This is a genomic window from Vibrio tapetis subsp. quintayensis (assembly GCF_030409945.1).
GTDB lineage: Bacteria > Pseudomonadota > Gammaproteobacteria > Enterobacterales > Vibrionaceae > Vibrio > Vibrio quintayensis.
In genome coordinates this window covers 173,015-402,368 of the sequence record NZ_JAUFQV010000043.1, presented here as the reverse complement: position 1 = coordinate 402,368, position 229,354 = coordinate 173,015, and the positions used below count along the sequence as shown (strand labels likewise).

General features: G+C 43.3%; 197 protein-coding genes, 3 tRNA genes, 1 pseudogene and 1 riboswitch (1 of these 202 only partly in view). Of the genes and pseudogenes, 61 read left to right on the top strand and 140 right to left on the bottom strand.

The annotated features are described in order from the left end of the window. Positions 1-178: 178 nt before the first annotated feature. From QWZ04_RS22740 to QWZ04_RS22720, 5 genes are all read right to left on the bottom strand, one after another. On the bottom strand, positions 179-1,003 hold the full coding sequence (locus QWZ04_RS22740) for a hypothetical protein (RefSeq protein ID WP_290330576.1): 825 nt from the start codon (positions 1,001-1,003) through the stop codon (positions 179-181). A gap of 112 nt (positions 1,004-1,115) precedes the next feature. After that, positions 1,116-2,474: a biosynthetic peptidoglycan transglycosylase gene (locus QWZ04_RS22735; RefSeq protein ID WP_290330575.1), complete on the bottom strand. Its 1,359-nt coding sequence runs from the start codon at positions 2,472-2,474 to the stop codon at positions 1,116-1,118. Between the two features lie 488 nt (positions 2,475-2,962). Continuing rightward, entirely contained in the window at positions 2,963-4,180 is a 1,218-nt protein-coding gene (locus QWZ04_RS22730; RefSeq protein ID WP_290330574.1) for a HEPN domain-containing protein, read from the bottom strand. A gap of 263 nt (positions 4,181-4,443) precedes the next feature. After that, the gene (locus QWZ04_RS22725; RefSeq protein WP_290330573.1) at positions 4,444-4,815 is read right to left on the bottom strand and encodes a nuclear transport factor 2 family protein; all 372 of its coding nucleotides are present in this window, start codon (positions 4,813-4,815) and stop codon (positions 4,444-4,446) included. A 45-nt stretch (positions 4,816-4,860) separates the two neighbouring features. Next, positions 4,861-5,226: a VOC family protein gene (locus QWZ04_RS22720; RefSeq protein WP_290330572.1), complete on the bottom strand. Its 366-nt coding sequence runs from the start codon at positions 5,224-5,226 to the stop codon at positions 4,861-4,863. Between the two features lie 341 nt (positions 5,227-5,567). Here QWZ04_RS22720 and QWZ04_RS22715 point away from each other — a divergent pair, with 341 nt between their 5' ends. Beyond that, complete coding sequence (locus QWZ04_RS22715) at positions 5,568-6,527, top strand: transposase (RefSeq protein WP_290330571.1); 960 nt, start codon at positions 5,568-5,570, stop codon at positions 6,525-6,527. A gap of 273 nt (positions 6,528-6,800) precedes the next feature. Here QWZ04_RS22715 and QWZ04_RS22710 read toward each other — a convergent pair whose 3' ends face one another. Together QWZ04_RS22710 and QWZ04_RS22705 are read right to left on the bottom strand one after the other, a co-directional pair. Next, positions 6,801-7,397, bottom strand: a complete 597-nt coding sequence (locus tag QWZ04_RS22710) for an EF-hand domain-containing protein (protein WP_290330570.1) — start codon at positions 7,395-7,397, stop codon at positions 6,801-6,803. A 325-nt stretch (positions 7,398-7,722) separates the two neighbouring features. Further along, positions 7,723-8,643: a LysR family transcriptional regulator gene (locus QWZ04_RS22705; RefSeq protein ID WP_290330569.1), complete on the bottom strand. Its 921-nt coding sequence runs from the start codon at positions 8,641-8,643 to the stop codon at positions 7,723-7,725. Positions 8,644-8,761: 118 nt separating this feature from the next. Between QWZ04_RS22705 and QWZ04_RS22700 the strand changes: the two genes are divergently transcribed. Beyond that, entirely contained in the window at positions 8,762-9,730 is a 969-nt protein-coding gene (locus QWZ04_RS22700) for an MBL fold metallo-hydrolase (protein WP_290330568.1), read from the top strand. Between the two features lie 95 nt (positions 9,731-9,825). Further along, positions 9,826-10,488 (top strand): HAD family hydrolase, encoded by a 663-nt coding sequence (locus QWZ04_RS22695; RefSeq protein ID WP_290330567.1) that lies wholly within the window; start codon positions 9,826-9,828, stop codon positions 10,486-10,488. Between the two features lie 68 nt (positions 10,489-10,556). Here the strand turns inward: QWZ04_RS22695 and QWZ04_RS22690 are convergent, their stop codons facing one another. From QWZ04_RS22690 to QWZ04_RS22635, 12 genes are all read right to left on the bottom strand, one after another. Then, entirely contained in the window at positions 10,557-11,906 is a 1,350-nt protein-coding gene (locus tag QWZ04_RS22690) for a cobyrinic acid a,c-diamide synthase CobB (RefSeq protein WP_290330566.1), read from the bottom strand. After that, positions 11,903-12,985 (bottom strand): threonine-phosphate decarboxylase, encoded by a 1,083-nt coding sequence (locus QWZ04_RS22685; RefSeq protein WP_290330565.1) that lies wholly within the window; start codon positions 12,983-12,985, stop codon positions 11,903-11,905. Before QWZ04_RS22685 ends, QWZ04_RS22690 begins: the two co-directional genes overlap by 4 nt. A gap of 49 nt (positions 12,986-13,034) precedes the next feature. Beyond that, the gene (cbiB, locus tag QWZ04_RS22680) at positions 13,035-14,009 is read right to left on the bottom strand and encodes an adenosylcobinamide-phosphate synthase CbiB (RefSeq protein ID WP_290330586.1); all 975 of its coding nucleotides are present in this window, start codon (positions 14,007-14,009) and stop codon (positions 13,035-13,037) included. A 12-nt stretch (positions 14,010-14,021) separates the two neighbouring features. Beyond that, entirely contained in the window at positions 14,022-14,789 is a 768-nt protein-coding gene (cobM, locus tag QWZ04_RS22675) for a precorrin-4 C(11)-methyltransferase (RefSeq protein ID WP_290330564.1), read from the bottom strand. After that, positions 14,786-15,619 carry a precorrin-3B C(17)-methyltransferase gene (gene cobJ, locus QWZ04_RS22670; RefSeq protein WP_290330563.1) on the bottom strand — a complete coding sequence of 278 codons (834 nt, stop codon included), beginning with the start codon at positions 15,617-15,619 and terminating at the stop codon, positions 14,786-14,788. The genes cobM and cobJ overlap by 4 nt, the downstream gene beginning before the upstream one ends. After that, a complete protein-coding gene (locus tag QWZ04_RS22665) occupies positions 15,619-16,461 on the bottom strand; it encodes a sirohydrochlorin cobaltochelatase (RefSeq protein ID WP_290330562.1) in 843 nt (280 codons plus the stop codon). Before QWZ04_RS22665 ends, cobJ begins: the two co-directional genes overlap by 1 nt. A gap of 12 nt (positions 16,462-16,473) precedes the next feature. After that, positions 16,474-18,108, bottom strand: a complete 1,635-nt coding sequence (locus tag QWZ04_RS22660) for a cobalamin biosynthesis protein (protein WP_290330561.1) — start codon at positions 18,106-18,108, stop codon at positions 16,474-16,476. Further along, positions 18,105-18,941 carry a precorrin-2 C(20)-methyltransferase gene (gene cobI / locus QWZ04_RS22655; RefSeq protein ID WP_290330560.1) on the bottom strand — a complete coding sequence of 279 codons (837 nt, stop codon included), beginning with the start codon at positions 18,939-18,941 and terminating at the stop codon, positions 18,105-18,107. The genes QWZ04_RS22660 and cobI overlap by 4 nt, the downstream gene beginning before the upstream one ends. Before the next feature lie 116 nt (positions 18,942-19,057). Continuing rightward, positions 19,058-20,326, bottom strand: a complete 1,269-nt coding sequence (gene cbiE, locus QWZ04_RS22650) for a precorrin-6y C5,15-methyltransferase (decarboxylating) subunit CbiE (protein WP_290330559.1) — start codon at positions 20,324-20,326, stop codon at positions 19,058-19,060. Positions 20,327-20,348: 22 nt separating this feature from the next. Further along, positions 20,349-21,002 (bottom strand): precorrin-8X methylmutase, encoded by a 654-nt coding sequence (locus QWZ04_RS22645; protein WP_290330558.1) that lies wholly within the window; start codon positions 21,000-21,002, stop codon positions 20,349-20,351. A gap of 63 nt (positions 21,003-21,065) precedes the next feature. Beyond that, complete coding sequence (locus QWZ04_RS22640) at positions 21,066-22,235, bottom strand: cobalt-precorrin-5B (C(1))-methyltransferase (RefSeq protein ID WP_290330556.1); 1,170 nt, start codon at positions 22,233-22,235, stop codon at positions 21,066-21,068. A gap of 277 nt (positions 22,236-22,512) precedes the next feature. Then, a riboswitch (cobalamin riboswitch) is annotated at positions 22,513-22,703 on the bottom strand. 44 nt (positions 22,704-22,747) lie between these two features. Next, entirely contained in the window at positions 22,748-23,335 is a 588-nt protein-coding gene (locus tag QWZ04_RS22635) for a histidine phosphatase family protein (protein ID WP_290330555.1), read from the bottom strand. 645 nt (positions 23,336-23,980) lie between these two features. Between QWZ04_RS22635 and QWZ04_RS22630 the strand changes: the two genes are divergently transcribed. Continuing rightward, a complete protein-coding gene (locus QWZ04_RS22630) occupies positions 23,981-24,301 on the top strand; it encodes a hypothetical protein (protein ID WP_290330554.1) in 321 nt (106 codons plus the stop codon). Positions 24,302-24,384: 83 nt separating this feature from the next. Here QWZ04_RS22630 and QWZ04_RS22625 read toward each other — a convergent pair whose 3' ends face one another. Further along, positions 24,385-25,686: a dicarboxylate/amino acid:cation symporter gene (locus QWZ04_RS22625; protein WP_290330552.1), complete on the bottom strand. Its 1,302-nt coding sequence runs from the start codon at positions 25,684-25,686 to the stop codon at positions 24,385-24,387. Between the two features lie 536 nt (positions 25,687-26,222). Between QWZ04_RS22625 and QWZ04_RS22620 the strand changes: the two genes are divergently transcribed. From QWZ04_RS22620 to pepE, 4 genes are all read left to right on the top strand, one after another. After that, entirely contained in the window at positions 26,223-27,074 is an 852-nt protein-coding gene (locus QWZ04_RS22620; RefSeq protein ID WP_290330551.1) for a MurR/RpiR family transcriptional regulator, read from the top strand. A 132-nt stretch (positions 27,075-27,206) separates the two neighbouring features. After that, entirely contained in the window at positions 27,207-28,568 is a 1,362-nt protein-coding gene (gene dcuC / locus QWZ04_RS22615) for a C4-dicarboxylate transporter DcuC (RefSeq protein ID WP_290330550.1), read from the top strand. Positions 28,569-28,638: 70 nt separating this feature from the next. Further along, complete coding sequence (gene pepT / locus QWZ04_RS22610; RefSeq protein WP_290330549.1) at positions 28,639-29,877, top strand: peptidase T; 1,239 nt, start codon at positions 28,639-28,641, stop codon at positions 29,875-29,877. A 61-nt stretch (positions 29,878-29,938) separates the two neighbouring features. Continuing rightward, positions 29,939-30,670, top strand: a complete 732-nt coding sequence (gene pepE / locus QWZ04_RS22605; protein ID WP_290330548.1) for a dipeptidase PepE — start codon at positions 29,939-29,941, stop codon at positions 30,668-30,670. A gap of 75 nt (positions 30,671-30,745) precedes the next feature. Here pepE and QWZ04_RS22600 read toward each other — a convergent pair whose 3' ends face one another. From QWZ04_RS22600 to QWZ04_RS22590, 3 genes are all read right to left on the bottom strand, one after another. Continuing rightward, positions 30,746-31,216, bottom strand: a complete 471-nt coding sequence (locus tag QWZ04_RS22600; RefSeq protein WP_290330547.1) for a methylated-DNA--[protein]-cysteine S-methyltransferase — start codon at positions 31,214-31,216, stop codon at positions 30,746-30,748. A gap of 109 nt (positions 31,217-31,325) precedes the next feature. Then, positions 31,326-33,128, bottom strand: a complete 1,803-nt coding sequence (locus QWZ04_RS22595; RefSeq protein WP_290330546.1) for a sensor domain-containing diguanylate cyclase — start codon at positions 33,126-33,128, stop codon at positions 31,326-31,328. A gap of 205 nt (positions 33,129-33,333) precedes the next feature. After that, positions 33,334-34,704, bottom strand: coding sequence for a DNA-3-methyladenine glycosylase 2 family protein (locus QWZ04_RS22590; protein ID WP_290330545.1), 1,371 nt, complete (start codon positions 34,702-34,704; stop codon positions 33,334-33,336). Positions 34,705-34,790: 86 nt separating this feature from the next. Between QWZ04_RS22590 and QWZ04_RS22585 the strand changes: the two genes are divergently transcribed. After that, entirely contained in the window at positions 34,791-34,946 is a 156-nt protein-coding gene (locus QWZ04_RS22585) for a hypothetical protein (RefSeq protein WP_290330544.1), read from the top strand. 28 nt (positions 34,947-34,974) lie between these two features. Here the strand turns inward: QWZ04_RS22585 and QWZ04_RS22580 are convergent, their stop codons facing one another. Beyond that, entirely contained in the window at positions 34,975-35,895 is a 921-nt protein-coding gene (locus QWZ04_RS22580) for a permease (protein ID WP_290330543.1), read from the bottom strand. A 107-nt stretch (positions 35,896-36,002) separates the two neighbouring features. Here QWZ04_RS22580 and QWZ04_RS22575 point away from each other — a divergent pair, with 107 nt between their 5' ends. The 3 genes from QWZ04_RS22575 (at position 36,003) to QWZ04_RS22565 (ending at position 37,622) form a co-directional block, all read left to right on the top strand. Beyond that, positions 36,003-36,320, top strand: a complete 318-nt coding sequence (locus QWZ04_RS22575) for an ArsR/SmtB family transcription factor (RefSeq protein ID WP_290330541.1) — start codon at positions 36,003-36,005, stop codon at positions 36,318-36,320. 261 nt (positions 36,321-36,581) lie between these two features. After that, a complete protein-coding gene (locus QWZ04_RS22570) occupies positions 36,582-36,881 on the top strand; it encodes a hypothetical protein (RefSeq protein ID WP_290330540.1) in 300 nt (99 codons plus the stop codon). 78 nt (positions 36,882-36,959) lie between these two features. Beyond that, a complete protein-coding gene (locus QWZ04_RS22565; protein WP_290330539.1) occupies positions 36,960-37,622 on the top strand; it encodes a hypothetical protein in 663 nt (220 codons plus the stop codon). Here QWZ04_RS22565 and QWZ04_RS22560 read toward each other — a convergent pair. Beyond that, positions 37,611-38,990, bottom strand: coding sequence for an aminotransferase-like domain-containing protein (locus QWZ04_RS22560; RefSeq protein WP_290330538.1), 1,380 nt, complete (start codon positions 38,988-38,990; stop codon positions 37,611-37,613). The two genes, QWZ04_RS22565 and QWZ04_RS22560, sit on opposite strands and share 12 nt — an antisense overlap. A gap of 149 nt (positions 38,991-39,139) precedes the next feature. Between QWZ04_RS22560 and QWZ04_RS22555 the strand changes: the two genes are divergently transcribed. Beyond that, positions 39,140-39,742, top strand: coding sequence for a LysE family translocator (locus tag QWZ04_RS22555; RefSeq protein WP_290330537.1), 603 nt, complete (start codon positions 39,140-39,142; stop codon positions 39,740-39,742). Positions 39,743-39,830: 88 nt separating this feature from the next. Here the strand turns inward: QWZ04_RS22555 and trmY are convergent, their stop codons facing one another. The 5 genes from trmY to QWZ04_RS22530 all read right to left on the bottom strand — a co-directional run bounded on the left by trmY (position 39,831) and on the right by QWZ04_RS22530 (position 44,014). Beyond that, the gene (trmY, locus tag QWZ04_RS22550; protein ID WP_102525136.1) at positions 39,831-40,427 is read right to left on the bottom strand and encodes a tRNA (pseudouridine(54)-N(1))-methyltransferase TrmY; all 597 of its coding nucleotides are present in this window, start codon (positions 40,425-40,427) and stop codon (positions 39,831-39,833) included. A 252-nt stretch (positions 40,428-40,679) separates the two neighbouring features. Next, entirely contained in the window at positions 40,680-42,800 is a 2,121-nt protein-coding gene (locus QWZ04_RS22545; protein ID WP_290330536.1) for a methyl-accepting chemotaxis protein, read from the bottom strand. Between the two features lie 208 nt (positions 42,801-43,008). Continuing rightward, positions 43,009-43,215: a (Na+)-NQR maturation NqrM gene (gene nqrM, locus QWZ04_RS22540; protein WP_290330535.1), complete on the bottom strand. Its 207-nt coding sequence runs from the start codon at positions 43,213-43,215 to the stop codon at positions 43,009-43,011. A gap of 14 nt (positions 43,216-43,229) precedes the next feature. Beyond that, entirely contained in the window at positions 43,230-43,700 is a 471-nt protein-coding gene (locus QWZ04_RS22535) for a NifB/NifX family molybdenum-iron cluster-binding protein (RefSeq protein ID WP_290330532.1), read from the bottom strand. Between the two features lie 17 nt (positions 43,701-43,717). Further along, the gene (locus QWZ04_RS22530; RefSeq protein ID WP_290330531.1) at positions 43,718-44,014 is read right to left on the bottom strand and encodes a DUF134 domain-containing protein; all 297 of its coding nucleotides are present in this window, start codon (positions 44,012-44,014) and stop codon (positions 43,718-43,720) included. Between the two features lie 249 nt (positions 44,015-44,263). Here QWZ04_RS22530 and QWZ04_RS22525 point away from each other — a divergent pair, with 249 nt between their 5' ends. Further along, the gene (locus tag QWZ04_RS22525; RefSeq protein WP_290330530.1) at positions 44,264-44,722 is read left to right on the top strand and encodes an Mpo1 family 2-hydroxy fatty acid dioxygenase; all 459 of its coding nucleotides are present in this window, start codon (positions 44,264-44,266) and stop codon (positions 44,720-44,722) included. Positions 44,723-44,818: 96 nt separating this feature from the next. Here QWZ04_RS22525 and QWZ04_RS22520 read toward each other — a convergent pair whose 3' ends face one another. The 5 genes from QWZ04_RS22520 to QWZ04_RS22500 are packed head-to-tail and all read right to left on the bottom strand — an operon-like array spanning position 44,819 to position 50,360. Continuing rightward, positions 44,819-46,333 (bottom strand): ankyrin repeat domain-containing protein, encoded by a 1,515-nt coding sequence (locus QWZ04_RS22520; protein ID WP_290330529.1) that lies wholly within the window; start codon positions 46,331-46,333, stop codon positions 44,819-44,821. Continuing rightward, positions 46,330-47,850, bottom strand: a complete 1,521-nt coding sequence (locus QWZ04_RS22515; RefSeq protein ID WP_290330527.1) for an ankyrin repeat domain-containing protein — start codon at positions 47,848-47,850, stop codon at positions 46,330-46,332. Before QWZ04_RS22515 ends, QWZ04_RS22520 begins: the two co-directional genes overlap by 4 nt. A 38-nt stretch (positions 47,851-47,888) precedes the next feature. Beyond that, complete coding sequence (locus tag QWZ04_RS22510) at positions 47,889-48,662, bottom strand: ETEC_3214 domain-containing protein (RefSeq protein WP_290330526.1); 774 nt, start codon at positions 48,660-48,662, stop codon at positions 47,889-47,891. A 12-nt stretch (positions 48,663-48,674) separates the two neighbouring features. Next, on the bottom strand, positions 48,675-49,127 hold the full coding sequence (locus QWZ04_RS22505; protein ID WP_290330525.1) for a hypothetical protein: 453 nt from the start codon (positions 49,125-49,127) through the stop codon (positions 48,675-48,677). A gap of 9 nt (positions 49,128-49,136) precedes the next feature. Next, positions 49,137-50,360 (bottom strand): murein transglycosylase domain-containing protein, encoded by a 1,224-nt coding sequence (locus tag QWZ04_RS22500; RefSeq protein WP_290330524.1) that lies wholly within the window; start codon positions 50,358-50,360, stop codon positions 49,137-49,139. A 383-nt stretch (positions 50,361-50,743) separates the two neighbouring features. On the opposite strand from QWZ04_RS22500, the gene QWZ04_RS22495 reads away from it, so the two are divergent. Continuing rightward, positions 50,744-51,724, top strand: a complete 981-nt coding sequence (locus tag QWZ04_RS22495; RefSeq protein ID WP_290330523.1) for a DHH family phosphoesterase — start codon at positions 50,744-50,746, stop codon at positions 51,722-51,724. Positions 51,725-51,828: 104 nt separating this feature from the next. Here the strand turns inward: QWZ04_RS22495 and arsB are convergent, their stop codons facing one another. The 5 genes from arsB to QWZ04_RS22470 all read right to left on the bottom strand — a co-directional run bounded on the left by arsB (position 51,829) and on the right by QWZ04_RS22470 (position 55,797). Beyond that, a complete protein-coding gene (gene arsB / locus QWZ04_RS22490) occupies positions 51,829-52,884 on the bottom strand; it encodes an ACR3 family arsenite efflux transporter (protein ID WP_290330522.1) in 1,056 nt (351 codons plus the stop codon). Between the two features lie 108 nt (positions 52,885-52,992). Continuing rightward, entirely contained in the window at positions 52,993-53,337 is a 345-nt protein-coding gene (locus QWZ04_RS22485) for an ArsR/SmtB family transcription factor (RefSeq protein WP_102525523.1), read from the bottom strand. Positions 53,338-53,450: 113 nt separating this feature from the next. Beyond that, complete coding sequence (locus tag QWZ04_RS22480) at positions 53,451-53,918, bottom strand: GNAT family N-acetyltransferase (protein ID WP_290330521.1); 468 nt, start codon at positions 53,916-53,918, stop codon at positions 53,451-53,453. Positions 53,919-53,939: 21 nt separating this feature from the next. After that, complete coding sequence (locus QWZ04_RS22475) at positions 53,940-54,566, bottom strand: HD domain-containing protein (RefSeq protein WP_435433648.1); 627 nt, start codon at positions 54,564-54,566, stop codon at positions 53,940-53,942. Positions 54,567-54,711: 145 nt separating this feature from the next. Continuing rightward, positions 54,712-55,797 (bottom strand): MBL fold metallo-hydrolase, encoded by a 1,086-nt coding sequence (locus QWZ04_RS22470; RefSeq protein ID WP_290330520.1) that lies wholly within the window; start codon positions 55,795-55,797, stop codon positions 54,712-54,714. A 107-nt stretch (positions 55,798-55,904) separates the two neighbouring features. On the opposite strand from QWZ04_RS22470, the gene QWZ04_RS22465 reads away from it, so the two are divergent. Then, on the top strand, positions 55,905-56,516 hold the full coding sequence (locus QWZ04_RS22465; RefSeq protein WP_290330519.1) for a TetR/AcrR family transcriptional regulator: 612 nt from the start codon (positions 55,905-55,907) through the stop codon (positions 56,514-56,516). A gap of 20 nt (positions 56,517-56,536) precedes the next feature. Here QWZ04_RS22465 and QWZ04_RS22460 read toward each other — a convergent pair whose 3' ends face one another. Continuing rightward, on the bottom strand, positions 56,537-57,307 hold the full coding sequence (locus QWZ04_RS22460; RefSeq protein WP_290330518.1) for a substrate-binding periplasmic protein: 771 nt from the start codon (positions 57,305-57,307) through the stop codon (positions 56,537-56,539). 303 nt (positions 57,308-57,610) lie between these two features. On the opposite strand from QWZ04_RS22460, the gene QWZ04_RS22455 reads away from it, so the two are divergent. Next, positions 57,611-57,964: a hypothetical protein gene (locus tag QWZ04_RS22455; RefSeq protein ID WP_290330517.1), complete on the top strand. Its 354-nt coding sequence runs from the start codon at positions 57,611-57,613 to the stop codon at positions 57,962-57,964. Between the two features lie 168 nt (positions 57,965-58,132). Here the strand turns inward: QWZ04_RS22455 and QWZ04_RS22450 are convergent, their stop codons facing one another. Next, entirely contained in the window at positions 58,133-61,045 is a 2,913-nt protein-coding gene (locus QWZ04_RS22450; protein WP_290330516.1) for an HD domain-containing phosphohydrolase, read from the bottom strand. Positions 61,046-61,381: 336 nt separating this feature from the next. On the opposite strand from QWZ04_RS22450, the gene QWZ04_RS22445 reads away from it, so the two are divergent. Then, positions 61,382-61,849, top strand: coding sequence for a YehS family protein (locus QWZ04_RS22445; protein ID WP_290330515.1), 468 nt, complete (start codon positions 61,382-61,384; stop codon positions 61,847-61,849). Positions 61,850-61,958: 109 nt separating this feature from the next. On the opposite strand, the gene QWZ04_RS22440 is transcribed toward QWZ04_RS22445, so the two are convergent. From QWZ04_RS22440 to cobA (QWZ04_RS22395), 10 genes are all read right to left on the bottom strand, one after another. Beyond that, positions 61,959-62,861, bottom strand: coding sequence for a LysR family transcriptional regulator (locus QWZ04_RS22440; RefSeq protein WP_290330514.1), 903 nt, complete (start codon positions 62,859-62,861; stop codon positions 61,959-61,961). A 181-nt stretch (positions 62,862-63,042) separates the two neighbouring features. Next, positions 63,043-63,792, bottom strand: a complete 750-nt coding sequence (locus QWZ04_RS22435) for a LutC/YkgG family protein (RefSeq protein ID WP_290330513.1) — start codon at positions 63,790-63,792, stop codon at positions 63,043-63,045. Between the two features lie 54 nt (positions 63,793-63,846). Beyond that, entirely contained in the window at positions 63,847-65,256 is a 1,410-nt protein-coding gene (locus tag QWZ04_RS22430) for a LutB/LldF family L-lactate oxidation iron-sulfur protein (protein WP_290330512.1), read from the bottom strand. A 13-nt stretch (positions 65,257-65,269) separates the two neighbouring features. After that, a complete protein-coding gene (locus QWZ04_RS22425) occupies positions 65,270-65,989 on the bottom strand; it encodes a (Fe-S)-binding protein (protein ID WP_290330511.1) in 720 nt (239 codons plus the stop codon). Positions 65,990-66,107: 118 nt separating this feature from the next. Beyond that, a complete protein-coding gene (locus tag QWZ04_RS22420) occupies positions 66,108-67,688 on the bottom strand; it encodes an L-lactate permease (protein WP_290330510.1) in 1,581 nt (526 codons plus the stop codon). Positions 67,689-68,233: 545 nt separating this feature from the next. Further along, positions 68,234-70,018 (bottom strand): bifunctional protein-serine/threonine kinase/phosphatase, encoded by a 1,785-nt coding sequence (locus QWZ04_RS22415; protein ID WP_290330508.1) that lies wholly within the window; start codon positions 70,016-70,018, stop codon positions 68,234-68,236. A gap of 123 nt (positions 70,019-70,141) precedes the next feature. Further along, the gene (locus QWZ04_RS22410) at positions 70,142-71,611 is read right to left on the bottom strand and encodes a NarK family nitrate/nitrite MFS transporter (RefSeq protein WP_290330507.1); all 1,470 of its coding nucleotides are present in this window, start codon (positions 71,609-71,611) and stop codon (positions 70,142-70,144) included. Between the two features lie 27 nt (positions 71,612-71,638). After that, complete coding sequence (gene nirD, locus QWZ04_RS22405) at positions 71,639-71,971, bottom strand: nitrite reductase small subunit NirD (RefSeq protein ID WP_290330506.1); 333 nt, start codon at positions 71,969-71,971, stop codon at positions 71,639-71,641. Between the two features lie 11 nt (positions 71,972-71,982). Then, positions 71,983-74,586 carry a nitrite reductase large subunit NirB gene (gene nirB / locus QWZ04_RS22400; protein ID WP_290330505.1) on the bottom strand — a complete coding sequence of 868 codons (2,604 nt, stop codon included), beginning with the start codon at positions 74,584-74,586 and terminating at the stop codon, positions 71,983-71,985. A gap of 119 nt (positions 74,587-74,705) precedes the next feature. Then, positions 74,706-75,695, bottom strand: a complete 990-nt coding sequence (gene cobA, locus QWZ04_RS22395) for a uroporphyrinogen-III C-methyltransferase (RefSeq protein ID WP_290330504.1) — start codon at positions 75,693-75,695, stop codon at positions 74,706-74,708. Between the two features lie 409 nt (positions 75,696-76,104). Here cobA (QWZ04_RS22395) and QWZ04_RS22390 point away from each other — a divergent pair, with 409 nt between their 5' ends. Beyond that, complete coding sequence (locus QWZ04_RS22390) at positions 76,105-78,603, top strand: molybdopterin oxidoreductase family protein (protein ID WP_290330503.1); 2,499 nt, start codon at positions 76,105-76,107, stop codon at positions 78,601-78,603. A gap of 9 nt (positions 78,604-78,612) precedes the next feature. Here QWZ04_RS22390 and QWZ04_RS22385 read toward each other — a convergent pair whose 3' ends face one another. Together QWZ04_RS22385 and QWZ04_RS22380 are read right to left on the bottom strand one after the other, a co-directional pair. After that, positions 78,613-79,671 carry a 3-oxoacyl-ACP synthase III family protein gene (locus QWZ04_RS22385; RefSeq protein WP_290330502.1) on the bottom strand — a complete coding sequence of 353 codons (1,059 nt, stop codon included), beginning with the start codon at positions 79,669-79,671 and terminating at the stop codon, positions 78,613-78,615. 3 nt (positions 79,672-79,674) lie between these two features. Beyond that, positions 79,675-80,370, bottom strand: a complete 696-nt coding sequence (locus QWZ04_RS22380) for a hypothetical protein (protein WP_290330501.1) — start codon at positions 80,368-80,370, stop codon at positions 79,675-79,677. A gap of 496 nt (positions 80,371-80,866) precedes the next feature. Between QWZ04_RS22380 and pdhA the strand changes: the two genes are divergently transcribed. The 4 genes from pdhA (at position 80,867) to nifW (ending at position 84,601) form a co-directional block, all read left to right on the top strand. Then, positions 80,867-81,991, top strand: a complete 1,125-nt coding sequence (pdhA, locus tag QWZ04_RS22375) for a pyruvate dehydrogenase (acetyl-transferring) E1 component subunit alpha (RefSeq protein ID WP_290330500.1) — start codon at positions 80,867-80,869, stop codon at positions 81,989-81,991. Next, positions 81,984-82,967: an alpha-ketoacid dehydrogenase subunit beta gene (locus QWZ04_RS22370; protein ID WP_290330499.1), complete on the top strand. Its 984-nt coding sequence runs from the start codon at positions 81,984-81,986 to the stop codon at positions 82,965-82,967. Before pdhA ends, QWZ04_RS22370 begins: the two co-directional genes overlap by 8 nt. Further along, a complete protein-coding gene (locus QWZ04_RS22365) occupies positions 82,964-84,103 on the top strand; it encodes a dihydrolipoamide acetyltransferase family protein (RefSeq protein WP_290330498.1) in 1,140 nt (379 codons plus the stop codon). Before QWZ04_RS22370 ends, QWZ04_RS22365 begins: the two co-directional genes overlap by 4 nt. Before the next feature lie 222 nt (positions 84,104-84,325). Beyond that, positions 84,326-84,601 carry a nitrogenase-stabilizing/protective NifW family protein gene (gene nifW, locus QWZ04_RS22360; protein WP_290330497.1) on the top strand — a complete coding sequence of 92 codons (276 nt, stop codon included), beginning with the start codon at positions 84,326-84,328 and terminating at the stop codon, positions 84,599-84,601. 30 nt (positions 84,602-84,631) lie between these two features. Here the strand turns inward: nifW and QWZ04_RS22355 are convergent, their stop codons facing one another. Both QWZ04_RS22355 and QWZ04_RS22350 read right to left on the bottom strand, forming a co-directional pair. Further along, positions 84,632-85,654 carry an electron transfer flavoprotein subunit alpha/FixB family protein gene (locus QWZ04_RS22355; protein ID WP_435433650.1) on the bottom strand — a complete coding sequence of 341 codons (1,023 nt, stop codon included), beginning with the start codon at positions 85,652-85,654 and terminating at the stop codon, positions 84,632-84,634. Between the two features lie 70 nt (positions 85,655-85,724). Next, on the bottom strand, positions 85,725-86,474 hold the full coding sequence (locus tag QWZ04_RS22350; protein WP_290330495.1) for an electron transfer flavoprotein subunit beta/FixA family protein: 750 nt from the start codon (positions 86,472-86,474) through the stop codon (positions 85,725-85,727). 120 nt (positions 86,475-86,594) lie between these two features. On the opposite strand from QWZ04_RS22350, the gene QWZ04_RS22345 reads away from it, so the two are divergent. Further along, positions 86,595-88,316 (top strand): electron transfer flavoprotein-ubiquinone oxidoreductase, encoded by a 1,722-nt coding sequence (locus tag QWZ04_RS22345; RefSeq protein ID WP_290330494.1) that lies wholly within the window; start codon positions 86,595-86,597, stop codon positions 88,314-88,316. 11 nt (positions 88,317-88,327) lie between these two features. Here QWZ04_RS22345 and QWZ04_RS22340 read toward each other — a convergent pair whose 3' ends face one another. The 7 genes from QWZ04_RS22340 to QWZ04_RS22310 form a co-directional block, all read right to left on the bottom strand. Beyond that, the gene (locus QWZ04_RS22340; protein WP_290330492.1) at positions 88,328-89,677 is read right to left on the bottom strand and encodes a GGDEF domain-containing protein; all 1,350 of its coding nucleotides are present in this window, start codon (positions 89,675-89,677) and stop codon (positions 88,328-88,330) included. Beyond that, positions 89,674-90,711: an ABC transporter substrate-binding protein gene (locus QWZ04_RS22335; protein WP_290330491.1), complete on the bottom strand. Its 1,038-nt coding sequence runs from the start codon at positions 90,709-90,711 to the stop codon at positions 89,674-89,676. The genes QWZ04_RS22340 and QWZ04_RS22335 overlap by 4 nt, the downstream gene beginning before the upstream one ends. A gap of 174 nt (positions 90,712-90,885) precedes the next feature. Next, on the bottom strand, positions 90,886-92,145 hold the full coding sequence (gene yjeH, locus QWZ04_RS22330; RefSeq protein WP_290330490.1) for an L-methionine/branched-chain amino acid transporter: 1,260 nt from the start codon (positions 92,143-92,145) through the stop codon (positions 90,886-90,888). 194 nt (positions 92,146-92,339) lie between these two features. Beyond that, entirely contained in the window at positions 92,340-93,575 is a 1,236-nt protein-coding gene (locus tag QWZ04_RS22325; protein ID WP_290330488.1) for a sensor domain-containing diguanylate cyclase, read from the bottom strand. A 127-nt stretch (positions 93,576-93,702) separates the two neighbouring features. Beyond that, on the bottom strand, positions 93,703-95,709 hold the full coding sequence (locus QWZ04_RS22320; protein WP_290330487.1) for a putative bifunctional diguanylate cyclase/phosphodiesterase: 2,007 nt from the start codon (positions 95,707-95,709) through the stop codon (positions 93,703-93,705). Between the two features lie 446 nt (positions 95,710-96,155). Beyond that, positions 96,156-96,593, bottom strand: coding sequence for a Spy/CpxP family protein refolding chaperone (locus tag QWZ04_RS22315; protein ID WP_290330486.1), 438 nt, complete (start codon positions 96,591-96,593; stop codon positions 96,156-96,158). 131 nt (positions 96,594-96,724) lie between these two features. Then, positions 96,725-97,705, bottom strand: a complete 981-nt coding sequence (locus tag QWZ04_RS22310; RefSeq protein ID WP_290330485.1) for a porin — start codon at positions 97,703-97,705, stop codon at positions 96,725-96,727. Positions 97,706-97,980: 275 nt separating this feature from the next. On the opposite strand from QWZ04_RS22310, the gene QWZ04_RS22305 reads away from it, so the two are divergent. Further along, positions 97,981-98,763 carry a helix-turn-helix transcriptional regulator gene (locus tag QWZ04_RS22305; protein WP_290330484.1) on the top strand — a complete coding sequence of 261 codons (783 nt, stop codon included), beginning with the start codon at positions 97,981-97,983 and terminating at the stop codon, positions 98,761-98,763. A gap of 47 nt (positions 98,764-98,810) precedes the next feature. Here the strand turns inward: QWZ04_RS22305 and QWZ04_RS22300 are convergent, their stop codons facing one another. Beyond that, positions 98,811-99,644, bottom strand: coding sequence for a diguanylate cyclase domain-containing protein (locus tag QWZ04_RS22300; RefSeq protein WP_290330483.1), 834 nt, complete (start codon positions 99,642-99,644; stop codon positions 98,811-98,813). A 232-nt stretch (positions 99,645-99,876) separates the two neighbouring features. Between QWZ04_RS22300 and QWZ04_RS22295 the strand changes: the two genes are divergently transcribed. Together QWZ04_RS22295 and QWZ04_RS22290 are read left to right on the top strand one after the other, a co-directional pair. After that, positions 99,877-100,341, top strand: coding sequence for a hypothetical protein (locus tag QWZ04_RS22295; RefSeq protein WP_290330482.1), 465 nt, complete (start codon positions 99,877-99,879; stop codon positions 100,339-100,341). Between the two features lie 36 nt (positions 100,342-100,377). Continuing rightward, positions 100,378-100,935, top strand: a complete 558-nt coding sequence (locus QWZ04_RS22290) for a DUF4136 domain-containing protein (RefSeq protein ID WP_290330480.1) — start codon at positions 100,378-100,380, stop codon at positions 100,933-100,935. Here QWZ04_RS22290 and QWZ04_RS22285 read toward each other — a convergent pair. Then, on the bottom strand, positions 100,932-101,966 hold the full coding sequence (locus QWZ04_RS22285; RefSeq protein ID WP_435433649.1) for a tetratricopeptide repeat protein: 1,035 nt from the start codon (positions 101,964-101,966) through the stop codon (positions 100,932-100,934). The two genes, QWZ04_RS22290 and QWZ04_RS22285, sit on opposite strands and share 4 nt — an antisense overlap. Before the next feature lie 111 nt (positions 101,967-102,077). Next, a complete protein-coding gene (locus QWZ04_RS22280; RefSeq protein ID WP_290330477.1) occupies positions 102,078-103,400 on the bottom strand; it encodes an anaerobic sulfatase maturase in 1,323 nt (440 codons plus the stop codon). Positions 103,401-103,539: 139 nt separating this feature from the next. On the opposite strand from QWZ04_RS22280, the gene QWZ04_RS22275 reads away from it, so the two are divergent. Together QWZ04_RS22275 and QWZ04_RS22270 are read left to right on the top strand one after the other, a co-directional pair. Beyond that, positions 103,540-104,373, top strand: a complete 834-nt coding sequence (locus QWZ04_RS22275; protein ID WP_290330475.1) for a formylglycine-generating enzyme family protein — start codon at positions 103,540-103,542, stop codon at positions 104,371-104,373. An 11-nt stretch (positions 104,374-104,384) separates the two neighbouring features. Further along, a complete protein-coding gene (locus tag QWZ04_RS22270) occupies positions 104,385-106,070 on the top strand; it encodes an alkaline phosphatase family protein (RefSeq protein WP_435433647.1) in 1,686 nt (561 codons plus the stop codon). Positions 106,071-106,166: 96 nt separating this feature from the next. On the opposite strand, the gene QWZ04_RS22265 is transcribed toward QWZ04_RS22270, so the two are convergent. From QWZ04_RS22265 to QWZ04_RS22255, 3 genes are all read right to left on the bottom strand, one after another. After that, positions 106,167-106,496: a YnfA family protein gene (locus tag QWZ04_RS22265; RefSeq protein ID WP_290330474.1), complete on the bottom strand. Its 330-nt coding sequence runs from the start codon at positions 106,494-106,496 to the stop codon at positions 106,167-106,169. A gap of 164 nt (positions 106,497-106,660) precedes the next feature. After that, on the bottom strand, positions 106,661-107,062 hold the full coding sequence (locus tag QWZ04_RS22260) for a VF530 family protein (protein WP_290330472.1): 402 nt from the start codon (positions 107,060-107,062) through the stop codon (positions 106,661-106,663). Between the two features lie 75 nt (positions 107,063-107,137). Further along, positions 107,138-108,046, bottom strand: a complete 909-nt coding sequence (locus QWZ04_RS22255; protein WP_290330471.1) for a LysR family transcriptional regulator — start codon at positions 108,044-108,046, stop codon at positions 107,138-107,140. A gap of 274 nt (positions 108,047-108,320) precedes the next feature. On the opposite strand from QWZ04_RS22255, the gene QWZ04_RS22250 reads away from it, so the two are divergent. Then, positions 108,321-109,310: an SEL1-like repeat protein gene (locus QWZ04_RS22250; RefSeq protein ID WP_290330469.1), complete on the top strand. Its 990-nt coding sequence runs from the start codon at positions 108,321-108,323 to the stop codon at positions 109,308-109,310. 151 nt (positions 109,311-109,461) lie between these two features. Further along, positions 109,462-110,436 carry a tetratricopeptide repeat protein gene (locus QWZ04_RS22245; protein ID WP_290330468.1) on the top strand — a complete coding sequence of 325 codons (975 nt, stop codon included), beginning with the start codon at positions 109,462-109,464 and terminating at the stop codon, positions 110,434-110,436. Between the two features lie 122 nt (positions 110,437-110,558). Here QWZ04_RS22245 and QWZ04_RS22240 read toward each other — a convergent pair whose 3' ends face one another. From QWZ04_RS22240 to QWZ04_RS22215, 6 genes are read right to left on the bottom strand one after another with little or no spacing between them, the layout of a single operon-like run. Beyond that, positions 110,559-111,896, bottom strand: coding sequence for a hypothetical protein (locus tag QWZ04_RS22240; protein WP_290330467.1), 1,338 nt, complete (start codon positions 111,894-111,896; stop codon positions 110,559-110,561). After that, entirely contained in the window at positions 111,883-113,589 is a 1,707-nt protein-coding gene (locus QWZ04_RS22235) for a vWA domain-containing protein (protein WP_290330466.1), read from the bottom strand. The genes QWZ04_RS22240 and QWZ04_RS22235 overlap by 14 nt, the downstream gene beginning before the upstream one ends. Then, on the bottom strand, positions 113,582-114,676 hold the full coding sequence (locus QWZ04_RS22230; RefSeq protein WP_290330464.1) for a vWA domain-containing protein: 1,095 nt from the start codon (positions 114,674-114,676) through the stop codon (positions 113,582-113,584). The genes QWZ04_RS22235 and QWZ04_RS22230 overlap by 8 nt, the downstream gene beginning before the upstream one ends. Continuing rightward, positions 114,673-115,215 (bottom strand): DUF4381 family protein, encoded by a 543-nt coding sequence (locus QWZ04_RS22225; protein ID WP_290330463.1) that lies wholly within the window; start codon positions 115,213-115,215, stop codon positions 114,673-114,675. Before QWZ04_RS22225 ends, QWZ04_RS22230 begins: the two co-directional genes overlap by 4 nt. Continuing rightward, complete coding sequence (locus tag QWZ04_RS22220; RefSeq protein WP_290330462.1) at positions 115,212-116,192, bottom strand: DUF58 domain-containing protein; 981 nt, start codon at positions 116,190-116,192, stop codon at positions 115,212-115,214. Before QWZ04_RS22220 ends, QWZ04_RS22225 begins: the two co-directional genes overlap by 4 nt. 21 nt (positions 116,193-116,213) lie before the next feature. Continuing rightward, positions 116,214-117,203: an AAA family ATPase gene (locus tag QWZ04_RS22215; RefSeq protein WP_290330461.1), complete on the bottom strand. Its 990-nt coding sequence runs from the start codon at positions 117,201-117,203 to the stop codon at positions 116,214-116,216. A gap of 167 nt (positions 117,204-117,370) precedes the next feature. On the opposite strand from QWZ04_RS22215, the gene QWZ04_RS22210 reads away from it, so the two are divergent. Both QWZ04_RS22210 and QWZ04_RS22205 read left to right on the top strand, forming a co-directional pair. Next, positions 117,371-118,936: an arylsulfatase gene (locus QWZ04_RS22210; protein ID WP_290330460.1), complete on the top strand. Its 1,566-nt coding sequence runs from the start codon at positions 117,371-117,373 to the stop codon at positions 118,934-118,936. 226 nt (positions 118,937-119,162) lie between these two features. Next, positions 119,163-120,176 carry a Gfo/Idh/MocA family protein gene (locus QWZ04_RS22205; RefSeq protein WP_290330459.1) on the top strand — a complete coding sequence of 338 codons (1,014 nt, stop codon included), beginning with the start codon at positions 119,163-119,165 and terminating at the stop codon, positions 120,174-120,176. Positions 120,177-120,291: 115 nt separating this feature from the next. On the opposite strand, the gene QWZ04_RS22200 is transcribed toward QWZ04_RS22205, so the two are convergent. Further along, a complete protein-coding gene (locus tag QWZ04_RS22200; protein WP_290330458.1) occupies positions 120,292-121,896 on the bottom strand; it encodes a mechanosensitive ion channel family protein in 1,605 nt (534 codons plus the stop codon). Between the two features lie 338 nt (positions 121,897-122,234). Between QWZ04_RS22200 and QWZ04_RS22195 the strand changes: the two genes are divergently transcribed. Continuing rightward, a complete protein-coding gene (locus QWZ04_RS22195; protein WP_290330457.1) occupies positions 122,235-122,510 on the top strand; it encodes a hypothetical protein in 276 nt (91 codons plus the stop codon). A 96-nt stretch (positions 122,511-122,606) separates the two neighbouring features. On the opposite strand, the gene QWZ04_RS22190 is transcribed toward QWZ04_RS22195, so the two are convergent. The 11 genes from QWZ04_RS22190 to QWZ04_RS22140 form a co-directional block, all read right to left on the bottom strand. Then, positions 122,607-123,383 (bottom strand): DUF5718 family protein, encoded by a 777-nt coding sequence (locus tag QWZ04_RS22190; RefSeq protein WP_290330456.1) that lies wholly within the window; start codon positions 123,381-123,383, stop codon positions 122,607-122,609. 79 nt (positions 123,384-123,462) lie between these two features. After that, positions 123,463-124,401, bottom strand: coding sequence for a triphosphoribosyl-dephospho-CoA synthase CitG (gene citG, locus QWZ04_RS22185; RefSeq protein WP_290330455.1), 939 nt, complete (start codon positions 124,399-124,401; stop codon positions 123,463-123,465). Then, entirely contained in the window at positions 124,388-124,909 is a 522-nt protein-coding gene (gene citX, locus QWZ04_RS22180; protein ID WP_290330454.1) for a citrate lyase holo-[acyl-carrier protein] synthase, read from the bottom strand. The genes citG and citX (QWZ04_RS22180) overlap by 14 nt, the downstream gene beginning before the upstream one ends. Before the next feature lie 2 nt (positions 124,910-124,911). Further along, complete coding sequence (gene citF, locus QWZ04_RS22175) at positions 124,912-126,426, bottom strand: citrate lyase subunit alpha (protein WP_290330453.1); 1,515 nt, start codon at positions 126,424-126,426, stop codon at positions 124,912-124,914. A gap of 10 nt (positions 126,427-126,436) precedes the next feature. Beyond that, positions 126,437-127,312, bottom strand: a complete 876-nt coding sequence (citE, locus tag QWZ04_RS22170; protein WP_290330452.1) for a citrate (pro-3S)-lyase subunit beta — start codon at positions 127,310-127,312, stop codon at positions 126,437-126,439. Beyond that, complete coding sequence (gene citD / locus QWZ04_RS22165; protein WP_290330451.1) at positions 127,312-127,611, bottom strand: citrate lyase acyl carrier protein; 300 nt, start codon at positions 127,609-127,611, stop codon at positions 127,312-127,314. The genes citE and citD overlap by 1 nt, the downstream gene beginning before the upstream one ends. 281 nt (positions 127,612-127,892) lie before the next feature. Then, positions 127,893-128,582, bottom strand: coding sequence for a response regulator (locus QWZ04_RS22160; RefSeq protein ID WP_290330450.1), 690 nt, complete (start codon positions 128,580-128,582; stop codon positions 127,893-127,895). Next, on the bottom strand, positions 128,579-130,201 hold the full coding sequence (locus QWZ04_RS22155) for an ATP-binding protein (RefSeq protein ID WP_290330449.1): 1,623 nt from the start codon (positions 130,199-130,201) through the stop codon (positions 128,579-128,581). Before QWZ04_RS22155 ends, QWZ04_RS22160 begins: the two co-directional genes overlap by 4 nt. 115 nt (positions 130,202-130,316) lie before the next feature. Beyond that, the gene (locus QWZ04_RS22150) at positions 130,317-131,621 is read right to left on the bottom strand and encodes a sodium ion-translocating decarboxylase subunit beta (protein WP_290330448.1); all 1,305 of its coding nucleotides are present in this window, start codon (positions 131,619-131,621) and stop codon (positions 130,317-130,319) included. A 9-nt stretch (positions 131,622-131,630) separates the two neighbouring features. Then, positions 131,631-133,433: a sodium-extruding oxaloacetate decarboxylase subunit alpha gene (oadA, locus tag QWZ04_RS22145; protein ID WP_290330447.1), complete on the bottom strand. Its 1,803-nt coding sequence runs from the start codon at positions 133,431-133,433 to the stop codon at positions 131,631-131,633. 17 nt (positions 133,434-133,450) lie between these two features. Then, positions 133,451-133,690 carry an OadG family protein gene (locus QWZ04_RS22140; RefSeq protein WP_290330446.1) on the bottom strand — a complete coding sequence of 80 codons (240 nt, stop codon included), beginning with the start codon at positions 133,688-133,690 and terminating at the stop codon, positions 133,451-133,453. A 332-nt stretch (positions 133,691-134,022) separates the two neighbouring features. Between QWZ04_RS22140 and citX (QWZ04_RS22135) the strand changes: the two genes are divergently transcribed. Further along, complete coding sequence (citX, locus tag QWZ04_RS22135) at positions 134,023-134,550, top strand: citrate lyase holo-[acyl-carrier protein] synthase (protein ID WP_290330445.1); 528 nt, start codon at positions 134,023-134,025, stop codon at positions 134,548-134,550. A 57-nt stretch (positions 134,551-134,607) separates the two neighbouring features. Here citX (QWZ04_RS22135) and citC read toward each other — a convergent pair whose 3' ends face one another. The 6 genes from citC to QWZ04_RS22105 form a co-directional block, all read right to left on the bottom strand. Further along, positions 134,608-135,684: a [citrate (pro-3S)-lyase] ligase gene (citC, locus tag QWZ04_RS22130; protein WP_290330583.1), complete on the bottom strand. Its 1,077-nt coding sequence runs from the start codon at positions 135,682-135,684 to the stop codon at positions 134,608-134,610. A 243-nt stretch (positions 135,685-135,927) separates the two neighbouring features. Continuing rightward, complete coding sequence (locus tag QWZ04_RS22125) at positions 135,928-137,433, bottom strand: tripartite tricarboxylate transporter permease (protein WP_290330444.1); 1,506 nt, start codon at positions 137,431-137,433, stop codon at positions 135,928-135,930. An 11-nt stretch (positions 137,434-137,444) separates the two neighbouring features. Beyond that, positions 137,445-137,939, bottom strand: a complete 495-nt coding sequence (locus QWZ04_RS22120) for a tripartite tricarboxylate transporter TctB family protein (RefSeq protein WP_290330443.1) — start codon at positions 137,937-137,939, stop codon at positions 137,445-137,447. Positions 137,940-138,035: 96 nt separating this feature from the next. Then, the gene (locus tag QWZ04_RS22115; RefSeq protein ID WP_290330442.1) at positions 138,036-139,028 is read right to left on the bottom strand and encodes a Bug family tripartite tricarboxylate transporter substrate binding protein; all 993 of its coding nucleotides are present in this window, start codon (positions 139,026-139,028) and stop codon (positions 138,036-138,038) included. Positions 139,029-139,514: 486 nt separating this feature from the next. Next, entirely contained in the window at positions 139,515-141,161 is a 1,647-nt protein-coding gene (locus QWZ04_RS22110) for a methyl-accepting chemotaxis protein (protein ID WP_290330441.1), read from the bottom strand. A 288-nt stretch (positions 141,162-141,449) separates the two neighbouring features. Next, complete coding sequence (locus QWZ04_RS22105; RefSeq protein WP_290330440.1) at positions 141,450-142,190, bottom strand: tetratricopeptide repeat protein; 741 nt, start codon at positions 142,188-142,190, stop codon at positions 141,450-141,452. A gap of 237 nt (positions 142,191-142,427) precedes the next feature. Between QWZ04_RS22105 and QWZ04_RS22100 the strand changes: the two genes are divergently transcribed. Continuing rightward, positions 142,428-143,426 (top strand): helix-turn-helix domain-containing protein, encoded by a 999-nt coding sequence (locus QWZ04_RS22100; RefSeq protein ID WP_290330439.1) that lies wholly within the window; start codon positions 142,428-142,430, stop codon positions 143,424-143,426. On the opposite strand, the gene QWZ04_RS22095 is transcribed toward QWZ04_RS22100, so the two are convergent. Both QWZ04_RS22095 and QWZ04_RS22090 read right to left on the bottom strand, forming a co-directional pair. Further along, positions 143,415-143,987 carry a DUF2913 family protein gene (locus QWZ04_RS22095; RefSeq protein ID WP_290330437.1) on the bottom strand — a complete coding sequence of 191 codons (573 nt, stop codon included), beginning with the start codon at positions 143,985-143,987 and terminating at the stop codon, positions 143,415-143,417. The genes QWZ04_RS22100 and QWZ04_RS22095 overlap by 12 nt on opposite strands. A gap of 171 nt (positions 143,988-144,158) precedes the next feature. Continuing rightward, on the bottom strand, positions 144,159-145,985 hold the full coding sequence (locus QWZ04_RS22090; protein WP_290330436.1) for a choline/carnitine O-acyltransferase: 1,827 nt from the start codon (positions 145,983-145,985) through the stop codon (positions 144,159-144,161). A 499-nt stretch (positions 145,986-146,484) separates the two neighbouring features. Here QWZ04_RS22090 and betB point away from each other — a divergent pair, with 499 nt between their 5' ends. The 4 genes from betB to QWZ04_RS22070 all read left to right on the top strand — a co-directional run bounded on the left by betB (position 146,485) and on the right by QWZ04_RS22070 (position 152,292). After that, positions 146,485-147,951, top strand: a complete 1,467-nt coding sequence (gene betB, locus QWZ04_RS22085) for a betaine-aldehyde dehydrogenase (protein WP_290330435.1) — start codon at positions 146,485-146,487, stop codon at positions 147,949-147,951. Between the two features lie 9 nt (positions 147,952-147,960). After that, positions 147,961-149,655: a choline dehydrogenase gene (gene betA / locus QWZ04_RS22080; RefSeq protein ID WP_290330434.1), complete on the top strand. Its 1,695-nt coding sequence runs from the start codon at positions 147,961-147,963 to the stop codon at positions 149,653-149,655. A gap of 263 nt (positions 149,656-149,918) precedes the next feature. Next, entirely contained in the window at positions 149,919-151,136 is a 1,218-nt protein-coding gene (locus tag QWZ04_RS22075; protein WP_290330433.1) for a hypothetical protein, read from the top strand. Between the two features lie 247 nt (positions 151,137-151,383). Then, positions 151,384-152,292 (top strand): dienelactone hydrolase family protein, encoded by a 909-nt coding sequence (locus QWZ04_RS22070; protein WP_290330432.1) that lies wholly within the window; start codon positions 151,384-151,386, stop codon positions 152,290-152,292. A 113-nt stretch (positions 152,293-152,405) separates the two neighbouring features. On the opposite strand, the gene QWZ04_RS22065 is transcribed toward QWZ04_RS22070, so the two are convergent. Then, on the bottom strand, positions 152,406-152,909 hold the full coding sequence (locus QWZ04_RS22065; RefSeq protein WP_290330431.1) for a hypothetical protein: 504 nt from the start codon (positions 152,907-152,909) through the stop codon (positions 152,406-152,408). Between the two features lie 212 nt (positions 152,910-153,121). Between QWZ04_RS22065 and QWZ04_RS22060 the strand changes: the two genes are divergently transcribed. Next, positions 153,122-153,487 carry a VOC family protein gene (locus QWZ04_RS22060; protein WP_290330430.1) on the top strand — a complete coding sequence of 122 codons (366 nt, stop codon included), beginning with the start codon at positions 153,122-153,124 and terminating at the stop codon, positions 153,485-153,487. Positions 153,488-153,518: 31 nt separating this feature from the next. Here the strand turns inward: QWZ04_RS22060 and QWZ04_RS22055 are convergent, their stop codons facing one another. From QWZ04_RS22055 to nirB (QWZ04_RS22030), 6 genes are all read right to left on the bottom strand, one after another. Beyond that, positions 153,519-154,109 carry an alpha-ketoglutarate-dependent dioxygenase AlkB family protein gene (locus QWZ04_RS22055; RefSeq protein ID WP_290330429.1) on the bottom strand — a complete coding sequence of 197 codons (591 nt, stop codon included), beginning with the start codon at positions 154,107-154,109 and terminating at the stop codon, positions 153,519-153,521. A gap of 60 nt (positions 154,110-154,169) precedes the next feature. After that, a complete protein-coding gene (locus QWZ04_RS22050; protein WP_290330428.1) occupies positions 154,170-157,004 on the bottom strand; it encodes an FAD-binding and (Fe-S)-binding domain-containing protein in 2,835 nt (944 codons plus the stop codon). A 141-nt stretch (positions 157,005-157,145) separates the two neighbouring features. Then, the gene (cobA, locus tag QWZ04_RS22045; protein ID WP_290330427.1) at positions 157,146-157,910 is read right to left on the bottom strand and encodes a uroporphyrinogen-III C-methyltransferase; all 765 of its coding nucleotides are present in this window, start codon (positions 157,908-157,910) and stop codon (positions 157,146-157,148) included. A 176-nt stretch (positions 157,911-158,086) separates the two neighbouring features. Then, the gene (locus QWZ04_RS22040) at positions 158,087-158,938 is read right to left on the bottom strand and encodes a formate/nitrite transporter family protein (RefSeq protein ID WP_290330426.1); all 852 of its coding nucleotides are present in this window, start codon (positions 158,936-158,938) and stop codon (positions 158,087-158,089) included. Positions 158,939-159,103: 165 nt separating this feature from the next. After that, positions 159,104-159,442: a nitrite reductase small subunit NirD gene (nirD, locus tag QWZ04_RS22035; RefSeq protein ID WP_290330425.1), complete on the bottom strand. Its 339-nt coding sequence runs from the start codon at positions 159,440-159,442 to the stop codon at positions 159,104-159,106. 2 nt (positions 159,443-159,444) lie between these two features. Then, positions 159,445-162,033: a nitrite reductase large subunit NirB gene (gene nirB / locus QWZ04_RS22030; RefSeq protein ID WP_290330424.1), complete on the bottom strand. Its 2,589-nt coding sequence runs from the start codon at positions 162,031-162,033 to the stop codon at positions 159,445-159,447. Positions 162,034-162,422: 389 nt separating this feature from the next. Between nirB (QWZ04_RS22030) and QWZ04_RS22025 the strand changes: the two genes are divergently transcribed. Together QWZ04_RS22025 and QWZ04_RS22020 are read left to right on the top strand one after the other, a co-directional pair. Beyond that, positions 162,423-162,788 carry a hypothetical protein gene (locus QWZ04_RS22025; RefSeq protein WP_290330423.1) on the top strand — a complete coding sequence of 122 codons (366 nt, stop codon included), beginning with the start codon at positions 162,423-162,425 and terminating at the stop codon, positions 162,786-162,788. Between the two features lie 113 nt (positions 162,789-162,901). Further along, positions 162,902-163,501 (top strand): thiol:disulfide interchange protein DsbA/DsbL, encoded by a 600-nt coding sequence (locus QWZ04_RS22020; RefSeq protein WP_290330422.1) that lies wholly within the window; start codon positions 162,902-162,904, stop codon positions 163,499-163,501. A 104-nt stretch (positions 163,502-163,605) separates the two neighbouring features. Here QWZ04_RS22020 and QWZ04_RS22015 read toward each other — a convergent pair whose 3' ends face one another. From QWZ04_RS22015 to QWZ04_RS21970, 10 genes are all read right to left on the bottom strand, one after another. Continuing rightward, entirely contained in the window at positions 163,606-164,604 is a 999-nt protein-coding gene (locus tag QWZ04_RS22015) for a LacI family DNA-binding transcriptional regulator (protein ID WP_290330421.1), read from the bottom strand. 105 nt (positions 164,605-164,709) lie between these two features. Further along, positions 164,710-165,450: a chitin disaccharide deacetylase gene (gene chbG / locus QWZ04_RS22010; RefSeq protein ID WP_290330420.1), complete on the bottom strand. Its 741-nt coding sequence runs from the start codon at positions 165,448-165,450 to the stop codon at positions 164,710-164,712. 38 nt (positions 165,451-165,488) lie between these two features. Further along, entirely contained in the window at positions 165,489-166,811 is a 1,323-nt protein-coding gene (locus QWZ04_RS22005) for a 6-phospho-beta-glucosidase (RefSeq protein ID WP_290330419.1), read from the bottom strand. Between the two features lie 24 nt (positions 166,812-166,835). Then, positions 166,836-167,135 carry a PTS lactose/cellobiose transporter subunit IIA gene (locus tag QWZ04_RS22000; RefSeq protein WP_290330418.1) on the bottom strand — a complete coding sequence of 100 codons (300 nt, stop codon included), beginning with the start codon at positions 167,133-167,135 and terminating at the stop codon, positions 166,836-166,838. Between the two features lie 136 nt (positions 167,136-167,271). Further along, on the bottom strand, positions 167,272-168,600 hold the full coding sequence (locus QWZ04_RS21995) for a PTS sugar transporter subunit IIC (RefSeq protein ID WP_290330417.1): 1,329 nt from the start codon (positions 168,598-168,600) through the stop codon (positions 167,272-167,274). A gap of 132 nt (positions 168,601-168,732) precedes the next feature. After that, complete coding sequence (locus QWZ04_RS21990; RefSeq protein WP_290330416.1) at positions 168,733-169,038, bottom strand: PTS sugar transporter subunit IIB; 306 nt, start codon at positions 169,036-169,038, stop codon at positions 168,733-168,735. A 423-nt stretch (positions 169,039-169,461) separates the two neighbouring features. Then, positions 169,462-170,679, bottom strand: a complete 1,218-nt coding sequence (gene lhgO / locus QWZ04_RS21985; RefSeq protein ID WP_290330415.1) for an L-2-hydroxyglutarate oxidase — start codon at positions 170,677-170,679, stop codon at positions 169,462-169,464. Continuing rightward, a complete protein-coding gene (locus QWZ04_RS21980) occupies positions 170,679-172,847 on the bottom strand; it encodes a TRAP transporter permease (protein ID WP_290330414.1) in 2,169 nt (722 codons plus the stop codon). The genes lhgO and QWZ04_RS21980 overlap by 1 nt, the downstream gene beginning before the upstream one ends. 124 nt (positions 172,848-172,971) lie before the next feature. Then, positions 172,972-173,985 (bottom strand): TAXI family TRAP transporter solute-binding subunit, encoded by a 1,014-nt coding sequence (locus QWZ04_RS21975; RefSeq protein ID WP_290330413.1) that lies wholly within the window; start codon positions 173,983-173,985, stop codon positions 172,972-172,974. A gap of 315 nt (positions 173,986-174,300) precedes the next feature. Continuing rightward, a complete protein-coding gene (locus tag QWZ04_RS21970) occupies positions 174,301-175,641 on the bottom strand; it encodes a sigma-54-dependent transcriptional regulator (protein ID WP_290330582.1) in 1,341 nt (446 codons plus the stop codon). A gap of 217 nt (positions 175,642-175,858) precedes the next feature. Here QWZ04_RS21970 and QWZ04_RS21965 point away from each other — a divergent pair, with 217 nt between their 5' ends. After that, positions 175,859-177,955, top strand: a complete 2,097-nt coding sequence (locus QWZ04_RS21965) for a PAS domain-containing sensor histidine kinase (RefSeq protein WP_290330412.1) — start codon at positions 175,859-175,861, stop codon at positions 177,953-177,955. A gap of 15 nt (positions 177,956-177,970) precedes the next feature. Here the strand turns inward: QWZ04_RS21965 and QWZ04_RS21960 are convergent, their stop codons facing one another. The 6 genes from QWZ04_RS21960 to QWZ04_RS21935 form a co-directional block, all read right to left on the bottom strand. Continuing rightward, positions 177,971-179,605 carry a HAMP domain-containing sensor histidine kinase gene (locus QWZ04_RS21960; RefSeq protein WP_290330411.1) on the bottom strand — a complete coding sequence of 545 codons (1,635 nt, stop codon included), beginning with the start codon at positions 179,603-179,605 and terminating at the stop codon, positions 177,971-177,973. Between the two features lie 45 nt (positions 179,606-179,650). Beyond that, complete coding sequence (locus QWZ04_RS21955) at positions 179,651-180,583, bottom strand: ABC transporter substrate-binding protein (RefSeq protein WP_290330410.1); 933 nt, start codon at positions 180,581-180,583, stop codon at positions 179,651-179,653. Positions 180,584-180,820: 237 nt separating this feature from the next. Then, positions 180,821-181,633 carry a nucleotidyltransferase domain-containing protein gene (locus tag QWZ04_RS21950; RefSeq protein WP_290330409.1) on the bottom strand — a complete coding sequence of 271 codons (813 nt, stop codon included), beginning with the start codon at positions 181,631-181,633 and terminating at the stop codon, positions 180,821-180,823. A 128-nt stretch (positions 181,634-181,761) separates the two neighbouring features. Further along, positions 181,762-182,661, bottom strand: coding sequence for an AraC family transcriptional regulator (locus tag QWZ04_RS21945; RefSeq protein ID WP_290330408.1), 900 nt, complete (start codon positions 182,659-182,661; stop codon positions 181,762-181,764). 106 nt (positions 182,662-182,767) lie between these two features. After that, the gene (locus QWZ04_RS21940; protein ID WP_290330407.1) at positions 182,768-183,205 is read right to left on the bottom strand and encodes a hypothetical protein; all 438 of its coding nucleotides are present in this window, start codon (positions 183,203-183,205) and stop codon (positions 182,768-182,770) included. A gap of 30 nt (positions 183,206-183,235) precedes the next feature. Then, entirely contained in the window at positions 183,236-183,673 is a 438-nt protein-coding gene (locus QWZ04_RS21935; protein ID WP_290330406.1) for a c-type cytochrome, read from the bottom strand. Between the two features lie 199 nt (positions 183,674-183,872). Between QWZ04_RS21935 and QWZ04_RS21930 the strand changes: the two genes are divergently transcribed. Next, the gene (locus tag QWZ04_RS21930) at positions 183,873-184,502 is read left to right on the top strand and encodes a cytochrome b/b6 domain-containing protein (RefSeq protein WP_290330405.1); all 630 of its coding nucleotides are present in this window, start codon (positions 183,873-183,875) and stop codon (positions 184,500-184,502) included. A gap of 5 nt (positions 184,503-184,507) precedes the next feature. After that, positions 184,508-184,936 (top strand): MarR family winged helix-turn-helix transcriptional regulator, encoded by a 429-nt coding sequence (locus QWZ04_RS21925; protein ID WP_290330404.1) that lies wholly within the window; start codon positions 184,508-184,510, stop codon positions 184,934-184,936. Positions 184,937-185,086: 150 nt separating this feature from the next. Here QWZ04_RS21925 and QWZ04_RS21920 read toward each other — a convergent pair. Together QWZ04_RS21920 and QWZ04_RS21915 are read right to left on the bottom strand one after the other, a co-directional pair. Next, positions 185,087-185,160 (bottom strand) — tRNA-Cys (locus QWZ04_RS21920). A gap of 76 nt (positions 185,161-185,236) precedes the next feature. Next, positions 185,237-185,323, bottom strand: a tRNA-Leu gene (locus QWZ04_RS21915). 438 nt (positions 185,324-185,761) lie between these two features. Here QWZ04_RS21915 and QWZ04_RS21910 point away from each other — a divergent pair. Continuing rightward, a complete protein-coding gene (locus QWZ04_RS21910; protein ID WP_290330403.1) occupies positions 185,762-186,163 on the top strand; it encodes a YkgJ family cysteine cluster protein in 402 nt (133 codons plus the stop codon). Positions 186,164-186,209: 46 nt separating this feature from the next. Here the strand turns inward: QWZ04_RS21910 and QWZ04_RS21905 are convergent, their stop codons facing one another. The 3 genes from QWZ04_RS21905 to kduD all read right to left on the bottom strand — a co-directional run bounded on the left by QWZ04_RS21905 (position 186,210) and on the right by kduD (position 188,138). Continuing rightward, positions 186,210-186,590 carry a hypothetical protein gene (locus tag QWZ04_RS21905; protein ID WP_290330402.1) on the bottom strand — a complete coding sequence of 127 codons (381 nt, stop codon included), beginning with the start codon at positions 186,588-186,590 and terminating at the stop codon, positions 186,210-186,212. Positions 186,591-186,694: 104 nt separating this feature from the next. Then, a complete protein-coding gene (locus tag QWZ04_RS21900; RefSeq protein WP_290330401.1) occupies positions 186,695-187,333 on the bottom strand; it encodes an RpiB/LacA/LacB family sugar-phosphate isomerase in 639 nt (212 codons plus the stop codon). A gap of 43 nt (positions 187,334-187,376) precedes the next feature. Continuing rightward, positions 187,377-188,138, bottom strand: coding sequence for a 2-dehydro-3-deoxy-D-gluconate 5-dehydrogenase KduD (gene kduD / locus QWZ04_RS21895; protein ID WP_290330581.1), 762 nt, complete (start codon positions 188,136-188,138; stop codon positions 187,377-187,379). A gap of 329 nt (positions 188,139-188,467) precedes the next feature. Here kduD and QWZ04_RS21890 point away from each other — a divergent pair, with 329 nt between their 5' ends. Beyond that, a complete protein-coding gene (locus QWZ04_RS21890) occupies positions 188,468-189,232 on the top strand; it encodes a hydratase (protein WP_290330400.1) in 765 nt (254 codons plus the stop codon). A gap of 178 nt (positions 189,233-189,410) precedes the next feature. Here QWZ04_RS21890 and QWZ04_RS21885 read toward each other — a convergent pair whose 3' ends face one another. The 4 genes from QWZ04_RS21885 to glgC form a co-directional block, all read right to left on the bottom strand. Beyond that, positions 189,411-189,917: a sigma-70 family RNA polymerase sigma factor gene (locus QWZ04_RS21885; RefSeq protein ID WP_290330399.1), complete on the bottom strand. Its 507-nt coding sequence runs from the start codon at positions 189,915-189,917 to the stop codon at positions 189,411-189,413. Positions 189,918-189,998: 81 nt separating this feature from the next. Next, a complete protein-coding gene (locus tag QWZ04_RS21880) occupies positions 189,999-190,232 on the bottom strand; it encodes a thioredoxin family protein (protein WP_290330398.1) in 234 nt (77 codons plus the stop codon). Between the two features lie 17 nt (positions 190,233-190,249). Beyond that, positions 190,250-191,236 carry a permease gene (locus QWZ04_RS21875; RefSeq protein ID WP_290330397.1) on the bottom strand — a complete coding sequence of 329 codons (987 nt, stop codon included), beginning with the start codon at positions 191,234-191,236 and terminating at the stop codon, positions 190,250-190,252. 221 nt (positions 191,237-191,457) lie between these two features. Beyond that, positions 191,458-192,720 (bottom strand): glucose-1-phosphate adenylyltransferase, encoded by a 1,263-nt coding sequence (gene glgC / locus QWZ04_RS21870; protein ID WP_290330396.1) that lies wholly within the window; start codon positions 192,718-192,720, stop codon positions 191,458-191,460. Positions 192,721-193,199: 479 nt separating this feature from the next. Between glgC and QWZ04_RS21865 the strand changes: the two genes are divergently transcribed. Beyond that, positions 193,200-194,087: a type 2 periplasmic-binding domain-containing protein gene (locus tag QWZ04_RS21865; protein ID WP_290330395.1), complete on the top strand. Its 888-nt coding sequence runs from the start codon at positions 193,200-193,202 to the stop codon at positions 194,085-194,087. 223 nt (positions 194,088-194,310) lie between these two features. On the opposite strand, the gene QWZ04_RS21860 is transcribed toward QWZ04_RS21865, so the two are convergent. Both QWZ04_RS21860 and QWZ04_RS21855 read right to left on the bottom strand, forming a co-directional pair. Continuing rightward, a complete protein-coding gene (locus tag QWZ04_RS21860; RefSeq protein ID WP_290330394.1) occupies positions 194,311-196,053 on the bottom strand; it encodes a HEAT repeat domain-containing protein in 1,743 nt (580 codons plus the stop codon). 2 nt (positions 196,054-196,055) lie between these two features. Then, a complete protein-coding gene (locus tag QWZ04_RS21855) occupies positions 196,056-197,750 on the bottom strand; it encodes a hypothetical protein (protein WP_290330393.1) in 1,695 nt (564 codons plus the stop codon). Between the two features lie 321 nt (positions 197,751-198,071). Between QWZ04_RS21855 and QWZ04_RS21850 the strand changes: the two genes are divergently transcribed. Together QWZ04_RS21850 and QWZ04_RS21845 are read left to right on the top strand one after the other, a co-directional pair. Further along, a complete protein-coding gene (locus QWZ04_RS21850; RefSeq protein ID WP_494338495.1) occupies positions 198,072-198,782 on the top strand; it encodes a VV20781 family protein in 711 nt (236 codons plus the stop codon). A 40-nt stretch (positions 198,783-198,822) separates the two neighbouring features. After that, complete coding sequence (locus QWZ04_RS21845) at positions 198,823-200,136, top strand: hypothetical protein (protein ID WP_290330391.1); 1,314 nt, start codon at positions 198,823-198,825, stop codon at positions 200,134-200,136. Positions 200,137-200,206: 70 nt separating this feature from the next. Here QWZ04_RS21845 and QWZ04_RS21840 read toward each other — a convergent pair whose 3' ends face one another. From QWZ04_RS21840 to QWZ04_RS21825, 4 genes are all read right to left on the bottom strand, one after another. After that, positions 200,207-201,094, bottom strand: coding sequence for a sensor domain-containing diguanylate cyclase (locus tag QWZ04_RS21840; protein ID WP_290330390.1), 888 nt, complete (start codon positions 201,092-201,094; stop codon positions 200,207-200,209). A 122-nt stretch (positions 201,095-201,216) separates the two neighbouring features. After that, entirely contained in the window at positions 201,217-204,153 is a 2,937-nt protein-coding gene (locus QWZ04_RS21835) for a helix-turn-helix domain-containing protein (RefSeq protein ID WP_290330388.1), read from the bottom strand. A 339-nt stretch (positions 204,154-204,492) separates the two neighbouring features. Beyond that, positions 204,493-204,567, bottom strand: a tRNA-Gly gene (locus QWZ04_RS21830). 215 nt (positions 204,568-204,782) lie between these two features. Next, positions 204,783-206,237, bottom strand: coding sequence for a DUF3360 family protein (locus tag QWZ04_RS21825; protein ID WP_290330387.1), 1,455 nt, complete (start codon positions 206,235-206,237; stop codon positions 204,783-204,785). A gap of 533 nt (positions 206,238-206,770) precedes the next feature. On the opposite strand from QWZ04_RS21825, the gene QWZ04_RS21820 reads away from it, so the two are divergent. Continuing rightward, a complete protein-coding gene (locus QWZ04_RS21820) occupies positions 206,771-207,130 on the top strand; it encodes a diacylglycerol kinase (protein WP_290330386.1) in 360 nt (119 codons plus the stop codon). 95 nt (positions 207,131-207,225) lie between these two features. Here the strand turns inward: QWZ04_RS21820 and QWZ04_RS21815 are convergent. Beyond that, a pseudogene (locus QWZ04_RS21815) lies at positions 207,226-207,432 on the bottom strand (alternative ribosome-rescue factor A); the annotation flags it as partial. Between the two features lie 105 nt (positions 207,433-207,537). On the opposite strand from QWZ04_RS21815, the gene QWZ04_RS21810 reads away from it, so the two are divergent. Beyond that, positions 207,538-208,317, top strand: a complete 780-nt coding sequence (locus QWZ04_RS21810) for a DUF4344 domain-containing metallopeptidase (protein ID WP_290330383.1) — start codon at positions 207,538-207,540, stop codon at positions 208,315-208,317. A 9-nt stretch (positions 208,318-208,326) separates the two neighbouring features. Here the strand turns inward: QWZ04_RS21810 and QWZ04_RS21805 are convergent, their stop codons facing one another. From QWZ04_RS21805 to QWZ04_RS21795, 3 genes are all read right to left on the bottom strand, one after another. Next, on the bottom strand, positions 208,327-208,569 hold the full coding sequence (locus QWZ04_RS21805) for a hypothetical protein (RefSeq protein ID WP_290330382.1): 243 nt from the start codon (positions 208,567-208,569) through the stop codon (positions 208,327-208,329). Between the two features lie 146 nt (positions 208,570-208,715). Next, a complete protein-coding gene (locus tag QWZ04_RS21800) occupies positions 208,716-210,377 on the bottom strand; it encodes a methyl-accepting chemotaxis protein (RefSeq protein ID WP_290330380.1) in 1,662 nt (553 codons plus the stop codon). A gap of 574 nt (positions 210,378-210,951) precedes the next feature. Further along, positions 210,952-212,613 carry a methyl-accepting chemotaxis protein gene (locus QWZ04_RS21795; RefSeq protein WP_290330378.1) on the bottom strand — a complete coding sequence of 554 codons (1,662 nt, stop codon included), beginning with the start codon at positions 212,611-212,613 and terminating at the stop codon, positions 210,952-210,954. 570 nt (positions 212,614-213,183) lie between these two features. Between QWZ04_RS21795 and gltS the strand changes: the two genes are divergently transcribed. The 3 genes from gltS (at position 213,184) to emrD (ending at position 216,585) form a co-directional block, all read left to right on the top strand. Then, the gene (gene gltS / locus QWZ04_RS21790; RefSeq protein ID WP_290330377.1) at positions 213,184-214,410 is read left to right on the top strand and encodes a sodium/glutamate symporter; all 1,227 of its coding nucleotides are present in this window, start codon (positions 213,184-213,186) and stop codon (positions 214,408-214,410) included. 193 nt (positions 214,411-214,603) lie between these two features. Next, positions 214,604-215,101 (top strand): L,D-transpeptidase family protein, encoded by a 498-nt coding sequence (locus tag QWZ04_RS21785; RefSeq protein ID WP_290330376.1) that lies wholly within the window; start codon positions 214,604-214,606, stop codon positions 215,099-215,101. A gap of 284 nt (positions 215,102-215,385) precedes the next feature. Further along, the gene (gene emrD / locus QWZ04_RS21780; RefSeq protein ID WP_290330375.1) at positions 215,386-216,585 is read left to right on the top strand and encodes a multidrug efflux MFS transporter EmrD; all 1,200 of its coding nucleotides are present in this window, start codon (positions 215,386-215,388) and stop codon (positions 216,583-216,585) included. 41 nt (positions 216,586-216,626) lie between these two features. On the opposite strand, the gene QWZ04_RS21775 is transcribed toward emrD, so the two are convergent. Then, on the bottom strand, positions 216,627-218,042 hold the full coding sequence (locus QWZ04_RS21775; RefSeq protein ID WP_290330374.1) for a hypothetical protein: 1,416 nt from the start codon (positions 218,040-218,042) through the stop codon (positions 216,627-216,629). A 1-nt stretch (position 218,043) separates the two neighbouring features. Further along, positions 218,044-219,036 carry a Gfo/Idh/MocA family protein gene (locus tag QWZ04_RS21770; RefSeq protein WP_290330373.1) on the bottom strand — a complete coding sequence of 331 codons (993 nt, stop codon included), beginning with the start codon at positions 219,034-219,036 and terminating at the stop codon, positions 218,044-218,046. A gap of 205 nt (positions 219,037-219,241) precedes the next feature. On the opposite strand from QWZ04_RS21770, the gene QWZ04_RS21765 reads away from it, so the two are divergent. Then, positions 219,242-221,200: an acetoacetate--CoA ligase gene (locus tag QWZ04_RS21765; protein ID WP_290330372.1), complete on the top strand. Its 1,959-nt coding sequence runs from the start codon at positions 219,242-219,244 to the stop codon at positions 221,198-221,200. Positions 221,201-221,546: 346 nt separating this feature from the next. After that, positions 221,547-222,731 carry an NnrS family protein gene (locus QWZ04_RS21760; protein WP_290330371.1) on the top strand — a complete coding sequence of 395 codons (1,185 nt, stop codon included), beginning with the start codon at positions 221,547-221,549 and terminating at the stop codon, positions 222,729-222,731. Positions 222,732-222,835: 104 nt separating this feature from the next. On the opposite strand, the gene QWZ04_RS21755 is transcribed toward QWZ04_RS21760, so the two are convergent. Continuing rightward, on the bottom strand, positions 222,836-224,464 hold the full coding sequence (locus QWZ04_RS21755) for a methyl-accepting chemotaxis protein (protein WP_290330370.1): 1,629 nt from the start codon (positions 224,462-224,464) through the stop codon (positions 222,836-222,838). Between the two features lie 472 nt (positions 224,465-224,936). Here QWZ04_RS21755 and QWZ04_RS21750 point away from each other — a divergent pair, with 472 nt between their 5' ends. The 3 genes from QWZ04_RS21750 to QWZ04_RS21740 form a co-directional block, all read left to right on the top strand. Then, positions 224,937-226,370 (top strand): sensor domain-containing diguanylate cyclase, encoded by a 1,434-nt coding sequence (locus QWZ04_RS21750; RefSeq protein ID WP_290330369.1) that lies wholly within the window; start codon positions 224,937-224,939, stop codon positions 226,368-226,370. A 477-nt stretch (positions 226,371-226,847) separates the two neighbouring features. After that, a complete protein-coding gene (locus tag QWZ04_RS21745) occupies positions 226,848-227,990 on the top strand; it encodes an efflux RND transporter periplasmic adaptor subunit (protein WP_290330368.1) in 1,143 nt (380 codons plus the stop codon). 8 nt (positions 227,991-227,998) lie between these two features. Next, positions 227,999-229,354 carry the 5' end (the start) of an efflux RND transporter permease subunit gene (locus tag QWZ04_RS21740; protein WP_290330367.1) on the top strand. 1,812 nt of this gene lie beyond the right edge of the window, so 1,356 of the gene's 3,168 nt are visible here — the first part of the coding sequence; its start codon is at positions 227,999-228,001; the stop codon falls past the right edge of the window.

Sequence of the window (229,354 nt, the reverse complement as noted above, 5' to 3'; positions counted from 1 at the left end):
TTGCAATGACAAAGTCGCTTGGTAATTAAGGTACGACAGAATCGCTCGGTGATCACAGTAAAGATTGATCAATTTCTGAGACGTTTTTGGACATAAATACGTTAGAGTATTTAATCTATCACAAGTAAGTCAGATGAGAAAAAGTATCTTGAAACCTTAAATAATGTTATGCGCGAGATTAGTCGTACATAATTGCATTTTGAGCTAAGTCCGCCAGCTTTATTTTTGCTAACTCAAGTGTTTCTCTAGCTGCGAGATCGTTGCTATTGGTTTTCAAGTACAGCTCTAAATAACTGACCTCGATAGCAAGTAAATCAATACGGATTTGCATCAGATTATTCGGTTTTGATAGTGCAAAGTCCTCCCACGAACGGAGGCAAAAAGGACTAACAGAGTATGGGATTTCTTTAAATGCAGTAGAGTTTACATCGTGTTTTTCAATGAACGTGTAGAAATCACTATCTAGTGATTCATTACTAGCTTGTAATCGCTCGAGCAATTCTTCAATCCTGTCTACGGAGTTTATTACATTGCTAAACAGTAACTTATAGTCATTTTGTGTTGTAATTCCAAAAGCTAACTCTTCCATAGCATGTTCAGTAGAATTTAGACGTTCAACGTGAGACCAGTATTGCTCCATTTCAGCAGTGAGCTTGTAGAGTTCAGACTCATTAATTTTAAAGTCTGATTTTAAGAAGTTGGATTCGTGGCAAAGCTTTATTTGCTTTAATTTTTCTATTGTATATTCATTTGTATCGTCTGTTTCTATATGATGCTGGTAACATAGTAATACTAGATTGTCGTATGATCTGCGTTCCTCATCTGATTGCTCACTACTATACCTTTCGCCTTGTGGCATAGCTGCTTCGATATGACATATCTGACCAACAAACTTTTGTTTTAGGTTCACCATTGGATGAGTACAACCCGGAAATGCACATTGGTTGCCTGATCGAGCGAACAGTGCACGAATTGTTTCAACTTTTGGAGCTAATCTAGCCAAGTTTAATTCCTTTCGATAAAGCGCATAATGCCCGTAATAAGGAACTCGACAGAAACACACTGAACTTCAAATCAAAACTGCCGTATGTTCCTGTGGTGATTTTATCGCCTTGTTAGATATTTAGTTGCTCAATTAAGCGTTCTAAACTGCCATTATGATCGATAACTTTACCTTCACTTACTACCCTTTTATATATTAACCCCAGTTCTTTAAGATCTGAATTAGATAGTATTCCCTTCTCTTTTGCAGCTTTAGCTGTTGCAACAATTTTGTTCGAAAGGAGTGACTTTCGTATATTTGACACTCTTTCCACAAGAAAGAAAGCTTGTGCTTTTGAAGGGTTATGGATAATTTCACCAAAGAAATACTGCATTGCTGGCACAACCCCAAAACATCGGTTTTCATACCTAACAGAACATATGTAGATTTCCAATATTCTCGGCTTCTCTAACGCTTTGTCTAACCACGGAGCAAGTAGAATCTCTATAAACTTTCGGCGCTTTGTTTTACTAAGGTCAAGAATGAAAAGAGTACGTACCAGTTGTTGATGAATAGTCGACCCACCAGAGCGGCGCTTAAGTTTAAATAAACTCAAGATTCCACGCCCGATGGCTTTATAGCTGATACCTGAATGCTTATAAAAGTCCCTGTCCTCAATGAACACTAATAGTTGCACTAAATTTTTGAGAGAAACCTTATGTCTATCCGTTTCATATGTAGCTAGGTTGGCTCGATAAATCAAATATTCAACATTTGGTGCGACAGGTAAACTAATTAGTTTGCTTAATCGTTGAGTAATTAAGAGTCTGAGATTTTCATGGGTGTCTAGCAATGACGTTCGAAAAATGAGTGTAAAGGTTAAAATCCATAGCGCAGTTGATAATGCCACTAATGTTAGTGGCTCCATCGAAATCAAATCTAGCGGAACACTTTTAATTAGCATTGCCAATAATAAGAAGAAAATACAACTTGAAATAATTAACAAAATCCAAAAAGGGTAAGCTGCATATGAAAACCAACCCGGGAACAATTTTATGGATAGTGGTTGATCGGCGCCTTCAACTCTCCAGTTAGGTAAAACCAACTGAATCTGTCCATATGAAAGACCTAACATTCTTCTTAATATCACAATTTTACGGCTAGCAAATGTTATAGCTCTTTGCCTGTCGGCGAAGTACTTGATACTTATTAGTGCAAACATCGTAACCACAAGCAGAAGAACGATTGGTATAGCATAACTGGGCAGCACGGGTGCAAGTATTGTTGATAGTTTTTCAGTGGAACTTACCGCTAACGAGCCAAGTGTGGCCGATGCAACCAAAGTGATATTTGAGGCATTAAGAAAAACTCGCTCTTCTGATTCGAGGGCTTTAGCTGCAACTCGGTATTCCTCTAGGGCTATATCGCGCTCTGAGAAATGATAGGTAGGGAAATGCTGTTTCCATACATCATTTTGATCGTCTCGAATCATTTACTACCCAGATCCTTATTCAATGTCGATTGCTAAATTACCTAACGTTTACCATACGACTACAAGTCGTGTTTTATTGACATATAATACCGTCTTTTATTCAGTTATTAAATTTCAAATCAATAGTTTAGTAGCAATGTTGGTAAGTTAGGCTGATTAGTGATACCAAATTATATAGTTTACTGAATTCAGATAAGTTTTTGCATGGGAAACTAGCGTTAACAGTTGATTGATAAACTAATGCTCTAAGCCATTTTGGGGCAGCGATTAGGTAAACAACAAATTGTGTCCGTTGTGCCTACGGGTAATCATACAGCTCATCAACGTTATGGACATGCCTTTCTATGACTGCGTTCGCCTTAAGAAAAACACTCAGACATGCACCCTTCTGAAGTCGATCACACAATTTACGAATATAGAGGCTCGGGCGTGTTCACACTCGGGATTGAACGCTGCCGACGCAGCGCTCAATTCTTATTGTTCAGTTTCTAATCAATTTCTCTGATTTGAGATTTTTCGATCACTAACAGAATTTTTCTAGCCACTTCACTTTTAGACTTACTGTCTAGGCTAGATATGTACTTTTCAAGTTGAGAAATAATAGTCAAACGAACGCCGGCAAGCCGCTCTTTGTCTCCACCAAGAAAGTCCGTAAATAATTGAACTTCAGCACTTTCTAACCAACTTTCTAGTAGTTCTTTATCATCTTCGAACATACTAACGATCAATTCCGGGTTGGATGTAAGCGCAACCTCAAAAAAATCTGTTAATTCCAACCAAACTGCACCGTCTCTATTTCTCCACGCTTCTTGGAGCATACTTAACGCTTGCCCACATTTTTGTAGTTCACCCTCTTTTAGCTGTTGAATTACCTTTTCCCTATTTTTTTCAAGCCATTCATACCCAGAGGAAGATGATACTGCGTCAAGCTTTGCAATTAACTCCCTAGAGATATGCAGGATTCTTTCTGCTGAGTTTTTGTTTACTGCATCGATAGAATGGACAGATTCATTCCTCTTTTTCCTAATTTCATTTAAGAAGCTGATTTCTTTGCTACTCAATATCTTATGCTTTTCTGATAGTTGCACTAGCTCCATCATGCTTCCTCTTTTCGTTGAGATTCCTCTTGTATCGAGCAAGCGCCTCAAAGCAGACTCGACAATTTTACTCGATTCCAATACAGACATATCGTACATGCCAATATCTGCAAGCTCCTTTGCTCTAGAAAGGATTTCTAAATCAGCTTTGCGCTCTTGTTGTTTTTCCGCTGCTAAGAATTTTGACTTAATGGACTTCCGTAAAAATGAGTAGATTACACTGGCTGAAATGGTAGAAAGCACACCCGCTAGAAAATTAAATGCGTATTCTGGGATTTGGCTAACATAAGAACCCATGTAACTTAGAGTAATAGTGATAAACCAGAATGCTAGAAATACAGGGGGCGTTGCTAATGCAACGGAATAACAAGCATCACTAATCGCATCAAGAGCTTTAACGTGTTTAGAAGATGCAAACTGGAGTGATATAAAGTACACCGCTAGCCCCAGAAAGGCGGTTAAAAATATGTACGCGTATTCAATGGTGATTTTCACCTGAAATATACTAAATCCAACATTGGAGTTAGAATCGACCAGTGGCTTAAATGCAAATACTGCTGCAAGAAGACCAATGGTAAATCCCACTTTTGTTTTAAAAAAGTCATCCATCGTTACTTGTCAATCCTCGTAAACTTAACGCTGAATAAACGGGTTTCTTCCGTACTTATATGCAACCAATCATAACGCTAATTATGCTCACGCTCAATCAAAAGCCCCTACCGCCTAGATTCCAGAATGTGAACTATAGAAATTGTTGAAAGTTTCCGTAGAACTCCGATGTTGTCATCGAATTACGACTATAGCCAACTCAAACGCAACAACGATGATTGCCTGGGCTTTTTGAGATCGGATTAGATTTCGGATAATCACTACTAACTGAGCTTGAAAGGTTTACATTGCGTACCTTGATGATACCTGATCTTCCAACAAGTGCCCGTAAATGTCCAAATTGAACAGCGTTTAGCATAGTCACTAACTTCTCCCGACTCACTTACAAGAGCAGATTCATACTTTAAAAGCTGTATAGAAGGCTCAAGTTGAATACATTCATACTTTTGAGAATGAACGCGGATATCTGAAGGCTCTTCCAAATCCATCATTTGAATAATGGTTGTAAAGTCGTAGCTATCTCCTGACTTACCAACTTCAGTAAAGCTAGGGTGTATTAAGCGAGCAAGATCAGCTTTGTTCTGACGAGTTTGGTATTGATGGAGTTCTATTTCTTGTTCGATCAAAATGTCCATTTTATCTCCTAAACTGATATGGCATATAGGCCTTTGATAATCCATTTAAACCACTTGCAACGTGGTTGCCCCACGCAAGCCAATTAAGTTGCCAAACGGGTCTTCGATTTGACACATAAAAAGCCCATTTTCAATTGCCATTGGGCCTCTATACAGTTTTGCACCAAGTGCTTCAAAATGATCCAGTGCTTTATCCAAGTTGTTTACCGACCAATATAAAACTGTCCCGTATTTACCTGAGCCTACTTTTTCGTCTGCCTGTACTATCTCTAGAGAAAAACCGTTTAAATTGAGCACGGTAAAATCGAAACTAGGATGATAAACAGATACAGCTGTAGGAAAGGCTTTTTGATACCACTCGATGCCCAATGCGACATTTGGAACATGAATAAGAATCGCTGTTGGAATCATAGTCTCCCTCCTACTACTTAATAGTAACTAGTATGGTGTTCCGTCCTTTCTAGAAGGAGTCCATTCACCAGAACTTTCAACAACCCATTTGAAATCATCATCTGGGTAATGGGCTTCGTCTTTTGTAACTCGGCTCCCTATAACTATAAACTTAGCTTGCTCGCTACTACGGTTTATTAAATGATGACCATTTTAGATCATTCATAGATCATTCATAGGACACACACCAAATAGTATGACCAAACGACTGACTTTACCTCGACATCACTCCACTTCTATTATTCCAAACTTTTCCTTTTCTACGCCATTGCTATCTTAGTAAAAAACTACCGGAAACGTTCATGGCTACTGCAAGAAAACAGCTTATCTCTGTCGAGGCAACGCCCAACTATCACTGTGTTTCGAGATGTGTAAGGCAAAGCTTTTTATGTGGCAACGATACTGCGACTAACAAATGCTATGAACACCGAAGAGAATGGATTGAGCACAAAATTCAGGCCCTCACTCGCACCTATTGTATTGATGTGTGCGCCTATGCCGTGATGTCTAATCATTACCATTTGGTGTTGCACATTAATCGCGACAAAGCTATTAAACTAACACTTGATGAAGTGGTTGAACGCTGGAGTCGAACTCACAAACTGCCTGTATTGGTTCAGTGTTGGCTAAAAAAAGAATTAAAGACTCAAGCAGAAGAAGATAAGTGCTCAGAAATCATTAATACCTGGCGAGAGAGGCTGTGGTCATTAAGTTGGTTCATGAAAGAGCTCAATTACGACATTGCCTGTAAAGCCAATCACGAGGATGAGTGTACTGGCCACTTTTGGGAAAGTCGCTTCAAAAGCCAAGCGCTACTTGATGAAAAGGCCTTAGCCGCTGCCATGGCCTATGTGGACTTGAACCCGGTTCGTGCAGGTATAGCTAAATCCCCTGAACAATCAGAATTTACATCAATAAAAGCAAGGCTACAGGCACTGAACGACAACCTAGCAACCGCGCCTTGTTTACACCCATTCATTGGTAATTCAACCACCAAACTGATGGATGGAATACCCTTTAGATTAATAGATTACATCGAACTAGTAGACTGGACAGCAAGACAATTTCGAAACGGTAAATCGTCAATAGCATCAAATTTACCTCCGATATTAGAAAGGCTAAACTTTAACCAAATGAGTTGGTTAAAAGTCTGCTCTGCGTTGGAGCGAAAACGTTCGACAGCTATCGGCTCAACCTGCAATCTTGAGCATGCGAAAGCGGTGCTAGATAAGTCCAGAATTCACTATTATCCCCTCGAATAGCACCAGCAACACACCCCTTATCACTCCAAGTACCACGCCAGCATTAGTTGGCTAACGCAGTTTGTTTTAAACTCGGGGGTCACGTCGACACCCCCGCTAAAACGAACCACTCACATGCCTGTTCGTAGCAAACAATGCCGCTTTCTATGAAGGCCCGCTAATTTCACAAATCGCTTACAGCCTTCCTTTGAGGTCTTTGTTTTGTGTGTGTCTCTTTAACAAATTTACGCAAATAAGGCCTCGTGCAGAGGCCTAAATTTGTATTGAGTTAATCTAACTTCTTTTTTTGCCCTGACGATCCTTGCTTTGACGTTCAGCGAACTCTTCTTCACTTATTACACCATCACCATTAGTATCGAAGGCAGTGAACACATCCGCTTGTCTCTTGCCATTGAGTGCACGCCCGTCATTGGTTACTTTCTGCTGTTTTGCTGCACGGTATGTATCGAACTCTTTTTGAGTGATGCTCTTATCACCATCTATATCAAATGTCGCAAAATCTGGTCGTTGCATATTTGATTTCATCGACTTGGACTGTTTCCCTCCGCGATTTGCATTCATACCATCTTTACGCTGAGCTAAGAACTCATCCTTGGTCAGTACGCCGTCACCATTAGTGTCTACGGCTTCAAAGGTCTTTGAGGCGCTGATATTTCTTAATGTGCGCCCTTCTTCGGTACGCTTCTCTATACGTTCCGCCTTGGCCTGATTAAATTCGTCTTCGGTAACTTGACCGTCCTGATTAAGATCTAACTGTACAAATTCCGGTTGCTGCATGTTGTTGCCTTTACCTTTATTCATATTCGCTGCTGTAGCGCCAGTTGCAACGGCAAGGGTAACAAGTGCAATTAATGTGTATGTAGTTTTCATGATAGTGCCCTTTGTGTTCCTTAGTTAATATTAGTATATGCTAACGTACGTAAGGCAACGTAAGCGACCGTAAATTTATGTAAATAAGGTACTTTGATCGGACACACACCAAAGAGTTCACACCAAAGAGTTAGTAGAGGGTTGCGAAAGTACTTTCTGATTACAAAAGAATTGCTATAAGTATCTTAGCTGCCCCCCAGCGAAGAAATCTGGGTACATCACTCACGGCATTCATCACGGTGAAATATTACCTAAGTAAATAAATCGCACTATTTTTAAACATTTAATTCTGTCCAGAACATACCTTTCCACAATAATATCAATCTCAATGACGCTCAAAACGACTACTATCTTGCAATTCAGAACATACCAGTTCCATCGCATCAACCACTCGTTTTATCTTAGGCAAATACGCCTGTCTCTTGTGCGCCACCAAGAATAGCTCCCCTCCGCCATATTGTTGAATGTCTATCGGAATGGTTACCAAATTTTCCAGCATGTTGTTAAGGCGAATTGAGTCAAAGAGTACCATGGCACCAACTCCCGCTTCGCAGGCTGCAACTTGAACGCTGAAGTCGTCTGATGTGAACATAGGCTTGAAGTCCGGTATGACGCTTTGCAGTATTTGATTCAATTTAAGATGATTATGGCTGTCGGGCCAACAAATCCAGCGAATATCCTCAAAGCTTGGCTTAGACGGCAGGCTTTGAGCGTATGTAGGAGACGCCATCACGCACATGTCGCTGGTGATGGTGGCCAAACAGACGAGGTCATCAGTTGGGTTAAAGCGGGTTCGCATTGCAATGTCTGCTTCACCCCGCGCTAGGTTCAGTGTTTCTAATTTACTGGTTACTTCAAGCTGTATTTGCGGCGCCACTAGAGCAAGCTTGGCTGCAAGCGCAGGAATCAAACCAAACGCAATGCCCGGTGGCGCAGTCACACGCACACGTCCACTCACTTGGTTAGAACTCTGCGTTGCGCTGTGCCAAGCTTCCTCGGCCCATTGCGCCATTTGTTCTGCTGCGGGCACCAGCCGAAGGCCAAATTCCGTTGGTCTGCATCCAAGGTTATCTCGAATAAACAACGCTTCGCCTAGCAATGCCTCCATCTCTGACATGCGTCGACTCAATGTCGGTTGCTTTAAACCTAACTTCCTAGCGGCGGCACTAAAGCTGCCACTTTCCGCAACAGCAATGAACAGTTTCAGGTCATCCCAACTTAACTGTTGTTGCCTTTCGATATTCATTTTTGGATAACCCCATGCGATTTTAGTCAATTGTTATTATAACAACGCATAGCTAAAGTAGATTGATTAACGCATTTTTGGTTTATTCAAATTAGAGCTATCTCACAGGGAGTCATTCATGAACAAAAAAAGGATCATCGGCACTTTTATCACTGTTACGGTATTGGTTTCAGCTGCACTTTTGGCCGTAAACCATTATAAAGCGTCTACCCACGAAGCCAAAAAGAGCCCTTTGGGCATGGCTTCGAATATGCAAAACATCAACGCCATGTTATCGAAACCCGTCGGGCAAGGCATTGTGAGCCTAACAACTGTGGTGGCAGCAGACTGGCAGGTTCCACTCGCCGGGTTAGTCAATTTAAATCATGACAAATCTCAACAAGCGCAGCTCAAAGACAAAATGGAGCCAATCAAAATTTTTACCTATGTGCTTGAGCACCCTACTCACGGCAGTTTCCTCATCGACACTGGCGTATCCGAAGCGTTTGTCCATCAACCTGAAACCTTTGGGGTGAATCCGATTCTTCATCGACTTTTTGGCCTAGAACACATCGACGCAAAACGATTCACAGCCGACATCATTGGAGCGCTTTCATCGCCATTAAGAGGCGTGTTTCTTACCCACTTGCACGTCGATCATATCTCTGGGCTTCCAGAGGTTTCTAAGCAGGTGCCTATTTATACAGGCAAAGGAGAAGCTGCTGGTGAGTATTGGATAAACTTAGCTACTCAAAAAGTCGTCGATACCTTGCTGTCTGGCAGGCCAGCATTAAGAGAATGGAAGCATGACATAGTGGATGTCTTTGGAGATAGCAGCATGTTCGCCCTTCACATGCCCGGACACACGCCAGGGTCGACGGCTTATCTTATCAACACCACGGGCAGGCCAGTACTGCTGGCTGGGGACATTAGCCATACTGCATGGGGTTGGAATAACAGTGTCGAACCAGGCGACTTTACGCAAGACAAATTAGAAAACAGAGCAAGCCTTTTAAAACTAAAAGCGCAGGTTAAAGCCTACCCTTCTATTAAGGTAAAGCTGGGCCACCAAAGCTTACCCTCACCCAATGGAGCCAAAAATTTGTAAAATTCAGGTTAACAGTCACAAGGATGTGAGCTAAGCGGCTCATTTCTCTTTCAAAACTTGGTAAAACAGTACCGTCATAATCAATAGGAAGAACCATGATAAAAGCACTGCTGTTTGATATGGATGGGCTAATTTTCGATAGTGAGCACATTTACAAGGCTGCGTGGCAATATGCAGCCAAAGAACAAGGGCTGGATCTGACCGACGAGATCTACCAGCACTTCATTGGCACTCAAGATCCGGAATGTGAACGGCTGCTTGAAGCTGAATTTGGTGACCAGTTGGATCTAGAGCGATATCGCAGCGTGTGCAAACAAGAATTACGCAATCAACGCGCCGTTGGTGTGGTTTACAAAATGGGGTTCGACCGCTTATTCGCAACGCTAAAAAAACACGGCTTGAAGTGTGCGTTAGTCACCTCCTCTCACCGCCCTGAAGTTGAGCATCACTTCAAACATTCAGACTACCTAACTCAGTTTGATGCCATCGTGACCGCAGAAGATATTGAACACGGAAAACCAAAACCCGATTGTTACCTTCGTGCGACTCAGTTATTAGCGCTAGAGCCCGAGCACTGCCTCGTGTTAGAAGACTCTAACAATGGCATGCAATCCGGGTTAGATGCTGGCTGCATGGCCGCTATGGTGCCTGATATTTTGCCACCAAGAGAAGACATCGCCGCTCGTGCTAAGCACATTTTCGACTCGCTGTTTGATGTGATCCCGCTTGTTGAATCGGAACATGCGCCCACTTGTTGACATATCGCTTATTCGCGCTTCCCAGCAAACTAAGTTCAGGAAGCGCTGATTAGAAATGTGAAGACTCGCTAGCACAGTTCTCCATTGAACATTTTTGCTACTACATGCGGGTTAGAAGGGAAATACCAATGGATATAAGAGGCAATGGTTTGATGCTTATACCAAACTGGGTCGGTTTCTCTGCCATATTGTGAGACAGGACGCACCATAACCGCTTCATCACTTATGGTTTTTGAGTAATGGAACGTGTGGCCTCTTAGCTCTCCAGCATTGCGCTCTCCGGCAGTGAGCTTTCCGGCACCAAATTCTGCTTTCACAATGCCAAGTGCAGCCAATTTCGGCTGCATTTCAGACTTGGCATTTAACGCGCCAACCAGAGTTTGAGTTTCACCTTGCTTGTTGGATAAGGACTGATTCAAATACAACATGCCACCGCACTCTGCCAAACACGGTTTCTGCTGACTAATATGTTCGTTTATCTCGGCCATCAAGCCCGCATTGTTGGCAAGTTCGGTCAAATTCAACTCAGGGTAACCGCCCGGTAAATACAAGGCGTCACAGGCTGGCAAGGTGTCACCTGCTAAAGGTGAAAAATAAGCGATGTTTGCGCCCATTTCCTGTAATAAGTCGATGTTTGCTTGATACAAAAAAGCAAAACTAGCGTCAAATGCCACGGCAATGGTTTTACCTTCAAGCGCGCAAGAATAGTCTTTATTGGTCACATCAACATGGAAACTGAAATCAATGGGGTCAGGGAGCGGTATGTCACCATGTTCTGCCAATGCGGACGCGGCTTTGTCTAGCCTTTGTTCAATGTCTTTTAGCTCACACGCTTGCACCAACCCTAGATGGCGCTCAGGCAAACTAAGGTCAGTATCTTTGGCTAGCCAGCCACAAAACTCGACGCCAGGTTTTAGGCTTTCTTGCAGCATTTCTGCATGGCGAGGAGAACCTACTCGATTTGCCATCACACCGAAGATGGTGACGTCTTCTCGATAAGTGGCTAACCCATGCACCAAGGCGCCAAAAGTCTGAGCCATGGCCCCTGCGTCAACTACCGCAAGAATGGGAATGCTAAACTTGGCGGCGATGTCGGCACTGGAGCATTGCCCGTCAAACATGCCCATCACGCCTTCGATTAGGATGATATCGGCTTCAACGGCGGCTTCAGCTAACAAGCGTCGACATTCATCTTCTCCGCACATCCATAAATCCAATTGATATACCGGCGATTTGGACGCCAAAGAAAGAAATTGTGGGTCGATAAAATCTGGCCCAGTTTTGAATACCCGAACTTTCTTTCCTTGTTGAGTCAGTAGCCTTGCCAATGCCGCGACGACGGTTGTTTTGCCGCTACCAGATGATGGCGCGGCAACAACAAGTGCAGGACAGTGCTGTAAGTCAGGTTTGGTATTCATCGAACTTCCTTAATTCTATTGAGTGCTTGTTCAAAGCTTAGCCATTCTTGTTCTGTTTTCGGCAGACCGAAGCGAACGGCATCTTTTTCATCGCATAAACGGCTCAAAATGCCTTGCTCTGCTAACGCGATATGCACGTCTTCTGCATTATCTAGCTTTACTGTGTAGAAAAGGGAATGGCCGTTAGGCTGTTGAGAGAAATGATTCGCTAACAGCGCCTGCATTCGTTCCCCCTCTTTTCGTAATCTTGAACGATTTTGTTGCTGCCATGCGTGATCAGCTAATGCTTTAGTTGCGGCATAACGGCTCGGACCCGTGACTGCCCACGGCCCAATTTGGGACTTTGCTCGCTCTAGTATCAATGGATAGGCAAACAAGAAACCGACACGCAGCCCTGCTAACCCGAAAAACTTTCCGAGCGATCTTAATACCACGATATTTTCAGGTAACGACTTGGTACCGGAATTACTCGCAAAGTGATGAAGGATGCTTTGTTCTGGCGTCATATCCATAAAGGCTTCGTCCACCAGCAAAACCGCATCAGATTTCATTAAGCCGCGCCATGTTAACAACTGCTCTGACGTGAATTTGTCCGTCGACGGGTTATTTGGGTTGATCACCAGCAACGCATCCAATTGAACTAAATCGGCATGTGTTGGCTCTGCATCGTAAAAACAATACTCCAGTAACACACCACATTGCTTATAGGTAAATACCGCATTGCGCCATGCTAACTGGTGCTCTTTGTAACCAACCTTTGGTAAACCCACTCTGAATATAGGCACGTCGTGTTGGGCAATGTTAGGCAAGGTTAAGTAACGATTTAACATTAGCTTAGGTAACAGCTGAATCGCCGCTTGGCTACCCGCTACAGGCAGTAGTTTATCGCATTGATAATAACCACATGCGGCCTCTATTAGTCCGTCTTCGTCTTCTGGCAGCCTATTCCAAACGGGTTCAGGAATACTCCCGATTGGGTAAGTGAACGGGCTCACGCCTGTGGAAAGATCCACCCACTCATTTAAAGGGCGATCAAATTGCCTCGCGTATTGGCGAAGCTTGCCTCCATGATTTAGCATTTCATATCCATTGTCGTATTCGAAACTTCGGTTATTATTATTTCGGTGATTATATTGATAGCAAGCCCACAATAAGTGACATTGTCACTAACCATATGTGTGTTGTGCTTTGAATCAACTGGCACGCTCGGGCTATGTCTCGCCCTGAAGCTTTTCTGCCGCGACCCATGAATTGTTTTTCCTTTAGCACGCCGTGATAAACCGCTGGGCCGCCAATCTCAATACTTAACGCTCCTGCGCCACTGGTCATGACCGGGCCACCGTTTGGGCTTTCGCAGTGATTGGCTTGTTGCTTCCAGCAGTTCAACGCAAGGTGCGTATTACCCGCTAAGGCGTAGCTTATGGCGGTCAGTCTCGCGGGCAGATAGCCAAGTGCATCATCGAGTTTAGCGGCGCACCAGCCAAATTGGATAAAGCGCGAGTTTTTATAGCCCCACATCGCATCCATGGTATTAGCCATGCGAAAAACAATAGCGCCAACTGGCCCCGCAACGAGAAACCAAAATATCGCGCCATAGATAGCATCGTTGCCGTTTTCCAATACCGATTCAATGGTGGCAGAGGTGATTTGATATTCATCCATGTCACTCGTTTCTCGGCTGACGATCCAGCCCACTTTTTCTCTCGCTTGGTCCATGTCTCCCGCAACCAATGGCCGATGAATCCAATCAGCATGCTGCAGTAAGCTCTTTTGTCCGATGCACACATACAAGATCAAAGTACTGCTGATCCAATAGAGGATTAAAGAACCCTGAAAAAGTAGCTCAACGATGGCCGCTGCTATCATCACAATTGGCAAGGTAGCACAACACCAAGCAATGATACCTCGCCGTTTGGTTTTATCTTGATGCGCTTTGGAGGCATCAAACGGGCGATTGTTATCGCATAGAACATCAAGGTTTAAGCGCCGCTCTAGCCAATAGAGATAATTGCCGTAGCCCACCAATGGATGCCATTTTCTAGGCTCTCCGAACAATCGGTCAAGTAGGTACGCGCTAATCACAGACAACGCCATCCAAAACACTAATGACAAAGCTTATTCCTCAACCACTTTAGCTTTTCGGCACGCATGAGAAAAGGTCGGGTCATAGAGTTTTGAGTCGACAAAATCTTGCTCTCCCAATACTTTGCTCACGATGATCATCGCCGTTGAACGAATGCCTGCCTCGTGCATTTGGTCAGCAATGGTCGCCAAGGTTCCGCGCAATATGCGTTGCTCTGGGTGAGAGGCTTTTTCTACCACAGCGACAGGCCAGTCTTGAGGATACACATCAGACAACTCGCGCACTACTTTACGAATGAGCGTTGCACTTAAAAACAAACACAAGGTCGCTTGATGTTTGGCAAGCGAGCGTAGGTTTTCTTTTTCTGGCACGGGCGTTCTACCCGAAGCTCGGCTTAGAATGATGGTTTGGCATTTTTCTGGAAGAGTTAACTCTTGGCCTAACGCTGCCGCAGAAGCTTGAAAAGACGATACTCCGGGGATGACTGTCCACTCAATACCCAGTTCATCTAGGCGGCGCGTTTGTTCTGCTAAAGATGAATAGATAGAGAGATCGCCCGTTTGAACCCGTGCCACATCTTGGCCTGCAACATGGGCGTCTTGATATACTTTGGTAATGTCATCAAGATCCATATCTGCAGAGTTATATACTTTGGCATCGTCGCGAGCACGTTCAATCACGGCTTTGGGTACAAGGCTGCCTGCGTACATCACCACAGGGCATTGCTCTACCAATCGAGCCCCTTTCACTGTGATTAAATCTGGGTCACCGGGGCCTGCCCCAATAAAGTACACGGTCATGCGTTCACCTCTTGTTGCTGTGCTTCGGTAGTATTCAGTGAGTGGCCGCGTTTTTGGCCTTCTAACACTTTGCCATCGGACAATTGGTATTTATTTTTGTAACCACGAGGGGTCACGACCCAGTCACCAAAACGGTAGCTATTGCTGTTACCGACGATCACGGCGGCATTCATTCCAAATTCGACTTTGGTAAATTCCGCCAACGTGGTTAAGGTGACTTGTTGATCGTCTCGATACGCGGCGTTTACGACCGCGACAGGCGTTTCTGGGCTTCGATGTTTTAGTAAAATTTCACGAGCAGTTTCAATGTGCTGGGTACGTTTTTTAGAGCGAGGGTTATAAAACGTAATCGCAAAATCCGCCATAGACGCCGCATCAATTCTCTTAATAATCACATCCCAAGGCGTGAGAAGATCCGACAAAGAAATGGTGCAACTGTCGTGACCTAAAGGTGCACCAACTAAAGAGGCGCAGGCGTTGGCCGCGGTAATGCCCGGGATTATATCCAACTCTACTTGTGCGTTTAGCTCTGGGTGTTGTTCTAGCAACTCCAATACTAAAGGCGCCATGGCGTACATGCCAGAATCACCAGAGCAAACCAATACCGCGTCTTTACCTGCCGCCGCCGCTTCAACTGCGGCTTGGGCTCGTTCCCATTCGCGAGTCATACCACTTTGAATCACTTCTTGTTCTAAAATCAGTTCTCGGATCAAATCTACATAGGCTTTATACCCTGCCACGACATCGGCGGTTTCAATAGCTTTACGCGCCGCAGGGGTGACTAGATCAATACTGCCCGGCCCTAAACCAATTAGCGTCAGTTTTGCCATTATTTATTCGCCTCTGGTGCATTTAGGCGAATCAAACCCTCGTTGATTTGCTTATCCATGATGCTGATAAGCTCTGGCATATCCAGCATGCAGAATTTGTCACCTTGCACGGGCTTAGCAATCGACACATCAAACTGATCATCTAGCTCAGATTTAATCGCTTGCATGTCTTTAACAAAATGATTGCCTGAAACCAGCAGTAACGGCACCAAGGTGAGTTGAGGTTTCATTCCAGCTTCTGCTTGGGCTTTGATCTGTGAACAAATCTCGTTTTTAACCAAATCAAACGGCCATGCCCCTTCTAATGAGCACGTAAAGTTACGCGGGGACAATTTTCCGAGCAAGCTGTCACTATAATGAATAGACTGATGACCCGGGTTATCCAACAACGGCGCACCGTGATGAACGTATAGGTTGAAGCCATTATCAGACACAAAACGCTGATGCAACGCACCAATTAAACGGCTTGTGTGCTGGCTATGATGCATGATGGCAGGCGTTTGCTCGATGTGCGCGAGTGAAAACTGCTTAAAGCCATCAACAATACTGGTTAAATAACGGTGCTCATCGGTTGGGAATAGATACACCGAAACCACCAAAATGCGCTGGTAACCTTTGGTGTCTAGATCCGCTAGCACTTGTGGCAAGCTATGACACGTCACATCTTGGCTTGCGAGCTTCTTTATCACCATTTTAGAGCTGGTTGCAATGCGAACTAAAGCATCTGGATGGTTACTTTGAACATGTTCAGCCACTTGTTCATAACGAGTCTGTTCTACCACCGAGCCAAAGCAGCTTAATACAATGGCCGTGCCTTGGTTATAATGACGTAAACGTTTCATGATGTATCTTCCTTAATCTTTTAATTCTTCTAAACTTTCTTTCGCATCTTCAATAGGTGCAAAAAACGGCTCTGATAATATGTTTTGTAATGGCGTACGCGTATGCAGCGCTTCAAACAAGGCTTTCCATTGTTCTAATGTGAATTCATCAATAGCTTTAAGCCACACACCGTTATTGATCGGTGTTTCATTTTTGGCTAATCGCTCGTACACCACCATCGCGGCGCGGTTTCGACACGCTCCGGCACAATGAGTGCGGCTGATTTTTATGCGCTTATCGCCTTTGTCTAACCCCATGGTTTTAAGGATTTGACGCAAGTCATGAGCTAAGTTTCGGCTACCTTGTTTCGCGCAACGTCCGCCTTCGCACACTAATAGATGGTGCCGGTGGTAAAGCATTGGGCGATTCAAATCGACGTGTTTAGGTTTGCATTCAAAACCGTCGACCACTTGGTTGCCATGAGCGTTAATTTTTACCACTTCATTTAGCCAGTTTTTCCACTTCTTGCGGGCTAGTGGTTCGTCATATTGAATACGAGTGCAGGCAAGTGTGATGTTAAAACCATCTTGTTTGTACTTCCACTTACCGACTACCAGCTTGTTGGTGTTGCTACGTTTTAAACTCGCCGCTTCGGCAACTGAGGCCACCCCCGTCACCTTTTTTACATACTCAGATGGGTTTTCAATTCCTTCTATGTCTGCTAACGCTTCCGCGGGATAAGTCACAAACGGGATTTGGCTCGATTGCGAGTATTCCAATATGCCCACTTCATCGGCTTTAAGGGCAATGCTTGCCAGAGCCGAAATGCTTTGATGAGCAAGGTTGTGTTCATTAAGAAACAAGCGAATGCCGGTTTCGATTACGTGCGCGGGCGTATTGCGATCACAACCTATGCCAAGCACCAAAGATTTCGGCCGCCAAAGTACGGTTTTGTCTTCCCATTTCTGAGCACCTTTAGGCTCCAACTGATCGGAAATGAGTAGCAATCCATCCCACTCCGTTGGCGGTAACAAATCTAATTGGGATGCCTGTTCTGGTAAGGCATTCGAATTAAGATCAGGGTGACACATCAGGTTGCTTGCCATCGAACGTTTATGAGGCCACCACGTTTGCTCGCCAGCTTGCTGCACCACGAGTACTTTTTGCTCATTAACAACCGCGGCACTAACGCGTGTAATCGCGGCTTCACAACGAGGGTCTAAGCTCCAGCCAAATTGCGCGCCGAGCATATCGACCGATAGCGTGCCAGCCACATCCGACGCCGTTGTGACCACAGGTGTCGCCGCTAAGGATTTTGCTACTTGGCAAGCAAGGCTGTTTGCGCCACCTCGATGGCCAGACAACATAGGAATAACAAACTGACCATGATCGTCAATGCAAAGCACACCCGGGTCGCTGCGCTTATCTTGCAGCAACGGTGCTATCATGCGGCTTACAATGCCTGCGGCAAAAAAGCAGATATGGTGGTCATATTGATTGAACCTTGGCGTCATAAAACCAGACAGCGGTAAGGTGAGCGTTTGGGCTTCTTCGTAAGCCTCTTGGCCGATAGGTGCCACAAACACGTCGGCAAACGGCAAAGTAGAGGCTAAGCGTTTTGCCTGTCTCGCTCCATTTAAGGTAATGGCATAGATGGCTATTTTCATGCGGCTTCGCCCGTATCCAATGTGTTTTTCGTGCTATTAGCACTGACTTCATTCACATCGGTATCGAGCGCTTTGCATTTTTGCGCCGCAGACGTACCTCGCAACACACCACGACGAGAACGAATCGAGATTTGAACCATAGAAAAATAGCGATTCTCTTCCGGCACATCATTTAGGTTGCTGTATATTTCTTGTTTGGCGGTTGTAGCGTGAGATACGTATGTCGCACAATCTAGCAAATCTAATTTCGTAAGCTGTTCGATCAACTTAGGGATAACGCGGCCCGCTTTGATCAGCATGATGGTATCGAACTCTTTAGACAGCCGCTCTAAGCATTCAATACCCCATGTTGCTGGTACAACACAGAAACGTTCTTGACCGTCTGCTAAAGGGATTTGAGTCTGAGACGGAATCGCAGTAATCGACGTGATGCCCGGAATAATTTCACTTTGCAGCTCTGGCAACAACTCAGCTAACTCTTCTTGTAGGTAAGCCCACGTGCTGTACACCGATGGGTCACCCTCGGTTGCAAACGCCACTGACTTACCTTGCTTAAGGTACTCAGCCAGAGTTTCAGCCGCTTTACGCCATGCTGGCATGTTGATACTAGGATCACGAGTCATTGGAAAATGCAGGTAACAAACCTGTCCCTGCATATCGCTCTCTTTCAGAACACCAGCAACGATCTGCTTTGCGAATGAATGATTAGAACCTAAGTCTTTCTCGGGAAATGCCACCACATCCACTTCAGATAACAATCGGTGCGCTTTTAACGTCAATAACTCGCTGTCACCTGTTCCGACTCCAATGGCGTACATAGTTCCTAATGTCATGATTTGCATTCTCTTAATATTCTGTTGTTTTTCCCTGCCAAGATGAAGACCTCGTCAGGTTTGAATTGATGCTTGTGGCTCGGATGAATCCAGTGCAATTTATTGCCGTTAGTTTGCTATTTATTAAACACAAACAGATGTATTGGGTTCTCTGCTTGGTAGCGAGTGTAATGCGCCAAAGGCACACCATTAGAAATCGACACTAACTGAACCTGTACGGGTACATCATTGCGTTTCGCCCAGCCGTAAATTTCAGATACCGAATCCACCGTGACTGCCGATGCCACTAACACACCTTTGCCTGCCAGCCGTTGCCACGCCGTATCCAAAATGCCGTCCATTTGGCCGCGGCTGCCACCAATGAACACACTCGAGGGTTGCGGTAATTCTGCTAGCCCTAATGGCGCTTTTTGTTTTACTAGCGTGACGTTATCGGTGCTGTGTGCTTGGATGTTCGCTTCGATCGACGGGTAGCAATCGCTGTTGGACTCAAGCGTAAACACTTGGCCTTGTGGGCATTGCTTGGCGGCTTCTATCGCGACTGAACCTGACCCTGTTCCAATGTCCCATACAACATCGGTCGGTTTTATCCGCATGGTACACAATGCTAAATGACGTGCAGATTGCTTGGTTATCAAACCACGTTTTGGCATGCGCTTTTCAAAATCATCGTCACTTGCGTACTGGCCTAACCCGCCCCATGCTTGAACATCTGGGTTTAAGTTGCGCTTCAATACCACGACATTCAGTGAGTCGAATTCGCGGTCAGACTCAGCCAGAGATGAGACAGTCCACTGGGTAATATTTTCCGTTGGCGCACCTAAGTTTTCTGCTACCCACACTTGCCAATGGGTGTTATTAAATTTCAGTAAATGCTTGGCAATACGCACCGGGTGGTTATGTTTGTCTGTTAACAAGCAAAACAAATTGCCGTGCTGCATTTGGCTGGATAGCCCGTGAATGGTGTCATAATGTTGCGAACGACCATGCAACGAAATGGCTTTCGAATCCTGCCAAGCAAGGCCTATGCGGCTGCAGGCGAGTTGCATGGAGCTAGGAGACGGTAAAAAACGCAGTTCATTACTTGGTAGACGTTTTAATAACGTACTGCCGATTCCGAAGAATAAGGGATCGCCAGAAGCCAGGACCACCACACCGCCCTCTTCACTTTCTTCTAGTACTTGAGCAAGCCATGTAGAAAAACCAACCTCCATGTTCAACACTGTACCTTTAAACTGTGGAAACCATTCAAGCAAGCGTGTATTACCAGCTAATACACGGGCGTTTTCAACGCTGTTCACGGCTCTGCTGGTCAAGCTTAAACACCCATCCTCAGGCACACCAATTACCGTCACGGCCGCTTGTTTTTGCTCAATACATGTCATCTAGATGATCTCCTACTGGCTATTAAATAGATTGTGCAAGCAATGCGTGAATGGTCGAAACCACTAAAGGGCTACCGCCTTTGCGCCCTAAACTGGCAATGAACGGCACGCCTCTTTGTTCAAATAGAGCTTGTTTAGACTCATCAGCCTTTACAAAACCAACGGGAAGACCAATCACCAAGGCTGGTTTTGCTTCGCCTTCCTCAATCATTCTTAATAGCTCAAGCAATGCGGTGGGTGCGTTGCCTACGCCAACGATTGCGCCATCAAGTAAGCCATTATCACGTGCGTATTGCATAGAATGAATAGCGCGTGTTTTTCCTGTTTCTTTCGCATCACGAATCACATCTGGGTGAGAAATATAGCAACTCGCTTCATTGCCAAAATGCTTCAATCTCGGCTTGTTCAGCCCGGTAACAATCATGCTTACATCGGTAATGATCCGCGCGCCAGATTGCAACGCAGCAACACCAGATAACACGGCATCTTCGCTGAATTTAAACAAATCTGCGTATTCAAAATCGCCAGTGGTATGAATAGCGCGACGAACAATATTCCATTGCTCTGGTGTAAAGCTATGACCACCATGAAAGCGTTCTATTTCGTCATCAATAATAGTGAACGAATCACTCTCGATTTGACGCCCTTGTTGAGTCATTTGACGCATCTTTTCCATTTCACTGTTCCTTAATTTTGTTAATCAACCGTGTGACTATTCCAAACGCTCATATCTCATGCTTTACGCCTTTAAAACACAATACTTCGCCAACAAATCACCATTAAAATCGATCAGTCGATATTCAATCGTCACCGCATGTTTTACGTACACCGAAGCATGTTCCGCCGCTTGTTGGCATAAAAGATTTAAAAAGGCTTGCTGACCGGTTTGTCGCCACAAATCCAACACGTGCCTTCCCGTATTGGCTTGGCGAATCTGAGTGCATACATCGGCGTCGAGTTGGGATTGCACGGCTAAGTCGGCCAGTAGCGAAAAATCTATCGCGCGGCCTGAAACGTGAGTCATCATGTGCCCAGCCACCATTTTGGCGAGTTTACCAATCATGGCGACCACGGTTACTTGAGGTACGTCGTAACGTTTAGATGCCCGCAACCCGACCCCCACAAAGTCACCCGCTTGAATGAAACTAAGGGGATCAAGTGTTGGCAGCAAAGCCATGGCGGATTTTTCAGAGCGGGAACCCGTAGTCAACACAACGTGGTGCTGCCCATTCGTTTTCGCAATTTGAACGGACTGCCTAACAGAGGCGGAAAATGCAGAGGTTGAATATGGCTTTACGGTGCCACGCGTACCAAGAATGGATATTCCACCGATCAAGCCGAGTCTCGGGCCAATGGTTTGCTTGGCCCGCTCTACGCCATCGGGAACGCGGATTTCTAAGCGCATACCTCGTGCTAATTTAAGATCTTCTGAAGATTGCGCCCATTCTAATAACGCCATGTCTTGGATATTACGTAATGGAACAGGATTAATGGCCGCAACACCCACAGGAAGTTCAAGTCCCGGCAGCGTGACTCTTGCAACGCCAACGCCGCCATCTATCTCAAACCCTGGCAGATGGTTCCAAGTTGAATAGCATTGAATCTCGGCTTCGTGAGTACAGTCTGGATCATCACCAGCATCTTTGATTACACCAGTCAGTACACCCTGTGGTGTAATTTCAAACCGATTCAATGCAAACGTCGCGGGTTCTCCGTTTGGTAGAGTAATCGTGATGTGTTCAAGAGAGGTATTATGCAAAAGGCCATATACAGCGGCTCGGCTTGCAGCAGCGGCGCACGCTCCCGTTGTAAAACCAGAGCGAAGATCAGAACGATTTTTAGAGCGCTTAACTTTCGTTACTGTTGACTTAGTTACTGTTGACTTACTTACCGTGGATTTGGCTATCATGGGTTTGGTTCCCATGAGAAAGCATTCGCCCTAACGCCGAAAAAAGCGCAAGCTAGTTGTAAAGTACCAATGGGTAACGTCGATAAGAATGTGTGTAACACCGCGCTATTGTCTCGCCTGTCTGTCTCATTCATCGACCAATAAAGGCGTCAAAACGGTGAGTTACAGAAAGTCGAATACTGCCGTGCCCTGCTATAATTTAAAGACAATTATGCAGTAAATTTGGCTTCCACTGAGTAGCCCCGCCCAGTATTCGAAAATTCCATGGCCTTTGCGGATTATGCAAAGGTTCGTAACAGGTATTCTGACTCACGACTAAAACGCATTATCGCCTTCCCAACTCACGATCTTAGAGTCAGTGGCCTTGATAATACTCATCGCATACAGCTGCGGGTACAGTTTAGGATTCTCACCTAATTCCCTGCTCAACATTCGTTGAGGTCTTGTAAAACAAAACATTACTTAAAATAACCAGAGCGATTGTAATGGATATGAAGAAAACTATAAACCGATTATTTAGTTGATTTTATATCTAACAATGTTATTTGCCCGTTGTCAGGAATACCCTCACCTAGTTCCCACCCTTTAAGGCCACATACGAGATTGCGTGCGGTGCGTATCCATTCCCCATGACTGACCACCCAAACGGTTTCACCTAGGTGTCGCTTGACTAACGTGTCCAAAAAACAGGCTATGCGAGATTCAAAATCCGCATCCGATTCTGAGCCAAACTGATGACCAAGTGGTTGCTCGTAACGGCGATGGTAACCATCCCAAAAAGCGTGATGGTTTATCTGCTCACCCTCTAATTGACCAAAGCGCCTCTCACGAACCTTATCGTTCGGAACTAGGTAACCATTGACTTGGTTGGCGATAATTCGAGCCGAAGACAAAGCTCGACCTAAATCACTGCAATATATCGGAGGATGTAAAGGTTTATGGGCTGGCTTAGCGCGATGCGTAGCACGGGAGAAGTCAATGTTTTGGAAGTGACGCTTGCCAGAAGCACTGAGTTTACTGTCTTTCCACCCCTGCAATTTCATTTCTAAATTCCATTGCGTTTTTGCATGGCGAACAAGGAGGATACGAGTTTGCGACATTCGGAACCTAAATCTGGTGAGTGGCTTTGCTTATATTCGGCAGAACGATAAAGTCACACATCAATAAAGTAAAGTAATTGTCGATTTGTTCTGTGCGCTCACTGACATAAAAGTTTCAAACTCTCCGCAATTTTTATCAGCAGGCCTATTTGAAATTTCATCTTGGGGGTTCTTTAGTTCAGGAGAGTACTAAATTTTATCTAATCACTCGCAACTTATAGTCAGCTCCGCACTCGCGCACCTAATATGTGCTAAGTTTCATTAAATTTTACTATAAAATTAATTGCACATGAAGTCTATATACCTATCTAGGTGCTTTTTTTGGTTATTACTATTCGCCAACTCAATTCGAACGTTCTTCCCTTCAAACTCGCTTCAAGAGAGTTACTTTCAATTTACTGACATCTTCCAATTCCCAATTATTGTTTTCACCTTAATCGCACTATTTGGGCTCGGTTATAGTAAACGTCTATTCACCTTAAAAAGTCATCGTGTAATCGCCTCTACCTATATAGCTAATTCACTGTATTACATGTTAATGCCCGTCTTTTTTTACTGGGAGCAAACAAGCGATATCGGCGTCGATATCATTGTATTTTTGCTAACCGATTTTCTAATATTTTGGTTATTATGGAGTAATAAAAAATGTCAACCGTAGCTGCCCTTGGCCAAGTCAAATCTGCGTCTCCATTAGGAACATTAATAAGCCTAATGTACAAACAAATCTCTACAAAGAATCAAGCAGAAGACGTATATCGTTCCTTAGTCCCGCTATTGCACGACCATATAAAAACGGGGAAAAATATTAATGACCCAAAAGTCATCAAAGCTCAAGAGGTACTTGAAGGGTTAGCACCATTTGGTGCGAAAAGAAGAAACTTTAGAAAGTGGTATATCGGTTCAACATCCAAACTTTTAACTTTGCCTCATGATCCAGACAAATTAAGTATCGCATGTTGGTGGTAAGTCACGGATCTTTCTTAAAACGTGGTGGCCATTAATACGAGGAATACCCCACTATCTTAATGACCACCATACCGCCTTAACTTTTAGATCTTAGAAAGATGAACCTCTTCTTCTTTCTCGCCAGCTTTAGGGTCGTTGAATCGTTCTAGATCCAAGGCACCTTCAGACTTAGCCACAATACAACTTACGGCGCTGTCACCTGTGATGTTAACCGCAGTACGGATCATATCTAACAGACGGTCTACACCCATAATCAGAGCGATACCTTCTAACGGCAGGCCAACTTGGTTCAATACCATTGCTAGCATAATCAGGCCAACACCGGGAACACCAGCAGTACCGATAGACGCTAACGTCGCGGTAAAGATAACCGTTAAGTAATCCGCCATTGAAAGGTCAATATTGTAAGCTTGAGCGATAAACGCAGTCGCGACACCCTGCATGATTGCAGTGCCATCCATATTGATGGTTGCACCTAGAGGTACAGTGAATGATGCTACTTTGTTGTCTACGCCTAAACGATTCTTCACCGTTTCAAGTGTTACTGGGATAGTCGCGTTTGATGAAGCCGTTGAAAATGCGAACATCACTGCATCTTCCATTTTACGTAAGAACGTAATTGGATTTAGACCAGCAAATGACTTCAACATAAAGCTGTACGTCACCAAGCCGTGTAGCAATAAAGTCGCAGACAAGACTAAGAAATATTCAGCAAGATTTAGAATGGCCCCTAAGCCCAAACCCGTAAACAATTTGGCCATTAAGAAGAACACACCATATGGTGCAATGTTCATCAACAAAGCAACAAGCTTCATGATCACTTCATTTAAGTCACTAAATACAGCCGCGACACGCTCACCCGCTTCACCAGCGGCACTGATAGCAATACCGAACAATACAGCAAATACGATAACTTGAAGTGTTTTACCCTCAGCCATAGCGCTAATCGGGTTGGTTGGGAACATATCAATGATAACTTGCCCCAAAGAAGGCGCAACAGCTGATTGGAACGAGTTGGCTGCCGTTAGGTCAGCGCCAGCACCCGGCTGGAAAATCGTACCCATGGCTAATGCTAAGGAAATAGCAATAGCGGTTGTTATCACATAGAAGCCCACTGTTTTGCCACCAAGGCGACCAAGTGTAGCGACATCTTTTAGAGAACTGGTGCCACACACCAGAGACACGAAGACTAAAGGAACGACTAGCATTTTTAAACTAGCAATAAAGATTTTGCCGCCAACCTCAAAAAGGCCATTTACGATATAGGCGTCAACAAAACCGTTTTCAGCAAACAATGCGCGAATTGCAAATCCTGTCAATATACCCGCTACCATACCGATAATTACTCGACCGGTTAGCGACATTGGTTTTTTGGTATTCTTCATGAACACTCCTTTTGTTGTACACTTTGCCATCATTGCAAAGCGCCAAGGAGATTAGCAGTACATTCAAATTTTTATGAAATAAAATTTCAGCGCTCAATCAGTAACGTGATCTAAATCACTACAAAACACCCCGCCAACAACAAAAACACAACAATACACCCTCAAAATCAAAACAGTGCAGTACAAAAACCACACATATGCACTATTAGCGATATATATAACCGTTAACGCATAACAGTATGAACCTATCCACATAGTAATTTTATTACAAAAAGTAGTTTATTCATTACCTACCCCTTACCCGTAATTTCAATACTTCGTTACAGACTATACATATTTGCAACAATTACACGTACAAAATATTAATATAACTGTTGGGCTTATTCATCGTTTATTTAGTACTTTGAACCCCATCATACTTTTTGATATTTGGTTAGCTATGTCACAATTTAAATATGGGAAAAAGTCATTCCCTTGTATAAACATCTATTGAATAGGAAAATTCTCCCATCGATATAATTGAGTGGGAAAATGCGATGAATAAACAAGACTTTATCGATAGTGTTAATAGCATGGATTCATTAACTTCTACCGAGAAAATAATCGTCGCGTACTTTATTAAGCATTATACTATGCTGCCCTTCGCGAAAATGGATGAACTGTGTAAACAAATTGGCGTAGGTAAAGCAACTCTTGGTCGCTTCTTACAGCGTCTTGGGTTTTCAGGCTTTATCGACTTTAAGAAGCACGTGTCAGATGATCTTGTACAAGTTCTAACTACACCCATTGATCGCTGTGAAACAACGTTACCTTCTGATAACAACAGCAATATACTTGCTAAGCACTTTCAAGAAGTCACCGCGAATATGCAGACAACATTCGATACCATTTCTCAATCCGATTTTGACCTCGCTGTTACTTGTATGAAGAACCCAAACGGAAAACTATACGTTATGGGCAGTGCGTCAGCGGAAGCTCTGTCCAACTACTTTTATTTGCTAGCTCGTTATTTGAGAAAAGAAGTTATCCTGTTAAAGGCCGACGCGTCTACACTGCCACATCAACTTGTAGATGTAACAAAAGACGACTGTTTATTTGCCATTTCATACCATAGGTTTTCCAGTATTACCGTACGGACTGTGCGTTGGTTTAGCGAAAATGGTGGCAAAGTAATCACGATAACAGACCAACAGGTCAATCCGTTTGTTTCCTACTCAGATATTGAGTTTACCGTCGAGAGTTTAAGTGAGGGGTTATTTAATAACCGTACATCAGGGTTTGTCCTAATTGAAGCATTCATTAAAGCTTTATCATCCACATCAAATATAAGCCCTCGCTTCTCTCGAATCGAAGGGATATTTTCAGAGTTCGACATATTTAAAACATAAATAGAAACACAGTTTAGATTCACCTTTACCTATAACTTCGATCTTTATTGAACGGAGGGGATTAGTTTCACCTTAATTCGTACAAAATACGGACATTCACCAATAATTAACGAGTCATTTAAGAGGTTTAAAATGGTTACATTTTTAGCGATACCTATTATTTTATCTGTTGGATATTTCATAATAAAAAAATACAATACTCAAGCCGTTCTATTACTATCCGGTTTACTAATGATCGCAATCGGCGTCATTAATGGTAACCCTGATTTTATGCCGAAAGGCGGCACGCACACTGGTTCTGTTATTGTAGATTTCTTTGAGGTCATCAAAGTTATCTCATCATCTACCCTTGCTAAGCTTGGCCTTATTATTATGGCCGTTGGTGGGTTTTCCAAATACATGAGTCACATTGGTGCTGCCAATGCCATGGTTCAAATCGCTACTAAGCCTCTTTCAAAGATCAAAAACCCTTACTTAGTTCTCGCGATGGCTTACATCATCGGTCAACTGATTAATGTCTTTATTCCTAGTGCTACTGGTCTGGCTCTATTGTTATTGGTTGCAATGTACCCGGTACTTGTGGGCGTTGGTTGTAACCCAGCAGCAGCGGCAGCAGTAGTTGCCACTACAGGTTGTTTAGATTTAGGCCCTGCATCATCAGCAGCAAATAAGGCGGCTGAAGTTTCAGGTATTGATGTCGCCACTTATTTTGTTAGCTATCAATTACCCGTTGCCCTGACAGCCATGTTTGTCATCGCGGCTTTGCATTTTGTTTGCCAACGCTACTTTGATAAAAAAGACGCAGAGAAAGGCATTACCCATGAGTTTAGTATAGAAACTAAAGAGCAACGTCAAGCTCCAAAATGGTTTGCAATACTCCCTGTTTTGCCTCTCATGCTATTACTAACCTTTAGTAAGTTCGCTATTACAAGTATCAAAATGAATGTAGTTACTGCAATGTTCATTGCTCTATTTATTTCGATGCTTTGCGACTACATTTTCACCCGCGACGGCAAAAAAGTAGCAGCATCATTAAAAGTATATTTAGAAGGTATGGGAGCAGTATTCTCAAGTGTAGTTAGCCTTATTATTTCAGCAAAAGTGTTTGTTACAGGCCTTAGCTCAATTGGTTTTATTGGTATGTTGCTTAATTCCGCCTCTAGTGCCGGGTTTGGCTACTTAGCGATGGTCATTGTGTTGGTACTCATCATTATGCTGGTCACGTTATTATCTGGTTCTGGAAACGCATCGTTCTTTAGTTTCTCGAACCTTGCTCCGGACGTAGCTGCACAAGTCGGCGCGTCTGCCGCTGCCGTAGCACTACCTATGCAATTGGCATCTGGCCTTATGCGCTCAGCGTCACCTGTTGCCGGAGTTATTATTGCCTGTGCTGGTGTTGCTAATGTCTCACCGATTGAATTGGCAAAACGTACAGCCATTCCGATGATAGGTGGTTTATTAACTGTGTTAATCGGTTCTCAGTTGCTCATATAGGACGTTATATAAGGTGAATCAAGCGGGGGTATTTCGATCTCCGCTTTTAATCGAACTCATAGGAATCATTATGGACATCGTTGAACGTTTTATCAGTTATACCAAAATTAACACGACGACCAACAGAGAAAATGGCGCAGCGGGCATCATGCCTTCTTCTGCAGGCCAGATGGTATTAGCAACCCAATTGGTACAAGAGCTTGAAACCCTTGGCCTGGTGGATATTAATTTACGTGACACTGCGATACTTACTGCAACGTTGCCCGCAAACTGCGATGAAGCGATTCCAACAGTGTCCTTTTTTGCTCATCTGGATACCAGCGCAGAGCAACCTGCTGATACTAAAGCCCACATTGTTCACTACGATGGACAGGATATTTGTTTAAACTCGGATCTGTCTCTCTACCTCACGAATAAAGAATTTCCTGAGTTATCGCAATATCACAAGCAAGATATTATTGTAACAGATGGCACGAGCCTTTTAGGGGCTGACGACAAAGCGGCTATTGCCGCCATTATAGATGCGCTACAACATTTGATTTCTCATCCAGAAATAAAGCATGGCCCTGTTAAAGTGGCTTTTCTTCCCGACGAAGAGCAAGGGCTTCGTGGCGCCAAAGCTTTTGATATAACGAGCTTTGGAGCCGACTTCGGTTATACGTTAGATTGTTGCGGCATTGGGGAGTTCGTCCACGAAAACTGGAATGCGGGTAACGCTGTGATCACTTTTACCGGACAATCAGCCCATCCGATGTCAGCCAAGGGGAAATTAAAGAACTCCCTGCTCATGGCCCACCAGTTTATATCCATGCTACCTGCAGGTGAAGCTCCTCAATATACTGAAGGAACAGAAGGTTATTACTGGGTAAAAGAGCAAAGTGGTAACAGTGCTAAAACGGTGTTAAAACTCGATATCCGTGATTTTTCACAATCAGGGTACCGTCAGAGAATGCAATTTCTACAAGACTTAACCACTAGTTGCAGTCAAATATGGGGTGATAACACCATTGAAATAGACCTATCTGATCGTTATGAAAACGTCGCAAATAGTTTACAAGGCGAAGCTGCGTTCCCAATAGAAATTGCCAAACATGCTTACCAAAGAAACAACATTGAAATGAAAGCACTCCCTATGCGCGGCGGATATGATGGAGCTGTGTTGTCACAAAAAGGTTTACCATGCCCCAACCTATTCACTGGCGCTCATAACTTCCACTCCGTTTATGAATATTTACCAGTAGAATCTCTCAAAGCCGCAAGCGCTGTCGTTAAGGATGTGATACAAATTACACACGAAAGATTTGCCTAATTCAAATTCAAGCAGCACGAGTGTTTAGCACGTGCCCCTTTAAGTAGTAGGAGCTCAATTTATGAACGTCATGTTATTTAGCAATGGTAAATTGCCTGGAAACCAAAAAATTCTCGAATACGGTTTGGAGTGGATCGAAGAAACCGTTAAGCGTACTGGCGCCAAAAAATTTGTTTTCGTTCCTTACGCGATGATCCGAGGAGACTACAACGAGCGTGTTGATGCGCTTAATGAAGTACTTTCTCCGTACGGGTGTGAAGTTGTGGGCATCCACCAAGCTGATGATCCTGTAAAAGCAATTGAAGAAGCTGATGGCATTCTAGTAAGCGGTGGTAATACGTGGGTGCTTAATAAGACACTTCACGACTTGGGGCTTATTCGCCCTATTCGCCAAGCTGTCTTAAATGATAACAAGCTGTACATTGGCTGGAGCGCAGGTACCAACATCGGCACTCCAACAATACGTACCACCAACGACATGCCGATTGTTACCGCAGCTATCTTGCCAGCGTTAAACTTAGTGCCATTCCAAATTAACCCACACTATATTGAGGCTAATATTTCTGGCCATATGGGTGAAACGCGTGATGAACGTATTGAAGAGTTCTTGGTAGTAAACCCACATGAGGTTGTTGTTGGCATCCCAGAAGGAACGATGCTGCAAGTGATTGGCGACACGCTTACTTACCACAGCGCAAACAAAGCGCCTCTAAAACTGTTCAGACACCAACAGGAATCTAAATACTTTAACGAAGGCGATGATTTTAGCTTCTTGATGAACCACGGTTGTTAGTCAGCTCATAACTTAAATCACTAAGTTCGGCGTAATTTATTTGCGTCGAACTTTTTTTCCATTCATACCTGCCAACTAAGCGCGCTCAAGATCCAGTAGTTTCCTTTTCGTGTCAACACCACCAGCATAACCGGTCAATTTTCCGCTTTTACCAATCACTCGGTGACAAGGAACAATAATGGAAATCGGGTTTTTACCATTCGCAAGCCCCACCGCTCTCACTGCTTTTGGATTGTCGATGGCATTAGCAAGATCTTGATAGCACCATGTTTCACCATATGGAATGGTCGTTAAAGCTTGCCATACACTCTGTTGAAACGCTGTACCCGTTGCCGCCAGAGGTAAACTAAAGCTTCGCCTTGCGCCTGCAAAGTACTCGGCTAGTTGCAGCCTTGTTTGGTCGATGAGTGGATGGTCGACTTTTCTCTCACCCAAATCATCGGGTTTGGTCGTGTGGATATCAAACCAAACCCCTAACAGGCCATCATCGTTTACTTGAATAGTAACTCGCCCCATTGGCGATTGGTATTCATCATAAAAGGTCATATTTTAATACTCTGATATTCGACTATTTTGCTTGATTGAAGCTTCAGTTTACCTATTCATACCACTTAAACTAGCCAAAAACGGAACTCATGGTAGGTGTTTCGAAGTTCTAGTCCCCAAAATAGACGATTTTATTACGTCCTGTTCTTTTTGCTTGATAAAGCTTGGTATCAGCCAATTTGAACACGTGCTTAGCACTGGTTTTGTCCGTTGGGTAGATTTCACAAACACCAAAACTCAACGTAATGTCGTATGCTCTTTTAGCAAAGAGTATTTTTAACTCATCTTGAACATTTGACAAGGTTCGGATGCACTCATCATTGTCGAAGTCAGTATAAATGACAGCAAATTCCTCGCCGCCAAAACGACTGATTGCGTTAGCACTTTGGCCACATATGGCGTCAAGTATCTTAGCCACATCTTGTAGCACTCTATCCCCTTCATCATGGCCGAACTTATCATTAATCTGTTTAAAATAGTCGATGTCGCAGACAACTAAAATCAAGTTAGCACAACGTTGGTTTGCCAACTTGATGTCGTCTTCCATTTGTCGGTTGAAACCTCGACGATTTGTTAGACCTGTTAATTCATCCGTGATTGCTTTTTCATGAAGATTATTGTTTTCACTTGCTAGGTGATGTGTACGTTCAGCGACTTTGCTTTCTAGATTTTCAACTAAATCAGATAAGTTGTAAGACATGCTTTTCATCTCAACACTCAAGGAGTTCAATTCACTAATATTACTAATAGGGTTTTGTATCAATTGAACGCTTTTGAGATCTTGGCTTTTGATCGCATCATTCAACACTTGAACAGGCTTAGCTATATTTCTCGAAATAATCGTACCAATAATGATAATGACAATTAGCATAAACAGGATGGAAATAACGGTATATAAATAAAAATCGTCGATCGTTGTTAGGTGATACTTTTTAGGTATAAGAATACCCAACGACCACGTTCGCTCGTTGTCTAATTGAATCGTTTCAACACTAAAATAGTAGTCGGTATCGCCAACCGTTAATATACTCGTATTGTCATTTAAACCTTTACTCGCTTCTTTAAGAGCAGGGTGCTCATGGTTGGCAAGCGAAACCCTCGTTAACCCTCCATTAACCGCATCCTCTGACTGCCCATCTTTGTTGATTTTTGCTAATGAAGTTGATACCGAAGTCGCAATTACATCACCATTCTCATCTGCAAAGTAGACGATTGCACCAGAAACAATGTCCAGCGAACTTAAAAATTCGTCTAACTGATTCAGTGCAATACTGGCTGCGGTTACGCCAAGAATGTTGCCTTTCGAATCAATAATAGGGGCCGAAAGGCTGATCCCATGTGTTTTATACCCATGATAAGTGTGAATATCACTGAGCACTAACCCACCTTTATTAATCGCATCTATATAAAAGGGGCGAGTCCTAGGGTCGTAAGAAAAGTGTTCAGATTCACGCTTACCAATCACTTTGTAAGGGTCAAACGCATAACCAGCCAACGATAGAGGCTTTTCGACGAAGTTGGCAGAGAGCGTAATGTTTTCTTCTTTTGTAAACGGGTCTTGAACCGAAGCAACATAACGGCCATCAGTAGTAGCAACTGAAATGAAAGTTAGATGAGAGTTGGCCAATGCTTGATCATGAAATCGATTTGCTACTGGATAAAGATCGTTAAGCGCTAGCCGCCCATCTGCAAATGCACGTTGGTTAATGGTAACGAGCGCAGTAAGTGGTTTGAGATAGTCTTTAAGGTAAGTGATCATTCGTTTCTCGACTTCTTGGATATGCTCTTCACCTACTTTGTCTGCGGTATAAGAGATAGCAAGAGTCGAAAATGAGTAAGAAGTGACACCAGCTATCACAAACAAAACAGCAAAAGGAATGATTATAAATAGCTTTAGAGGAATGTTTTTCATTAAAAGAAATATCATGCTTTGTAATCTAGGGACTCGCATGGATCTTAACACAAGCATATGATAATGATCATCAAGAGCATTATAATATATTGATATTTATGTAATTAGTGTGTCTGCGTTGTAAACTTTTGTATCCACTTCCAGCTTATACTCATTAGGAATAGAACATAAGCTATAGGTTGTTTGACTCGTATCACTGAGCCACTCAGCTATTGTTCCAGCAATGCAACGTCGCATAGCTTCCCCATGGTGCGACATCCGATTTGTTTAGCTCGGGCCACTTGGTGATTGCTTTTTTTACCACCAGATCATTATCTAAAAAGAGATCCGGTTGAGATGAGCCACGCATTTGCGCGTAGTTTATCGTCCACGGACCGATGCCTTTTAGCGCTATCCAATCACTTGCGGGAGCTTGCGGGTTCTCAAGCATGAATCGGGCGAATCGCGCCAGCGTGTCTTTACGGCTTTGAGGCATTCTTAAGAAAGATAAATCCATTTCGGATACCGTTACAGGGCTAGGGAACACCGTTTTGCCACCAACTTGCTCGCCACATTGATCCACCAATACATTCAGTTGATTAATTGCTGCTTTTACTGACACTTGTTGGCCTAGAATCGCCCTCACTCCTGCTTCCCATTCATTCCAAAGGCCAGGGATTCGAATTCCTGACTCTACAATCAAGTCCGGGGCGAGTTTACTTAACTGGGCTTCAATATCCAGTACGTTAGCGTCTAGGTCAAACATTCTTCTTAGTCGCACCACAAGCGCTTTTAACTGTGACGGGTCTGCTATATCAAACTCTATCGTTAGTGCGTTTTCTGTTGCTAAGCTTGCTTTAAACCACCCTGATGTCCCATTGAGTGTAAAGCTGCGTTGATAACTGTTTTCTTCTACCAGCTCGACAGTGTGAATTGCCCTTAACCGATAAAAACCTAACATGTGCTGCCAATTCAGCGGTGTTTGAAAAGCCAACTGGATTTGATTGGTTTTATGCTCACTGGTGTGTGTTTTTCGTATCTGACTTGGTGAAAGGCGCAAAATCGTTTTGAACGCATCGTTAAAGCGTCGAACGCTATTAAAACCACTAGCAAATGCGATGTCAGTTATCGTCATACTACTATTATGGAGTAGCTGCTTGGCAAACATCAGTTGGTGATACTGAGCATATTGCTTTGGTGACATACCCATGTATTTATCGAATAGCTGGCGTAGGTAACGATCGGTAATGCCTAACCTTTCAGCCAAAAGTACGAGTGTCGTATTTTGTAGATCACCCTGCTCTATCATCGTTACTGCACGTTGAAAGGAGACCTCCGTGCCTTTCCATGCCCAAGAACTTGGGGCACTGTCTGGTCTGCAACGTAAGCATGGTCGATAACCCGACTGCAGCGCCTGAGCTTTATCATGAAAATACTCAACATTCTTCTCCAACGGAAGATTTGCTGGGCAGATAGGGCGACAAAAGATCTTCGTTGTTTTGACCGCGACATAAAACTTACCATCAAAACGAGCATCTCTTGCTGTCCTCGCTCGTTGACATTCCTCTTGGCTCATTTTCGTTTTTTGATCTTCCATAACCGCGCCTAATTCAGTGCAATTTCTGCTAGTGTCCGTTAAGTGTAACCGCTAAATAAACTCAAAGTAGCCATTTTCGGAACTCAATGATAACAAGTGATGCTAAGCTAAAACACACTGATATGATCGCACTGATGGCACATGCGATGGGTGCCATTAATCTAGGCCTCAACGCAACAAGGTGTGATCAAATCTCTCTGACCACACCTTGCCCTCGCGGGGTTATCGCTTATAGCTTATAGCTTGTAGCTTGTAGCTAAGAAATGATCCTTAGCCAAACAGCCAACCGTATGAATAGCCCGCGCCAATCGCCATTGAAAGAATCACAAACAAAAACGCGGCAATCATCTGGTTCTTAAAAATAGACTTAAGCAAAACGACTTCCGTTAAGCTCGCCCCTGCACTACCAATGATTAACGCCATGACTGCCCCCAGCCCCATGCCCTTCGCGGCAAGCGCAGCACTAAGCGGGATGACCGCCTCAGCTCTGATATATAGTGGGATACCAATTACCGCCGCAACTGGGACTGCAAACGGATTGTCACCATTTGCGACTTTCACCACAAACTCTGTTGGCATGAATCCGTAAATCAAAGAGCCCAATGCGATGCCGCCCATCAAATATGGCAGTACTTTTTTGAAATCAGTCCATGTTGTGTCCCAAATTCGTTTCCACTTATTTTTTGGTGGCTTGTTACCGCCGCATGTAGAACCACATCCTTTAGGTTCTGGCGCGATATAGGCCTCTTCTTTAACGTATTTTTCAAAGCCGAGCTTTTCGAGCGAATAACCTGCGATCACCGAGACTCCCATGGCAATAGCAAAGTAGAAAACGGTTACTTTCAATCCAAATGTCACGGCAAACAAACCGATGATGATCGGGTTAAGTAATGGACTTGCAAACAAGAACACCATCATGGTGCCAAACCCAGCTTTTGCTCTAAGTAACCCTTTCAAAAATGGGATAGTTGAACAAGAACAAAACGGAGTGATCGCCCCTAAGAAACCGGCAATGATATAACCTCGGCCTTTCTTACCACTTAAGATCGACTGAATCTTTTCGGGTGGTACATACTCTTGAAGCACGCCTACTAAGTAACTAATGAGCAGGAACAACACCGTTAGTTCCGCAGCCAAAAACACAAACATGTTAAGGGCCTCTTGAGCCATATTACTGTCAATATTAAACATAAATCTCACCATTCGATAATTCTAGTATTTTCGAAATATATTCCTAAACGCTGGCATGATCAAGTTATTTCTAGTAATATCGAAATATAAATTTGATGAGGTGTTTTATGGATATCGAAATAGTAGCAAAAGCACTAAAAGAGTTAGGGCATCCAACCAGGCTGATGATTTACAAAAGTGTGGTACGAGCTGGGTTCCAAGGTATCGCTGTTGGTGGAATACAAGAACAATTGGACATTCCAGGGTCTACCTTGTCCCATCATATTTCAAGTTTAGTCTCAGCCAACTTGATAACCCAACGTAGAGAAGGAAGAACCTTATACTGCGTTGCAGAATACGACAAACTCGCGTCCGTCATCGGTTTTTTGCAAGACGAATGCTGTATTGATGCCATTGATGCCATTGATGCCATTGATAAAATGTAAAGTTTTCGATTAAAAGAAAGTCCTCATTTCCTCCACAATTTCTCCGCAATTCACTCTTATAGTATCTCTATCAACTAAGATTAATGGCGGAGTAAAGAGGATTCAATGATGACTAATTTGATTTCAATTCCGGTGATATGGATGCGGGCGAACGGCTGATTGATAGCCAGTACCTAAGCAGTACCAAATACGTGTCAACAACTATTAAAGGCGATGAAGCCATCTTTGGCGTGAATTTTATTGATGGTCGGGTCAAAGGATATGGTCAAAATCACCGCGCACAGACGAAGACAAATCGTTTTATCTTTTAGTCGTGCGTCTGACTACGGAATCAATGACTTCGATAACCCGACCAACGGCACAGTTAAACATCAGGCAACAGGCCATGGCCCACAAGGCGACAGCATCCGCATTGATAACATGGTGCGTTGTGTTGCCGGTGGCGACGTTGATTTGGTTGAAGCTCAGCCAAGTTCAGAGCGCACAAAATTTGAGTTCACATTAACAGTTGACGAAACAGGTGCGCTAGGAGGTAAACAATCAATTTCCAACGACTCATAGCTGCCTGTTGAACCAGTCAAATTGTGATAGCCTGAAGAAATTGGTTGTTATGGCACCACTTCAAAAGGTAGCGAATTTATGGGCAACGTAACGAATAAACGTATTGATATCGCATTTTTACACACCGGTGAAGTGCACGTTAATACGTTTGACGTTTTGGTAAAGAAAAAGCGCAGCTCACTAAATATTAGTCATTGTGTTATGCCGGAATTGTTAACTCATGCCATTGAGCTGGGCATTGACCATGATTTGAAGTCAACTATGTTCAACACCATTAATAATCTTAGTCAAAATGCTCGGATGGTCGTATGTACTTGCTCATCAATTGGTGGCGTTGCAGAAGAATTTGACGGCTTAAACAACACCATCGTTAAACGGATTGATCGAGCAATGGCAGATAAAGCAGTACTTGATGGCAATAAAATTTTGGTGGCTGCTGCGTTGCAAAGCACCATAGATCCAACCATAGGTCTCATTTTAGATTCAGCGACAAAGGTAAATAAGAACATTATTGTTTCACACTCCGTTATACCGGACGCTTGGGCCTATTTTGAACAAGGCGATATGACGACATATCATCAGTCCATTGCTCGCTATCTAAACACCATACCTATAGACGCCGACATCATCGTGTTGGCTCAAGCTTCGATGGCTGGCTGTAGTACCTATTTTACTAAAGCCATTCCTATCTTAAGTAGCCCTGACATTGGGGTAACCGAAGCCATTACATCACTTAGTTAAACAGGCTGCTGTATCAGAATGAATCGCATCGTATATGATCCTTAACCCTTCCTTGAGCTGACTGCGGCTTGTTGGCCCAGTTAAAGACAACCTCACGCACGGTGGAATCCTGTGGTGACCGACAGCAAACAACTCTGCCTCGCGAACATGTACGCCCTCTTCTGTCAGCTTTTTACGAAACGACGCACTGTTAATGGGAGATGGTAACTCCAACCATACATTAAACCCGGCAATTGCATGTTGTGTTTGGTTAGGAAAGAACGTTTCAAATATTCGATATCGCGCTTTTAACTCCTGAGCAATCTCCTCATCAACGGCATTCATTGCTCCATTCGATAACCAACGACAGACTAAGTCCACCAGCAACGGGCTCACATTCATACAGCTTGCTCGCAAAGACTTTTGCAATGCCAATTGCAGCGCCAAGGGAAAGATGAGAAAACCAACTCGGATACCACCAGAAAAATACTTAGAAAAGCTGCCAACATAGATAGTGATGTCTGGCGCGATGGCGACCAAAGGCGACTTTCTATTTTCTGGAGGACAGTACAACACATCATCTTCTATGATCATCACCCCAAACCTTCGGCATATTTCAATGACCTGTAGGCGTCGGCTATCACTTAATTGCACGCAGGTAGGGTTTTGAACTGCAGCCGTTAAATACAACAGTTTCGGGCTGTGTCTCTGACACTGCAAATGTAAATCTTCTGGTACGACGCCATATTCATCAAGCTTAATCGGTACGACTTTGCGTTCACTTTGTTGGCAGGCATGTACAAATTCAGCGTAACAAAGACCTTCAACTAGAACCACATCTGAAGGCCGAGTCATACCTTGTAATATCGCCGACAATCCATGCTGCCCACCGTAGGTCCAACATAGCCTTCTGCTATCGATATCGTGCAGCCACTTCTCCGATAACCAAGAGCGTAACACTTGACTATGCCCATGCAGCCCAGCTGCACTGTGATAACCTAGCACCGCATTCTGTGCGATCGGCTCTTGCGCCAATTGCAATAGGCTGTCGTGGAAATGGCTTTGTTGATTAACCAACAGAGGACGGCATATGGCCATATCAATCCCCTCCCGCGGTGCAACGGGATAATAGTACCCATGATGTTCGCTCTCACGATCTTTTACGTAGGTACCACTGCCAACTTTTGGTTCAACCAAATCGCGCCTTAACAACTCCTGATACGCTCGAGTGACCGTGCCAACTGTAACACCAATTTTATATGACAAAATCCTTTGTGGGGGTAGCTTGCTCCCGGCCTCTAATTCCCCGCTTTCGATCGCTTCAGCAAAAGCATCAGCCAAAGCAATGTACTTATGCCCAGTTCGGCCTTCTATTTCTGGTTTAAACATTGTGCCCCTCTTGACGGATACAATTGAATATAGATAACAGAGTAGCTAGGCACTTAAAAAAAGCAAACAACATTATTGTCATGGTGACGCATTAAGCCTAGAGAGAGCAAAAAGAAATTGGTTAGGGTGTAAGAAAACAAGGAATCTTCATGAACACTATCTTCGATATTTTACCTGCGATGAGTTTGCTCGCATTTGTTACCGCTTTTACACCGGGCCCGAACAACTTTCTACTTGCGAGTTCGGGAGCACAATTTGGGGTACGGAAATCGGTCTATCACCTACTTGGAATAAGACTAGGCATTATTGGTCTGCTGCTTCTCTGTGCAAGCGGTGTTGCCGTCGCCTTACAACAACACCCGACTTGGCATCAAATACTTCGATACCTTGGTGCCAGTTATATGCTTTGGTTAGTGGTGAAGCTGGTGCTTACTAGCCAGTTCGATAGCACATCCCGATCCGCGACACCTCTTACTTTGATACAAGCCTCTTTTTTTCAAGTTGGCAACATAAAGGCATGGATGGCCTGCCTGGCTTTAATCAGTGGATATACTCTTCCCAATGACTATTGGTTTTCAGTCGTGGTGATTATTGTCGTTTTCACCTTATTCGGGCTTATCGCCAATGCCAGTTGGGCGTTTCTAGGTCGAGGAATTAGCCAAAAATTGGACACATCGAGAAAAAAAAGAGCATTTTCAGTTTCATTAGGGCTTCTGACGCTCGTATCTATCTTGCCGTTATTAACCCCTTAATTAAAAAACGAAGAACGACACGCACAAAAAAAGCCTTCACGACAATGAAGGCTTTTTCATCATTATAAATCTTTAATCACGAGGTTACTTACTCACGCATATCCAACTCATTTTGAATCAGAACCACGCATTGAGAGGCAAATAACATCTTAGGGCCTAAGCTGATTTTTTGTGTTCCTAAGCGTTTTAAACTGTTAAAGCTCTTTTTCGGCATTGGAATGTGGTCGGTAAGTAAAAAGCACGAGTCGCCTTCAAACGCTTGCTCACGAATATGAGTGCCTTTTTTATCCATCATGTAGATGTTGTAATCTTCCGCTAATTCTTGAATCAACTTCTCGAAGCTAATGGTTTGAACCGTAATACCGTCTTCAACCTGACGCGTTTGCTCTTTGGTCATACCCACAGAAAGCGTTAACGCTCCTGCAATTTTTTTGAGCAAAGCCTGCTCGTGGAACCCACCAAAGTTACTGATTTCGCTTGGCTTGAAACATATGGTTCTGGAATAATCTTTGGTACTCTCGAGTACCAGATAAACGATAACATCGTCACGATGAGACTGTGCCACAAAGATCGTATTCATCAAGGTGTGAGCCAATATCTCTACGTGAGCTTCTTGTCCTACGGAGGCTAGGAATTGTTCGCTGTCTGTTGGGGCTGAACGGGCTCTTAATACAAATGCGCGCATGGGTTACGACCTGCTATCTAATGTCTAATATCAATAATTGGCAGACAATATCACAGCTAGAGAAGTTGGCATAACGCTATTTATTGCAGGGTTTCTTAATCTCAGTTCGAATAGCCACTCCCGCGAATTAACCGCGATGAACACCATGATTTATCGACTCTTTTAAGAACCAAAAGATGACAGATGAACCATGCAATGCGCTTACATCCCGTTTCAGATGTAGGCTCATTACATAGCATCAGTGTTATTCGGTCACGCCGACTTTACGTCGAATCTCCCGACTAGCTGATCCAGCTTTAATAGCGCATTTTTCATTAACGTTGTTCTTCGCGATAACTGTTGTGAAGAGAGGGTCAGCTGTTCTGAAGTACACTGAGCGGTATCGGCCGTTTTACTGTTCTGGGCGCTGTTATTGGCAATGTCGTTGATAATACCGAACAGATGAGATACAGAGCTGTGCATTTCATCGCTGCGCTTACCCGAATTCACCAGGACCGAATTGTTCTCAACGTTTTCTATGCCCTTCTCCATATACTTAACCGCCGTTTTGGACTGCTGTTGCAGCATTTCTAACATGTCACCAATGCTATTCGCCGCTGTCGACGTTCGGCTTGCGAGAACCCGAACCTCATCTGCGACAACGGAGAATCCCCGGCCATGTTCACCAGCTCTCGCAGCTTCGATTGCCGCGTTCAAGGCCAGTAAATTGGTTTGAGCGGTGATTTCTGAAATCATGGTGACAATACCTGAAATCTTGTCCATTTCGGCGTTTACGTCATTCACACTTTGAGCTGATGCTTCTACTATTTGCTTGATGTTTGTGGCACTTTCAGAGGCCTGTTTGAACTCACCTTCGGCACTTTCCATCGCACTTTGCATGACAGCATCAACGTGAATGGCAGACTCATTGGCATTGTGGATCTCTTGTTGCTGCTTGGTGGTCAAATCTAACATGTCTTGAATAGACGATGCAGTGTCTGTACTTGCTTGCGATAATTGCTGAGTCCTACGAAACATAGACTCGGAAACTCGGCTCACTTCCTTACTCGCAAATATCAGCTCTGACACCACCCCTTCAAGGTTATCGATGAAACTGTTTGTCCAACGACCTAATCCTCCGATTTCATCCGGTTTTAAGTGTTCTGTCGTTAGTCTTTGAGTTAGGTTACCGTCTCCCTCAGCCAATGTCTGCATCACTTGCGTCATGTTCCTGACTCGATTGGCTAATGGTTTTGCCAACAACTGGCTAAACATCAAAATAATCGTTAACGATAAACTTAGACCCATTCCAACCTGTACCCACAAAGACAAGCCCAACCATTGAGTAACAAAAATGGGGACTAAACTGATGATAGTGGCACTAAGAGCAAACTGCTTTGTTAAAGAGTAAGATAAGCTTCTGTGGCGATACACTTCTTCCAAATCTGATTCACACATCATTCCCCATTTATCAGGTGAACCGGGTAATTGGAACGTTACACCTTTACCGATAACAGGAATATGTCGATAATCTGAATAGCCCGGATATTCGACAAACAGGTTGCTGCCGTGTGCGATGGTTTCTCTTACTCCCGGATGCAATTCGTTGGTGGCAGGGTCGGTAAATAGAATCTCAAATTCTGTGTGTCGGTTTACTTTAACGACGCCATAATCGGTATTAACACCTTGTTTTAGGTTTTCACCGTGAGAGAACGTATTGTCTTCAAAGCGAGAACGAGATAATGCGGTACCAGCTAACGTCGATTTGTCGTGCTCGGCTTTAACCATAAAAATATAATTATCACCAGATTCGCTATAAATGTGCCCTGCCTCGCGCTGAATAATGTCACCGATCACATCATTCGGAACTCTGCCACATAAACATCCACCGTTGCCATTCTCGTCATGAAATGGCTGGTAAAACATTAAGGTAACCGCATCATGAAACTTAGAACTGGAAGCTCCGAGATCAAGAGTTCTCTGATCAATATATGGCCCGTGTAAATATGGTTTGGTTAAACCCTCGTCTAACGCAACCTCAGAAATACGCTGGCTGCCTTGTTGATATGAATGGGAGGAGCTCAGGACTTGCCCTTGGTGATCCACGATAAACAACTCCGAAAAATCGACACCTCGCTCTGCTAACAGCGTTAACGTTTCGGCGCGCTCTTCTTCAATCTTACTCGATAAGTACAGAGCGGCATTTTCCAAAAATGACCATTGATTACTTGCCCAAGTTTGTAATAAATCGACCCTCGTCTGGGCGATATTATTAAAACTTTGCTCTAACTCCTGTGTTCGGGTTCGGTTCAAGTAGCAAGCACGTTTCATCGCCAATTTTCCTGTACTACCAAACCAGGGAAGCCAGTGACGTTCATTTTCTGTAAGGTTCATGTAATTCCTTATTCATTTTATACAATCCATATAAAACTAATAAAGCAATTTACACGCCATCTTTATAGTCGCTTTTTTGGTCTATTTATTATGTAATTAGCTAACAATATTGCCACTTTGGTGCATTGACGTAGGCTATGCACCAAAATGAACTTAATCTTTATTAGTTAGCTCAGAAAAATATAAACAAATGACATCGAAAGCAGTGCTAGTTTGTCCTTTTTTGGGTAGGTTCAGAGATCTGATACAAACGATGGCTGTCGCAAGTGACTTCGCAATTGCACTCCTTTTCTATTCCGACTTTATTAAGCCCACCGCAGCTCCCTGCGATCGATTTTCTTCCCATCAAAACACCGATGGCCATTATCGTTATAACCAATAGAAATACGCCAAATGTAACCAGTAACGTTGCCATTGTTTGCTCCTTATCTATTTCTTATATTGACTGTTAGGTCCGATAGAGCGAACCATCATTGTGCACAATCTGTCTGCAGCTTCTATCAATGATTCCTGCTGATTGGTATGAGAACAGCCCCCGACATGTTTACCGCAACCGCCAGACTTAGCGTTAATTGATTCACGTGCTTGCGAAATATCGGTCAACTCATTTAATTCACATGTCAGAACCTGTTCAACAGGCATGCGCGCAGGAGCATGAAAAACTCGAATATCGGCTTCAAACAGTTTCGCAAGCATTCGCTGGCCAATGTTACGAACCACAAGTTTTGTCACTTTTTGCTGCTTCAGTAACGCCACCAAGGATTTTTTGCCACTACAGGTTACACTTGCCACCGCGGGATTATCTATAAGCTGAAAATGCCCGTCTTCAATAAACAATATTTGAGCTGCTTTGCTAAAATGCCCAGCAATTCGATCATTTTGGTAAGGGATAGCATACATAGTTATTCTCCTATTACTTAGTTCGATTCTTGTGTCATCGGCTCTGCTAATACCAATGCATTACCTTCAACTAAACACGTCGCGACTTTAAAGCGTGCTTTCTTGACGATATTGCCAAATGTTTGCCTCGAGACCCCCATTTGGTCAGCAGCTTCTTGCTGGCTTAAGTCCAGCTGGTCTGCCAATCGCAAGGCTTCAAACTCTTCTGATAATAATTCAACCTGCTTTAGTTGATTCATTGGAACGCCATTTGGCTTAAAGCAACTGTGCGCAGGTCTTCCGCATACACGTCGACATTTTTTGGGCCTTGCCATTAACAGCCTCCTTCTTAAATTCATTGTTGTTACATTCTATAATTACTAGCATACGCCAATTATGATGTTGCACCACATTATAATTAGCATATGCCAGTAACCTTTAGTTTCGTAAATGATCGATAGGATTTGACGGGGTGCACATGACAAGAAAACAAAACCGGATCCTAGCCATCATTATTTGATTTATTCCGCTATTGCTGCCAACTTTATCTAAATAAAACAGATAAATGAGAGCGATATCAGATTATGCGTACCCAAGAACAATGGCTAGCGGCTTACGCAGAAAGCCACCAAAACCCAGCCAACAAACGCATTCACACCATTGCAGTACCTGGGATCTATCTTTCTATCGTTGGGCTGATATGGAGTATTCCTAGCTTTGACCTATTCGGCATCACTTTGAACTGGGTATTCATCGCACTTGCGCCTGTTTTAACTTTTTACGCTTTGCTTTCTGTCATTACTTTTTTGATGATGGCTGCCTACAGCACAGTTTGTATTAGTATCGTGGCTGTTCTCAGCAACGAACAGGCTCCAATATTGGACATGTCTATAGGGCTGTTTGTTGTATTGTGGGCATTTCAGTTTATCGGCCATAAAATCGAAGGCAAAAAACCGTCTTTCTTAGACGACATCTCGTTTCTATTGATTGGCCCTGTATGGGTGTTTAAAGGGCATAAGCTGTCTAATCAGGATGATGATTGAGAAGAAAAATCACTGCGGAATAAAGATAGTGACCAGTGCTCGGTGTAGTGATGCCTCATTAGGTAACAATGAAGGCATCACGTTTAAGTATAATTATTATATTAAATCAGTTAGGCGTTTAATGTTTCTATCTGAGTAATTTTTAGTTAACGACCGATTAGCGCCATGATACTTATCACTTTTCCAAAAAACATTCAGAGCATGTACACTTTGCTTTATCAATTTTTGTGCTGCTTTGACATTACTAGGATCTTTACGTTTAAATGCTTTCTTGTATTTTTTAAGAAACTTACCTTCGTAATCCACACCAGTATTTGTCGTCATAATATCTATTGTACCCTTGTCATATGACATTAGATAAAGATACTTATTACTCGTATAGATTGCTTTTTTTACAGCAATAAGATAAACCCCTTTAAGGCTTTTACTATTATCTAAATACAATTTTGTAATGGATTCGTTTTCAAACGCTACTGCATATTGAGCTGGTGTCATGCCGTTAATATCTTCGACATTCGGGTCAAAACCTTCGTCCAGTAAAACCCTAATTAACTCGGTACGTTGAAAAATAGTCATAATATGCAAAAGTGAAAGGTCCCCAGTAGCTAACGTTTTTCTATTTTCATACACATTAGTCACTTTAGGATAGTCCCAATAAGGTTGCTCTTTACTAAAGCGAAGCTCTAAAGCGAATGCGGCATCCAATTTATTCCCCTGCTCTTGCAGAAAATCAATACCCGAATTCCTATCCATGAAAATATTTTTACTTCCTTCATGCTGAATAATAGGCGTTCTTAGATCATAAATTGAATACTGGCTCTTTTTAAATGCACGAACAATATAAGCCATTTTTTCAGCCGTTAAATCTTTCTCTGCCATATAAGTTTCAATAGAGCTGGTATTATAAGGCAATGCCATTCCATCACTAAGAAGGTATGACCGCACGAATGAGGGCTCCAACACGTCAAAGCCGCTATCAATCATCCAAGTGAGTGCAGGCTTGCTAACACCTTGAAAGGTCAACATTGCTTGCTGGTCAAGAGCTTTACTAAAACCATCATAGTTCAGATAGAACTGCTTTGCATTTAGGGTCTCTACTACAGACTTTGTGATACTTACTTCAAGGGTATCATTTACCTCTTGTTCCATTTCGCTGATTTCATCTACGTATTCAGCAACAATATCATTACCGACTTCTATTTTACTCCATAATAAGCAATTATCTTTATCTAACCACCTATCGGTGATTCGGCTATCTGGCATTGTTAATTCTGTTACTTGTTCAACAACTGACTGACCTTTTTTAACTAATTGCCCATGAGATAGCGTTTTGTTACTTAATATCGAATGATATATCGAAGCACTCAAGCGTTGTGCGAGTGCTTTTCTTGCTCGTACCTCTGATTGCTTTCGTAAGGCAAAAAAATCGCTGTGAACTGATGAGTCATACTGCTCTACTCCAACAGCGGATACCATCTCCTGTTTTAATTCAGTATCACTTACCCATGATGGTTGAGGTGATGCCTCCCCAAAAGGACAAGTTTGAGCCAGTGAGATTGATGGTAATAAGATAACCGAAACAACAGATAAGGCTTTCAGAATTAGTTTCATTTTATTTCCTCACCATTTATAAATACCTGTTTTTCTACATTTTTACGATCGTAGTTATAAAGGTCTTCCTTCATTTTAACCGTAGTGATCGTGAGATTAATTGGGTATTTTTTCAGTATCATCTTTTTAACTTTGTTAACTTCTCGTGCATTCAAGTCCATCTCAGACATTACATCTTGAAGCAAGGGAAGGTTCATTGCACTCGGAACACCAAACTGAGGGTTATATAGATCAGGAGTATTTAAGTGTTGCAATAAGTAAGCAATTTTATAAGCAATAGAGTCTTGTTCGTTTGGATTAGCGCCTAGAGTTAACAACTGCTTTGCAAAACCTAACTGCCCATACTCTATGGCCAAAGCAAGTGATGTATAACCTAAGCTTGTCGTCTGATTAATATCAACACCAAGCGATAATAAAGGTTGAATTAAATCAGCTCTATGACTAATTACTGCAAAATGTAATAAACCTAAACTCTCTTTTTTAGAATTACTCTTAAAGTTAAAAATCAAAGGCGTTTTTAACGTTCCTCCCAACGTTGCTTCACGACTTTCCCTGTAAATATCTCCATCACGCTCCGAGAATAACGAGTTTGTCTTTTTTGAAGAATACGTGTCCGTGCCACCATGAGGGAAGTACTGGCCGGCACCAACCCGTACTTTGTTTAGATCTACACCGAATGACTTCAACTGCGTTAATGCGTGTATTTGCTGATTCAAACTGCTGTTAGATCTTACAACCGACGTAACTGCATTATTTTGATAATAAAGATAACTAAAATGCGTTATGGGGCTATTACTCCCCCAAATGGAACGCATAAAGAAAGAGTTATCACTTTCATTAACCCAATCGAAGCCACTTTGCTGATACAGTTCAGCAACATTATAAACCTGGCCACGATAATAGGCTTGGCTATTATTTAATAAAGCTTGAACTGCATGTTCTAATTTAGGAGAAAAGCCATTATCAGAAAGTATTTGTTCAATTTCACGATGAGTCAATTGTTCTATTTTTTTATGGAGCCGTTCAGAAACTTCATCTACATAAGCTTTAACTGCAAATTCAGCCCCTGCTTTGCTTACTTTGACACGATACCAGAGCAAACATTGTTTCGTATCTAGCCACTTTGCGTCGTCAATGACCGCTGCAAGTGCTACTTGACTGACGACTTCCGTTTTTTGTTTTACCTCTTTACGTACTTCGGCCTTAGACTTATTCGACTTCTTGCTTTCAATGGTGCGCTTAGTAGAAACCTTTATGGAGCTACGTATCGAGTTAGATAAGTTGGCAACAGCATCTTCTCGGGCATTATTAATAAACGTATTAATTGGTACATATGATGAACCCGATTTACCACTGGCACCACCTACGGCGTAATAAAAATCATCGTCTCTGATATCTTGATTTACCCACTTGGGCATCTCTGATGTCGGCAAAAACTGACAAACAGCGTCATCAGCGGCATGTGCGCCTCCAGTCATCAAAGACAACATTGCGGCACCTAAATACATCGGTCTCATGGTTATTCCTTTACCAATACTCTACACGAACGTGATTACTACTTAGAAATCAGCTCGTACTCTAATCTGGTCAAAATAGCAGATTCCAAAATTCCAAGATCGACCGTGCTGTAACCGTAGAAATTTGGACTAATATTGGATCTCACTTGTTTAAGCGATGCCTCTACATCTTCTTCCATCATGAGTTTATCGTTAAATTTGGCTAGTTTGATCGTTTGCTCACCCGTCAAGGAAGACAAGTACTCACTGTAACCACCGATTGAGGTATAAAGTAGTTGGTAGCGCCCTCCATCTGATGACTCAATGTAATAATTACCTGAACGAGCAATGTTCGAAATAGCAGTCACTGGTGTCGTCGATTGACTAAAGTTGACATCTAAATAACGTTCACCACCTGCGTGCTCTTCTGTTTCTGGGGTAAAACCAGATACTGGGAACACCAAATAAGCATCAATGATGCCGTTTGAGGTGACCGCTGAAAGTAGGAAGTTATCATCTTTGTAATACTTAATCGCTGTTTCACCGTCTGAATACTTGGTGTAGATCGGTGCACCAAAGGTTTCATTAAGTACATCGCTTGATGCCCTAATATAGATTTTCGACAGTCGATTATTTGAAGGCGCATCTGAAAATGTAGAGAAAATCGCTTCAGACCCTTTTTGTACCATATCAATCGTATCGTTAAATTGACCGATAGATATCGCACAAACCGCACCGATCACTAACGGCGTGGGGAGTTTTTTTCTTAGGTTATCGAAAAACTGATCTTCTGCTTTGGACTGTTCTTTTTCAACTTCTGCATCGTGAGCCATGAATCATTATCTCTATTCTTCAACAAACTTAGGAACGCGAGCGACAATACGAGTACATAGGTATTCATCTACGCCCTTTTCAACTGATACTGATTCTTTGATCCATGTATATTTCATCAACTGATTAGTTATCTGTTTCGACGTTGAGTTAGCCGATATTGTTGTCGTTACGACTTTATCTTTTCGATCGGCCGTAATGATAGTTTTCTTTTCGCTATTTCTATCGGTTCCTACTTCTTTATGCACCATCGTTTCTAAAGATGACGCTAAAGATGCTCTTGCTTCCATAGCAGCGATGTCCATGTCTAGTGTCATGTCACCCATACTCTCAACACAAGATACTCCTGCAATTAGTCCATCTTCTAGACCATCTTGCGGGTAGCTTTTCCACTCTGGAAACTGTTCTGCGGCACTTAGGCTCGCACTCATTGCAAGTAACGCTGTGACTAATACTGTCTTATTCATGGTCATTCCTTAGATCATATTATTTTGATATTTTAACTCGGCACTGTGTACTCTTTTTAAGTAGGTACGAGTTTCCGCCGCAGCATGCTTCTTCTGAATTTTATCGAATACTTCTTGAGGTGAAAGCGCGTTAATGTTGTTGATTGCGCTTGTTTTTCCTTTACCAAATATACGATAAATAGGTCCCATACCACCGTTATATGCCGCAATAACGCAGTATTTCATGCTGTCACTGTTTTCAATACCCTTGAAGTATCGGTTTTTGAGTAGGTGCAAATAGGTTGTCCCTACTTCTATATTTTTATCAGGATCAAACAAGTAATCACGTTTCAATAATTGCTGTTCACCAAATAAATAATCTGTGGCATCAAGCCCTGCAGAACTTGGCACAATTTGCATCAAACCAAACGCTGGGACATGAGATACAGCACGAGGATCAAAGGCACTTTCGGTACGAATAATAGAGAGAACAAACTCAGGTTCTAATTGATATTTCTTAGAGTAGGTTTCAACTGAGTCGATAAAACGCTTTTCTTTGCGCGTCAACCAAGCTGAAGGAAACGAGATCTCAGCCGAAACAACCTCGTTTCCTTTCGAGTCTTTTGTCTTGGTGATCTTGATGTTTTCTAAAGCTTTACTTAGCTCTTTCTTATTGGTCGATTTGTTCTCAGACAAAGGCAAAAATGAAGCCTTACTGAGTTGCTTCACTTTCGTTGCTTCAATAAGCTCAGAGGTAAATTTGTCTTGTTTTTGCGCCGAACCAATACTCAGTTTCGAGGTCGATACTATTTCCTCTTTTAACTGTTCAATGGTGGTCTTTTCGCCCTCAATAGTCGTGACTTTAATAACGTTTTTTTCGAAATTCACTTCTCGCTTCATTTCTAACGATGGCGTGTAACTGATCCATGAGTTTTTACTACTGAAAGTGGGCTTATCCCATACCTTTGAGACTTGTTTTTTGTATTGATTAAAATTCTGCTCGGCCTTGGCTAAATAGGCGTCAAACTCACAGTTTTTCTCAACTTTATATAGGTCAAATGTCGCTTCACTACACAGTTTGTATTTCTCAAAATCATCTTTGGCATCAAGTGGACGATTCATATAGTGCTGAACACTTGGGCAGTTATTCGTTGACGGTTTCAAATCACAAGCTTGCCCTAGAGTTTCAGCTTGGCTTATCGAGGCCGCTAAAAGTAAAGCAAGGGGTGACAGTCGCCATATTCCAGGTTTCATACATTTCCTTATCATGATTCAAGGTACTCAACTTAAAAGACCAAGAATGTCCATTCTGATGTGTATCAGAGTTCGAATTTCATTTAGAGCTCAAAAATCTATATTCTTTTTTTCAAAAGTTAGGATGGGACTAACATCACATTAAATATGTCAACCTATCCCTCTCGTGAATTACATACAACCCATGAATGTATGGGATGAGATGTTTATCATGTAAATGAATATTCCATTTATAAATCCATTGAAATTTGCTACCGGTTAGGCTTAGTTTTAGGCTTTATATCCCGCCTAATTATGGGCTTATGGGAAGTGGCTTGGTATAGCTTACTTATTCCATCACTGAATCCTCGCTTCTTTCTAACAATTAGGTGCTGTTTCTAGTTATGATTTATAGAAATTTCGAAAAACTTCTTGAACGATTAAAGAATACTGACCGAATTATTGTTCAAGCTCACGACTTCCCTGATCACGATGCCATAGCCTCTGCGTTCGCATTGGCCTATCTTCTTAAAAAGCAGGGTTTAAAGCCTTTTATTTCCTATAAGGGTTATATCGACCGCATATCGTTACGTAACCTTATAGATTGGCTAGAAATCCCAACGGTGGAGCCCCATAAACTTCAACTGAGGCCAGATGACAAGATAATCGTCGTCGATGGATGTATTGGCGAGAAAAACGTGACGGATTTACCGGGCTTGGAAGTCGCTGTGATCGACCATCATCAAACTCAAGCTCCCAGCTTTGTTTGGTTTTCAGATATACGCCCAAACTATGGATCTACCGCCACCATCATGGTCGAATACTTTAACCATTTTGAATTGGATATCCCAAAGCGCATCGCTACCGCGTTATTAGTTGGGCTAACATTTGATACGGCCAGTTTCACTCGTGGTGTCGACACCAACGATATTCGTGCATTGCTGCAATTACAGGCGATTGCCAATATGCCGATGGTAAATAAGATTTGTAGAAACCAAATGGAATTTGTTGAGTTAAAATTATTCGACTCAATGCTGGCTACCATGAAAAAAGAAAACAACGCAGCTTTTGCCGTATTACCAGAAGGTTGTCCCAAGAATATGCTTGGTGTGTTGGGGGATTTTTTACTTAGTGTTGATGAGATAGATATCGTTGTACTTAGCGCTCGAAACAGGGAAAAAACCTTTTTGTCTCTACGTTCAGAATGCACTCATAACAATGTTGCGGATATTGTAAGAGGCGCATTAATGGACTCTGGATTGGGCTTTGGAGGTGGTCACGCTCACATGGCTGGCGGCATTATCAATAACATGTACCAACTCAGCGATGAAGCAGATTTCGTTTACGATCTTATACGCCCCAAATTAAAACTGGGTGCAGTTTAGATTAGCATTGAGCCAATTAGCGCAGCAACCCATGCTTGGGAACTGCTGCGCGTGACATACTGTTTATTTCAATAACTAGACAGCGTCCTTTGTTATTTTTTGTTCTAAGCACTCTTTACTTGATAATTACCCTTCATCTTCAACGCGACATTCACCAACGCAATGAGAACGGGCACTTCGATTAAGGGACCAATCACACCGGCAAAAGCTTGATCAGAATTGATGCCAAACACAGCAATAGACACCGCAATCGCTAACTCAAAATTATTGCCAGTGGCGGTATAAGCAATGGATGCATTCTTATCGAACGGAAGCCCCATTTTTTTACCCATTGCAAAGCTAATAAAAAACATCAGTACAAAATAGATAGCCAGTGGAATGGCAACGCGCACTACGTCCATTGGCAGTTCAACAATCATTTCACCTTTTAAACTGAACATCAGCACGATGGTCGCTAATAAAGCAATCAATGTCATCGGTGAAATTTTCGGAATGAAAACTTCGTTATACCACTGTTCGCCTTTCTTTTTCACCAGCACAACGCGACTAACAAAGCCCAAGATGAAAGGAATACCTAGGTAGATAAAGACACTTTCGGCAATGTCTTTCATTGAAATATCTACCACCATGCTTTCGTAGCCAAACACAGGGGGCAGCACAGTGATGAACAACCACGCCATAAAGCTGTATGTGAATATTTGAAACACACTATTGAGCGCAACTAATGCAGCACCGTATTCTTTGTTGCCTCCCCCTATATCATTCCAAACAAGTACCATTGCAATACAGCGAGCCAAACCAATAAGGATAATCCCAACCATATAACCTGGATGATCAGCCAAGTACGTCAGAGCCAACACAAACATCAGGATGGGGCCAACGATCCAGTTCATCACTAAGGACAGTGTTATGGCTTGTTTATCTTTGGTTATTTTGCCTAATAGGCGGTAGTTAACTTTAGCAAGCGGTGGATACATCATCAAAATAAGGCCAATAGCTAAAGGGATGTTGGTACTCCCTACCGACATACTTTCATTGAGTTCTCCAATGTTCGGGAAAACAAACCCTATAGCGACGCCAATCGCCATCGCGACAAAAATCCAGAGTGTTAAAAATCGGTCTAGAAAACCAAGTTGAGGTTGCGCGTGTTCAGTATTCATATGGCACCCATTCGTCAATCGTCGAAATACGATTAATATAATTGAAAAATTGGTACTCACCCACTTCCCCTTATGCGGGTAAGCGATTAAGCACCGTTTATAACTTTTCTATGAATTCACTAGCCCTGAAAAACGCTGTGAAAACAGATCAATCCGATTGCGGTTGATTCGATAACACATCTTCGGTGGAATCGGCTCCGCAGTAATAAACTCCGCCTGTTTCAAAATTCGCAGGTGTTCTGACACTGTAGATTGAGCAAGACCGAGTTCAGAAACCAAATCACTATTTAGGCACCCTCCCAAATTATCTAGCGTCAGTAGAATATTAAGAATTCTTACTCTTGCTGGGTGTGACAGTGCTTTACATAGGGCTGCAAACTCTTTTTCTTCAATCAGTTGTTTCTCAGTAGAAGAAAAAGCAGTGTTATTTGCTTCAGCACAAGATTTTTTCATCGCTAACCACATAGTTAATCGTCGATTTACGATTAACTATACGCCACTTTTTGATTGATGCAATCTATTTGCGATATGAAGGCTAGAATTACGACAAGATTAGCTCGAAGCGGCTACTCCAGATTCTTACTCATTAAGCGTTGTTCTGTATAAAAGCCGTTCTTTTGATAAAATTCGAGCGCATTACTATTATGCTGCCAAACATTCAGATCGATGCAACTGGCGCCTTGTTCCATCGCCCAGTCTTCAAAAGCATCCATCATTTCTCGCGCAATGCCTTTGCTTCGGTATTCTTGCATCACAATGAGCTCATCAAGATAAACAAAGCAACGTTTTGGTGTCCACCGCTTCGCTTCATTGCGTTGTAGGTTGGCCAGCAAGGCCGCAACAACCTTTCCGTCAAGCACATAGACCGTAAGGTAGGTACTGGTCTCGGCAATCATTTCAGCGAGTTCTTCGTGTGTGAGCAATTCATCACATAGGGCAATACGATCAGGGGTAATGTTATGATGAAAGCGATTCTGTTCGATGTATAAAATATTCAGATCACTCAGATCGTTCAATTCTGCTTTTCTTATCATTGTTGGTCTTGGCCTTGTTTCTCAATCTAAGATACCGTCGTTAAATGCGGTATTTAAACGGCTTTCCACCGCCTTCCACAGAGATTCGCTCCCCGCTGAAATACGTTCGCTGTTAAAGCCTAACACAGTTTCTTTGTTGACTTGATGCTCTTTCCAACTATGGGCTTGGCCGTGAATGTTGTGAAGTAACGGGGGGACTCGATCAATCGCCTTTGCGAATCTCGCTTCTGCGCTTTCGCCTAGTTCAAACTCTTGCCACAATGACAAATAGAAAGTCGCCTGCTGTTCACTTAAGTTGGCAAGAATTCGAGCCACACCACTTTCTTCTTGGCCTTTTTGCTCAGTCGTTTCACTTTCATAGATTATTTTGTCACCCGCATCTATCTCTCCAAGATCATGAATCAATAGCATCTTCATCACTTTTTCGATATCTACGGGTTCGTTTGCGTGATCTTTTAGCATTAAGGCGCTTAAACAAACATGCCAGCTGTGCTCGGCGGAGTTCTCGAAACGATCTAGGCCAACGGGCCTCGTTTTTCTCATTACGTTCTTTAACTTCTCGATCTCGACCATGAAATCCAGAATCTTGTGTATTGGCTCGACTTCTAACTGGTTTTGCTGGCTTTTAATTGCTTGCGTTGCGTCCATTGGTATCCCTCTCCCTACTATTTTGCATTAGAGAATACACTGATACGCACTTAGTTTCATCTTTTGCCCGCTTGCTCGTTAATACGATGACTAATAAAAAAGGCGAACCAGTCGGTTCGCCTACGTAAGCTTCTGGCAGTAATTTTTATTGAGATTGAGCGACTAGATCTACCTGATAGCCTAGCTCTGGTTCTCGCCACCATTTTTCGTTCTGAGCCGCGTCATCAAGAGAGACAGATTGGCCGAACACAGGAGTCAAAAGCCTCACGTCATTGTCTTTGGCTAACTCTTGAATACGCTCTAGTGGCTCAAACCAATCATGAAGAGACAAATCAAACGTGCCATTATGAATTGGCATCATCACTTCGCCTTGGAGATCTAAGTGCGCTTGCAAGCTGTGTTCTGGCATCATATGGATATCGCTCCATAATTCGTTGTATGCGCCAGTTTCGACCATTGCAACATCAAACGGGCCGTACTTATCGCCAATTTGCTTGAAGCCCGAGAAATAGCCACTGTCTCCACTAAAAAATAGTTTACGTTTAGCACTGTTAATCACCCAGCTTGCCCAAAGGGTGTGGTTTCTATCTAACAATCCCCGTCCAGAGAAGTGTTGGGCTGGAGTTGCGACCAATTCAATGCCCTCAAAGGTGACACTTTCCCACCAATCCAGTTCGGTAATTTTGGCTGCATCAACGCCCCAACCTGCCATTGTTTCACCCACTTTTAGTGGTGTCACAAAATGCTTAACTTTTTTAGACAACGCCAATACCGCGTGCTTATCAAGATGGTCATAATGATCATGGCTTATCACAACAATATCTATCATCGGCATCTCTTCTATCGAGATCGGGCTTGGATGAAAACGTTTTGGCCCCGCCCACTGCACAGGTGACGCTCTTTCACTTAGCACAGGATCGGTGAGCACCAATTTGTTATCAAGCTTCATTAATACTGTTGAATGACCGAGTCGGTAAATTCGGTCACCCTCATCTTCGCGAATCTGTTTCGCGGTAAGGGATTCTAAAGGCAATTCGTCGCTTGGCTGTGCCGATTGTCTTTTAGATACAGTGTAAGCTTTAATAATGTCCCATAGATTACTCGCATCCGTTTCATACGCTTTTTCGCTGTTGACGAACTTGCCTTTTTTATCCGTCGTCGCTGACGTTAACACTACTGTAGAAATCGCTGCCATGATTAAGCCTCCAAGAACCCAATACCGTTTTTTCATTTATCTAACTCAAAAAGTAAACTACACGGTGCAGTTTATGGTTTCACCTTTAAAAAGTAAACTACTAAGTGTAAAATAATTACAAAGTATTCTGACGAGCAAGAAACATGAACGTACCCAAACAGACACGAAGTGAAATCAAACGCGAAGCAATCATCAAGGCCGCAATGATTTCATTTAAGGAAAATGGCGTGAAAGCCACCAGCATGGATAAATTGGCCGAGCTTGCTCAAGTGTCGAAACGAACCGTCTATAACCACTTTGAAACTAAAGAAGCTTTGGTGATGTTCATCTTGTCTGATCTTTGGAACAAAGTACTGGTTCAGCCTAACATTGTGTATCAGGCCGATGTTGCTCTTGATGAACAACTGCACGCCATTTTGGCCGCTGAAGTTAGCTTAATGAGCTCAGAAGATTATTTGGATCTTTCTCGTGTGGCATTCGGTCACCTTTTCTATCACCCAGAAGCGTTGCTCAAAGAAGTAGAAAAGATCGCCAGACAAGAAACAACACTCCATCGATGGATCACCGCAGCAGCGGGTGACGGTAAGCTTAAGGATGTAGAGCCTGCTTTTGCCAACAGCCAATTACACAGCCTAATTAAAGGTCAGTGCTTCTGGCCGCAATTAATGCGTTTGCAGCCTGAGCTGTCAGAAAATGATAAAGACTATTTAGTGCAGCAAACCGTCGCTATGTTTCTGAGCCACTATGCTTCGTAGTCGTCCAATGATGTTATAAATCAGTCGACGTAACTCTGAACGATTCTTTCGATTTTATCGGTTCGTTTTAAACGAAGAATCGCTTGATCAAATTGGGCCTTAAAGTTGGCTAAATAGGGGTAATCATCCGTTATCTTTGTAAACCCAAGGTAACCATCGTTTGTGTTGGCGGTTAATCCACGTTGAATGCTTGGGTAATCGCTAATATCAATCAAACGGTCATTAATATAAAAATCGATTCTTCCTTTCGCCAGTTTGTTTAAATTGGCATCACCATTTGTCGCTTCTTCGGTAAGAATTTTTCCTGCTTTAACGGCTTCTCCAAACGCATGCCCTCCCATCGAATATGGGTTATAGCCACGATTTAGTCCGATTACGGTGCCGTAAAAGTCTTCTGGCCAGTTATTTTTACTTATCAGCTTCTCAGATTTGCCGAATACCACTACTTCTTCTTTTAGAATACTCTCAGAAAACAACATCCATGGATCGCGCTTTTCCGTGTAATACGGAGGAAAAAGTGCGAATCCTTTACCTTGTTCAATATACCTAAGGCCCCTTTTCCACGGCACCATACGGATGGTTACTTCAAACTCGAGCATGTCTGAAAAGACTTCCCGCAAGATATCGACATAGATTCCTTTGGGTTCGCCGTTTTCGGAATAAGAATAAGGAGGGTAATTATCATCGCCGTAGATATTAACGTTTTGTATCGCGTGAACACGAAAGGACAGCGCTGTCATGGCAATCAGTAGCAGCAATCGCGCCCTTGTGATTTGACTACCTTTAGACATGCTTCTACTCTCCTGCTCCATTCGTTTATTAAGCATAGGCATTCGATGGCGGTTCGTCTAATCACGGAACGAACATAAACACCTGTTTGCACAAGCCTTGCGTTTTTGGAATCAGTATCTAGATAGAGATCGTATTTTACTTCGTCACAAAACGAATTTGATTGCCAATAAGAGGGAGATACTTCAGGATTGCTAACGTTTGGTAAGCTCATGAATCAAGGCAAGAGCTTCAAACTTTATGATCTAACGAACGTATTTTTCATCAAATTAGACATTTCAAACGTCACAAGGAATCCAACCATCATGGGACAAAAAACCAGCTTACCTAGATTACTAATACTAATAGCCATTGTTGGTGGGTTTGCATTCGGTATTTATCAAAGTTTAAATGGTGACTTTACTACCCTAATTTACGTCGCTATTGGATCGGTTGCTTTGTTCATCTTATTGCTCATCAAGAACCTCGTCTTTGGAGAGCGAAACGACAACGTCAGCTATAAGCCAATGTTTAAAGTGCCTCACGACGAACCCAAGTTAAAACAGCAAGCAGCAACAAAAAACAAAACCGAGACCGTTACAGCCTCTGACGATTGCTCAAAAGAAACGTCTGACGACACGGAAGCGAAAGAAAATGCGGTCCAAAAAACGAGTAATTGATAGATTAATGTTGTGATGACAAGAAAGACGACCAACTGCCGATGCTGGCTTCAACATCGGCAGTCACCGACTAATTACTAAGCATGCCACAAGTGACTATGCATGCAACAAACGACTAGAATGCGACAATTCGCGACGCATGCCATAAGTAGCCCGTTAAGACACCAATCACCCCGCAACGTCTTCTTCCTGCTTTTTGTCGAACTTTTGCTTAGCCAGATACAAATTAACCTGCTCTAGGTAATTATCAATATTCACGTCCACCAGCTGTGTCTGTTCTAGAAATTTGTCTGCATATTGTTTGTACACGCCTTTGCCTAAGAACAGCACATATAAGTCTGGGTCGATATGACCAGTGGTTGCCAATTGAGTCATAATAGATAATGATTCCCGCAAGTTTTTGGCTTTTTTATACGGCCTGTCATTGGCCGTTAATGCTTCAAAGATGTCGGCTATCGCCATCACTCTTGCCTGTACTGACAGTTCACTTCCTTTTTGTCCTCTCGGGTAGCCCTCTCCGTCCATTCTTTCATGATGGCAACCAGCAATCTCAGGGACATTTTTCATGTGCTCAGGATAAGGCAGTTTTTCGAGCATATGGATGGTTTGAACAATATGGTTATTAATAATAAAGCGTTCTTCCGACGTTAAGGTACCGACTCTCACACTCAGGTTATACAACTCACCTCTATCGTATTGATACTCTCCTGGCACCAAGTTGAAGGGTTGCTCCCACGTATCTTTAGGGTTATGACCCAACGGCCAAGCCACCTTATGTACGGCTTTATTTGACAGCATAAATTCGGTCACCGGAAGTGCTTGTGAGTTATCACATCGGTCTTTTTCAACCCATGAAATGCCGATTTTGTCGTCTATGGTACGCTTCCATGTTAGCTGTGCGATGCTCTGTAACCGCTCAAACTTGCTGTCGTTCATGAACTCGGACCCGATATTACACTCCGCAATAAAGGCAAAGTCATCATCTAGGCTATGCAACGTTTTATCACGTCTGAGTTTTTCAAAGGCGGCATCAGAGCCCTGAGACACGGCTTTCCAGTAGTCTGTATGTGCTTGTTGCTTGAGCAACTCAAATCGCATCCGTATTTCATGAATACGGTCATAATTGGTTTCCAACTTGGTTGCCTTATCGACCACATATTCCGGCGTGGTTATTTTTCCGCAGTCGTGCATCCAAGCACCTAGACTTAGCTCTTCCCACTGCTTACTGTCCATCGAAAAATCTCTAAACTGACCTTGATCTTCAGCCGCCGCTAAGGTCAGCATTTCTGCAAGTGCCGGAACTCGTTGACAGTGCCCTCCAGTGTATGGAGATTTGGTATCAATGGTCGATGCAAGTAATTCGGTAAAGGCATTAAGCATGTCTTTTTGTTGTTGAATTTGATCGATATTTTCCTTAGCTATCGCTGCAAAATTGAGTAACTCACTTAAAAAATCGTGTTTTTCTTTTTGTAGTTTAGTTGCACGTCGCTCATAGCCTAGCGTGAGAACCCCAACGAGTTGTTTATCTCGATTAAGCAACGGGAAGAAGTAGAGATCGGAGTTATGGAAATGCAGCAAATACGGCTTAAGCAATTCATCTTTTTTATTTAGATGAAATACCTCGCCACTCTTGAGTTGAGAAAGCATCAAGGGTGCATTTGCGAGCAATGTATTCATATCAACCCGCAGAGGAATAATGGCATGGTTAACGGCCACTTCAAATTTCTTGGTTTTTCTGTCCCACACCGATAACACGATGGTTTCGGCTTTGGTCACAATATAACTTTGTTTGGCGATGTTTTTTGCCAGAATACTAAAATCTTGGTTACTGGCCGTATCTTGCAACAAAATAATGAGGTCGTGCAGCGTATGCTCCATCAACTCAACAGACATCGACAGGTCGTTCACTTCTTTTATCATACTGCGTGAGTAATGAGATTTAGTAAAAACAAACCGTCTGATGTTTTCCGCTTGCTTGTTCAACCCATCCAGCGGCTCTGCAATTCTCTTCGCCACATATCTAACGATCAACGTACACGCTAGGAGCATTAACAGCGCCATCACTAACTGTTTGTCACGCATAGAGAGTAGATCTTTCATCAAGTCATTTTGCGGTGTCGCTTCTGCCAAATACAGTTCAACGCCATCGGTTAAATCAACCGGAGTTACGGCAATCGACCAAGCTAAGTTATCAACATTCTTCGTCGCATACCCACCAGATAATGAGGTCTCTTTTAAAACACCACTGAACACACTATCGGCAAGCGTTAGTCGAATATCTTGGCTACTATCTTGATCGGCAAGCTCTACCTGATGACTAGCTAAAGGGTGAAAGTTCCTATCAAATAAGATGAGTTTGCTTCGCTCAGAATAAGCCAGTTCTTTGATTTTTGCGGACAAGCCTGACAATGAAAAGTCAGCGGCAACAACATGGCGATTATCAACAGAACGTCGCACGAAGGTAACGCCAGAATCTTGCAGCCAGTAAAAACGGTACGGTTCCGTTAAGCTGATCTCCCCACCTTTTTCCGCTTTGCTATACCAAGGGCGTACTCTCGGGTCATAACGGTTGTCATATTGGATGTTCGCGCTCATCACGTTCATGTTCGGGTCATAAAATATGGCTTCATTCCTACCGTCTAGATCCGTATCTCGAAACAACATAGTTGCGCCATCAGGCGCTTTAAATTGCTTAGCAACTACCGGGTTAATCAACGGTCTATATAGGGTAAAGCGTCCTTCACTGGATCCATAGTACAAGGCAACGAGGCTTTCGTTACGATTGAAGACCAAATCAATAGAAGACAGCCACCCGTTTTTTTCGGCTGAATCAGTTTGATGGGAAATGAACGAACTCATCGCCATAAAATCTAACGTCGTTAATACCGGGGCCACTTGTTGTTTAAACAAGGTTTGAAGTTTTAGGCTATTCTCGTTGCTCAACTCCCCAGCAGTCCCCTCTAAAAGCGTTTGGGAATGCTGATAACTGATGGTGATCAGGCTTACCCCAATTGCAGTTACGAGCGCTAAAAACAGCGTCGTGATATGTATGCTAAGAGGATAGCGTCTCTTCTTTCTCATTATGAACATCCTTGCTCTACAACTGACTCCCTAAAGTATTGATCGGTTAGCTACTTATGCAAGTTATAGATGATAAAATAACCAACTTTCTCAACTTAACAGCGATATATTTGATTTGTACCGCCAAACCATCAATCGTTGCGATAAATGAGGGCAAGATTTAGCGGCGTCTGCACTGTTTTGGATATTGTAAATGCGGGCGAAATTCATTGTATTGGCAAAAATGAACTGCAAAATTCGCTTGAATAATTCAGACCTAAACCAGGAAATCTGTTAAAGTGCTCGACCACAAACTCAGCAGCCATACCCACGGCTGCAAATCATTAGGAAAATTGAGTGACCAATAACGATATTTTACGCCGCATCCGCTTTACTTTCGATTTTAACGACACTGCTATGATCGACATTTTTGCTGCTGCCGAGCACGAAGTAACCCGTGAGCAAGTTTCTAATTGGCTTAAGAAAGACGAAGATAGCGCATTCGTTGCTTGTACTGACACGGAATTGGCGATCTTCCTAAATGGTTTAATCAATACCAAACGTGGCAAGAAAGAGGGAGCACAACCTGCTCCAGAGCAAAACTTAACCAACAACATGATCTTCATGAAATTACGCATTGCTTTGAACTACAAAGCCGAAGACGTACTAGAGATCATGAAAAGCGTTGATTTTGAAATGAGCAAACATGAGCTGAGCGCGTTTTTCCGTAAGCCTGAGCACAAACACTACCGCGACTGTAAAGCTCAGATTCTACGTAACTTCTTGAATGGTATTCAACAGAAGTTTCGTCCTCAAGCGGATTAATCCCTAGCGTCACACTGAACAAATATAAAAAGCCAAGCTAACGTAATTAGCTTGGCTTTTTTGTTATTGAAATTGAAGTCGCTTGTCCTAAACCGTGGCTGGGTTCATCTTAAAAGCAGTGTCGTCGCTCTTGGTAGCATTCTCGAATATGCTCAATCAGCGCCTGAATCCGTTTTGCCGGCTTTCGGGTGTACGGATAAACGGCGTAAATTCCCACTTCTTTGCCCACATGATCCGATAATACTTCAACAAGTTCACCACTTTGCAACTCATCGTAAACCAAACATGTCGGTAAATAAGCAAGGCCATTGCCTTTCAAAGCGGCTTTCTTGAGTGCCGCTGAGTTATCCGACGAGAAATTTCCGTTTACCTTAAGTGTGTACGTATCGCTATTTCGTTTAAACAGCCAGTCGAACGTTCCGCTACTTGGATGGGTGTAACCAAAACAGTTATGACGCAGCAACTCATTCGGCTCTGAGGGGCAGTCATGTGATTTGAAATAGCTCGGCGCCCCACATATTACCCAGCGAGAGTTAAAGATATAACGCGCAATCAAGCTAGAATCTTCTAGGTAACCTGTGCGAATGACAAGATCATAATTTCCGGCAGACAAGTCGACAAAGTTGTTATCCATCGACATGTCTATCGTTAGGCCCGCATGCTCCATACAAAAGTCAGACACTGCGTCGGCAAGCAATAACTCACCAGATATAGTGGGAACTGACATTTTAATGTGGCCAGATAACGCCTCGTTGTAACCTGTAACCGCATCAAAAGCGGATTGAGCCAAGGAACTGATCCCTTTTGAACGATGATATAAAACCTCACCCGCTTCGGTTAAAGACAGCTTTCTTGTGGTGCGGTACAGCAGTTGAACACCCAAATCACTTTCTAGCTTGCTCACACGTTTACTAACCACCGATTTTGTAATGCCGTTCAATTCTGCGACTTTACTAAACGACCCTTGCTCTATCACTTGGGTAAACATGGCTAAATCATCAATGTGCGGCACGCGAGACTCCCTTATGTAAACAACTAACGCTGATTATACAATAACAGACAAAGGCAATAACCCTTAGATTATTGCCTTTGTCTCCTTCCCTAATCGGCCACCCTAGCCCCACTCTTTCCTTTCTTCGCCTCTAGCCCTTCGCCTTATGCCTTATGCCTTATGCCTCTACCCTTGCGCCCCATCACATATCATCAATGATAATGTACGTCGCATAAACAGGGCCATGTACCCCAACCACTTTGATCAGTTCGATATCAGCGGTTGAACTAGGGCCAGATATGAAGTTAACACACGAAGGTATGCGTTCACCGGCCTCTGCCTTGCGGTGTAATTCGGTGGTTGCCTGAGTTAAACGGGCGAACAATGTGCTCTTGGCAACAACAACAATCGACGCTTCTGGTAACAAACTAACCGCACGGCCTTGCTTCGGTTGGCTGTAAAGCACCATAGTGCCGGACTCTGCTAGCCCTTGCTCCGCAAACACTACCCCAACCTTTGCTCGTTCAGCCAACGTGATGTTACGCTCGTAGCCTGCACTTTGGTCCCAAACATTCACGTCATGATGCAAGTCGTTAAGTCCATCACTGCCGATGAGATCCAGTAAGCGCTCATCGGCTGACAATAGAACTTCTTGCTTACCCGTTGCCTCTTTCTCACAGTAATTTTTACACTCCACCCGCAAGGTTCTTGAAAACTCAGCTTTGGTTGTCACTAGAGCATTCGCGCCCAACGCTGTTTTGGTGTAGTCGACAAGTACATTTTTGAGTTCGTCTTTATTGCAAGATGCAAGCACCTCATGATGACAGCTATACTTCAGTTTAGGCTTGGCAACTCTCTGGGTAATTCGATCTCGTTGAAGCTTATTCGCTATGTTGTTGAGAAACGACTCACGGTTATGAATTCGCGATGATTGATCATTCAAATTCGACATATTCATTCCTTACACTTTTTTCATTTGGCGGTTATTATTCGGCGGTAACGCAAGCTACTTACGGTTCTTAAACCAGCTTCTAAACGATTCGCCATCAGGCTCGGGCAAGTCACGAGCTTCGGTCCATTCGCTGATCGCACCGACATTCACAGGCAGTTTCCCATCCTTGATGATGTAACCGGCCATTCTTGCGCCAATCTTAACGCTGGTGTCCCACAATATCGGACGCGCGTTAGCCAAATTGAAAGCTCCGACTACCGCACGTTCACTAAGTGGCGTTAGCTTCTGTTCCGCCATTTTCTGACGATGTTTTAGGAGCAGATCAGACAGCGGAATTTTAACAGGACAAACATCGTGACAAGCTTTGCATAAGCTGCAAGCGTAAGGTAAATCTTTGAAATCATCATAACCGCCAAGTAATGGCGACAACACGGCACCGATTGGGCCAGAATAGATAGAACCATAAGACTGACCGCCAATATGTCGATAGGCCGGACACGTATTAACGCATGCCGCACAGCGAATACAGCGAAGAATGTCTTTGAACTCTGACCCCAAGATGTCTGAACGCCCGTTATCGACAATCACAAGATGGAACTCTTCCGGTCCGTCACAATGTTCGTCTTCCCGTGGCCCAGTCAATGCCGTTACATAACCGGTTAATGGGATGCCAACCGCACTGCGACACAGCAAGCTAATCATGATATCCAGCTCTTCAAAAGTGGGAACAATACGCTCCATTCCCATTACCGCGACATGCGTTTTTGGCAGACTGGTCGCAAGCCTTGCATTACCCTCGTTAGTCACCAAGGATATAGAACCAGACTCAGCAACAGCGAAGTTGCACCCTGTAATGCCGATGTCTGCTTCTAAGAAATCATGACGAATATGATTACGAACAAAACGGGTCAGCTCTTCAGGATCATCGCCGCCTTGATAGTTTATTTTGTCTTTAAAGATGTCTCTGATCTGGGCTCGGTTTTTGTGTAGAGCAGGGACTACGATATGGGATGGCGGATCGCAATCGTCAACTTGCAATATGTACTCTCCCAAATCCGTCTCTACAACTTCACAACCATTACGCTCAATCATAGCGTTAAGGTTAATTTCTTCCGTCACCATAGATTTAGATTTAACAACTTTCTTAGCATTCTTCTGCTTGATGATGTTTTCAACATAATCGGTTGCTTGCTCAGACGTTTGTGCAAAGAAAACATGACCGCCATTTTTTTCGACGTTGTCACTTAACTGCTGAAGGTAATAATCCAAATGTTCAAGCACATGGTTGCGGATATCCATGCCCATCTCTCGCCATTCTTCCCAATTACCCAACTTATCGGCGGCGATTTGGCGATTCGCAAACATGCGTTCTTGTGCATTCGCAACAGATTGACGCATAAACTCATCTTTCATTTGAACATTTATGCGTTCACGAAATTTCACATCACTGGTTTTCATCGACATATTACTTCCCCTTTTAGCGGCTCATTAACACATCGACAATGTGTAATACTTGAATGGGTTTACCCTCACGAGTCATACGCCCCGCGATGTTAATCAAACAACTGATGTCAGCACCGATCAAATAGTCAGGCTCAACTTGCGCGATATGGTGAACTTTCTCTTTCACCATTTCTCCCGATATTTCAGACATTTTCACTGAAAACGTGCCACCAAACCCACAACAAGTCTCTTGGTTCTTTATTGGCAGTAACTCAAGCCCTTCAACGTTAGAAAGCAGTTTCAGCGGTTCCTCACGAACACCTAACTTACGAATAAGACTGCACGAAGGGTGATAAACACCGCGCCCTGGTAGCTTAGCTCCTACGTTTTGAATGCCAATTTCATTAGTGATAAACTGAGTGAGCTCATACAAACGATCGGCAAGGGCTTGGGCACGTTCTGCCCATAAGGGTTCGTCTGCTAAGTATTCCGGGTATTTTTTGATTGAAGCTGCGCACGAGCCTGCGGGAGTGACAATTGGGTATGAGTTCAGCTCAAACGCTTCAATCATACTTTTCATCGCTGGCTTACTGCCCTCAATGTAACCACTGTTCAAAGATGGTTGCCCGCAGCAGCCCTGCTTGTCTGGAAAGATAACTTCACAGTTTAACTCTTCCAACAGAAGTACCGATTTTTTGGCTACTTCTGCTTTTACCGTGTCACACAGACACGTTGCAAAAAAGTTCACCTTCATAATATTGCTCCCAGCGCTCACAGCGCTTTATTTTGGAATAACCTAAACTCAATGCCGACGGTTTTCCGCTCTGTTCATTGAGTTTAGCGATGGTTTGTAAGAATTAAGCAGTAAGTGCTTAAAGTGCTATGCTGACCACTCCAACAATCACCCCATACAGAATCATCGGAATAACCGTACGTTTGATGATGTAGCCTTCTTGATTAGAAATTCCAAGAATGGTTGAAACCGCAATGATGTTGTTAATGCACACCATATTGCCCATCGAACCACCCACAGATTGCAGTGCTAACACCACATTTTGAGACAAGCCGACGGTTTGAGCGATCGTCTGTTGAATGCCGCCAAAAGTAAGATTTGAAACCGTTGCAGAGCCGGAGAAAAACGCACCTAAAGCACCAAGATATGAAGCAACGTATTGCCAGTTAGTGCCCATCAAATCTGAGAATGCGCGCCCAGTGGTCATGATTGGAGAACCTTCGCCTCCCATCATCATGAACTTCACCATGATCAAGGCACCAATCAAAGCAATGAATGGCATCTTGATTCGGCTGCCTGTTTCAGTGAAGACTTGCTTAACTTGTTGCTTCGGCATTTTAAAAATCCAGACGGATATCATCACAACTAAAAAGAAAGGAATGAGTGCTGGCACATAGAGAGTTTTGTACGCCCAAGCCGTGTCTGTTTGCAAAATATTACTTAGCTTGATGATCAAAGCCTGACTCACACTTAGGTCTGCAAAACCAAGATTCAACGAAAATAGTGGTGTTGCGTCGGTTAGTAAGCCTTTTATTCCGAGCTGCTGGATGCGTGTAACAATGAGAATAGCAATAAGCATCAGTGTTGGACTTAGCGCTTTAACCACTTCTGCCATCGGTACTTTCTCGACAGTTTTAAGCTCAGTTTCTGCCTCTTTTTCCAAGCCAATTTTGAATCGCGCAATCACAATGGATAGCGACATGCCGATTGCACCGCCTATTAGCGATGGGAATTCATAATTCCACTGAGCAAAAAGAAAGTAAGGAATGGTACAAGACAGCACGCTCAACTGAATAAACAAAAAGTTACGGCGTATCGTTGACCAAGACACAACAAAACTGAGTGCCACAACAGGGATGATAAATGCGGCAACAGAGTGCATTAGCGCAGAGAGCTGCCCCACTTCAAGTAAATCTGCATCAGATAGGCCTAAACCACTAAAGCCAAACCATGTAGGCGTTCCTACCGCGCCGAATGACACTGGCACCGAGTTCATCACAAGCGCTAACATCGCGACACGAAGCGGGTTAAACCCTAAGCCAACTAGGATTGGGGCGGCTATCGCGGCTGGTGTACCAAACCCGGATGCACCTTCGATCATAAACGCGAACGCCCAACCAATAATCATCAGCTGCGCCACTTTGTTTCGGCTAATCCCCTCCAGCCATTGACGAATAACTGCTTCAGCTCCGGATAATGCGATCAGTCGATTAAGTAAAATCGCGCCCGCTATGATCGAAATCGGTGTAATAGCCGACAGGCTACCCGATATAATATTGGCGACTAATAGCTGGCTATCAACCCCGAAATAAAATACTTGAAATATTCCCACCAGTAATGCACTTATTGGTAATGCGTAATGTGATGGTAGTGCATTCTTTTTGGTCATCATCCAAATGAGAAGCAATATCGGTACGACAGATATAACTAAATTTAACATTCTTCCATTCCACCTTATTCGTAGAGGCTAAATTAATAATTTTGTAGGTATTCGAATTATTATTATTTTGGTCGTTGTTTTTATATTCTGACCTTATGGGGAAAACATTGTAAACACGGTGTAACAAATGACTATCTTTTATTTACCTATGCGTTACAGTTGGTATTTTCCATTCGTGAGAGGGATCACACATCAAAAATACGGACAATATAGATAGTAACTATAAAACAAATATTTATAGCCAAAATCCAATCTTAGCACTTGGTGATTAGATGATTTTTGGAAACAATGAATCTCCCAATACGGCGCAATTAGTTGACTAATCACAACAGTTATTATGTGATCACACGACGGTTAGGGCACTAAGATGGAACAATATCGCAAAGATAAGAGCTAGAAGATAAAGAGATGCATCGCGGAATTGACTTAATGAAAACAAAATTTAACTAAAGTAACTTATTCATTACATGTCATAAGTTGCTATTTGTTGATTTAATACGTTAATACTTATTATGATCTAAGCGTTTAAAGTAATTTAATAACAATTAAGAAATTAGAATAAAAAGCTCTACGATGCTCAGCGTCATGAATATGCATGCGAGTCCTTTCCAAAACAAAACCGGATTACGTTCAAACAACGAACGACGTTCATTTTCCAATATTAGTTCTGGGTTCGGGGTAGACAAGTCTGTAATAAATTCGCTCATGGCTTGATACCGCTGGGTAGGAACGGCGGCGCACACTTTTTTCAATACTGGATCGACCCATTCAGGTAAATCACTTCTGCGTAAACAAGCTGAGTAGTAGTCCCATTTTTGATGGCGCGCCCGCCTTAGCGATTGAGTCGTTCCGAGTTTATAAGGCAGCTCTCCTGTCAGCATTTCATAGCAAATCACACCAATTGAAAACAAATCCGAGACATACGTTGCCTTCTCACCATTTAGGTATTCCGGGGCAATGTATTTCGCATCCCCCATCGGTATCTCTTCCTCGATCACGGAGAGATCGGCTTCTTTGTCCATGGCTTGCTGCTCTTCAAAGGCTGCAACACTCATTGCGCCGTAGTCTAAGACCGTTATTTTTTCATCACTCTCGACCATGATGTTTTCTGGTTTTAAGTCACGATGCACCATACCCATCCGTTGCAACTTGCGTGATGCAGCAACAAGAGAACTAATGATAGTTCTCACCTGATCTAAGGTGGGTTTAGGGTTGTCATACATCCATTGGCGTAAAGTGATGCCAGTGAGTGGCTCACACAATAAATACAAAAATTTTGCGTTGCTCGGTCTAGGATGCACTTTCATGAACTGCGGATGATCTAATTGTTTCCCAACCCAGTACTCGTGTATGAAGCTACCGAGATAACTCATGTCGTCAGCCATGTTTGGTGAAGGTGACTTCAATACCATCACCCTGCCTGAAAGTAATTCTGTTACTTCATAAACATAGCTCCTGCTACCAGCATAAAGTACGTTCATCACTTGAAAGCCATCTAAAGTTTGGCCTACTCTCAACGCAGGAGGAATGGCAAACTGGCCTAGTTGCGTTTGCAGTTCTGCTCGGCTACTTTCAGGCAGATCATTTACCCCAACAAATAATGCGCTGGTATTGTCCGTACTGCCATTATCTAGCGCTAAATTGGCTAATTGCTTAGCCGCTAACTCGGGGTGTAAATTTTGGTTATCAACCAATTCGAAGCATTGTGCCTGAATCTCTTCATTTGAGGTAAAGTCATGCACACCATCGGTGGTCAGCAGGAACCAGTCCCCTTCTTTTATCGGTAGGGTTTGATAATCGATGTTAACCGTATTATCCATACCTAGCGCTCGTGTCAAAAAGGTTTGGCTCCCCGCCCCCGCTCGTACGTGGTCTCTTGTCAGCAACGTGAGTTTGTCGTCGCGATATAAATAAATTCTTGAATCACCAACGTGGAAAATATGAGCCGTATTCGACTTGATAACCACCGAGCTAAACGTAGTGACGAGCCCGTTATGTTTAAGTGGTTGTTTAACACCCTGACCATATAGCCAATAGTTAGTGGTACTCAAGACTTTGGTGGCGGAGCGCTTAACGCTCCAGCTGCTCGGTGTTGCAAAGTAATCATTAACAAACTGAATAACACTGGTTTGGCTGGCTTGCTGGCTCATTTCACTGCAACTTACGCCATCCGCAATGCAGGCAACACACCCCTTGTTGGTGACTTCTTCATAAGTTTTAGGTTGATGAAAAACTAGCGCATCTTGGTTTTCACTACGCCTGCCTTCATCGGTAAAGCCTCCGTAAAGAATAGAAAGCTTGTTCGTCTCATTTAGCGGTTGATCTTCCATTGCCTACATCCTTGTCTGCCATGAACGGAATTGCCCTTAACTCAAACAGATTTAAGTTAAGGGCGTTGTTTTTGCTTATGTAGTTTTGACCGTTATCGATTACTAATAGTTAACGCGTGGCCATTAATGAGACACATCAATCAGCGTGACACTGCCATCGTCATTCACTTCTGCAATTTGACCACTTGGTTCTTCCATCGCGACTAGGGTGATAAAACCTAACACCGCCGTGCCTGCGATAACAAAGAAGAACGTCTGGTAGCTCACGAACGATAATACCGTTAGGTAAACAACCGCACCTACGTTGCCATAAGCCCCTGTCATGCCTGCTATTTGCCCAGTCATACGACGCTTAATAAGAGGAACCGTTGCAAATACAGCACCTTCTCCAGCCTGTACGAAGAATGAACATGCCATCGCAGCAACTACTGCCAACCAAAGCGGCCATTGTGCGTCAACCTTACCCATCACAAAGTAACCAACCGCAAGGCCGGCAGTCAATATCAGCAGCGTCGGCTTACGACCAAACTTGTCTGAAATCCACCCGCCTCCCGGGCGAGACATTAAATTCATGAACGCGTAGGCCGATGCAACCATTCCCGCCATTACAGGAGTAAGTTCAAACGTTTCTAAGAAGAACAAAGGAAGCATCGATACAACCGCAAGCTCAGAACCAAACGTAGCAAAATAAAGAATATTAAGTACTGCAACTTGTTTGAATTTGTATTGATGTATCTCTTCTACTGGCTCATAAAACACCTTTTTGTTCACTTTCCATACTTGTGCCAGTTCGTATAAATAAAGCGCACCAAGTGCTGCGTACACCCCACTCACAACCCCCGTACTCAGCATTCCAACGCCCGACGGAGACAACTTCCATGCCAGCAGCGCCAAAGCGCCGTACATCGGGATCTTCATTAGCAAAAGCAAAAAGAAATCGCCCTTAGAGGTAACTTCCATGGCCGTTAGGTGAGCTGGTTTGAAATACGTTGCCCCTTTTGGTGTATCTGTCACGTTGGCATAGAAGACAAATGAGAACACAAGGCTCATTACCCCAGTTATCCCCACCGCATAACGCCAGCCATCTTCACCACCCAACAACAGCGCTAGTGTCGGTAGCGAGAACGCAGCAGCGGCGGAACCAAAGTTACCCCAGCCCCCATAAATACCCTCTGCGGTACCCAGCTCATGGTGTGGGAACCATTCCGACACCAAGCGGATCCCAACTACAAAACCTGCACCAATAAAGCCCAGTAAGAAACGAGCGACGGCGGCTTGAACGAAGCTATCGGCTAATGCAAACATAAAACACGGCAGTGAACACAGGGCTAACAGCGCTGAATAGACAATTCTCGGCCCATATTTGTCCGTTAGCATCCCGACCACCACTCGCGCGGGTATGGTAAGTGCCACGTTAAGTATTAATAGTGTTTTTATCTGTTCAGTTGTGAGACCTAAGGTTGTTTTCACCATTTGAAGCAAAGGTGCAAAGTTGAACCAAACAACAAAAGTGATGAAAAATGCCATCCAACTTAAGTGTAAAACTTTCATTTTCCCTTTAAAGGAAAATAATGAGAATGAAGTACTGTCCATAGTAAATCCTATCAATTGTTACTGTCTTTATTTAATCAACGCAATCTGAATGTTTGATTCGTGTTCGCGTACAGAAAAAGTGTCCACTTTATGATCTGGATCTTCTATACATAGCCCTGTTTCAAGGTGAAAGTGCTGTTTGTATAGTGGGGACGCCACACAAGGCTCCCCAGCAATAGAGCCCATCATGCCGCGAGACAACACATTGGCCTTGCCAATTGGGTCGTAGTTCGAAATTGCGTACAAGCCTTGAGTTCTTCCGCAATAAAACAGGGCAATTTGTTGGTCACCCACCTTTGCGCATACACCCGTTTGTGGAACCAAGTCATCTTTTGTACATACCGTTTGCCAATTAGTCATGTTAAATATCCTTATTCAACCGTTGATACTGTGCGAGATTCGGCTTTTTTAACCGTCTTTTTAGCTTGAGGATCCGCGTCAATCGCTGTGGTATCTGAAGTGCACGGAATGAGTTGACCACGCTCTGTCTTAAACTTAAGTGCTTCGTCTCTGTCTTCACTGTTAATGTAATGCTGGAAACGTTTGAGTTTTTCTGGGTTCTCAATCGTTGTTTTCCACTCACATTGGTAATGCTCGATGTTGAATGCCATGTCTTTTTCCAGCTCTTCCGCCAGATCCAACTTATCTTCAATCACCACTTCTTTGAGGTACTCTAATCCGCCGTCTAAGTTTTCTAGCCAAACTGACGTGCGCTGTAGGCGATCCGCTGTTCTCACATAGAACATCAACAATCTATCAACGTATTTGATGAGCGTTTCGTTATCTAAATCCGTCGCAAATAGATCGGCATGGCGTGGGCGCATTCCGCCGTTACCACACACATATAAGTTCCAACCTTTATCTGTAGCAATAACACCGATGTCTTTTGATTGCGCTTCAGCACATTCACGAGTACACCCTGATACGGCAAATTTAAGTTTATGAGGAGAGCGTAGGCCTTTGTATCTGTTCTCTAATTTAACCGCAAAGTCCATGCTGTCTTGAACGCCGTATCGGCACCAAGAACTACCCACACAAGACTTCACGGTACGCAAAGATTTACCATAGGCATGACCGGTTTCAAAACCTGCGTCCACCAGTTTTCGCCAAATAGTGGGTAAGTCATTTAACTGAGCACCAAACAAGTCGATTCGCTGACCGCCGGTAATCTTGGTGTACAGGCCAAACTCTTGCGCAACCTCACCCAAAACAATGAGTTTATCAGGGGTCACTTCACCAGCCGCTATACGTGGTACAACCGAATAGGTGCCATCTTTTTGCATGTTGCCTAAATACAGGTCATTGGTATCCTGAAGTTCCATATGCTTGTCTTCCAACACATAATCGTTCCAGTAGGAAGCCAAGATTGAGCCTACTGTCGGCTTACATACGTCACAGCCTAGCCCTTTACCGTGTTTTTCTAGCACATCATCAAAAGACTTAATCTTGTTCACTCGGATAAGGTCGCTAAGCTCTTGGCGCGAATAAGCAAAGTGTTCACATACGTCATTACTCACTTCTACTCCGTTCGCCGCTAGTTCTGCGTCCAACACTTGTTTCGCCAGTGCCGAACAACCACCGCAACCAGTAGAAGCGTTCGTCGTTTGTTTTAACATCGACATGTCGGTGCAGCCATCAGCTACCGCTTGTTGGATGTCTTGCTTAGTGACATCGAAACACGAACAAATAACCGTGCTATCTGGTAACGCATCCACACCCAGTCCAACAGGCTCGTCTGAATCCAATAAAGGCAAAATTAACGTTGACGGGTTAGCGGGTAACGCCATGTCGTTCAGTTTTAGCTGTAACAAAGAGCCATAAGCGTCCGCATCACCGACTAGAACGGCACCGACTAACTTCTTACCATCTTCCGATACGATAAGACGTTTATAGACTTGCGTAATCTCATCATGATACGTGTAAGACTGAGCGCCCTCCGTTTTGTCATGCACTTCACCAATACTGGCAACATCAACCCCCATGAGTTTCAATTTGGTGCTCATGTCTGCACCGTTGAATTCTGGTGCGTCGGCGTTCGTGATGTCTTCTGATGCCGCTAATACTTGTTCTACCGCGACCTTAGCCATTTGGTAACCCGGGGCAACCAAGCCAAAAATTTGGCCATTCCACAACGCACATTCGCCTACCGCATAAACGCTCGGATCACTGGTTTGGCAATAATTATTCACGACAATGCCGCCACGTTCACCAATTGTTAATCCACATTGCCTTGCCAACGCATCTTGCGGTCGAATACCCGCGGAAAACACCACCAAATCGGTTTCTAAGAAGCTGCCATCAGCAAAATTTAAGCGATAACGGCTTTGCTCACCGGCAATGATCTCTGTGGTTGCTTTTTCGGTATGCACTTGCACGCCAAGATCTTCAATTTTTCTGCGAAGTAACGCACCGCCACCATCGTCCAATTGAACGGCCATTAGGCGAGGTGCAAACTCAACTACATGCGTTTCTAAACCTAGATTTTTTACTGCGTTTGCCGCTTCAAGCCCTAGCAGACCGCCGCCTATCACGACGGCACTTTTACTGCCCTTACTAGATTCTTCAATGGCATCAAGATCGTCTAACGTGCGATATACATGGCAATAGGCCTGATCGTTACCCGGGATTGGTGGAACAAAGGGAGTAGAGCCAGTAGCGAGGACCAAGGTGTCGTATTCTTCAACCAATCCAGTGTCTGTGGTTATCTGTTTTGATTGTGTATCAATACTGCTTACGCGCTGATTAACGAGGTAACGTACACCTTGTTCGTCGTATTTTTCTGGCTTAGCCATCGCTAAATCTTCCGCTGTTTTTCCTGTGTAGTAGGAAGTAAGCTGAACCCTATCGTAAGCTAAGCGAGACTCCTCAGAAAATGTCACTACGTCGATATTTTCCGGATGATTCTGCATTAAGGTGTCGATAAACTTATGGCCAACCATACCATTTCCGACGACAACTACTCGTTGTTTACTCATATTGATTCCCTTCAAGCGATAATTTAAGTGTTAAATGCTAAATTCAAACGCTGACCTCTTGGTGGTGTTAATCCCCCTATAACCGGCATTGCCCGGTCAGTCACGCGTTGATTGTGGCTCTAGGCCGTTAGTTTTAATTGTTCTTTCGTTACCCGTTCTTTACTAGTAGCGGTTTCAATTGTGCTGGCTTTTTCTATTGTTATGGCGTGTTGCTGCTCCCTAAGCGTGCCCAATTCACTTAATCGCCCTAACGAATTGGCGTGGTTTGCTTCTGCTTGGTTAATTTCTGCAAGCTTTTTCATCTGTTCAGCAACACTAACAACACTGCCTATAACGATAAGTGCTGGAGAACGTACTTGGTGGGCTTCTTTTAATTGAACAAGATCGTCTAACTGGCCGGTAAAAGTGCGTTGATCTGGGCAGCAGCCTTTTTCAATCAAAGCAACAGGCGTCGTGCGACTCATACCCGCTTTAATTAGGTTGTCTGAAATCAGTTCAACCTTGCTGAGCCCCATATAGATAACAAGCGTTTGGTTCAATTGGGCTAAAGCACTCCATTGAATTTCTAGATCTTTTTCTGCATGCGCCGTAATGTAAGTGCAACCCTGTGCCAAACCACGGTGTGTTAGAGGAATATTGGCGTAAGAAGTACAACCAGACGCTGCCGTAATACCCGGAACTACATCCACTTCGATTCCGTTTTCAGCCAAACTCAACATTTCTTCACCACCGCGACCAAACACGAACGAATCACCGCCTTTCACTCGGCAAACCGTATTCCCCTGTTGGGCGGATTCAATTAGGATTTGATTGATTTGATCTTGAGTAGAGCTGTGTTGACCTTTTGCTTTACCGACATATTGTTTTGTTGTCGTTTCAGGGAAGAGCGCACGAATGTCGCTACTTACTAAGTTGTCATAAACGATCACATCGGCCGTTTGTATTGCTTTCATTGCACCGAGTGTTAATAGGTTGGGATCACCCGGGCCTGCGCCCACTAAAATGACCTTTCCTTGTTCATTGGAACCCCTAAGTTTATTGGGATTGCCAGTTTTGCCAGAGACCTTCGTTCTTTGTGAGCTCTTAATGTTCGCTAAGTTATCCATCATAGAACGTTCCTTGTTTGCTCATATTTGAATCCGTTGATATCAGTAGAGCAAGGACGGTGCCAACCTGTAACTTTTTTACAACAATTGACATTATAGTCAATTAAAACAACATGTTATTCAGCAAAAATCATATTCCTTAGTATTTAAATGGTTAATTCTGAGCAAAAAACATGAACTAAATGTTTCTTTTTGGTGCGTGTTATTCCATTACAGTGCACCAAAATGGATCTGTTATGCATTACAGCTATTTAAATGGCGAACGATAATTTTACGTAGAATATAACCTGTTGATTTAAATCATCTTAATAGACATGTAATAAAATCACCTACAATTCCATATGGGTGGCGTGATTATTGCTCCTATTCAATCAGGCAAAAATACTAATAATCTCGCACAAGGATGAGAGATATGAATGAGCAAGGATGGATTAAGACAACATGTGCGTATTGTGGCGTCGGATGTGGCGTAGAGGCAAAGCCCAACAGCAGTGGCCTGCTAGACATAAGAGGCGACAAAGCGCACCCAGCTAATTTCGGTAAACTGTGCACCAAAGGAATTGCATTAGGTGATACCGTTTCTCACGAGGGCCGCCTATTTAAACCAACCCTAAGGCACCAAAATGATCAGTTGGAAACGCTTGACTGGGATAAGGCGACCGATCTCGTCGCGGATAAATTCAAACGAACCATTGAAGAGTACGGTGCCGACTCCGTCGCTTTTTACGTCTCTGGCCAACTGCTTACTGAAGACTACTACGTTGCCAACAAGCTCATCAAAGGCTTCATGGGTACCGCAAATATCGACAGCAACTCTCGCTTGTGCATGGCGTCCAGTGTTGTTGGCCATAAACGCGCATTTGGTATGGATACCGTGCCAGTGTGTTATGACGATTTAGAACAAACGGACGTGGTGATCTTAACGGGCTCTAACCTTGCTTGGTGCCACCCCGTCTTATTTCAACGACTACGAATCGCGAAACAAAATAATCCAAATCTTATTGTTGTTGTGATCGACCCCCGAAAGACCGCCAGTTGTGACATTGCTGACCTTCATCTTGCTATTAACAGTGGCTCGGATGTTGCGTTATTTAATGGGCTGCTCAATTACCTGGCAAATAGTCAAGAATTGGATGCCGAGTTCATCAGTAATTATACTCAGGGTTTCGAGCAAGCCAATGCGTCAGCGGAGCAAGATTCGAAGTATCTTGCTAAAATCACGGGAATAGACACCGACACACTGAGCCATTTTTACCAACTGTTTGCTCGTACTGAAAAAGTGTTAACCATCTATTCTCAAGGAATCAATCAGTCTTCTTCTGGTAGTGACAAAGTGAACAGCATCCTCAACTGTCATCTAGCGAGTGGGAAAATAGGAAAACCGGGTTCAGGCCCTTTTTCTATTACCGGCCAACCCAATGCGATGGGTGGTCGTGAAGTGGGAGCACTGGCAAACACGATGGCCGCGCACATGGAGTTTGACAATCAACTAGAGCACGCTGCGTTAAGTTCGTTTTGGGAAGCCCCATCCTTAGCCACTCATGCAGGGCTAAAAGCCATCGACATGTTCGATGCTATGGAACAAGGGAAAATTAAGGCGGTATGGATCATGGCGACCAACCCAGCGGTCAGCCTACCCAACACAGCTAAGGTTGTATCAGCATTGAAGAAGTGCGATTTTGTGGTGGTCTCAGACTGCATAGAGGAAACCGACACCACAAAACTGGCAAACCTGCTTTTACCCGCCCAAGGCTGGAGCGAAAAATCAGGTACTGTGACCAACTCCGAACGCCGTATATCAAGACAACGCCGATTGCTGCCAAGCCCAGGACTGGCTAAGCCCGATTGGTGGATCATCAGCCAAGTCGCACAAAAAATGGGCTTCGCTAAGTCGTTTAACTACCGCCATGAAGGGGAAATTTTCAGAGAACATGCCAAACTGTCCGCGCTAAATAACCGAAATGGTCAATCTCGCGACTTCTGCTTAACCGGCTTAGCCGACATTACGGATCTTCAATACTCACAGTTAGAGCCGCAGCAATGGCCAGTTTTAACACTACAAACTCAAATATCGCACCAACGTTTATTTGGCGATAGCCAATTTTACACCAACAATGGCAAAGCACGATTTGTTCCTGTTCTTCATCAAGCACCAAAATCAGCGACATGCGACGAATCTCAGTGGCTGCTCAATACCGGACGCATTCGGGATCACTGGCACACCATGACTCGAACTGGGTTATCCGACCGCCTTGCGGTTCACACTTCAGAGCCGTGCGTATCCATTCACCCGGCGAGTGCTAAAGAAGTGGGGCTAGTACAAGGAGACATTGTAAAAATTATCAACGCAGGGTCGGAAATAATGGCTCGCGTTGAAATTAGCTCGGATATCCAACACAAGCACCTATTCTTACCGATTCATTGGAGCGGGATACACGCTAAGAACGCAAAGCCCTGCCAGTTAATAGCAGAGCATGCTGACCCCTTATCGGGCCAACCTGAGTTTAAGCACACACCAGTCCAATTAAAAAAATGGTCTTTCAAGAACGAAGCTTTATTCGTCAGCCCTCATAATCTAGATTTCTCTCAATTTGATTATTGGGTAAAACAAAAAACAAAATTCGGCTACGCCTATCGCATTGCGGTCGACCTTGAAATCATACCGTTTATTACGAAACTACTGGCTTATTTAGACAATCAAGATGGCAAACTGGTCTCGCATACCGTACCAACTAAACAACAGGCAGGCGCACGTTATGCTTCGATAGAGAATAAAACACTGAATGCGGCGTTTATCGCCCAGTCACGCCTAGATGAGAGCCAATTGGAATGGTTGCTCTCTCTAGCCTGTTTGGAAACGTCTGATGGTGTAGAATCAGTATTTCTGTATGGGGAACAAAACGCGACCTAGTCAATCCACTCAATGCTGATAAATGAAGCCGCCATACATATATTTGGTGGCTTCTGCTCCGAGCACGACCACTCTATCTCCCTCAGCTAATTTCCCACTATGTACCAAGCGAGAAAAACTGCACCATATGGCAGCAGAGCCTAAATTCCCGACATTCTGGGCATCATTGATGATTTTTTCACGAGCAATGCCCGTTTTTTTTGCGAACTGCTTATCGATATTTCCACTCGCTTGATGCGGAATGATGTAATCGAAAGAATCCAGTTCATGTCCTTGCTGTGCCAATGCGTTAATGCTCGCTTCAAATAGCGCTTCACCATTTCGCTTTACGCCTTGTGCATCATGCATAAATTTGGCTTTATCAGCTTGGGTATAAACTGATTCAGAACCACCATCTAAATACAAACCAGGAGACTTTCCCACGCCCATCTGCCCCATATATACGCTGCTAATGATCCCACGTTTCGAGCCGTCATCTGGCCCCAAAATCACACCTCCTGCCCCATCTCCCATTTGAAGATAATTAACGAGCTGAGCCTGATTTAGGAACTCAGGGTCATAGTCAAAATACACTGATCCCGTTTCACTGCCAATAATCGCGACTGGCTGCTTCAAGCTTTCTATTCTTGGAAGCGCAAATTGTAAACCACTAACAAAACCTGTGCATGCCTGCCTTAACTCCGCAAACAGGCCGTCGTAGTTCAATTGTTCCGCTACCCAAGCAATACTTGGAGGTAATTGAGTATCCGGCGTGGTTGTGTGACCAATTAAGTAATCTAGATCATTGACGTCCATTTTCGCATCTTTTAGGCATTGCCTTAATACGTTCGAAGCGAGTTCAGAATTTTTAGGGCTGGGTGAACTCACGTTAGTTTCAATGCTTCTGGTTAAGTGTCGCTGCTTTACTCCTAACCTTAAGCTAAGCAACTTGGCCAACCGAGCGTATTTCTTTCCTGACAGGTGCGCCAGGGCATCCAAGAGTTGGTCAGTAGAAACCGGGGTGTGTGGCAACTGATGATTGCATGCCAGTAATTTTGCCCTCATTGGCAAAAATGTCGTCCTTGTCATTGGCTACTCCTGCAGTGGCAATGTTGTTTTTGAGGCGAAAACCCAATCCAGATCCACCCCTATTTGTTCAAAAGCACAACGTTCACTATCAAGCAAACCATATAGCTTTTCACCCACAAACTTTCTTAAATCGCGCCATTTTGACTTATCAAAGCCTAAGGTAAGCGCATGCTGTTTAGCGAGTGTTACATGGCGGGCTTCATCTTGCTTAATCATACGACATAACAAGGTGAATGGATGTTCAGCCCCAAAATTGCCATTTTCAATCGCTAGCATAATTCGACACACCAACGCATCCAAACAAGCGATTTGAGCAAAGTGCTCTGCGAGTGTGTCTTGGTGGCCAAATGCCATATAAAATCGCTGGCTGCGCCTCTTCAACTTAGATAGGTCGTCTGGCGCGGCCAGTTGCTGCTGTACAAAATCCAACGCTTGTTCGTGGTACTGCTCATCCGCGACAATCCCTTCAAAAGCGATAACAGAATAACGAATGCTCTGTCCGGATGCTCGCTGATATTCGTTGTAAAACACCCATTGTGAAGATTGCTCTCCGCACACGAGTAAAGGCAACAAACGCGCCAAAGCCACCGCATGCTCGTTTTCAAAAACGATGGTCTTGTCTTTAAATTCATCTATCCATCGACAGACTGGGCTTTCAGATGTTGACGCCAAAGGAACTGTCGGGAAACATGGCTTCATCGCTCTTCCTTTTGAGTTTATCCTGGAAATCAAATACATCCTGGCTTAACGAGTCTCACGATATTCGTGTGTATCTATTATAAGAACTGGCTAAGCCGATTTATATTTCAACCCCTTCAATAAATATAAGACACTGGGTAGTAATTTATGGCGAATTTTAAGCAAATGTCAGCGCATATTTTCAGTTGTTAACAATTCACTGTCTAAAACTTGGTACTTTTCACTGAATTCCGACGTTTTACGAGGTCGAATAGTAAGACACGATTCACACTTTCTAGCAAGCTCCCTCATTTTGGTTACACTTAATGTAATCGGTTGTACCGAGATTTATCACTACATAGCGTGGGCTAAACAGCAAAAATCGAAAGCGTTTAGCGAATTGTCAGAACAGAACTTCAATCCAATACAGCACAAAACCACGCAAACCTCGGTATGACTTTGCTATTCATGCAGGAACAACTTTGGCGACTTGAAAGTTGATTCAGAGGACATAAAGATGAACGTTCAAGCATTACCCATGCACAGGTTTATCGACCACCTCGGAAACCGAACCAAGGATCTGCCTAGTTGGGCAACTAAACCTGTTCTTACTGGTTTCTATCGGGATATGGTAATCACTCGTCTATACGACAATAAGGCTGTGGCCCTCCAACGAACAGGCAAGCTCGGCACCTATCCATCTCATCTTGGTGCAGAAGCCATTGGCATTGCAATTGGTCGCGCTATGCTTAAAAACGATGTCTTCGTGCCTTATTATCGAGACATGCCCGCCATGTGGGCCCGTGGCGTAGCAATGGAAAAGAACCTGCAATATTGGGGCGGAGACGAACGAGGTAGTGATTTTACCTTGCAGCGTTCAGACAATGAAAATGACCCTACAACCTCTGCATCCAACAGCTGTAAAGATCTGCCTTTTTGCGTCCCCATTGCCACTCAATGTACTCACGCCGTTGGTATCGCATCAGCGCAAAAGATCAGGGAAGATCATCATGCCACTCTCGTCACTTGTGGTGACGGTGCCACCTCTAAAGGTGATTTCTTAGAGTCTCTTAACTGCGCTGGCGTCTGGAATGTTCCCGTTGTATTTGTCGTCAACAACAACCAGTGGGCCATTTCTGTGCCTCGCTCTATCCAATGTGGCGCAGATTCTCTTGCCGACAAAGCCAAAGGGGCTGGTATCCCGGGGATCACCGTTGACGGCAATGACATCGTCGCGATGTATGATGCCTTGCTCACCAGCTTAGACCGAGCGAGAAAAGGCAAAGGGGCGACACTGATTGAAGCCATCAGCTACCGATTAAGCGATCACACAACTGCAGATGACGCCAGCCGATACCGCGGTGAAGAAGAGCTTAAACAGGCATGGCTGTATGACCCTATTTCACGCCTAAAAACCTATTTGATAAGCGAAAAATTATGGTCAGAACAACAAGAGCGAGAATGGGAAAATACGTGTAAGCGACGGATTGAACAAGCCGTCCAGCATTACCTTGACGTGCCCAATCCGCCTCCCGAAACAGCATTTGATTATCTATACGAATCTACGTCACCTGAGCTCAACGCTCAACGAGACGAATTGATAAACAAAGCAATGCGTATGCAAGGAGGCAATCATGGCTGAGATAACGCTATTGGAAGCAGTCAACCTCGCGTTACACCACGAAATGGCCCAAGACAACAACGTGGTTGTTCTGGGAGAAGATGTCGGAGACAACGGCGGCGTTTTCCGAGCAACCGTCGGGCTCAAGCAGAAGTTTGGTCTTAAACGAGTGATCGATTCCCCATTGGCAGAAGCATTAATTGGTGGAGTTGCGGTAGGCATGGCCAGCCAAGGGTTGCGGCCTGTTGCTGAATTTCAATTTCAGGGGTTTATTTTTCCCGCAATGGAACACTTGATGTGTCATGCCGCGCGCATGCGTAATCGAACAAGAGGCCGATTGACCTGCCCTGCGGTCTTTAGAGCCCCTTTTGGTGGCGGCATTCACGCTCCAGAACATCATTCAGAAAGTTTGGAAGCGCTCTTTGCACATATCCCAGGCTTTAAAGTCGTGATCCCGTCTTCACCTCAGCGCGCATATGGTTTGCTTTTGGCTTCAATCAGAAGTAACGATCCGGTGATGTTTTTTGAACCTAAGCGGATCTATCGCACCGTAAAATCAGAGGTCATAGACAATGGTTTATCCCTGCCACTCGACACCAGCTTTACGCTGCGAAAAGGCCGAGACATTACTCTCGTCACATGGGGGGCTTGCGTGATTGAATCGTTACAAGCCGCCGAAACATTATCTAACCATGGTATCGAAGTGGAGGTCATCGACCTTGCAAGCATTAAACCCATCGATACCGCAACCATTTTCAGTTCATTAGAAAAAACCGGGCGATTGCTTGTCGTGCATGAAGCGAGTAAAACCTGTGGCGTTGGTGCTGAAATTCTCGCCAGAACAGCCGAGCACGCCATGTGCCTTTTAAAAGCCCCCCCGAAACGAGTGACAGGAATGGACACCATCATGCCCTACTACCGTAATGAAGATTATTTTTTGATTAAAGAAGAAGACATCGTGCTTGCCGCTCGCGAGCTTATAGGAGGTTGGCAATGAAATCATTTATGCTCCCAGATTTGGGCGAGGGTTTAGCTGAATCTGAAATTGTTGAATGGCACATCAATGTAGGTGATGCAGTCAAAATCGACCAAATTGTTGTTACGGTAGAAACCGCCAAAGCCATAGTGGAAGTACCGTCCCCATACGATGGTAAAATTGCTAAGCGTCATGGGAATACTGGTGATGTGATCAACATTGGCAGTGTCCTACTTGAGTTTGAAGAGGTTGAATCTTCAGCCCATCAATCGATATCTAGCACTCGCACCAATCAAGATGCCGCGACCGTGGTCGGAAACGTATCCCATCACAGCCATCATGTGGATGTCGACAATTTTTGGGTTGGAACCAATAACTCTCATCAGTCAGAACAGTCTATTACTGCTATGCCCTCCGCCCGCCTGTTATCTCAACGTTTAGGTGTCGACTTAAATGAAATTACTGGTAGCGGACCTTACGGTGAAATCCTTGAATCAGATGTTTACGAACAATGCGACAAGCAATTACCGGGAACAGAGGTGTTAAAAGGTGCAAGAAGAACCATGGTCACCACCATGACTCATTCCCACCATCATGTTGCTAACGTCACCATCACTGAAGAAGCCTTGCTGGGCAAGTGGCGTTCCGAGGAGGACATTTCGATACGCCTGATACAAGCGGTTATTCACGCTTGCCAACAAGAGCCCGCATTAAACGCATGGTTCGACGCGGATACCATGACCCGTTGTGTTCATTCCACGGTGAATATCGGCATTGCGGTAGACAGCAAGCATGGATTATACGTTCCTGTTTTACGCCACGCAGATGAATTTGACTCCGAAGCCATGCGAGTCTGGTTAGATGAAACTATTGCGGGAATACGTAACCGAAAAATCGGCCGAGAGCAACTACAACATGGCACCATCACACTCACCAACTTTGGCGCAATTGCTGGTATCTACGCGACTCCTGTGGTCTCTCCTCCTCAGGTTGCCATCGTCGGGGCGGGAAGGATCATTGATAAAGTCGTGATAGAAAATGGCAACGCTGTTGCGATCAAAGCGATGCCGTTATCGATGACCTTTGATCACCGAGCCTGTACGGGTGGTGAGGCAGCTCGTTTTATTAAGGCCTTGGTTGAACACCTAGAAACCTAAATAAAATCATTGGCCGATATCCGCTCTCTTAAACTAGACTATTTTCGTTCTAATTAAACGAAAACTGGCGCGACATCAAAATAACTCTCGGTTAGCCGCATTACACTGTGCCTGCTGTCGTCGGCTTACCCGCAACATCGCTGTCAACGACACAGTTATCAACAACTAAGCAACTAAGCAACTAAGCAACTAAGCAACTAAGCAACTAAGGCTAGCGATTACATGAGCCAAACAGATATACAAGACACGATCGCAAGTTTCACTTCCATTGAGCAAGCGTTAACGCATTTTGACATTGAGTATGATAGGAAATTCGTGGAAGAATATCGCTCTCAGCTTGTGAAACGTTTTGGTGGCTGCCTTCTACTGCAAAAGCCTGATGATTGGTTTTCAGCGCGGCGAGTGCTTAGAAACGCCTACTGCAAAGTTCAAAGGGGGCGTCTTGACCCGCACACTCGTTCAGCCTGTCGCGGTTGCACCAGTTGCCTACGAAGATAAGTATCTTTATCAAATGTCTTGCTCTCCTTATCAATTATCGTGGCCACATTTATCAATCAATTCGGGCATTATATCAAATAAGTCCCCGACTAAGCCGTAGTCGGCAATGTCAAAAATAGGCGCTTCCGGATCAGAATTGATCGCCACTATCACTTTGGAGTCTTTCATTCCTGCTAGGTGCTGAATCGCCCCTGAGATACCCACAGCAATGTATAATTCCGGAGCAACAATTTTCCCTGTTTGCCCAACCTGTAAGTCATTGGAAACAAACCCGGCATCCACCGCAGCCCGTGATGCGCCAATAGCAGCTCCCAATTTATCGGCTACTTGCTCTATCAAACCAAACTGCTCTTTGCTGCCTAAGCCTCGTCCACCAGCAACCACAACTCTTGCAGCAGGCAGCTCAGGCCTTTCGCTGATGATTTTTTGCTGAGAAATACGCTCCGAGTATTCTGACGAGACGAAGTCAGTGTAGTAGGTAATTTCTGCGTTGTTTTCTTTATCAATGTTTGCCCTGTCTATGCTGCCTTCATTTTGCTCGACGGCATCAAAGGCGGAACTACGGACGGTCATAACTTTTATTGGATCCAACACTTTCACCCGTGCTAGCGCATTGCCGGCGTAAATCGGCCTTACAACCACATCTTCCGCTTCAATACAGATCACATCAGACACCTGACCCACATCAAGTAACGCTGCCACTCTTGGCAACAGATTCTTACCAAAGGTCGAAGCGGCTGCCAAAATGTGGGAATACGATGGGTAATCATCATCTTGATATACGTTTAGCACTGTTTGGGCTAAGTTTTCTGCCAATTGATCATGATACTCCTTTGAATCCACGCAGAGTATGTGGCTCACTTCATCTATTGCTTGCAGTTGCGTATTCACCGCCTCGCAGTCATGACCCATCACCAATACCGTAATATTGGCAAATGTCTGGTTGTCACCTTGGATTGATGTGGCTGCGTTGATAGTACGTAACGTATCCACCGAAAGGGTTTTATTATCGTGCTCTGCAATAACCAATGTGGATGTGGCCAATGTAGACAAATTGATATCCATGTACTTTCTCCTCATCAAGAGCCGTAATCAATTGGAAAATGTCATCATAATTGGAGAACTACATGACCTTTGCTTCGTGTTTTAGCTTACTTATTAACTCCGCAACATCCGCTACCTTCATTCCTTTTTTACGCGTGCTTGGGGGTAAGACTTCTAGGATTTGTTGATGAGAGGTGAGACTAACACCCAGTTCGGCAGCGGACGTCGTTTGCATCGATTTTCGTTTGGCTTTCATTATATTCGGAAGAGAAGCATAACGAGGCTCGTTGAGCCGAAGATCCGTACTAATGATAGCAGGCAACGTCAGCCTTAAGGTTTCAAGCCCACCATCAACCTCTCTGGTCACAACAGCATGCTGAGACTCAATGGACAACTCTGATGCAAAGGTACCTTGTGGCCTTCCGGTTAACGCCGCTAGCATTTGTGCCACTTGATTGTTATCGGTATCAATAGACTGTTTACCCAGCAATACTATTTCAGGCGCTTGTTCTGCCATGACAGAACGCAATATTTTAGCCACCTCTAGAGGCTCAAGGTCGCCCTGTTCTTCGACGTGAATTGCGCTATCCGCCCCCAGAGCGAGTGCGGTACGCAATTGTTCTTGGCAGGAAGCATCGCCAATAGACACCACTACCACTTCCGTCGCTGCGCCAGACTCTTTCAGCCTTACCGCTTCTTCAACCGCGATCTCACAAAAGGGGTTAATGGTCATTTTTACGTTATTAGTTTCAACCCCGCTACCATCTCCATTAACACGAATTTTCACGTAAGGGTCTATCACACGTTTTATCGCCACTAATACTTTCACAATGCTTTCCTTTTTCAATGAATGCCCTGCGTATAAGCCTTAGATCTGAGCTTAGTCCAGTTTACGTTTACGTCAACTGGACTATATTTAAGGGTAAGTGAAGCAAAATGAGAAGCCATCATGGACAGAGAAAGCATGGAATATGATGTCGTGATTGTGGGTGGAGGGCCCGCGGGCCTTGCTTGTGCATGTAAACTAGCCCAACAGAAAGAGCAACATGGCCTCCCAGAACTTTCTATCTGTGTGGTAGAAAAAGGCGCAGAAATCGGATCTCATATTTTATCCGGTGCTTTGTTTGAAACCACAGCGCTTGACGAGCTATTTCCTAATTGGCAAACATTAAACGCCCCACTAGAAACCAAAGTCAGCCGCGATCAATTGGTGTACCTGACGACAAAATTCAACCATATAAACGTCCCTAATTTCCTAACGCCTCAACCGATGCACAACTCAGGCGACACGTATATGATTAGCCTTGCGAATCTAACGCGCTGGCTAGGTAAACAAGCAGAGCAATTAGAAGTCGACGTATTTTCAGGTTTTGCTGCATCTGACATCCTCTTCAAACAAACTCCAACGCCGCATTCTGACGAACAAGAACATAATCCCGTTGTTGGTGTACTTACCTCCGACATGGGCTTAGACAAACAGAGTCAACCCAAACCCAATTTTGAGGCTGGAATAGAATTACGCGGAAAATACACTATTTTTGCCGAAGGCTCTCGTGGCCACCTCGGTAAGCAGCTCATTAATAAATATCAACTCGATAGGGGCAAAGCTCCCCAGCATTACGCATTAGGGATAAAAGAAATCTGGAGCACGGCCAAAACTGAGCATTCTTGCTCTGATGCAAAAAAGTCAGTAGACATCGGAAAGGTCATTCATGCCACAGGATGGCCGTTGTCTGAATCGAACAGTTCAGGCGGTGGGTTCGTTTACCACCTAGACAACAACCAAATTGCGGTAGGATTGATTGTTGATCTGAACTACACCAACCCATATGTAAGTCCATTTGAAGAATTCCAGCGCTTTAAACACCACCCTGTCATTGCTCAGAATCTAGTAGGGAAAGAACGTGTTGGCTTTGGTGCAAGAGCGATAAGCAAAGGAGGTTTGTCTTCTTTGCCCAAGCAGCAGTTTCCGGGAGGATTGCTAATTGGATGCGATGCAGGAACACTGAACCCCTTGAAGATAAAGGGCTGCCATAGTGCGATGAAGTCAGGGATGATTGCAGCGCAAGCCATTATCGAACAATTAACACAAGGACACGCCCATACCGAACCAGATTATAACACGCCCTTTGAAGCTTCATGGCTCTACAAAGAACTCACAGACTCGCAAAACTTCTGTGGCACGATTCATAAGTATGGCCCTATCTTAGGCGGCATACTGACGAGCTTTGAACACAACATCTGGCCTAAGTTATCACCTTCACCTGTACCTTGGTGTATTCATGACAATAAAGCCGACCACAGCAACCTAAAAACCACCAATTACAGCAAGAGAATTCATTACCCATCGCCTGATGGCGAATTGAGTTTTGACAAGCCCTCTTCTATTTATCTGTCTGGCACCCATCATGAAGAAAACCAACCCTGCCATTTAGTAGTAAATGGTTGCGATACACAACTTAGCGAGCAGCTAGAACAGTATGATGAGCCTAGCCAACGTTACTGCCCTGCCGGAGTCTATGAGGTAATAATGACAGAGGGGCAACCTAAGCTTCAAATCAATGCCGCCAATTGTCTTCATTGTAAAACTTGTGATATTAAAGCCCCATTACAGAACATAATCTGGCGGCCTCCGGAAGGTGGTGGTGGGCCAAATTACCAAAACATGTAACGTGCACACACCTAAGCGCTGTTTGATTGCTCATTGACCTTTTCCCAAGGTCTTTTAATGTAATCGCTATCGTATGCGGCGCTGTTATCAATTAACTTAGCTTGATACATTCGGGTGTCTGCGATTCGAGTCAGTTCGTCTTTTTCAATACTGTCTACGCCGTAATAGCTCACACCAATGCTACAACCTACTTGCAGTTGGTCACCTTGGTGTGGCACAGGCTTTTCTATGGCATCTATGATCTGATTAACTTTCTGAGGAATAATCTCGTAATTATCCAATAGATCGAAACACACAATAAACTCATCCCCTCCATAACGGCCTACAAAATCAGAACGTCTTACAATGGCTTGCAATCGCTCGCTGACCGCCATTAGGGTTGTATCCCCGGCTTCGTGCCCGTAGTTATCATTCACCTGCTTAAATTTATCTAAATCAATGAACAATACTGCGATTTTAAGATGCGTTCTATTAGCCTTAATGATGGCATTGCTTAGCGCGGCATCAAAGGCTCGCCGGTTGAGGGCATTGGTTAACGGATCGTACTCTGAGAAAAAAAGCAGCTGTGCTTGCTGATCTTTTAAGGCTTGCGTTTGCTTCTTCACTTCACGCTCTAGTTCTTGACGCGTCACGACCGATTCTTTGAGTGATGATGTCATTTTATTGAAAAACATAGACAGATTAGTGAACTCTACGTCTAACATAGCGTGGTCAACTTTACAGTCTAATTTTCCGCTAGAAAGCTGGTAGATTGCTCGGGTCAACGCCGATATTCCCAACCTAAATCGATACATAATGAGCCATGCTATGGCACTGACAAACAAAGAGGATATAACCAAGCCAATCGCGCCGTAAAGCATAGACTGGGTGATATTATTTGAGCTTTGATACACAATTTCTTGGTGCATATAAGCGAGTTCTTCGGTCATACTTTGCACCAACATATTGTAGCGCGAATGTATCAATGTAATACCGCTTTGGTTCATATCTTGTTGGTTGAGGTGACTGAGTTTCAGTAACCGTTTCTCTTGTGTGAGCAACGAACTCAAACTGCCATTCATTCTTTTTATATTTTCGAGCTTAACCCCTCTAAATTGGTACTCAGATATCTCATCGGTTAATTGCAGCTGTGCTTCCGCTACGTGTTCAAAATTACGAAAATCCCCATCGCTCTGCAGCAAAAGCCACAACTGACTTCTCAACAGATCGACGCTTAATTGCAAATGAATCAGTTGCTCTAGTTCTTGATCAGTTTTTGTTTGCTCACTAAACGTATTGTAAGACGAAACCATGATAAGAAACGTCAGTAAAAAGCTGGTGAAGAATAGAAGTACCAATTTTTTAAACAGGGAGTTTATCATCTCACTCCCCCATTTTTCTGGTATGTCTCAAATGGTTTGGAATAGAAAACGTTCCTATAGTTTGGCTCTTCCCCCTCAACTAACCCCTCGTCTAGTGCCCAGCGAGATTGAAGTTGTAGACTGTAAAGCAATGAGTTACCTAAAGATAACCTAAAGACGTATTGATTCCAGGACCACAGTAACTGCCCGGATTTAACATCCAATGAACGAGAGAGTATTTGGATCGCTTCGTCGGGGTTATGATTAATCCATTCTATCGCCTTATCCAACACTTCAATGATTCTCATGGCCTCATCGTCAGAGCTGTCGAAATATTGCTTCAATGAAATCAAATTGAAAGCCAGTTCGTAGACCCCTTTGATACCCAGATCATTAATTTGCGAATTAAACTCTATGTGGGCTTGATAGCCAAACGGTTCCCAAACGGAGATGGCATCCACTTGAGAGGTCTGCAATGCACTCACCATATCGGTTGCGTTCAGGTACACTTTTTCAAAATTCAGGTGTTTTTGATTGTTAGCACTCAATACAGAATCTAAATAAAATTCACTGGAGCTTGCTTTCACCACTCCGATTCTTTTTCCACTCAGATCGGATACTTGGTTAATATTTAGAACACTCGGAGTTAATAATTTCACGTCTCCGTCTGAACTCACAAAACTGGCAAGTATTGCTAAGTTGCTGCCTTTGAAACTCTCAAACATCACAACTGATTCTGAAGAAGTTGCGTATTTTACTTCTCCTGCAATCAACATAGCCGTACATTTTACACCACCGAAACATGGTACAAGCTCTATATTGAGTTGGCCGTCAGAAAGAAACCCCAGTTCTTTTGCAATGATCAATGGCGCAGACAAAGGGGTTTGCGATACACCAATTTTTACCGTCGTCATTTCACCCGGTTCAATCTGTTCGTTATTATTCTGTATCCACGAAAAAGCTAAGATCATTAACGAAACAATAATAACCCCTATAGTGAGCAGTGTTTTTCTTTTACTTACCATGTCCATGCCAACTTTATCGATCTTATACATCTATATTAGTATTCGAATCGTAATTCCGCTCAGTTTTTGCGGGTATTAATTAGCAATATCTTAAAAACAACAAAAGGCCATTTATCGAACTCAGCCTATGAAAGTGCGACAAATGGCCTATTTTGACCTAACTTAACGTTGGCCCCATATGAATGGGGCGACAATAATTCAGATTTAATCCATCATTGGTGGTGTTTTGTTAAGCCACTTACGCCAAGGTAACGACAATAGAATGAACACGCTTAGCGCATATAAAGTAGACCAGCCTAAGCAAATAAAAACACCGGTACAAAGTAACAAGGAACCCATTGCTAGATATCGGCCAACACCTGTCAGTAATTTGGTTGCTGCAAGCATCGCCAACAGATAAATAAGAACAAAAATACCGTTAGCTAAAGTCAGGAAAAACTCTAAATCCAACCCGGACAATTCCCCCAATATACACGATAGCAATATCACAATACCGATCACTAATGTTGCATACGCGGGTACACCCCTTGCAGAGACCTTAGCCAAGCGACTATCAGGTTTGTTTTCCCGAAATTGTGCCCAAACCATTCTCGCTAAGCTTTGTGTGTAAAGGTTCACACTAGCAAAACATGCAGAGAAACCCACTACGCTTATCAGCATTTTAAAGTTCGCGCCAAATAACTGTTCACTTAGCCAAGGGATCGATGCGCTATCGAACTCAGCGGTGCCATAAGCTCCGAATTTTAAGATAACAACCGAACAAGCCCAATAGGTGATGCCCGCAACCAAACATCCAACGATGATCGCAATGGGAAAGTCGCGTTCTGGGTCTTTAAATTCTTCGCCCATGTGAGCAAATGCTTCTATTCCGACAAAGCACCAAAACATAACTGCGAGCGCAGAAGCTATCGACCACATGGAATTCAATTCCAACACTGGCATTGTAATATCTTGTACACCGACCTCACCTTTCCACCAAAAAGCCGCAACCAGGGTAAAAATACTCAATGCAATGACGGTTTGCAGTCTTCCTGAGGATTTACTTCCCATCAAATTGACAACCACCAGCAAAAATACCGTAACGGCTTGAGCAATAAGAAGAGAATTAAAGGGAGCGGGGAGTAACTGCTGCAAAAAACCAGCGGCTAATGTCACCGCGGCAGGAACCCCAACGGGAATAACACTAACAAACAGCCACGCAACGCTCTTTTCTAACCTCGGGTTAAACGCTTTACGCACGAAATAAGCGGTACCACCAGCACTGGGAAATCGTTTTCCAAGCTGAGCAAAAGTTAGGGCGATTGGGCAAATGGCAACAAACAGAATCAGCCACGCCCATAGAGACAACGAACCTGCAATGCCAGCAGCAATCGCTGGGATCATAAACAGGCCAGTCCCCATTAACGTGGTGGACAACTGCCCGATGCCAGACATCAGTGTAATTTCTTGCTTAAGTTGCGCCATAAATTCAATCCTTGAATGGGCCGTATGTCGGGATGTCATCGCTAATGAGGTTGATCGAGCAGGTAATACTGAGATCAGGGGTAACGGGAGACGAATGAGCAATGTGGCATCGTGCCACAGTCATTGATAAGTTAACAGGTTAATATATAGGCAAAAGACAATAATCGAAAATAGCGTCACGCTAAGTCAGTGGGTTAATCAACGCATACCTGATTTTTTCCATTGCCTTTGGCGATATATAGCCGCTGATCCGCTTCTCTAATAAGATTTTCGACACTTTTTAAGTCGATGCATTTATCACCAAAACTGACACCCAAGCTCACGCTACTATTGAATTCCAGATCATTAAGATTAAAGAAATAGTTATGGAAAGCAATGCGAATTTCTTCCGCAACCTCGCCTGCTTCTTCTAGTGAAATATAAGGAATAAGGCCGATGAATTCTTCCCCGCCCCAGCGCCCCACCACACCATCGTATTGATGAACAATTCGTTTCACCATAGCGGCTAACACACGCAACACTTCGTCACCGGTAAAATGCCCATATGTATCATTAATTTTTTTGAAGTCATCGACATCAAGTAAGATACACGCGATGGTATCGTTGTACTCTAATTGGCTTTTCAGCCAATCATAAATTGCAGAACGGTTGAATAAATCGGTAAGCTGATCATAAGAGGCTCTATAGGCGAGCGTTTTCTCTAATAAGACTTTGTCCGTCACATCTTCCAGTATGACTTGCACTGCGGGTTCACCATCCCACTCAATCACATTATCGTAAATATTAAAAAAACGGCGACTGCCATCAAAACAGATATTCTCTGTCGTCACGCTTCGGCCTACGATTTTTCTTGAAATGATATCGCGGTAATGCTGCTTAACGGTTTCTTGGTTTCTTTTTGGAATAATCGATAGAATGGATGTCATCTCCATGACTTGTTCTTTCGATTTTGCCCTCATCAAACGTACCCATGCATCATTTATCATTAATGGGGTAAAGTCGCGATGTACCATGATTCCTTGGCCCGATTGCATGATCATCTTTTTAAACATTTGATCATGCTGACGAATACGCCTATTTGCTTCAACAACAACGGATAAATCAATCACGGTTACCTGAAGTGCGGGCTTGTTTTCCCACGAAATAAGGTGATCAACAGAGAACACCGTAAATTCGCGGCCATAACGATCTACATTAGTAAATGTATGCCCGTGAGGAACCATTCGCCCGGCAATAATTTCGTTATAGTTTTCAATTGCTTTGGCGTGGTATTGTGTAGGAATTAACTCTAGAAAAGAATCAACACTGTCGAGGAGTTCCTGCGAAGAATCGTACCCATAAAGATTGGCATACTTCTCATCGACACTTACGGCTTTTAGATCCTGAATGACGATAACGCCGTATGTAGAGTCGATACTAAGTTCTGGCATTTTTATTACTGCTCTTTTTGAGTTTCAGTGATGATAACATACTCATTATAGACACTTAAGTCGCGCTTCATCCAGTTTGATGTTAACGATCAGAGAAAAGATTCACGTTACAGTCTTAGGAAATTAGTCATCCAATTATGTTAGCTTGCGATCTCAACAATAGCTTCGTAACGTCATCCGCTTCGACTGGCGTTGAGAAATAGTCTCCCTGCAGAAACCCAATCCCTATTTCATTTAATTTTTGGGCTTGTTGCTTCGTTTCAACCCCCTCCGCAATGACATCAAAACGTAATGCTGAAGCCATTTGAGCGACCGCTTGAATGATACTAATACCTCTATCGTCCATATTATGAATGAAGCTTTTGTCTATCTTTACAATATCTACCCCCACATCCAACATACTGGACAAGGAAGAATAACCGGTACCAAAGTCGTCAATTGAAATTCGAGCACCTAAAGACTGTAAGGCCTTAACGCCTTTCAAAAACGTGTCTTTGTCTTTGGCAAAAACTGACTCGGTAATCTCTATAATTAGTTGGCTCGGTGGAAAACCAACGCGAAACATCACCTCTTCTACCTTTTCTATAAAATGTTTGTCCAATAACTGGGTAACAGAGACGTTGATACTTAACGTCAGTTCATTGTTAGCTTCAATGAACTGCAAACAGCGTCTACATGCGGTTTCGAGCACCCAAAGTCCAATATTGGAGATCAAGCCGTATTGCTCAGCAATTGGAATTAACTCAGTTGGTGGAACATCTTCTCCATCTAACTGCCAGCGCAAGAGCGCTTCTAGTGATGTTATCTCACCTTTGTGAGATGTCACAATCGGCTGAAAGACAAGCCGAAGTTCATCATTAGCAATCGCATCGGACAACCTATCACTCAAATAATGCTCTCTGAGCAAGTGCATTCTTAGAGATTCATCAAAGTAGTTAACTTTTCCTTTCCCGTTCCTTTTCTGCTGGTACATGGCCATATCGGCACTTTGAATTAGGCCGTCTAAATCGCGCCCATGATCGGGATAAATCGAGATCCCGATAGTTGCCCCTACGCTTGTATTATATTGAGACGAACGTTGAGGCTTACTCACTTCTGCAATTACCTGCTCAGCAAAGGCTATGGGTTGGTTAACGTTGTTCAGTTTTTTAATAACCAGAAATTCATCCCCGCCCCAACGGCACTTATTTAACGGGTTTGGGCACAGTTTGGAGATCCTTGCAGCCGTTCCTCGAATAACGGCATCACCGACTTCATGCCCCATACTGTCATTAACCTGCTTAAAGCCATCAAGATCGATGAAAAAAAGCGCGAATGAGTCATCAGGATGTTGCGCTAGTTCTTTTTCTATCGTTCGGATAAACGCTTTGCGATTAAGAAAGGAGGTCATTGAATCTAAATTAGAAAGGCGGTAAATCTCTTCTGTCCGTTCCTCCACTTTCTTTTCCATTTGTTCAAGCAACTGAACATTTTGATACTTCAACCGAATGGCATCGAAAGTAAACGTGGCAGACTTATTTGAGGAGAGAACCATCACAACGCAAAATAATAAGCCCAACATACCCAGCGTTTGATATGTTGCGATATCAGAAAAACACAAAAATGCTGAAAATGGCGCAAGCAAAACGATACTGTAAAAAATAGCCGTCGCCCTACTACCGGATAAAATATTAGCAGCGCCCCCAGCCATGGCAGAAATCAAGATCATTGTGGAAGTCAATTCGAGCGAGTCTGTAAATGGGTAGAAATACAGTATGTAGCCGCTCCACATAAACGAAGTAATCACAACGCCTGACGAGAAACGAATTCGATCCAGTTTTAGATCGTTAAAACATTCTTGATGACTCTTTTGGCGAAAGCGTGCTGTGTCTATCGCTCGCAGGGATAAGACGATCAACATCATTATCCACCATATGCTTTTCTCTGAACCCACATCGTTGCCAAAACCAAATACCAGAGCGGTACTTGCTATTGTTGAAATCGATAATCCGGCGACGGTATTGGCATACAATAAGCGTGTTGCTTCTAGGTGTTCGTTATCCGTTTCACTTAGGTTCGATTTATCATTTTCTTCTAACGCCATCAACGCGCACCCTAACTTAGAAGCCAAAATACAGGCTCTAAGCTCTGACATTATCTATTCACCCATTTCTGTCATTTCTACTTTGATGACTTTTTAATAAGGTGATTATGTAATTAACTGACTGGTTTATTAGTAAGTATAGATAGAGCTACGACGCTTTCACGCTAAAAGTGCAGTTGTTCGGTCACACTTCCTAAAATTGGAATTCTTCTCTTGATGATTCAGTCTTGATTGGATTCAATAAAGTCGATGGATTGGACAAATTACTTTTCATCCATGAACGAGAAAAAACCTCAATCATTGAGGGAACAAAACACGGCAGTGGAATTGTAATTTCGAAGCATCCTGCTCAAGAAATTCGGCCAGAAGCGGCATAAATAACAGCTTTAAAGCTTGGAATCTAGGTAAACGTTAGTTGATTGGAACAACGTGTTGTTGGGCATAGGGTAATCAAGGCACCCTTCACTTTATCGAGTAGCTACCTGACCATAAGCACATTAATTGAACTGACTGAATTTGTTTTGAATTAACTGCTTGAAGCTGGCTTTTTGTTCTTCATCTAAAACATTATATATTTGGTGTTTTAGCCGCATTTCTTTGATCAAGTAGCTTTTTTCTTTTGCTTGAAAGGCTTCAATCATTTCCAATAGTTGTTGCTCTTGAAATTCAGGTTGAACCATCAAATCGAGCTGTTTCTTTCTCGCCTCGAGCAGCTCTTTTATGTCTATAGGAGGCGGGCTCAGTTGATGTTTTACAATCATGTCACGGATATGTGCTTTTTGTTCTGTATTTAGGCCCAACGTTTCAGTTAGCTGACCAAACTCATTGGCGACCTGTAATGGGGCGTTCACATTTACCTCTGAGGCTACCCCGTGATAAGGCATCAACAAGCAAGCACTAAACATAAATGTATTAAGCAACGGTTTTAATGTCATTTTGAATTCTCAATGATGGTAATGCACGTCCAAAGGCCGCTATAGAAATTCAGATATTGTGGTTATTGTTAAGCAAACAACAAGGTCAGGATAGGCAACTGACCCTGCTATCTGGATTATCAGCGCGCTAATTAGAAGCTAAAGTACACACCGACTAATACGTTTGAAGCATCGTGAGCTTCCCAATCTGCTTTTGCCATTTGGTATTCAGCAAATGTTGTGATGTTAGTGGTAACGGCGTAGTCTGCACCAGCAACCCAGTTCGTTGTATCACCGTAGTTGTTGCTGTTGGTGTTATCGATTGAAGCAATTGCATAGGTAGTATAAAGACGTGCTTGCTGAATTTGATATGCAGCAGCTAAACCAAGCGTGTTACCTTTTGTGCTTTCCGTGGTTTTAAAGCTACCGTATTCAGTGTTACCTTCAAATTCAACGTAAGTTGCCGCTAAGTACAAACCCTTCACGTTAGCTGAAGCTGAAAGACCGTATTTCTCTTCTTTGTCACCTAGGCTGTTTTCGCCTGTAATGAATGATGCACCAACACTGAACATTTCGTGCTGGTAATCAGCAGAAAGACCATAAGCATGATCAATATCCTGTTCTTTTACTGTGTATGCATCTGCGACAAAAGTGATTGCACCAAAGTTCGCTTTACCCACGAAGCCATTACCATCAGATTCACGGCTGTTTCCGCCTGCAGAACCCATGTAGTTACCTTCATTTGTGATGTCATCTTTTTCGATTGCATCGGCAGAGTTGGCTAGGTCACCAACTTCACCCGCAGCCAAACCCCAAAGGTCTGTTTTAACACCCACATAAACATCATCAAACGATGCTTGAGCATTTGTGCCGGTGTAATCAGTGCCGCTTTCAATTTCAAAAGATGCGAAACCAGTAAGCGTATCTGAGATTTTTTGCTCTGCGTCCAGTTTAATGTAACCTTTTGCGTTTACTTCTACATCTGATGACTTTCCATCTTTGTCAATCGTTGCCATGAACGTATCAACACCACCGCTTAATGCGACGCTTGATGTTTCATTTGAGTAAATTTCACCAGCAAAAACTGACGTCGTTGTGGCTGCAATCAATACTGCTAATACTGTCTTTTTCATTTCAACTACCTTTCTAAATGTGAGGCTCAGTAAGCGGTGCGCTTAACGTGAGGCTATTCTGTCCGAAAGGTCGTTGCTGAAATACAGTAAAATTACTGCAAATAAAACGGTGTTTTCTAAATGCCGTGTTATTACTGAATTCAATGCCTTGAATCTTGGTTATTCGATCTGGTTATTTTGTAACTAATTCACCCCAGATATGGTTTGTTCGTTGACATCATCGTATAACAAGCGATACCGTGTGTAGAATGACGTAAAATGAGTAACATTCCTCCATGACTGCTGCACTGCCGCTTGATTTTGAATCACTGTTGATCAGCCAAAACCAGACGTTAACCACCTCACACCCGAAAGACTTCAACCACACATTTTTATTGCTCGCGAAACAAGCGTTGGAATGGTTTAAGGTAGATAGACTCACTCTATTTCCTAATTCTATGATATTGCTCAACGAGGGTAAGACGGTGTCTGCTTCTAGAGGAGACACACCGGCAGTCGAAATGAAACGCTTTGTTGTCGGTAATTATAAAGATTACATGAAGTTACTTAGATCTTTAAAAACGTGGCAGACGTATGATGAACAAGCTCTAAGAACCAGTCACATAGCGCCTCTTCAAGCCTTACACAAGGAAGGGGCGCACTGGCATGGAATTATTCGGCTTGAACTGTTTGGTCAGGTATGGGGGGCGATGGCGTTTTCTCGATTCAGCTCAGTAGAACCGGAACTCACCGAAAAAGAAATTCGCCGCATAAAATTACTCTGCGATATGTGGTTAGTCTATTGGCAACACTCCACCATGACTCGCAGTTTACGAGATGACGACACCACCCATTCAGACGAAAGTGAAAAGCTCTTGTTGCTCTCGAAAAAACAAAGCTCGGTTTTAGCTTTGCTGGCACAGGGATATACAGCAAAGCAGTGTGCAGAAGAACTGTTCTTAAGTCCAAGAACCATCGAATCACACAAGTACCGGATGATTGATTTGCTGAACTTAGACAATCACACTGAATTGGTGCAATTTGCTTTACGTAACGGTTTAGGGATCAAAGGACGCTAAACAAGCGACACGCAACCGTACAACTATTGTTCTGTTTAGCTAACAAGCTATGCATCAATAATGTTGTAGCACCCTTTTCCGGCTTTTTTGGCTTCGTACATGGCTTTATCAGCCATTGACATATTAGAGACGAGATCTTGGTCATGGCCATACTCATCATTGATGGATTTAAAGTTATCGAGATCAATATACACCAAAGCACTGGTCGTAAATGTCGCTTTTTGTACCGCATGATACAGGATAGAGCGAAAAGTCACCCGATTAGACAGCATGGTAAGTGAATCGAAATACGCCAGCTTGAAAATGTCTTCATCATGCATTTTGAGGATGTACTCATCAGCTTTCGATTGAAAGTAGATCAAGATATGACACATCCCACTCAATGCGAATAAGGTTAACACAACCCGGGAAGCAACCACTTCGCTGTAAAAGTCTGGCAACCAAACGTGCATGTCTTTCAAAGCAAATAACCCGGCTAAACTGAGCAAAAAAACTGAACTTAAAACTAAACCGGCTTTGAACTGATTAATGAAAATCGCAATGGGTGCCAAAAGGTAAATCCAGAAGATACCCGTGTCCATATAGCCACCGGTAAAGAGTAAGTAGTACGCCAATGTGTAAATAATTACAGTTAAGCCAATTACCCCCCATTCTCTGTTTTTCGTCATCACGTAAACGTTAAACATACTAAAAAGAGTAAAAGTAGATAAGATCAACGCCAAAGGGATCTGATTAGCCAAAAAACTTAATACGCTGAAGGTGAGAAGAAAAATCAAACCAAACACGGTAAATGAATTGACCATGAGTTTCTGACGGCGGTGTTTGTCTTTCACCACTTCTACCAATTTTTCAGCTACAAAATTATGTGCATTTATCGCCATTTATTTTTCCACTAATCAACATACCAACTTCGACAACCACTGCTAAGGTGCGCGCCTCCCTTCACCAACATGGCCTGCAACAATAATAGCGTAAACTCTGACTAACGAGCCGATGCGGAAAGAATTCACGGTCATTTTTTGACCCCGCTCAAGAGCCAAGTAAATTCAACTCTTAATATGTGACATTGCCGTGTATAGTACCTGGTATGCATTATTAATAAAGAACATTTTTATGGCACGCTTAACACAAAAAGAACGTGATCGTCGGTTCGAGTTTTATTGCGATCACATATTGCATCTGTTCCTTACTGAGGGATGGACGAGTGTCACTTATACTCGTTTAGCAAAAGATCTCAACTTAACGAAGAGCACTCTACAGGGTTACTTTCCTAGTAATAAGCACTTCGCGGTTGGGGTTAAAGGTAAAATTCTGCCCATCATTGCACAACAGTTAGATTTAAGCAGTGAAGATGCACTGATCAATAGCTGGGTCACGGGCATTAAAACCAATTTTCCTTTTCGCCATGCCATTGAGTTGATGCTAAGTGAAGCACAAAAGGAAACACCTTCTCCCGTTGCCATTCAAGGTATCGACCGATTTACGCAGACTCTTAAGCAACACTTTCCGGAAAGTCATGAAAGGCTTCTTGAGCAAATATTAGGCAAAGCGGTGTTAATTCTGTTAGATAAGCACTAATCTAAACGTTCACTCATTGCACATCACGGTGGTACGATGAAATTTCTAGCTCTTGCTTTGGCTTCTCTATTTTTTTCAGGATGTACGCAAACAACGGCAGTGAGCCCGCTGCCGTCGTTTGGTGTCATCGTGGTTGGGCAAGAGTCATTTTTTGATGGTAACCAAACCTATTCTTGGCACACTAAATCCGATCGTGCCTATGTAGGTGATGACGAACTTGGAAACAAAATCCTCACGTCTTATAAAAAAGCTATTGAGTCTGAAATGGCCCGTAAAGGCTATCGGCTTGTTGACGGGCAATCGTCAGGAATGAAAGTAGCATTTGGCATCGCAAGAGAATCAGAATTAAGCGATGAAGCTCTTTTTTCTCGCACCCAACTCGATACAGGTATAAACAGTTACGGTGTAGATAATAAGAAAGCCGACGAAAAAGGAACGATTTACATCGCATTTTTTCAAGGGCAATCCAACGCGGCTCAGTGGAGAGTCCTAGCTCAAGGGGGCTATAACCCCCACATCAATCATGACGACCTTGAAAACCATTCAGCCAAGCTTATGGCGATGTTACTTAGCCGTGTACCTCAGAGCCGTTAACTTGGACGTTTGGCTTCCAACTGTTGAATGACCGTTGGCGGTGCGATTTTGGCCAGTTCTTCTAAACACTGATCCGCTTTGGTGTTGTCGTAGCGGATATACATATCACACACGGCATAGAGCTGAACTGGATCACCGGAAATTTTATAGGCTTTTTCAAAAGAAGCTGTTGAAATATCGATATCAAACTCTTCTTGTAATACACCGTTTAAATACCAGTAGTAGCTATTATTTACTGCCATATCTGCTGCAATTTGGATCTCTTTTGCCGCTTGAGCTTTTGCTTCAAGCCTCACCAGCGCTAGCGATTTAGAATAATGTAATGCCGCATTCGACGGTACAATCATCATGGCCTGATCCAGTACGTTAATCGCCTGTTTGTCTTTGCCTTGACCTCGGTAATTATCAGCAAGATTTAGCCAGGCTTGAACGTTTCTTTGATCGTCAGACAATACTTGATGGTAAAGCTCGCTCGCCTTATCCCACAGCGTCTGCCAGCGATAAACATCTGCCAGCAAAAGCTGCGATGCTTCGTCTGGCTGAACCTCCAAATACGACTCCAATTCTGTTAATGCGTTTTGAATCTTACCTTGTTGCATCTCATCTAACGTTGAGTAATCTCGAACCAAATTAGCGGCCGCGGTGATGCGTACAATTCGGTCTTCATCAATGAGCAGCGGAGACACTAAACGCCAGCGATGCTCAAGTTGATAAGGCTTTGCTGCCACAATGGCCGCTTCACGTATTCTGGCCGACGGATCTTTTAAACCACGCGCAACTGCCACCAACGCATTTTGACTTGGCGACGTAGACAAGGCTTCCAAAGCCACGATTCGCTCACTGTCCGATTGATTAGTATCTTGAGCAATGTACGACCACTCACTCGCAGTTTTAGGCATCACCTGCTGAGTAATAATCGCTTTAGCCGTACTGCTTATTGCGGTCGCGTCAGCGTTACTTGCTTCATTGGCATAAAGCGAAGACGAAGCTAAAGCCGCAATAACTAAAGCGACAATCGCTGGGGACGCAATAACTGAGCCTGTTGTTTTTTTCATTGTTAACTCCAAAATCGGCATTAGATCGAGCTGAAAACATGCAGCACAACTGCATCAACGAACTAAAAGTAGTAATTCATTAACTGACTAAAATTTAGCCGCGAAAATAGGTCTGTTTTTTTGGGTTTTACGCATGGCTTCGTCACTGAACTTTCCGTGCTGTACAGGGTGACCTGTCGCCCTCAAAATGTACGCTAACGACTTATCAACATGAGAGAAGAATTTCTTCCATCCTGCGCATAAGTAGTTCAAGCCAGGCTCTCCGGATGACGTACGAATGAATCTATTTTTGGGGCACTCACCATGGCAAGCAAACTGGTATTCACACTGCTGACATTGCGTCGTTAACGTTCTAGATTTTGCAAAACCAAAACTTTGCTGGGTTTTGCTGTACGCCATGTCATCTATGTTGGTGACCTTAATGTTGCCGACTTTGTATTCTGGATAAACGTAATGGTCGCAAGTGTACACATCGCCATTTGGCTCCATCGCTAGCCCTTTGCCACACATTTTGTTCAAGGTACACAACGGGTTTTCACGCCCTAGCCACGTTTCTAAGCTCGCCTCAAAGTACTGAACAAAGACTTTACCGATGTCATTTTTAGCCCACTCATCAAACACCGCAATCAAGAAGTTACCCCATGCCTGATCCGATACACACCACGCTTCAACAATGGCGTCTTTGTTTCCTGGGATAAGGCGCTTGTCCCCTTGCTTTGGTTGATCATTTGGGTGCCATTTTTGTGGGGCCGTCGTACGAAAACTCTTTTGTTCAACAATAGGAATGAACTGCATCTGCGGCGACTTCACCACATCGCGTAGAAAACGATAAACCTCTAACGGATTCTGGCTAGTCAGGTTATTCACACAGGTGAGCGTCGCGAATTTCACATTGTGCTTGTGTAACAAGTCAACCGCCGCCATCACTTGTCTAAAGGTGCCCTTCCCGGCTTTGTTTGTACGATAGGTATTATGGATAAGCTCTGGGCCATCAATGCTTAGGCCAACCAAAAACTGATTTCGAGCCAAAAACTCGCACCATTTGTCGTTGAGCAAAGTGCCATTAGTTTGAAGATCGTTAGAAATAGCAATGCCATCTGGCTGGTATTTCTTTTGTAATTCAACAATCTTTTCGAAGTAATCTAAGCCGAGCATGGTTGGCTCACCACCTTGCCAAGAGAAGATGATTTCCGGCGTGTTTTGCCCTTCAATATACTGTCGAATGTAGGTTTCTAATGTTTCGTCATCCATACGAGGCGAGCAGCCTTTTTTGTATTCCAGCAGATCTTGCTTACTCAAGTAATAGCAGTAAGTACAATCAATATTACAAGCAGCACCAATGGGTTTTGCCATCACGTGAAGACGTTTAGAGGCTTTACCATTGTATTGAGGACCTTGAGTAATATGCATGACATAATCAACCTATTTCGTTTCGATAGAAGCATAATAATCGGCCTTACCCGAATAGGCTTGTTATACCCATTATAACCAATAGGAATAGCCTAAATCGGTACACTGTGTGCAGTTGAAATACACCGAGAGGCTATTTATGCACACTTCCGATTTGTCACTACCTGATATCAATAAAGTAAAAGCGTTACGGTTAACTAAACGCGCTTTTATTTCAGTAAGTTCCATTACGATCGCGCTATTCATCAATGGATGTGCAACAGCACCAACCCATCCGGTCGCGATGCAGATCGAACAAGACATGGTGCTAGTCGACGGTGGGCAGTTTGTGATGGGCTCAAATTCAGCTAATGCAACCAAAGCAGAGCAGCCTGCACGATCCGTTACCGTGGACAGTTTTTACATTTCCAAATTCGAGGTCACTCAAGACATATTTAATCAGGTTATGGGCCACTCCCTTAGTTATTTTCAAGGTGACGATATTCCTGTTAACAATCTAAGTTGGCAACAGGCCAATTACTTCATTGAGCAATTGAACGAACTCACCGGGCAACAGTACCGGCTACCAACAGAAGCTGAGTGGGAGTTTGCCGCTAAGGGCGGAAACCTCAGCCAAGGCTACACCTATAGTGGCTCAGATAATATTGACGATGTGGCATGGTATGGCGACAACGCCAACAACCGTGCCCACCCGGTCGGCCAAAAACAGCCTAACGAATTGGGGGTTTATGATATGACAGGCAACGTTGGCGAATTTGTTATCGATGCCTTTGAAGATACCTATTACCGCTTTGGGCCAACGGACAACCCTAACAACGCAAAAGACAGCGACATCAACCTTTCACACAAGTCAGTACGTGGCGGAAGCTTTGCTTACGATGCAAGTGAATCTGAAAACTACCGTCGTGACTTTGCTAGCCAATCTATCATCATGTCTGACATGGGTTTACGCCTAGTTAAAGACGCCAACTAAGGATAAGTATAATGGACGTTAAATTACCGGCTCTTACCCTTGCTCTTATGTGCAGCTTTCCCGTTGCGGCTCAACACTCACAACCGGATCTTGTTTTGCAGATAACTGTCGATGGCCTTCGCGGCGATTTACTTAACCGCTACAAACACAACTTCGGCAATGACGGCTTTCGTTATTTAATGGACCAGGGTGTCGTTTATAATAACGCCCATTACCAACATGGCAATACGGAGACCATTGTTGGACATGTTGCCTTAGCAACGGGCGCGCCACCTAGTGTGAATGGCATGGTTGGCAATGTTTGGTATGATCGCAGTGAAGAGCGCGTCGTCTATAACGTTGAAGACAAAGACTACGCAAGCCTGACATCCGGAGCAAGTGTCGACAAAAATACTGAAATCGACCCCACTCAAAAAGCGGCGCAAAACGAGGGCCGCTCACCACTGTCCATACTAACGTCAACGTTTAGTGACGAATTGACGGTGTCGAGTAATGGGCAATCCAAAGTCTTCTCTGTTTCTGTTAAAGACCGAGGGGCTATTTCTCTTGCGGGAAAAACCGGCAAAGCATTTTGGTTTTCTAAGGCAAAATCAGAGTTCATCACTACCAATTATTATTACGACAGCTACCCAAAATGGGTTGATGATTGGAATCAAGCTGACTTTGCAGCTAAGTATTCAGGCAAACGTTGGGAACTCAGTCTCCCTGAGACTCAATACACCCTGATCGAGAAACAACAAGATCATAAAGTAAAATTGGCGGGCTTTGAACGAAGCTTTCCGCACCCATACGGACCAAGCAGTTTCCCTTATTTCAGTACCATGCTGACACTCAGCCCCGCAGGTGACGAAATCACCGCCGACTTCGCATCAACCCTTTTAGAAAAGGAAGATCTAGGCAACAACAACTTCACCGACTATTTGGCGGTTAGTTTCTCGTCTAACGACTATGTTGTGCATATGTTCGGCCCAGACAGTTTAGAAACCGAGGACAATTTGCTTCGTTTAGACAAAACCATCGCGACGTTGCTTAAAAAAGTGGATAAGCAAGTCGGGTTAGAAAACACCCTGATCGTGCTTTCAGCTGATCATGGCGTGCCGGAGGCCTCACCAACCGCAAACCAACTCGGGTTTAGAAACGCACAATACTTTGATAAAAATACGTTACTTTCATCCGGTGTTGAAAACCGCTTAAAAGCAGACTTCGGATTAGACGGAGAAGCCATTCGCCTATTCGCACAACCCTACATTTATCTCAATCACGATGTGATTGCTAAACACGGCGTCAAATTGGCTGATGTTCAAGCATCTGTTGCTGACGAAGTGAGCAAAATCAAAGGTGTATATCAGGCTGTATCCAGCTCAGATATCGCACAAAACCGGGTACCTAACAGCCGCTTAATGACGTTAGTGCAGAACAACTACCACCCCGCTCGCTCAGGCGATGTTTACGTGATTTTTGATAATCGTAGTTACATTAATGATATGGATGGTCTAACGATTGCTTCCACTCACGGGTCGCCATGGCGCTATGATACCCATGTACCCATTATCTTTGCAGGTTACCAACTAGCGCCGAAGCAAGTTAGCCGTGAAGTCACGCCTTACGACATTTCGCCTACCTTATCCAACCTCCTCGGGATCACGCAACCAAGTGGTGCAACGGGGCACGTGCTGCAAGAAGTCACGGACCAATAGCAAACAGCGGCTAACTAATTGCTAGCTTACCAATAAATAAGTCGTGGCGACCTAAGTAGACCACGACTTATTACTTTTCACGCCGCCGTTGATGGTCTAAGCGCTACGAGGAGCAAACATAATGATCGCCATGCCAAGTAACGAGACAGACACTCCAAGCGTATCCCACACGGTTGGCTTAATACCATCAACTACCCATAACCACAGTATCGCGACAAAAATGTACACGCCACCGTAGGCGGCATAGACTCTGCCCGCAGCAGTAGGATGCAAAGAAAGAAGCCAAGCAAACAGCCCGAGACAAAAAACAGCGGGCACTAATAACCACGCAGATTGCCCTTCTTTGAGCCATAGGTAGGGTAAATAGCACCCCAAAATTTCCGCAATTGCCGTAATAAAAAACAGCCCAATCGTCTTCAGCTCCAACTTTTCACCCAATCAATCAGTCACGCACTTCAATATCAAGAATAATACGCGTTATCATAATGAGAACAAGTTCAACTTACAGCGGAGCCGTTAAAATTTGGCTAATCCATGCTTTAGAACGAAAAAAACGAGCCGCTTGGGCTCGTTTTTAGAATAGCGATTAACTAACGTCCTCTATGACGTCCGCCGCGAGAAGTGCGGGCTTTATAGGTCGACGCCGCTTTCGCCTGTGACGCTTCAATCGACTCAACCGTCAATACCATCGGCTCTCTTGGCTCAATGCCATTTGCGAAGGTACGCATGCGTGGAGGCATATCGTATTCCTCATCATTCGGTTTTGGCATACGCTTATAACGAGATAAGTAAAACTTCTCTACTTTTTCACGTGCCCATTCCGTCTTTTTAAGGTATTTCACAGCGCTGGCCACTGACGGGTTTGTATTGAAACAATTCATACGCATTGCCACGTCTAAAATATTCCAACCGTAATGATCAGAAAGCTCTTTGACCATTTGCTCTAATCCCAGCCCATGAAGCGGGTTATTTTGTTGCTCTTCTAATGACATGAACGCCCTACATACAGTTCACTAATTGATACCAGACACAGTATACGTTAATCCGAGGCGGCTGGATAAATAAACTTAAACTGATTTGGCTTGCTTCGCCGCCTCTTTCAATCGTTCTCTTAACCAGCGGTGTGCACTTTCGTTTGTTCGGCTTGGGTGCCAGATCATGCTCAAGTCAGAAATAGGCAAATGGAATGGCACTGGCATCATTTTCAGGTTATACAGTTGCTGGAACATCACCACGCTTGACTCAGGTAGCATTCCGATTAATTCAGAAGAGTTTATGACCGGCATCATTTCTAATACCCCTGCAGCGCGGTACACGATTTTTCTACGCTCTAGCGCTGGATAATCCTCGTTATTGAGTAGACTGGCTCTAACGTGCCAACGCGACACAACAACATGCCCCTCATTTAAAAACTCTTGCTCTGAAATTACATCACCAATTCTTGGGTGATCTTTTGCGCACACCACTTTTAAGCTTTCCGTATGAAGCACTTCTTGCTTTAGAGTGCTGCGGCCTCTAGGTGGAATATTAATGATCAGATCGTAGCGTTGCAAACGAAGATCTGTCTCGTAGTCTTCCGTAAAGAGAGGGTGAACCTCTAACGCAATATTGGGCGCGATTTTGGCAATGATCGCCATTAAATTGGGCAGTAATTCGTAACTGGCCACGGAAACACAAGCGATGGAAAATACACGATTAGACACTCGATGGTCAAAATCACGAGATGCCGATAGTGTTGACGTATAGTTTTTCAGTGACGCCGACATCGCAGGATAGATATCGCTCGCAAACGACGTTGGCTCAACCCCTGACGCGGTACGATGAAACAATGGCTCGTCGTATATATCACGCAATCTCGCCAACGCCTTGCTCACAGCAGGTTGGCTGATTTGCATGCGCACGGCAGCCTTAGACAAACTGAGTTCTTCATAAATGGCCACAAATATTGGAATCAGATTCAACTCAGTATTTTTCATAGTCGCTCATGTTTCAAAAGTAGAGGTCTGATTATAGTTTACTAACTCACTGTATTCGAGATGAATTTCATATAACTAAGCTCTATTCCGAAGCACAAGGCCTTACTGCTTAAATACCACCTTAACTCCGAGAGCTAGTCAAGATCAAAGCCAGACCTGCCATGCAGTTAATCGAACATAACAATGAAAACCTTGAGGCTCATTAATTGATACCAACAGGCTTAACCAGCAAGCCTTTACTAACATCGCTGTACTTATTTAAAAAGAAGATATAATGAACACCCCAGTTCTAAGAGGTCAATTGATGAATTCATTTTTAACAAAATTTATATTGTTATCTGTATATTCAGTCGGTGTTTTAAGTACACCACTCTATAATAAAAGCACTGATGCCCTGTTAGAATATTCAACACAAGCTATCAATTCCCCTTTACTCAATGTAAATGCTTCTGATCTCTACGAACTCGCTACCATGTATGAAAATGGAGATACTGTTGAGAACGATATAAATAAAGCTATTGAACTCTATACTCAATCGGCTCAGCAAGGTGAGGTAAATGCTCAAGCAAGGTTATCCTCGTTGTATTTTAAAGGTATACATGTTGAAGATGATTTCAATAAGGGTCTTTATTGGGCAGAAAAAGCAGCACAGCAAGAAAATGCCGAATCACAAGTCATGTTAGGCTATCTATATAGAACAGGAACTGGTGTTTCAAAAAACATAGCATTGGCATTAACTTGGACCAAACGAGCTGTGGCTAATGGCAGCACTGATGGCTTAGTGATGCTTGCATTCATGAATAGCGAAGGGATAGGTACGCCAGTCGACGACAAAACTGCATTTGACCTGTATCTAAAGGCGGCAAAGGCTGGGCATCCCATTGCTCAAGAAAACGTTGCAACCTCTTACGGCCATGGCACAGGCGTAAAGCGAAATTATGAGCAATCCGTCTATTGGCATAAAAAAGCAGCTGATGCCGGACAAGTTAACTCTATGGTGGCGTATGCGGCCTCTTCACTTTTTAGTCGTGGAATGACTAAAGATATTAATATTACTTTAGAATATTTTCACAAAGCAGCGGACAAGGATAATCCTGTTGCATTGTCGATTCTTGGTACTATGTATGGCTATGGCTGGGACGTAGAACAGGATTGTAAACTTGCTATCGAATATATTAGCAAAGCGGCCGACATGAATTATGTGCCTTCACTAAAGCTCCTTTCCGCTATATACAAAATTGTTGGGGAGTCCCCATCTCCTTAGATAAATCAATGGACCTAGAGGAAAAACTAATGGCAATGGGAAGTGATATTTCAAGCAATGATATACAAGAAATCTCTTGTGAAAAATAGTCAATAGTTTCTATTTAAATCAAGAAACTATAGCAAAAATATAATTTATATTGGATTTATCTATGAAAAGTTATAATAAGGGAATTAAAAGTGATGATAATGTTAAAGAGAATAGTTCCCCACTCATTAACATTCATCGCACTATTAGGCTAACTCTCGGAACTCTGCTCTCAATTGCCTTATTCTCATGTCCGATCATTGTGTACGCAATGGAGCATAACAAAGATATTATTAACTCTGATTTTGTTGATTTAGGCGAAGAGTATGAAATATTGTATCCACTAGCGAAAGGTGGTGATGCTGTCATGCAATACTACCTAGCAGAAGCATACTACAAGAAAGGCTATAGTGAATTAGCAATCAACTGGTATCATAAATCAGTGGAACAAGGTTATGCACCAGCTCAGTACCACCTGTCACGCAGATATCTGTATGGTAAAGGAGTAGATCAAGATAATGCCCAAGCCATGCATTGGATGCAGCAATCAGCCAAACAAGAATATTTGCCTGCACAGTCAGAATTGGGGATCCTGTATGCACAAGGTGAAGCAGTCTCTCAGAACAATCAATTAGCAATATATTGGACTAAAAAAGCGGCGGATAAAGGCTATGCTAACGCACAATTCAATCTCGCTATTATGTTCCATATTGGCACCGTCGTTCCAAAAGATAGAGTTAAAGCTTTGTATTGGTTTGAAAAATCCGCAGCGCAAGGGGATGAAGGAGCTCAGTTCCATCTGGGAAATTATTATACGAACGGTATAGCCGTCAAACAAGATAGTGAAAAAGCCCTATATTGGTTTCGTCAAGCAGCAAATTCAGGCTACGCCTTCGCTCAGTTCAACCTAGGTTTGACTTATTTTAATTTGGAAGAACATAACAACGCGCTTTTATGGCTTCTAATATCTCAGCTCAATGGGCATGACGCTTCCAACGCGATAAAGATCGTCCGCGAATATCTAACCACTGAGGCGATTAGAAATGCTGACAACATGTCCAAGAAATGCGTTGAGTCCGATTACCTAATTTGTGAGTAACTAATTTGTGAGTAACTAAGGGAATAATACAGATGGGCGGTATGTGAAAGCATTACCGCAAACCCTCTCCATCGAGGTTAAGTGCATATCAACATTGACCTAACCCCGCTTATGGGATCCGTTTACAGATCCAAACATTTAAACCCAGAAAGCTTATTCATTTCATTTTTACTTTTAATTTGAAACCACATAGTAATAAACTTCCGTTTACTCAAAACGCTCATTTGCAATGCTTCACTGTCTTGTTGCCAAACTGGGTTGCTCTCCAACTGGCGCAAGGCAAGCAAGTTGGTTTTGTCTCTTAACTGTAGATAAATCAAAGTACGAGCTGCAGGCCATTTTTTTCCATAAAGAAGCACAGACAGACTAACAATTCTTGGTAAAGGATTACGGCGATAATACCAAATACCAGCGCATAGTATGAAGGCTGACATTATTGAAAAACTACTAGCCATCAATATCAGGCTTTTATGCTCCTGTACATAAGAAGTAAAGGTATGTTTAACAACTAGCCTATGTCCAGGTAATACGAGCTCTTCAACCCTGGCTGTTTCACTATTCCACCAATGGAAGTGCACACTGGGAAAAACAAGCTCCCCACCTTTTTGAATAACGTAAGTACGACTTTCTTTACGTGTGGCAACATACTCCCCTCGCATTTGTTGATCGGTAAGTTCATGAGGTGAAGAGTAAGCCTGAGTCGCATCATTGTTTTGTAAAGCAAGCATAGATGGGAGAAAAATAGAGAGAGTGTCCCGAGCCTTTATCGTCACCGTGTGCGTTACCGAGTCACCAACCTTTAACTCGGAACGAGACAACTGCCAGCTTTCTTGAATACTTGCGTCTGTCGCACTAAACCAGCTCTGAGACGAATCTAGTAATCCACTCGGTAAAACAGCATTGAACGATAATGATGGCGTCATGAATTCCAGCGGGACTTTTTGACGATTTTCATCCGCAACAATGACAGAAACGGGTATGGATGGCAGCGTAAACATGCCCGATTGCTGAGGAAATAGCGGGATTTCCCACCGTTGTTTTGACCACGTCTGCCCTTTTTCTCGGGTGGTATAATTAGTGGCTAACTGGTTACTTTGCCTAACGATCGCGTGGGGCAAGTCGATATAACCTATATCAGTACCACCAGCAAACCAAGTTGGAGTGCTTACCTCTATGTAGAGTTTAATTTGGTCGTTGACGTAATATTTGTCTAATATAGTGGCTTTTTTCTTGTCAATTTGGGCTCGCTTTGAATCAACTAATACTGGGCTGTCAGACAGCCATACCGACACAGTGACTCGATCTTTTACTGATTTATGACTCCCTTCTAGTTGACTCATAAGTGTAGAATTAGCAGCAGAACTAGCAAAAGAAAACGGCGCAAATAACACGCTGGTAAAACAAAGAAAACCAATGATAAGAGTGCGATAGTTCCCAAGCCCAATGTCATTTTTCATCATGAGTACGCTCCTCATTACCACGATTTTGAAGTTGTATTTGAAACTTCGCCATTAAAAAGTATTTAGGATCAGCTTCAACACGCTTTAGCCATTTATCCGCTAACTCTTTGCTGCCCAATATCTCGTTGGCATTGAGCTTTTCGCGCAACAACACACTTGAAACAACGGTTTCTTCATAGCCCTCTGATGTTTGTGGGTTGTTCCCCAACTCCATCGACTCTTCCAACCCTTCAGTGGTGTTCGCTTGGCTTTCACTGGTACGTTCTATCTGTTCAATGATATGCGTAATTGCTGTTAGGTTTTGACTCGCATTAAGCCTAAGTGTAGGGTCTAAGTCCCCCTCTTCTAGTATTTCAATGAGCGCATTTTTTGCCGCTAAATATTCCCTTTGGCGAGCCAGTGCGCTTGCGGCATTATAAAGAGCTAGATCAGAATCTTTGACTTGCATAAAAGCCGTAAAAGCCAGTTGGTATTCTGCTGCGTAATAATAAGCCACACCTTTTCGGTATGGATCTTGGTAATGTACTGCCGCTTCAAGGTAGTCTTTTTGATTGAACAATCGTTGACCTTGTTGGTCTGGTGTGAACCAAAGGCCAATCCACCAACGGTGAAGGACGTCTTGTTTACTTTGCTTTGTGGGCGCTGAAACCTCTATCGGTTGCGCATTTTCTACTGTTTGCGCCATAACAGGAGTGCTAATCCCAAGGCCCGTAACAGCGATGCCCACTATTACCCATTGAACAAGCCAACCTTTTCTAAACCAGAACAATAGCAATAAGGCAATGGGAAACAACAAGTAATACCCCATATCTTGCCATGGCATATCTGATTCGCCATTGAGTTGCAGGTGTTTTTCAATCAAACGGCTGACGCGTTCTACATCTCGGTTGTCGGTCGTTACTTCAACCAAACTTCCACTTGTTTTCGAAGCAAGTGACGATAATGCATTCATATCTAACGGCGTATTGGAGACCACAGCAGGGTTACCAACCGCAAGAATCAACAACTGCGCGTTCGTTTTAGCAAAGTATGATTGATACTGGTTGCTCGCTTCCGGGGAGACACCGTCAGTCACCAATAAAATCGTATTCCCCGCCCCCTCACTTGTACTCGCAAATTGCTCATCAATGATCGGCAAAGCTGTTTCAGCTTGTTTGCCTGTTTTAGGCATGATGTCTGGAGTGATGGCGGCTAAGTAAGGAAGTAACACCTTAGTATCCGATGTTAACGGCATTGCGGTATGGGCTGTGCCTGCGAACACAATCAAACCGGTTCTACCACCATTCCGCGATTCAACAATAGATTGAATCTTGTGCTTGGCTCGCTCTAATCGGCTAGGAGCAATGTCTGTGTCTAACATGGATTCACTGGCATCCAACACAATGATCAGCTCCGCTTTGTCTTCACCAAAAGGGGACGGTATGTGTTGCCATGTTGGCCCAGCGCAGGCCACGATTGCACACACGAACCCTGCCGTTAGCAACTTAAGCGGTAATTGAGACTGCCAACCTCGATTGCCAATTAATAGTACTTTTCTTATGTGTTCTGGCAGTACGTCATGAAGTGCGCTTTGGTTGTCTTTCTTCCAACGAAGCGTAACCAAAACGATCATTGGTAACAATAGCCATAACCAATGCGGTCTAAGGAAGTGGAATTGTTCAATAAAAGTTGCCCAAGTCGTCAAGTTAAACATGATTTACCCCCTCGTCACCGTCACCGTCACCGTCACCGATTAATGGTGAGCGGTCCACCGTTTTTTCTGCTTTATTTTTCGAAAAAGATCGAACGAATTCCGACGTTGACGACACCGTAAATGCTGCCAAGTACATCAATACAATGGTAATCATTAGATAGTGATGAATTTCTTTTCTCGGTTGATACGACGTGCTCTGGTATAGCTTGGGCTCAAGTTCATCAATCTGTTGATAGGCTTTAGACAAAGCGATGTGATCGAGCGCTTCAAATGCCTGGCCACCAGACTCTGCAGCAATGCGATTGATCGTGTCCATATCTAATGCAGCTTCTCCCACGGTTGCCGGATCTCCCATCGCAACAACATGGATTCGAACATCATAAGCCCCCGCAATTTTTGCCGCATCAATAGGCTCTACGAAGCTGCCAGTGTCGTTACCATCCGTTAGTACGATGACGACTTTCTCAGCGGTGTCTTGCTGCTTTTCTTCCGCTTGCAGTTGAAATACTTTGATCGCAAGCCCTAACGCATCCCCAAGAAACGTACTTTGGCCAGCCATCGCCACTTCGGTTTGCTCAAGTAAGGTCAACCAAGCCTGATTGTCGGCGGTAAAAGGCGTTTGAATAAATGCGGCGTCACCAAATAAAATCAAACCTAATCGGTCACCTTTACGGTTTTTACCAAAATCAGACAGCACTTCCTTTGCCGCTTGTAAACGCGTTAGTTTTTCACCCGTCGGACTTTTAAAATCTTGTTCGGCCATAGAACCGGATAAGTCCAGTAACACCATGACATCACGGCCGACTAAATCTCGTGTTTGCACTTCTCCTAAAATGGTAGGTTTCGCGAGCGCGATAACCATAAGCCCCCAAGAGAGCAGCAAAATAACCCTTTGCCACCACTTAGGTCTAAGTTGGCTGTTTGGTCGTTCCGTTTTAGATCCCATTGAAGACAATAGAACATCAAAAAAAGGAACTTTAGCGGCTACCTGTCGGGTTTTGTAAGCCGGAATGAGCCGATAGACCAAAATAGGCAGCGGCAACAACCAAAACATAGCGGGATGAACATACTCTAGTTCCGATATCATCGTACTGTCACCTCACTTTGGTGGCATTTGACCCACTCAATACTTTGAATCATGATCTGTTCTAGCTCAGTGTGAGATAGCTTTTCCTCAGGGTTTACCAAGGAGTTCATCCATCGCTCCCCTAAGTTTGAATGAAACGATGTACTGCCCCCATCAAAATTTGAACGAGAACGGGTCGAAGTCTTTTTGTGGGTGCTAGGCAACATGCCATCTAATTGCTTCAAAAATTCCGAACCATGCAACTGTGCATGATTGGCATCCAAATAAAACAATACTTGTTTGAGGATCACGAAGACTCGGTAGCCTGCATCATCAGTCATGATATGCATGTTTAATAACGCTTCAATCGCTTCGCCGCGATAACGATTTTCCCAACGGTTTCTGGCAATTTTAAATCCGGAATACACAACCAAAACCAACAGGGCCGCTGCTAGAACTTTCCAACCTATGGTCTGCGGAATCCAGCTAATTTCTGGAGGGACTTCTACGTCATTCAAATCTCGTAGAATGTAAGTACTAGGTGCACGATGCTCTGTCATGTACGACCTCCCACTTTCTGCTTAAAAATGCGCAAATGGTTGCCAGACGTTCCCAATTCTATGAACGGAAGTTTTTTTGCTGTCATCAGCTTTCGTAATCGGTTCCGCTTGGTATCACCACTGTGTTCAAGCACCTGATTGATTTCAGATACCAGCGCCTTACCACTAATATTCATTTGCTGTTCGCCATTGCCAATAACCCATGGTTGAGTATGCAGACGTTCAGGTAATTTAAGCTCTAGCGGGTCAGAGACCAGCACACTGACCACATCATTTCGCTGTTGTAGGTATTTAAGGGCATCCAAATCGCGTTCGCTGGCGTCATGCCAATCGCTAATCAAAATCAGCGTACTTGACCTAAGATTCAAACGTATTAACTGTTTAATAATATTACTAAAGTTGCTAATTGAATCATTAGATGAATGGCAGTTTAAGTGCTGGGTCGCTTTCGCAATATCACTGAGCCGATGCAACAGATCATTTTGTGAACGGCAAGAGCGGCTTAGTTGTATTTGCTTTGGCGTCGCTAACACAAACCCAACTCGGTCACCCTGCTTAATGGCTTTCCAGCCACACAAGGCTGTTACTTCTGCCACCACGACCGATTTCATCACACTCTGAGAAGAGAAAAACATCCCGGAGCGCAGATCTGCTAACACGATGACATTGCGATCTTTTTCCTCGGTGTAACTGCGTACATAGGGCTTACCCACACGCATTGTCGTCTTCCAATCAATGTTGCGAACATCATCCCCTGGTTGGTAATGCTTCAGCTCTTCAAAATTTAACCCTCGGCCACGAAACAAAGAGTGCTGTCGTCCGGCCAACGAAGTGCCCGAACTAATATGCGGCAACAAACTGAATGACTGAGCTTGAGATTGGAGAGGTACCAACTGCTTATAGCTGCAACAAATACGGCTATCGATATCATCGCTCGGAGCCTGTTCGTTCGTCTGATTAGAGAAGATTTTCGTCATAGTCACCCCTACTAATTGCTGTTAACCGATTTCTACGTTATCAAGCAACTCGTTAATGATGTCACTGCGGTTCACACCATCTGCAAGAGCGTCGTACGATAATGCGAAGCGATGACCCAATACCATAGGAACAACACTGCGTACGTCGTCAGGAAGCGTGTAATCTCGCCCTTGTAACCATGCATACGCTCGAGCACATTTATCTAATGCAATGGATGCCCTTGGGCTTGCTCCGATTTCAATCCAGTTTTGCAAACGGGAATTACGGTATCGGCTTGGTGTTCGGGTCGCCATGACTAGGGCCACAATGTAGTTTTCCACCAACGGCGACACACTCACTTTCGATAACTGCTGTCTCGCGGTGAGTATTACGCTTGGATCGATCCCTTCTGAACTTGAATCATCGTCTTTAGTGGCAGCGCTCTGTTGTGCCTCTTCAGCACGAAGTAACCGGATAATGCTCAACTCGCTGTCTTGTTCTGGGTATTCCACCGTGACTTTAAGCATGAACCGATCGAGCTGTGCTTCTGGCAAGGTGTACGTGCCCTCTTGCTCGATAGGGTTTTGCGTGGCCAAAACCATGAATAAATCCGGTAGGCTATGGCTTTCACCACTTATGGTGACGGTGTTCTCTGCCATCGCTTCTAATAATGCCGCTTGGACCTTAGCTGGTGCGCGATTGATTTCATCGGCAAGCACAATATTGTTGAAGATCGGGCCTGGTTGAAAATGAAGTGAAGGTTTGCCATCAACATCTTGATAGACCTGTGTACCTGTTACGTCAGACGGCAAGAGATCGGGAGTGAATTGAACTCGACCAAAACCCGTATTCAACTCTGCGGCCAAGCTTTTAACAGAACGTGTTTTGGCCGTACCCGGCAGCCCCTCAAGCAGAACATGCCCTTTCGTCAACAGTCCCAATACCAAGGCTTCTACTACGTGACGCTGCCCTATTACCGATTTTTCTACTTGTTCAATAAGTTGGTTGACGCTTTTCTGGGTTTGATTCATTTTTCACTCCGGTCAAACAGTTAGCGTACCGATCTTACCTCAAGGGGATATAACCTTTGGTTATAGTCACTATAAAGCGACACCACACCGGGAACCGATTAGCTTAAATGGCAACAAGGTGTACAAACACTTTGACTTTCCAATCTCAATAAACAATTGGAGTCCTTATGACTACCCAAATCAATAAACTGGCAGTAGGTGTTGGCCTTTTAGCCGCATCTGGCGCCGCGACAGCAGCAGACCAACCTAACATTTTGGCTCTCTGGGGTGATGACATTGGTGTGTTCAACATCAGTGCTTACAACAACGGCATGATGGGGTATGAAACCCCAAATATCGACCGTATCGCGAATGAAGGGGCGTTATTTACTGATCATTACGGCCAACAGTCTTGTACCGCAGGACGAGCTGCTTTCCTTACTGGTCAAGAACCTTTCCGAACAGGTCTGCTAACTATCGGTATGCCAGGCTCAGATCACGGTATTCCTGATTGGGCTCCAACGATTGCTGACTTATTAAAAGAGCAGGGTTACATGACGGCTCAATTTGGTAAAAACCACATGGGCGATCAAGACAAACACCTACCAACCAACCACGGCTTTGATGAATTTTTCGGCAACCTATATCACCTTAACGCTGAAGAAGAACCAGAAACTTATTACTACCCTAAAGATGCAGAATTCCGTCAAAAATACGGTCCACGTGGCGTAATTAAGGCAACGGCAGACGGTAAAATTGAAGACACAGGTCCAATGACGCGTAAGCGTATGGAGCACGCCGATGAGGAGTTCTTGGAAGAGTCGTTAGCTTTCATGGAAAAAGCCGTTAAAGCGGACAAACCTTTCTTCATTTGGCACAACACTACTCGTATGCACGTTTGGACACGTCTACAAGAGAAATACCAAGGCGCATCAGGCATCAGCATTTACGCCGATGGCATGTTAGAGCACGATGACCACGTTGGTATCTTGCTAGACAAGCTTGATGAGCTAAAAATCGCTGACAATACCATTGTAATTTACTCAACAGATAATGGCGCTGAAACCGTGTCATGGCCTGATGGTGGTGCGACTTACTTCCACGGCGAGAAAGGCACAACATACGAAGGTGGTATGCGTGTACCACAGCTCGTTCGTTGGCCTGGTGTGATCGAACCAGGTACTAAGATCAACGACATTATGTCTCACCAAGATTGGATTCCAACCTTAATGGCTGCCGCTGGTGATGATAAAGTAGTAGAGAAATTGGCTTCTGACAAAGGCGCTCGTTACAACGGCAAAAACTGGCGTGTGCATTTAGATGGTTACAACTTCCTGCCTTATTTTGAAGGTAAAGAAGAGCAAGGTCCACGTGATAGCATGCTTTACTTCTCAGCTAACGCAGAGCTAAATGCAGTTCGTACTGGTGATTTCAAAGTTTCATTTGCTGTACTAGAAGGTAATATTGTTGATGCGGTTCGCTTCCAACCAAACTGGCCGCAAATCGTTCATTTACGTGCAGACCCATTCGAAAAAGCGCCTCATGAATCTGGTATGTACTTACGTTGGATGGCGGATAACATGTGGTTATTTGTACCCGTTGCCAATGAAGTACAAAGCTTCTTGAGCACGTTGCCAGATTACCCAACTCAAGCGAGTCAGGTTCTTAACCCTGGTAACTTCAACCAGAACACAATGATGCTTCAAGGCCGACTTCAGCAACTTGAACAAGCTAGCCAACAGATGATGAAGTAATAATTCGTATCTGAATAAGCAAAATGACCTACACTTTTATGCACAAGTCATAACACAGTGTGGGTCATTTTTTCCGTCGGTATGTCTATTACTTACTTCGATTTGTTTCATGATGTGGCGAACTCAATCACTAGTTTTGTGAACCTATGTACTAATTAACATAATTGAAAGCAATGATTTGTTTTAGAATAATTAGCTATCTCTTCTAGTTATAAGGATGCATCATTTGCGATTAGATAAGGAAAACACGCCAACCCGCTGGGGAATAATAGCTCCTGGACGCATAGCTCACCGGTTTGCACAGGCGTTTGAATCGATTACCGATGGAACATTATGTGCGGTCGCTAGCCGAAACCCACAACGTACGAACGAATTCGCAAATCAATACAATATCCCGAAGAGATATCACTCTTACCAAGATTTACTCACCGATGACAGCATTGATGCCGTTTACATAGCTAATCCGCATCGCTACCACTGCGACATCGCCTCAAAGGCAATTCAAGCAGGCAAATCCGTTCTTTGTGAAAAGCCGCTAACCGTGAATAGAGCCCAAAGCGAATATTTATTTGAACTCGCGAGCAAGCATCAAGTGTTCATAATGGAAGCTTTATGGTCGCGTTTTTTGCCCATATGGCAACAAGTTAAACGTTGGGTCGACGATGGAGAAATTGGTGAACTGCGTGGCATCCAATCAACGTTTGGGTTCAAAGCTGAACGAAATGTAGAAGATCGTCTGTTCAATCTAGAACTAGCCGGCGGTGCATTGCTTGATACTGGTGTTTACAATATTGCACTTACCGACTTTGTCATAGGCTGTTCGCCCACAAAAATTGAATCTGATGTATTGGTTGGCGATACTGGAGTTGATGAAGAATGTAGTGTCACTTTACATTACGAAAACGCGCTAGGGGCCTCTATTCAAAGCTCGTTTACTTGTGGGTTTTTACGCAACCTTGATAATACATTTGAGATAGTGGGCAGTGAGGGTAACATTGTCGTTGCTCACAACTTCTGGGAAGCTGAGCAAGCCACCTTGCAAAAAGCAAGCGACAGTCAACAAAACGTTCACATCCCCTACCGAACAAATGGTTTCGAATATCAAATCGACGAAGTACACCAATGTTTACGCAATAATCGGCTTTCCAGCCAAAACGTCAGCCCGAAAGTCACACTAAGAAATATGGCCGTTATGGATGAGATATTAAATCAAGCAGGGGTTGAATATCCGTTTCTTTGACCGCCGAATAAGCAACCTAACAACCCGCTATGTAAACTATTCCTGATACAAACTGATCATGATAAACCGCCAACCATTAACGCTGGCGGCATCATATTACGTCAATCTTGCAGCATTATGCATCATGGCTATACACGTGCACATCTCGCTGTGGAAACGGAATAGTAATGCCCTCTTCATCAAAACGTTTCTTAACGGTTTCAGTAACGTCCCAATACACATCCCAGTAATCAACCGTTTTCACCCACGGCCTCACCACAAAATCGACAGACGAAGAGTTTAACGTGTGAAGTTTGACCATATAGTCTGGGGTTTTCAACACCATCGGGTGCTGCTCCAAAATATCTGAAAGGACCGCTTTAGCTTTATCGATATCATCCGAATACCCGATACCAAACACCATATCCACTCGGCGAACCTGCTCGGCGGTAATGTTATTGATGACGTCTCCCCAAATCTTGTTGTTTGGAATAACCAAACGCTGATTATCGATGGTTTGTACCGTTGTAGAGACCAAGCTCATGTTCTTTACGGTTCCTTGGATCCCTGCGACTTTTACCATATCTCCCACATCATACGGGCGGTAAATCAAAATCATCAGACCCGATGCGAAGTTAGACAAGGTGTCTTGCAAGGCGAAACCAATGATGACACCGGCAACACCAAAACCTGTCAGTAGCGGTGCAAGCTCAATACCCACTTGAGACAATGCAATCAGTAAACCGATAAATACGACCGCTTTAGAAGCAATAGAGATGAAGAAGTCTTGCATCAACACGCTAAACTTCATCTTTGAATGCGATACGCTTTTGCCTACGGCCTTGCTGACAACACGAGAGAATAATCGCGTTACATATAAGATTCCGATGAACAATAGAAACTTAACGACCATAGATGGTGTATTAGTGAACGCCCACTCTTTAAAAGAAACCAGCCACTCATCCAGCATTCCTAGCGCAACATCAAAATCCAGCACATCGGCGTTAATATCCCCGGTAATGGACAACAAAATCTGCTTATAGTTGGTGACGTCAATCCCATAACTGCCCATCAAGTTAATGCCTGACTCTAGGCTTTTCACCATCATTCCAATACGTTCAGTATGTCTATTTAGCTCTGCAGACAACGCTGCTTTTTGTTCAGGCACCACGAACGACATGCGTTTTTTCAGCTCTTGCTTTTGGGAATCCAGAAAAAGAATCGCATTAGCTAAAAACTCGGAACGCTTAGTCAGCGCATCTGTCAGTGTTTTCTCTTGCGAGGAAACATCCAGTTGCCTGCCTTTCGCCCATATCAGCGTTTCAGCCATTTGCTGATAATAGGTATCCATTGCAAAAATACGTCTTTGCACCAACAACTCTAAGCGAAGTTTTTCATCTCCCGTTTCGGCTCGGCTTTGTTTAACCAGCTCGATGATCTTTGTTTCACTTCTATCTAAAAGTTTTTGCAACAAAGTCATTTGCTCGATAATCAATTCATCGACGGCCTTGTTTTCAGATTGAGGTTTTACAATCGGGACTATTTGGGATCTCAAAGCTTCGTTTTTACGCCTTAAGATATCCTCCAAAAACGGCTGTTCCGATTCATCCGCTATTGCTAAGGCATTAAAATCTTCCACTAAGCTCGATTGAATTTTTGCCACATTCTCGAATGTTTGCGCATAGACTGGTGCCACAAAAAACGACGCGAGCACGGCAAACACTAACAGCCACTTATTCATAAAATTCCTTTTAAATGTCTACAGTTAACAAACTAAGATTAACTCGACTACGAAAATCTGCTCTGATTTTTTGTTAATCCTCTTCAGTTTTGTGAGATCACGACAAAAGCAGCTTGCCGTACGGGCAGCACTTAAAACTAACCGACGGGCATTCGTTAATGATGACTATTGAGACCACTTGGTGCCCTCGGTTATCACACAAACAATGGTTAAAAACATTGAAACCATTTACATCCATTAAATACCCGCCAAGTTGCGTTAATGCGCATAAATCCATCTAAAAATTACGCTTATTATAGATACATCAACTTGAAAGAGACCAGATAGCAGGTAAAAGTATGATCGTTTCGAATGCGTTTAATGAAAGTCTAACCGAAAAGTCTAAACAACATTGGCTAAGTTACTGGAAGCACTTTGATAAGAAACACTACCATTTTTGTGCTGAAGTGAATTGCACAAATGAATACCATCACGGCGCGTTAGTTAAGCAGAATTCTGTAGCAGAAGAGTTTCTGTTTGTTATTCCCCTTTGCAAAGAACACAGCAACAGTTTCCATGATCAAATAGAATTGGATCAGAATATAGAGATTATTCCAGCTGAACTTAGTTTGTAGTCCTTGTAGGGATTTTGTTGGAATTTGAGCAATGAGTTATCCATATTAGTCATTGCTCTTTTTTATTCTATTGATTCAATTAACAACGATAGTGAATTACACAACTAATTGGGAAAATGAAAGCAGCTCATCATTATTGACCGACTTATTATGTGTAAACATTTCTTTCACCGTTTGCTCTGAGACAAAATCAGAATTGAACGCGGCTATATGTACCTTATCCCCCTTCTGAACAAAATTCTCATCCCCCCATTTCGTGTAGTTTGGCGCACCCGTGTACAGCACCAACTCGTCAGGATAACCCTGCGCTTTAAGTATGGGTAAAATAGCGTCGTACATGCCGTCATCTTGTTGATGGTTAATTCGGTCCGTCATCCACGCCATCAAATGACAGTAGAATACTTTTAGTTCAGTACAGTCGACGACTGGCGTTGCGAGATGCATTATGTCGTTTCGCTCTACATATGAAACCAACTTTAGGTTGTTGCCGTAATTCGCAGGACTTAGCCTTAGCACATCCCACCATGTTTGGTTAATACCTTTGGACTTCTCGCCCCATGCTTTACGTTCAGAGATTTTCTGCGAGCCTTCAAGTTCACGGATGGTGAAATCATTACCTATAGTAATTTGCGTTGCCATTAAGGCGCTAACTTTGCCATCTTTTGCGTAGCTGACTTTACAACGCAATACGAATTCAGGCTCTATGTCTACGCGCGTTCCCGCTGGTGGGTAACGAGCAACATCACCGCTTGAGAGTGTTTCGTTGTGATCACAATGAATCACAAATATGCCATTTGGCAGAGTGTCTTCCTGCACGTTTTCCGCCCCACTTAAGTGGCCTGAAAAATTACCAATAATGCCAATACACAGCATGAGCTTTCTCCTATTCTATGTTTCTCGTTATCGTTAATTAACGGTGTTACTAATACGCTATCGAACGGCGATACTTATGCTAAAGCGTTGTTGTACACGTATCTAGTTGAGCTAGCAGCCACGTCGCCGCCAGTAAATCCGCACTCCCTCCAGGGCTTAGGTTTTTCTCTACCAAGACAGCATCAAATTCCCACAGCAATGCCTCCCTATGTTGGACGGATGAAACATTTTGTTCTAACAAGTTATAAGCATAATTTTTGACAAATTTTAAGCCGGGTACTCCCCCTCGGTTGACCAAGTTACTGTCGCTATTGTTGGCCATGAGTACTAATAATGTATTAGTCATTGCTTGCTCTTCTGAATCTCCAGCACTGATCGCCTTCTGATATTCTGGCAAGGCATGATCATAAATCGTAGGGTAACCATTGGCCGCTTCACCTCTGATACCCGTTAAGCCATGCTGTTGGTAAATTTTCTCTCCTGCGGTAACCGGTCGCTTATTGGTATTCGCTAGGTCATCAAGGACTAACGTTTCACAGCAAGCCTTAATCACCGATCGTACGCGCAGCGAATCAAAGCTCAGTCCTTTCGCGTAGAGCCATCCAACAGCACCGCAAATCAGCCCAAGAGTGAATATCATGCCTTTGTGTGTGTTGACGCCAGTTGTCACATCAAACATCGCCTTTTCTGCTTGTATGCCAACTTTTCGTAAGCTGGGTAATATGGCTTTAGCTGGCAAGTGGCTCATTCGACTGCCTGTATTGACAAACTGCTTCATGAATGGGCGTAAAGCTTCACTACTGGCAATAAACGTATCAAGGCTCATGTCTTCGTGTGAGCCTGTCGACTGGCAATCAACTAAACCCGGCTTTGGAGTAAGGTGCACTTCTAGCATCATGGCGTGATAAGCAAGATTCCCTGCCAACTCACAGATATTAAGTTGGGGAGCGCCATAGTTAGACGGGGTGAACAATGCACAATCATCCATTAGTAAGTTAAAGGTTCTATTGGCTATCATGAATAATCTCGGTCATTTTATTCAACAACTCTTGCAACGAATGACTTCGATTTCTCGCACATAACTTGGCTTCTTGTTGGCATACGAAGCAGCGACGGCGAGATAAGTTGAAAGAATCTCGTGAAATAGGTCTACCATCGATATCGATTACATCAATATCGAATAGTCGCCCTAAAGGATGGCTATCTTCTATGTTTACCATTGCGTGTTTCAACTGAGTGTAGGATGTTGCTTTTACCGCAAACAGCGCTTCATAACCCGTTGCTGCAACGATTTTTTCTATAGCAACAATCGGAATATCGGCAGATAAACATTCATCGATAATGGCTTGGAAACCTACAAGAAATGCCCTGCTTGAAAGCTCATTTTTCTTGATGGCGCCCACCATGTTAATGGAAAAGCTCACCAGCGGCAGGGAGTGAACTGAGATCCACTCCCTTTGCCGAAAAGCACGCTGCTCCTTGCAATCGAGTAACTGCTGCAAACTGACTTTCGGCCCGCTGTACAAACCTACTCCTTAACTTGTTTGATGGTATCGATGAGAGATCCATCGCGGTAACGAACATAGCCAACCACTTTATCGTGATAACTAATCGGCTCTGGTTTACCGGTCAATAATTCGGCTCGTTGTTGAAGTTCTTCAATCGTCAAAATCGGTATACCCGCTACTGCGAGTTGCTGCGCGATATCAAGTCTTTCGGGGTTAACTGCGACGCCGTGGTCTGTAACTAATACATCAATTTGGCTGCCCACCGTGACCTTATTCAGGACAGACTCGACAACGGTTGGGATGCGGCCTCTAACAAGTGGAGCAACGATTATTGTTAAGTTGGCAGAAGCTGCGGTATCACTGTGCCCGCCAGATGCGCCACGGATAACACCATCGGAACCGGTAATCACGTTGACATTAAACTCGGTGTCTATTTCTAGAGCGCTTAAAATAACGACGTCTAAGCGGTCAACCACAGCTCCTTTTGACGATGGATTGGCGTATTGATTGGCTGAAATTTCAATATGGTTTGGGTTTCTCGCCAGAGAGTCTGCGGCATTCGAATCAAAAGACTGGACGTCAAGCAAAGTTTCAATCAACCCTTTCTCGTGCAGATCCACCATGGTTGAAGTAATCCCGCCCAATGCAAAGCTTGCTGTGATGTTATTACGCAGCATTTTTTCTTCTAAGAACCGTGTTACTGCCAGTGATGCCCCACCAGAACCGGTTTGCAGCGAGAACCCTTGCTTAAAGTAGCCAGAGTGTTCGATAACCTCGGCCGCTTTTCTCGCAATCAAGAGTTCTCTCGGATTGCTCGTCATGCGCGTGGCACCTCCGCCAATTTTAGACGCGTCGCCAACCTGCTCTACCTGCACAACGCTATCAACTTGATCTTGAGCCAATGATGCGGGTTGGTTTGGAAACGATACGATTTGTTCGGTTAAGACGATGACATGATGGGCGAACTGCGCATCAATTTGTGCGTAGCCCAATGAACCACAACGAGCATTGCCCGTGACCGCATTTGCGTTACCAAATTCATCTGATGTTGAAACACCAAGAAATGCGACATCAATATCTAATTCACCGGTTTTAACAAGATGAACTCGGCCACCATGTGAATGGATATGAATAGGCTCTTGTAATAAACCACGTGAAATCTCTTCTGCAAGCTGACCACGTAAACCGGAAGTGTACAGCTTCGTCACAACGCCATTTTTAATATGTTCAACCAACGGTGCGTGGTTTTCAGAAAGAGAGCTGGATGCCAACGTAAGATTTTTCAGACCCATATCAGCAATGATATCCATCACCATGTTTATGATTTTATCGCCACCACGAAATGAGTGATGAAACGAAATAGTCATGCCATCTTGCAGGCCGCTATTTCTAATGGCATCTTCTACGGTTTTAAACAACTTGCGGCTTTTCTTCCCCTCTCTATTGAGTAGGTGCGGCGTAATCTGGTGCGCACCTTCAAATGGAATCAAGTCATGAGACAGGGCATGGGCGTGATCAGTTACTTTGTTATTCATCAGACTTGTCCTACTGCTTAATACCGGATTCGGCACGTTCTAACGTCCAGCGAGCGCGCTCAATAATGGGTGCGTCTACCATTTTCCCGTTCAAAGAAACAACGCCGGAACCCTGTTCTTCTGCTTCTTCCGCCGCTTCAATGACTGCATGAGCATGGTCGACTTCTTTTTGCGACGGGGCAAAAACGTTGTGTATGATTTCGATTTGGCGAGGGTTAATGAGAGATTTACCATCAAAACCTAGTGATTTGATGTGTTCAGCTTCACGAGTGAACCCGGCTTCGTTGTTTGCATCAGAGTAGACCGTATCAAACGCCATGATGCCCGCAGCACGAGCGGCTTGTAGAATACTACAACGAGCAAACAGCAATTCTGTTCCCTCTGGTGTGCGCTCGGTTCTTAAATCCCGCACATAATCTTCCGCGCCAAGTGCAATACCAATCAGTCGCTTAGAACCGGTGGCAATTTGAACCGCGTTATTAATACCCATGGCCGATTCGATGGCTGCAAGCATTTTTGTACTGCCTAATTCTCGGCCAAACTCTATCTCAGCTTCTGCGATCACCATCTCCATATCAATCACATCTTGCACACTGTCTGTTTTCGCCAATCGAACCACGTTAACACCCGCTTTTACGACCGCTTTTACATCGGATACACCAAAATCTGAATCTAAACCGTTAACCCGTACAATCGTCTCAATATCCGCATACAAGGGATGTTGCAACGCGTTGTAGACCAACATGCGGGCCGTGTCTTTTTCACGTAAGGAAACAGAATCTTCCAAATCAAACATGATAGCGTCTGGTTGATATATAAAGGAATTGCTGAGCATTGCGGCGTTAGAGCTCGGTACGAACAACATACTTCTTCTTAGGTGACTCATTATACGGCTCCCCAAATGATGTCGGTTCCACTGATACCTGCCGATCTCATGACTGCGGCTTGAACACGAGCTCGAATGACACAATCTAATGCGCCTTTGTCATGAATAACAACAAGAGCGGATTTCACCCCCATTTCATCTAATGTACTGGACACTACATTACGGATAGCCGAAGCAAACTGCTTTTCGACGGAACTATTGATATCAATATCAAGTTGGTCATTTGAACAAGGGGAGACTTCTACAAGCAAGTCACTCGATTCGAGCGTCCCTGCATAGGATCTCTGATTGATGTGCATATTCAATCCTTAGGGTTCGTTAATTGGATGGCTATAATTTTTCAGTCGTTAAATTTCCCGACTTCTTTAGTGGATATTGTCTGCCAACCTAAGGGGGAATATGGGGATGACGCTCATGTTTCATCGTAGGGTAAACACCATTAATGGCTTTAATGGTTTTAATTGGAAAATTAGCTAGGTTAAGAGGTTAAATAGCTCTCTTGAAGAAATGGGTTATAACACAAATAAAAAAACCACCTGTCCGAGAGTTAACAGGTGGTTTTTTGTTTTTCTCTGATGCCCTAAGCATTTTTCACATAAACGCGTTCAGGCCTACCGACTCGTCCATGTTCATTTTCTACCGTCAGGAACCCGCTTGCTGAACAAAACTCTAAGTAACGTCGTGCTGTCGTTTTGCTTATTCCCACTTCGCCACCTAAGCTTTCTGCGGTAAATTTGATGCCACAATTCGCTGAAAAAACTTGCTTAATTTTGTCTAGCGTTAGTTCACCTATGCCTTTTGGCAACCGGCTGGAGACTTTGTCCCTCGCCTGCATGTTAAAAAGATCGTCCACATGGCGCTGGCTAATGTTATCAAATGCGTTAATGGCGCTGTTGTATTTCAAGTAACGGTTTAGAGTTTCCTGCAGTCGATCATAAGAAACGGGTTTTAAAAGGTAGTCGAAACAACCGCATTGTAGAGCGTCTTTTACCGTGTCCATTTCGCTAGAAGCCGTCACCAAAATTACATCGGGTTGATTACCACTTTTGTCCGCTACTATTTCACGAAGCAACTCAATACCACGACCGTCAGGTAAGTAGTTATCGAGTAATATCAACCTGGGCTTATTTACACGGATCATGGTCTTAGCCATGGCGATGGTGGACGCAATACCGATTGGGTTAAATCGCACCGTTTGCCGCAAAAACTGCGCATGCAATTCCGCGATACCAACTTCATCTTCAATTATGAGTACGTCAATAGTGTTCATTCGTTGTTACCTTGATTCGGAATAAATATAGAAAATATGGTTCCCTTAGGCTCTGCGTCGTCAACTAAGATTACGCCGCCAGAATTAGTCACGTATCTATTGATTAAATATAGCCCGATTCCATGGCCATCACTATCATCCTTGCTGGTGACGCCCCGGCTAAATATAGTCGCGGCGATATCCGCTGATATGCCACATCCGTTATCGGCCACTTCAATGACTAAATCAGCCCCTGCATCCGTGATTAGAACGGTAATGACTTTATTACTTTCGGGATTTTTTAGTGTGGCTTCAAATGCGTTATCAATAAGGTTTCCGATTATTGCTGATAACTCATTTGGTTCAATTTTTTCATTTAATGAGTACAATTGGCACGTCGGATCAAACGATAAGTCTAACCCTAACTCTTGAGATCTTGCGTATTTCCCAAGTAAAATTCCCGCTACTTGCGTGCATTTTATTCTCGAACTTACAAAATCTATAAGCTGTTGTTTATGGTTGCTTTCACTATTAATCATCGCCAGAGCAGATTCATTAGCGCCAATTTCAATCATGCCCGCAATCGTCGACAATTTATTCGCGTGCTCATGGCGCATGACTCTCAGGTTATCTGTGTATTGTTTTATTTGTGTTAATTCTGCTGTTAATGAATTGATATCATTTTTATGTCGAAAGCTCACGACCCAGCCAACTAATATGTTATTGTCAAAAATCGCGACTCTATTAGCAATTAATGTTTGTCCATTAATTGAAACTATCTCATCTTTTATATTTTTATCAAACGGTGTTTGAAAGAAAAATTGAGAGTTGGTGACAAATTCTAATATACTACGAGACTTCAGATACGCTACATCTTTGTCTGTGCCTAACAACTCTAAAGCGGTTTTGTTTAGAGTGAGTATATGCCCACCTTTATCCAGAGCAATGACACCTTCGTAAACGGATTGAAGAATGGATTTTTGAAGATGTAGCGCGAGCGCAATTTCCTTTGGCTCCATACCATTCATCTTATTTTTGATGTGACTTGAAAAGGCCCACGCACCTAAAATTGTCAGAAAGATAATAATCAGAACTTCATAAATCAGAGGTTCAAAATAAAAAGAAAGCCACTGATCAAATCGATTCAGCAGGTAGCCCACCGATACAACACCAATAATTTCACCATCAAAATCAATAATTGCAGCTTTGCCTCTTACTCCATAGCCTAAACTGCCTTCTTTTATTGAAATATAAGATTCACCTCTTTCCAAAACTCCTTTATTGTCACCACCTTGCATTGGTTTTCCGATGCGCGTTTTTACTGGATGGGACAGACGAATTCCCGACTCATCACCAACCACAATAAAACTAGCATCAGAGATCTTGTGCAGTCGAGTAGTCACTCGTTCAATGGCTGCAACGTTTTTTATTCTTACTTCTTGAATTAATTCTGGGTCACTTGCTATCTCTTTCGCTTGAATTAATGCTCTAGTTCCAACTTGATGTTCAAGCGAGTTAAGTAAAGTACGATGAAAATTACCACCAGCAATGGCTAATTGGACTAACATTAACGCAAAGATAAGGATAAAAACTTGCTCTCTAAAAGAAAGCTTATTTTTCAACCATTCCATTAATTGCATAGGGGTAGCCTTCATATACCCATTCATCCTTTATTAATTAATATATCGCACAATAATATTGTGCCTGTTTAAACATAAAAAGGAAGATCTTAAGATCTTCCTTTATATAACTTTGCTAGCCTCCGATCACATATTTGATCATTACTCCCGCAGCCACTGCTGAGCCAATAACACCGGCCACGTTCGGTCCCATTGCGTGCATCAACAAAAAGTTTTGAGGATTCGCTTCCAAGCCTATTTTATTGGTCACTCGCGCCGCCATCGGAACTGCAGATACCCCCGCTGAACCAAGCAGTGGATTGACCTTATCCTTACAGACCTTGTTCATTGCTTTGGCCATTAACAAGCCAGCAGCGGTTCCGACGCAAAATGCCACGATACCTAATGCCAAAATGCCTAGTGTTTGCGGTTGTAAGAATTTATCCGCCATCAATTTTGAACCAACCGAAAGGCCCAAGAATATGGTCACTATGTTAATCAGCGCATTTTGAGCAGTATCAGAAAGTCGCTCTACTACGCCGCACTCTCGCATTAAGTTACCAAAACAGAACATACCAAGTAATGGGGTTGCTGATGGCAGGAGCATCGCGATCAAAATAAGCAACATCAACGGGAAGCAAACTTTTTCAATCTTGCCGACCGTGCGCAGTTGCGTCATGATGATTTTTCGCTCAGCTTCTGTTGTTAACGCTCGCATAATTGGCGGTTGGATCATTGGAACCAATGCCATGTATGAGTACGCGGCAACGGCAATTGCACCCAATAGTTCAGGTGCCAACATGCTCGAAACGTATATCGCCGTCGGGCCATCAGCTCCACCAATAATGCCAATCGCAGCGGCTTGTGCAACGCTGAAGTCCATGATACCGAGTTGACTTAAGCCAAGCGCGCCAAGTACAGTCGCGAAAATGCCAAACTGAGCAGCGGCACCCAGTAACAAGGTTTTAGGGTTGGCAAGTAACGGACCAAAATCTGTCATTGCTCCAACGCCCATAAAGATGACCAATGGCCCTACACCAGAAGCAATCGCGACACTATAAAAAGTGTACAACATGCCATCGCTGTAATTGTATTGCTCTGCCAATAGTTTCAACGCAACTTTGTCTTGTGGTGATGCCATCTCGTAAGCGTGTTTAATCACATCGGGCGTCGTATCTGTAAGGTTTAGCACCGCAGAAAATGCCCCCATTACTTCGGTTTTCCCAGCATAAATGGCGGCTTCTACCCCACTAACGGCAAGGTTGGCATCAGGTAAATTTGCTAAGATCCCTCCTAGGCCAATTGGTACCAGTAGCAAAGGTTCGAAGTTTTTTACTATGGCGAGATAAAGCAATCCCAAACCTACAAGGATCATGATCGCTTGACCGAATTGTAAGTGGAGGAAACCGAAATCTCGGACCAGGGCTAAAATATTGTCCATTTTGTTCCCTTACGCCAGAGCGACCAATGCATCGCCAACTTGCACCGAATCACCTTCGGATACACTTAAGCTCTCGATCACGCCCTCTCTTGCAGCGCGGATCTCTGTTTCCATTTTCATCGCTTCCAAAATGAGAATAACTTCACCTTCTTTGACCAGCTGACCAATCTTTGCGTGAATTTTCCAAATATTGCCCGCTAGAGGCGCAGCGACTGTTTCGGCATCACCAGAAGGAGAAACCGGAGCGGCTGAAACAGGCGCTGCTAATAGTGTGGTGGTAGAACTCGCTAACACTTCAGGATCAGCACCTTCGTTAATTTTTACTACGTAACTTTGGTTATTAACATTGACCGTGTAGACACCCTCGTCTTCTTTTGTAGATGAGGCCGTTTGGGTTATTTCCGCTCGCTGTGGTATTTCTGGCATGGGTTCAAATGCGTCGGGGTTATTACGGTTTTCAAGGAACTTCCAACCGACCTTATCGAATAGAGCGATGGTTAATACATCATCAATAGGGCTTTGGGCTAACTCAATTCCTTTGTCTTTCGCCTGTTCAATCACCGATTGAGTCAAGGATTCGACTTCAGGCTCAATCAAGTCAGCCGGACGACAAGTGATGGCATCAGCGCCATCAAGCACACGTAATTGCAACTCGCTGTTCATAGGCGCAGGGGTTTGGCCATATTCACCTTTTAATACACCTGCAGTTTCTTTAGTAATGGTTTTGTATCTCTCGCCCATCATTACGTTAATGACTGCTTGGGTACCAACTATTTGCGACGTTGGCGTGACTAAAGGTATAAAACCTAAATCCTCACGCACTCTTGGGATTTCCTCTAACACTAAGTCCATTTTGTCCAAGGCGTTTTGCTGCTTTAGTTGCCCCTCCATATTGGTCAACATACCACCTGGCACTTGAGCAACAAGGATGCGTGAGTCTGAACCTTTTAATTGTCCTTCAAAGCTGTGGTACTTTTTGCGTACTTCACGAAAGTAAGCGGCGATGCTTTCTAGTTTCTCAACGTTCAAGCCGGTATCACGCTGGGTTCCTTTAAGAGCCGCAACTATCGATTCTGTACAAGGATGCCCGTACGTTCCGCTCATTGATGAAATGGCTGTATCGACTCGGTCTACACCCGCCTCAATGGCTTTTAGCAATGTCATATCTGCTAGTCCAGCGGTCGAATGACAATGCAAATGAAGTTCTACATCCAATTGCTTCTTAAGAGTCGACACTAACTCGTAAGACTCATACGGTGTCATAACGCCAGCCATGTCTTTAATAGCAATGGAGTCGACCCCGGTTTCTACCAACTGTTCAGCGACATTAATCCAAGACTGCATGGTATGCACAGGGCTTGTTGTATAACAAATTGTACCTTGTGCATGTCCGCCTTGTTTTTTTACGGCTTTGATTGCTTGTTGCATGTTACGCACATCATTAAGCGCATCAAAAACACGGAAAACGTCCATGCCATTTGCAACAGCGCGTTCCACAAATTTGTCGACCACGTCATCAGCATAATGTCGGTAGCCCAATATATTTTGACCACGGAACAACATTTGTTGCTTAGTCTTTGGCATTGCTTTTTTAAGTTCACGTAAACGATGCCACGGATCTTCACCCAAAAAGCGAATACATGAATCAAACGTAGCACCACCCCAAGTTTCAAGTGACCAGTAACCGATATTGTCTAATTCTGATGCGATTGGCAGCATGTCTTCTAAACGTAGACGTGTTGCGAATAGTGATTGATGTGCGTCGCGTAAGACGACATCTGTAATACCAAGTGGCTTAACAATGTTGGACATGATGATCCCCTGTAATCCTAACTGAATTTTTTCTTGTGATGATGCAATGCAGCTGAAATTGCTGCGACTAAGTTGTCATCTGAAGGTGCATTTTTTGCAGTGGGTGCAGCGGCTTTAACCGGAGGTGGTTCAAACCGCGAAGCGAGGTCGGTTAAAAGACGAATTGCGCCAACCAGCAAACATAGAAAACAGAAAACAAATCCCATACCTAGAGCCATGAGAGTAATGCCTTCAAATATAATTGGATCTTGATTCATATTATTTTGAAACCATCTTAATGAAAGTCTCTGTAGTCTACGTAGTGGGCTCACATTTCTTCGTGAAGCTCATCATTCAATTTCGTTCATTAAACTACTTAAATGGCGTTAATAACTTTTATTATTTATCTAAGGCCATTTCAAAAATTTGCTGTAAGGTTGATCACAAAATATGCTCTATAAATTAGATTTATCTTTCTTTTAAATAAATTCATTTAGGTCATTTAAAACACTATTACCACGTAGAACTGTTCAGCAGCGCAGAATTAGGAGATGTCATATTCGTTACACTTTAATAACAAATATCTAAGCAAGAAAATAAGGGATGAACCATGCCAACCACGACCCTCCATGACGTTTTCATGGGTAAGCATCAACGAGTTGAACGACAAAGCGAACTTGTGTTTCTTCACAAACTTCCCGTTCTCACCCTTACGCTGCACCTACCAATAGAATTAGCCAAAAAGTCTTACACTAAAGTCATTTTCCAAAGCGCAATTAATGCAATACAAGGCCAATTGGCTGAACTCAGTTGGGATATAAAAACGCGGCAAATTATGCACTTAAATATGGGTTCAGAGGCCTTGTTTGTTGTCGATACCCCATCAGCCAACCAATTGAAAAAAAATATGCTCAAGATAGAACGAAACCACCCACTTGGTGCGATTTTCAATATTGATGTGTGTGATGGTCGTGGTAAAACCATATCTCGTAAATCTAGCCAGTTACCCGCACGCCAGTGCATCATTTGCGACCAAACCGCACAGAGGTGCAACATCGACAACCGTCATTCAGCCGATGAGATCGAAGGCGCAATTCTCGCATTGTGTGATCGCCAAGCTAATGCTAATGCTAATTAGTTAAAGCCACTTCCATTAAATACGCCAAGCAAATTTGCTTGGCGTATTTAATTTCAATCAAGCCGCGCTGGCTTTTTCTTTTATGCTCATAGCTTTACGTTTCGCCTGGTATAGTGACGTTTCAAGGCTAAACAAATTCTTTAGATAGTCATAGGTTGTATTAGGCACCAACTGCTGTATCGAACTCCATTCATTATCAAACAATAAATTACGGACTAACGAGGCGGATACTGGTTGGCCGATACATTCGCTGCGTGGTATTTCAATTAAGCTAACTGGAGCGCTTTCTAATGTCGGTGTCGCTAGCCATTGCTGCATTTGTTGGTTATAAAATCGAGTCACAGTACAAATGGGTTCTGTACCAACATAACGATGTGTAATGCCTAATGCTGGCGCAATATAAGAACGGAATAATTGCAAATCAACGGCGGTATGACAATAGTTGATGACCCCCTCGTCTTTTAGGAAGTAACTGGGAAATGTCGCTCGCGAAATGATGTAATCGGAACCTTCATGAATGATGACATTATCAAGATCCGCGACACCAGCTCTTATCATGGCTAAACGATCTTGATAAGAGAAAAAAGATCGGTCTTCTTTCACGACAAATAAGTGCACCCAATCACACTGCTTAGAAGCGTGTTCAACAAGATGACGATGCCCATTCGTAAATGGGTTAGCATTCATGACGATGCTACCAATTTGTTCTCCAGAGCGCTTAAGTAGCGCTAATTGGTTACAATAGCGCAATAATCGAGATTTGCTGTTTTCCATCAAGATAACTCGGTTTTTTACCGAGGTAAGCAAGTGAAAACCGGCATTGTGGAACATCTGATAGTTATCTGGTTTGGTATAGATAAAAAGGTTGTATCGGCCCATGTCGTAAGCGTGAGTCACTAACTCAGTTAGTAAAGTAGTCGACAATCCAAACCCTTGGTGTGCTTCATCAACGGCGATTGACTTAAGTGTGCTACCAGCTAAACCACCACAACCAACAACCTTACTTTGGGCGTAGGCTATGACGAACAGCTCTACGTCGGCGTCTACTCCTAACCCCATCAAGCCAAGGAAATTTTTTACTTTTTCCATCTTCCTCGTGTTGCTCTTTTTAATTCTTTCAAAGTTATATGACATGTGCACAGAGTAGTCTCATTGCAGTGGTAGAGTGACAATAAAATTATCCAATTTATGCGGTTTATAGTAATTGACATCGGTCATATACAACATCAAGTATTAAATATTTAAATGGCGTTAATGAATTTATTTATCTATTTTTGTTTTGCCATTATTTAAAATACAAAAAAGTGGCTCCAGGTTATTCCCCAGAGCCACTTCAGTTATCATTACACTTACCTACCTACATCATTTCAATAACCATTAAGCAGGTTGTGCTTCCTTCTTATTTTTTTTCAGCATACCTAAAATCGGTAAACCAATTGACAACACAGTAATGGCAATCAGTACTTGAGAAACCGTAGAGCCCGCAAAGATAGAGAAATCTTGGTCCGAAATACGGAATGCTTGACGGAACGACTGCTCCATTGTTCCACCTACGATGACGGCAAGAATCATTGGCGCTGTTGGAATATTCGCACGCTTCATCACAACACCCGCCACACCCAAGATAATCAAGATGTAGAACTCAATCGTTGAGTTACTGATTGCGTAACAACCGATGAATGCCAAACCAAGTACGATTGGGTACAGTACTTTAGGTGGAATAGCCAGTACTCGTACCAACACACCCGCTAGTGGAATATTCACAACCGCTAGAATAATGTTAGCAACAAACATACTTGCAATCAGACCCCACGCGATATCGGCGTGTTGTACGAACAATAACGGCCCTGGTTGAATGCCTAGCATTAGCAGCGCTCCCATCATTACCGCAGTCGTACCAGACCCAGGAACACCTAACGCTAACATCGGAATCATCGCACCGATCGATGCTGCATTATTCGCAGATTCTGGAGCAGCAAGACCTTCGATGGCACCATGACCAAACTCTTCGCTGTTCTTAGACAATTGCTTCTCATTGTTGTAACACATTAGAGAGGCCATTGTACCGCCAGCCCCTGGTAGAGAGCCGATAATAAAACCTACAGGTGCACTACGTAAGATGGCCCATTTAGAACGCTTCCAATCATCGCCTTCAATCCAAATACGCTTGAATTTAGTCTGCGCTTTTTTGGTGCCTTTACTTAGTGAACTGAAGCTCTTAAATACTTCACCCATTGCGTAAATACCAATGATAACAACGAGGAAATCAATACCTGTTTGTAGATGCAAATTACCAAATGTAAAACGCTCCGTACCACTTTGAGCATCAATACCAACAGTAGCAATAGCAAGGCCAATAACCATAGACAAGAAGCCTTTAAGCATATTCCCTTTTGACATAGATGCTGTCATAGACAATGCAGCAACCATTAATAAGAAATATTCAGCAGGTCCAAATTTTAATGCAAAGCCAGCAACAGGTTCAGCCAATAGCGTCATCAGAACCGCCGCAATCGTACCACCAATCAACGAAGCGATTGCAGAGATAGCCAGTGCTGATTCAGCACGGCCTTTCATTGCCATTGGGTAGCCATCAAACGTCGCAGCAAGTGCTGCGCCATCTCCTGGAGTGTTAATCAAAATAGAACTACGAGAACCTCCAAACATGGCACCAATGTACACTCCTGTCATGGTGATCAAAGCTGCCGTTGGGCCCATGGCAAACGTCATTGGTAATAAAACGGCGACGCCTGTAGCAGGGCCAAGTCCTGGAAGCATACCTACAATAGTACCTAGTACGCCCCCAACAGTCACAAGTAGCAAATGGTAGGGTTGCAACGCAACACCGAAACCATTCATTAAGTTAGCTAAAATCTCAGTCATAATAATTCGCCCTATTCCATAAATGGCAGTGGTGGAAGACTAATTGCGAGTAAGGTATTGAAGATAAAGAACACACTTACTGAGAATGCGAGAGCAACGGCAGCACTTCTTACCCAAGCTTCTTTGCCACTCGTGATGGTTAGCATGGCAAACATGAACAAGAATGTGCTGATCACATAGCCAAAGGTATCAAATATCATCGCGTAACCAGTGGCGATGATGCAGGTGTATAAAATTCTCTTGCGATCGAATTTCTTAACTTCGTCTTCATTGATTAAGTTATTGAATGCAAGAATGGATGCTTTCATATTGCTTTTTGCTAGCAAAATGGTTCCAACCAGTATTGCAAGTGCTGCAACACCCATTGGGAAATATACTGGGTCTAACGGGTTACCAAAGGCTGCTCGAGGCATGGTATATGCCATACCGCCATATATCAGGCCAAATACAACACTAAATAAACCTGTAAACGCATCCCAGTTTGGACGAACGTTGTTGTTTTCCATAGGTTATCCTTACGCTAGGAATGATTAAGGAACATTAGAAGATGACAATTTAAGAGGGGATCATTCCCCCCTTACTTTAACGAGGTGTTACTTCAATTATTTTCTAGAGAAAATCTCAGCAAGAATGCCTTTGTATTCCTCATTTGTTTGAGCTAGGAATTTAGTAAATTCCTCACCATTTTGGTAAGCCGCGTCCCAACCGTTACGTTTACGCGCTTCTGCCCACTCTGGGGTTTCCACCATTTGCTCTAATGTTGTTGTCCAGTATTTAACGGCGTAATCTGGCATGTCTTTCGGGCCAAACAGACCGCGCCAGTTTTCAAACGTTGCATCAATACCCTGCTCTTTTACTGTTGGGATATCTGCCACTGCACCTTCACCAACGCGCTTATCAGCGGTTTGTGCTAGGGCTTTTAAGTTACCGCTTTTAACGAGTTGAGTAACATCGCCAAGACCGGTTGAAATGAGGTCAACGTGTCCACCCAGTACTTGAGCCACTGCACCGCCGTCTTGAAACGAGATGTAGTCGATTTTGTTAAGGTTCGGAACGCCTGCAGCCTTTGCAATCAGCAGAAACTGAATGTGGTCCATACTGCCAGCAGCCGATGTACCGCCTACTTTCACACTCTTAGGATCTTTCTTAAGTGCATCCATCACTTCATTAATCGACGAATATTTCGAGTCTTTCGACACGACAAAAACACCGTAATCAGTAATCAAACGAGCCAGAGGCGTCGTGTCTTGGTAGCTGTATTTACTCGCACCAGTCAACTTAGTCAAAAGGATTGGTGGTGAATAGACAGAAATAAGTTTGTCGCTGGTTTTTTGCGTTTGCATGTAGGCAAGGTTTACCGCACCACCGCCACCAGGACGGTTCGTGATCGGCATGTTCGCTTCAACAAGGCCAGTATCTTTGAGGGTTTTAGCAACAGTACGGATCGTTAGATCCCAACCGCCACCAGCGCCAGAAGGGGCAACAAAAGAGAGAGTTTTCGGCGGGTAATCTTTCGCGAAAGCATTACTCATTGGTAGAGCCGCAACAGATGCGATGGCTGCGCCTATCATTACGTTTTTAAGTTTCATGTTCATTGATATACCTATTATTGTTATTTCCTTGATTCAACTTTTGGCTGACTAGAAATATAAACTCAGCGTCAAATTGATGGTGTTATTATTCAATGAACTTGAAATTGGTAATGTGATTAAATACCCCATAAATTAGTTCTTTAATGAGAGTTATGACGTTAATGAATTTTAGTAAACACACAGGTATTAAACGAGACCAGCAAAAATGATATTAATATATTATAAACAAAAGGTTACTGCGCAGCTCTCACATAAAAACAAAACAATCCATGCTGTGACTTTCATCATTTTCTCGCTTAATGTTTTTACATCACTCACAATTAAACACATTAAAACCCCTACTTAAGTGTTATTCACGTCGCAATTATATACAACAAAAAGCCATTACATTGTTACTCCCAAATTAAATTCAGCACTGTTTTTCTTATAAAATAAAAGGCCCTGCTTTAAAAGCAGGGCCTTTTAATATGTTGGGCTAAGTTTGGATTTTTATAACGTAAATTTACCCACCAAGCCATCAAGCTTATGGGACAGATCTTTTAAGTAATCGCTGCTGCTTGTCAGTTCTTGCGCTACATCAGCGGTTTGCCCCGTCAATTGGTTAATGCTCTCAACATTTCGATTAATTTCTTGCACAACCGTTGCCTGTTCTTCGGTTGCTGTCGCCACATGAATATTTTGGTCACTGATTGTCACAATATGGCTTATGATTTCATTCAACACACTGTTGGTGGTTTCAGATTGCTCAACCACCAACTGGCTTTGTTGCCTACCTTTGGATATCGCATCAACGGCTCGATTCGACTCTTCTTGTAACCGATTGATGACTCTCTGAATCTCTTCGGTTGATTCCGCAGAACGCCCTGCAAGGCTTCTAACTTCATCCGCAACAACAGCGAATCCTCTGCCTTGTTCTCCCGCCCTTGCAGCCTCTATCGCGGCATTAAGTGCCAGTAAATTGGTTTGTTCAGATATACTGCGTATGGTTTCTAGGAAAGACCCGATCTCGTCCACTCGTTCCGCAAGCGACTGGACCACTTGGTTGGCTTCACCCAAATCGTTAGTCAGGTGGCTAATTTGGGCACTTCCTTGGCTGACTTGAGCGTTCCCGTCATTAGCTTTATCAGACGCTTGTTTAGCCCCTTCAGCTGCAAGCGCTGCATTGTTGGCAATTTCCCCAACCGTCGCTCCTAATTCATGTATCGCGGTTGCGACCTGAACAGTTCTATCTCTTTGCATGGTGCAATTGTCTTGAGTTAACGTCGCTTTCTCAGTGACATTATTAGCCGCGTCTGCTAACTGGTGGGAGTTAGCTGCAACTTGCTCGATAGCGTAATGAACGTTTTCCAATAAACGATTCATGCTGTCACTGATGTCCGTCAGTTCATCTTTACCGCTTAGATTGATTTTCGTATTCAGCGCCATATTGTCAGCAGCATGGGCTATTGTGTTTCTTAAATAGCTCACCCGTTTCTTCAGGCTTATAACAATAATGGCTGACAAAATCACAGAGAGAATCAAACCAAATGCGATGAATCCCTTAAGGAAATTTTGCCCTTCTTCATGGCTTTCGATGCTGATGTCATGCTGATTTTTTGCTTGTTCAAGCAACGCATCTAGAATCGCATTCGCTTCTTTACGTAATACTCCATATGTCTTCGCGTATTTATCACGATAAATGGCTTGAGCTGCTGGCAGTTCTTCCGCCTCAAAAGCGTTAAGCATTGGTTCTAGCTCATCGCTCACCATTCGCTCAAACCCTGCTAATAACTTCGCCACTTGCTTTTGTTGTTCTGGGTTTACCTGCGTTCGTAAGGCGTGCTCTATCGATTCACGCATTTCAGGTATGTCTTCTAATCGTGTTTCTTTGACTCGGGTCAATACGCCCTTTTTATCTCGTAGCGCAGTTTCTTGCAGTAGCATCATGTCTATGCCAACACGCATGCGAGGGATACGAGATGCCACTTCAGCCATTGAACGCATTGGTGCAGATGTATTGAGGTAAAGCTGCTGAGATTGAATCTGCAAAGTAGACATACTATTAAAACTGGCGAGCCCAACCGCAACTAAAACCAAACACGGTAAGAAAACAGCAAAGATCAAACGACTTTGCAGTGTGAAACGGTTCAAAAACATACCTGTACCTATAGAACGTAAGAGTTAACCGCAAACTATATACAGCTGGTTAAACAATTCTCACTTGCGTATTAGGTTTAAGCACAACTTTAAAAACGTAAATGGTTTTAATGACTTTAATTGCCTTGAAAAATACGACTTCGTTGACTTCACACGAATTTTTCAACTTGAAAACAAATTTACCAAGATACCGTTCCATTTAGGCAAAAGAGCCAAAGTAGTGAAATATGGTAGTGCTCTTAGAGACTCTTCACACCTCAGCGTAAAGAGCATCATAATCTCAGAGCTTTAGTTTGCTTGTCCGTTAATCACCATTAGCGTGTTGGTGTACCTAGTTTGCCAGTAACTGGCTTTTTCCGGGTTTACAGTTTGATATTTATCCAAAGAGTAAAATTCAACAAGCATTTGTTGCGCTTCTACTGAATCGTATTCTGCAGCATTCGTGAGCCAGAATTCAGCTTTTACGGTGTCCATGTGATTATCACTGAGGTGCCATTGTGCCAGGCTTAGCTGAGATAACGGGTCACCACGTGAAGCCGCCATTTTAATCCATTCCATATCAGCCCCCTCTTCTAATAAGTACATTTCTTGATTTCGCGCCAAATGAATAATAGCGGGCATATATCCGTTCACAGCTGCACGCTCTAACCAATAAGTAGCTAATATGGCATCTTGTTCCACACTAACGCCATAAATATACAAAAGGGCCAAATTGTACTGACCTTGTGGGTGGTTTTGATTCGCCGCTAAACGATACCAGAAAGCCGCTTGATCGACGTCCTCTTCAAGTTGTTCACCTTGTTCATACATTAAGCCTAACTTCACTTGGGCATGGGCGAGCCCCTCTTGTGCGGCATTCATGGTCGCTGACAGTGCACTATCATCTGCCGTCGACAATTCTGCGGCTGGAAGTGCAGCGTTGGCCGTAGCACTTTGGACATAGTCTGAACTTTGAATGTTTGCATAGCCGAGCGCGCTAGCGCCTACAGTAAGGCACAAGATAGTTGTTCTGAAATAGGATCGTTTCATGCTTGGTCTCCGGTTTAGAGAACAAGCATAATAGGTTTACCCTGTGAACATTTACCATTTTACGCCACTGGTTAAGTTTTAACCTAGCGTTTACAATGTCAGTACGAAGTCAGCGTCTAAAGTTAACCTCTAAGATAACTGATTAAATAGGCGACACTTTCTAAAGGTAACTCATGGTGCTTACTTTCTAAAAATGAACCTGTAAACACGATGAGGCAAGGAAAAGGATCGGAAAAAATGATACTCAGCAGTTACAAAGTTCCTGTAATGCAAACGGGATACGCAAAAATACTTGTCACTGTATTCTCTGAATATGGGCTCAACTTACAGAAATTACTTAATGATGCAGGACTGCCTGCGGATTTATTTCAATCCGACAGCGACTTTATTCCGTTAGAACCCATCAAGCGCCTTATTTATTTAATGTCTTTACAACTTGGGGTCTCACGATTGACCGACTTACTTTCCTTGGCACTGCGCGAGCACATCGTTCCACAATTACTTCCTGTATTTTCTAAATACAAAACGATAAATGAAGCATTAGCCGATGTTGATGTGATATTTGCTCAGGATTCCCCAGGTAACAATGTACAATTTGAAGAAATACACCAAAAAAGCTGGTTTTGTAGCAGCGCACCGTTAATCCATTTGCCCTCTTTTCAATGGGAGGAAGTCTTTGTTGTTACCTATATCATCGAGTTAATCAGTGCGTTAACTCATACACAATGGCAGCCTTCGATCGTAAAACTGCAAGGGAGTGAATCGGATGTTGTGAAGTCCATTTTGCCAAGTCACTGTAGACTAGCCGTCGAACAGGAAGCAACCGCTGTTTACATTCCTAACGACGTGCTTGCAATGCCTATATCACTTTCTTTATCAATAGATGCACCAGTAACGATAGAATGGCACACAAGCTTTACAGACAGTGTCTTTGAGGTTCTTAGGCCCTATGTTAAAGAAAGGAATCTTTCGTTGGAAGAAGCCGCGCACTTACTCAATTTCTCAGTTCGCACATTCCAGCGTAACCTTACAAAAGAAAACACGTCATTTAGGAAGATTAAAGAAAATCTCATGTTTACTGTGGCATGCGAGTTAATGGAAGAAGGGCACAACCTAACCTATATATCGAATCAGCTGGGATATCACGATATTTCTAAGTTTTCACGCGCCTTTAAACGCGTATCTGGTCTGACACCAAGCGTGTATAAGAAGTCGATCGTGGGATTACATTCGTAACAGCTCAACTCTAAGATGCTCTTCGTCTTCATACGCTACCACCGTTTGGAAATGCCCGTCTTTTTCGATCACTTCTGAAAACACATCTTTATGCTCTTCACTACCAATAAACAGAATTTGAGTCGCTGAAAACATCAGGCCATCTTCATCAAAACTGCCTTTTAGATCTTCATCAACCACACACACCAACACTTTGCCATAGCGTGCTTTCAAATCAATTTTGTGCGCCATTGAATATTGCACTTTGGTTTTAAGCTTTTGTTCCAGGCTGCCAATCAACTCTACAAAGCAATGCAGATCTGTTGCGACGGTGTAACGAAGCCTGTCTTGTTCTCTGGTTAAAATTGACTCTAGGTTACCATTAGGTTTACGCCCTAAAAGCAACCAGTTTTTCGCGGTTTTTCGTGCTGCTTTATAGCGGTTATCTTTGCTCGCACGTTTAAGGAACTGAACCAATAAATTATTTTGTTCTGTTGATGAAAGGCGTTTATCGAGTCTTTTGAATTCTAGATGCAGTAAAGCGTGAGTGCTGATTTCTAGCAGCAATTTTGATTGGCTCATTCAGGTTCCGAGTTGTTGCAGCAATTCTTATTAATATCATATTATTATGGGTGTAACGCCGCTTTCAGGCTAGCTCTTTTTTATCACAACAAACTATTTACCGCCAAAGAGGCAAAGGGATGCGAGTTGTGCCACTAATATTCAAGCAGTTAGCGACAAAACCCACCTCAGTTACTGTTGCTCGGCGTTCATTAATTCCGCCATTTCTAAAAGCGACTGCTCTATATAAAAATGCATTGCCTCCAAATTGGCTTGAATGTCAGTTCTGGCTGTCATATTAAAACAGATTGAATCATTGCGAATAAAGTAACGAATGCCATATCCGTTATCCACGATGGGTCCATACCCGGCCAACTCTACCCCATACTCAGACGTGGTACTGGTACACACTACACTGTTGGTCAGAGCCAAATAGCCATCATGGTTAAATAAACCCGGTAACGCCACTAAACCAAGCTTCTCTCCTGCCTGTTTATAGCGATATTTCAACGCCAAGAAATGCGAGTAAACGCCTTGCCCCGTTCGACACTCGCTGGCTCTTTGGGTGTGCTTTTGAGTCGCTAGAATCAATGATTGTTGCTTTGTACCAATGTCACAATTGTCTGAGCGCATGTTCTCAATAAATGCCAAGGATTCCGGTGATACCGTATAAAGCACATCAATGCGTCCCTCTTGAAATGTTCGAGTCATGACCGCTTCGTAGGCACTGTAACATTTACCGTAAAGCTTGTGCTCTGCCAGTTGCAGGGCCACTTGTACAAAAGCATCCGGGCTGACACGAAACTTTTTAATTTGTTCCTTTCCGAAAGATGAAAAACCTAGCACTCGAGTTTGAGTATTACTAATATGCTGGCAAAACTGCCTCTCTGCGTTTTCCAATGTATTAGCTAATGACGCATTAAGCTCAAACAATACCGGGGCAGGCCCGCGGGATAACTGAGCAGAAGCCTTATTTTCATGAGTCAAATGATGGGCAAAAGCTAGATCAATATGGTCATAAATATGGGCAACCAAGCGCAACATAACCGAGCCATCTACCCCAGTATGTTCAAAGTTGATGCCTGTTTTACCGTTACCAAACACAACAAATTGCAACGACTTGTCAAAGTAGCGGTCGGTGCCATTACCATGAAGCAATTGCTGAGAGATTTCTTGAATTTCCACAGGGTGTTCTTGGTCTAAACATACTGCAAATGCCGCTTGTTCGATGACCTCCATCGCCCTTTGGTTGCTGCGCGAGATACTCAGTAACTCAATGCGTTTTTGTGCCCAAACATCCCGCTGTAATGTTGTAAACAAACCTATATTCGGTCCTTGTTCACCGGCATCCATTATAAGATTTATTTCAGCTTCGAGATCGATGGGTGACTTCGTTTTTTCTGCGTCATCCAACATTTGAATTTTAAAAACTCCACCGTTGTGCATGACGACGATATGTTGGCGTGACGCCGACACTTTAAATTCATCGGTGCCTTTTTGCGGGGTTCTTATTGATGAAAAAATGTTGTCGTACTGCGCCATACATAGGGGCGCGTCCTTTTGCATGTCGGTTGAAAGAGACTTGCTATCCACCATAGTCATGAATTGATACACAGTGGCAATCAGCGAAGCTGCTATGTGAGCTTGGCTATTCTTGTTCTCGTCTAATTTACTTTTCAAGTAATAAAATACATTACTGTTAATGGGTAATGGCGCACGCGACTCCAAATAGAGATCTTGCCAAACAGGAGAAGACCAATTGGCAATGCCATCCTCATTTTGCCAATTGATTAAATCATGTTGTAACGTTTCGCCGCCCCCACCGGGTGCGAGAAATCGCTCAACTTCAGCTTGAGTGTCGCGTTGTTCTTGTTCTGTTAATAATGGCGCCGACCATGCCAATAATTTTTGACATGTCTCGTCCAAATTTGGAACGGGCATAATCGGCAATGGAAAGCTGACGCTCGACCTATTAATAGCCGGATGATTTGTTCTATTTCGTATAAGCGTTTTACCCATCGTGCCTTTCTTCCTTAATCAAGATGAATGCGAGTCCGATACTGCTAGGGCTGCTTGCATTGTAGTCTGTCTTTTTCGATTCTCAGATCTATAAACCATACATTTACTATTGAATTAAACCGCGCTAAAAGCGATGAACTCAACTCAAAATGCTCGAAACATGACCAAATAATTTCATTTTCGTTACAGCACGAATGTTTACAACTGTAACGAATATTCTTTTATAGGCTCAAAAACGATCAATTATTTAACAATTAATCCATTTAAAACATAAGCTTAGCTGCACCCGACCAAAAAATCAATTTGGATTTTCTAAATTTAATCACTTGATCATTAGTACTCTAATCATTAGGATCGAAATTAATTTAATGCTCAAGTGAACTTGCTTGGGCAATTTTATCGCCTTCATATAGAGCAAAAACTCTGATGGATCCGATTAACAAAATCGCTATTTTCGCACCAGATTTAACGCCGTGAACAAGCAGTATGGAGAAACTTAATGTCATCGTTAGCCGTCTATAAAAATTACATCAATGGGCAATACGTCTCTAACGAGACCGGTGAAACTTTTGAGGTCATCAATCCCGCCACAGGCGAAGTGAGCTATTTGGTCGAGACTGCGACCGAAGTTATTCAACAAGCCGCCATTAGCAGCGCAAAAGCCGGTTTTTCCGTTTGGTCAAAGATGACACCAACAGAACGAAGCCGCATTCTATTAAAAGCGGTTTCTCTATTGCGTGAAAACAACGATGAACTTGCCAAAGGAGAAGTCATTGATACTGGAAAACCTTGGCAAGAAGCCTCCGAGGTCGACGTCGTCACTGGTGCTGATTCTATTGAGTTCTTTGCCGGGCTAGCCCCGAGCATAGAGGGTAACCAACAATCTGTCGGCGACGATTTCTATTACACTCGCCGTGAACCTCTTGGTATTTGTGCTGGTATCGGCGCGTGGAACTATCCGATACAAATCGCTTGCTGGAAAGCAGCACCAGCATTGGCTTGTGGCAACGCGATGATATTCAAACCCTCTGAAGAAACCCCAAGTGGCGCTCTGCGCTTAGCTGAGATTTTTACTCAAGCAGGAGTACCTGACGGTGTGTTCAATGTTGTACAAGGTGATGGCCGAGTTGGCGCATGGTTAACATCCCATGAAGACATCGCCAAAGTTTCTTTTACTGGCGAAGTGGGCACAGGAAAGAAAGTCATGGCCGCTGCGGCTGGTTCTTTGAAAGAAGTAACCATGGAGCTAGGTGGTAAATCACCACTGATCATTTTCAGCGATGCTGATGTCGAAAATGCTGTTTCAGCGGCTATGTTAGGTAACTTCTACACCCAAGGTGAAGTATGTACCAACGGCACACGAGTGTTTGTACAACAAGACATTTACCCTCGCTTTATTGAGCGCCTAGTCGAACGCACATCAAAAAATATTGTGTGTGGAGACCCGTTAAACCCAGATACGAATTTTGGTGCCCTGATCTCTAAAGATCATCAGAAAAAGGTGTTGGAATACATCGACATCGGCAAGTCAGAGGGCGCTACGCTCCTGACAGGTGGCACTGCACTTAAACCTGACAATGCGCCGAACGGATTCTTCGTAGCACCGACCATCTTCACAGATTGCACCGATGACATGACCATTGCCAAAGAAGAAATTTTCGGCCCTGTCATGTCAGTCCTGACATTTGAGAATGAAGAAGAAGTTATTTCTCGCGCCAACAACACACATCTTGGCTTAGCCGCAGCCGTCTTCACTCAAGACATCACCCGCGCTCACCGCGTGATACACCAAATTGAAGCGGGAATTTGCTGGATAAATGCCTATGGTGCCTCCCCTGCTGAAATGCCAGTAGGTGGTTACAAAATGTCGGGTATTGGCCGTGAAAATGGCAGCGAAACGCTAAAAGCTTACACCCAAATTAAATCGGTATACGTAGGTATGCAGTCACTCGAAAGCCCATTTTAAGGAACGACAATGAGCATCAAACAACCAGATTACATCATTGTTGGCGCAGGCAGCGCAGGCTGTGTATTGGCGAACCGTCTATCAGAGAACCCAAATAACGAGGTACTCCTTTTAGAAACAGGTGGCAGTGACAAGAGCATTTTCATCCAAATGCCGACCGCTTTGTCTATTCCAATGAATACCAAGAAATACGCGTGGCAATTTGAAACAGAAGCCGAGCCTTTTTTAGATAACCGCAATATGCACTGCCCTCGCGGTAAAGTACTTGGTGGTTCTTCATCCATCAATGGCATGGTCTATGTTCGCGGCCATGCTCGCGACTTCGATGAGTGGCAACAGCACGGTGCCAAAGGCTGGGATTACGCCCACTGTCTACCGTATTTCAAAAAAGCAGAAACTTGGTCTTTCGGTGGCAATGATTATCGTGGCGATTCTGGCCCTCTTGGCGTGAACAACGGCAATAATATGAAAAACCCGTTGTACCAAGCGTTTGTCGACGCAGGGGTAGATGCCGGGTACATGGCAACCCGCGATTATAACGCCGAGCAACAAGAAGGCTTTGGCCCAATGCACATGACCGTAAAAAACGGCGTGCGCTGGTCTACTTCCAATGCCTACCTAAGACCGGCAATGAAGCGAGATAACCTCACCGTTGTTACTCACGCGTTAGTTCACAAAGTTCTGCTTGAAGACAAAACTGCGGTCGGTATTCGCTACGAACGCAAAGGCAAAATGGTGGATGTTCGTTGTAACAAAGAAGTCGTGCTTTCTGCCGGTTCGGTTGGCTCACCACACATTTTGCAATTGTCTGGTATTGGTGGTGAGAAAACACTGGCTGACGCTGGCATTGAGCAGATACATGAACTGCCTGGGGTGGGTGAAAACTTACAAGACCACCTTGAGTTCTACTTCCAATTTAAGTGCCTGAAGCCGATCTCGCTAAATGGCAAATTAGATCCCTTAAATAAACTATGGATAGGCACTCGTTGGATTTTAGATAAGTCTGGCTTAGGGGCAACCAACCACTTTGAATCTTGTGGGTTTATTCGCTCTAAAGAGAATTTGGAATGGCCAGATCTACAGTACCATTTCCTTCCAGCCGCCATGCGTTATGACGGCAAAGAAGCGTTTGCTGGTCATGGTTTCCAAGTACACATTGGGCACAACAAACCCAAGAGCCGTGGTTTTGTGAAAGTCGCTTCAAGTGATCCCCACGTAGCACCCAAGATTCAGTTCAATTATCTACAGAATCAAGAAGATATTGAAGGTTTCCGCGCTTGTGTTCGCTTAACACGTGAAATCATTAATCAACCGGGTTTAGACGAATTCCGAGGTGAAGAAATTCAACCCGGCTTATCGGTTCAGTCTGACGAAGAAATCGACAAATTTGTTAGAAGTGCTGTAGAGAGTGCTTACCACCCGTCATGTTCTTGCAAAATGGGCGAAGATGAAATGGCTGTGGTGGACTCCGAAACCAAAGTACACGGCATTAATGGATTACGTGTTGTCGACTCGTCCATATTTCCAACAATTCCAAACGGAAACTTAAACTCTCCAACCATCATGGTCGCCGAACGCGCTGCCGATCTCATCCTTGGCAATGACATGTTAGCGCCAAACGAAGCCACCGTTGTTATTGCAGATGATTGGCAGACCACACAAAGATTGAAAGCACCCAAGCGAGAACTAACGACCAGTAAGTAATTGCTTCTAAAAAAATAACTAAGAATTCATTGCCATCACTTGGAATAACCACTTCGTGATGGCTCTTATGAGGTACACGACCAACCTAGGCGAGATTCGCAAATGGTCCAATTCGCTTTGTTGCGCTTCTTTGGTTCTCACTCTCGATAAAAAGAGGTTTAAGAGCCGATGGCTAAGGCCGTCCTAAAGAAAGCTAACATCGCATTAAACATAAATAAGGATTTAATTATGTTTGCTTGCTATACACACCTCGAGGCCAAATAATGACTACTTGGCTATCAATAGGCATTCTATTTACGTTTGCTGCTATCGCTTTTGTTATCTACCGCTGGGGGAATGTGAAGTGCATTGGGGTAACACCCGTTCGCACCTTTACATTTATCGCTATCCTGTTCACTTCCGGTCTAGATGTGGGGCTTGTTATGTTCCCGTTGACCGAGTTCGCAGGCTATGCCGATTTAGCAACCAGCCCTGAATACTCCTTCACTAATCCGTTGGCCATCGAATTTGGCTTTTGGGCATTCTTCATTTGGGCTTTCTACTTCCTAACTTGTTTTTACTTTTGTGTCATCGAACCGCGCGTTAAGTTCTTTGAGATACCACTGATCAAGTTCATCAATAACCTCGTTATTATTGGTACCTGTGCGTTCACCTCCTATTTATTACTTTCGAACCTACCTTGGTATCTACCTGAGATGGGTGACGGAGAGTCCGTAGTAGGGAGCTTCTACCTCATTGTTTTTGCGGTCATCGCAGTGGCAGTGTATTCAAGCACCAACATTCGCTTCGTTCGTATTTTGAGCTTAGGCAGTAGCTTTTTGTTCCTAGGTTTAATCGCCTTGATGTGGTCTGGCGCATTCTTGTCGGAAGGTTCAAGTGTTGGAGACTTCTTCACTACGTTCGGTCTGTTAGGTGATTACTTCGCTAACATTCACAAGTTCATCCTACCGATCAACGATTACCATGAGTTTTACCTTTACTGGTGGTTTGCATGGAGCATCATGATTGGCCAGTTTACCGCTCGTTTTGTTGGTGGATTACGTACATACCAAGTGTTGATTGCCATGATGGTCGTGCCATCTTTACCTATCGCAGTATGGTTTACGGTTCTTTACTATTACAGTGCCAACGCGATCCCAGTCACCGGCTTCTACAACATGGCGATGGTGTTAGTCGGAGTCACCTTTGTTGTAAATTCATTGGATTCTTTGGTTCGTTTGTACACCGACAACTTAAACTTAACGGTTCAACGTTTTGGTAAAACCAAATATGTGCTGGGCAACATCGCCCTACTAAGTGGGTTGACCTTGCTGTTTAAATTGAATTTCTTACAAATCCAGTGGGTTGGCGCACTAGCCATTGCCTTAATCCTAGGTTGTTTCGGTTACATTATGGCGACACATTACCGCCAAGTTGTCGATATCAAACGCTCTCCTAAAGCGAACAAAATTGACTTTGCTAAGATTAATTTAGCTAACTAATTCGGCTCGAATTGAACACAAATTTTGTTTGAAGTAACAAAAAGAGCAACGCAGTTTCTGTGTTGCTCTTTTCTAACCCCTTTCCCTTATCACCCACATTAGTTACCCACATATTTAGGCCTTCATCCACCGCTTTGTAAATCTGTGTAAATAATTACCGCTCTCTATCATTGCTGGCTACGCTTTAATTGATAATTGATGAATTACTGGCTTATGTTTTATCAGCGCACATCAACAAGGAAGAACAATGACTCAAGAGAATAACGACCAAATGGGTAATAGCAGAGCGATCCCCCAAGAAGCATTTGATTGGTACGACGAATACGCGCATGGGCTGATTAATCGCCGAGAATTTATGGGCCGGCTTTCAGGATTGGTCGCGTTAGGCTTTACCATGACAACGCTGACGTCTGCTTTAATACCAAATTACGCTTTAGCGGAGCAAGTCTCCTTTAACGACGCCTCCATAAAAGCCACCTATGAGAAATTTCCATCTCCGAAAGGCAGTGGCGAGGGGCAAGGTTACCTAGTGGTGCCACGAGAATTAAAAGACAGTGCCCCAGTTGTGTTAGTTATTCATGAGAACCGAGGGCTTAACCCATACATTAAAGACGTAGCCCGAAGATTAGCAGCAAAAGGGTTTATTGCGTTTGCTCCCGACGCCTTATATCCCCTAGGTGGTTACCCTGGTAATGATGACGAAGGTCGCGCAATGCAAAAAAGCATGTCTCGCGCCCACATCGAAGAGGATTTCATTGCGGCCGCTGGCTTTATTAAGTCTCACGAATTGAGTAATGGCAAGTTGGGTGCAGTCGGGTTCTGCTTTGGTGGGTACATTGTCAATATGCTCGCAGCTGTTATGCCTGATCAATTAGACGCAGGCGTGCCTTTTTATGGGACGCCAGCCGCACCAGAACTAAGAAAAAATGTAAAAGGCCCGCTGCTCATTCAATTTGCAGGCTTGGACAAACGCGTAAATGGAACTTGGCCTGACTACGAAATGGAACTTAAAAAAGTCAACGCTGACTTTACTGCCCATATTTATGAAGACGTCAATCACGGTTTCCATAACGACTCAACCGGCCGTTACGCCGAAGCTGAAGCCGAATTAGCCTGGAGCCGAACCATAGAGTTTTTTGGTCAACACCTCAGTTGATACGTGACATATCGAGTTGAGTTGACGCGCTTATGCTCAACTCATCTCGTCATTGTAAAAACAACAATCGTCACATTCAAAAGCGGAAAGTCCCCACTAGGGATAGTAGTTCGCTAAAAGCCTTGAGCCCAAAGATCAAATTCGTCAATCACCTGAATCTCGGCTTCTGTCTTTGCTCTCGGGTAATACGGCAGTGCGAGCAGCTCTGTTGATGGGAGAAGTTGCCACTCTGGAGAGATTTTCATCCTTGTTAGCTCGGAGTCATCCGGCTTTTGTAGATACATGTAATACCCATCTGCGTGAGTATTGGCATAGCTTGCAATCTGCGCGGTCTCTCCTGTTGGAAGCTTGACCATTCTCCCGAGTGGAAATAGTTGATGCAATGCAAAACTCACATGCTCATCTTCTAAATATCCTTGCTTGAACCGGTACAAACCGATGGCTGAAGATGTGGTTCGCGCCGTCCAACCAACAAGAAGTAACCCTTTCATTGAATCACGAAATGGCTTGCCTTTTGGTGCACCCTCGTTCGATATAAATTGAACCAAAACGGAATCTCCATCCGATTCAATAACATTCAGGTACTGCTCGCCTGTTTTGTCGGCTAGTAATTTCATATTAGATCACGTAACACTGATTTCTATTCATCTAGTTTATCATACCAATCAGTTATGCGTACTACCGACCGTATAAAATTTAGCAATATCGTTACGTTGTTGGTAGTATGCCTCCATCATTGTTTATAGTTATCATTATCATTTACTGCTAAATATTCGATTCCACAAAGCGTTTCACACTATTGTACTTCAGCCAGTTGAGAAAACGGTCTATGAGAAACTTAGAAACTGTAGAAATAAAATCGTTCGTGCCTGCCAAAAACTTTGAGCTTTCTAAGCGTTTTTATCAAAAGATTGGGTTTCAAATGGCGTCAGAATTTGATGGCATTGCCTATTTTAAATCCGGAGTATGCTCTTTTTTGCTGCAAGATTTTTATGAGCCGCTTCATTGCAACAACTCTATGATGCACCTACTGGTTGAAGATGCGGAAAGCTGGCATGAGCATGTGTTGTCGCTGGATCTAGTTAAAGAATTTGGCGCGCAAATTTCAGAGTTGGTTAATCAACCTTGGGGTATGCTTGAATTCTGCCTAACCGACCCTAGTGGCGTATTATGGCGAATAGCGGAAAACAGATAGATTAACGGCTACGCTGCGATTAACTGATTTTCTATTCGTAGATATAGCGAAACGTTAGGTTTAATCTCCCGGATTTCTCGATCTTAGTTTTCGGCACTGTATGCTGCCAATGGGTCTGCATCTCACCTGCCATTATCAATAAACTTCCTGGAGATAACTCAAAGGTAAGTTTTTGCTTAGTGTGTCGATGCTTAACGAGAAATCGGCGTGTTTCACCAAAACTCAGCGAAGCAATCACGGGGTTGTTGCCTAGTTCAGGCTCGTTATCGCTATGCCATCCATTAGAATCGCTTCCATTGCGATAAAGGTTGGCTAATACGGAGTTGAACCTAGAGCCTGAAACTTGCTCGCAACGATGTTTTAAATCGAGTAACAAAGGCGACCATTCGTTTGCTTGCATCAATATATTAGAGTAGCAATAATCACGCTCGCCATACCAAGCCTGTAATCGGGGGATTGGCATGGTTTTTCCAAATAGCGTGATATTGTCATTTCGCCACTTTAATTGCTTCTCTAGTTGGCAAAATAGTTCGCTCGCCTCTTCCTGACTAATGAAATTCGGCGCCCAATATAGGGAAGCGTTTTGCAACTCATGCCAAACATTCGACTCAAGGTGTGCCATTTGCTTCCCTACAATTTCTATTTATCTGAGTTTAAAACTCACCATACTCCAATATAGCCTCTACGCGCTGACCTTATCAACCAAATACAAAATCGAGCGATACTCTATGCCACTGTGTTGTGACAAACCAATTTCGCAAGTCCGACTGTTGGAGTACCCTTCAATACAGTCATCCGGTACTTGAGGTTTTAAAGGTGCCAGAGCGGAGGCGTTTAGCTCTGGAGTTGTAAACCCTTTGTCTCCTGCGAATCCGCAGCACATGATGTCTTCGGGAATCACCACTTGTTCTGCACAACTTTCAATAACCCGTTGCATAACAGAAGCTAATCCGTTGCGGCGCGAAGTACAGGTGATGTGAAGCATGACTGGTTCAGGTTGTTTTTTGATCTTCAATCGTGGCATCGCAAATTCTGCAACAAACTGAAACGGTTCATACACCGATATCTTTTTAGTGAGCGTTTCCTTAGTTAAACTTGCACATGGGCTGGTATCCATGAGTACCGGATATTTCCCCTCCTCTGTTGCCTGCCAAAGTGCTTCTTCAAGTTGTTGTGCTTTGCTTTGTGCAGTTTCCACAAACCCTTTACTCTTATACGGCATTCCACAACACTGGCTATTGAGATCTTCCGGCATAACAATATCGTAACCCGCCTTAGCAAGTAGTGACACCGTCACATCAACCAAAGGTCGTGTATCTTGTGCACCTTTCTCTGGCCCCATGTTACGAGATGCGCAGCTAGGGAAATAAACCACTTTGTCTTTCTTAACTGACTTTATCTTCATATTGTTCAGCGTCGGCAAAGCGCCGGCCGATAAGGGCATGTTGGGCGTCCACAATGGAATTCTATTGCCTGACAACGTGCGGGCAACACCGGTTACCGCCGCCATATTTTTGGTACCTATAACCGAGTGCATCGCATTCGCGGCGCTCAGTCCAACACGAGTTGTCGCCGTAATGCCATCAAAGTGTTTCGCACTCCAACTTGCAATACGTTTTGCTGTTGGTGAATGTTGTTGACGTAATTTTCGCATCAAATCACCGGTATTGATCCCCACCGGGCAGCGATCGGCGCATAACCCTGTTGCAGCACAAGTGTCGATTCCGTAATATTGGTACGATTTCTCCATCTCTGCCAACCGAACAGGATCTTCTTGGGTCCGACGTAAACGACTGATTTCACGATAAATACTATTGCGTTGTCTAGGTGTTAGCGACAGGTTTCTCGATGGGCACACCGGTTCACAAAAGCCACACTCTATACATTTATCTATTAGCTCGTCTGCGGCAGGCATCGCTTTTAGATCTTTAATATGAGATTGAGTATCGTCATTGAGAATAACACCAGGATTTAAGATACCTGTCTTGTCAAAGATGCACTTAATTGACTGCATAAGCGCGTAACCTTCAGCGCCCCACTCTAACTCAACAAATGGTGCCATGTTACGGCCGGTACCATGCTCTGCTTTGAGTGACCCTTGATAATCGACGGCAACCAACTGCGCAACCGCATCCATGAAATCACTATAGCGATTGACTTCTTTATCGGTATCAAATGCTTGGGTAAACACAAAGTGTAAATTTCCAGCTAACGCATGACCAAAGATTATCGCTTCATGGTAATCAAACTGGATAAACAACTCTTGCAACTCTCGTACGGCGGGAGCCAGTTTTTCAATAGGGAACGCCACATCTTCGATGATCACGGTTGTTCCAGTTTCGCGTACTGCTCCGACTGCCGGGAATAAGCCTTTACGAATCGCCCATAGTTGCTCACATATCTTTGCATCGCGGCTAAAGTCAATTTGCTCAATTGGACAATACGGAGCGATAAGCGCAAGAGATTCATCAATTTGAGACTGTAAATCTGCTTCGTTTTCCGCGTGTAACTCAATCAGTAACGCCGCTGCTTCTTGGTTGCCTTCTGCCCCAAGCTTTGCAATAAATTCCGGCATTCCTGGTTTATCTGCTACCGATGCTAGCGAACGACTGTCCATCAATTCTACGGCAGCAACCCCTGTTTTACTGAGCTCACTTACAGCCAAGCACGTGCTTTCTATATCAGCAAATACAAACAAGCCTGACGCTTTGTAAACATGATCAATAACGGTGTTGTAGGTAATATCAGCAATGAAACCAAGCGTGCCTTCCGAACCAATAAGGAGATGCTGCAAAATGTCGATGGATGATTCGAAGTCTACGAGAGCGTTGAGGCTATAACCTGTGGTATTTTTTAATCGATATTTATGGCGAATTTTATCCGCAAGATCAGGATTACTCCGACAGCTTTTCGCCAACAAAACCAACTCGTTGAGCATGTCACTATGGCTGGATTCAAAAGCCGCAATGCTTTGCTTATCAAGGGTGTTTAATACCGTGCCATCAGCAAATACAACCGTCATTCCCGCTAAGGTCTGATAACTATTTTGCGCCGTACCACAACACATGCCTGACGCATTATTCGCAGCGATGCCCCCGACTTTACACGTGTTTATCGAAGCAGGATCTGGTCCAATTTTTCGGCCATACGGGGCAAGATATTTATTGGCATCAGCCCCTATTACACCGGGTTGTAACCAAACCTGCTCTCCGTCATTCAGTATTTTGTGATTTCGCCAGTTAGTCGTGAGGGTAATAAGAACGGAATCAGACAGCGCTTGACCAGACAGGCTAGTGCCGGCTGCACGGAAGGTCACAGGGATATTGAGTTGATGACAGGATTGTAAGGTGTAGATCACCTCATCGAGGTTATCGAGTTGAACCACTAGCTTAGGTACTAATCGGTAAAAACTAGCGTCAGTACCATAAGCTAAGGTAAGCGTTGGATCGGTAATGATGCGTTGTTTGGCAACGCGAACTTCCAATGTTTCTATCAAGGTAGAGTAAGGTAATTGCATGATTGTCTTCCAGCTTCATGAATTTCACCCAGGCATATTGTTATTCATATGTAGCCTAGTTGTTATTACCTTATTCTATCCTGCGTCCTTTATTAGATATATAGCTCTCAATTCACATGTTTGTTGCAAAAAGAATCACAATTAAGCGTTCGACTCGAACCAATCCAGTTTGCTGTGTAGCTTCGTTACCTCACCAACCACGATTAAAGACGGGCTAATCGCTTGTTGTGCTGTTTTCGCTAATTCTGCAAGCGTGCAAGTAAACACTTTTTGAGAAGCCGTTGTGCCTTGCTGAATAATGGCACATGGCATGTCTGATTTTAGGCCGTTTTCGAGTAGCTTCTCGGTAATATGGCCAGATTGTTTCAAGCCCATGTAGAATACCAAGGTATTATTGGGCTGAGCCAAAGAAGACCATTGGATATCTTGACCATCCTTTTGTAAATGCCCAGTAATGAACTGCACACTTTGCGCGTGATCTCGATGAGTCAGTGGAATGCCAGCATACGCCGTTGCACCTGCTGCTGCAGTGATGCCCGGAACAACTTCAAACGACAGATTGTTTTCAGCCAAGGTTTCTAGCTCTTCTCCACCACGACCAAAGATAAACGAATCACCACCTTTAAGACGTACCACACTTTTACCTTCATTCGCCTTATCCACCAAAATTTGATTGATCTGGCCTTGAGGCACGCAGTGATGGTCAAGTTTTTTACCGACATAAATCAACTCTGCGTTATCGTTGGCTAGTGCAATAATCTCTTTCGAAACCAAGCGGTCGTAGACCACGACATCGGCGTTTTTAAGAACACGGTATCCTTTCATCGTCAAAAGATCAGGATCGCCCGGTCCTGCACCAACAAGAGAAACAAAACCGCGTTTACAAGATGTGTGATCGGTAGTCATAGAAGTGCCTAACAGTTCAAATTTGGGTATAAAGAGTAAAACTCAGCGAGGATATCTCTAAACTATGCTTATAGAAACAAAGAGCTTAAAAACAAATTGAATTCGTACTTTTTATAACCAAGTTATTAAATTCACAAACAAATTGGCCTCACCTATAAAGATGAGGCCAATTCTAATTAAGACTGAGTGCGCAGTGCTGGCTCAGATTTATCTGCTGTTTCGTTACCTAGTGACGGTGCTGTTTTTGCGTGTGTCAGGTAAAGAGGAATACAAGTAAACACCAAACCACCCACGATGTTACCTAGAATGGTTGGAATTAGGTTGAAGTTCAACCAAGTCACAATGCCAAAATCTGCACCCAAAATCATGCCCAATGGGAATAGGAACATGTTTACTACTGTGTGCTCAAATACCAACGCGAAGAAGATGAAGATTGGTAGCCACATTGCTGCAATTTTGCCAGCTACTGAACGTGCCGTCATATTTCCGATAACACCAAGACATACCATCAAGTTACAGAAAATACCGCGAACAAAACAAGTGATCCAGCCATCAGCGCCTAGATTTTCAAAACCCACAGTACGAGCAGTCGACACTGCAATGAACTTTTGTGCCACTGCATTTGGATCAATAGAGAAGTTGTTCGTCAACGAAATAGCGACTAGGAAAGCCACAATCAAAGAACCAATAAGGTTACCTAGACCAACAAGACCCCAACAACGTAAAATACGGCCCCAAGTGATGCCTGGGCGGTTATCAAATTTTGCCAACGGAGCAAGACCAAATACGCCAGTAACTAAGTCATAACCCATTAGGCTAAGAATACAAAAGCCAACAGGGAATACGAGTGCGCCCACGATGCCAATGCCTGTTTGAACAATAGTGGTGATAGCAACAACCACCGCTAGAGATAAGATGATACCAGCCATGGTTCCGCGGATCAGAAGATCACGAGTACTGGTTTTGGTTTTCGCTTCACCAACATCGATCATCGTTTGAACAAATTCAGCAGGTTTTAAAGCAGACATAGTGTGTCCTTATTTACAAAAGTTAAAATTAAAAGTTGATAGGAAAAGGCTCCGAATAACGGATGTCGCATCCGAAACCCTTGATCTATCAATTTTTCGAAATGCTAAAAGCTAGGTACTAAAAGCTAAGTAAGAACTTAGAAACTTCGCTTTTAGCACTTCACATCAAGCACTTAATTCTACCGTGCCTTTCTGAACGCGAGCTTTGTATGCTTTCACATTAAAAAGCTCGTCTTCCATGCACTGGCCTGTTTTCAAATTGAAGCGTTGCTTCTTAAGTGGGCTTGCTACCCAAAGCTCGTCTTTATGTTGGCAAATCAGACCACGCGACAACACATTGGACTGTGCAAATGGGTCGGTATTGCTGATTGCAAACACTTCTTCAGCGTCTGTTGGGCGGAAGATAGCCACTTGCTCGCCATTGAACAACGCACAAACTCCGGTGCCAGGGATAATGTTTGCGATATCACAAATTGATTGAAATGCTGCTTTACCGTTAGCCATGATTAAACCTCCGCTACTGTGTCAGTTAGAACAGTGTCAGTTAGAGCAACATGAAGAATGTCGCCTTTTGCTTCAGGATATTTTTCTGTGTAAGTCGCTGGGCGATGTTGCTCACGAGCTTCAACAAACTGTACGTTGCTATCACGCTCATCCGAGTTAATGAAATGCGAGAAGCGTGTTAGTTGAGCTTCATCATTAATCGTATTGGTCCACTCACAAGTAAAGTTACCAACCAATGCCGCAACGTCTGCTTCAAGTTGGCCATTAAGACCTAACTTGTTGTCTACGATGACTTCACGCAGGTAATCAACGCCACCTTCAAGGTTATCCATCCAGACGGATGTACGTTGTAGTGGTGCTGCAGTGCGGATGTAGAACATCATGAAGCGGTCGATGTACTTGATAAGCGTTTCTTGGTCTAGGTCGGTAGCTAATAAGTCTGCGTGACGCGGCTTCATACCACCGTTACCACATACGTACATGTTCCAACCCGCATCAGTTGCGATGATGCCAAGATCTTTACCTTGCGCTTCCGCACACTCACGAGTACAACCTGACACACCAAATTTCATCTTATGAGGAGTACGAATGCCTTTGTAGCGGTTTTCGATCAGCACACCGAGACCGACAGAATCTTGCACACCGTAGCGACACCAAGTAGAACCTACACAGGTTTTCGCCATACGAAGCGCTTTCGCATACGCTTGACCCGTTTCATAACCGGCTGCTATCAGTTTTTTCCAAATCGCTGGTAAATCGTCTTTTTGAGCACCGAACAAACCAATACGCTGTGCGCCCGTGATCTTGGTGTATAAGTTGTACTCAGCCGCTACGTCTGCTAGCACACTTAGCGCTTGTGGTGTCACTTCACCACCCGCCATACGTGGGATAACTGAATAAGTCCCATCTTTTTGAATGTTGCCGAGGAAGTTGTCATTAGTATCGTGCAGCTTCACCAACTCAGGTTTTAGGATGTGCTCACCCCAGCAAGACGCTAAGATAGAACCTGCAAGTGGTTTACACACTTCACAACCGTAACCTTTACCGTATTTCTCTAACAGCTCATCGAATGTTTTGATTTCTTCAATGCGGATCAGGTGGAAAAGCTCTTGACGAGAATAAGCGAAGTGCTCACACACATCGTTTTTCACTTCAACGCCAGACTTAGCCAGTTCTGCATTCAGAACCGATGTCACAAGTGGAATGCAACCGCCACAGCCAGTCCCTGCTCCCGTCACCGCTTTAATATCACCTAAAGTATGGTGACCGTCAGCAACCGCTTGAGCAATTTTGGCTTTGGTTACATCAAAACAAGAACAAATCACCGCACTGTCAGGTAACGAATCGGCACCTAATGATGGTTTTTCCGCACCAGCGTGAGAAGGAAGGATCAACGTGTCTGGGTGTTTGGGCAGTTCAATGTTGTTTAACTTAAGCTGTAGCAAGTCGCCGTAGTCAGAGGTGTCGCCGACCATTACAGCACCAAGCAATTGCTTGCCGTCTTCAGAAACGATAATGCGCTTATACACTTCGTCTTCTTCATTTTGGTAAACGTAGCTCTTACAACCTGGAGTACGACCATTTGCATCGCCGATGCTGCCTACTTTCACGCCAAGCAATTTCAGCTTCGCGCTCATGTCTGCACCTTCAAATTCACTTTCGTTACCAACTAAGTGATCAACAGCAACCGTTGCCATTTTATAACCTGGAGCAACCAAGCCGTAGAAGGTACGGTTCCATGAAGCACACTCGCCAATCGCGTAGATGTTTTCATCGGTTGTTTGACAATGGTTGTTCACCTCGATACCACCACGAGGGGCAATACCTAAGCCCATTTGACGAGCCAGTTTGTCTTGCGGGCGAATACCTGCAGAGAATACGATAAAGTCGGTTTCTAGCTCAGTACCGTCAGCAAAACGCATCACATTACGAGCTTCACTTCCTTCTGCAACGATTTCTAGCGTGTTTTTGCTGGTGTGGACTTGCACACCCATACGCTCAATTTTATTGCGAAGTTGAAGACCGCCTTGTTGATCAAGCTGTTCTGCCATAAGTACGGGAGCAAATTCAACAACATGCGTAGTGACACCCAATGCCTTTAATGCACCAGCTGCTTCCAAGCCAAGTAAACCACCACCTATAACGACGCCGCTTTTGCTTTTCTTCGCGGTTGCTTCGATCGCTTTAAGATCTTCAATGGTACGGTATACAAAGCAATCTTTGCTTTCGTTACCTTTAATTGGCGGTACGAACGGGAATGATCCTGTAGCTAGAATCAGCTTATCGTATTGAATCTCGCGCCCAGTACTTGAATAAACCGTTTGGCGTTCGCGATTTATATTAATGGCACGCTCACCTATTAATACGTTAACGCCATGCTTTTGATAGAACCCTTCTTTAACAAGAGAAAGTTCGTCGGCAGTGTGGTGAGAAAAGTACGACGATAGGTGAACCCTGTCGTACGCCACTCTTGGTTCCTCACAAAAAACAGTGATGTCCATAGTTTCGGCATCTGTTTTTTCAACCAGATCTTCGATATAGCGATGGCCGACCATGCCATTACCGATGATGACTAACTTCATCTTGCTCATAAACGATTCCTGTTAAATATATGTTTTAATTTAAGGAGATTGTCATTTATGAAAGAAAATTATTAAATGATGTAAATCAATTACAGAATTAAACTACCCTAAAGGGGTAGATGGATAGCAGGAAAAACAGTCAAAATTGCTTAGATCGCATCTGCAGCCCACTATAACCCTTAGGTTACGATGGTTTAATTGGTGGTAATTTCGCCAGATTTTTCGATAATTATATTATTAAATAATCATACAAATGTTCTTTTGTTACATTTTAACTTACAAACTTACACCTACTCAAGTTGATAACATAATTGTGAATTTACCTTGACAGACTTCAATAGGTTTACTGTATGATTGCGGTGTAGAAAGCAGATAATTGAAGTAGCTCAAAATACACTATGCCGAAATTTATCCACACAATTTGGATTACAACCATCACTTTAATGGCCCTTGTGCTGTCAAGTGTGGCTTCTGGTGCATCCAGTAATCCAGAGTGGGAAAAATACGGTGAACCAACCCCAAGTATTGTGGAGATATTCCATAGCACTTCTGACATCTGCGACAACAAAACCGAACACAAGTCAAAATCCAGTGCTAAACATCAATGCTGCAGCTCGATGTGCGTGATGAATTTGCCGACGCCTTCCCCCCTAGATAAGTTAGCAAGACAGTCACATTCATTGGCTCTTATTAGCTATGAGCTGCAACTTAAAGCCATTGGACTCTCTAAAGCGTTATACCGCCCTCCGATTTTATTCTCCTAACGACCTAACAACCCATTACACAATTTTACCTCTGGTGGCCAACCCGACGATCAATTCGTTGTGCCCTACAAGATGGTAATAAACAAGATAAATCCGTTTGGAGAAACGATCGAATGAAAAAATTACTGACACTGTTTACCGCTCTTATGTTGAGCTTTACTGCACAAGCGGCACAATTTGAAGAAGGCACTCATTACCAAGTATTGAGCACTCAAAAAGCAACAAAGCCGGTTGTGACCGAGTTCTTCTCTTTTTATTGCCCGCACTGCTATAAGTTTGAAGGCATTATCGACAACATGAAAGAGTCATTGCCTGAGAACGTTAAGTTCCAAAAGGTTCATGTGGCTTTCATGGGCGCTAACATGGCCGTGCCAATGGCCAAAGCTTACGCGACCATGGTTGCGCTTGATGTAGAGAAGAAGATGGTGCCTGTCATGTTTAAACAGATCCATGACCTACGTAAAGCACCTAAGAACGAAACAGAGCTTCGCCAAATCTTTGTTGATCATGGTATCGATGGAAAGAAATTTGATGCCGCTTACAAAGGGTTTGCTGTTGATTCAATGCAGAAACGATTCGATAAGCAATTTGAAGCGAGCACATTAACAGGGGTTCCTGGTGTACTGGTAAACAACAAGTACATTGTTAAGCCAGACAACATCACAAGTCTTGAAGAGTACAATCAATTAGTTAATTTCTTGCTTAAGAAGTAACATAAATAATCAGTGACAAAAAAGGCCACGAATAAGTAAACGCTTATTCGTGGCCTTAGTTCTCTATATTTAAAAGCTGTTAAATTGTCGCTTTCGCTTTTCAGTTAATCCAGCGTTCTATCTGCTTTTCTCACGATCAACTCAGGTACAAAAGTCGTTGGAACTTCCATTGACTGCCCATTCACTAGCCCCATCAAGGTTTTTACACCTTGCTTAGCCATCAGATTTATCGGGAAACAGACAGCCGTTACTGCGGGGTACAGTTCAGCGCATCGCTCCACACTATCAAAGCTGACTATTGAAATGTCTTCTGGAACTCTGATCTTTTGTTCATGCAAATATTGCATCGCACCGACTGTCATTTCTTCGCTACAAGAGAAAATAGCAGTAAGTTCAGGGTGGCGAGAGAGCAGCGCTTTCGTCGCATCGTATCCGCTACGAGAACCATAGTCTCCTTCTTCACACCAAGACTTTGGTACCTCAACGCCAAATGACGCCATCGTATCAAGGTAGCCCTGAATACGTTTTAGACTGTTTTCTCGGTATGTTGGACCGGTAATACAGCCGATTAATTTGTGTTTATTGTCCAATAAATGCTGCACAGCAAGGGAACTGGCCTTGTGATGGTCAAAGGTAATGCATCTTTCTTTTAATGCTGGCACGTAACGATCCAATAACACAAAAGGCGTCGATTGCTTAGCAAGTTCACACAGGTCATCATCTAACAAATGGCGGCTATGTAAAATATACCCGTCACAGCGCAAATCATGAAAACGTTGTATTGCAGCATGCTCACCGTCTTTAGTATGGTGCCCTTGAGAGGTTATAAGGAACTTGGAGTGGGAATCTAATTCAAATTGAACGTGCTCCATCACAGCACCGAAAAATCCACCAGTGTAATAGGTAACAAGTAAACCCATCATATTGCTCGAAGATGTTGCCAAAGAACGGGCAATGGCACTCGGCCGATAGTTGAGTTCAGCCATCGCCTGCTCAACTTTTTGTCTCGTTTCTTCTTTAAATTTCCCTTCGCCATTGATGATACGAGAAACCGTAGAACGGTTAACGCCGGCGAGTGCAGCTACATCTTTAATTCGAGCCATATACCTTTTCACTATTTATTTGATGGAAACCGTTACAAAAAAAGCCGTCAGAATCTAAAAGTTAGGGAAAAAGAAACTGACGGCTTATGATACACGGCGATGAGGTTAGGTCGAAGCTAATACCGAATAATCCGTGACTTGGATACCTCGCTGCTGTAAAAACACCCGAAAATCTGGTGATGATAGTGTTCTCAGCTCTTCCTCTCTCTGATCCAAATAACTACTCATCAAACTCAACTGACCATCAACGTAAGCAGGGTGGCACATCACTTCTAGTACCTCGCACCTACTTTCGTAGCGAATCATCAGTTTTTTTGCATGCTCAATTGAGATCTTGTCGTCATAAAACTGGTCAGTAAACAGGTATTGATTATTTACTTGTTTACTTCCTTCCAGCCCTACCCCTCGCAATGGAACTTGATATTGCTGAGCTACCTCACTGACAATGTTCGTAATCTGAGGGTGCGTATGTGCGTGATGGTGCGAGTCTATGTGGCTCAAAGGCAAGCCTAGAGATAAAAAACGTTCCACTTGAGCAACAACTTCTTCATAAACCTCGACAGGAGCGAAATCTCTCTTTTGCCAAAAATGAGGAATGGTGGGGAAATTTCCCGTCCAATTAGTGAGCGATTTATGGTGAGTGAGTGGCTTCCCTGTTGTGAACCTCAAATGTAGGCCAACCTTGAGTTCAGGTAAGTCAGCCGCAAGTTGAACAGCATGCTTTTCTGCCGGCATCGCAACCATCATTGTTGTAGAGCGAACCACCCCTTGGTGAAACGCGTCAACAATGCCAGTATTAACCCCTTCAGTTAGTCCAAAATCGTCTGCATTAAAAATGACTTTCATTTATCCCCACATCCTTTTCAAGCAATCCATTTAAAATATTAACGAGCTTCCGACGAAAACTGAGGTAAATACCTGGCATTTTCGTGCAATATATCATCGAGAATCGCTTTAGCACGGTTAATGTCTGGCACCAGCGGATTATTTGAAAGAGCAATTAGCGCTTTCTCATAGTCACCGTCAACAGCCGCTTCTATGGTAAGTTGCTCATAAGCTTTTACTTGATGAAGTAAACCACTAATATTCGCCGACAATTCTCCTACCGCGATAGGCTTTGCGCCCCAGCTGCCAACCACAGCACTGCATTCAATGACCGCATCATCTGGTAGTGAGTTAATCGCTCCATTATTCGGTACGTTGACAACATGAATACCATTACGATTATTGTATATTGCATCAACCAAGTTTAAAGATGCATCCGAATAATATGCACCACCTCGTTCCTCAAGTTCTTTAGGCTTTTCTGCTAAGTTAACGTTTTTGTACAGTTCAAATAATGTTTGCTCCGTTTTCATCACTTGTTCTGCGCGAGTCCCATTCGCTGTCGAGCTTTCTTTTTCTTCTTTTAACATCGCATCCGTTTGGTAGAAATAACGATGATAAGGGCAAGGGATAGCGCCAAGTGCTTTTAGAAACGTTGGATCCCATGGTTCTTCAAAGATATTCTTCATGCTGAAATTGGCGCCGTCACCGACTTTTTCCAGCACCGTATCGGTAATGTCTTCGCCGTTTAGCCACGCCTTAAGAACCCAAACTAAGTGATTTAATCCAGCAAATTCGAGCTGCACATCGCTCGATTCGCAATTCATCATTTCTGCAACCATCATTTGCATCGAAACGGGTACGTTACACAAACCAATGCTTTTCACTTTGCTGTATTTGTTCACCGCTTCAGTGACCAAGCCCGCCGGATTGGTAAAATTTAACATCCATGCATTTGGTGCCAGCTCCTCAATATCACGGCAAATATCAAGGATCACCGGTATCGTTCGTAGTGCTTTTGCAAAACCACCGGGGCCTGTCGTTTCTTGCCCGATCACATCATATTGCAGAGGAATGCGTTCATCACAAGCACGGGCATTAAGCCCACCAACACGAAATTGTGTCATAACAAAGTCTGCGCCGACTATCGCCTCACGACGGTCAAAACTGGCTTTGATGTCAATATCAGCGCCGACTTTTTCAGCCATGCGAGTGGCCAAAGCATGGATAATTTCCAGTTTCTCTTTGCCATCGTCAATATCAACCAAATGAATTTCTTTCACTGGTAGATAATCAAGGCGCTTTAATACTCCCTCAATCAATTCAGGCGTATAGCTGCTGCCGCCACCAATGATGGCAAGTTTTAGAGCATCTTTAGACATAAGTATTCTCCGTTAAGTAAACGACTATTTTTGTTGTAAGGCTACGATTTCAGTCGCTAATTCATGAGCTAGGATAGTTGTCATGAGATGGTCTTGCGCATGAACCATCACTAAGGTCATCGGTACTTTACCTTCGCCTTGATCGGCTTCTATCAATTGAGTTTGAATTAAATGTGCCTTGTTTAAGCACTCTTTCCCCAAATCTAGCTTTTGTTGTGCCTGTTCATAATCGTTTTGCCTTGCTAGCTTTAAAGCCTCGTAACTTAAGCTACGAGCTTCACCTGCGTTACAGATAATTTCCATAACCACCATTTCTTGTTCCATACTCCCTCCCGAGAAACTTAACTATAAAATTACTTACCAAAATGTACGTCAGTACGAATCAGTGTTTGACCAAAATTAGACTGAGAAATAGTGATCAAACAACTCATTCGACTGGTTTAACTATTCGCCTGATTAACTATGCTGCTACCGGTTTACCAGCAGGCGCTTCTTGTGATGGTTCTGCGGTTGCTTCTTGCTCAGCCAATACTTCTCTTTCAAACATTTTGAAGAAAGGTAAATATAGGAAAACATCCAAGATCAACAGGCCAATAACCAATAGAACGGGGGTAAACGTCCAGCCACTTCCCCACGACGCACCGATGATTGCTGGGGTGGTCCAAGGAGCCGTTGCCACAGCCATCCCAACAAACCCCATATGCACGGCAAAATATGCGATGGTTGCGTTGATGATCGGCACACATAAGAAAGGAATAAATAGTGTTGGGTTTAGCACTAAAGGTGTACCAAAAATAACAGGTTCATTAATTTGGAAGAAACCTGGTACCGCACTCATTCGACCAATGGTTTTCAGGTGAACAGAACGACTGAAACACATCAAAATGACCAGTGCTAACGTTGCGCCAGAACCGCCCAAAAAGATGTAGTAATCCCAAAAGGCTTGAGTAAATATGTTAGGAATTGGCTCGCCCGCAATAAACGCTTCTGTATTCATACCAATATTGGTAAGGAATATAGGAGATAGCAGACCTACTACAATAGCGGCGCCGTGAATTCCGGCAAACCAAAGCAACTGGCAAAGAATCAGAGCACCAATAATTGCAGGTAGTGAGTTTGACGCACTAACCAATGGTGTAAACATTTCAAGAATCAGTTCAGGGATCAACATACCAAACTCGGCTTGAACATATAGGCTTAATGGATAAAGCGTAACGAACACAACCAAAACAGGCAGAAGCACTTCAAATGAACGCGCAATCGCTGGTGGTACTTGCTCTGGCATACGAATGGTTACATTGTACTTTTTCATCAAACGGTAGAGTTCAACGGCAAAAAATGCACTCACCACACCCGTAAAGACACCGGTGCCGCCCATGTGCGCCACAGGTAAGCCACCATCACTAACCGGTGCTGCCACCAGCAAATAACACATTAGCGACAATGCCGCGCTCGTGATGCCATCCATTTTATAAGCTTTGGCTAAACTGTAACCCACACCTATGGACACAAAAACGGTCATTAATCCCATCGACATATTGAAGGGCATCATCAACTCATCAAAGTATGTTGCCGAAAAATCTAACCATGCTCGACCAAATGCAAATTCTGTGTCTGGGTCAAACGGGGGAAATACAAATATTAAAATAAAACTGCCAACAATAATAAATGGCATCGCGACAATGAACCCATCGCGCATTGCTCGTACATGTGGTTGGTTACCTACTTTTACCGCCAGTGGTGCAATATATCTTTCGACAAATCCTAATATCGAATTATACAGCTTCATAGTGTTTATCCTTATTTTAGACATAAAAAGACCCTACACTATATGTAAAACATATAACGTATATTCACTTGGCCTTTAAATATTACTTAGCGCCTATCTATTCGTATATATCCTCAATACGATGTAGATCGTCTACTTAATTAGGTTTAATGCTTGAGTCAGCACTTCATCGCCTTTCATCATTCCGTAATCTTGCGGAGCGATAGCGGCGATGCTCTTGCCATGGTCGTCTGCAGTTTTCTTTAGTTCGTCCAGTTGAAAACGCACTTGAGGGCCTAGCAAACAGACATCATACTCGCCAATCAACTCGGAGAAATTGTTAACCGCATGAGCTTCAATCTGACAAGTAATACCCCTTTTTTCAGCAGCTTGCTCCATCTTTTTCACCAACATACTCGTAGACATACCGGCACTACAACAAAGTAAAATTTTCTTCATGACTCACTCCTTATGCATAATAATCAATCTACGCAAACTGTACCAAATTTGCGCACAACAAAAAAGCGCAACCGGTTGCGTTGCACGTGAGGAAGATCGCATTTTGTAAAATCACTAAGCCAATCGCCCTCATTTAGTTGCGACTGAAATAGGGAGTCTTCAGGAAATAAACGTGAATAGCCTTATTTAATCGTTAGCTATTAATCGTAGAAATAGCAGTGAACTATTAAATAGTTGACTGTTGGTTAACAACAATTAAACCTTACCAATTATTAGATATATGAAATAACCTACTACGTAAAAATCAATTATGTCCGCTCACCTCGCGCTTAACTGAAACAGCACCTAACGTATAATAAAAAAGGCCACCAACAAGTAATACGCTTATTGGTAGCCTTAATTATCTATCGTTAGTCAGGGAGCCTATTGACTAACAGAACCCTCGATTTTGTCGCATATATAATGACCAATCGGCATGGCAGATGTTGCCGCCGGTGACGGTGCATTACACACATGCAAGCTACGCTCACTGCTTGCGAACAAGAAATCATGCACTAAAGAGCCATCAGACAACACCGCCTGGGCGCGTATCCCGGCTGGATAGGGTTCTAAATCAAGCTGTTCGATACTTGGACAATATTTGTTTACTAACTTCAAATAGCCAGGCTTCCATAATGAGTTTTTCCACTCCGTTAAGCCTGTTTTCAAATTATTGGCTGTTACTTTCCAAAATCCCGAATAGGTCAGCATTTGCATGGTATCTTTAAGGCTAAAGTTAATGTCGCCATAACCCTCTCGCTTCCAGCCCTGAACCGCATTTGGCCCTACGGTTACGGTACCATCGATCATTCGTGTCAAATGCACGCCCAAAAAAGGCAAGTCTGGATCAGGAATCGGGTAAATAAGGTGATTAACCACATCATTGTGCTTTCGATTCAAACGATAATATTCACCACGATAAGGGATGATTTGAAAATCGCACTCAATCCCTAGCATTTGGGTGACTCGATCCGCCATCAAACCACTGCACGTCACGACGAACTTGGCTTGCAACAACATACCTTGGCCATCCACTCGCGTCTCTATTTCTATTTCCGACGTCGATTCCGTCATCGAAACCACTTCAGTTCGCAAGCACACTTCGCCACCAAGGTTGGTGAACTGTTCTGCCATTTTCTCAGTCACAAGCTTGTAATCAACGATACTGGTTGAGTGAACCAAGATGGCACCTAATCCGGTAATGTTTGGTTCTGCCAGCTTCAGTTGCTCTTGATTCAACAACTCAGCTTCAATACCGTTGTCAGCACATCGTTGATAAAGCGCGTTCATTCGTTCCATTTCTATATCGGAAGTAGCGACTAACAGTTTTCCGCAGTTTTCTATCGCAATGTCGTGCTCCGCACAAAATGCTTTTGTTTGCTCTTCGCCTCGCTTGCAAAACTCGGCTTTCAAACTGCCCGGAGCGTAGTAAACCCCGGCGTGAATAACGCCGCTATTATGACCGGTTTGATGTTTAGCAAACCCGTCTTCTTTCTCGAGCAACAAGATTGATTTATCCGGAAATCGCGTTTTAAGCTGCCAAGCGGTCGACACACCGACGATCCCACCCCCAACCACAATATAGTCATAAACCTTGTCCATTACTGTATCGCTCCTTTCCCACCTGATGCCGTATCATGATACTGGTTTTCTTTTGTCTTCAATTCATGCTGCTTCTTATATTGCCTACTGCTATAAACAAATATTGCAACGAACACGACACAGCTCATTATCCGCACCATCAACGGAACATCCGCCCAAACGAGTAAAATACCAATAACAACCAGCAACGCTCTCAGCAACCATGTCAGCTGAGATTCTAAGTAGCCTTCGATCGCACCGATAAATGCGTAAGTGCCGATGATGGCAAAGAAACCAACCGTCAGTACTTCGGTGACATCCCAACTCACCAGCCCAGTGTAGGCAATCAATAACGGAACTAAATATAAGCCTTTCGCAATTTTCCATGCCGTTAGGCCTGTACGCATCGGCGGCGTTTTCGCGATAGTCGCTGCCGCAAATGCCGTTAAACAAACCGGTGGCGTGACGTTACTGTCTTGAGATAACCAGAAAATAATAAGGTGAGCCCCTAACAATGCCAAGCCAATCGCTTCTAGGCCCAAGCTTTGCTCTAACAGAGTTTCAACAAAATCAGCAGGCACAAGCGCTAGCATTTCTTTAGCCGTTTCTATCGCCATAGGGGCATTGAGTAAGTCCAGTTTTTCAGGCGCTGCCAACATAAAGATGGCTTTGGCTTGTTCTGGTAATGTGCCTGATGTCATTAACTCGAGCAGTTGGCTTTCAGCCAGTAGTTTATACAAAGCCGGTGCTGACAGCGTGCCAAGAACAATATAAGCCGCAGTAACCGGTAGCCCCATACCAAGAATCAAAGATGCCAATGCAATCAGAACCAACATGATGAACAAGTTGCCATTCGCCCAGCCATTGATCATTAATGAAAAAGTATTACCGATCCCCGTTGTGCTGATCACGTTGATCACAAGCCCAATGCCAACCAGCAATACCGCTGTTGTTGCCATGTTTTTCGCCCCTTGAGACAAGGCTTCGACGATGGCTTTAGGCCCCATTTTGTGATCTTTCGAAAACCAAGAGGCCACAACGACCGACACGATAGAAATACCTGCGGCATAAGTTGGCGTAAACCCTTGAACGAGTAAAGTCACCAGTACCGCCAATGGAATAAGGTTGTTCCAGCCAGAAAGCAGAACTTTAGACAATGACTCTTCACTGGTCGTGACTTTTTGAACACCGCTTCGCTTGGCTTCAATACGAACAAAAAAGCCAACCGATAGAAAATAGATTAATGCAGGAACAAACGAAACCGCGATGATGTCGACATATGGAATTTGGGTATAAGAGGCCATGATAAACGCACCAGCACCCATCACAGGAGGCATTAATTGCCCTCCCGTCGAAGCAGCCGCTTCAACACCCGCTGCAAAACGCGATGGAAAACCGGCTTTTTGCATCAAAGGAATACTGATAACACCGGTTGAAACCGTATTTGCAACACTAGAGCCAGACACCGACCCCATCAGTCCCGAACCGATAACAGCGATAAATCCCGGTCCACCGATGACTTTTCCTGCTGCCGCTCTCGCAACGTTGATGATGTAGTCACCCACACCTGAGCGCACCAAAAATGCACCAAAGAGAATGAACATGAATACGAATGTCCAGCTGATACGTGAAATCGAACCAAACATTCCTTCCGAGGAATAAAAGCTTCTGTACAACAGCGTTTCTAAACTTAAACCAGGAAAGTGGAAAATACCCGAAGCCCATTGCCCCCATAACACGACGTAACTTAAACAGACTAAGATAAGAATCGGGATGAACCACCCCATGGTTCGGCGGATCAGCTCGATGACAATCGCAATCGCCAATACAGCAAAGAACCAATCACTGGCGATGAACTTTACGCCTCGTTCATATAAGGCATCTTCTGCATAAGGGATATAAAGCAAACACGCAATTGCAGCAATACCGATTCCCACGTCGACAGCCAGCGCAATTTTGCTTTCTTTAAGAGATATATGCGCGGGATACCACAGTGCACAAATCACCGCAAACCCTGCAAAGTGAGTCGCAGATACCCATAATTCAGGTAATGTAGAAAACGTATTAAACCAAATATGCAGCAAAGACAACACGACACCAAAGCCCGTTATCGCCTTAGTTACCCATGGAAAAGTGGTTCTTGTGGGCAACTCAAATTTTTGCAGTTCTTCTTTGATGTCCTTGCTCATATATCCTCCTGAATACTTGGTTCGGAACGAGTTCGTACCTCTTCTTCCACACGGCTATTTCATTGCCATAATTGTTATGGCAATGCATGAAAATTACAGTGTGGAAGAAGAAAGGTTGCGGGAGTTACATCGCAACTAACGAATCAGGAATTGAGATACCCATTTCTTTGTAGAAACGTGCCGCACCTGGGTGTAAAGGCACCGGTAAACCCGCAATCGCTTTTTCTAATGCCATTGCTTTGGTTGCTTTATGAATGCCTTGCAAGAACGTTAAGTTGTCGTAAATCGCTTTGGTTAGCTGATAAACGTCTTCGTCAGAGATATCTTCGCGTACGGCAAGAAAGTTTGGCTGCGCGATAGTCGTGATTGGTTTATCAACACCAGGGTAGGTGTTCGCAGGGATTTCGTATTTGGTCCACAAACTGTAACTGCCGTTAGCCTGTTTGATTTGCTCGTCTGTAAAAGACAATATTTGGATGTCTTTACCCAGTGCGGCGAACGCTTGAGTTACCGCACCAACAGGTACGCCAGCAGGTGTATTCATGCCATCGATGGTACCGTTTTGGAGCGCACTCGCACTGCCACCATAACCCATGTACGCCAAGCTGAATTTGTCTGGGTCAATAGACAAACCTTTCATGATTTGGCGGCCTGAGTTTTCTGTACCGGAATTTTTCTTACCGATAGAGAATTTTTCGCCATTGAGGTTGGTTAAGTCGCTTACTGTCCCTGTCTTTGCGTATTCTGAACGAACAATTAAATGCTCTACGTTTTGCCAAAGCATAGAAACCGAGCGAATTTTCTCCTGACGACCAGACTTCGCATATGGCCCCTCACCGCCCCAAGCCCAAGCGCCATACAGCCCTTGTAAAATAGCAAACTGTGCTTCGTTTTCATTCAGTAGCTTGACGTTTTCACCAGACCCTGCCGAGCTAATCGCAGAAAGTGAGAAGTGATGTTTTTGAGTCAGCTTGATTTTACTCAATGTCGCAAGCGCAACGCCGACTGGGTAGTAAGTACCCCCTGTCGATGCCGTAGCCAAAATGTAGCTTCTTTGCTCTGCCGCCGACACGTTTGCTGCCAGACCAAATGAGGCAATAGCAACCGCCAAGGTTTTAACCAATTTGTTCATTTTCATCTTCTACTCTCCATGTGGTGTTTCACGTTATCATTTTATTAACATTCAACACCACTAACGCAATTTAGATGCCAACTTTCAAGTCACTGTTTAATAATACATTACTTAAAAAACCAGACCATAATGAGCAAAAACTTGCTCACTTAACGTCAGGTAGATGAGCAAGTTTTTGCTCATCTAGACCCTTTAAAATAATGGCCTGGTGGGGCTTACGCTCACACATTTGACAAACTTGTGACTTATGTTGTAATTTGGTTAAATTCCACATGAGCAAAATTTTGCCTATACCCCCTCCGTCTATTTATACGCAACCAATCAGTCTTTATAATCCAATCGGTTCAATCCTAACTTTTGCATTTTCTGATTCAATGTTCGCCTTGGTAGATCTAGCTCTTGCATTACGTCTGCAATGCAGCCATTCCACCGGGTTAGGGAGTCTAATATAACTTTGCGCTCAAAACTGTCCATTTGAATCGCTAGCGGTACCCCTTGCTGGCCTTGGCTTTCAACGTTTGAATTGGGCCTAATTGACAAAATATCCCCAACAGAAAGGGTGTCATCCAAAGCAAATCGAATCGCAATATTTCGTAATTCACGGACATTACCTGGCCATGAATAAGACAATAATGCTCTTTCGTCGGAATCACTTGCCTTACGGGTATTGGGGTTCGCTTGATGGGTAAAATATTCAAACAATACCAGAGCATCATCCTCACGATCTCTTAAAGGCGGCAGGTGCAATTGAGCTACGTTAAGTCGGTAGAATAGATCTTGTCTGAATTCCGAGTGATTAAGTAAGTCTTCTTTTGCAGCAGCGATAACTCGTAAATCTACTTTGCGCTTTTCATTGCTCCCTACTCGTTCTATCTCATGATCCTGTAACGTACGTAAAACCTTGACCTGCATTGCAACGGGCATACTTTCAATTTCATCCAGAAATAAAGAGCCTTTATCCGCGTATTCCAATTTGCCTATACGTCGTTTGGCTGCTCCAGTGAATGCCCCGGCTTCATGCCCAAACAATTCACTTTCAAACAGGTTTTCAGGGATGGCGCCACAATTAAGTGCAACTAAATGGTGAGAATTTCGAATGCTTTCTTGATGCAAGCAAGTGGCTACCAGCTCTTTACCACAGCCTGTTTCACCATAGATGATGACGTTAGTATCAATAGAGGCGACCTTAGCTATCTGTTTTCGTAAATCGCATATAGCCTTACTACGCCCTACCAGCACCTTTTCAATTCCTTCAATGTTTTTAAGGTAGGACTGCCTGTCTCGTTGAGCTATTTTACTTTGATATTCGTCTACCGCTTCTTTTACGGTGGAAGAAAGTCGTTCTGGGTTGAATGGTTTTTCAATAAAGTCGTAAGCACCGAGCTGCAGCGCTGTTACCGCCATATCCACATCACCATGTCCGGTAATGAGTATCACGGGCACATTAACCTGCTTAGACTGAAACTCCTTCAGTAAATCCAAACCATCGATATCAGGTAACCTCACATCACTGATAATCGCTTCAAAATCACCACTTTCGATAGCGCTCAGCGCGGAGAGTCCATACTCAAAAGAATGTACATCATAACCTGCAAGCTCTAGCCATTGGCTGGTTGCCTGACGAACAATTTCATCGTCCTCAATTAAGGCGATGGAGTGGATTGGTGGATGCTGCGTTGTTGTTTTGTCTGTATTCTCTTGCATTACTTCCCGCATAGCGACTTCCTAGTCCTTTACTGTCCCTTTGCTAATGCTCTCTACGGTAGGGAAAATTCTAATTGCATAAAAGGAGCTAGCTCCCATTTCTTACCAACAAATCTTTAACATTCAAAGCAATTATAGTTATCTAACCACTGTGGCTATTTAAATGGAGTTTGATATGACGTTCAGTCGAAAGATCGGATTGATCGCCATGTCGTTTATTCTTATCGCCATTAGCTTGAGCGTAAGCCGTTTTACCGCCACGCAATGGCAGCTATCTCACGCGCAAAACACCATAGAACAACGCTTGTTAGATTATGTGGGTGAGATCCGCCGTTCCCTACGCCGTTTCTCGCATCTGCCCTTCTTAATCACCAATGAAGCAGAGACATTACGCTTCCTGCAAGGTGATGTCAGCCTAAGACCTCTGCTAGAGTCCCAACTCATCCAATTAGATAAAGCCTCCAACACCAAGGGATGGTACGTGCTCTCCGAACAAGGCCAGGTGCTTATATCCAGTTTATCCAGTGACTCATTAAGTGAAGACGATTCACAATCCATTGCTTCTCAAATTCAACTCGACAGCGGCAGTTTATCGATAGTGACAAAAGTGGTGGGTTCGACACCCTACTATTACCTAGCGGCTCCCATTAATGTTGGATTCGAAGTGGCTGGCATTGCCGTTGTTCAAGTAGACTTAAGATTCTTGACAGAACAATGGTTTGCCAATGATGAAGCCATTCTTTTTCAAAATAAAAGCGGCACGTTTTTTCTTTCTAGCAGTAGCGCACTTAACGTCACTAAGCTGAACCAAATTGAGGCCCCCCGTAAGGCTTTAACCCAGAAAGAACTCTACAATGGAACACAGATCACCCAAAGTGCATTCTTAGGCCAAAAATACATTGTACAGTCTGTTGTATTAGACGACCTACAATGGCGACTCACCTATTTGACGCCATTAAAGGCCGTTGAAGAAACAGTGTCTTGGATCAGCTGGTCAACGGCTGGCGCCTGCTTATCTCTCATTTTGCTGTCCATCATTTGGAATTTACGTCATCAAAAGCGCATTAGCCAACTCAGAATACAGAAGTTAATTGAAGGTTCTGAAGAGCGCTTAAGCCAGATGATAAATAAAACCCAAGTTGGCATATTACTGCTAACCAGCCAAGGAGAATTAGCCGAGATAAACCCTATGGCAAAGCGCTACTTTAATTTGTCAGATACCATGGTAAACAACCTGCCTGCATGGCAACTCTTCGATACCAACAAACCAAACTCAACGATTTTTCAATTGCTTAAAAACCTAAATAGGCACCACGATCTTGCAGAGATAAACAGTATAGAAACCATGGCTCGTCGCAGCGACGGTAGTCATTTTCCAGTGTTATTTTCAATTACGGTACTGCATTGGCACAATACCCATTATTACTTAGCGACCGTTATTGATATTAGTAAACGGAAAAAAGCGGAAATCGCACTAAAAAACGTCAACAGTGAGCTGCAAGATAGAGTAGAACAGCGCACTCAAGAGCTGAAAGATGCACAAAATGAGCTGATAGAAATCAGTAAAATGGCGGCATTGGGCAGAATGTCGAGCGCCATTACTCATGAACTTAACCAGCCACTCACCGGGCTAAGAACCTTACTTACCAGCAACGATTTGTTAATGGAACGCGGTGAGACTCAAATGCTTAAAGCCAATAACAAATTGGTTCACACGCTTATTGACCGAATGGCTAAAATGACGAATCAGCTTAAATCTTTCGCTTTCAGTCGCCCCGAGCAACTCCACCCAGTCTCTATCCCAGAAGCGCTCAATGAAGTACTGAGAATACATCAACACCGACTTGATAACATTGATGTTCGAATTCGCTTAGCTACCGATATTGATCAAGTGTTAGGAGAAGAACAACGGATACGACAGGTATTAGGTAATTTAATCGTCAATGCTTGCGATGCCATGAAAGACACATCGGTGCCTCAACTGATCATCAGTACACAACGGCAAGGCGACAAAGTTGTGTTAAACATCATGGATAATGGCAGTGGAGTCGCGCAGCAAGAGCTAGCGACTATTTTTGAACCCTTTCATACTACGAAAAAGATTGGCGAGGGGTTGGGGTTAGGTTTGTCTATTTCAGCCAATAGCATGCGAGATATGCAAGGCTCATTAAGTGCCACGAACAATAGCAAGGTTTGTGCACCCAATGTGCAATTAGAACAAGAACGCACGACCGGCATGACGTTCACCGCCACTTTCCAATCCCTTGACTAACGATTCGTCTACGGGTTAATGAACGGTACTATCATCAAACTTTATTGGTACTTTTATAGCAAAGGCGACGCCTTTATCTAATTCGCTGCTACAGCTTATTGTGCCTCTCAACTTGCTCGTGATGGTATTGTAAACGATATTTAAGCCAAGACCGGTTCCACCTTGATTTCTATTTGTAGTAAAAAATGGTTCAAATATCTGGCCTAAATTACTTTCCTCAATTCCTTTACCGTTATCTTTATATAAAATATTTATGTACTTATCTTCACGTGAAATATCAATGGTGATTTTTCTTTCTATACCATTATGAGGTTCATTCCCCCCACCGAAGCCATGTATTGTTGAATTGAGAATTAAATTGGTAAACACTTGCGCATAAGCGCCAGGAGATGACTTTAAATTTATCTCTTCGTCAGAGGTAACATCGACGACCACATTATTTTTTTTGACCACCCCGTCTAAACTAAATATAACCTCTTTCAAATAAGATGTCAGTTCGAACAACCGAACATCTTCACTCGTTTGATCAACCGCCACTTGTTTAAAGCTATTAATCAAATGAGCGGTACGTTCAATATTCTTGTTTAATTGCTCAGCACAATCGTTAGACTGTTGTAAGAACATCTTTAGATCTTTTGCACTTAGCTTGTTATCTTCAAATTTCCTTCCTAAGTCTTCATTAATTTTAAGAAAATGTGTTACTACGGTTAAACTTATGCCTACAGGAGTGTTGATTTCATGTGCAACACCGGCAACCAACCCGCCTAATGATGCCATCTTTTCTGACTCTACCAACTTATCCTGAGTTTCTTTTAGGACCACGATTTTTTGAGCCAATTCATCGTTAGATCGAGTGAGTTCGATGGTTCTTACTTCAACTTTATCTTCCAACTCATCTATATTTTGTTTGATCTTGTCTTTCATGATAGAAAAACCATGAGACAGCTGAGTTAATTCATAGCTACCATTAATTTGTATTTCACTTTCTAAATCACCATCTGAAATATTCTTTGAAGCCGCAATTAATCTCTCAATAGGAGATAGCACATGTCTAACAATAAGTATGATACACAACGAAATTATTGTAACAATCAATAGCGTTAATACTAAAAATTTATTCCTAAAATCAGTTAATGCTTCATACTTAACACTTAATGGCATTGAATATCCCACTATCCAATCCCAATTTTTGTATCGCTTTAAAATCACCCACTTATCAACCCCTTGCACTACAACGTTAAAATCCCCTTGTTCAGCTTTTACTATTTTTTGGTAAACTTTACTATTAACATAAGCTTCAGGGTTTTCGACGTTATAAGTAGGATGCAGCGCAAGCAGCCGTTCTTCATTAATAATGAACGGGTATACTTTCATCGTCTTTGCATAATGTACCTTTCTTAGCTCATTAATCGAAAACTCTTTAAAACTGTATTCATAGCTTTCGACCAAATTTGTTCTTAGAAGCTTTTGATATCGATTATCTAAAGACTGCAGAATTGTATCTACCTTTTCCGTATAAAAATTCAATTGCTTCTTATCAATTGTTTTTCTTATTTCATTGGCAGATATGTAGTATAGCGTGAGCATCCCGATTAGGAGGACAAAGAGCACCATAAATAGTATTTGGAACTTCAGTTTTTTCTTAAACATCCCACTTCCTTCGCACTCTTTACATACTCTACGCTGCTAGTAATATCATTCCACTAAAGTTGCCATATCGATCATTTCAATTGGAAAGATGATACCCAACTTTTTAGCCAACGACATATTTAGGCTGATCTTGGCTCTTTTATTTTTGGTTATTGGTATCATCGTTGGGGATGTACCATTAAGTATTTTTAGCGCTGTTTTCGCGCCATACTCACCAAATTCGTGTACGTCTTTGGCAAAACTAACGAGCACGTAAGGATGCAAAGATTGGTCGGTAGTCCCCGTTGGAATCTTCGTTTCACTCTTAACGATCTTTGCTGCTTCCATATCGTCCCAGTTATTGATGCCCGCATTATTCAAAAACAGTATGACATCCACTTCATTTTGAAGAGAAGAGTAAGCAATTTTCCACTCATCAAAAGTATTAACTAACTTAACCTCACTAAACTCTAGGCCTAAGTTATTTTGATAGAAATTTAGTGTTTTTCTATCTGTTAACGTGTCTCCGGATAAGAAAGCGACTTTTTTTCCGTCTGTATATTTTTGAAGTTCCTCAATAAGTTCTTTAGCCAAGTCGACTTCTATCTGCCCAGTCACGTTGTTATAAGGGTAACCATACTGCTCAGCACTCCAATTCACCCCCATGAACACAAAGGGCAGTTCTGCATCTTTATACTTTGATACCACATATTTGCTCGCTGAGTCATCACTGGCAATCACAAGATCAGGCTGCCATTCCGCGATCACTTTTTGAACTTTGAGCCCTTCATTTTTACGTAATTCATCCTCCTTAATGCGCTTGGTATCCATATGAACAAACTTCAGTTCAATATTTTCAGGAAGCAACATATCTTTTACGACTTGTATTTGAATGATCGAGGAGTAGAAGTCTTCATGGTAGGAGTTTATGTATAAAACTTTTGTTTGGCCAAAGCTTAAGGTGGAATAAAAAAATAACAGCAATAAAACCTGTTTCATAACAACTCCCTTAGTGTCAATCATGAAGCAATTGACCTTGCACAACAGTAAGTAATAGACCTGAACTGACTATAGTCTAGTTTCTTACTTCTATCCAAAGTGGGGCTTTATAAATGGTATAATCGAAGCTAGGCCTTATTATCGCACTCCATATCAATAGGTAAAAAAAACTCTTTCATCACCCTATTGTAAAAAGATATCTAGCGACCTAAGTGGTGTTTAGGGTTAGTAACGATCTTATCTAAGGTTTGAACGCGATCTTAAAGAGTCACTCTCCTCGCCTAATAATCTAATCAGCTTTTTACCAAAGCCATTAAACAGCGCGATGCCTTTTTCTTTTGACGCCAGTTTCCCTAACGCAAGATCAAGCGCCAATTGGATGTGTTCATGATCATCTGGGTAATATTCTAAACAAACGTTGGCACAGTTTGTCAGGTCGGTATACCAACTACTGTCTTGATCCGCTACCAAAAGATATGCCGTTCGGAGTATTTTCTTACCGAGCACTTTGCCCACGTCATCTGGCGACATGAGAGAAAACTTCTCCTCCATATCTTGTAAAAAGGTCGCTAGGTCTTGGTTCATTTGATAGGAAATATGGGCATTAGGGCGGCATTTTTCGAACTCAATGGATAGATCCACTCCCCACACGCAGCAGCAACAGTGCTTTAGCCAAAATTGCCAACGATATCTCTCAGTCGGGTCTAACACTTCGGCTACATGTCCCGGGTCGATATCTAGCTTACTGATTTCAGGGAAGCTCTGCGGAATAGAGCGAGACATGGCAGCTAACTCTGCTAACTTAGATGCCGTAAGGGGTTGTTTAAAAACGATTGATACGTCTAGATCTGATTTTCCTACAACGGCATTCCCTCTAGGGACGCTACCATAAAGGTAAATGCTGTGAATGTGATCAGGAAAAGTGGTGATTAGAGCGTCAATAACGGAATCCACAACAAGAATAAAGTCCGCTTGAATGCTGTTTACAGAACAGGTGTTAGCGATAAAGCCTTGGCAATCCAGCCCAGAGTCGATTTTTTGTGCATGCATAACTTTCCCTAATTACAGTGCTTTACACCTAACGTTAACCTACTCTATCAAGCTATATCAATCAAAAATCGGCCTCTTACATACTGATACTCTAGTGTACCGATACATAGCAGAGGCCGCTCAAGTTATTACTTTATCGCACTGCAAAAGCTCACATCTGAAATATCTTTTTGTGCATCATAGCTGTGGTAAAGCTCAAAGCATGGCCTGTCATCCATCTCAATTCCAAGCTCAACTATTTGGGAAATATGATCGTTCCATGCAGGGCCATATTGCTGCTTGTCTGTAATCGTTTTTCGCGTTGTCGCATACTCACCACCAGCAAACGCCTGTAATTCAATATCTCCTGATATTTTCACGTCCTCTGGCACCATTAAACAGATGTCTGTTCTGCATTTTTCAAGAGGCGTTAGCTCTGGATTATCGTGATAAATAAAGATGCATGTCGCGTCGGCAACTCCTGCTGCGCCTGCCCATTGGTACAGTTTTCCAACAGCAGGTTCGTAATTTTCACCATAAGGGCCAGTAACACGAATGTACGCAAGGGTTCCCGGTTCTAGTTCTTTTCTTTCCATGGTTATTCTCCGTTGTTTAACCTTGGAAGAAGTATATGAATCGACGGCCAAAGAGTCGTTTCCATTCTTGCTCAGTTGGTTTCCTATCTTGCTATTTTTAATCGCAATCGAAAATAACTCGACACTTGGGCAACGACGTACATCTGTTGGAGACATATTAAAGTGCTTACGAAATGCTTTAGCAAAATTTTGTGAACTAGAAAAGCCATACTCCAGCGCAACGTCGATCACGGCTGGTTTTTTATAGAACAGATCTTGAGCCGCTTGTTGTAACCTCAAGCGACGCAAGTAATCATTCAGGGTTTCGTTTGTAACGGCTTTAAACACCCTATGAAAGTGATAAGGCGACAGTGACGCAATGCGCGCTACGTCCTCAAGGTTGAGTTGTGAGTTGTAGTTTTTCTCTAAATAACGAATCACTGGTTTAAGTTTTAAGTGGTAATCAGTTTTCATGCGTTATTCCTTTAGAGAGCATTCAATTGCTCTAGCATGACAACTTACTGGTTTTATGTACAGTTATAAGTACCCATTTCTGGACATAAAACATGCTCCCATCACGTTATCTCTTTTTCATCTTTAACCCATCTTTGATGTTCAGCCCCATGAGAACTAAATTGATGCTCCCTGCGACTAGCTCTAATGCTTGCACGCTATAGAACACCGTTCCAAATTGACCTTGGCTAGCAAGATGTTGCAGATAAATGGCCGATGGAACAAGAATCAGTAAGCCGTTCATTGCGATCAAAGGCATGCGCTTTTTCTTTCGACCTATCACGCCACCTCTCGCATTGGGTGCTAGTTTTGTCCCTGTAATGCCTGTTAGCGCCATGACAAAAATCAACAGTCCCATGGCATACATTATCGACGTTTTTACCGTCAAAATGGCATGATGGTCACCAAACAACTCCACCAACAAGGAGCTACTAAAGAACGAGAAAATCATAAAAAATGCTGTCATGGCAGCGATGCGGTGAACATTAGCAATACGTATATTCATATGAATACCTTATTTAGTGGAAAGATAGATTTACCAGCGAGATCGATAAGTGCGGTGACAGCCACGGCACGTATTTTCGGATTGTTTAAGACCATTTTCGGCCATGCTGACACTCTGTTCTTGGCTTGCCCTGTACATCTCTTCAAAGCCTGAATTCATTTGACTAAGGAGGGAGTCAAATTTGTTCGATTTATCCCACACTGCGTCTTTTGCTTTGCTGCCGTCCTGGCTCCCTTTAGGGAAAGACACCGTTAACGTATGACCGTGCTCCTGTAACGTTTGACTCAGGCTAGCCAGTTCATCCCAGCCTGTTTTTGAGCCATCGATAACGTCATCGGCTTGTCCTAATACGGTTTCTATTTCTGAAAACGCGTTTTGTCTTGCTTTGATTTCTGTTTCGAACCCCTGCGCCAATACTGTCGTAGGAATCATCACCAAAAGTAACGCCGTCAATGTTTTCATGTTCATTCTTCTATCCTCTGTTTCGCCAATCCGCTTGTTGCAAATTCAGCGCTATAAATCGATTGTTTGATCAGCCAATCTGGTATCAAAGCGACCCGCGGTCGTGTCTTGCCTCTTAATTTACACAACAACCATTGCGCTCGCAACAGTTGTTATGTAAATTAAAGCAAAGAAACATATATTCGTTTTTAGCAGGAATACAATTATGAAAGTTTGGGATCTCGCAACTCGCCTATACCACTGGACACAAGCAGCCGTTTTTGTTGGATTAATGATTTCTGGCCAATCAGGTAACGGCCCTCATGTCCAACTGGGATTAATTTTGCTGACGTTGGTCATTTGGCGGGTCTGTTGGGGGTTTATTGGTAGTGAGACAAGCCGATTCAGTCAATTTGTCCGATCGCCTAAAATTATATGGCACTACTTAACCGGCCAACTTGATAAACAAGCAGGCCATAACCCCCTGGGTGCGCTGATGGTTGTCTCGTTGATTTCTTCTTTGCTGCTTCAGTGCCTATCTGGCCTCGCGTTAGCCGGGTTACTCGATCAGCTTCCTATGGCTGAGATTTGGCTGACCGATGCCGTATTTTCAGCACTGGAGTCGATACATTATTTCTTAGCCGACGCTCTCAGCGTTTTGGTTTTTGTCCATGTCCTGGTCATTCTTATATATAAACTCGCCAAAAAACCACTGGTTTGGGCGATGATTACCGGATACCAAACTAAGCCGTCAACATCCGCTGGTCCAATACTGGCATCAAACCTACGCGCTTTATTGGTGCTAATTACTGCTGGATTAGGTACCATGACAATAATTGCATTATCAATGGTATAGCAAACATGAGTAGTGAGTTCGACAGACAAAGTAGCTTCGGGTGGATGATTAACGTTATCGCCAATCAAGCCGCCAAAAAATTTGAAGTAGAATTAAAAAAGCACGGGTTGACGGTGGCCCTATGGCCGACCATGATGTGCTTATGGGAAGAAGAGGGAGTAACGCAAAGAGACATTTCAGCTAAATCTAAGGTAGAAAACTCCACTACGACTCGCACGTTAGACAAACTGGAACACCTTGGTTTGGTCGAACGAAGAACCGATCCAAACAGCCGTCGCTCTTTCCGAATCTATTTAACCGCGAAAGGACACGGGTTAAAAGAAACGTTACTGCCGATACCTGTCGCGGTTAATCACGAGATGTTAAGCTCGCTTGATAATACAGAACAAAAAGAGATGATTCGGATGCTACAAAAGATGGTTGCTGCCGTTTAATACCATAAGCCGTCGTTGGCCCGAATTACCCATCCCATAATCGGTCAGGGAGTATCGCTGCTAAAAATAAGCGCTACTCCTTTTTTGTAGGGAAAATACCATTCTTAAACAAAAAAGCCCCAGCATTTCTGCTGGGGCTTAATCAAATAATGGAGGCGCCTCCCGGAGTCGAACCGAGGTCCACGGATTTGCAATCCGCTGCATAGCCACTCTGCCAAGGCGCCATTATTCTTTTTCTGCTTATACTTTATAGCGAGTCATAAGCGTAGTTTTACTTCCACTGCGTGAGTAGAAAATAGATGGTGCCCCGGGCCGGACTTGAACCGGCACAGCGCGAACGCCGAGGGATTTTAAATCCCTTGTGTCTACCAATTCCACCACCAGGGCACGCAATTCTTTATTGCGATGCTCTAAACCAATGTGCTCTATAAGAGCGGTTAGACACCATCTTCATACTGACGCTTCAATCTCTGAAACATCAATACTGCAAATTTTTTTCTCTAGAGCGGTTTGCCCTGAGAACGAAACGTACTTTAACGGATTAAAAAATTCCGTCAACACTAATTTTGCTCATTTTAATCAAGTGATTAAAAACCACACTCATCACCAGCTTACCAACCACTTTTCGGACGTTTTTGGTGCAAGCGAATAAAAAGTAATTTTTCTCCTAGCCAAACACTCTGGAGTTCTAGCTGATCGATCAGTCGAAATAGTCGGGGTTAACCAATACCAATGATCACAACCCGAACACTTATTTGCTCAGACGCCATTCATACTCATTGGTGATATACTGCGGGCTTATCGTCTGTTCGAACTGGTGTAGTAATGAAAGCGTGTAATCAATGTGGGAAATGTTGCATCAAATATGGAGATGGCGCACTTTCGGCTAGCACTGAAGAGATCGCCCTTTGGGAGTTATTTAATCCTGATATCTTCGAATACGTAAAAGATGACGAAATTTGGTTTGATCCAGAGACAGGAGTAAGGCTACAGCAATGCCCATTTCTAGAGATCGCCCCCAAACTAAACCCTAACGCGCAAAATAAGTACACCTGCAGCATTTATCTTGATAGGCCGGAAGACTGCCGCCATTACCCTAGTCTTATCGCTGAAATGGTCAGAGACGAGTGTGAGATGATCGAAACGATTGATTTAGAGAAACCAAAACTCGCCCAAAGAAGACTCGATTTTTTAATGAAAGACAGCCGTCCCGCAAGTGGCTCATAACCATCTGACATTAGTTAAATCCTTTGCTATTTTTTTTGTGCAACGGCTAACCGTTGTTTTTCATTTCTATTCTATAGCAAATAAACAAACCAACAGCACCACCTAGGTAGGTTAGAGCCAGTGGGATATAAGTTGGTCGATATGCGTAATTTACACCATAGCTTTCTGGATAATGACTGCCTGCTAACAGCAACCAAGCCGAAGCTGCGCCTACGAGTAACCATATTGCTGCTACTGCTATTTTATGGATAGGTGCCAGCCAATAACCGACTAGCACTACCGTCATTGCCGCAACAAAACCAGCAATAGGCTCTGCCCATAAAGAAAGATATTCAGTAACTCCAACCACAAGGAATACAACCGCATAAAATGCCGCTGGTACGCCTACCAACATGACGCCATATCTAACAATTGAGTTTTTCATCATTATCCCACATCAAAGTACGAGCTTAATAATAAAGAATTCGAGTCGCTATTTCTGTCTAGAATTGTATCGATATGTCTGCCGACAATACAAAGAACATATCTTCTTTACTTAATCAATGAACGCACGTATACAGCTATTTCTGCATCTTGGCAATGTTCAAAAAAGCACTGCTGGAAGCGCTGGCTTCCCACCGCAGTTTTCACCAAATCCTGATCAATCGCTCGTAGTGAGTCGCAGAAATTATCTTTTACAACCGCGGCTTTGACTTGGTTCAAAATAGCGGCATTACGCTGCTGGGGCTCCGCACGTTCTAATGGGTAACCATTGCCACGTTCGCCAGTGAATGCTTTTTCAAACATATAGCGAACATTTAGCTCGCCCGCCCAACCAAAGCCTTTCGCGAATGCCAAAGACAGCGCATTACCATTATTGATTTGGTTAAATAAAAACGCATCGGAGGGCTCTAAGCAATAACCACAAACCACGCCAGGATATAAATTAAGAGACATCAACGCACCTTGCCCCGTACCACAGCCAGTCACAACGAAGTCTACCGCTTTCGAATTAAGTAAAATACTGGCCATAATGCCGAGGTGGATGTATGTCAGGTGATGATCGTTCTCGTCAGTCATGCCTAAATTATATACATCATGGCCTAACCGACCCGCGACGGAATCCAATTCTGCTGCCACCATTGCGTTTTTCCCCGCTTGGCTGTTCTCCATCATTAATGCAATTTTCATGTCTTTTTCCTACCCATTTCTATTCGTTATTGAGGCAAAATCGCTAGCGTGCTAACCAACCGCCGTCTACTGCAATGGTGTAACCGTTGATGTAATCTGAAGCTGCCGATGCTAAGAAAACACAAGGACCAGCGACATCTTGCGGCGTTCCCCAGCGGTTTGCCGGAATACGTTCAAGGATCGCCTCATTACGAGCGCTGTCTTCACGAAGTGCTTTGGTATTGTTGGTTTCCATGTAGCCAGGTGCAATGGCATTAACGTTGATATTGCTGGACGCCCATTCATTCGCCATTGCTTTCGTTAACCCCATGAGAGCACTCTTCGAAGCCGTATACGACGGAACTCGAATACCTCCTTGAAAAGAAAGCATTGAAGCAATATTGATGATCTTACCGCCAGAGCCTTGAGCCATAAACTGCTTAGCGACCAGTTGTGACATAAAGAACACTGTTTTTGTGTTTATGTTCATCACGTCATCCCAGTTCTGCTCTGAAAACTCAATGGCATCTTCGCGGCGGATAATGCCTGCGTTGTTCACTAATATATCGACCTTACCGAACTCGGCGATGGTTCTATCAATCACTGCAGGAATATCATCTTGCTTTAGCAGATCCGCACGAACATCCAAATAGACGTGTCCGGCGGCACTCATTTTCTGAATGGTTTCTGCAGGTTCAGATCGGTTCACTCCCACAATACTGCAACCAGCTTCAGCCAAACTTAACGCCATACCTTGGCCCAAGCCTGTATTGCAACCGGTCACTATCGCAACCTTACCTCGTAAATTGAACGACTCAAGCATCATGTTTCTACCCTCAATGAAATATTGCGCCATTGCCACACAAGAACAAGCCGCTAAATTGATAATACAATAATATATGATTTTGAGATCGGCAATTATTTGTAAAGCGCGACTTCAAAGAATTTGAAATGAAATAACAGAAATGCCATTTGTGGAAACATTCGGTTATGTTGATATAGGTTATGTTGAATAGTAGAAAAGTCTCGACACACAGAGAGACCGATAGAACTGACCTGATCCATTTGCTTAGCTTATGTTCACAATCCAAGTAAAGAACACTGTGAAGATTGGGAGAAATTTTATAATATAGAGACACACCAAAAGGATATAATATGACAAATAATTTCACTCTTGCCGCTCAAGAACTGCTTAGCCGCAGAACAGCAGGCATGAAAGCACCTCGCCTTGCTTCATCTATCAGACCCGAATCTCTGGATGATGCATTAAACATCCAAACTTCTATGGTCGGGCTTCACAACAGCCCGGTCTCTGGTTGGAAATGCCTACAACCGTTAGCAGAAGACAAATTTGTGGTAGCCCCTATTTTTGCCGATGGTATTCAACAAGGCCCGCAGTGTGAGCTGTACGCTGACAATGGCGTAGTTCGTATTGAACCTGAAATTGCCTTTGTGCTTGCTAAAGACCTACCATCAACAACGGCTGGGTACAGCGAAACTGACATCGATCAAGCAATCGGCTCATGCCATATGGCACTTGAGCTAATTCAGTCTCGCTTTGCTGATGACAGCGAAGCCGAATTTTTGGAAAGACTGGCCGATGGCCTCGTCAATCAAGGTCTTTTCATTGGGCCTGAAATAAGTAAAGCGGCGGCTTTTTCTGCCAGCAAAATAGCCATCACTGCCACTCAAGGTGAGCATGTGCAAACGTTCGACGGTACTCATCCAAACACAATGCCAATGAAGCCTGTCTATTGGCTAATCAATGAAATGACCAAACGTGGTGTTTCTTTCCGTTCAGGAGAAGCGCTGATCACGGGTTCGTACTGTGGCATCGTAGAGTTTGAATTTAACGTTCCAACGACCATTACCTACCAAGGCCTTGGTGAGTATGTTGTGACATTTATTGATAAGCTGTAATCTTTGCTTCTCTCACCAAGATAGCGCTTATAAGGTCATGGATGGCTCGTGACCTTATACTTGCCCGATTAAGTCCCACACGGATCCGCTGAAAATAAGGGGATTGATCTAGTAGAATGCAAAGAGGCGGCAACTCGCCCTGAATACCGTGTAATGCAGTGAATTTTAGGTCACTAAGCTATTCAGCTCGCTTAAAGCAATATACACCTGAGGTATTGCGCAAGACTTGACACTCAGTGATCAGTTTTTGCTTAAGTTCAAGGCGTGCTCGCCGTAGTCGTGCTTTCGTTGCGGGTAAGCTTAAACCATGAGCGCTCGCATACGCCACCTGAGTCATATTATTTAAATCGCAAGTTTCAATAATATGACGATGGTTGGTTGAAAGCTTCGGCAAAATACGTGGAAGGCAAGTTTGTAACTGTTCCATTACGGGAGGTGTGGTTGCGGGTGCTTCTAAACGACCAATGCCGTCTACTTTGACCTGGCGGCGCCAGCAATCAATAAACTGGTTTTTAACCATCTTGAATAGCCATGATTTCCCATCATTCAACGAGCAAAATCGGTTGCTGTTGCTCATCGCTTTAAGGAATACCTCTTGCATAATATCTTCTGTTTCATGCTGACTTTGTGTTTGCTTTAATAGCCAGTAGTAGAGTAGAGATTCCGACTCATTCCACGCTTTCATTAAGCATTTCATTCATAGACCTTCAAAATAACTAACAGCGCCACCCATAAAGTTACGCTGTTTACAATTTAGTGTTGAGTGCTAGATCAATATCTCGAGAACTTGCTCTCGAGTTGGTACGGAGCCTGTGTGTTTTACTACACCATCGACAGCGACACCGGGCGTCGTCATGACCCCAGCATTCATAATCTCTTCCAGCCCTGTGATTTTTTCTACTTTAATCGGTACCCCAATCTCTTGAGCGATTTGATTAATTCGTTCAGCCGTAGCTAAACAGCTTTTACAACCAGAACCAAACACTTGAATAGTTTTCATATTTTTTGACCTTTATTCTAATTAAACGCATTAAATAGCCAGCCCACAATTGAGATAGCAACAAAGAGATACCCTGTTATCCATACAAGCATGCGGTACTGCATAACCTGCTTGAGCATCATGAATTCAGGCAAGCTCACAGCGACCGCCCCCATACAAAAAGCGAGTGTTGTGCCTAAAGGCATACCTTTCTCTATCAAAGAAGCCATAATTGGCACGACTCCAGAGGCATTGGTGTATATTGGGATAGCACTCAGTGTCGCGATGGGTACTGTCCACCACTGCCTGTCATACAAGTTATGCTCAAACCACTCTGCAGGGACGAATCCATGAATAAATGCACCGATGCCGACACCAATGATCACCCACTTCCATATACGTTGCACAATGGTGCTGGTTTCTGTTACCGCAAATTGGTGACGTTGTTTAACACTCATGGCCGCCTGAGTGTTTGTTTCATCACTCTTAGGGTCATCCGCTGTATCTTTTAAATAGGCATTGGCAAGGAATGGTTGTAACCAACGATGGGCTTTAAGCATGTCTAGAAGTAAGCCTGCAACCATGCCTAGCACCATCCCAATAGCGATATACATCACTGTAAATTTAATGCCAAGAATACTGCCAAGCATGATGATCACAACTTCGTTGATGAGTGGCGAAGTAATCAAAAAAGCGATCGTTATTCCAATGGGGATGCGAGCAGAAACAAACCCCATGAAAAGAGGAATAGAACTACAAGAGCAAAATGGTGTAATTGCCCCGAACATCGCACCAAGAAAGTACCCCACTCCTCTATTTTTTCCTTTTAAATAGTCTCGTACTTTCTCCATGTTAAGAGCGGCGCGTAGAAAGGAAATAAAGTAGATTAACACCACTAACAAGGCTAAAATTTTTGTCGTGTCTTCAATAAAAAAATGAACGCCCATCCCCATCGATGAGCCAGGTTCAAGCCCCATGACAGAAAATGATAACCAGTCAGCTACTTGAGTGAAGATTTCAAACATTTGATGTCCTTTTTAATGCATGTTTCTTAACAACACGTGTTAACAATGAAAAGGATACAAATTATTTTTAAACAGGACGAAGGCACTATGATGAGACGTTTTTTAGCGCGAAATTTTAACTCGAGGAAGCACAGGGGAATTTAGAGAGCCCAAAGCAATGGGTAGCCCTTCTTAATCAATAACAGATCATTGACTTTGGAAGTACTACCCAGAAAAACCGCTTACTTATTTTTAGCCAGGGCTTCTAACATCGCTCTGGTAACCAGTGTTATTCCTTTATCAGTAACACGGAAACCGTTGGCGATATCCTGCTCTCTATCATAACCAATGGCTAAGTCAGCAGGGACGTGACAATAACTATCAAGAATAACTCGTTTCAGTTTAGCGCCTTCACCTACATGGCTTCCGTGCAGCAAAACTGACTCTTCGATAAGGCTGTAAGAATGAGCATGAACACTTGAATATAACAGTGATTTACGAATGGTTGAGCCAGAAATAATACACCCACCCGAAACCGTAGAATCTACCGCCATACCACGACGTTCTTCGTTATCAAAAATGAACTTAGCGGGTGGAAGTTGCTCTTGATATGTCCAAATAGGCCAAGCTTTATCGTATAAATCAAGCTGAGGATCAGGCGTCACGAGTTCCATGTTTGCTTCCCAAAACGAATCCAGTGTGCCAACATCACGCCAGTAAGGTTGGTTATCACTATCTGGATCTTTGAACGCATAAGCAAAAACATTATGTTCTTTGATAATGGATGGGATAATATCATGCCCAAAGTCACGGGTAGAACCTTCGTTATCAACATCCTTTAATAGTTGATTGAATAAAAAATCAGCATCAAACAAATAATTACCCATCGATGCTAAGCATTGATCTGGTTTACCCGGAATTTCATTAGGCTCGGCTGGTTTTTCATCAAAACCGACAACCTTGCTTTCAGAATCTACGGTCATAACCCCAAAACTACCCGCAGCTTCTTCAGTATCGACTTCAAGGCAGCAGACGGTCATATCAGCGTTGTTTGCTACATGTTCGGCGATTAAAGAACCATAATCCATACGATATACGTGGTCACCTGAAAGGATTAAAATGTACTTAGGGTTATGTGAACGAATAATTTCCATGTTTTGATACACAGCATCGGCTGTACCCACATACCAATCATCACCAGTTTGTTGTGACGCGGGTAAAATCTCTACAAACTCTTTCGCCTTAAAGCTTCCCCATCCACGGCTAATGTGGCGAATTAACGAGTGTGACTTATATTGAGTTGCTATACCGACACGGTTAATACCTGAGTTAATACAGTTGGATAGCGGAAAATCGATGATACGGAATTTACCACCGAAGTAAACGGCAGGCTTTGCGCGAGAATCTGTCAGTTCAAATAGTCGGCTACCACGGCCGCCGGCTAATACTAATGCATAGGTATCTTTTGTTAGGTTACTAATGTGTCGGTCATACTTATGGGGCATAGAGTTCTCCAGAAAGAGGGGAAGTGAAATGAGTTGTTGAGAATTCATTCCATTAAATACAAAACAGGCAGACCCCAATAAAGAGGCTATTGATGCATTTGTTATTACGAGGCAAACTTAAATAGCATAAGGGTTACGCAAAATAATAATGATCTATAACTCACTATAAAAAATTTATTTTTATTAATCTGTTAGGTAACTCTAAGTATTTAAATTTAACTTATATACCTGTGAGCATTGACGTACACCCCCTTTGATCACAACAACTACGTTACATATTGTAAATATTAATCCAACCAAAAAGCAACAATGCGCAGTAACATAGTTGATAGATGAAATGCTAAGGTGCGCTAATTACAAACTTATTGCGCGGCTATCGACAAGTGGTGATTGTACCAATAGCTAGATAAAACCAAATGCCACCAAGATCATGTCATATACTATTAGATAGAATTCAGTGCGGCTCTAAAGGTTAAATTATGAGTAAAAGACTGATAGTCAAAACAACGCTATCTATTGGACTGCTGCTCGCATCAGCATTGTTATACGGACAAGAAATTCGAATTCAGATCATCAGTGATCAACGTGACCAATTGGTGCTTGATCTACTGGAACTCGCACTGAGCAAGTCCGATTCAAACTATCATGTGATTGAACAAAAATATGATGAAAATGAGGCGCGTACAACGGCTCATCTAATGAATGGTAAGATTGACCTGATCTGGGCTGGAGCATCTCCAGACAAAGAAGAAAAACTTCGAGCTATCTATTTTCCGATATCTAGAGGGTTGTTAGGGTACCGGATTTTTTTGATCCGCTCAGATGACCAACAACGTTTTAGTAAAATCACTAACCTAAACGATTTAATGCGTCTATCTGCCGGACAAGGTGTTTTTTGGGGGGATACCAGAATATTGAAAAGCGCTAACCTTCCAGTAGAGACCACCGTACAGTATGCCAACCTCTTTAAGATGTTGGCTGCAGAACGCTTTGATTACTTCCCTAGGGCAATCTATGAACCATGGGAAGAGCTGGATAAATACTCTCATCACCAACTCGCAGTGGAGCAAGAATTATTACTCTATTATCCATACGCCATGTATTTTTATGTTCACCGTAATAATCAAAAGCTACATGATGATTTGTACACAGGACTTATGCTTGCAACTGAAGATGGAAGTTACAACGAAATGTTGTTTAATGATCCATTGTTAAAGCAAATACTGAGTAAAACTAACATCCCGAAGCGTCGAATTATGACCATTGATAACCCGTATTTGGCAGAGGAACTAGATCGCTCAAACCCTGCATTATGGGTGAGCTATGAGCAATTAGTAGAAATTAGCAAAAAAATAGACAAAAAGTAGCCTTAGCCAACCCCATATTATTATGGCTCTTAGCAGAGTAATACGTTAAGTAATGAATACAGGAGACAAAATTGGAAAGGAAGCTAGTGTTATAAATATTGGAACAACTGATCGATTCAAATTTGGTCTCTTATTTTTTAACAGTAACAACTAGCCTGACACAGGCGGCTTGAGCCAAAAGAGCATTGGGGGAATGGCGCTTATGTTCTCCATAAGCTTATTATTAATCTGCGGATTGTAATTGGACTAACAAACTTGCCGCCACTCTAAAATTTGCTTTATCGGTTTCATTTTCAAGAATGACATTCAATGAAGAAACCGCATTTTGACGATTTTCATTCTGTACACCTATTGCCTGAATCGCTTTCATTCTACTTCTATTATCTTCAACATTAAGTGCTTTAGCGGTCACCAGATCTATTTCTTCTGCCGTAAGCTCAAACTCTGTAAGGGAATTAAACAATTCACCGTTTACGGTCGCATCGGCTTCATTTTTCACCATATCAATAAGACTAACATGCGCTAGGTCAGAACCGCACTTACCAAGAGCATAAGCGGTATTTTGTCGTACGCTACGATCGTCAGACTGGGTAAATTCAACCGTTAATAATTCTGCGACATCCTGGCGAGCCGTATTTCCTAGCGCGGTAATTAATATGGCTTGCTCAACGTGTGTTACGGCTCTAAGAAAAGTTTGAGACAGATTTTGGTATAGCTCTTCTGATTGCTCGCTACCCTCTCTTGTTCTGAGTATATTACCTATAGCAAACATGCCGGTAGAATATATACCTCGATGATCAGAAACATTGGTTTCAACAAGAAAAGCTTGAAGTTGCTGATAAGACGCTCTACCAAGATTCGTTCGACCAAAACTTACCTGAATCATCGCTTGCTCACGATCTTCAATGCTGTATTGATCTTGAGTAAAAATATCGATCAACACCTTATTGCTGTTCTTAGTATCCAGCTCAGACAACGTACTAAACAACTTTAGCTTGATATCGCCGCTTAACTCCCCTCCTATGATAAGATTATTTAACTCTGACAAAACCGAATTGTATTGAGAAAGCCAATTTGACCGTTGCCTGCGAGTCATATTTACAATATCTAGTTTACTGATGTCTCGAACTAAAGATTCTGCGAGTGACTTCCGCTGCTTTGCCGAAAGTTCAAGACTCCTAGGCTCAACAATATTCCATTGATTCAATATGTCTGATAGTTGGTATAGGGAGAGGTCTTGTTCATGCGAAACAGACTTAAAACTTACATGTTGAATCATATCGAATCTGATGCCTTGAGACCGAGTTATTAACGTTTCAGTCCCTTCCATCTTATCAAACCAAACATGTTCTGGATTATTTCCATATGAAAACTCAGAGTGATTAATCTCTTGCTGAACAGGAGGTTCATGTTTGTTCTGCACATATGCCAACTTCTTTTTTACCACCTGCGTAATTCCTTCTCCTAACGCCTTAGGAATATACTTTACATAAACACCTCCATTTGAATCATTTTCAATTCGAATAACAACATCATCTAATATGGGGATGTACTGAAAATAGTAAGTAAAGTTCTTTAATAGAGACTGAGTTTCAATATTTAACCAATCAGGAAAGAAAAAATCGACAACTTTACCTTCCTGATTCAATGCGAATGCGAAAGGCGTTTGTATACTTTTATAACTATTCAAAAACGCATCATTGTGAGAACTTGTTAGATTATATATTTCTCCCCCCCACCATATCTTTCCTTCTTCATTATAGTCCGAATAAAAAACAGGCGTCAATGCAATATTACCCTCTATGACCAGGTTAGCATCATTATTTTCATCTTCATTGAATCTTGTTTTCGTTTCAATCTTAAATAGATAGTTAACTTTATATTTCGCAGTAACGGAAAACGAGGAAAACATAGACAAGAAAAATAAGGCCAAACACAATCGATAACGGAATTTAAGGTCAACCATATTTACAATTCCCTTTCCCAAACTCTACTTAATAAGTGCTCAGTCCAATGTAAAGGGGTATGAAATTTTATGAGCGCAAACTTTAAGTGATGCTCCCTTATAATTCGATATATGATGTCGACACCAATTTTTCCATTGAGGCCGTTTAGCTCGACATCTACGTTTGCCTCCATCTCCGCGACTGGACCTCCATCACGGCCGACAGGAATATATTTCGCAGATACTTCGACCGGTAACGAAACTTCTACAAGGTTAATTTCGCCAAAAATTTCAGCGGCAGCAATGCCTATACTCGGACCACCAGAGGCTTCTACCCCAAAGCGCAGGTATGGTTCAGCTTCTATCTTAGCTTCGTTATCAGACATTCCGAGTCCTATATCTGCACCAAAACCACTTACCCCTTTAAATTCAATCTCCATAGGAATAGGTCCAGCGGCAAAATGAAATCTAGCTATATCAGAATGGTGTTCAGCTAAAGGTATAACTATTTCTGGATTTTCAAGAACTTTAACTGTAAACCCGTACAGTGACAGTTTTGTGGAGAATGGATTCAATGCTGCAGTATTTACGGCAGGATAAAAGCCTAGTAATGTGTGTTTTTGATTAAAGAGATACATATTCGCTTCTAGTTCGAGAGAACTAAAAACACCAAACATTCCAGATTTCAATTGAGTGTCGAACAATAACTGAGCCGAAGCTACTTTTTTATCTCCTAACATCTTACTTTTGTTAAAGTGATAGGTGTACGAACCTGGACTTAGCTTTACTGGTGGCGTATAGACAAACAAAGGTAACGATATCGTATAGACATTATTAACAAGTTCCATCTCATTGTCATCTAGTTCCGCATAAAAGCTGATGGAGACCTCAGATTGATTTGGATAGGAAGAAAAAGCTAGGTTTTGCTCCGGGGTCAGTTTGATTGCATAAGAATAGATAAATTCTTCATTTAATGCAGGAACATCAATACTTACTACTCTCTTGTATTCTTTTGACTCATTATCTAACAACTGTAGGCTGGACAGTTCATTTGGTATGAGGGTGCCATTGATGCTATCTATACGAGCGGTCAAACTAACTAATGAATCGGACTCACCGAAATATATCGCGTCCAAGTAACCGAGAAGATCATGCGGATTCTCCTGCCCTATTTCGTTGACCTCTTCCGGATCAATAAATAAAATCTGATTTGTTACTTCAACTTCATTGATAGCAAAGTCTTCTTCTGCAGTCGATATTATTTCAATCTTTTCAGACGAGAAACTTGCTTGTTTAAAAAATATACTGGTGTCACTATATTCAAGCCCTTCAGTATTGGACACAATGTAGGCCAATAGATAATAATCATCAGTTTCCTCTACCATAGGCAGCGTAAAAACCATATAACAATCGGTAGTCCCATCTGAAATTATTGGACATAAAGAAGCTTTAATAAACGTTGAGCCATCACCTAGAACATCATCTTTTTCCTTTGAAATGAGAAAGTCAGTTTGAACGGAGGAGCCAGATAGCCCATTAGTTTCTATAGTATACTTAACATAAACTTCGCTATTTGCAGTATTTCCTTCAAGCTCGATCACTTTAATATCTGATATCGCGGAAGTCGCTTCAATCTCTGAACTTGACTCATTGCCACATCCAAACAACATTGAACCAATAGTAAATAAAATTACTCCTTTTAGCTCGCGTACTCGCATCCTTCACTCCTAGCTGATTTGATAACTAATCTCATTCATCAAGCTCACATTGTTATTCTCGCAAAACTCCATCGCTCCTTAATGAACATTTCAGTGACTTTATCAGATCGAAATCACTCGCAATCAGATTAAGATAACCTCAATCAAAATTTGGTATCATTTTAGTATCACTGTGCACATAAAAAATTGGTATTAATGAGCTTACAACCTTATTGCGCATCATCGTTGCTATTTCCATTTCATCTGATACCAAACTGATACTAAAAGATATTTATTTCCGGAATAACATAGAACTAATAGGAAATAAATAAGGATAACTTAATGGTTAGGGCAACTTTCGTGCAATCACTTTCAATGACATTTCTCTTGTCTACAATATTCGGATGCAGTACCACGGTTATTATGGAAAGATCTGATGCTATCTCTGTTCAGCCTGAATTACTTATAAGCACTGATGGTACCTTTGGTGGTTTTGGTCGAGAGGGTACTTTTAATATCGCAGGTTTATATCAAGGTAAGTACTCACGGAATGCATCAACCAGTACGTGGTTCCAGACCATCGAGACTAAAAATGCTGAGATGATAGCTGAACTGACTCGCAATGATAATGGTAAAACCTGGACCATAATTTGTCATGGTGGAGGTACTGGTTATAACTTAGGAGTTTTTTCACTCGGTGGAAGTAAACAATTCATCTGTAAAGTTGGTCAAAATGGTATCGATGTAGGTGAATTCCAAATGGAGCCAGCATCAGAAACCATCGAGCTCTCAATGGCATTAAAAGAGCGCGGCTTTATTCGCTACGGTAATACACACTTTAATGTCCAATCTGTTCATATGGCCGAAGGGGCAATGGTCAGTACCGAAACCCCACTCGGATACCGTTTCACTCGGGGCGAAGTAGATATGGCAGCCGTTCAAACGCAAGGTACGATAACACTTCAAATGCTCCCTAATCTAACCAGCACAGAAATTGATACTTTGATATTGGGCACTGTCGCTAGCGCATTTAGCTGGCGACCAGCAGAGTAACTTACCAATTGTAAATGCAAATTTTAAGGACTAAATATCTATGAAATACCTAGTCTCTCTAACCATCCCTTTTTTAATATTAGGCTGTGGAAGTGAAGATATATCTGTTACCCCCGCAGGTCCAACTGATGGATGGGTGCATATGATTATTGATGAAGAATTTCAAGGCTTTACTACTAATGTATGGTCTTATCAAAAAGAAGAACGTTCGGGGCTATTAGATCATGATACAAAAATAGATTTGAATAAGAGCAATCTAATTATGAGCTCGATAAAAACTGCATTTCTATCCGAGTTCGAATATATCATATCTTTAGACGATACAATAAATAGTGACACTTGGATACTTCTTACAAGCAAGCTATCAGAAAATAATAACATATATAGCCAACTTAGAACTTGGGCCGATCACAACAGCCTTAACTACTATGATTTCTACTTTGAAGCTATTGATAGGAATAATTTTTCTATTATTTCCGAACATCAAGTTGACGTCGGAAACATTACTCGATTCCTCGCTTTAGGATCATGTAATATTTCTATGGGTGATGGCTCGGGTGTCTGTACGTACACATACGACGGTACGGAAATAACCGCTGAGTTCGATTCAGACTTATATCAAAATTGGTTTGATTTAACGGAGGCGGATAAAAAGGTTAGCGATCTAGCCCTTCCTCTTTCTTTGTCTATCAACTTAGATTATTACAATACAAACCAATTAACGAGTATAGTACCACCACAAGGACAATGGATCGAGTACAATTGCTATAACGGAATATGCCAAAAATGGTATGGAGAACAAAGAAAAATATTAAATCCAATCGAGCCAATTTCGAAAAATAACATCAATTTCTTCACAAAATATACCAATACGTACACTGACTTTAACGATGTCACCCTCGACATCACTGAAGTTACATTATCAGAATCCAATCTAGATATTGAAGATAACGGATGGCGGTTGCAAACAAATGTCGCAGACAACAGCAATTTACCACCATCTATAAGAATCCAATCGAGACATTATTATCAAGAGAGTGAAGTAACCAGAGAGCCCCTAGAGTATGAATTTGCTATCAACGATATTACCAACATCAAAGTTAGCGGTTCAGCCTCACTCTATACTGCTGAAAAATTCGAGTATGCCAATTGGGAGTGTAACGTAACCGATAAATGGGGGTCGTCTTCATGTAACATTGATTGGATGAATTCAGACAATGATACAACTCGAATCGTCAACTTAGATTATGTTAATGAGTGGAATAGCTTAGACCCTAGCGAACAATCAGAAATCGATATAGCGATTAAAATCAGCACAGCATTAGAGCTAACGTTAGATGACCTTGCCAACTAGAGGTGAACATAATATGTTCATATAGTAAGGTCATTCATCATCTATATGAACACATTTCTCGGTTTTGGGATTACAATATCATCGCCCTATTTTTTCCTGCTCGTTTAGACTTATATAACGCTATATCTGCTCGTTGATAAATTTGGTCGACGGTTCCGTCATCAGGCTGAAACTGACTAATCCCAACACTCATGCAAATCGTAGACTCGCTTTCAATCGCACCAACGAGTTCTCTCAAATGATTAGAAAACGCCAATGAAGCGCGCAAATCACCTTTGTAAATGATGCCAAATTCATCGCCGCCAATTCGACCAAACATGTCAGTCTCTTTTAATTGCAACTGACAGACTCTCACTAAGTCACAGATGACTCTGTCTCCAACTTGATGCCCGAGACTATCATTAACTTTTTTAAAATCATCAATATCAATGAGAATCAAGCTGCTATTCTGTTTGTAGCGCTTAAAGCTAAAGAATGCATCGTCCAAGCATTTAAACAACTTTCGTCGATTATATGCGTTGGACAGGGGATCAAACTCTGCTTGGTAGATAAGGTGCTGCTCTAGCATATAGCGTTCAGAGATGTTACGTGCGACCCACACGACGGCTCTTTCTCCACTTTTCAATGTATTCAGCGGGCATACTCGGCCTTCAAAGCGTAATTCACCCTCTGGGCCAGATTCTTCCTCCACATGACTGACGTCATAAGCTGATAAAGAATATTCAAAGATCATCAACTTATTGGCATCCAACGTTTCTTTTATTCTCTTGATAAACCAATCTGCTTTATGTCGAGGTAATACATCATGTAAGCTCAAATTCTTAAGATTAGAACCATCGTGATACAGTTCTGGGCTCTCTCCACCCAGTATGGCGGAGTACCTTCCTGACTCCGTCAGCACAAAAACCATATCAGGCAATGCGGAGATAATCGCTTTCCAGTCATCAAACTTGTCCATAAGTTCTCTATTCTCATGTTATTTCTTGGTTTTTCTATGCCAGCAATCGATACCGGAGGGGTTAAGCCAGTGTTCGTTCTGATTCCATGTGATCACGCATCAGTATGATGGGGATCTATCCCTCAGGTTTGAACCATAGCTTTTAATTCCAAGCCAGGTGCTAGCTCTTCTTCCTCTAAGGCTTGGTTTTCTTTCTCCAGATATAGGTACAGTCTGTCTAAGTAAACCTTACATCCTTTAGCGAGACAAAAATTAATACTCAGCTTTAGATAGTTAATGGTCTCTCTATGGCACTTCGACCCTGTTTTATGTTGCAGCTTGGCTAACATAATGGCAAAAAATGGATAAAACACTTTAAACTGCTGGTTTATGACCACGTTGTTGTAGTGGCTAACAAAGCGATTGATATGCTCGTCACTACCATCACTCAGCGCCCTTTCCCACTCGATGAAAGTCATTGCTATGCTCTGGAAGCTAATGATGTTCGCCTTTGATGCAATCTCGTAGAGATCCATTGCTTTATCAAAGATAGATTCAATTCCCCCCCCCTCAAACAGTACGTATATCTGGGCGTAAATCATCAGACATTGGTTAGCGGGAACCTCAGTTTGTCTGAGTGCCGATTCAACTTGGCTATACAAAGTATCCGTTTTTCTCTGATCTCCAATAACGTAAGCAGACATTAAACGAACCATATGGCATATCGCGATGGTATCTTGCTCTGCTCGCGAGTTTGGAACGTCGAAACTGTTTAGCCGCTCGATCGCTTTTTCTGTATATACTTCGGCTGATTCAATATTACCCATCATGAATTCACCATAGGCTTGAAATGCACTAAACAATGCTGTTTGTCTGTCGTTCAATTTCGCTTTATCAATTGAACGACTGATACTGACAAACTGTTTAAGTTCAAGAGAGATCAACAGTGGAACTAATTGAACAAAAATACACACATCGCTGGTATCCGGTTCGTGTTCATTACTACGACGAGACTCTCGCTGCCTAAGTGCCATCATCATTGGAGACGCACTGCCAAAAGCAACCCCAGCCCAAGAAATCTGTATCGCACTTGAAATTTTGTTTTTTAAGATTTGAGACGTATCACAGGAAACTCGAAGCCCGTCGTAAATATCCGCTACACAGCTAGTAAAAATAAGGCTAGTACTTGGTGTTCGATACAAGCTCCTAATGTTATTCAGTAACTTATTATTTTCGCCAATCTTACGGTAGAGGAGGTTTTCCTTTCTTAGTGTGTAAATACGATCAGCTTCATCTAAATTCTTGAGAAGTATAATGACTTGACGCACATAAGAAGCCATGCATTCTTTGGGCGTTACTTTCTTGAAAGCGCTGATGTAACTAGCATGGCTAATAAACTGAGAACTCCCGTCCCCCACATGAAGTATTCCACGTTCACGTAACATCCATGCAGACTCTTTGTGAGTTGCCAGACTTCGTTCCCAGGAGTACTCACAGTCTATTTCTAGTGAGACGACAAGTAGGCCTAATAGGTCACTTGCTTGTTGCGGTAATTCTGTCAGTTTTAAGCTTGCTAGTTTAATAATTTTTGGCGTTAGCACATTATCTTCGATCGACTCTAATGCCATCTGCCTTAAAATTCGGAGGTTGCCATTCGAATTAAAAATGATTTCATCGATTTGGCAGTCAGGAATTTGATTGTCAGACCAATTCTTGACTAATTCGATGTAATTTTGATGCGTCAGATCCGGTACAGAAAAGGTTTTGGAATCTACATTATCGAACACAAACTCATGCTCATAAGCGTAAATTGTCGAAACAACAACACACCGTAAACTCTTCGACTTAGAAAATACGTACGCAAATACTTTTGTGTAGTATTCGTGCTTTGAATACGTGCCATCAAATACAACGACCCTAATTTTTGAGTAGTCGATCAGTGCATTGACGATCGTTACATCGTCATAGAACAACGCATCTCTGCTTTCATTTGTATTATCTAAGATTTCTTTTATTCGTCGACTCACCTTGGCGTAAGACAAATGCCCAAAATCGATGCCCTTTACCGTTAAAGCGCGCACGATGACTTCTACGGGGTCAATAAGATTAACGCCTATGATTTTACAGATCATTAAGGCCGTTCGAGGGATCAGAGCAGACTCATACTCAGGGCAAGTAAGGATGCACTCCACTTCACTTACATTAAGCTTTTTGATGTAAAGAGACGTGAGATAACGCATCCAATGAGATTTTCCCATTCCCGATTCACCGGTAATGGTAATTATGCTCTTTTGCCGTGGATTATCTATGGTTGTCTGAACAAATGATTCGCACTGTTTGAACGGAATGTGATCGCCTACGTAGTTCTGATTAGCATAAAGACGAACAACATAATATTCCCGTCCTAAAATAGAACATTCATTCGTTACATTAATATCAAAATACCGACAAATTGAATAATAGAGTCGCTTATCTATTAATATGTTTTCATTGATATTTTTTGAATAAATATAGGACAATTCACAGATATCTCTATCATCCACGGTCAAAACCGAATTGCCTTGCTCGGCAATTTCTTTAACGATGACGATTGAACAGCCTATTTCCCCACAATTCAATGCATCTTGGTATTGTGTTAAAAGGCCTGATTCGATGCGGCTAAGAATTCTGTAGAGCGAGGAAAGTTCATATCGACAAAGGACATTAACATCTGAAAAAGAGACAATTTCTGCTTTTTGCTCGCGAAGTAAATCGACTAAATAACCCGCGCAGATTGTAGTGTCGTTGAGCCTAATTGATATCAGGCAAGTTAAGCTTTCTTTCGTCTCTCTTTTTAAATTAATTAGTGGTTCTTCATCATCGGCGAGAATTGTTCCAATCAATACACCATAGTAATCAGCGATCTCTCGTGCAATCCTAAATGATACTGCTTTTCCTAACTCTACCCTCTTGATCGAGGGCATGGAGATCTGAACACTATCTTTTTCAAACTGACGACAAAGCTGAGCCTGACTGAACCCTAGTCCAAGCCTAAACTCTTTCAACTTAGTACTATTGAGCCTAACGCTACTTCTAGTCAACCGCATTCCCTGACTTTGTTCCGCTCATCCTGTACATACTATATACAACAACATATGAAAATAATATGTATGAACAACGTTTCATCACTCAAATTTTATACATACTAATTCAAACGGCGCACCTCCGGTATAATTCAACATAAATACAGCGGATATTAAGGCACATCTAGATGTTGTTGCAAACTGAATTGTAGTGACATCCTAAGTCTAGCCACTGCACAATGATTCTTTTCCGAATAAGATCATTGACCATAAACGACAGACGCAAAAACACACGCAATTGAGCGTTTTTTTCAATAAGTTAGGAATTTTTTCTTTTATCTCAGGACGAGAAGAGATTGGAGCGTACAGCGGGAATCGAACCCGCATCATCAGCTTGGAAGGCTGAGGTAATAGCCATTATACGATGTACGCACATCGCTGGAACGAGATAGATAATGCCACATCGGCCGAGAAAGAAAAGCACTAATTTGCATTTTTCTCCTAAAACTCAACTGTTTGCTTGATTTTCACACAAAGCGTACAAAGACCCGGCGATTATGACCGCGCAGGCCGTTGTAATTTACGCTTAGATCACTATTGAGCCACACAAAAGCAAGGACCCTCACCCTTGCTTTGTGTCCCTTACATTACAATAACGCTGGAATACCAGGTAATTGGCCCACGACAGCCAAAGCACCGACACAAATGATCACAGCCGTTAAGGGTATTGCTATACGATCAGCTCGAGATAAAGAAGCCGTGCGCTCTTTGTTACCAATCAACCCCATATTGTCTAGTAACATGGTGATAGCCCAACCGAACACTGGGTTGACCAACGCACAAGCAAACATGCAAATACCAGCACTTTGTGAGTTACGTGCATTCTTAACCATTTGCATCCCTGCTTCTAGCAATGGCAAGAACACGCCAACTAGCAATGCAACACGTAACACTGGCTCCCACATGGCTAAGTCCATTGGGTAACCAAGCACTGCCGCGAACACGCACAAGAAACCAGTAAGCAAAGCACCACCGGGAATAGGACGCTTAGCTATTGCAGCAGGGATCATGTATGTTCCCCAAGACGAAGCAAGATTACCACCACCTAAGCCTGCACCCACTATCTGGCGGATCGAACAGACGGTCATGGTGTCGTCCACATCCATCAATGCGCCTTTCGCTTTTTTAGGGTAGTTAAGTTCTTGAAAGACTCGGTGGCCTAAAAAGTCAGGTGACCACATCGCTACCGCTAAAATCGCAAACGGAATAACCGCGATGTAATGCTCCAGAGTAGGCCAACCTAATTGCCAGCCGGTATTTTCTCCCCACCAATAAAATGGGCTCATATTGGGCAAGCCGGGACTTGTAGTAAATTCAAATGGTACTCCCATTAAATAAGCCACAACGCCAGCAATAAGGGAACACAGTGGAATTGCAAGCCAACGTTTTTCTATTTTTGCCAAGTAAGCATAAATAACAATCGTTGCACAAATCACAATAAATGAAACGGCATCAAGCCCTTCACTGACAGACCAAGATTCAAATTTATTTAGCTGACCAATTAACCCTACTGCACTTAGGTATATTAATAAGCCCCCTCTTACTCCCTCTCCCGTTAATTTAACGAGTTTGGATCCACCTTTAGTGGCACTTAATATTAAACCAAACACCCCAACCATGATCCCCAAAGCTAATGGATGGCCTCCTGCTGCTGCAATAAGCGGAATAAGGGGAATCATAGGCCCGTGGGTTCCGGCTAGATTGGTCAGTGGGTTCATAATGGCAGAAAAGAATACAACAAAAATGACGCCAGCAATGAGCAGCTCGAAACGCACGTTTTCTGCCACAAACTCAGGAGATAAGCCAAATTGAGCCGCGAATGCTGCAACCATCGCAGTCACCATCACGACTTTACCTATTGTGGCCGCAATGGCTGGTACCCAATCTTCAATTTCAACACCGAAATCTCGAAAAGGTAAATGGACACGCCAACGACGTAAATCCATAATCGTTAGTTCATGCTCTAAGTACTCTGACCTCGTATCAAACTCTTTCGCCTTTTTCCGGCGAGATTGATAGTCGCTACCCTGAATTTCACTCATTATAACTCCGTATGTTTTTTATTATTCCCATACGGATTATTAATACTAATCATTATTTCTTATTGATATAAATCAAAGTTAAGAATTTACATCATTTCGTTCTTTAATTAATTCGCGTCCGTTCACAAATCGACCAGCACTGAGAGATGTTGATCACAAAAAGTTTTATGTGTCGTATATATATCAACAGACCAACGAACTGATTGCCACAGCCGCACTACTGATCAATAAGACCAATTTAGAGAATATATTCATTACATGTCAGTATTAATAAACACCAGGACACATAAGTAAACGGTTTAATAATACTAAATTAGTTTCATCACGTAAAATCTATCACTCTATAATAAATATTCTAGTGTCTAATATAATATTGAAACATTAATATACGGTTTGCTTATTAATATAACCACAACATTAATATGGCTAAATGGGCTATGCCACAGCCGTTAATGTGCCAACTTCACCTAGCCTTTACAGCAAGATCATTTACAATAGCCTGCGATTACTTTTACGATTTGACTAGGAACACCATGAAACCCGGAGCGACAGGCTTAACTCGAATTTTTCACGCAACTCGTTATTCTATCCAAGGCTTAAAAGCCGCGTGGAAGAACGAAGCCGCCATCAGACAAGAAATCGGGCTACTGGTCATTTTTGTTCCCATCACTTTTTTCTTGCCGGTGACAAAACTTGAACAGATCGCTCTGATAGTTTCACTTCTTCTCATTTTACTCGTTGAGTTACTCAATTCAGCCATTGAAGCGGTAGTCGATCGGATAGGCCCAGAACATCACGAATTGAGCGGTCGAGCCAAGGATATTGGCTCCGCAGCAGTAATGATAGCGCTTATTATCGCCGGTGTCGTTTGGGGGGGGGTTGTGCTGTTTTAGGTTTCTTAGCAAGCTAACTGCTTAGGTCTCTGCCCGTTCAATATGTGAAGTCATTAAAAAGAAAAAGCCCTATTCAAATAACGCGATTAAGCGGCTTTTGAATAGGGCTCTTTGCCTCTATGTTTTTCTTTTCTTTGAAAGCTGCCTTTGCCTTTTTTCGCTTTCTCTATTCTTGTAGTAAATAATCGACTTGTGACAACGGCTTTCAACGCATTGTCTTTAATGGTACCTCGACCGAACTCTGTGTCTTCAGATTGACTGACTACATCATTCGAGTGAGATATAGAATGTTTCGCATTCATTTTTATCTCCAATATGAAATGTGCACACTTTATGTGCGCTGGCATGTTGACTTTATTGGACTTTAAAGTCAAATTTTACTTAGCTCACACTCAAAAGGACTGAACATGGAAAAGCTATCAAAAGCTTTACTTGCCGTTACTGCTTTAAGCGCATTCTCCGCATCGGCAAGCAACATCACCATTAATTACTTAAAACCGATGAATGATGACGATAAAGCCAGCCTAGCTCAACTCAAAGACAGCCAAATTAACGAACTTGTCGTCGAACTGGGTAAAACCTACTTTCCATTTACTCAGACTTTAACCATTGAGTATGGTTCTGACGACGGTCCTTTGTTTAACCCAGAAACCAATGTTATTCAGATGCCCTATCATTTTATGGCAGAAGCGAATCATTACTTCACCAAAAACAAATACGATGAGAAATTCAATAAGTCCGCACAAGCAGGCGCCATCGATACCGTTCTTCATACACTGTTCCATGAGATCGCTCATGCGTACATTGCCGACAAAAACATTCCTGTCTTAGGCAAAGAGGAAGACGCAGCCGACAATCTTGCCGCGGTGATAATGATTGAATATGTCGATAACGGCTCAGACAGTGCCATCAGCGCCGCCGACATGTTTGCATTTGAAAGTGAAGACATGCCAAAAGATATTCAAGCTGCGGAATACATTGATGAGCACAGTTTCAACCTACAACGTTACTTCCAAACCTTATGCCTAGTCTATGGCAGCGATCCGGAACAATACTCTACATTGCTCGACGAAGTGGGTGACGAACTTGGTGAAGATGGCCTTGCAGACCGCAAAGCATTCTGCGAAATGAATTACCATGATATCTATAACAACTGGCACGTGTATCTAGGTAAACCAACATCATAAACACACCATTTAACGTGGTTCTACCTCGTTTCTGTTATGCCATGCATCGAGCAGTTCTTTACCGAAAATAACTTCCGTTTGCATGTGCATAACAACTAAAAACACCACAACCAACGCACACGCCACATTAAACCACCGTGTTACTTTTGCACGCTGACGCTTGTCGAATATGGCGATTTGCAGCCCAACTAACGCGAGCGGGTAACCGAACAGAACCAAAAAAAACCAGCCTAAAAAACTTGAGATTGCCATCGGTGTTTCCATTTTATCTCTCTTTAACTGCCCATCCCTCATGCTGAAACTATATCGTTTTATTAAAGACCATATCTGACCGAAAATGCTGGACAGAAAATAGCCCTAGCGAAAGTGATTCCTGCTAGGGCTCGGACACACGGTAACTACACCGTAAATCTATCAACTAAATGAGCAAGCTCGTTGGCTTTCTCTTTAAGAGCACTGCTTCCTGAGCGGTTCTCGTTCGCCAGTTCTGCGGAACTCGCACTTTGATCAGAAATCACCACAATTCGTTCTGAAATCTCTTGCCCTACTATACTTTGCTCTTCAGTCGCGGTGGCTATCAATGCGTTCATATCCATGATGTTATGAATGAACTCTTGTACTTGCTCTAGTGCTACGCTCGCCGCTTTTGCTTCTTCAACTGTGCCTTGGCTTCTTTGTTCGCTCGAATTCATCACGCTCACCGCCGCATCCGATGCAGATTTTAGTTGTTCGATCATTTTATGAATTTCGCCGGTGCTGTCTTGTGTTCTACTGGCCAGTTTTCGTACCTCATCAGCTACAACCGCGAACCCTCTCCCCTGCTCTCCCGCCCGGGCAGCTTCTATTGCGGCGTTAAGTGCGAGCAGGTTAGTTTGCTCGGCGATGTCTTGAATGACCTCGAGTAAGCTTGAAATGTTCTTCACATCTCCTTCCAATCGTGAAATCACCTCATTGGCATTAGAGATCTCGCTCGCCAATTCAATCACCGATGCCGCCGCGGCTTCAACAATGCTGTTCGCATGTTTGGTGTGGTCGTCCGCATCTTTAGCGGAACTCGCCGCTTGGTTAGCATTAAGCGAAATATCATTCGCTGTGGTGGTCATTTCTGTCATGGCCGTTGCAACTTGCTCTGTTTCGCTTCTCTGCCCGTCAGCAATGCTATCCACCTTAGAAGCCCTTTCAGACATATCGGTGGTTTCAGCCACCACTTGCTCACTGACGGAAGTCACGTTAGTTATGATGACCTGCAAGCTTTCAACAAACTGATTGAAATTTCGGCTAAGCTCGGCAAATTCGGGGACGCTAAACGCGGGCATTCTCGCGGTTAAATCTGCATCTCCACCCGCAAAGCTTTTTATGGACTTATCGAACATAGCAAGTGGGCTTAAAATGCTGCGATTAACCAACATGGCCAACAGCGCAACTGCGGCCACGACCACCAAACCGATGATGATGATATTCAGGATGGCGCTGTTTAGCTGTTCATGACTGGCGGCGGCCATTTCATCGATGGTTTTGTCTACATCGTCGGTATAAAAGCCTGTACCAATCATCAAGTCCCATTGTGGAAAAAAAACCGAATAACTCAATTTGGGTAGTGGTGTGGTTTCACCCGGCTTTGGAAAGAAATAGGTAGTGAAATCACCAGTTTTGGCATTTTTCATCAACTCGCGGATTAAGTAGGTTCCGTTACTGTCTTGCAGATCCCAATAACTATTCCCCACACCTTTATCGCTCTGCCCTTGGATCACCCGTATTCCTTTCGAATCGTAGCCGAAAATATAACCGCTACCGCTAAACTTGATGCTTTTAAGTACCGCCGATGCTTCTTCAAGGCTACCGTTGGCGTCAGTAATCGGCTTTAGTGCTGTTTTTGCGATTTCTAGAAAGGCTTTGAGTTCATCACGTTTCATTTCCATCATATTGTCGCGAGCTAACGCCATCTGATTGTCTGTTAACTTATTGGTTTCAAAATAGGTCAACAACATCAAACTAAGAGAGATAATGATGAGGGGTGCTATCGATAGTACATAGAGGCGATTACGGATTGTTAGGTTCATGTTCAGGCGTCCTTATAATGATAGCGAGCTACCGTGGGACAACTGACGTATGTTATGTTCGCTTGATGCTTGAATTAGACATGGTTGCTCTTTGGCAAATCGGATGCACTATTCAAATTCTTTCTTTTTAGTTTTGACCATATGTGACTTTTGTCAAACTTAAGTCTTATAAAAAGTGTGGGGGATAGACAAAAATAACCGATACACGCTCTGAACCATTCGTTTCTTATCGGGCTCTCTCACTGCTAAACCTAGCTAAAGGATTGAAAAGTGGAGATAAGCCTTCTCTTGCTCGCAAATAATAAACGGCCAAACACATTCGCACGACCTACGACTTTAGTCGTATGAGGTTTCTTTAAAATAAAGCTCATCGCACCCCATAGAAGCAGACTGTACGCTTCGCTAGATATGCCGTGGTTCAAAAAGATAATACCCTAGAAACAGGAAACCAATAAAAGAAAAAGCGAGCCATCTGTCAGCTCGCTTTGCCTATTGCCTATTGCCTATTGCCTATTGCCTATTCCCTATTGCCTATTGCCTATTGCCTATTGCCTATTGGGCAGTTTGCCAAATTTTACACTGTAAATCGGCCAACCAACTCAGACAATTCGTTTGCTTTCCCGTTAAGCACCTTACTACCAGAGCGGTTTTCATTGGCAAGGGATGCAGAACTCGCACTTTGATCGGAAATCACCACGATACGCTCGGAGATCTCTTGCCCTACAATACTCTGTTCTTCGGTGGCTGTTGCGATCAAGGCATTCATATCCATAATGACGTGAATGGACTGCTGGACTTTATCCAGCGCTTTACTCGCTGCGTTCGCTTCTTCTACTGTAGTTTGGCTTCTATCTTGGCTTGAGTTCATCGCGCTGACTGCCGCATCGGAGGCGGCTTTAAGCTGCTCGATCATTTTGTGGATCTCGCCAGTGCTTTCTTGGGTACGACTCGCCAGTTTGCGGACTTCATCAGCAACCACCGCAAAACCTCGGCCTTGTTCACCGGCACGCGCCGCTTCAATGGCCGCATTCAATGCCAATAGGTTAGTTTGCTCGGCAATGTCTTGAATCACTTCAAGTGAAGACGAAATATTCTTAACATCCCCCTCAAGATCTGAAATGACGCTGTTCGCCTGAGAAATTTCTTCCGCTAACGCTTCTACTGATTGTGCCGCCGAAACAACAATGGAGTTGGCATTAATGGCGTTATCATCAGCATCTTTAGCGGACTGCGCTGCCTGATTGGCATTTGCTGAAATATCATGGGCCGTGGTGGTCATTTCTGTCATGGCGGTCGCCACTTGTTCAGTTTCTTCGCGCTGACCAGTTGCCAGTTTGTCTACTTCTGAAGCACGACGTGACATGTCGTTTGTTTCACCCACCACCTGAATGCTCACATCAGATACATTCTTAATGATATTCTGTAAACTCTTAACAAACAGGTTGAAGTTACCACTTAGCGAACCAAATTCGGGTACGCTGAATTTTTCCATACGAGCTGTTAAGTCAGCATCACCGTTAGCAAAGGACTTAATAGACTGCTCGAATACTTCAAGTGGCCTCATAATACTTCTATTGACCATCACCGCCACGGCAAGAACAAAACCAGCGATAATAAGACCGATAATGGCAATCTTAATAATGGCTTCATTCACTTTTTTGTCGGCTCTTGCGTCCATAGTGGCAACAACGCCGTCAATGTCATCAGTATAAAAACCGGTACCGATAGCCAGATCCCACTGAGGAAAATAAACGGATAGCGCTAACTTAGGCAAAGCGGCACTTTGGCCTGGCTTTGGGAAGTAATAGGTACTGAATTCTTTGTTCTTAGCGTTATTGATAATATCTTGGATAAATAAATTACCCGCCGTATCTTTAGAAGCCCAAAAGTTATCACCAAGGCCTTTATTTTGAGAGCCTAGCAGTACCCGGTCACCTTTGCTGTTATAACCAAAAAAGTAACCACTGCTACCAAACTTAATACCACGTAACACCTCTAAGGCTTCTTCGAGTGTCGCTTGTCTTTTTGTTAAAGGAATGAGCGCTGTTTCCGCTATATCGATGTACGAGCGAAGTTCAGCTTTTTTCATGTCCATCATAGTGGTGCGAGTTTCTTGAGTTTGATCATTACTCAAATCCATCACTTCTACGTAAGTGATGTACATCAAACTTAATGCGATGATCAGTAATGGCGCAATGGAGAGCACATAAAGGCGGCTGCGAATAGTTAGATTCATGGTTGTGTCCTTAAAAAAAATCGGTCATAACGAGCTCAATTAGCCAACCGCTCGAGTTTCTATACCGCGACGGAATCTAAGTTCCATTTACCGCAGCAATTATTTTTATTTGAAAGGCCTATTAACCTTAATGTTAGTGTCGTCTAATCTTCTGGATTGTCAAACAATACACCCGCTAAATGATACACTATATCCAAATACAACAAGTATATACTCTGAACTAATGCACTTAGTTGTTACTTACCGGACAACCTGCTCAATAATCACCCAATCAGCTCACCTTTCTATTAAATCCACAGCAAAAGCCGCGCAATCGTTTCGCAAGATCCAGCCCAATGATTTTATTTGCTTTTTTTTTAGTAAAAATCAGCTGATGTTTAACTTATGACCGCTTCCCTGACATTGCTCTAACATAGCAGACCCTACCTGTTAGTACCCTAGGCGACTGTCTTTCATTTTTGTTAGCATGGATTGCTGCATAATTTGCTAAAAATTAAACATGTTCATTCAATATTTTTATTAGCAAAGTCGGAGTAAAGGAGCCGAAAACAGACAAAGTAAAGAGGTTTTATGAACGCTTCATATTCCATTGGCCCACTAGAATCATTTTTGATCGCTATCAGCGTTCTTTTTATTGGCCACCTAGTTAACGCTAAAATTCCTACATTAAAAAAGTACAACATCCCAGAGCCCATTGTCGGTGGCCTTATTGTTGCAGTTGCGATTACGATTTTGCATTTCAATGGCATAGACCTTGAATTCTCGTTGCCTTTGCAAAATACGTTTATGTTGATGTTCTTTAGTACTGTTGGCTTAGCTGCAAATTACAAGCAATTGATGAAAGGGGGAGCAAAGGTTTTCCTATTCTTAGCCATCGCGTCTATTTACATCATCATCCAAAATGGCGTCGGTGTGTCTTTGGCAACCGCATTAGGGCTTGATCCTCTAATGGGTTTAATTGCAGGTTCCATTACGCTCAGTGGCGGGCACGGCACAGGGGCAGCTTGGTCACAAACATTTGCCGAAAGCTACGGCATGGCGAATACGCTTGAAATCGCTATGGCTTCAGCAACGTTCGGTTTGATTATCGGTGGCATTATTGGCAGCCCAGTAGCCCAACGTTTGATCAACAAAAACAACATTGAATCTGAGTATGGATCAAGTAACCACACTCATGAGCGCTTCCCTGAACTGGTAACATATAACGAGTTAGAAGAAGACAAGGTGACAGCTAAAAAGGTCATCGAAACGCTGTTTGTCTTGTTGATCTGTGTGACAGGTGCAAGCTATCTAGAGCAGTTTGTCAGCACGTTCGATATCAGCTGGTTACGGATCCCTGATTTTGTTTACGCTCTGTTTATAGGTGTGTTCATTACCAACCTTATGGAAGTCACCAAAGTCCATAAAATTGATACAGAAACCGTCGATATCTTAGGCACCGTCTCATTATCCCTGTTCTTATCAATGGCATTAATGAGCCTAAAGTTATGGAACATCTTCGACTTAGCGATTCCATTCTTGGTTATCTTATCGGTGCAGTCGGTCATTTTGGGCTTGTTCTGTTACTTCGTGACCTTTAAAGCCATGGGCAGCAATTATGACGCCGCGGTTATCGCAGGTGGCCACTGTGGGTTTGGCTTGGGTGCCACACCAACCGCTGTAATGAATATGGGCTCTTTGGTGTCTCGCTTTGGCCCTTCTCCGCAAGCCTTTATGGTTGTGCCGATTGTTGGTGCGTTCTTTATCGACATCGTAAACCTGATCATTCTTCAGACTTACATCTCGTTTATTGGCTAATTTTACGATCTACCCCAAAACGCCGAGCTAGACTCGGCGTTTTTTGTGCGCCATCCTCTATACTGCTTGCACAACCTTTAAACTCATTTCAATCGGTATGCGACGCGTTTCTCCCTCAATGACACTGCCATTCAACAGGCTTGCTTTACTCCGAGCTGATCGTTGGAAAAACCTAACTTACCGAACACGCAGGATGTTGTTAAACCAAGCTTTAGTTTCTTGTGGTTTGATCTTCGTGGCTTTGGTTTTTAGCCCTGCCAGCTTGGCAGACGTTGACATGGTAAAGGTCGACAAATCTAAACGCCGTATGTATCTGCTAGACAATCACGTTGTGGTTGCGGAATTTCAAATAGCACTGGGAAAGTCGCCTAAAGGCCACAAACAACAAGAGGGAGACCAAAAAACACCGGAAGGTCGCTATGTTCTCGACTACATCAAGACAGACTCGGCTTTTCACCTATCAATGCACATCAGTTACCCTAACGAAGCAGACATACAGCGCGCAACACAACTCGGTGTTGATCCTGGTGGGCTGATTATGATCCACGGACAAAAAGACTGGCACCCTAACTTTGCCCCAATCGCTCAACAGTTTGACTGGACCGATGGTTGTATCGCCATTACGAATGATGAAATCAGACGCTTTGTAGAAATGGTCAAAGTGGGCACTGTGATTGAAATCGAATGGTAGTCAGATCTTGGCTTGTAGTGCTCATAAATTAAACTAGGCTATTTTTGGTGTCATTCTTGAGGTTTCCCCTTTTATCCCTTTATTTTTATCGAACTTAACCTAGCCAGGCATTAGATAAGCTAATCCAATCAATAGAAAAGCATCGTGCGAAAGCAGAAAATTTCCTGTTGCTTGCTATGCGCATTACCTCTACTATCTCGCCGTCCTAACACAGTGTGATCTAACACACGTTTTTGTCTTTCTCACTATTCACATATTGATAGTAATTTTTCAGGAGTTTCAGCATGTCCGCTTCTGTGCCTTTGGCTCGGTTGACCTTTCTTATTGCAATCTTGGCCGCCGTAGGTCAAATGACTCAAACTATGTACGTACCATCGATTGGTCACATGGCGAGTGAGTTCTTGGTCGATCCAAGTGCCTTGCAGGCGGTAATGGCGTGTTATCTCATCCCTTACGGTTTGTCTCAGTTTGTTTATGGCCCGTTATCGGATCGCATTGGTCGCAAACCGGTCATTATCATTGGAATGGTGGTCTACTTACTTGGAACCGTCGCCGCATTATTCGCGCCGAGTTTCGAGCTGTTTCTACTTGGCAGCTTTATTCAGGGAGTCGGTATTGGTTGTGGCGGAGCGATGGCTCGAACCCTTACTCGCGACTGTTTTTCTGGCTCAGATTTAATGAGAGCCAATAGCCTGATCAGTATGTGTTTGATGTTCTCTCCCTTAATGGCGCCTGTTTTAGGCGGCTTCTTAACGGAAAGTTTTGGCTGGCGCAGCAGTTACTTATTTCTTGCTCTGTTTGGCATTGCGGTGGTGTTAACCATGATGACAAGCTTGCACGAAACACTACCTAAAGAACGACGCAAGAGTGAGTCGGTACTAGAAAGCTATCGTTACGTTTTAAGCAACCGTCAATTCCAAGGCTTCTTGATGACGCTGGTTGCGACATTTGCAGGTGTGGCGGTATTTGAAGCTGCAGCCGGTGTATTGCTTGGGGGAACACTCGGATTACCCGCAACGACGGTCAGTATGTTATTCATCGTTCCTATTCCTGGCTACTTAGCAGGAGCCGGTGTTTCAAGCCTCATTGCAGATAGATGGTCGGAGCGCACTTCTTTGCTCATCGGCATAGTAGCAATTACTCTTGGCTCAGCCATAGTGTTGGTGCCAGGTTTGTTCGACCAAACAACGGTATTGACGTTGGTGGGCGGTGCTACTGTGTACTTTCTTGGCGCGGGTATTTTGTTTCCGGCCGCGACAACAGGCGCACTCTCGCCATTTCCGTCTCATGCGGGTACGGCAGGTGCGGTGTTAGGTGGTCTTCAAAACTTCGGTGCAGGTTTGGCAACCTTAGCGGCATCGTTTATGTCGTCTGAAAATCAGATGTCTTTGGGCGCGATCATGCTACTCGCATCAATCCTCGCGTTCATTGGATTATGGCACTGCGACAAACCCGATTCCCCCCAACAAGCGCCAATTTCTTAAACCGCTCTGCCTGTAACCTGTAACCTTAACACTATCTTCTATCACTGCACCGGTGATAGAAGATAACGAGTTTCCAACTGGCTAAACACCGACTTACCAATGACATTGCTCACCGCTTTAACAAACGCTAAAGGTAGCGTCACATCGCGGTTTGTGGCGTTCGTTGTATCTTGCTTGTTCGATTCGTTTTGCTTCGTTTGCAGCAAAGAAACATAGTTATCTAAGCTGCTTTGGTTACGCTGCAAGTGTAAATCAAGATCGAGCCAAAACGCGGTTCCTTTCAGATAAAATAGCGGGTAATACTGCATTAACTGCTGCTGTGATACTTTTTCGCTCGCCAAGTATAATCCGGTATCCGCAACGGGCATGTTTACAGACTTGTCGCGCCATATTTGTACCGGATCGGGAAAAGCGTATTCAGTGTCAACTAAGGATTTTTGCGCATAATATTCGGCTAAGCTTTCACTTAGCCAAATTGGGGAGTCGACGGATGAAATAAAGTGAAGCGATTCATGTGCAGAAATTTTCAAAAAGTGCTTTATCCCCCCCACTTGAATCTTTCCATCTTCTAATGGCACGTTGGTCATAAAGACCCTATTTCCTGCTGCTCCGCCTATATTGCCCGCACTCACTTCTCGTCCAAAGGCGACCAAGTCCCACGGTTTGGTTCGATAAGCTGAAAACACCCCCATGAGGTAACCCATTTGTTCTTCCAGGATCGGTTGCCAAAGTTCTTGGCTCTCTAATAAGGATGGAACATCGGTAAACAAATCCAAAGGCTGGTTGTACAGCGATAACTCATGGTTAGGCATATTAAACGTCATGAACAATGGCGCTTCCGATGGCTTTGGCATCAACTGGCAGTGATTTTCATCAAAACAGATTTCAATGGATACCTCGGTGTTTATTCGTGGTAATGAATGCCACTCCGTAAGCAAGTACCAAGGTTGTTTACGGGCTTTATTGGCAGGGAAGTAACTGTTGGTTTGAGCTGAAGCATCCAAGCCTAGTTCTGGAACATTAGCAAAGGTAATCGGCCACGAGACTTTATCGCAGCTCTGTGTCACTTCATACGGCAAGCTATTGGTTTGTTGACCGTTATGGCAAGTTAACTCGATAGGATCAGCGTCATTCAAACTCCGAGCCGGAGACCAATAGCTGGTTTCCAATAACGACGTATCAACCTCGATTAATGCTTGGTTCGGTTTTTCTACGTCTAAATTGATGTGATAAACAAACTTAGTGGGAAGTCTCGAGCTTTCAATTTCTTCTGTTGGGCTTATAACATGAACGTTTTCATCCGATCCAGAGACCACTAACGCCGCACCGCTTACTGATGTACTCGCTACTGATGTACTAGCAGAAACACCGCTATCGGCAAAAGCAACCTGCGTACTCCATAGGCAAACAAATAGAAACGTATTTCTAACCAACTTAGAGTCCAGCTCGATCTTCATGTTAACCAGCCTTGCTTGTATCTGCTGGGAACACAACCCCTGTTTGCTTACGTATTTCGGTGATCACTCTTGCGGTAATTAACGAGCGACCAACGGCATTTTCGTCCATCTCACCATTATTAATTTGTTTGGCAAAATGCTCGGCTTCATAACGCATACTCAGTTCATCACTTTCAACGGTCAAATCTTGTTCTGGCTGCCCATTCAGGTGCAGCTTCACCTGCTTAGCTTCCGAAAGATGCTCTATAGACACCGCGCCTTGTTCTCCTTGCACTTCACTCAAAATACTGGAGTTCGAAACTTTTGAATGCGCGACCATCACATCAAAACCAACATAGCTCATCAATACACTGCCGTGACCGTCCACGCCAGAATCGAGCAAATCAGCACGAGCGTAGATGCTGGTCGGTTCACCAAATAGCTCTATCGCACTGGCAACGCAATAGTAGCCAATGTCCATGATTGACCCGTTTGAAAATGCCGGGTTAAAGGTATTCGGATTTTCGCCGTTTAAATATTTTTGATATCGGGAAGAATATTGGCAGTAATTGAACAACACTTTCCTCAGCGGAGCTATGTCGTTTAGGCTGCTTCTAAGCTGTTCAAAGTTGGGTAGGTATGGCGTCTTAAATGCTTCAAACAGCACCACTTTATTCGCCTGAGCGGCCTGATACATTGCTTCTACTTGATCGAGGTTAGATCCTAATGGCTTTTCGCAAATGACGTGCTTTTTCGCATTTAACAACGCGATGGATTGCTCACAATGCAACGAATTCGGGCTCGCGACATAGACGGCATCGGTGCCACTGTGTTGGCTAAATTGCTCAAAATCATCAAACACCGTTACATCGGCATCATATTGTTTGGCAAACTCTTGGCCTTTGTCTAGCGACCGTGAATACACGCTAACCAGTTCAAACTGGCGAGTTGCCAACGCGGCGCGAATAAAACTGTCTGTGATCCAATTAGTGCCAATTATCCCAAGCTTAATCATTTAGCTGTCCTATGTATAAAGTCCTTTTCTTTATACACAAACCGCTGCAAAAATGCTGTGACTTTATAGGCTAAAGACAATATTTTGCTCACAATCTCCTGTGGCTACATTGCAACTAAGGCATTTCCCACTATCTTTGATACAAGAGTACCAAAAATACTGGCGATGAAATGTCGCAGCTTCTGTCATCAAGCTCAGGAATGTTATGCCAAATACACTGCCAATTTGGACGCCAAGCGAACAACGCATTAATGATGCCTCAATGACTCAATTTACCCGCCATGTAAATGAGGCGTATTCTCTGTCCATTGAAAATTACCAACAACTTCATGATTGGTCGGTAGAGAACAGTGAGACCTTTTGGAGCCTTGTTTGGAATTACTTTGATATAGTTGGAACCAAAGGGGAAACCATCCGCTGTAATGGCGAACCTAAGTTCAAAGATTTTGTCGCAGAGCGTGACACATTATGGTTCCCAGAAGCTAACCTCAACTACACCGAAAACATCCTTGCACATGCGTTTCAGAACCCCGGCCAAACGGCAATCTATTTTGAAAATGAATTGGGGCAATCTCGACAAATCACTTGGCAAAGGCTATGCGACAAGGTGTCTGTTACTCAGCAGTGGCTGCGTGATTGCAATGTGGGTGAAGGGGATGTTGTGGCAGGATATTTACCTAATATTCCCGAAGCCATTATCGCAATGTTAGCCACCAGCAGTATTGGAGCCATTTGGACCGCAACCTCACCGGATTTTGGCGTAGACAGCGTGACAGAACGGTTTGGCCAAGTACAGCCAAAGGTTCTGTTTTGCGTCGACGGCTACAGCTTTCATGGTCAAGCATTTTGCATGAACGCTAAGAACCAACAAGTAGTCGACAACTTGCCATCAATCACGCAAGTATGTCAGATCAACTATCTACACCCAGACAGTGAAAGCACGTTTTCTGAATGGCATCATATGCTTGAAGGCTACCAAGCCACTGGCATGCGTTACCGTCGCCAAGACTTCAATGCCCCCTTAGCGATTTTGTACTCATCGGGAACAACAGGAAAGCCAAAGTGCATTACCCATAGCGTGGGTGGCACGTTGTTAAACCACCTAAAAGAACACCAACTCCATTGTGATATCAAACCCAACGACCGTGTATTTTACTACACAACCTGCAGTTGGATGATGTGGAACTGGCTCACCAGTGCTCTTGGCAGTGGGGCCAGTATTGTGGTTTACGACGGGCATACCACCTATCCAAACACCGATGCCTTATGGCAAATGGCAGATCGAATACAAATTACGCTATTTGGTACGTCCGCTAAGTATTTGGAAGTCATTCAAAAGCTTAATTATGCCCCCAATAAGTACCACTCTCTCGATCATATAAAAACTGTTTGTTCAACCGGGTCTGTTTTACATCCTCATCAGTTTGATTATGTTTATCAAAATATCAACAAAGACATGCACTTAGCCTCGATTTCAGGAGGCACCGACATCTGTGGCTGCTTTGTTTTAGGTAACCCTATTTCTCCGGTGTTTAAAGGGGAAGTTCAAGGTGCAGCACTCGGTATGGATGTGCAAGTTTTCAACTCTGCAGGGGCCCCGCTATCGGAACAAATTGGCGAACTCGTTTGCTGTAACAGCTTTCCCAATCAACCCATAGGCTTTTGGGCTGATGATGGCGAGCGCTATCATAATGCTTATTGGGGAAAGTATGATAATACCTGGCATCACGGTGATGAAGTCATACAAACGCAGCATCTCGGAATGGTGTTTTTTGGTCGAAGCGATACCACCCTTAACCCAGCAGGTGTTCGCATTGGCACGGCGGAGATTTATCAGCAAGTTAACCAGTTACCTTTCATTCGAGACTCGCTAGCCGTTGGCAAAAAGCACCAAGCAGACGAACACGTCGTGCTTTTTGTGCAGCTAGAGGACGGATACCAACTCAATGACGAATTAGAAAAAGAAATCCGCACTTGTTTAAAACTTAAATGCTCTCCACGTCATGTTCCGTCTTTCATTCATACTCTGACAGAAATGCCACGCACCAAATCGGGTAAGCTGGTAGAACTGGCGGCAAAACAAGTGTTGGCCGGAAAAAAGATAGAGAACATCGGTGCAATTGCTAACCCTGATGTGCTGGATGAAATAGCGCGCTATGTTTAATTGAACGAGTGAGCCAGTAAACCCGTTCTTTTATATCAAATTATTTTTATAGCAAGTTACTTCTAATGAAAGTTTAGGTCTGCTTTTTCATTCATGGGAATTGCTCTGGGTTATTATCTGCCTCTGCTTTGGCAAACTTTACGACCTATGCCGCCCCCACCATGATGCTGCTGATGTCTTTCTATTTTATTAAAGTGCCCTGTGAAATGATCTTCCACGCAAGTAAAGACATCTCCCGCGGATTGTCTCTGCATAAGTGCCGTTCTTAGCTAGAATAAGATTATTATTGGCATTTATTTTTAAAGGTGTATTATAAATGCATCTTTAAAAATCGAGAACAAACCTTATGTTAAACATCACCGATATGAAAGAGGAAAATAAAATCCCGCCTTTACTGCGCTTAGGGTTTCGTCCTTTTTTCTTGTTTGGTTCCGTTTACGCCCTAATTACCATTGTGGTTTGGGTTTACGCTTTTCAAAACGGTCAACCAGCCCAACTTTCTGTCCCTGCCCTTTGGTGGCATGTACATGAAATGTTGTTTGGTTTTGCTATGGCGATTGTTGCGGGGTTTGTTCTAACCGCGGTGCAAAACTGGACCGGAATCAACGGCACTAAAAAGGGCATGCTGGCTTTGGTTTTTGGCCTTTGGTTGGCGCCGAGAATCCTGTTTTGGACGCCAGCGCCATTATGGTTAGTCTCAAGCATTGAAGGGCTATTTTTTGCTTTGCTCGCCTATGAGATAGGCTCTCGCGTCGTCAAGGCAAAAGGTTGGAAGAATTTGTTCTTCGTGCCGCTTTTCATTTTAGCGTTAATTGCTAACTTTGCTAGCTACGCCACCATTAAGGGCATGCCACCTTTTCCATCGTCGGCGGTTTGGCAAGCCATGATTTGGTGGTTTATCTTACTGCTTTCTGTCATGGGTGGCCGTGTCATTCCATTTTTTACTGCGCGTCGCTTCCAATTTGAAAAACCACAACCGATGGTTTGGTTAGACTACGTGGGTAACTTGCCACTGGTTCTGCTTTTCATATTGAGCTTCTTCCCAATGGCGCAAGGTGAGCTATCCCAACCTCTGATGCTCATAGCAGCCATCGCTCACTCCATACGAATATACCGATGGAAACCTTGGAAAACAGTCAGCGAGCCGCTTGTTTGGTCTTTACACCTTGCTTACGCCTGTATTCCTTTAACACTGTGGGTACGTGGATTAACCCACCAACCATTTATTGAACACAACATGCTTCACTTATTTGCCATTGGTGCCCTAGCCGGGTTAATTTTAGCCATGATCAGCCGTGTTACGCTCGGTCATACTGGCCGTAATATTTACGAAGGGCCAAGCATGACATTAGCGTTCATCGCCCTATTTATCGCAGCGATATTACGTAGCTTCGGCGTTGCTTTAATGCCAGAGCACATGATGCTATTCATTAATATATCCGCCACCTTATGGGTATTCTCGTTCGCAATGTTCGTTGGGAAATATGGCTTGATGCTGATGAAGCCAAGAGAAGATGGTCGACCAGGATAGGCAAAAACTAAAAAAGGCTAAGTGAGAAATCAATCCCACTTAGCCTTTTTATTTATTCACTCTTACTACTTAGCTTTTAGTACTTAGTACTTCGCGTTTAGCATCTACAATTTAAAGAACGACAACTGGTGTTTTTGTTGTTCCGCTAGGCGTGATAACTCATTACTCGCGCTCGCACTTTGGCTGATGCCGGTTACGTTTTGATTCACAAGTTCAGACATATTATTGATGTTTCGGTTAATGTCTTGAGTCACTTGAGATTGTTGCTCTGCGGCTGTTGCTACTTGAGCATTCATATCATTGATGTCGTTGACCGATTCGGTAATGCCGATCACAGAGTCGTTCGCTTGACGGCTTAGCTCTTCATTTTGAGCCAGCATATCGATGCTTGTTTGCATGCTTTGATTAGCAATCAAAGATTTAGCTTGCAGAGACTCAATGATCACTTGAATCTCTTGAGTGGAATCTTGCGTTCTAGCTGCCAACATTCTCACTTCGTCTGCCACTACGGCAAAACCACGGCCAGATTCTCCCGCACGCGCAGCTTCAATGGCGGCGTTCAGTGCCAACAAGTTCGTTTGGTCAGAAACGCCACGAATCACTTCAATCACATCGTTGATTTCATCAGACTGATTTTTAAGCTCCGTCACCACTTCTGCCGCTTCATTCAAGGCAACCGACATTTGTTGGTTAGCATCACCAGCTTGAGCAAACACTTCTAGGCTCGCTTTTGCTAGCTCATCCGCTTGTTTTGCCGTTGAATCCGCAGCCGTTGCGTTGTCTGATACGTTATCTGCTGTGCTAGCAAGTTCCGTAACAGCAGAAGCAACTTGGTCAAGTTCATTTCGTTCTTGATGAGCATTGGCTTCTGATTGCGTCATTACCGCCGCCAGTTCCGTTGAAGCAGAGGCCACTTCTTCACTGATACGAGCCAGCGCTTCTACCGTGCCATGCAACTGACTCACTGTTTGGTTTACGTCTGCACTGAGCTTAGCAATTTCGTTATCGCCATCTTGGTCGGCTCTAACCGTTAAATGACCTTCTGCCAGCTTACGCATTACGCCTTGCAGCTTCACAATAGGAGAAATAATCAAACCAGATAACCACCAAGCAACAATCAGTGAAATCACAAACACAGCCAGTACTAAGTAGCTTGCCGTCTGCTTCACTTGTTCATTACGCTCAATGCTTTCATCAAGATCTTGCATTGAATACTGGTTAACATCACGCGACAGTGTATTGATGGATTCAACCATTGTGTTACCCACAGTACGATAGCCTGCAATAAAAGCATCAAACTCAGATTCAGAAACTTGAAGATTATCGTGGCGTTCAAACATCGTCAGCGCACGTTGAGAATAATCGACATACGCTTGAATCGACTGCTTAACATGCGTCACTTCGCTGCGGAAATCAGGGTTAGTAATAAGCTTGCTCATTGAATTATCCACCATACTCGGTATCGTGGTTAGCTTGTTACGAAATGTGGTTCTGCGTGCGCTGTCGTAAATGGCGTAAACCGCATCAATGCGCAACGGATAAATTTCATCATCCAAATCAGCTAAGGCATCTTTATATTCAACCAGAGCATGAGTATTATCAGCCATGTCTTGTTGTTCAATTTCTAGGTTAGTTTTTGTCACCAGCAGAGCACCAAAGAGTGAAATGACAAGAAGTAACACTGGAATTAGAACTTGAACTTTAATAGATATATTTTTCAACGAAAATTGCATAAATGCCTCAAACAGTAATTAAACTGCGTCCATGCCGGAATGTGATCTAGGGCACAGAATATAAACTCTAAAACCATAGATGTCTATGATGAGTTGATATTTTTCAATAAATATCAGCGAGTTAGTACGCCGTTAAATTGACTCAACGTCAATCAATTGGCGAAAGGAGTAACATTTAAACAATTAATACTGAATATATAAATATACCAACAATTGTATGTTTCTTTGCTTCGTTGTTACTATTTAAACAAATGGCTTGGATTGTTTCTCATTCATTTGTTTGCATACATTCGGGATCACATTCTATATACCAAATTCTGCTACTATTCAGGTGCTCATATCAGGCTATTTAGTTAACTGAATTCTACTGCAATACAACATACGGTACTTAATGAACATTTCTCACTTTAGCTTGCGACAGCTTTCAGTGGTTATTTCGATAACTATTTGCCTCCTCTTTGTCGGTGGATACATGCTTATCAAATACACTTGGTCTCACGATCAAGCTGTGGTTGAAGCCATTCGCATGCAAGAGCTAGAAGTCGAACGGGTAAAAACCGCGATCGATATAGAGAAAGAAGATCTGGGCTCTACTTTAAGTGATTACGCCTCTTGGGATGAATTACGCGAAATTGCCATATCAAAGAACCCTCAAATGCTTAATCGTGTAATTAACGATTACGTGTTCAAAAGCAAAATGCTGGATGGCGTGTTCGTGTTTGACCGCGATGTGCAGTTGTTATGGGGAATGCGTTATGATCACAACACTAACCAACCTACCCGATTTGGCACACTAAAATATAAGTTTGGTTCTTTATTAGCGGAAACCTTGCGCTCTGGCACCGATAACTTCGAACCTTTTGTCAGGCTTTTGGTGATTGACGATACACCGCATTTATTGGCCACCAGCCGAATATGCAACAACCAAGGTATTGAGTGTGACGATGGCTTTCTGATGTTTATTAAGAAAGTAAGAGCCCCATTTATTATCCAAATTGAAGGATCAACAGGGCTAGATATCTCTTTTGATGTTGTGCCACAAGCAACAGCGAGCCAATTGGAGGATCACGATAATCATTCACATATCGTTAAGAACGACCGCCAATACCCCCTGTCTGTGGTTATTGAGGTCTCGCATTCAATCAAGATCCCGAACTTTCTTCGTTGGGATGAAATCTCTGCTTTAGCTTGCTTTTCACTGCTTATGCTCGCATTCAACCTTTTTGCTGCATCAACTTTTGTGAGCCCATTTAGACGCGCTCAAATTGGATTAAAACGATTCAGAAAAACGGGGGTTCTGCCGCCTGATGACCAGTTTCTTTCTTACGAAATGCAGGACTTTGCTCGAAACATGAAGCAACTGATATTAGAGCTAGAAGAAAGCCGCAAAGAACTTGCTTGGCAGTCGGCCCATGATCCGCTCACCAGCGTTGCCAACCGGCGTGAACTGGAAAGAGTGATTAAAGAGCAGATAAAGGTGAAACACGCATCTCACATGCTGGTCTTGCTGATTGATATCGACCACTTCAAGCTCTATAACGACAACTACAGCCACATAGATGGTGACAAGGTCATCCGAAAAGTGGCACAAGCATTAGATGCAGTAGATTTTGTCGGCGACGCCTGTGTAGCCAGAATTGGTGGCGAAGAATTCAGTGTGTGCTTGTTCAGCGCCGAGCCCATCAACGCCAAGAAACAAGCCAAGCGCCTTCTGGCGAGCATAGAGCAATTGGATATTCCTCATGAACACTCGCCAACTAAGTCTACCATTTCTATCAGCGTCGGCGCTGCGGGCACCGTAAACCCAACGCTAGACAGCTACATGCTGATGTTTCAAAGTGCGGATAGAGCCTTGTATCAATCGAAAAGACGTGGCCGAAACCGATACACCATCAATTACGAATAAATGAGCTTTAATTCCTAGTGAATACTCACCATCTATAAAAACAAATTTGGGTAATCAAATCGTAGCTGCGAGCATTGTTCTTAGTTTCTAACAACCAAGCTACTGACTTATCTATAAGACACTTAAGACAACCCAGATTACACCTCCAGGACATTCTCGGACAGAATCAAAGCTTCACATGGTGTAACATGTCCAACATCCATTGGTGAAATTAGCCAACCATTGGCGTTAGTCGCAAACTTACTCGACAACCCATAAAAATAATATTTATAACCTACTAATAGTATTGGTTTTTTAGTTGGCCTAACTTTTGCGATTGCTTTGTGTATAGTTGCAATAAATCTTTCATCCAAGAGCTGTGGCTATGACATGGTATATAGTTAGCTACTCTGTATACATTACACACAAAACAGAATTTTTCGAATAATGATGACGTCGCTTCGCCGATTTAGGCGAAATTTGATACTAGGGATATGTATGTTTAAAAAAATCATCAAATGGCTATTGCCTATTTTGATTGTACTGGCTTCTTATGCGGGCTACACCGCAATACAACACTCAGCTCCAGAAGATGAGGCTGCGCCGCCTATTGCTACCGCACCTACTGTTGAAACACAGTCTATTTTAGCAACTGACCATCAAGTCATGATATCAAGCTTTGGCGAGCTAACACCGCTTGAAGCAACGCAGCTGTCTGCGCAAGTGTCTGGCGAAGTTACCAGCTGGCATCCTAACTTTGTGGCCGGTGGCGTGGTTAAACGTGGCGAAGTTTTATTCACATTAGAGCAAGACAATTACGAAGCCGCCGTCTTACAAGCAGAAGCACAATTGGCAAAAGCACAAGCTAGCTTGATTGAAGAAAAAGCCAAAGCAGAAGTCGCGAAGCGCCAAGCGAAAAAACTCAGCGACAAGCAAGTGACCGACCTATACCTGCGTAAGCCTCAAGTCTTGAGCGCTAAAGCAGAAGTGAAATCGGCGCAAGCTGGCCTTAAACGTGCACGTCGTGATTTAGACAACTGCAAGGTTATTGCCCCATACGATGCTTTAGTCGTCGAGAGAAAAATCGGCGTCGGTCAATACGTCCCTGCTGGTACTCAAGTTGCCACTATCAATAACATCGAAGCGGGTGAAGTGATTTTACCTATTGCTGGGTTTGATAGTGCGTTTCTTCCAGGAGTACTTGAAGGGACGCCCGCCAATATCATTTCAAACGGCGTTGTTACCATTGAGCGTAAAGGACAGATTGCACGTGACCTTGGTATTGTCGACAGCAGCACCCGCATGATCAACTTGGTTGTTCGTATTCAAGATCCGTACGGCGTGGCAAGTAACCAACCAGCCTTAAAGTTCGGTTCGTATGTGCAAGTGCATTTTGCAGGTAAAAAACTTAAACACATTTACCGTCTTCCGCAAGAAATGGTCAATAACCGCACCGTATGGGTGGTTGGCCCAGACAATAAAATGCTAGCACGCACCGTGAACGTACTGCGTGAAGAAAACCAATTGTTCTTAATTGACCAAGGCTTAAATGAAGGCGACCAACTTGTCACCACCGTGCCAGAGTACCCACAGGTGGGTATGGACGTCATTGTCGCCAATGCTGAACAAGACAAAGAGTAAGGAAGCCCATGTCTGAACTCAATTCAAACGAGCCAGAGCAAACCATCTCTCGCCACCCAATACCAAAACAAACGGGTCTGATTGCCTATTTTGCTAATAACTCTGTGGCCGCGAACCTATTGATGATCTTTATTCTCATCATGGGCACCGCTACCTATTTCTTTATTCAGAAGCAAATGTTTCCGAATATCGAGATCAATTACATAACGATAGACGCAACCTATTCAGGCGCTTCGCCCCTGGAAATCGAAGAAAGCATCTTAATTAAAATCGAAGATGCTATTAAAGACGTAACAGAAATTAAAAAGACCGTCACCAGAGCCTCTCGCGGTAGCGGTTCTCTACAATTAGAAATCGATCCGAAAAAAGATCTGTCGAAAGTACTCGATAAGGTCAAACAGCGGGTAGATGGCATCTCCTCTTTCCCGGGGGCGATGGAGCCGATTAACGTCAGTCAGGTAGAGTTTCAGCAAGAAGTGATTTCTATGGTGTTGTCTGCAGACAAGCCACTGTCAGAAATCAAACCGCTGGCGAAAACCATCGAAGACGAATTGCGCTTGCTAAGTAATGTTGACTTAGTCGAGCGTTACTCACCGTTAGATGAGATTGCCATCGAGATCCACCCTGATACATTAAGGAAATACGACCTAACACTGAGTAGTGTCAGCCAGTCTATTGCCAACTATTCTGCTAACTACTCAGCAGGCATGGTGCGTACTAACACAGGCCAGATTTCAGTTCGAATCGAAAACCAATATTACAGCGGTGATGAGTTCCGACGCATTCCGGTGAAAATTGGCAATCACGGTGAACAGGTTCTGCTGCAAGACATTGCAACTATTAAAGACGAGTTTGTTGAGGGCGATCTTTACTTCAAGTATTCAGGTGAAAACGCAACCTACCTGTCGGTGAAAGCAACCAAAGACCAGAACATGGTACCCGTTGCTAAAACCGTGAATGCTTACATCGAAGCAAGAAACAAAACTTTGCCTCAAGGGTACGAGTTACATAGCTTGGTTGATATGACCTACTACCTCAATGCTCGCCTCGATATGATGCTGAAAAACCTACTGCAAGGGGCCATTTTGGTGGCATTACTGCTCAGCCTGTTTTTGCGCGTTAAACTCGCAATGTGGGTAATGGTCGGTCTTCCTGTATGTTTCCTTGGTGCATTAATGATGATGCCTATTTTCGGAATCAGCATTAATATCATCTCGCTATTCGCCTTTATCATGGTGCTGGGGATCGTGGTTGATGATGCCATTGTGATGGGAGAAAGTGCCTATACGGAAATAGAAAAACACGGCGGCGGCGTTGATGTCGTAGTCAGCGGCGTGAAAAAAGTCGCAACACCAGCTACCTTT

Coding starts and splice junctions, on each gene's coding strand:
- QWZ04_RS22735 (WP_290330575.1), bottom strand. CDS start 2,474: ATGATTCGAGACGATCAAAATGATGTATGGAAACAGCATTTCCCTACC.
- QWZ04_RS22730 (WP_290330574.1), bottom strand. CDS start 4,180: ATGGATGACTTTTTTAAAACAAAAGTGGGATTTACCATTGGTCTTCTT.
- QWZ04_RS22725 (WP_290330573.1), bottom strand. CDS start 4,815: ATGGACATTTTGATCGAACAAGAAATAGAACTCCATCAATACCAAACT.
- QWZ04_RS22720 (WP_290330572.1), bottom strand. CDS start 5,226: ATGATTCCAACAGCGATTCTTATTCATGTTCCAAATGTCGCATTGGGC.
- QWZ04_RS22715 (WP_290330571.1), top strand. CDS start 5,568: ATGGCTACTGCAAGAAAACAGCTTATCTCTGTCGAGGCAACGCCCAAC.
- QWZ04_RS22710 (WP_290330570.1), bottom strand. CDS start 7,397: ATGAAAACTACATACACATTAATTGCACTTGTTACCCTTGCCGTTGCA.
- QWZ04_RS22705 (WP_290330569.1), bottom strand. CDS start 8,643: ATGAATATCGAAAGGCAACAACAGTTAAGTTGGGATGACCTGAAACTG.
- QWZ04_RS22700 (WP_290330568.1), top strand. CDS start 8,762: ATGAACAAAAAAAGGATCATCGGCACTTTTATCACTGTTACGGTATTG.
- QWZ04_RS22695 (WP_290330567.1), top strand. CDS start 9,826: ATGATAAAAGCACTGCTGTTTGATATGGATGGGCTAATTTTCGATAGT.
- QWZ04_RS22690 (WP_290330566.1), bottom strand. CDS start 11,906: ATGAATACCAAACCTGACTTACAGCACTGTCCTGCACTTGTTGTTGCC.
- QWZ04_RS22685 (WP_290330565.1), bottom strand. CDS start 12,985: ATGCTAAATCATGGAGGCAAGCTTCGCCAATACGCGAGGCAATTTGAT.
- cobM (WP_290330564.1), bottom strand. CDS start 14,789: ATGACCGTGTACTTTATTGGGGCAGGCCCCGGTGACCCAGATTTAATC.
- cobJ (WP_290330563.1), bottom strand. CDS start 15,619: ATGGCAAAACTGACGCTAATTGGTTTAGGGCCGGGCAGTATTGATCTA.
- QWZ04_RS22665 (WP_290330562.1), bottom strand. CDS start 16,461: ATGAAACGTTTACGTCATTATAACCAAGGCACGGCCATTGTATTAAGC.
- QWZ04_RS22660 (WP_290330561.1), bottom strand. CDS start 18,108: ATGAAAATAGCCATCTATGCCATTACCTTAAATGGAGCGAGACAGGCA.
- cobI (WP_290330560.1), bottom strand. CDS start 18,941: ATGACATTAGGAACTATGTACGCCATTGGAGTCGGAACAGGTGACAGC.
- cbiE (WP_290330559.1), bottom strand. CDS start 20,326: ATGACATGTATTGAGCAAAAACAAGCGGCCGTGACGGTAATTGGTGTG.
- QWZ04_RS22645 (WP_290330558.1), bottom strand. CDS start 21,002: ATGGAAAAGATGCGTCAAATGACTCAACAAGGGCGTCAAATCGAGAGT.
- QWZ04_RS22640 (WP_290330556.1), bottom strand. CDS start 22,235: ATGATAGCCAAATCCACGGTAAGTAAGTCAACAGTAACTAAGTCAACA.
- QWZ04_RS22635 (WP_290330555.1), bottom strand. CDS start 23,335: ATGTCGCAAACTCGTATCCTCCTTGTTCGCCATGCAAAAACGCAATGG.
- QWZ04_RS22630 (WP_290330554.1), top strand. CDS start 23,981: ATGTCAACCGTAGCTGCCCTTGGCCAAGTCAAATCTGCGTCTCCATTA.
- QWZ04_RS22625 (WP_290330552.1), bottom strand. CDS start 25,686: ATGAAGAATACCAAAAAACCAATGTCGCTAACCGGTCGAGTAATTATC.
- QWZ04_RS22620 (WP_290330551.1), top strand. CDS start 26,223: ATGAATAAACAAGACTTTATCGATAGTGTTAATAGCATGGATTCATTA.
- dcuC (WP_290330550.1), top strand. CDS start 27,207: ATGGTTACATTTTTAGCGATACCTATTATTTTATCTGTTGGATATTTC.
- pepT (WP_290330549.1), top strand. CDS start 28,639: ATGGACATCGTTGAACGTTTTATCAGTTATACCAAAATTAACACGACG.
- pepE (WP_290330548.1), top strand. CDS start 29,939: ATGAACGTCATGTTATTTAGCAATGGTAAATTGCCTGGAAACCAAAAA.
- QWZ04_RS22600 (WP_290330547.1), bottom strand. CDS start 31,216: ATGACCTTTTATGATGAATACCAATCGCCAATGGGGCGAGTTACTATT.
- QWZ04_RS22595 (WP_290330546.1), bottom strand. CDS start 33,128: ATGAAAAACATTCCTCTAAAGCTATTTATAATCATTCCTTTTGCTGTT.
- QWZ04_RS22590 (WP_290330545.1), bottom strand. CDS start 34,704: ATGGAAGATCAAAAAACGAAAATGAGCCAAGAGGAATGTCAACGAGCG.
- QWZ04_RS22585 (WP_290330544.1), top strand. CDS start 34,791: ATGATAACAAGTGATGCTAAGCTAAAACACACTGATATGATCGCACTG.
- QWZ04_RS22580 (WP_290330543.1), bottom strand. CDS start 35,895: ATGTTTAATATTGACAGTAATATGGCTCAAGAGGCCCTTAACATGTTT.
- QWZ04_RS22575 (WP_290330541.1), top strand. CDS start 36,003: ATGGATATCGAAATAGTAGCAAAAGCACTAAAAGAGTTAGGGCATCCA.
- QWZ04_RS22570 (WP_290330540.1), top strand. CDS start 36,582: ATGGTCAAAATCACCGCGCACAGACGAAGACAAATCGTTTTATCTTTT.
- QWZ04_RS22565 (WP_290330539.1), top strand. CDS start 36,960: ATGGGCAACGTAACGAATAAACGTATTGATATCGCATTTTTACACACC.
- QWZ04_RS22560 (WP_290330538.1), bottom strand. CDS start 38,990: ATGTTTAAACCAGAAATAGAAGGCCGAACTGGGCATAAGTACATTGCT.
- QWZ04_RS22555 (WP_290330537.1), top strand. CDS start 39,140: ATGAACACTATCTTCGATATTTTACCTGCGATGAGTTTGCTCGCATTT.
- trmY (WP_102525136.1), bottom strand. CDS start 40,427: ATGCGCGCATTTGTATTAAGAGCCCGTTCAGCCCCAACAGACAGCGAA.
- QWZ04_RS22545 (WP_290330536.1), bottom strand. CDS start 42,800: ATGAACCTTACAGAAAATGAACGTCACTGGCTTCCCTGGTTTGGTAGT.
- nqrM (WP_290330535.1), bottom strand. CDS start 43,215: ATGGCAACGTTACTGGTTACATTTGGCGTATTTCTATTGGTTATAACG.
- QWZ04_RS22535 (WP_290330532.1), bottom strand. CDS start 43,700: ATGTATGCTATCCCTTACCAAAATGATCGAATTGCTGGGCATTTTAGC.
- QWZ04_RS22530 (WP_290330531.1), bottom strand. CDS start 44,014: ATGGCAAGGCCCAAAAAATGTCGACGTGTATGCGGAAGACCTGCGCAC.
- QWZ04_RS22525 (WP_290330530.1), top strand. CDS start 44,264: ATGCGTACCCAAGAACAATGGCTAGCGGCTTACGCAGAAAGCCACCAA.
- QWZ04_RS22520 (WP_290330529.1), bottom strand. CDS start 46,333: ATGAAACTAATTCTGAAAGCCTTATCTGTTGTTTCGGTTATCTTATTA.
- QWZ04_RS22515 (WP_290330527.1), bottom strand. CDS start 47,850: ATGAGACCGATGTATTTAGGTGCCGCAATGTTGTCTTTGATGACTGGA.
- QWZ04_RS22510 (WP_290330526.1), bottom strand. CDS start 48,662: ATGGCTCACGATGCAGAAGTTGAAAAAGAACAGTCCAAAGCAGAAGAT.
- QWZ04_RS22505 (WP_290330525.1), bottom strand. CDS start 49,127: ATGAATAAGACAGTATTAGTCACAGCGTTACTTGCAATGAGTGCGAGC.
- QWZ04_RS22500 (WP_290330524.1), bottom strand. CDS start 50,360: ATGAAACCTGGAATATGGCGACTGTCACCCCTTGCTTTACTTTTAGCG.
- QWZ04_RS22495 (WP_290330523.1), top strand. CDS start 50,744: ATGATTTATAGAAATTTCGAAAAACTTCTTGAACGATTAAAGAATACT.
- arsB (WP_290330522.1), bottom strand. CDS start 52,884: ATGAATACTGAACACGCGCAACCTCAACTTGGTTTTCTAGACCGATTT.
- QWZ04_RS22485 (WP_102525523.1), bottom strand. CDS start 53,337: ATGAAAAAATCTTGTGCTGAAGCAAATAACACTGCTTTTTCTTCTACT.
- QWZ04_RS22480 (WP_290330521.1), bottom strand. CDS start 53,918: ATGATAAGAAAAGCAGAATTGAACGATCTGAGTGATCTGAATATTTTA.
- QWZ04_RS22475 (WP_435433648.1), bottom strand. CDS start 54,566: ATGGACGCAACGCAAGCAATTAAAAGCCAGCAAAACCAGTTAGAAGTC.
- QWZ04_RS22470 (WP_290330520.1), bottom strand. CDS start 55,797: ATGAAAAAACGGTATTGGGTTCTTGGAGGCTTAATCATGGCAGCGATT.
- QWZ04_RS22465 (WP_290330519.1), top strand. CDS start 55,905: ATGAACGTACCCAAACAGACACGAAGTGAAATCAAACGCGAAGCAATC.
- QWZ04_RS22460 (WP_290330518.1), bottom strand. CDS start 57,307: ATGTCTAAAGGTAGTCAAATCACAAGGGCGCGATTGCTGCTACTGATT.
- QWZ04_RS22455 (WP_290330517.1), top strand. CDS start 57,611: ATGGGACAAAAAACCAGCTTACCTAGATTACTAATACTAATAGCCATT.
- QWZ04_RS22450 (WP_290330516.1), bottom strand. CDS start 61,045: ATGAGAAAGAAGAGACGCTATCCTCTTAGCATACATATCACGACGCTG.
- QWZ04_RS22435 (WP_290330513.1), bottom strand. CDS start 63,792: ATGTCGAATTTGAATGATCAATCATCGCGAATTCATAACCGTGAGTCG.
- QWZ04_RS22430 (WP_290330512.1), bottom strand. CDS start 65,256: ATGTCGATGAAAACCAGTGATGTGAAATTTCGTGAACGCATAAATGTT.
- QWZ04_RS22425 (WP_290330511.1), bottom strand. CDS start 65,989: ATGAAGGTGAACTTTTTTGCAACGTGTCTGTGTGACACGGTAAAAGCA.
- QWZ04_RS22420 (WP_290330510.1), bottom strand. CDS start 67,688: ATGTTAAATTTAGTTATATCTGTCGTACCGATATTGCTTCTCATTTGG.
- QWZ04_RS22415 (WP_290330508.1), bottom strand. CDS start 70,018: ATGGAAGATCAACCGCTAAATGAGACGAACAAGCTTTCTATTCTTTAC.
- QWZ04_RS22410 (WP_290330507.1), bottom strand. CDS start 71,611: ATGGACAGTACTTCATTCTCATTATTTTCCTTTAAAGGGAAAATGAAA.
- nirD (WP_290330506.1), bottom strand. CDS start 71,971: ATGACTAATTGGCAAACGGTATGTACAAAAGATGACTTGGTTCCACAA.
- nirB (WP_290330505.1), bottom strand. CDS start 74,586: ATGAGTAAACAACGAGTAGTTGTCGTCGGAAATGGTATGGTTGGCCAT.
- cobA (WP_290330504.1), bottom strand. CDS start 75,695: ATGATGGATAACTTAGCGAACATTAAGAGCTCACAAAGAACGAAGGTC.
- QWZ04_RS22390 (WP_290330503.1), top strand. CDS start 76,105: ATGAATGAGCAAGGATGGATTAAGACAACATGTGCGTATTGTGGCGTC.
- QWZ04_RS22385 (WP_290330502.1), bottom strand. CDS start 79,671: ATGACAAGGACGACATTTTTGCCAATGAGGGCAAAATTACTGGCATGC.
- QWZ04_RS22380 (WP_290330501.1), bottom strand. CDS start 80,370: ATGAAGCCATGTTTCCCGACAGTTCCTTTGGCGTCAACATCTGAAAGC.
- pdhA (WP_290330500.1), top strand. CDS start 80,867: ATGAACGTTCAAGCATTACCCATGCACAGGTTTATCGACCACCTCGGA.
- QWZ04_RS22370 (WP_290330499.1), top strand. CDS start 81,984: ATGGCTGAGATAACGCTATTGGAAGCAGTCAACCTCGCGTTACACCAC.
- QWZ04_RS22365 (WP_290330498.1), top strand. CDS start 82,964: ATGAAATCATTTATGCTCCCAGATTTGGGCGAGGGTTTAGCTGAATCT.
- nifW (WP_290330497.1), top strand. CDS start 84,326: ATGAGCCAAACAGATATACAAGACACGATCGCAAGTTTCACTTCCATT.
- QWZ04_RS22345 (WP_290330494.1), top strand. CDS start 86,595: ATGGACAGAGAAAGCATGGAATATGATGTCGTGATTGTGGGTGGAGGG.
- QWZ04_RS22340 (WP_290330492.1), bottom strand. CDS start 89,677: ATGATAAACTCCCTGTTTAAAAAATTGGTACTTCTATTCTTCACCAGC.
- QWZ04_RS22335 (WP_290330491.1), bottom strand. CDS start 90,711: ATGTATAAGATCGATAAAGTTGGCATGGACATGGTAAGTAAAAGAAAA.
- yjeH (WP_290330490.1), bottom strand. CDS start 92,145: ATGGCGCAACTTAAGCAAGAAATTACACTGATGTCTGGCATCGGGCAG.
- QWZ04_RS22325 (WP_290330488.1), bottom strand. CDS start 93,575: ATGCCAGAACTTAGTATCGACTCTACATACGGCGTTATCGTCATTCAG.
- QWZ04_RS22320 (WP_290330487.1), bottom strand. CDS start 95,709: ATGTCAGAGCTTAGAGCCTGTATTTTGGCTTCTAAGTTAGGGTGCGCG.
- QWZ04_RS22315 (WP_290330486.1), bottom strand. CDS start 96,593: ATGACATTAAAACCGTTGCTTAATACATTTATGTTTAGTGCTTGCTTG.
- QWZ04_RS22310 (WP_290330485.1), bottom strand. CDS start 97,705: ATGAAAAAGACAGTATTAGCAGTATTGATTGCAGCCACAACGACGTCA.
- QWZ04_RS22305 (WP_290330484.1), top strand. CDS start 97,981: ATGACTGCTGCACTGCCGCTTGATTTTGAATCACTGTTGATCAGCCAA.
- QWZ04_RS22300 (WP_290330483.1), bottom strand. CDS start 99,644: ATGGCGATAAATGCACATAATTTTGTAGCTGAAAAATTGGTAGAAGTG.
- QWZ04_RS22295 (WP_290330482.1), top strand. CDS start 99,877: ATGGCACGCTTAACACAAAAAGAACGTGATCGTCGGTTCGAGTTTTAT.
- QWZ04_RS22290 (WP_290330480.1), top strand. CDS start 100,378: ATGAAATTTCTAGCTCTTGCTTTGGCTTCTCTATTTTTTTCAGGATGT.
- QWZ04_RS22280 (WP_290330477.1), bottom strand. CDS start 103,400: ATGCATATTACTCAAGGTCCTCAATACAATGGTAAAGCCTCTAAACGT.
- QWZ04_RS22275 (WP_290330475.1), top strand. CDS start 103,540: ATGCACACTTCCGATTTGTCACTACCTGATATCAATAAAGTAAAAGCG.
- QWZ04_RS22270 (WP_435433647.1), top strand. CDS start 104,385: ATGGACGTTAAATTACCGGCTCTTACCCTTGCTCTTATGTGCAGCTTT.
- QWZ04_RS22260 (WP_290330472.1), bottom strand. CDS start 107,062: ATGTCATTAGAAGAGCAACAAAATAACCCGCTTCATGGGCTGGGATTA.
- QWZ04_RS22255 (WP_290330471.1), bottom strand. CDS start 108,046: ATGAAAAATACTGAGTTGAATCTGATTCCAATATTTGTGGCCATTTAT.
- QWZ04_RS22250 (WP_290330469.1), top strand. CDS start 108,321: ATGAACACCCCAGTTCTAAGAGGTCAATTGATGAATTCATTTTTAACA.
- QWZ04_RS22245 (WP_290330468.1), top strand. CDS start 109,462: ATGAAAAGTTATAATAAGGGAATTAAAAGTGATGATAATGTTAAAGAG.
- QWZ04_RS22240 (WP_290330467.1), bottom strand. CDS start 111,896: ATGATGAAAAATGACATTGGGCTTGGGAACTATCGCACTCTTATCATT.
- QWZ04_RS22235 (WP_290330466.1), bottom strand. CDS start 113,589: ATGTTTAACTTGACGACTTGGGCAACTTTTATTGAACAATTCCACTTC.
- QWZ04_RS22230 (WP_290330464.1), bottom strand. CDS start 114,676: ATGATATCGGAACTAGAGTATGTTCATCCCGCTATGTTTTGGTTGTTG.
- QWZ04_RS22225 (WP_290330463.1), bottom strand. CDS start 115,215: ATGACAGAGCATCGTGCACCTAGTACTTACATTCTACGAGATTTGAAT.
- QWZ04_RS22220 (WP_290330462.1), bottom strand. CDS start 116,192: ATGACGAAAATCTTCTCTAATCAGACGAACGAACAGGCTCCGAGCGAT.
- QWZ04_RS22215 (WP_290330461.1), bottom strand. CDS start 117,203: ATGAATCAAACCCAGAAAAGCGTCAACCAACTTATTGAACAAGTAGAA.
- QWZ04_RS22210 (WP_290330460.1), top strand. CDS start 117,371: ATGACTACCCAAATCAATAAACTGGCAGTAGGTGTTGGCCTTTTAGCC.
- QWZ04_RS22200 (WP_290330458.1), bottom strand. CDS start 121,896: ATGAATAAGTGGCTGTTAGTGTTTGCCGTGCTCGCGTCGTTTTTTGTG.
- QWZ04_RS22195 (WP_290330457.1), top strand. CDS start 122,235: ATGATCGTTTCGAATGCGTTTAATGAAAGTCTAACCGAAAAGTCTAAA.
- QWZ04_RS22190 (WP_290330456.1), bottom strand. CDS start 123,383: ATGCTGTGTATTGGCATTATTGGTAATTTTTCAGGCCACTTAAGTGGG.
- citG (WP_290330455.1), bottom strand. CDS start 124,401: ATGATAGCCAATAGAACCTTTAACTTACTAATGGATGATTGTGCATTG.
- citF (WP_290330453.1), bottom strand. CDS start 126,426: ATGAATAACAAAGTAACTGATCACGCCCATGCCCTGTCTCATGACTTG.
- citE (WP_290330452.1), bottom strand. CDS start 127,312: ATGAGTCACCTAAGAAGAAGTATGTTGTTCGTACCGAGCTCTAACGCC.
- citD (WP_290330451.1), bottom strand. CDS start 127,611: ATGCACATCAATCAGAGATCCTATGCAGGGACGCTCGAATCGAGTGAC.
- QWZ04_RS22160 (WP_290330450.1), bottom strand. CDS start 128,582: ATGAACACTATTGACGTACTCATAATTGAAGATGAAGTTGGTATCGCG.
- QWZ04_RS22155 (WP_290330449.1), bottom strand. CDS start 130,201: ATGCAATTAATGGAATGGTTGAAAAATAAGCTTTCTTTTAGAGAGCAA.
- QWZ04_RS22150 (WP_290330448.1), bottom strand. CDS start 131,621: ATGGACAATATTTTAGCCCTGGTCCGAGATTTCGGTTTCCTCCACTTA.
- oadA (WP_290330447.1), bottom strand. CDS start 133,433: ATGTCCAACATTGTTAAGCCACTTGGTATTACAGATGTCGTCTTACGC.
- QWZ04_RS22140 (WP_290330446.1), bottom strand. CDS start 133,690: ATGAATCAAGATCCAATTATATTTGAAGGCATTACTCTCATGGCTCTA.
- citX (WP_290330445.1), top strand. CDS start 134,023: ATGCCAACCACGACCCTCCATGACGTTTTCATGGGTAAGCATCAACGA.
- citC (WP_290330583.1), bottom strand. CDS start 135,684: ATGTCATATAACTTTGAAAGAATTAAAAAGAGCAACACGAGGAAGATG.
- QWZ04_RS22125 (WP_290330444.1), bottom strand. CDS start 137,433: ATGACTGAGATTTTAGCTAACTTAATGAATGGTTTCGGTGTTGCGTTG.
- QWZ04_RS22120 (WP_290330443.1), bottom strand. CDS start 137,939: ATGGAAAACAACAACGTTCGTCCAAACTGGGATGCGTTTACAGGTTTA.
- QWZ04_RS22115 (WP_290330442.1), bottom strand. CDS start 139,028: ATGAACATGAAACTTAAAAACGTAATGATAGGCGCAGCCATCGCATCT.
- QWZ04_RS22110 (WP_290330441.1), bottom strand. CDS start 141,161: ATGTTTTTGAACCGTTTCACACTGCAAAGTCGTTTGATCTTTGCTGTT.
- QWZ04_RS22105 (WP_290330440.1), bottom strand. CDS start 142,190: ATGAAACGATCCTATTTCAGAACAACTATCTTGTGCCTTACTGTAGGC.
- QWZ04_RS22100 (WP_290330439.1), top strand. CDS start 142,428: ATGATACTCAGCAGTTACAAAGTTCCTGTAATGCAAACGGGATACGCA.
- QWZ04_RS22095 (WP_290330437.1), bottom strand. CDS start 143,987: ATGAGCCAATCAAAATTGCTGCTAGAAATCAGCACTCACGCTTTACTG.
- QWZ04_RS22090 (WP_290330436.1), bottom strand. CDS start 145,985: ATGGGTAAAACGCTTATACGAAATAGAACAAATCATCCGGCTATTAAT.
- betB (WP_290330435.1), top strand. CDS start 146,485: ATGTCATCGTTAGCCGTCTATAAAAATTACATCAATGGGCAATACGTC.
- betA (WP_290330434.1), top strand. CDS start 147,961: ATGAGCATCAAACAACCAGATTACATCATTGTTGGCGCAGGCAGCGCA.
- QWZ04_RS22075 (WP_290330433.1), top strand. CDS start 149,919: ATGACTACTTGGCTATCAATAGGCATTCTATTTACGTTTGCTGCTATC.
- QWZ04_RS22070 (WP_290330432.1), top strand. CDS start 151,384: ATGACTCAAGAGAATAACGACCAAATGGGTAATAGCAGAGCGATCCCC.
- QWZ04_RS22065 (WP_290330431.1), bottom strand. CDS start 152,909: ATGAAATTACTAGCCGACAAAACAGGCGAGCAGTACCTGAATGTTATT.
- QWZ04_RS22060 (WP_290330430.1), top strand. CDS start 153,122: ATGAGAAACTTAGAAACTGTAGAAATAAAATCGTTCGTGCCTGCCAAA.
- QWZ04_RS22055 (WP_290330429.1), bottom strand. CDS start 154,109: ATGGCACACCTTGAGTCGAATGTTTGGCATGAGTTGCAAAACGCTTCC.
- QWZ04_RS22050 (WP_290330428.1), bottom strand. CDS start 157,004: ATGCAATTACCTTACTCTACCTTGATAGAAACATTGGAAGTTCGCGTT.
- cobA (WP_290330427.1), bottom strand. CDS start 157,910: ATGACTACCGATCACACATCTTGTAAACGCGGTTTTGTTTCTCTTGTT.
- QWZ04_RS22040 (WP_290330426.1), bottom strand. CDS start 158,938: ATGTCTGCTTTAAAACCTGCTGAATTTGTTCAAACGATGATCGATGTT.
- nirD (WP_290330425.1), bottom strand. CDS start 159,442: ATGGCTAACGGTAAAGCAGCATTTCAATCAATTTGTGATATCGCAAAC.
- nirB (WP_290330424.1), bottom strand. CDS start 162,033: ATGAGCAAGATGAAGTTAGTCATCATCGGTAATGGCATGGTCGGCCAT.
- QWZ04_RS22025 (WP_290330423.1), top strand. CDS start 162,423: ATGCCGAAATTTATCCACACAATTTGGATTACAACCATCACTTTAATG.
- QWZ04_RS22020 (WP_290330422.1), top strand. CDS start 162,902: ATGAAAAAATTACTGACACTGTTTACCGCTCTTATGTTGAGCTTTACT.
- QWZ04_RS22015 (WP_290330421.1), bottom strand. CDS start 164,604: ATGGCTCGAATTAAAGATGTAGCTGCACTCGCCGGCGTTAACCGTTCT.
- chbG (WP_290330420.1), bottom strand. CDS start 165,450: ATGAAAGTCATTTTTAATGCAGACGATTTTGGACTAACTGAAGGGGTT.
- QWZ04_RS22005 (WP_290330419.1), bottom strand. CDS start 166,811: ATGTCTAAAGATGCTCTAAAACTTGCCATCATTGGTGGCGGCAGCAGC.
- QWZ04_RS22000 (WP_290330418.1), bottom strand. CDS start 167,135: ATGGAACAAGAAATGGTGGTTATGGAAATTATCTGTAACGCAGGTGAA.
- QWZ04_RS21995 (WP_290330417.1), bottom strand. CDS start 168,600: ATGAAGCTGTATAATTCGATATTAGGATTTGTCGAAAGATATATTGCA.
- QWZ04_RS21990 (WP_290330416.1), bottom strand. CDS start 169,038: ATGAAGAAAATTTTACTTTGTTGTAGTGCCGGTATGTCTACGAGTATG.
- lhgO (WP_290330415.1), bottom strand. CDS start 170,679: ATGGACAAGGTTTATGACTATATTGTGGTTGGGGGTGGGATCGTCGGT.
- QWZ04_RS21980 (WP_290330414.1), bottom strand. CDS start 172,847: ATGAGCAAGGACATCAAAGAAGAACTGCAAAAATTTGAGTTGCCCACA.
- QWZ04_RS21975 (WP_290330413.1), bottom strand. CDS start 173,985: ATGAAAATGAACAAATTGGTTAAAACCTTGGCGGTTGCTATTGCCTCA.
- QWZ04_RS21965 (WP_290330412.1), top strand. CDS start 175,859: ATGACGTTCAGTCGAAAGATCGGATTGATCGCCATGTCGTTTATTCTT.
- QWZ04_RS21960 (WP_290330411.1), bottom strand. CDS start 179,605: ATGTTTAAGAAAAAACTGAAGTTCCAAATACTATTTATGGTGCTCTTT.
- QWZ04_RS21955 (WP_290330410.1), bottom strand. CDS start 180,583: ATGAAACAGGTTTTATTGCTGTTATTTTTTTATTCCACCTTAAGCTTT.
- QWZ04_RS21950 (WP_290330409.1), bottom strand. CDS start 181,633: ATGCATGCACAAAAAATCGACTCTGGGCTGGATTGCCAAGGCTTTATC.
- QWZ04_RS21945 (WP_290330408.1), bottom strand. CDS start 182,661: ATGAAAACTGATTACCACTTAAAACTTAAACCAGTGATTCGTTATTTA.
- QWZ04_RS21940 (WP_290330407.1), bottom strand. CDS start 183,205: ATGAATATACGTATTGCTAATGTTCACCGCATCGCTGCCATGACAGCA.
- QWZ04_RS21935 (WP_290330406.1), bottom strand. CDS start 183,673: ATGAACATGAAAACATTGACGGCGTTACTTTTGGTGATGATTCCTACG.
- QWZ04_RS21930 (WP_290330405.1), top strand. CDS start 183,873: ATGAAAGTTTGGGATCTCGCAACTCGCCTATACCACTGGACACAAGCA.
- QWZ04_RS21925 (WP_290330404.1), top strand. CDS start 184,508: ATGAGTAGTGAGTTCGACAGACAAAGTAGCTTCGGGTGGATGATTAAC.
- QWZ04_RS21910 (WP_290330403.1), top strand. CDS start 185,762: ATGAAAGCGTGTAATCAATGTGGGAAATGTTGCATCAAATATGGAGAT.
- QWZ04_RS21905 (WP_290330402.1), bottom strand. CDS start 186,590: ATGATGAAAAACTCAATTGTTAGATATGGCGTCATGTTGGTAGGCGTA.
- QWZ04_RS21900 (WP_290330401.1), bottom strand. CDS start 187,333: ATGAAAATTGCATTAATGATGGAGAACAGCCAAGCGGGGAAAAACGCA.
- kduD (WP_290330581.1), bottom strand. CDS start 188,138: ATGATGCTTGAGTCGTTCAATTTACGAGGTAAGGTTGCGATAGTGACC.
- QWZ04_RS21890 (WP_290330400.1), top strand. CDS start 188,468: ATGACAAATAATTTCACTCTTGCCGCTCAAGAACTGCTTAGCCGCAGA.
- QWZ04_RS21885 (WP_290330399.1), bottom strand. CDS start 189,917: ATGAAAGCGTGGAATGAGTCGGAATCTCTACTCTACTACTGGCTATTA.
- QWZ04_RS21880 (WP_290330398.1), bottom strand. CDS start 190,232: ATGAAAACTATTCAAGTGTTTGGTTCTGGTTGTAAAAGCTGTTTAGCT.
- QWZ04_RS21875 (WP_290330397.1), bottom strand. CDS start 191,236: ATGTTTGAAATCTTCACTCAAGTAGCTGACTGGTTATCATTTTCTGTC.
- glgC (WP_290330396.1), bottom strand. CDS start 192,720: ATGCCCCATAAGTATGACCGACACATTAGTAACCTAACAAAAGATACC.
- QWZ04_RS21865 (WP_290330395.1), top strand. CDS start 193,200: ATGAGTAAAAGACTGATAGTCAAAACAACGCTATCTATTGGACTGCTG.
- QWZ04_RS21860 (WP_290330394.1), bottom strand. CDS start 196,053: ATGGTTGACCTTAAATTCCGTTATCGATTGTGTTTGGCCTTATTTTTC.
- QWZ04_RS21855 (WP_290330393.1), bottom strand. CDS start 197,750: ATGCGAGTACGCGAGCTAAAAGGAGTAATTTTATTTACTATTGGTTCA.
- QWZ04_RS21850 (WP_494338495.1), top strand. CDS start 198,072: ATGGTTAGGGCAACTTTCGTGCAATCACTTTCAATGACATTTCTCTTG.
- QWZ04_RS21845 (WP_290330391.1), top strand. CDS start 198,823: ATGAAATACCTAGTCTCTCTAACCATCCCTTTTTTAATATTAGGCTGT.
- QWZ04_RS21840 (WP_290330390.1), bottom strand. CDS start 201,094: ATGGACAAGTTTGATGACTGGAAAGCGATTATCTCCGCATTGCCTGAT.
- QWZ04_RS21825 (WP_290330387.1), bottom strand. CDS start 206,237: ATGAGTGAAATTCAGGGTAGCGACTATCAATCTCGCCGGAAAAAGGCG.
- QWZ04_RS21820 (WP_290330386.1), top strand. CDS start 206,771: ATGAAACCCGGAGCGACAGGCTTAACTCGAATTTTTCACGCAACTCGT.
- QWZ04_RS21810 (WP_290330383.1), top strand. CDS start 207,538: ATGGAAAAGCTATCAAAAGCTTTACTTGCCGTTACTGCTTTAAGCGCA.
- QWZ04_RS21805 (WP_290330382.1), bottom strand. CDS start 208,569: ATGGCAATCTCAAGTTTTTTAGGCTGGTTTTTTTTGGTTCTGTTCGGT.
- QWZ04_RS21800 (WP_290330380.1), bottom strand. CDS start 210,377: ATGAACCTAACAATCCGTAATCGCCTCTATGTACTATCGATAGCACCC.
- QWZ04_RS21795 (WP_290330378.1), bottom strand. CDS start 212,613: ATGAATCTAACTATTCGCAGCCGCCTTTATGTGCTCTCCATTGCGCCA.
- gltS (WP_290330377.1), top strand. CDS start 213,184: ATGAACGCTTCATATTCCATTGGCCCACTAGAATCATTTTTGATCGCT.
- QWZ04_RS21785 (WP_290330376.1), top strand. CDS start 214,604: ATGTTGTTAAACCAAGCTTTAGTTTCTTGTGGTTTGATCTTCGTGGCT.
- emrD (WP_290330375.1), top strand. CDS start 215,386: ATGTCCGCTTCTGTGCCTTTGGCTCGGTTGACCTTTCTTATTGCAATC.
- QWZ04_RS21775 (WP_290330374.1), bottom strand. CDS start 218,042: ATGAAGATCGAGCTGGACTCTAAGTTGGTTAGAAATACGTTTCTATTT.
- QWZ04_RS21770 (WP_290330373.1), bottom strand. CDS start 219,036: ATGATTAAGCTTGGGATAATTGGCACTAATTGGATCACAGACAGTTTT.
- QWZ04_RS21765 (WP_290330372.1), top strand. CDS start 219,242: ATGCCAAATACACTGCCAATTTGGACGCCAAGCGAACAACGCATTAAT.
- QWZ04_RS21760 (WP_290330371.1), top strand. CDS start 221,547: ATGTTAAACATCACCGATATGAAAGAGGAAAATAAAATCCCGCCTTTA.
- QWZ04_RS21755 (WP_290330370.1), bottom strand. CDS start 224,464: ATGCAATTTTCGTTGAAAAATATATCTATTAAAGTTCAAGTTCTAATT.
- QWZ04_RS21750 (WP_290330369.1), top strand. CDS start 224,937: ATGCTTATCAAATACACTTGGTCTCACGATCAAGCTGTGGTTGAAGCC.
- QWZ04_RS21745 (WP_290330368.1), top strand. CDS start 226,848: ATGTTTAAAAAAATCATCAAATGGCTATTGCCTATTTTGATTGTACTG.